The sequence below is a fragment of the Streptomyces sp. CNT372 genome (assembly GCF_000377145.1).
Window position 1 is genome coordinate 288,358 of the sequence record NZ_KB897776.1, and the last position, 229,001, is coordinate 517,358.

198 protein-coding genes, 2 tRNA genes and 1 riboswitch (1 of these 201 running past the window's edge) are annotated in these 229,001 nt (G+C 73.1%); of the genes, 77 read left to right on the plus strand and 123 right to left on the minus strand.

Features of this window, described 5'->3' with window-relative positions; genetic code table 11:
• Positions 1-2,391 carry the 5' portion of a nitrate- and nitrite sensing domain-containing protein gene (locus C593_RS0101180; protein WP_018845475.1) on the minus strand. 894 nt of this gene lie to the left of the window's left edge, so only the first 2,391 of its 3,285 coding nucleotides appear in the window; its start codon is at positions 2,389-2,391; its stop codon lies beyond the left edge, outside the window.
• A gap of 365 nt (positions 2,392-2,756) precedes the next feature.
• Between C593_RS0101180 and C593_RS0101185 the strand changes: the two genes are divergently transcribed.
• A complete protein-coding gene (locus C593_RS0101185) occupies positions 2,757-3,554 on the plus strand; it encodes a hypothetical protein (RefSeq protein WP_018845476.1) in 798 nt (265 codons plus the stop codon).
• Between the two features lie 117 nt (positions 3,555-3,671).
• Here C593_RS0101185 and C593_RS0101190 read toward each other — a convergent pair whose 3' ends face one another.
• Positions 3,672-4,214 carry a MarR family transcriptional regulator gene (locus C593_RS0101190; protein ID WP_078521084.1) on the minus strand — a complete coding sequence of 181 codons (543 nt, stop codon included), beginning with the start codon at positions 4,212-4,214 and terminating at the stop codon, positions 3,672-3,674.
• A 336-nt stretch (positions 4,215-4,550) separates the two neighbouring features.
• On the opposite strand from C593_RS0101190, the gene C593_RS0101195 reads away from it, so the two are divergent.
• The gene (locus C593_RS0101195) at positions 4,551-5,399 is read left to right on the plus strand and encodes a lysozyme (protein ID WP_018845478.1); all 849 of its coding nucleotides are present in this window, start codon (positions 4,551-4,553) and stop codon (positions 5,397-5,399) included.
• A gap of 43 nt (positions 5,400-5,442) precedes the next feature.
• On the opposite strand, the gene C593_RS0101200 is transcribed toward C593_RS0101195, so the two are convergent.
• Positions 5,443-6,243, minus strand: a complete 801-nt coding sequence (locus C593_RS0101200; protein WP_018845479.1) for a pentapeptide repeat-containing protein — start codon at positions 6,241-6,243, stop codon at positions 5,443-5,445.
• Positions 6,244-6,535: 292 nt separating this feature from the next.
• Complete coding sequence (gene lon, locus C593_RS0101205) at positions 6,536-8,959, minus strand: endopeptidase La (protein ID WP_018845480.1); 2,424 nt, start codon at positions 8,957-8,959, stop codon at positions 6,536-6,538.
• 504 nt (positions 8,960-9,463) lie between these two features.
• Here lon and C593_RS0101210 point away from each other — a divergent pair.
• The 11 genes from C593_RS0101210 (at position 9,464) to C593_RS0101265 (ending at position 23,292) form a co-directional block, all read left to right on the plus strand.
• Positions 9,464-10,213: a hypothetical protein gene (locus C593_RS0101210; RefSeq protein ID WP_026277245.1), complete on the plus strand. Its 750-nt coding sequence runs from the start codon at positions 9,464-9,466 to the stop codon at positions 10,211-10,213.
• Positions 10,214-10,280: 67 nt separating this feature from the next.
• Entirely contained in the window at positions 10,281-10,784 is a 504-nt protein-coding gene (locus tag C593_RS0101215) for a YfbM family protein (protein WP_018845482.1), read from the plus strand.
• A 212-nt stretch (positions 10,785-10,996) separates the two neighbouring features.
• Positions 10,997-11,899: a nucleotidyltransferase domain-containing protein gene (locus tag C593_RS0101220; protein WP_018845483.1), complete on the plus strand. Its 903-nt coding sequence runs from the start codon at positions 10,997-10,999 to the stop codon at positions 11,897-11,899.
• A 119-nt stretch (positions 11,900-12,018) separates the two neighbouring features.
• Positions 12,019-12,663: a GNAT family N-acetyltransferase gene (locus C593_RS0101225; RefSeq protein ID WP_018845484.1), complete on the plus strand. Its 645-nt coding sequence runs from the start codon at positions 12,019-12,021 to the stop codon at positions 12,661-12,663.
• A gap of 488 nt (positions 12,664-13,151) precedes the next feature.
• Positions 13,152-13,892 carry a hypothetical protein gene (locus C593_RS0101230; RefSeq protein WP_018845485.1) on the plus strand — a complete coding sequence of 247 codons (741 nt, stop codon included), beginning with the start codon at positions 13,152-13,154 and terminating at the stop codon, positions 13,890-13,892.
• A gap of 100 nt (positions 13,893-13,992) precedes the next feature.
• Positions 13,993-14,730: a response regulator transcription factor gene (locus C593_RS0101235; RefSeq protein ID WP_018845486.1), complete on the plus strand. Its 738-nt coding sequence runs from the start codon at positions 13,993-13,995 to the stop codon at positions 14,728-14,730.
• The gene (locus tag C593_RS0101240) at positions 14,727-16,037 is read left to right on the plus strand and encodes an ATP-binding protein (protein WP_018845487.1); all 1,311 of its coding nucleotides are present in this window, start codon (positions 14,727-14,729) and stop codon (positions 16,035-16,037) included. Before C593_RS0101235 ends, C593_RS0101240 begins: the two co-directional genes overlap by 4 nt.
• Positions 16,038-16,305: 268 nt before the next feature.
• Positions 16,306-20,124, plus strand: a complete 3,819-nt coding sequence (locus C593_RS0101245) for a multifunctional oxoglutarate decarboxylase/oxoglutarate dehydrogenase thiamine pyrophosphate-binding subunit/dihydrolipoyllysine-residue succinyltransferase subunit (RefSeq protein WP_018845488.1) — start codon at positions 16,306-16,308, stop codon at positions 20,122-20,124.
• Positions 20,125-20,250: 126 nt separating this feature from the next.
• Positions 20,251-20,433 carry a DUF6104 family protein gene (locus C593_RS0101250; protein ID WP_003961784.1) on the plus strand — a complete coding sequence of 61 codons (183 nt, stop codon included), beginning with the start codon at positions 20,251-20,253 and terminating at the stop codon, positions 20,431-20,433.
• Positions 20,434-21,404: 971 nt separating this feature from the next.
• Positions 21,405-22,259: a DUF4097 family beta strand repeat-containing protein gene (locus C593_RS0101260; RefSeq protein WP_018845491.1), complete on the plus strand. Its 855-nt coding sequence runs from the start codon at positions 21,405-21,407 to the stop codon at positions 22,257-22,259.
• Between the two features lies 1 nt (position 22,260).
• On the plus strand, positions 22,261-23,292 hold the full coding sequence (locus C593_RS0101265; RefSeq protein WP_018845492.1) for a helix-turn-helix transcriptional regulator: 1,032 nt from the start codon (positions 22,261-22,263) through the stop codon (positions 23,290-23,292).
• 136 nt (positions 23,293-23,428) lie between these two features.
• Here the strand turns inward: C593_RS0101265 and C593_RS0101270 are convergent, their stop codons facing one another.
• From C593_RS0101270 to C593_RS0101295, 7 genes are all read right to left on the minus strand, one after another.
• Complete coding sequence (locus C593_RS0101270) at positions 23,429-24,877, minus strand: cellulase family glycosylhydrolase (protein WP_018845493.1); 1,449 nt, start codon at positions 24,875-24,877, stop codon at positions 23,429-23,431.
• Positions 24,878-24,946: 69 nt separating this feature from the next.
• Positions 24,947-25,912: a zinc-binding dehydrogenase gene (locus C593_RS0101275; RefSeq protein WP_018845494.1), complete on the minus strand. Its 966-nt coding sequence runs from the start codon at positions 25,910-25,912 to the stop codon at positions 24,947-24,949.
• A 267-nt stretch (positions 25,913-26,179) separates the two neighbouring features.
• Positions 26,180-26,725, minus strand: coding sequence for a hypothetical protein (locus C593_RS32860; RefSeq protein WP_158686787.1), 546 nt, complete (start codon positions 26,723-26,725; stop codon positions 26,180-26,182).
• Between the two features lie 499 nt (positions 26,726-27,224).
• Positions 27,225-28,397: a M20/M25/M40 family metallo-hydrolase gene (locus tag C593_RS0101280; protein WP_018845495.1), complete on the minus strand. Its 1,173-nt coding sequence runs from the start codon at positions 28,395-28,397 to the stop codon at positions 27,225-27,227.
• A 33-nt stretch (positions 28,398-28,430) separates the two neighbouring features.
• Positions 28,431-29,363, minus strand: a complete 933-nt coding sequence (locus C593_RS0101285) for a DMT family transporter (protein ID WP_018845496.1) — start codon at positions 29,361-29,363, stop codon at positions 28,431-28,433.
• Positions 29,364-29,418: 55 nt separating this feature from the next.
• A complete protein-coding gene (locus tag C593_RS32865; RefSeq protein ID WP_018845497.1) occupies positions 29,419-29,568 on the minus strand; it encodes a hypothetical protein in 150 nt (49 codons plus the stop codon).
• A gap of 141 nt (positions 29,569-29,709) precedes the next feature.
• Positions 29,710-29,982 (minus strand): hypothetical protein, encoded by a 273-nt coding sequence (locus C593_RS0101295; protein ID WP_486591063.1) that lies wholly within the window; start codon positions 29,980-29,982, stop codon positions 29,710-29,712.
• Positions 29,983-30,113: 131 nt separating this feature from the next.
• Between C593_RS0101295 and C593_RS0101300 the strand changes: the two genes are divergently transcribed.
• Positions 30,114-31,109 (plus strand): helix-turn-helix domain-containing protein, encoded by a 996-nt coding sequence (locus tag C593_RS0101300; protein WP_018845499.1) that lies wholly within the window; start codon positions 30,114-30,116, stop codon positions 31,107-31,109.
• Between the two features lie 623 nt (positions 31,110-31,732).
• Here the strand turns inward: C593_RS0101300 and C593_RS0101305 are convergent.
• Positions 31,733-32,944 (minus strand): NAD(P)-dependent malic enzyme, encoded by a 1,212-nt coding sequence (locus C593_RS0101305; RefSeq protein WP_018845500.1) that lies wholly within the window; start codon positions 32,942-32,944, stop codon positions 31,733-31,735.
• 522 nt (positions 32,945-33,466) lie between these two features.
• Between C593_RS0101305 and C593_RS0101310 the strand changes: the two genes are divergently transcribed.
• The 3 genes from C593_RS0101310 to C593_RS0101320 are packed head-to-tail and all read left to right on the plus strand — an operon-like array spanning position 33,467 to position 36,211.
• Positions 33,467-34,414 carry an ABC transporter substrate-binding protein gene (locus C593_RS0101310; protein ID WP_018845501.1) on the plus strand — a complete coding sequence of 316 codons (948 nt, stop codon included), beginning with the start codon at positions 33,467-33,469 and terminating at the stop codon, positions 34,412-34,414.
• A gap of 43 nt (positions 34,415-34,457) precedes the next feature.
• Entirely contained in the window at positions 34,458-35,438 is a 981-nt protein-coding gene (locus C593_RS0101315) for an amino acid ABC transporter permease (RefSeq protein WP_018845502.1), read from the plus strand.
• The gene (locus C593_RS0101320; RefSeq protein WP_078521087.1) at positions 35,435-36,211 is read left to right on the plus strand and encodes an amino acid ABC transporter ATP-binding protein; all 777 of its coding nucleotides are present in this window, start codon (positions 35,435-35,437) and stop codon (positions 36,209-36,211) included. Before C593_RS0101315 ends, C593_RS0101320 begins: the two co-directional genes overlap by 4 nt.
• 220 nt (positions 36,212-36,431) lie before the next feature.
• Here C593_RS0101320 and C593_RS0101325 read toward each other — a convergent pair whose 3' ends face one another.
• Positions 36,432-37,121, minus strand: coding sequence for a class I SAM-dependent methyltransferase (locus tag C593_RS0101325; RefSeq protein ID WP_078521112.1), 690 nt, complete (start codon positions 37,119-37,121; stop codon positions 36,432-36,434).
• Positions 37,122-37,329: 208 nt separating this feature from the next.
• On the opposite strand from C593_RS0101325, the gene C593_RS0101330 reads away from it, so the two are divergent.
• Positions 37,330-37,944 carry a CGNR zinc finger domain-containing protein gene (locus tag C593_RS0101330; protein WP_018845505.1) on the plus strand — a complete coding sequence of 205 codons (615 nt, stop codon included), beginning with the start codon at positions 37,330-37,332 and terminating at the stop codon, positions 37,942-37,944.
• On the opposite strand, the gene sodX is transcribed toward C593_RS0101330, so the two are convergent.
• Positions 37,863-38,288 (minus strand): nickel-type superoxide dismutase maturation protease, encoded by a 426-nt coding sequence (gene sodX / locus C593_RS0101335; protein ID WP_018845506.1) that lies wholly within the window; start codon positions 38,286-38,288, stop codon positions 37,863-37,865. The two genes, C593_RS0101330 and sodX, sit on opposite strands and share 82 nt — an antisense overlap.
• A 150-nt stretch (positions 38,289-38,438) precedes the next feature.
• Here sodX and sodN point away from each other — a divergent pair, with 150 nt between their 5' ends.
• Positions 38,439-38,834: a superoxide dismutase, Ni gene (sodN, locus tag C593_RS0101340; protein WP_018845507.1), complete on the plus strand. Its 396-nt coding sequence runs from the start codon at positions 38,439-38,441 to the stop codon at positions 38,832-38,834.
• Positions 38,835-38,951: 117 nt separating this feature from the next.
• Here the strand turns inward: sodN and C593_RS0101345 are convergent, their stop codons facing one another.
• The 4 genes from C593_RS0101345 to C593_RS0101360 all read right to left on the minus strand — a co-directional run bounded on the left by C593_RS0101345 (position 38,952) and on the right by C593_RS0101360 (position 41,965).
• Entirely contained in the window at positions 38,952-39,497 is a 546-nt protein-coding gene (locus tag C593_RS0101345) for an HAD domain-containing protein (protein WP_018845508.1), read from the minus strand.
• A 34-nt stretch (positions 39,498-39,531) separates the two neighbouring features.
• Positions 39,532-40,224 (minus strand): class I SAM-dependent methyltransferase, encoded by a 693-nt coding sequence (locus C593_RS0101350; protein WP_026277248.1) that lies wholly within the window; start codon positions 40,222-40,224, stop codon positions 39,532-39,534.
• 1 nt (position 40,225) lies between these two features.
• Entirely contained in the window at positions 40,226-41,137 is a 912-nt protein-coding gene (locus tag C593_RS0101355) for a phosphotransferase (RefSeq protein ID WP_018845510.1), read from the minus strand.
• 78 nt (positions 41,138-41,215) lie between these two features.
• Positions 41,216-41,965: a hypothetical protein gene (locus tag C593_RS0101360; protein ID WP_018845511.1), complete on the minus strand. Its 750-nt coding sequence runs from the start codon at positions 41,963-41,965 to the stop codon at positions 41,216-41,218.
• Positions 41,966-42,188: 223 nt separating this feature from the next.
• On the opposite strand from C593_RS0101360, the gene C593_RS0101365 reads away from it, so the two are divergent.
• From C593_RS0101365 to C593_RS32870, 3 genes are all read left to right on the plus strand, one after another.
• Entirely contained in the window at positions 42,189-43,544 is a 1,356-nt protein-coding gene (locus C593_RS0101365; RefSeq protein ID WP_026277249.1) for an NsdA family TPR-like regulatory protein, read from the plus strand.
• Position 43,545: 1 nt separating this feature from the next.
• Positions 43,546-44,076, plus strand: a complete 531-nt coding sequence (locus C593_RS0101370; protein WP_018845513.1) for an NUDIX domain-containing protein — start codon at positions 43,546-43,548, stop codon at positions 44,074-44,076.
• A 996-nt stretch (positions 44,077-45,072) separates the two neighbouring features.
• Complete coding sequence (locus C593_RS32870; protein ID WP_158686788.1) at positions 45,073-46,584, plus strand: hypothetical protein; 1,512 nt, start codon at positions 45,073-45,075, stop codon at positions 46,582-46,584.
• Between the two features lie 510 nt (positions 46,585-47,094).
• Here C593_RS32870 and C593_RS0101380 read toward each other — a convergent pair.
• On the minus strand, positions 47,095-47,661 hold the full coding sequence (locus C593_RS0101380) for a rhodanese-like domain-containing protein (RefSeq protein WP_018845515.1): 567 nt from the start codon (positions 47,659-47,661) through the stop codon (positions 47,095-47,097).
• A gap of 78 nt (positions 47,662-47,739) precedes the next feature.
• Here C593_RS0101380 and C593_RS0101385 point away from each other — a divergent pair, with 78 nt between their 5' ends.
• Positions 47,740-48,021 (plus strand): metal-sensitive transcriptional regulator, encoded by a 282-nt coding sequence (locus C593_RS0101385; RefSeq protein ID WP_018845516.1) that lies wholly within the window; start codon positions 47,740-47,742, stop codon positions 48,019-48,021.
• 33 nt (positions 48,022-48,054) lie between these two features.
• Here the strand turns inward: C593_RS0101385 and C593_RS0101390 are convergent, their stop codons facing one another.
• The 4 genes from C593_RS0101390 to C593_RS0101405 form a co-directional block, all read right to left on the minus strand.
• Positions 48,055-48,819, minus strand: coding sequence for a sulfite exporter TauE/SafE family protein (locus C593_RS0101390; RefSeq protein WP_018845517.1), 765 nt, complete (start codon positions 48,817-48,819; stop codon positions 48,055-48,057).
• Positions 48,816-49,178 carry a rhodanese-like domain-containing protein gene (locus C593_RS0101395; RefSeq protein ID WP_018845518.1) on the minus strand — a complete coding sequence of 121 codons (363 nt, stop codon included), beginning with the start codon at positions 49,176-49,178 and terminating at the stop codon, positions 48,816-48,818. Before C593_RS0101395 ends, C593_RS0101390 begins: the two co-directional genes overlap by 4 nt.
• Positions 49,179-49,216: 38 nt before the next feature.
• Positions 49,217-50,593: an MBL fold metallo-hydrolase gene (locus tag C593_RS0101400; RefSeq protein ID WP_018845519.1), complete on the minus strand. Its 1,377-nt coding sequence runs from the start codon at positions 50,591-50,593 to the stop codon at positions 49,217-49,219.
• A gap of 340 nt (positions 50,594-50,933) precedes the next feature.
• Entirely contained in the window at positions 50,934-52,424 is a 1,491-nt protein-coding gene (locus C593_RS0101405) for a SulP family inorganic anion transporter (RefSeq protein WP_018845520.1), read from the minus strand.
• Positions 52,425-52,900: 476 nt separating this feature from the next.
• On the opposite strand from C593_RS0101405, the gene C593_RS0101415 reads away from it, so the two are divergent.
• Complete coding sequence (locus C593_RS0101415; RefSeq protein WP_018845522.1) at positions 52,901-53,314, plus strand: MerR family transcriptional regulator; 414 nt, start codon at positions 52,901-52,903, stop codon at positions 53,312-53,314.
• Positions 53,315-53,394: 80 nt separating this feature from the next.
• On the opposite strand, the gene C593_RS0101420 is transcribed toward C593_RS0101415, so the two are convergent.
• Together C593_RS0101420 and C593_RS0101425 are read right to left on the minus strand one after the other, a co-directional pair.
• A complete protein-coding gene (locus C593_RS0101420) occupies positions 53,395-53,874 on the minus strand; it encodes a hypothetical protein (protein ID WP_018845523.1) in 480 nt (159 codons plus the stop codon).
• A gap of 51 nt (positions 53,875-53,925) precedes the next feature.
• On the minus strand, positions 53,926-54,924 hold the full coding sequence (locus tag C593_RS0101425; protein ID WP_018845524.1) for a LysR family transcriptional regulator: 999 nt from the start codon (positions 54,922-54,924) through the stop codon (positions 53,926-53,928).
• 259 nt (positions 54,925-55,183) lie between these two features.
• On the opposite strand from C593_RS0101425, the gene snpA reads away from it, so the two are divergent.
• Positions 55,184-55,858 carry a snapalysin gene (gene snpA, locus C593_RS0101430; protein WP_018845525.1) on the plus strand — a complete coding sequence of 225 codons (675 nt, stop codon included), beginning with the start codon at positions 55,184-55,186 and terminating at the stop codon, positions 55,856-55,858.
• A gap of 180 nt (positions 55,859-56,038) precedes the next feature.
• Here snpA and C593_RS0101435 read toward each other — a convergent pair whose 3' ends face one another.
• The 3 genes from C593_RS0101435 to C593_RS0101445 form a co-directional block, all read right to left on the minus strand.
• The gene (locus C593_RS0101435; RefSeq protein WP_037744490.1) at positions 56,039-56,497 is read right to left on the minus strand and encodes a DUF6304 family protein; all 459 of its coding nucleotides are present in this window, start codon (positions 56,495-56,497) and stop codon (positions 56,039-56,041) included.
• A 122-nt stretch (positions 56,498-56,619) separates the two neighbouring features.
• Positions 56,620-57,657, minus strand: coding sequence for a family 2 encapsulin nanocompartment cargo protein polyprenyl transferase (locus C593_RS0101440; protein WP_018845527.1), 1,038 nt, complete (start codon positions 57,655-57,657; stop codon positions 56,620-56,622).
• A gap of 210 nt (positions 57,658-57,867) precedes the next feature.
• The gene (locus tag C593_RS0101445; protein ID WP_026277250.1) at positions 57,868-59,289 is read right to left on the minus strand and encodes a family 2B encapsulin nanocompartment shell protein; all 1,422 of its coding nucleotides are present in this window, start codon (positions 59,287-59,289) and stop codon (positions 57,868-57,870) included.
• Positions 59,290-59,439: 150 nt separating this feature from the next.
• On the opposite strand from C593_RS0101445, the gene C593_RS0101450 reads away from it, so the two are divergent.
• The 3 genes from C593_RS0101450 (at position 59,440) to C593_RS0101460 (ending at position 62,133) form a co-directional block, all read left to right on the plus strand.
• Entirely contained in the window at positions 59,440-60,396 is a 957-nt protein-coding gene (locus C593_RS0101450; RefSeq protein ID WP_018845529.1) for a pyridoxal-phosphate dependent enzyme, read from the plus strand.
• A 310-nt stretch (positions 60,397-60,706) separates the two neighbouring features.
• Complete coding sequence (locus tag C593_RS0101455) at positions 60,707-61,120, plus strand: ATP-binding protein (protein WP_018845530.1); 414 nt, start codon at positions 60,707-60,709, stop codon at positions 61,118-61,120.
• A gap of 23 nt (positions 61,121-61,143) precedes the next feature.
• The gene (locus C593_RS0101460; RefSeq protein WP_018845531.1) at positions 61,144-62,133 is read left to right on the plus strand and encodes an RNA polymerase sigma factor SigF; all 990 of its coding nucleotides are present in this window, start codon (positions 61,144-61,146) and stop codon (positions 62,131-62,133) included.
• Between the two features lie 75 nt (positions 62,134-62,208).
• Here C593_RS0101460 and C593_RS0101465 read toward each other — a convergent pair whose 3' ends face one another.
• Positions 62,209-62,625, minus strand: a complete 417-nt coding sequence (locus C593_RS0101465; RefSeq protein ID WP_018845532.1) for a hypothetical protein — start codon at positions 62,623-62,625, stop codon at positions 62,209-62,211.
• Positions 62,626-62,697: 72 nt separating this feature from the next.
• Here C593_RS0101465 and C593_RS0101470 point away from each other — a divergent pair, with 72 nt between their 5' ends.
• Together C593_RS0101470 and C593_RS0101475 are read left to right on the plus strand one after the other, a co-directional pair.
• Entirely contained in the window at positions 62,698-63,666 is a 969-nt protein-coding gene (locus C593_RS0101470; RefSeq protein WP_018845533.1) for a diacylglycerol kinase family protein, read from the plus strand.
• A 319-nt stretch (positions 63,667-63,985) separates the two neighbouring features.
• Complete coding sequence (locus tag C593_RS0101475) at positions 63,986-64,243, plus strand: WhiB family transcriptional regulator (RefSeq protein ID WP_003953983.1); 258 nt, start codon at positions 63,986-63,988, stop codon at positions 64,241-64,243.
• 283 nt (positions 64,244-64,526) lie between these two features.
• Here C593_RS0101475 and C593_RS0101480 read toward each other — a convergent pair whose 3' ends face one another.
• From C593_RS0101480 to C593_RS0101500, 5 genes are all read right to left on the minus strand, one after another.
• Entirely contained in the window at positions 64,527-66,002 is a 1,476-nt protein-coding gene (locus tag C593_RS0101480; protein WP_018845534.1) for a PAS domain-containing sensor histidine kinase, read from the minus strand.
• Between the two features lie 572 nt (positions 66,003-66,574).
• A complete protein-coding gene (locus C593_RS0101485; RefSeq protein ID WP_018845535.1) occupies positions 66,575-68,116 on the minus strand; it encodes a glycoside hydrolase family 3 protein in 1,542 nt (513 codons plus the stop codon).
• An 8-nt stretch (positions 68,117-68,124) separates the two neighbouring features.
• Positions 68,125-68,961 carry a carbohydrate ABC transporter permease gene (locus C593_RS0101490; RefSeq protein ID WP_486591066.1) on the minus strand — a complete coding sequence of 279 codons (837 nt, stop codon included), beginning with the start codon at positions 68,959-68,961 and terminating at the stop codon, positions 68,125-68,127.
• A gap of 23 nt (positions 68,962-68,984) precedes the next feature.
• Positions 68,985-70,001 (minus strand): carbohydrate ABC transporter permease, encoded by a 1,017-nt coding sequence (locus C593_RS0101495; RefSeq protein ID WP_018845537.1) that lies wholly within the window; start codon positions 69,999-70,001, stop codon positions 68,985-68,987.
• A 155-nt stretch (positions 70,002-70,156) separates the two neighbouring features.
• Complete coding sequence (locus tag C593_RS0101500; protein ID WP_018845538.1) at positions 70,157-71,440, minus strand: extracellular solute-binding protein; 1,284 nt, start codon at positions 71,438-71,440, stop codon at positions 70,157-70,159.
• 285 nt (positions 71,441-71,725) lie between these two features.
• Here C593_RS0101500 and C593_RS0101505 point away from each other — a divergent pair, with 285 nt between their 5' ends.
• From C593_RS0101505 to C593_RS28570, 4 genes are all read left to right on the plus strand, one after another.
• Entirely contained in the window at positions 71,726-72,490 is a 765-nt protein-coding gene (locus tag C593_RS0101505; RefSeq protein WP_018845539.1) for a GntR family transcriptional regulator, read from the plus strand.
• Positions 72,491-72,850: 360 nt separating this feature from the next.
• Positions 72,851-73,051 (plus strand): hypothetical protein, encoded by a 201-nt coding sequence (locus tag C593_RS0101510; RefSeq protein WP_018845540.1) that lies wholly within the window; start codon positions 72,851-72,853, stop codon positions 73,049-73,051.
• Between the two features lie 109 nt (positions 73,052-73,160).
• Positions 73,161-73,373 carry a hypothetical protein gene (locus C593_RS0101515; RefSeq protein WP_018845541.1) on the plus strand — a complete coding sequence of 71 codons (213 nt, stop codon included), beginning with the start codon at positions 73,161-73,163 and terminating at the stop codon, positions 73,371-73,373.
• 70 nt (positions 73,374-73,443) lie between these two features.
• On the plus strand, positions 73,444-74,223 hold the full coding sequence (locus tag C593_RS28570; protein WP_018845542.1) for an AfsR/SARP family transcriptional regulator: 780 nt from the start codon (positions 73,444-73,446) through the stop codon (positions 74,221-74,223).
• An 88-nt stretch (positions 74,224-74,311) separates the two neighbouring features.
• Here the strand turns inward: C593_RS28570 and C593_RS28575 are convergent, their stop codons facing one another.
• The 7 genes from C593_RS28575 to C593_RS28590 are packed head-to-tail and all read right to left on the minus strand — an operon-like array spanning position 74,312 to position 82,295.
• Positions 74,312-75,739: an endonuclease/exonuclease/phosphatase family protein gene (locus C593_RS28575; RefSeq protein WP_018845543.1), complete on the minus strand. Its 1,428-nt coding sequence runs from the start codon at positions 75,737-75,739 to the stop codon at positions 74,312-74,314.
• Positions 75,736-76,743 (minus strand): glycosyltransferase family A protein, encoded by a 1,008-nt coding sequence (locus C593_RS0101530; protein WP_018845544.1) that lies wholly within the window; start codon positions 76,741-76,743, stop codon positions 75,736-75,738. The genes C593_RS28575 and C593_RS0101530 overlap by 4 nt, the downstream gene beginning before the upstream one ends.
• Before the next feature lie 54 nt (positions 76,744-76,797).
• Positions 76,798-77,712 (minus strand): UbiA prenyltransferase family protein, encoded by a 915-nt coding sequence (locus tag C593_RS28580; protein ID WP_018845545.1) that lies wholly within the window; start codon positions 77,710-77,712, stop codon positions 76,798-76,800.
• Between the two features lie 9 nt (positions 77,713-77,721).
• Entirely contained in the window at positions 77,722-78,759 is a 1,038-nt protein-coding gene (locus C593_RS0101540) for an NAD-dependent epimerase/dehydratase family protein (RefSeq protein ID WP_018845546.1), read from the minus strand.
• Complete coding sequence (locus C593_RS0101545; protein WP_018845547.1) at positions 78,753-80,153, minus strand: aminotransferase class III-fold pyridoxal phosphate-dependent enzyme; 1,401 nt, start codon at positions 80,151-80,153, stop codon at positions 78,753-78,755. Before C593_RS0101545 ends, C593_RS0101540 begins: the two co-directional genes overlap by 7 nt.
• On the minus strand, positions 80,140-81,144 hold the full coding sequence (locus C593_RS28585; protein ID WP_018845548.1) for a lysylphosphatidylglycerol synthase domain-containing protein: 1,005 nt from the start codon (positions 81,142-81,144) through the stop codon (positions 80,140-80,142). Before C593_RS28585 ends, C593_RS0101545 begins: the two co-directional genes overlap by 14 nt.
• Entirely contained in the window at positions 81,141-82,295 is a 1,155-nt protein-coding gene (locus C593_RS28590) for a glycosyltransferase (RefSeq protein WP_158686789.1), read from the minus strand. The genes C593_RS28585 and C593_RS28590 overlap by 4 nt, the downstream gene beginning before the upstream one ends.
• A 168-nt stretch (positions 82,296-82,463) precedes the next feature.
• Here C593_RS28590 and C593_RS0101560 point away from each other — a divergent pair, with 168 nt between their 5' ends.
• Entirely contained in the window at positions 82,464-83,660 is a 1,197-nt protein-coding gene (locus C593_RS0101560) for an endonuclease/exonuclease/phosphatase family protein (RefSeq protein WP_037744505.1), read from the plus strand.
• A gap of 151 nt (positions 83,661-83,811) precedes the next feature.
• On the opposite strand, the gene C593_RS0101565 is transcribed toward C593_RS0101560, so the two are convergent.
• Positions 83,812-84,750 (minus strand): aldo/keto reductase, encoded by a 939-nt coding sequence (locus tag C593_RS0101565; RefSeq protein ID WP_018845551.1) that lies wholly within the window; start codon positions 84,748-84,750, stop codon positions 83,812-83,814.
• A gap of 221 nt (positions 84,751-84,971) precedes the next feature.
• Here C593_RS0101565 and C593_RS0101570 point away from each other — a divergent pair, with 221 nt between their 5' ends.
• The 3 genes from C593_RS0101570 to C593_RS0101580 all read left to right on the plus strand — a co-directional run bounded on the left by C593_RS0101570 (position 84,972) and on the right by C593_RS0101580 (position 88,577).
• Positions 84,972-85,955, plus strand: coding sequence for a helix-turn-helix domain-containing protein (locus C593_RS0101570; RefSeq protein WP_018845552.1), 984 nt, complete (start codon positions 84,972-84,974; stop codon positions 85,953-85,955).
• Positions 85,956-86,136: 181 nt separating this feature from the next.
• Positions 86,137-88,350, plus strand: a complete 2,214-nt coding sequence (locus C593_RS0101575; RefSeq protein ID WP_199789976.1) for a carbon starvation CstA family protein — start codon at positions 86,137-86,139, stop codon at positions 88,348-88,350.
• Positions 88,347-88,577: a YbdD/YjiX family protein gene (locus C593_RS0101580; protein WP_018845554.1), complete on the plus strand. Its 231-nt coding sequence runs from the start codon at positions 88,347-88,349 to the stop codon at positions 88,575-88,577. Before C593_RS0101575 ends, C593_RS0101580 begins: the two co-directional genes overlap by 4 nt.
• Before the next feature lie 68 nt (positions 88,578-88,645).
• Here the strand turns inward: C593_RS0101580 and C593_RS0101585 are convergent, their stop codons facing one another.
• Entirely contained in the window at positions 88,646-89,224 is a 579-nt protein-coding gene (locus C593_RS0101585) for a Uma2 family endonuclease (protein WP_018845555.1), read from the minus strand.
• A 162-nt stretch (positions 89,225-89,386) separates the two neighbouring features.
• A riboswitch (cobalamin riboswitch) is annotated at positions 89,387-89,508 on the plus strand.
• A 136-nt stretch (positions 89,509-89,644) separates the two neighbouring features.
• Between C593_RS0101585 and C593_RS0101590 the strand changes: the two genes are divergently transcribed.
• Both C593_RS0101590 and C593_RS0101595 read left to right on the plus strand, forming a co-directional pair.
• Positions 89,645-92,014, plus strand: a complete 2,370-nt coding sequence (locus C593_RS0101590; protein WP_018845556.1) for a ribonucleoside-diphosphate reductase subunit alpha — start codon at positions 89,645-89,647, stop codon at positions 92,012-92,014.
• A gap of 107 nt (positions 92,015-92,121) precedes the next feature.
• Positions 92,122-93,132 carry a ribonucleotide-diphosphate reductase subunit beta gene (locus tag C593_RS0101595; protein WP_018845557.1) on the plus strand — a complete coding sequence of 337 codons (1,011 nt, stop codon included), beginning with the start codon at positions 92,122-92,124 and terminating at the stop codon, positions 93,130-93,132.
• Positions 93,133-93,247: 115 nt separating this feature from the next.
• On the opposite strand, the gene C593_RS0101600 is transcribed toward C593_RS0101595, so the two are convergent.
• From C593_RS0101600 to C593_RS0101640, 9 genes are all read right to left on the minus strand, one after another.
• Complete coding sequence (locus C593_RS0101600; protein ID WP_037744390.1) at positions 93,248-93,985, minus strand: D-Ala-D-Ala carboxypeptidase family metallohydrolase; 738 nt, start codon at positions 93,983-93,985, stop codon at positions 93,248-93,250.
• Between the two features lie 230 nt (positions 93,986-94,215).
• The gene (def, locus tag C593_RS0101605) at positions 94,216-94,851 is read right to left on the minus strand and encodes a peptide deformylase (protein ID WP_018845559.1); all 636 of its coding nucleotides are present in this window, start codon (positions 94,849-94,851) and stop codon (positions 94,216-94,218) included.
• Positions 94,852-94,970: 119 nt separating this feature from the next.
• On the minus strand, positions 94,971-95,972 hold the full coding sequence (locus C593_RS0101610) for a hypothetical protein (RefSeq protein ID WP_018845560.1): 1,002 nt from the start codon (positions 95,970-95,972) through the stop codon (positions 94,971-94,973).
• A gap of 115 nt (positions 95,973-96,087) precedes the next feature.
• Positions 96,088-97,503, minus strand: coding sequence for a hypothetical protein (locus C593_RS0101615; RefSeq protein WP_018845561.1), 1,416 nt, complete (start codon positions 97,501-97,503; stop codon positions 96,088-96,090).
• Positions 97,500-98,852, minus strand: coding sequence for an HD-GYP domain-containing protein (locus C593_RS0101620; protein WP_037744509.1), 1,353 nt, complete (start codon positions 98,850-98,852; stop codon positions 97,500-97,502). The genes C593_RS0101615 and C593_RS0101620 overlap by 4 nt, the downstream gene beginning before the upstream one ends.
• Before the next feature lie 214 nt (positions 98,853-99,066).
• Complete coding sequence (gene rsrA / locus C593_RS0101625) at positions 99,067-99,363, minus strand: mycothiol system anti-sigma-R factor (protein ID WP_018845563.1); 297 nt, start codon at positions 99,361-99,363, stop codon at positions 99,067-99,069.
• Positions 99,360-100,025: a sigma-70 family RNA polymerase sigma factor gene (locus tag C593_RS0101630; RefSeq protein WP_018845564.1), complete on the minus strand. Its 666-nt coding sequence runs from the start codon at positions 100,023-100,025 to the stop codon at positions 99,360-99,362. The genes rsrA and C593_RS0101630 overlap by 4 nt, the downstream gene beginning before the upstream one ends.
• 282 nt (positions 100,026-100,307) lie before the next feature.
• On the minus strand, positions 100,308-100,949 hold the full coding sequence (locus tag C593_RS0101635) for an alpha/beta family hydrolase (protein WP_026277256.1): 642 nt from the start codon (positions 100,947-100,949) through the stop codon (positions 100,308-100,310).
• A gap of 233 nt (positions 100,950-101,182) precedes the next feature.
• Positions 101,183-101,998, minus strand: a complete 816-nt coding sequence (locus C593_RS0101640) for an SOS response-associated peptidase (RefSeq protein ID WP_026277257.1) — start codon at positions 101,996-101,998, stop codon at positions 101,183-101,185.
• A 50-nt stretch (positions 101,999-102,048) separates the two neighbouring features.
• On the opposite strand from C593_RS0101640, the gene C593_RS0101645 reads away from it, so the two are divergent.
• The 4 genes from C593_RS0101645 (at position 102,049) to C593_RS0101660 (ending at position 105,706) form a co-directional block, all read left to right on the plus strand.
• Positions 102,049-102,819, plus strand: coding sequence for a M50 family metallopeptidase (locus tag C593_RS0101645; RefSeq protein ID WP_018845567.1), 771 nt, complete (start codon positions 102,049-102,051; stop codon positions 102,817-102,819).
• Positions 102,820-102,859: 40 nt separating this feature from the next.
• Positions 102,860-104,209, plus strand: coding sequence for a 3-phosphoshikimate 1-carboxyvinyltransferase (aroA, locus tag C593_RS0101650; protein WP_018845568.1), 1,350 nt, complete (start codon positions 102,860-102,862; stop codon positions 104,207-104,209).
• A 4-nt stretch (positions 104,210-104,213) separates the two neighbouring features.
• A complete protein-coding gene (gene rsgA, locus C593_RS0101655) occupies positions 104,214-105,254 on the plus strand; it encodes a ribosome small subunit-dependent GTPase A (RefSeq protein ID WP_018845569.1) in 1,041 nt (346 codons plus the stop codon).
• A 128-nt stretch (positions 105,255-105,382) separates the two neighbouring features.
• A complete protein-coding gene (locus C593_RS0101660) occupies positions 105,383-105,706 on the plus strand; it encodes a DMT family transporter (RefSeq protein WP_018845570.1) in 324 nt (107 codons plus the stop codon).
• On the opposite strand, the gene C593_RS0101665 is transcribed toward C593_RS0101660, so the two are convergent.
• Positions 105,672-106,337, minus strand: a complete 666-nt coding sequence (locus C593_RS0101665; protein ID WP_018845571.1) for a TetR/AcrR family transcriptional regulator — start codon at positions 106,335-106,337, stop codon at positions 105,672-105,674. The two genes, C593_RS0101660 and C593_RS0101665, sit on opposite strands and share 35 nt — an antisense overlap.
• Positions 106,338-106,507: 170 nt before the next feature.
• Between C593_RS0101665 and hisN the strand changes: the two genes are divergently transcribed.
• Together hisN and C593_RS0101675 are read left to right on the plus strand one after the other, a co-directional pair.
• On the plus strand, positions 106,508-107,317 hold the full coding sequence (gene hisN, locus C593_RS0101670; RefSeq protein WP_018845572.1) for a histidinol-phosphatase: 810 nt from the start codon (positions 106,508-106,510) through the stop codon (positions 107,315-107,317).
• Positions 107,318-107,578: 261 nt separating this feature from the next.
• Entirely contained in the window at positions 107,579-107,980 is a 402-nt protein-coding gene (locus C593_RS0101675) for a CBS domain-containing protein (RefSeq protein WP_018845573.1), read from the plus strand.
• 194 nt (positions 107,981-108,174) lie between these two features.
• Here the strand turns inward: C593_RS0101675 and C593_RS0101680 are convergent, their stop codons facing one another.
• Complete coding sequence (locus tag C593_RS0101680; RefSeq protein WP_018845574.1) at positions 108,175-109,626, minus strand: catalase; 1,452 nt, start codon at positions 109,624-109,626, stop codon at positions 108,175-108,177.
• Positions 109,627-109,808: 182 nt separating this feature from the next.
• On the opposite strand from C593_RS0101680, the gene C593_RS0101685 reads away from it, so the two are divergent.
• Positions 109,809-110,225, plus strand: a complete 417-nt coding sequence (locus tag C593_RS0101685) for a Fur family transcriptional regulator (RefSeq protein WP_026277259.1) — start codon at positions 109,809-109,811, stop codon at positions 110,223-110,225.
• Positions 110,226-110,394: 169 nt separating this feature from the next.
• On the opposite strand, the gene C593_RS0101690 is transcribed toward C593_RS0101685, so the two are convergent.
• The 4 genes from C593_RS0101690 to C593_RS0101705 all read right to left on the minus strand — a co-directional run bounded on the left by C593_RS0101690 (position 110,395) and on the right by C593_RS0101705 (position 117,153).
• A tRNA-Met gene (locus C593_RS0101690) sits at positions 110,395-110,468 on the minus strand.
• 77 nt (positions 110,469-110,545) lie between these two features.
• Positions 110,546-113,905, minus strand: coding sequence for a hypothetical protein (locus C593_RS33535; protein ID WP_486591064.1), 3,360 nt, complete (start codon positions 113,903-113,905; stop codon positions 110,546-110,548).
• Between the two features lie 233 nt (positions 113,906-114,138).
• Positions 114,139-114,212 (minus strand) — tRNA-Met (locus tag C593_RS0101700).
• A gap of 46 nt (positions 114,213-114,258) precedes the next feature.
• The gene (locus C593_RS0101705; RefSeq protein WP_026277260.1) at positions 114,259-117,153 is read right to left on the minus strand and encodes a UPF0182 family protein; all 2,895 of its coding nucleotides are present in this window, start codon (positions 117,151-117,153) and stop codon (positions 114,259-114,261) included.
• Between the two features lie 137 nt (positions 117,154-117,290).
• Here C593_RS0101705 and C593_RS0101710 point away from each other — a divergent pair, with 137 nt between their 5' ends.
• Positions 117,291-117,848 carry a PPA1309 family protein gene (locus tag C593_RS0101710; RefSeq protein WP_026277261.1) on the plus strand — a complete coding sequence of 186 codons (558 nt, stop codon included), beginning with the start codon at positions 117,291-117,293 and terminating at the stop codon, positions 117,846-117,848.
• Between the two features lie 88 nt (positions 117,849-117,936).
• Here C593_RS0101710 and C593_RS0101715 read toward each other — a convergent pair whose 3' ends face one another.
• The 4 genes from C593_RS0101715 to C593_RS0101730 all read right to left on the minus strand — a co-directional run bounded on the left by C593_RS0101715 (position 117,937) and on the right by C593_RS0101730 (position 121,286).
• Positions 117,937-119,025: a YlbL family protein gene (locus C593_RS0101715; protein WP_018845579.1), complete on the minus strand. Its 1,089-nt coding sequence runs from the start codon at positions 119,023-119,025 to the stop codon at positions 117,937-117,939.
• A gap of 99 nt (positions 119,026-119,124) precedes the next feature.
• Positions 119,125-119,301 (minus strand): hypothetical protein, encoded by a 177-nt coding sequence (locus C593_RS33210; RefSeq protein WP_018845580.1) that lies wholly within the window; start codon positions 119,299-119,301, stop codon positions 119,125-119,127.
• 271 nt (positions 119,302-119,572) lie between these two features.
• Positions 119,573-120,052: a molybdopterin synthase catalytic subunit gene (locus tag C593_RS0101725; protein ID WP_018845581.1), complete on the minus strand. Its 480-nt coding sequence runs from the start codon at positions 120,050-120,052 to the stop codon at positions 119,573-119,575.
• 121 nt (positions 120,053-120,173) lie between these two features.
• Positions 120,174-121,286, minus strand: a complete 1,113-nt coding sequence (locus tag C593_RS0101730; RefSeq protein ID WP_026277262.1) for an SDR family oxidoreductase — start codon at positions 121,284-121,286, stop codon at positions 120,174-120,176.
• Positions 121,287-121,501: 215 nt separating this feature from the next.
• Between C593_RS0101730 and C593_RS0101735 the strand changes: the two genes are divergently transcribed.
• Both C593_RS0101735 and C593_RS0101740 read left to right on the plus strand, forming a co-directional pair.
• Positions 121,502-122,998, plus strand: coding sequence for a zinc-dependent metalloprotease (locus tag C593_RS0101735; protein WP_018845583.1), 1,497 nt, complete (start codon positions 121,502-121,504; stop codon positions 122,996-122,998).
• Positions 122,995-123,528, plus strand: coding sequence for an NUDIX hydrolase (locus C593_RS0101740; RefSeq protein WP_018845584.1), 534 nt, complete (start codon positions 122,995-122,997; stop codon positions 123,526-123,528). The genes C593_RS0101735 and C593_RS0101740 overlap by 4 nt, the downstream gene beginning before the upstream one ends.
• A 70-nt stretch (positions 123,529-123,598) precedes the next feature.
• Here the strand turns inward: C593_RS0101740 and C593_RS0101745 are convergent, their stop codons facing one another.
• From C593_RS0101745 to C593_RS0101760, 4 genes are all read right to left on the minus strand, one after another.
• Positions 123,599-124,354, minus strand: coding sequence for an AIM24 family protein (locus C593_RS0101745; protein ID WP_018845585.1), 756 nt, complete (start codon positions 124,352-124,354; stop codon positions 123,599-123,601).
• Positions 124,355-124,372: 18 nt separating this feature from the next.
• Positions 124,373-125,053: an AIM24 family protein gene (locus C593_RS0101750; protein ID WP_018845586.1), complete on the minus strand. Its 681-nt coding sequence runs from the start codon at positions 125,051-125,053 to the stop codon at positions 124,373-124,375.
• Between the two features lie 13 nt (positions 125,054-125,066).
• A complete protein-coding gene (locus C593_RS0101755; protein WP_018845587.1) occupies positions 125,067-126,722 on the minus strand; it encodes a TerD family protein in 1,656 nt (551 codons plus the stop codon).
• 227 nt (positions 126,723-126,949) lie between these two features.
• The gene (locus C593_RS0101760; protein ID WP_018845588.1) at positions 126,950-127,573 is read right to left on the minus strand and encodes a M48 metallopeptidase family protein; all 624 of its coding nucleotides are present in this window, start codon (positions 127,571-127,573) and stop codon (positions 126,950-126,952) included.
• 222 nt (positions 127,574-127,795) lie between these two features.
• Between C593_RS0101760 and C593_RS0101765 the strand changes: the two genes are divergently transcribed.
• Both C593_RS0101765 and C593_RS28600 read left to right on the plus strand, forming a co-directional pair.
• On the plus strand, positions 127,796-128,980 hold the full coding sequence (locus tag C593_RS0101765) for a TOMM precursor leader peptide-binding protein (protein ID WP_018845589.1): 1,185 nt from the start codon (positions 127,796-127,798) through the stop codon (positions 128,978-128,980).
• 63 nt (positions 128,981-129,043) lie between these two features.
• Entirely contained in the window at positions 129,044-130,513 is a 1,470-nt protein-coding gene (locus C593_RS28600) for an ABC1 kinase family protein (RefSeq protein ID WP_018845590.1), read from the plus strand.
• On the opposite strand, the gene C593_RS31200 is transcribed toward C593_RS28600, so the two are convergent.
• The 5 genes from C593_RS31200 to C593_RS0101790 all read right to left on the minus strand — a co-directional run bounded on the left by C593_RS31200 (position 130,473) and on the right by C593_RS0101790 (position 134,373).
• Positions 130,473-130,739, minus strand: a complete 267-nt coding sequence (locus C593_RS31200) for a hypothetical protein (protein WP_078521095.1) — start codon at positions 130,737-130,739, stop codon at positions 130,473-130,475. The genes C593_RS28600 and C593_RS31200 overlap by 41 nt on opposite strands.
• A 93-nt stretch (positions 130,740-130,832) precedes the next feature.
• Positions 130,833-131,159 (minus strand): hypothetical protein, encoded by a 327-nt coding sequence (locus C593_RS0101775; protein ID WP_018845591.1) that lies wholly within the window; start codon positions 131,157-131,159, stop codon positions 130,833-130,835.
• Entirely contained in the window at positions 131,156-131,524 is a 369-nt protein-coding gene (locus C593_RS0101780) for a WhiB family transcriptional regulator (RefSeq protein ID WP_018845592.1), read from the minus strand. The genes C593_RS0101775 and C593_RS0101780 overlap by 4 nt, the downstream gene beginning before the upstream one ends.
• A gap of 170 nt (positions 131,525-131,694) precedes the next feature.
• Positions 131,695-132,033, minus strand: a complete 339-nt coding sequence (locus C593_RS0101785) for a hypothetical protein (RefSeq protein ID WP_018845593.1) — start codon at positions 132,031-132,033, stop codon at positions 131,695-131,697.
• A gap of 162 nt (positions 132,034-132,195) precedes the next feature.
• Entirely contained in the window at positions 132,196-134,373 is a 2,178-nt protein-coding gene (locus C593_RS0101790; RefSeq protein WP_199789977.1) for an ATP-dependent DNA helicase UvrD2, read from the minus strand.
• A gap of 164 nt (positions 134,374-134,537) precedes the next feature.
• Here C593_RS0101790 and C593_RS0101795 point away from each other — a divergent pair, with 164 nt between their 5' ends.
• A complete protein-coding gene (locus C593_RS0101795) occupies positions 134,538-134,780 on the plus strand; it encodes a mycoredoxin (RefSeq protein WP_018845595.1) in 243 nt (80 codons plus the stop codon).
• 32 nt (positions 134,781-134,812) lie between these two features.
• Here the strand turns inward: C593_RS0101795 and nudC are convergent, their stop codons facing one another.
• The 6 genes from nudC to C593_RS30840 all read right to left on the minus strand — a co-directional run bounded on the left by nudC (position 134,813) and on the right by C593_RS30840 (position 146,915).
• A complete protein-coding gene (gene nudC, locus C593_RS0101800; protein WP_018845596.1) occupies positions 134,813-135,763 on the minus strand; it encodes an NAD(+) diphosphatase in 951 nt (316 codons plus the stop codon).
• Positions 135,764-135,901: 138 nt separating this feature from the next.
• Positions 135,902-137,323: a dipeptidase gene (locus tag C593_RS0101805; protein WP_018845597.1), complete on the minus strand. Its 1,422-nt coding sequence runs from the start codon at positions 137,321-137,323 to the stop codon at positions 135,902-135,904.
• Between the two features lie 10 nt (positions 137,324-137,333).
• A complete protein-coding gene (locus C593_RS0101810; protein ID WP_018845598.1) occupies positions 137,334-140,930 on the minus strand; it encodes an ATP-dependent DNA helicase in 3,597 nt (1,198 codons plus the stop codon).
• A 152-nt stretch (positions 140,931-141,082) separates the two neighbouring features.
• Positions 141,083-142,108, minus strand: a complete 1,026-nt coding sequence (locus C593_RS30835) for a hypothetical protein (protein WP_018845599.1) — start codon at positions 142,106-142,108, stop codon at positions 141,083-141,085.
• Between the two features lie 109 nt (positions 142,109-142,217).
• Positions 142,218-146,186 (minus strand): UvrD-helicase domain-containing protein, encoded by a 3,969-nt coding sequence (locus C593_RS0101820; protein WP_018845600.1) that lies wholly within the window; start codon positions 146,184-146,186, stop codon positions 142,218-142,220.
• Positions 146,187-146,288: 102 nt separating this feature from the next.
• Complete coding sequence (locus C593_RS30840) at positions 146,289-146,915, minus strand: MGMT family protein (RefSeq protein WP_018845601.1); 627 nt, start codon at positions 146,913-146,915, stop codon at positions 146,289-146,291.
• Between the two features lie 206 nt (positions 146,916-147,121).
• Here C593_RS30840 and C593_RS0101830 point away from each other — a divergent pair, with 206 nt between their 5' ends.
• Together C593_RS0101830 and C593_RS0101835 are read left to right on the plus strand one after the other, a co-directional pair.
• Positions 147,122-149,887, plus strand: a complete 2,766-nt coding sequence (locus C593_RS0101830; RefSeq protein WP_018845602.1) for a lysylphosphatidylglycerol synthase domain-containing protein — start codon at positions 147,122-147,124, stop codon at positions 149,885-149,887.
• Between the two features lie 200 nt (positions 149,888-150,087).
• Positions 150,088-151,710, plus strand: a complete 1,623-nt coding sequence (locus C593_RS0101835; RefSeq protein WP_018845603.1) for an alpha/beta hydrolase — start codon at positions 150,088-150,090, stop codon at positions 151,708-151,710.
• Positions 151,711-151,828: 118 nt separating this feature from the next.
• Here C593_RS0101835 and moeZ read toward each other — a convergent pair whose 3' ends face one another.
• The 7 genes from moeZ to C593_RS0101870 form a co-directional block, all read right to left on the minus strand.
• Complete coding sequence (gene moeZ / locus C593_RS0101840; RefSeq protein WP_018845604.1) at positions 151,829-153,007, minus strand: adenylyltransferase/sulfurtransferase MoeZ; 1,179 nt, start codon at positions 153,005-153,007, stop codon at positions 151,829-151,831.
• Positions 153,008-153,076: 69 nt separating this feature from the next.
• Positions 153,077-153,859 carry a spherulation-specific family 4 protein gene (locus C593_RS0101845; protein ID WP_018845605.1) on the minus strand — a complete coding sequence of 261 codons (783 nt, stop codon included), beginning with the start codon at positions 153,857-153,859 and terminating at the stop codon, positions 153,077-153,079.
• Positions 153,847-154,806 (minus strand): NAD-dependent epimerase/dehydratase family protein, encoded by a 960-nt coding sequence (locus C593_RS0101850; protein ID WP_018845606.1) that lies wholly within the window; start codon positions 154,804-154,806, stop codon positions 153,847-153,849. Before C593_RS0101850 ends, C593_RS0101845 begins: the two co-directional genes overlap by 13 nt.
• A gap of 137 nt (positions 154,807-154,943) precedes the next feature.
• Positions 154,944-156,167: a hypothetical protein gene (locus tag C593_RS0101855; protein WP_018845607.1), complete on the minus strand. Its 1,224-nt coding sequence runs from the start codon at positions 156,165-156,167 to the stop codon at positions 154,944-154,946.
• Positions 156,164-157,807, minus strand: a complete 1,644-nt coding sequence (locus C593_RS0101860) for a DUF3492 domain-containing protein (RefSeq protein ID WP_018845608.1) — start codon at positions 157,805-157,807, stop codon at positions 156,164-156,166. The genes C593_RS0101855 and C593_RS0101860 overlap by 4 nt, the downstream gene beginning before the upstream one ends.
• A gap of 252 nt (positions 157,808-158,059) precedes the next feature.
• On the minus strand, positions 158,060-159,490 hold the full coding sequence (locus C593_RS0101865) for a DUF3152 domain-containing protein (protein ID WP_018845609.1): 1,431 nt from the start codon (positions 159,488-159,490) through the stop codon (positions 158,060-158,062).
• Positions 159,491-159,497: 7 nt separating this feature from the next.
• A complete protein-coding gene (locus C593_RS0101870; protein WP_018845610.1) occupies positions 159,498-160,463 on the minus strand; it encodes an alpha/beta hydrolase in 966 nt (321 codons plus the stop codon).
• 290 nt (positions 160,464-160,753) lie between these two features.
• Between C593_RS0101870 and C593_RS0101875 the strand changes: the two genes are divergently transcribed.
• The 4 genes from C593_RS0101875 to C593_RS0101890 all read left to right on the plus strand — a co-directional run bounded on the left by C593_RS0101875 (position 160,754) and on the right by C593_RS0101890 (position 162,706).
• Positions 160,754-160,969: a hypothetical protein gene (locus C593_RS0101875; protein ID WP_018845611.1), complete on the plus strand. Its 216-nt coding sequence runs from the start codon at positions 160,754-160,756 to the stop codon at positions 160,967-160,969.
• A gap of 218 nt (positions 160,970-161,187) precedes the next feature.
• Positions 161,188-161,829, plus strand: coding sequence for a TetR/AcrR family transcriptional regulator (locus C593_RS0101880; RefSeq protein ID WP_026277264.1), 642 nt, complete (start codon positions 161,188-161,190; stop codon positions 161,827-161,829).
• Positions 161,830-161,984: 155 nt separating this feature from the next.
• Positions 161,985-162,212 (plus strand): DUF3107 domain-containing protein, encoded by a 228-nt coding sequence (locus tag C593_RS0101885; RefSeq protein WP_018845613.1) that lies wholly within the window; start codon positions 161,985-161,987, stop codon positions 162,210-162,212.
• A 218-nt stretch (positions 162,213-162,430) separates the two neighbouring features.
• Positions 162,431-162,706: a hypothetical protein gene (locus tag C593_RS0101890; RefSeq protein WP_018845614.1), complete on the plus strand. Its 276-nt coding sequence runs from the start codon at positions 162,431-162,433 to the stop codon at positions 162,704-162,706.
• A 110-nt stretch (positions 162,707-162,816) separates the two neighbouring features.
• Here C593_RS0101890 and C593_RS0101895 read toward each other — a convergent pair whose 3' ends face one another.
• Entirely contained in the window at positions 162,817-163,542 is a 726-nt protein-coding gene (locus C593_RS0101895) for a ferritin-like fold-containing protein (RefSeq protein WP_018845615.1), read from the minus strand.
• Between the two features lie 273 nt (positions 163,543-163,815).
• Between C593_RS0101895 and C593_RS0101900 the strand changes: the two genes are divergently transcribed.
• Entirely contained in the window at positions 163,816-166,140 is a 2,325-nt protein-coding gene (locus tag C593_RS0101900) for a DEAD/DEAH box helicase (RefSeq protein ID WP_018845616.1), read from the plus strand.
• Positions 166,141-166,633: 493 nt separating this feature from the next.
• Entirely contained in the window at positions 166,634-167,500 is an 867-nt protein-coding gene (locus C593_RS0101905; RefSeq protein ID WP_018845617.1) for an alpha/beta fold hydrolase, read from the plus strand.
• A gap of 88 nt (positions 167,501-167,588) precedes the next feature.
• On the opposite strand, the gene C593_RS0101910 is transcribed toward C593_RS0101905, so the two are convergent.
• On the minus strand, positions 167,589-168,530 hold the full coding sequence (locus C593_RS0101910) for an NYN domain-containing protein (RefSeq protein ID WP_018845618.1): 942 nt from the start codon (positions 168,528-168,530) through the stop codon (positions 167,589-167,591).
• A 191-nt stretch (positions 168,531-168,721) separates the two neighbouring features.
• Between C593_RS0101910 and C593_RS33215 the strand changes: the two genes are divergently transcribed.
• Positions 168,722-168,874 carry a hypothetical protein gene (locus tag C593_RS33215; protein WP_018845619.1) on the plus strand — a complete coding sequence of 51 codons (153 nt, stop codon included), beginning with the start codon at positions 168,722-168,724 and terminating at the stop codon, positions 168,872-168,874.
• A gap of 101 nt (positions 168,875-168,975) precedes the next feature.
• Here C593_RS33215 and C593_RS0101920 read toward each other — a convergent pair whose 3' ends face one another.
• From C593_RS0101920 to C593_RS0101935, 4 genes are all read right to left on the minus strand, one after another.
• A complete protein-coding gene (locus tag C593_RS0101920; RefSeq protein WP_018845620.1) occupies positions 168,976-169,581 on the minus strand; it encodes a MarC family protein in 606 nt (201 codons plus the stop codon).
• 220 nt (positions 169,582-169,801) lie between these two features.
• The gene (locus C593_RS0101925) at positions 169,802-170,668 is read right to left on the minus strand and encodes a PHP domain-containing protein (RefSeq protein ID WP_018845621.1); all 867 of its coding nucleotides are present in this window, start codon (positions 170,666-170,668) and stop codon (positions 169,802-169,804) included.
• 157 nt (positions 170,669-170,825) lie between these two features.
• Positions 170,826-171,464 carry a DUF6758 family protein gene (locus tag C593_RS0101930; RefSeq protein WP_018845622.1) on the minus strand — a complete coding sequence of 213 codons (639 nt, stop codon included), beginning with the start codon at positions 171,462-171,464 and terminating at the stop codon, positions 170,826-170,828.
• A 144-nt stretch (positions 171,465-171,608) separates the two neighbouring features.
• Positions 171,609-172,271 (minus strand): suppressor of fused domain protein, encoded by a 663-nt coding sequence (locus C593_RS0101935; RefSeq protein WP_018845623.1) that lies wholly within the window; start codon positions 172,269-172,271, stop codon positions 171,609-171,611.
• Positions 172,272-172,740: 469 nt separating this feature from the next.
• On the opposite strand from C593_RS0101935, the gene C593_RS0101940 reads away from it, so the two are divergent.
• Both C593_RS0101940 and C593_RS0101945 read left to right on the plus strand, forming a co-directional pair.
• Entirely contained in the window at positions 172,741-173,856 is a 1,116-nt protein-coding gene (locus tag C593_RS0101940) for a magnesium and cobalt transport protein CorA (protein WP_018845624.1), read from the plus strand.
• Positions 173,857-173,935: 79 nt separating this feature from the next.
• Positions 173,936-174,451 carry a hypothetical protein gene (locus C593_RS0101945; RefSeq protein WP_018845625.1) on the plus strand — a complete coding sequence of 172 codons (516 nt, stop codon included), beginning with the start codon at positions 173,936-173,938 and terminating at the stop codon, positions 174,449-174,451.
• A 43-nt stretch (positions 174,452-174,494) separates the two neighbouring features.
• Here the strand turns inward: C593_RS0101945 and C593_RS0101950 are convergent, their stop codons facing one another.
• Positions 174,495-175,262: a hypothetical protein gene (locus C593_RS0101950; protein WP_018845626.1), complete on the minus strand. Its 768-nt coding sequence runs from the start codon at positions 175,260-175,262 to the stop codon at positions 174,495-174,497.
• Between the two features lie 230 nt (positions 175,263-175,492).
• On the opposite strand from C593_RS0101950, the gene C593_RS0101955 reads away from it, so the two are divergent.
• From C593_RS0101955 to C593_RS0101965, 3 genes are read left to right on the plus strand one after another with little or no spacing between them, the layout of a single operon-like run.
• Positions 175,493-176,779: a magnesium transporter MgtE N-terminal domain-containing protein gene (locus C593_RS0101955; RefSeq protein WP_018845627.1), complete on the plus strand. Its 1,287-nt coding sequence runs from the start codon at positions 175,493-175,495 to the stop codon at positions 176,777-176,779.
• On the plus strand, positions 176,772-177,365 hold the full coding sequence (locus C593_RS0101960; protein ID WP_018845628.1) for a DUF1003 domain-containing protein: 594 nt from the start codon (positions 176,772-176,774) through the stop codon (positions 177,363-177,365). Before C593_RS0101955 ends, C593_RS0101960 begins: the two co-directional genes overlap by 8 nt.
• Positions 177,366-177,408: 43 nt before the next feature.
• Positions 177,409-178,542, plus strand: coding sequence for an Mrp/NBP35 family ATP-binding protein (locus tag C593_RS0101965; protein WP_026277265.1), 1,134 nt, complete (start codon positions 177,409-177,411; stop codon positions 178,540-178,542).
• A 92-nt stretch (positions 178,543-178,634) separates the two neighbouring features.
• Here the strand turns inward: C593_RS0101965 and C593_RS0101970 are convergent, their stop codons facing one another.
• From C593_RS0101970 to sigE, 5 genes are all read right to left on the minus strand, one after another.
• On the minus strand, positions 178,635-179,312 hold the full coding sequence (locus C593_RS0101970; RefSeq protein WP_018845630.1) for a hypothetical protein: 678 nt from the start codon (positions 179,310-179,312) through the stop codon (positions 178,635-178,637).
• 135 nt (positions 179,313-179,447) lie between these two features.
• Positions 179,448-179,912 carry a sec-independent translocase gene (locus C593_RS0101975; protein WP_018845631.1) on the minus strand — a complete coding sequence of 155 codons (465 nt, stop codon included), beginning with the start codon at positions 179,910-179,912 and terminating at the stop codon, positions 179,448-179,450.
• Between the two features lie 153 nt (positions 179,913-180,065).
• The gene (locus C593_RS0101980; protein WP_018845632.1) at positions 180,066-181,895 is read right to left on the minus strand and encodes a trypsin-like peptidase domain-containing protein; all 1,830 of its coding nucleotides are present in this window, start codon (positions 181,893-181,895) and stop codon (positions 180,066-180,068) included.
• A 166-nt stretch (positions 181,896-182,061) separates the two neighbouring features.
• Complete coding sequence (locus C593_RS0101985; RefSeq protein ID WP_018845633.1) at positions 182,062-183,021, minus strand: zf-HC2 domain-containing protein; 960 nt, start codon at positions 183,019-183,021, stop codon at positions 182,062-182,064.
• A complete protein-coding gene (gene sigE / locus C593_RS0101990) occupies positions 183,018-183,782 on the minus strand; it encodes an RNA polymerase sigma factor SigE (protein WP_199789978.1) in 765 nt (254 codons plus the stop codon). The genes C593_RS0101985 and sigE overlap by 4 nt, the downstream gene beginning before the upstream one ends.
• 128 nt (positions 183,783-183,910) lie before the next feature.
• Here sigE and C593_RS0101995 point away from each other — a divergent pair, with 128 nt between their 5' ends.
• Positions 183,911-184,588, plus strand: a complete 678-nt coding sequence (locus tag C593_RS0101995) for an O-methyltransferase (RefSeq protein WP_199789985.1) — start codon at positions 183,911-183,913, stop codon at positions 184,586-184,588.
• 200 nt (positions 184,589-184,788) lie between these two features.
• On the opposite strand, the gene C593_RS31205 is transcribed toward C593_RS0101995, so the two are convergent.
• Positions 184,789-184,956 carry a DUF3117 domain-containing protein gene (locus C593_RS31205; protein ID WP_003966491.1) on the minus strand — a complete coding sequence of 56 codons (168 nt, stop codon included), beginning with the start codon at positions 184,954-184,956 and terminating at the stop codon, positions 184,789-184,791.
• 323 nt (positions 184,957-185,279) lie between these two features.
• Between C593_RS31205 and chcB the strand changes: the two genes are divergently transcribed.
• On the plus strand, positions 185,280-186,080 hold the full coding sequence (gene chcB, locus C593_RS0102005; RefSeq protein ID WP_018845636.1) for a 2-cyclohexenylcarbonyl CoA isomerase: 801 nt from the start codon (positions 185,280-185,282) through the stop codon (positions 186,078-186,080).
• A gap of 149 nt (positions 186,081-186,229) precedes the next feature.
• Here the strand turns inward: chcB and C593_RS0102010 are convergent, their stop codons facing one another.
• On the minus strand, positions 186,230-186,817 hold the full coding sequence (locus tag C593_RS0102010; protein ID WP_018845637.1) for a DNA-3-methyladenine glycosylase I: 588 nt from the start codon (positions 186,815-186,817) through the stop codon (positions 186,230-186,232).
• On the minus strand, positions 186,814-187,167 hold the full coding sequence (locus C593_RS0102015) for a DivIVA domain-containing protein (protein ID WP_018845638.1): 354 nt from the start codon (positions 187,165-187,167) through the stop codon (positions 186,814-186,816). Before C593_RS0102015 ends, C593_RS0102010 begins: the two co-directional genes overlap by 4 nt.
• 121 nt (positions 187,168-187,288) lie before the next feature.
• Between C593_RS0102015 and folP the strand changes: the two genes are divergently transcribed.
• A complete protein-coding gene (gene folP / locus C593_RS0102020) occupies positions 187,289-188,149 on the plus strand; it encodes a dihydropteroate synthase (RefSeq protein ID WP_018845639.1) in 861 nt (286 codons plus the stop codon).
• 152 nt (positions 188,150-188,301) lie between these two features.
• Here folP and C593_RS0102025 read toward each other — a convergent pair whose 3' ends face one another.
• Together C593_RS0102025 and dapE are read right to left on the minus strand one after the other, a co-directional pair.
• Positions 188,302-189,054, minus strand: a complete 753-nt coding sequence (locus C593_RS0102025; RefSeq protein WP_018845640.1) for an LOG family protein — start codon at positions 189,052-189,054, stop codon at positions 188,302-188,304.
• Between the two features lie 135 nt (positions 189,055-189,189).
• Positions 189,190-190,323 carry a succinyl-diaminopimelate desuccinylase gene (gene dapE, locus C593_RS0102030; protein ID WP_018845641.1) on the minus strand — a complete coding sequence of 378 codons (1,134 nt, stop codon included), beginning with the start codon at positions 190,321-190,323 and terminating at the stop codon, positions 189,190-189,192.
• Positions 190,324-190,506: 183 nt separating this feature from the next.
• Between dapE and C593_RS0102035 the strand changes: the two genes are divergently transcribed.
• Together C593_RS0102035 and C593_RS0102040 are read left to right on the plus strand one after the other, a co-directional pair.
• On the plus strand, positions 190,507-191,481 hold the full coding sequence (locus tag C593_RS0102035; RefSeq protein ID WP_018845642.1) for a VldE C-terminal domain-containing protein: 975 nt from the start codon (positions 190,507-190,509) through the stop codon (positions 191,479-191,481).
• 432 nt (positions 191,482-191,913) lie between these two features.
• Positions 191,914-192,330: a hypothetical protein gene (locus C593_RS0102040; protein WP_018845643.1), complete on the plus strand. Its 417-nt coding sequence runs from the start codon at positions 191,914-191,916 to the stop codon at positions 192,328-192,330.
• Between the two features lie 108 nt (positions 192,331-192,438).
• On the opposite strand, the gene C593_RS0102045 is transcribed toward C593_RS0102040, so the two are convergent.
• Together C593_RS0102045 and fdxA are read right to left on the minus strand one after the other, a co-directional pair.
• Positions 192,439-193,542: a bifunctional succinyldiaminopimelate transaminase/glutamate-prephenate aminotransferase gene (locus C593_RS0102045; RefSeq protein ID WP_018845644.1), complete on the minus strand. Its 1,104-nt coding sequence runs from the start codon at positions 193,540-193,542 to the stop codon at positions 192,439-192,441.
• 206 nt (positions 193,543-193,748) lie between these two features.
• A complete protein-coding gene (gene fdxA / locus C593_RS0102050) occupies positions 193,749-194,069 on the minus strand; it encodes a ferredoxin (protein ID WP_018845645.1) in 321 nt (106 codons plus the stop codon).
• A 114-nt stretch (positions 194,070-194,183) separates the two neighbouring features.
• Here fdxA and C593_RS0102055 point away from each other — a divergent pair, with 114 nt between their 5' ends.
• Together C593_RS0102055 and C593_RS0102060 are read left to right on the plus strand one after the other, a co-directional pair.
• Positions 194,184-195,179, plus strand: coding sequence for a GNAT family N-acetyltransferase (locus C593_RS0102055; RefSeq protein ID WP_026277266.1), 996 nt, complete (start codon positions 194,184-194,186; stop codon positions 195,177-195,179).
• A 23-nt stretch (positions 195,180-195,202) separates the two neighbouring features.
• Positions 195,203-196,057: a transglutaminase-like domain-containing protein gene (locus C593_RS0102060; protein ID WP_018845647.1), complete on the plus strand. Its 855-nt coding sequence runs from the start codon at positions 195,203-195,205 to the stop codon at positions 196,055-196,057.
• Between the two features lie 484 nt (positions 196,058-196,541).
• Here the strand turns inward: C593_RS0102060 and C593_RS0102065 are convergent, their stop codons facing one another.
• From C593_RS0102065 to C593_RS0102080, 4 genes are all read right to left on the minus strand, one after another.
• Positions 196,542-198,725, minus strand: coding sequence for a hypothetical protein (locus C593_RS0102065; protein WP_018845648.1), 2,184 nt, complete (start codon positions 198,723-198,725; stop codon positions 196,542-196,544).
• 232 nt (positions 198,726-198,957) lie between these two features.
• Positions 198,958-199,368 (minus strand): DUF6113 family protein, encoded by a 411-nt coding sequence (locus tag C593_RS0102070; RefSeq protein WP_018845649.1) that lies wholly within the window; start codon positions 199,366-199,368, stop codon positions 198,958-198,960.
• Positions 199,365-200,330: an N-acetyl-1-D-myo-inositol-2-amino-2-deoxy-alpha-D-glucopyranoside deacetylase gene (mshB, locus tag C593_RS0102075; protein WP_018845650.1), complete on the minus strand. Its 966-nt coding sequence runs from the start codon at positions 200,328-200,330 to the stop codon at positions 199,365-199,367. The genes C593_RS0102070 and mshB overlap by 4 nt, the downstream gene beginning before the upstream one ends.
• 28 nt (positions 200,331-200,358) lie before the next feature.
• Complete coding sequence (locus C593_RS0102080; RefSeq protein WP_018845651.1) at positions 200,359-200,553, minus strand: hypothetical protein; 195 nt, start codon at positions 200,551-200,553, stop codon at positions 200,359-200,361.
• A 179-nt stretch (positions 200,554-200,732) separates the two neighbouring features.
• Between C593_RS0102080 and C593_RS0102085 the strand changes: the two genes are divergently transcribed.
• Complete coding sequence (locus tag C593_RS0102085) at positions 200,733-202,886, plus strand: prolyl oligopeptidase family serine peptidase (RefSeq protein ID WP_018845652.1); 2,154 nt, start codon at positions 200,733-200,735, stop codon at positions 202,884-202,886.
• Positions 202,887-202,905: 19 nt separating this feature from the next.
• Here the strand turns inward: C593_RS0102085 and C593_RS0102090 are convergent, their stop codons facing one another.
• From C593_RS0102090 to C593_RS0102155, 14 genes are all read right to left on the minus strand, one after another.
• Positions 202,906-204,042 (minus strand): hypothetical protein, encoded by a 1,137-nt coding sequence (locus C593_RS0102090; RefSeq protein ID WP_026277267.1) that lies wholly within the window; start codon positions 204,040-204,042, stop codon positions 202,906-202,908.
• Positions 204,043-204,281: 239 nt separating this feature from the next.
• The gene (locus C593_RS0102095) at positions 204,282-205,325 is read right to left on the minus strand and encodes a dipeptide ABC transporter ATP-binding protein (RefSeq protein WP_018845654.1); all 1,044 of its coding nucleotides are present in this window, start codon (positions 205,323-205,325) and stop codon (positions 204,282-204,284) included.
• Complete coding sequence (locus C593_RS0102100) at positions 205,318-206,328, minus strand: ABC transporter ATP-binding protein (protein ID WP_051093600.1); 1,011 nt, start codon at positions 206,326-206,328, stop codon at positions 205,318-205,320. The genes C593_RS0102095 and C593_RS0102100 overlap by 8 nt, the downstream gene beginning before the upstream one ends.
• 12 nt (positions 206,329-206,340) lie before the next feature.
• Positions 206,341-207,324: an ABC transporter permease gene (locus C593_RS0102105; protein ID WP_018845656.1), complete on the minus strand. Its 984-nt coding sequence runs from the start codon at positions 207,322-207,324 to the stop codon at positions 206,341-206,343.
• Positions 207,317-208,240 carry an ABC transporter permease gene (locus C593_RS0102110; RefSeq protein ID WP_018845657.1) on the minus strand — a complete coding sequence of 308 codons (924 nt, stop codon included), beginning with the start codon at positions 208,238-208,240 and terminating at the stop codon, positions 207,317-207,319. Before C593_RS0102110 ends, C593_RS0102105 begins: the two co-directional genes overlap by 8 nt.
• Positions 208,241-208,369: 129 nt before the next feature.
• Positions 208,370-210,001 carry an ABC transporter substrate-binding protein gene (locus C593_RS0102115; RefSeq protein ID WP_020610203.1) on the minus strand — a complete coding sequence of 544 codons (1,632 nt, stop codon included), beginning with the start codon at positions 209,999-210,001 and terminating at the stop codon, positions 208,370-208,372.
• A 68-nt stretch (positions 210,002-210,069) separates the two neighbouring features.
• Positions 210,070-211,035: a GNAT family N-acetyltransferase gene (locus tag C593_RS0102120; protein WP_026277269.1), complete on the minus strand. Its 966-nt coding sequence runs from the start codon at positions 211,033-211,035 to the stop codon at positions 210,070-210,072.
• Positions 211,036-211,283: 248 nt separating this feature from the next.
• Entirely contained in the window at positions 211,284-212,432 is a 1,149-nt protein-coding gene (locus C593_RS0102125) for a dipeptide ABC transporter ATP-binding protein (protein ID WP_018845660.1), read from the minus strand.
• On the minus strand, positions 212,425-213,483 hold the full coding sequence (locus C593_RS0102130; protein WP_018845661.1) for an ABC transporter ATP-binding protein: 1,059 nt from the start codon (positions 213,481-213,483) through the stop codon (positions 212,425-212,427). The genes C593_RS0102125 and C593_RS0102130 overlap by 8 nt, the downstream gene beginning before the upstream one ends.
• Before the next feature lie 11 nt (positions 213,484-213,494).
• Entirely contained in the window at positions 213,495-214,469 is a 975-nt protein-coding gene (locus tag C593_RS0102135) for an ABC transporter permease (protein WP_018845662.1), read from the minus strand.
• Complete coding sequence (locus C593_RS0102140; RefSeq protein WP_026277270.1) at positions 214,462-215,391, minus strand: ABC transporter permease; 930 nt, start codon at positions 215,389-215,391, stop codon at positions 214,462-214,464. Before C593_RS0102140 ends, C593_RS0102135 begins: the two co-directional genes overlap by 8 nt.
• A gap of 130 nt (positions 215,392-215,521) precedes the next feature.
• Entirely contained in the window at positions 215,522-217,141 is a 1,620-nt protein-coding gene (locus C593_RS0102145) for an ABC transporter substrate-binding protein (protein ID WP_018845664.1), read from the minus strand.
• Positions 217,142-217,569: 428 nt separating this feature from the next.
• Complete coding sequence (gene typA, locus C593_RS0102150) at positions 217,570-219,477, minus strand: translational GTPase TypA (protein ID WP_018845665.1); 1,908 nt, start codon at positions 219,475-219,477, stop codon at positions 217,570-217,572.
• A gap of 550 nt (positions 219,478-220,027) precedes the next feature.
• Positions 220,028-222,454 (minus strand): ABC transporter substrate-binding protein, encoded by a 2,427-nt coding sequence (locus C593_RS0102155; protein ID WP_037744530.1) that lies wholly within the window; start codon positions 222,452-222,454, stop codon positions 220,028-220,030.
• A 231-nt stretch (positions 222,455-222,685) separates the two neighbouring features.
• Between C593_RS0102155 and C593_RS0102160 the strand changes: the two genes are divergently transcribed.
• Together C593_RS0102160 and C593_RS0102165 are read left to right on the plus strand one after the other, a co-directional pair.
• On the plus strand, positions 222,686-224,779 hold the full coding sequence (locus C593_RS0102160) for a TPM domain-containing protein (RefSeq protein ID WP_026277271.1): 2,094 nt from the start codon (positions 222,686-222,688) through the stop codon (positions 224,777-224,779).
• A gap of 106 nt (positions 224,780-224,885) precedes the next feature.
• Positions 224,886-225,596, plus strand: coding sequence for a PspA/IM30 family protein (locus tag C593_RS0102165; RefSeq protein WP_018845668.1), 711 nt, complete (start codon positions 224,886-224,888; stop codon positions 225,594-225,596).
• An 89-nt stretch (positions 225,597-225,685) separates the two neighbouring features.
• On the opposite strand, the gene C593_RS0102170 is transcribed toward C593_RS0102165, so the two are convergent.
• Positions 225,686-228,313, minus strand: a complete 2,628-nt coding sequence (locus C593_RS0102170; protein ID WP_026277272.1) for a SpoIIE family protein phosphatase — start codon at positions 228,311-228,313, stop codon at positions 225,686-225,688.
• Positions 228,314-228,461: 148 nt separating this feature from the next.
• Positions 228,462-228,887, minus strand: coding sequence for an ATP-binding protein (locus C593_RS0102175; protein WP_018845670.1), 426 nt, complete (start codon positions 228,885-228,887; stop codon positions 228,462-228,464).
• Positions 228,888-229,001 lie beyond the last annotated feature (114 nt).

The following is a 229,001-nucleotide window of genomic DNA, read 5'->3' on the forward strand; positions in this document are numbered from 1 at the left end:
GCCGGACACCGCCTCGGGCGCGTCGGCAGTGGGCTCGCCGGCAGCGGGCGCCGGGGCCTCGGCAGCGGCGGACGCCTCGGCGTCGGCGTCCCCCGGCTCCGCACCGGGATCCGCGCCCCCGCCCCGGCGACGGTTCGCCGGCAGCGCGTTGGAGTTGGCCTCGGCGACCGAGCCCGGGAGGTGGAGGGCGGGGGCTCGGCCCGCCACCGCCACCTGCTGCGCGGTCGCGGCCGGCGGCCCCTGCGGCAGCAGCGCGGCCGGGACGACCACCACGGCCGTGATCCCGCCCTGCTTGTGCTCCCGGAGCTGGACCCGCACCCCGTGCCGGGCGGCCAGCAGCCCGGCCACCCGCAGGCCGAGGCCCTCGGTCTCCCGCGCGGCCGGGGTCTCGTGCGCGGCCGGTTCGGCGAGGAGCGCGTTGACCTCGTCGATCCGGGCGGCGGTCATGCCGATGCCCGCGTCCTGGACGGAGAGCATGACCTCGCCGCTCTCCAGCAGCCAGCCCGACATCTCGACCTGGGCGTCCGGCGGGGAGAAGGAGGTGGCGTTCTCCAGGAGTTCGGCGACCAGGTGGCTCAGGTCGTCCGCGGCGAACCCGGCGACCTGCGCGTGCGGCGGCAGGGACTGGATGACGACACGGTCGTACCGCTCGATCTCACTGACGGCGGCCCGCAGGACGTCGACCAGCGGGACCGGTCCGACGTGCCCCTGCCCGTGCTCCGCACCCGCCAGGACCAGCAGGTTCTCGCTGTGGCGCCGCATGACCGTGGCCATGTGGTCCAGCTTGAACAGGGTGGCCAGGCGCTCCGGGTCCTGCTCGCGCTCCTCCAGCTTCTCGATCACGCCGAGCTGGCGCTCGACCAGGCCGAGGGTGCGCAGGGAGAGGTTGACGAAGGTGTGGTGGACGGTGTGGCGCAGCCGCTCCAGTTCGGCGGTCAGCTCGCCGGTGCGCTCGGCCAGTTCGGCGCGGGCCGCGGCGAGTTCGCCGCCGAGGGTCTCGCGGGAGGCGGAGAGTTCGCCGTGCTCGCCGTCGAGGCGGGCGACGCGCGCGCCGAGGTCCCGCAGCTGCCCGTGCAGGGCGTTGAGCGAGCGGACCACCTGGGCGAACTCGTCGTTGCGCCCGGTGAAGCGGACCGGCTCCTCCGTCTGCGGGGACTCGGCCAGCCGGGCCGCCCCGATCCGCAGCACCGCGAGCGGACGGGTGAGGGTGCGGGAGACCGCGGCGAGGACGCCGACGGTGACCAGCAGCAGCCCGCCGACGAGGGCGACGCGCACCTCCAGGGCGGTCACGTCGTCGTCCCGCAGCTGCTCGAAGGCGGTGATCCGGCCGGCGGCGAGGGTGGTCTCGGCGCCGCGCATCTGCTCGATGCGTGCGGTGAGCGCGGCCTCCAGCTTCGCCCGGTCGGTGCCGCGTTCGCCGCTGGTCAGGCGCGGCTGGTCGGTGAGGCGGGCGAGGTAGCCCTCGGCGGTGCGGACCTCTGGGCCGGTGACGGTGGCGGCCAGCCGTTCGCGGGCGGACTTGGCCGCCGCCTGGTCGAAGTCGGCGAGCGCGGCCAGCTCGCGGACCCGGGCCTGCTGGGCTGCGGCGGTGAGCGCGTCCCGGGTGCGGGCGGCGCTCTGGGAGTCCTCGCCCTCGGTCTCGACGGGCAGACCGGTGATCGGGTCGTAGGTGAGCTGGGCGGGCGGCTTGGGCACGGAGAGCGCGGCGAGCAGCAGTCCCCGGGCGGCGGAGGCCTGCTCGACCGCGTGGCCGAGGGCGGCGGGCGCCCGGGTGCCGTCGGCGGCGCGCGGCGGGGTCTTCTCGGCCAGCTCGTAGGAGAGGGCCTGGAGCCGGTCGATGACCGCCGTGTAGGCGCGGTGCGCCTCCATCGGGGTGCTGTCGTCGGAGAGGGCGGTGCGCCGCAGCGAGGGGACGGAGGCGAGGCTGCGGTTGAGCTCGGCGTGGTCGGAGCCGGTCTCGGCGCGCATCTCGTCGACCTGGCGGTCCACCCGGGCGGCCAGCGCCTCGGAGAGGGTCCGGCGGTCCTTGGCGTCGCCCTTCTGGGCCTCTCCCCCGGCGGCGAGGTAGGCGACGACCTCGTCGCGCTCGTCGGCGAGGGAGTGGGCGAGGGTGACGGCCTGCCGGTCGAGGGCGGCGAGGGTCACCAGACGCTGGGACTCGGTCAGGTCGGCCGAGGCGGCCAGGATTCCGGGGGCACCGGCGCCGACGACGAGGACTCCGGCGACCGCGACACCCGCGACGAGCCTGCGGCGCACCCGCACCGGGCGTCCGCCGGGGGTCGCGGCGTCCTGCGGGGCCGTCCGCGAGGGGGCCGGGGCCTGGGACTCGCCGGACTCGCCCGCGTTCGCCGTGGGCGTGGCGCCCTTACCCCGAGGCCGCTTCTTCTGCACCGGTGCTCGCAATCTTGCTTGACTCGTCCACCCATGAAGCAGAGATGACGACCGGTCACACGCGAGAGCCCCACCCCTGGTCCGGCTTCCGACCATTCCAGTGCGTCCGGGAGGGAGGCGCGCATCGGCCGCTCCGCCACCCGAACGAGTGAACAACATGGCGGAGTTGGCGAACAACTTCGGCGAGGGCCGCGCGGGAGCCCGGGCGGAGCGCGCATTGGACCTCGCGGCGTCCCTTTGGAAGGATGCGCGCCCGCATGTTCGCACATGGCGCCAACCGGGCCGAAACGCCCGTCTGACCTGCTGGTACGAGGTGTTCCGGGCTCCGTGCGGGCGGCGTGAAGGAGTCGTGCAGACTGGGTCGCATGCGCATCGACGCCGCCTCCGCGCCGGGCTCGGCCCACCGCCCCAACGAGGACTGGATCTCCGTCTCCCTGCCCGCCTCGGGCCAGGGTGGATCACTGGTCGTCCTGGACGGGGTGACTCCGCCGCGCGACGACGCGGGGTGCGTGCACGACGTCCCCTGGTTCACCACACGCCTCGGCGGCGCGCTGATCGAACTGTCCGGTTCGCGGCGCGAGCTGACACTTCGGGACGTTCTCGCGGAGGCGATCCGCCGCACCGCCGACACCCACCGCGACACGTGTGACCTTTCTCACGTCCGCACGCCACAGGCGACGGTGGTCCTGGCGCGTTGGGGCGACGGCCCGGACGGGGTCGTGGAGTACCTGGTGCTGTCGGACTCCACCCTGCTGCTGGAGTCCGGCGACGGGTCGGTCACGGCGGTCCTGGACGACCGGCTGGACCGGCTGCCGCCGGAGGCGCTGCGCACCCACGCCTCGGCGGACGCCCTGCGGAACGCGGAGGGCGGCTTCTTCACGGCCGCCGCAGACCCGGCCGTCGCGGCCCGGGCGGTGGCCGGGAGCGTCCCGAGGGCGGGGCTGCGGGCGGTGGCCGCGCTGACGGACGGCGCCTCCCGCTGGGTGGACCTGTTCGCCCGGGGCGACTGGGCGGACTGCGCGGCCGTGCTGCGCAAGGAGGGGGCGCGGGCCCTGATCGACCGGGTGCGCGCCCTGGAGACGGAGGCGGCGGCCGGGCGCGGCGGGGTCGTGCCCCGGTGGAAGGCGCACGACGACGCCTCGGCGGTGTACGCGGAGTTCTGACCACCCACGACTGCCCCGGCCGACGCGGCCCCGGGTGCCTCTCCCCAGGCTCCGGCGCGGCTTGCGGAGGGGCTGCGCGGCCCCGGGCGGGCGGCCCGGCGCGGGAACCCGCCGCCGTCAGTCGTCGGCGCCGGCGTTCAGCTGGTGCAGCAGCCGCGCCAGCTCCGCCACCTCGGCCCGGTCCCAGCCGGCCAGCTTGCTGCGGTAGCGCTCCCGCCTGGCATCGCGCACGTGCCGGAACCGGGCCATCCCCTCACGCGTGAGCCGGACCAGGGAGGCGCGGCCGTCGGCCGGGTCCGGTTCGCGCGTGACCAGCCCCAGGTCCTCCAGGGCCCGCAGCTGGCGGCTCATCGTCGCCTTGCCGACGCCGAAGTACGCGGCGAGTTCCGTGGCGCGCTGCGTCCCGGTCTCCTCCAGGCGGACCAGCAGGCCGTAGGCGGCGGGCTCCAGTTCGGGGTGGACGGCGCGGGCCATTTCGCCCGAGGAGGCGCGGGCCCGGCGCAGGAAGACCGTCAGCTCCCGTTCCAGCGCGAGGAACTCGCGGTCCACACCACCGGGACCGCCGCCCGGTCCCGTCGAACCGGCCGGACCGCTGGGCCCGGTCGTGTGGGCCGGCCCGGCCGTGTGTGGCGTACCGCCGTCGTGCACATCTGCACCCATCGTGCGCTGTCCCGGTTCTGCGAGTTTCGAGAGCTCTGAGGGCTCTGAGGGTTCTGAGGAGCTGGGAGTGACCTCCGGCGGTGCGTATCGCCGCAGTGCGGTCAGTATTTCGCAGGACGGGACGTCCCGGGGGCGCGGGTTCCCGTTCCGCGCGCCGCGTGTCCGGACCGGTCGGCGCGGGTCCGGGCCCGCGTCTCCGGACCGGTCGGCGCCGGTCCGGGTCTGCTCCCGAGCGGGGGCGGCGGGGCGGCGCCGGTGTGCGCCGTGCGGGTTCGCCACGCCGCCGGACGGGGCCGCCGGCCCGGCCCGTGATGATCTTGAAGGCACGCTGGGCCCGTGCACAGATCCGGAAAGACCGGCCGCCCCCGCCTCGCGCCGGCCGGCACCCTCGCCGCAGTCCTCTCCCTCCTCCTCGGGGCCCCGGGGTCCGCCTCCGCCGGACCGTCCTCCCCCTCCGCACCCGCCGGCCCCGCCGCCGTGCCGCGCGGCACGGCCCATATGGGCATGGGCGTCCTCGGCCACGACGGCCGGGGCGGCACGCCCGAGGGGCCGCGCGCGGTCCGGACCGAGGGCGTCGACGTCTCCAGCCACCAGGGGAACGTCGACTGGTCCTCGCTGTGGGCCGCCGGCGTGAAATGGGCGTACGTCAAGGCCACCGAAGGCACGTCCTACAAGAACACCTTCTTCGTCCAGCAGTACAACGGCGCCTACGACGCCGGCATGATCCGGGGCACCTACCACTTCGCGGTGCCCGACAAGTCCTCCGGCACCGCCCAGGCCGACTACTTCGTCGACAACGGCGGCGGCTGGTCGGCGGACGGGCGCACCCTGCCCGGCGTTCTCGACATCGAATGGAACCCGTACGGCGCCGCCTGTTACGGCAAGACACCGGCCGCGATGGTCGCCTGGATCCAGGACTTCCTGACCCGCTACAAGGCCCGGACCGGACGCGCGGCCGTGGTCTACACGGCGACCAGCTGGTGGACGCAGTGCACGGGCGGCCACGCGGGCTTCGGCGCCACCAACCCGCTGTGGATCGCCCGCTACGACAGCACCCCGGGGCCGCTGCCGGCCGGCTGGTCCACGTACGCGATGTGGCAGTACACCTCGTCCGGCCCGATCGTCGGCGACCACAACCGGTTCAACGGCGCGTACGACCGGGTGCAGGCGCTGGCCAGGGGCTGAACGCGGACACGGCCCCGGGACCCGGCCGGGTCCCGGGGCGGCGTCAGGCCCAGTGCGCGGGGCGGGTCAGCGTCCCCGGCAGCCGGGTCGCGCCGTCGCCCCGGGCCGCGTTGACCTGGGGCTGGGTCAGGAACACGGCGCCGGTGAGGTCCGCACCGGACAGGTCGGCGTCCCGGAGGTCCGCGCCGAGCAGGTCGGTGAGCCGGAGGTCGGCGCCGGACAGATCGGCGGCGATCAGCCAGGCGCCGCGCAGGCTGGTCCCGCGCAGGTCAGCGCCGCGCAGCCGCGCGCCCATCAGGTCGGCGCCCCGGCGGTCCCGGCGGCCGCCCCGCGCACCGGCGCGGGCCAGTTCGCTCGCCCGCCCCAGCAGCGGGCCCGCCTCCCGGCGGCAGGCGTCGACGTCGACGGCGAGCAGCGCGGCCGGGTCCTCGCGGGTGAGGGCGGCGACGGTGTCCCGCTGGGCGCGCAGCCGGGGGTGCACCTCGCGGGCGGCGGGCAGGGAGAGCGCCTCGTCGAGGTGGTGCAGCAGTTCATGGAGCTGCCGGACGACGGGGAAGACGGCGAACATCCCGGCGGCCGTCCCCGGCTCCTGGCGCCAGCTGGTGCCGCCGTAGAGGACCTGGGAGACGTGCTGCCCGGCGCCGAAGCAGTCGTAGACGGTGCAGCCCTGGTAGCCGGAGTCGCGCAACCGGGCGTGGATTGTGCAGCCGAAGTCCTCCCGGAGGTTGCCGCAGGGGGTGCCGGCGGGCTTGTCGGCGGCGAAGTCCGCGGAGGCGGCGAAGGGCAGCGCGACGCAGCACAGGCCGAAGCAGTTGGCGCAGTCGGCCCGCAGGGAGGTGTCCATCCGACCATTGTGCGTGCGGGAGGCGGCCGGGCCGCGCGGCGGAGGGGCACGGCAAGGGCCCGCCCGGGCGGAACGCGAAGTTCCGCCCGGGCGGGCCCAGGGGCTCCGGGTCCGGCCGCCCGGGCACGGGCCGGGCCCCGGCCGGATCGCCCCGGCTCGGGCTCGGATCGCACCGGCTCGGCTCGGCCCGCACCGGCTCGGGCACCGCGGCCGCCCTGGTCCCGGCTCGGACCCCGCTCAGCCCCCCCGGCTCAGGCCCCCGGCCCGGGCTCGGACCCGGCTCGGGCCCGGCTCAGGCCACCGCGGCCGGCACCAGCGCCTCGGCCGGCGAGAGCGCCAGCTCCAGCACCTGCCGGACGTCCGTGACCGGGTGGACCTCCAGCTTGTCGAGGATCTCGGCCGGGACGTCGTCCAGGTCGGGCTCGTTCCGCTTCGGGATGACCACCGTGGTGATCCCCGCCCGGTGCGCCGCCAGCAGCTTCTGCTTGACGCCGCCGATCGGCAGAACCCGCCCGGTGAGGGACACCTCGCCGGTCATCGCCACGTCCGTGCGGACCTGCCGCCCGGAGAGCAGCGAGGCGAGGGCCGTGGTCATGGTGATGCCCGCGCTCGGGCCGTCCTTGGGGACCGCGCCCGCCGGGAAGTGGATGTGCACGCCCCGGTCCTTGAGGTCCGCGACGGGCAGTTCCAGCTCCGCGCCGTGCGAGCGCAGGAAGCTGAGCGCGATCTGCGCGGACTCCTTCATCACGTCGCCGAGCTGGCCGGTCAGAGTCAGTCCGGCCCCGCCCGTCTCCGGGTCGGCCAGGGACGCCTCGACGAAGAGGACGTCGCCGCCCGCGCCCGTCACCGCCAGCCCGGTGGCCACGCCCGGCACCGCGGTGCGGCGCTCGGCCGGGTCCTGGGCGGACTCGGGGACGTGGTGCGGCCGGCCGATCAGACCGCGCAGTTCGCCGTCGGTGACGGTGAACGGCAGTTCCCGGTCGCCGAGTTCGTGCTCGGCCGCGACCTTGCGCAGCAGCCGGGCGACGGACCGCTCCAGGTTCCGCACGCCCGCCTCGCGGGTGTACTCCCCGGCCAGCTTGCGCAGCGCGGACTCGTCGATCGTCACCTCGCCGGTCTCCAGGCCGGCCCGCTCCAGCTGGCGCGGGACCAGGTGGTCGCGGGCGATGACGACCTTCTCGTCCTCGGTGTAGCCGTCCAGGCGGACCAGCTCCATCCGGTCGAGCAGGGCCTCCGGGATGGCCTCCAGGACGTTGGCGGTGGCGAGGAAGACCACGTCGCTCAGGTCGAGTTCGACCTCCAGGTAGTGGTCGCGGAAGGTGTGGTTCTGCGCCGGGTCGAGGACTTCGAGGAGGGCGGCGGCCGGGTCGCCCCGGAAGTCGGAGCCGACCTTGTCGATCTCGTCGAGGAGGACGACCGGGTTCATCGAGCCGGCCTCCTTGATGGCGCGCACGATCCGGCCGGGCAGGGCGCCGACGTAGGTGCGGCGGTGGCCGCGGATCTCCGCCTCGTCCCGGACACCGCCGAGCGCGACACGCACGAAGCTGCGGCCCATGGCGTGCGCCACGGACTCGCCGAGGCTGGTCTTTCCGACGCCGGGCGGGCCCACCAGGGCCAGCACCGCGCCGCCGCGCCGGCCGCCGACGACGCCGAGGCCCCGGTCGGAGCGGCGCTTGCGCACGGCCAGGTACTCGGTGATGCGCTCCTTCACATCGGCGAGGCCGGCGTGCTCGGCGTCGAGCACGGCCCGGGCGCCCTTGATGTCGTAGGCGTCCTCGGAGCGCTCGTTCCACGGGAGGTCGAGCACGGTGTCGAGCCAGGTGCGGATCCAGGAGCCCTCGGGCGACTGGTCGCTGGCGCGCTCCAGCTTCTCGACCTCCTTGAGGGCGGCCTCGCGCACCTTCCCGGGCAGGTCGGCGGCCTCGACGCGGGCGCGGTAGTCGTCGGACTCGTCGCCCTCGGACTCGCCGTTCAGCTCGCGCAGCTCCTTGCGGACGGCGTCGAGCTGGCGTCGCAGCAGGAACTCGCGCTGCTGCTTGTCGACGCCCTCCTGGACGTCCTTGGCGATGGACTCGGCGACGTCCTGCTCGGCGAGGTGCTCGCGCAGCTGCTCGGTGGCGAGCCTGAGCCGGGCGACCGGGTCGGTGGTCTCCAGCAGTTCGATCTTCTGGGCGGTGGTGAGGAACGGGGAGTAACCGGAGTTGTCGGCGAGCTGCGAGATGCCGTCGATCTGCTGGACGCGGTCGACGACCTGCCAGGCGCCGCGGCGCTTCAGCCAGTCGGTGGCGAGCGCCTTGTACTCCTTGACGAGTTCGGTGACCTGGCCGGGCAGGGGGTCGGGCACGGTCTCCTCGACGACCGTGCCCTCGATCCACAGCGCCGCCCCGGGCCCGGTCGTCCCGGCGCCCACGCGCACCCGCCCGACACCGCGGATCAGCGCGCCGGGGTCCCCGTCGGACAGCCGGCCGACCTGTTCGACGGTCCCGAGCACGCCGGTGGCCGCGTAGGTGCCGTCCACCCGGGGAACGAGGAGCACCTTCGGCTTGTTGCCCGAGGTACGCGCGGCCGCCTGGGCGGCCTCGACCGCGGCCCGCACCTCGGTGTCGGTCAGGTCGAGCGGCACCACCATGCCGGGCAGCACGACCTCGTCGTCCAGGGGCAGCACGGGCAGGGTCAGCGGTGTGTGGACCGTGAAGTCGTCGGCATCGGCAGCCATGATCTCCCCTTCGGCAGTCAAGTTGAGCTGTACCGACTCAATGCATGTGAGCCCCGGGATGTTCCCCTGGAGTTGTTCGCTGTGAGCGATCACGCTCCGGAGGTGTCCTGCGACGTGGATCTCTTCGTTCTGCAGCTTGAGGTTTCGTCGCGGGCTCGCGTTAGTGGGTCGTGGCAGTTTCGTTAGGGGTACTACCGGGCGAGGTCTCCGTGCCGCCGGTGGAAGCCAGCGCCCAGCCCCGCCACCCGACTCGCGCAGCAACGGCGCGCTCGCGTCTTCGACGCATCCCACCGAGCTGGTGAGGCGCTCGTCGCACACCGCTACCCCGCCGCCGTCTTCCGGCGAGCCTGGCACCCCGTGCAGAGACACGTACTCACCCCAAACGGAAAAAGCCACTACCAACTGCGACCGTGACGACCCTGGGAAGAAATCCGAGAGAGGAGGGACAGATGTTCTCCTGCCCCAATGCTCCTGGCAGGCACCATGCCTGATTGGATCCCCTGCATGACCGACTGGCAGAAGCTCAGCCACGCCTACGGCTCCGCCGAGGACATACCCGCCCTGCTGTCACGAATCGTGTCCGAGCCCAAGTCCGAGCTCTGGAACGATCTGTGGTCCGCACTCTGCCACCAGGGCAGCGTCTACTCGGCCAGCTTCGCAGCGCTTCCCTGGCTGGCCGGCATGGCCGAGAACGAAGACCGGGAACAAGCCGTCAGCGCCCTGAACCTGGCGGGGGCAATCATGGCAGGCGCCGAGCAGCCGCATGGAGCCGGCGATGTCCGCTCACAGCACTCGGCGGAAATCGCGGCCCTGCTGGCATCGGTGAACCGCCATCTCCGGACAGCAACCGACCGCACCGAGTACATCAACCTCCTGGAGTCCATGCTCGCCTTCGAGGGCGTCGTCGGATGGAGCGAGGATCTGGCTTGGGGGCTCGGGAACGAGGAGTACGAAGTCTCCTGCCCCGGCTGCGCAGCCAACCTGTTCATCGTCCTTGGTGAGCGCGGCTTCTTCTGCACCAGCGAGGACTACGCCCTGTCAGACGACACCATCGACACCCGCCCGCTCCGGGCCACGAGCCAGGCAGACTTGGGAGGCATCGGTCGGCGTCTCCACGACATCGCACTCGCCGACAGCCAATACGTTGTCGCACACATGCTGACCTACGTCTTCGGGAACGCGACCTGCCCGGACTGCGGCACCGACTTCTCAGTTGCCGATCGGATCAGCGCCGACTGGGCGAGCACACAGTAGTCCCCGTTGGGCAAACACCTACACCTCTGCTGACCTGCTTGTCAGCACCTAAAGTTAGCATCCGGCCATGAGCATGATCGGAGAATACGCCCGCCTCACTCCTGCCGAACTCGACCACGCGATCCAGGACCCCGACTGGGCCCAAGAGTTCGTCGGCGATCTGATCGAGGCGGAGTTGGACGCAACACCCAATGCATTGGCAGCGCGCTGCCATGACGTCGACAAGGCATGGCACGCGCTCGACTTCCTGCTGCGTCGCATCGACTTCCCCGTCGACATCGTTCACGGCGAGGAAGAGATCCCCGGGGCGGAAGACTGGGGTTACGGGCGACCCCGATTTCTCAGCCCCGAACGCGTGCGCCTCGCAGCAGAGACGCTCGCCGCCACGCCTCACGAGGCCCTTGTTGAAGGCGTTCATCCGGCAGAACTCGCCGAGGCCGAAATCTACCCGACCCCCGTCTGGGAGCGCGGCGAGTCGCTCGACTACGTGACCAGCCATTACCAGGCGATGGTTCCGTTCTTCCGGGCAGCAGCAGACGCCGGGGACGCCATGCTCATCTGGCTGGACTGACAGTCCTCACCACTCCGCGCCGCATCCCAGAAAATGCAGGGTCAAACTGCACAGATCCGGGCCGGACAGACCCACACGTTCCTTCATGCCCCAGCTCAACACCCGGTCGCGATGCGACTACAAGATTCATAGGACCCCGGAGGCGGTGCCGGCCGTGGCGGCGGGGTGGAAATCCGCTGGCGGGAGCGGGGGTGCCGCGCGAGAGTGGCGCGATGGAGCACCGGAACGGCGGGGGCCGCGATCCGATCACCACGGGGCACGCGCCGCCGCGCGGCCTGAAACCGGACGGAACGATCGCCCGGGAGGGCTCCCCCGACCGCGTCCCGCCGCCGTTCACCCCGGTCGTGGCGGCCCTGCGGGAGGAGTTCGGCGGCCGCTTCGGCGGGGCTCGCGGACTGCACGGCCTCTATCTGTACGGGAGCGTGCCGCGCGGGACGGCCCGGCCCGGCGTCTCCGATCTCGACGCGCTGGTCCTGCTGGACCGCGAGCCCACGGCCCGCGACCGCGCGGACGCGGCGGACCTCGCGGCCGGTCTGAACGCCGCGTATCCGGTGGTGGACGGCGTCGGCGTCCTGCTGCACTCGGCCGCGGCGGCGGTGAGCGACCTGGAGCGGTACGACCTCGGCTTCTTCGTCGCCTGTCTCTGCACCCCGCTCCTGGGCGAGGACCTCGGCGCACGGCTGCCCGCCTACCGCCCGACCTCCCTGCTGGCCCGGGAGACCAACGGTGATCTCGCCCTCGCGCTCCCGCGCTGGCGGTCGCTGGAACGCGGGACGGCTGCGGCCGGCCCGGAGCGCGCGGCGCTGGCGCGCCGGGTCGCGCGGAGGGTCGTACGCACCGGCTTCACCCTGGTGATGCCGCGCTGGGGCGGCTGGACCAGCGATCTGGAGCTGTCGGCCGCGCTGTTCGGCCGCTGGTATCCGGACCGGGCGGCGCAGATGCGGCGACTGGCGGCAGTGGGCCGGACCGGCCCGCCCGGGGAGCCGGAGGAGACGGGCGGCGGCGAGGACGTGCTGCGGCCGGTCCTCGACGACCTCGGACCGTGGCTCGCGGCCGAGTACGCGGCGTGGCACGGGACCAAGGCGCCACGCCCCGCCCCTCCCGCCACCGGGTGACGCGAATCACCCGCGCCCGGGCCCGGCCGGCCGTCGCGCACACGCACACCCTCGCGATGTAATGGCTGAATCACAGATCCAGCCATTACCCACCTGAGGTGTGGGCGAGGAGAACGCGTATGTCCTTTGAATCCACCGCCGCCGCCGTCGACGCCTGGGTCCGCGGCTGGGTCGTCTCGCGCGGGGCGGCCGACCCCGTGGCCGCGCCCTGGGGGTTCACCGTGGACGTGGGGCAGGTCCGGCACGCGACACGGCATGTGCTGACCGCGGACGACGAGGCGACCGTCCGTGAGGTCGCGGGACGAGTCGCCGCGCCGACCGTATGGCTGAAGGTGTTCGCGGAACCGGCGGACGTCGTCCGGTGGGCCGGGCCGGGCTGGCAGGTCGACGAGCCGGGCTGGCTGATGTGGACTTTGCTGCGGCCCGCCGGGGCGCTGGCCGTGCCCGCCGGCTACACCCTGCGCACCTGGGACCGGGGCGGGGTGACCCGGGTCCTGGTGACCGCGGCCGACGGCTCCTTCGCCGCGCGCGGGCAGATCGCCCCCACCGGCGTGACCGCCGTCGTCGACCAGATCGAGACCGCGCCGGAGCACCGGCGCAAGGGCCTCGGCCGCCTGGTGATGCACACCCTGCACGAGGCCGCCCTCGCCCGGGGCGCCACGACCGGTGTCCTCGGCGGCACACCGGACGGCCGCGGGCTCTACGAGTCCCTGGGCTGGCGGGTCCAGGCGCCGCTGGTCAGCCTGTTCCACGCGGCGGGCTGAACGGCCCGCCCGCGGGCAGCCGGACGTCCGTTCCGCCCTCCCGGGAGACGTCCGCGGAACTCCCGTGAACCGCCGGCGCCCGCCCGGCGGGCCCCTGGCGCTCGGCCGGCTGACCGACCCCGCGCGGTATGCCTGGAAGGGAGCGCGGCCTCGGCAACCGCCCGTCGCTGCCTCACACCAGGCCCCGCCCGTCCGCCCGGGGCCCCGCCGGCCGGACGCGCCCGTCCGCCCGGACCCGCCCCGCGCGGTCCCGGCGGCCCCCGACCCCGCGCACCCGCCCCGCGCGGTCCCGGCCCCGCCGCCCACCGCGCCCCGCCCCGCCCCGGTTACGAATCCCCGCATGGGGAAGGCGCTGCCCCGCGGAAGACGTTTGTCCGCCCCCGTCCCGCCCCGTCAGGATGGGACCGCTCCCCGGGCGGAACGCACCCGGAGCCGGTGTCCGGCCCGGAGGCGGGCGCCCACCGTCCAGACCACCGGAGGCCGTCGCCATGACCTTCCCCGCCGACCCCGCAGCGCCCGCAGGGCCCGCCGGTCCCGCCGGCCCGGACCCGGACGCGCCCGTCGTCCTGGACCGGCGCGAGGGGCCCCACGGCGAGGTGGTGCTCCGCAGGCGCGGGGAGGGCCCGGGCGCGGTCCACGAGATCATCGCCAACGGCACCTTCCTGATGGACACCTCCGACGGGCACTCCGAACGCCTCCTGGTCGACGCCGCGTTCGACGCCATGGAGACCGGCAACGTGGCGCCGAGCGTGCTGATCGGCGGACTCGGCGTCGGCTTCTCCTTCGTGCACGCGGCCGCCCGCGAGGAGGCACGCCACATCGTGGTGGTGGAGCGCGAGGAGGCGATCATCGACTGGCACCGCGCCGGCCCGCTCGCCGCGATCTCCGGTCCGGCCCTGGCCGACCCCCGCTGCGTGATCCTCCACACGGATCTGGTGGAGCACCTGGCCACCACCACCGACCGCTTCGACGCCCTCTGCCTGGACATCGACAACGGCCCCGACTGGACGGTCACCGAGGGCAACGGCGAGCTGTACGCGCCGGCCGGACTCGCCGACTGCCTGCGGGTGCTGAAGCCGGGCGGAGTGCTGGCCGTGTGGTCCGCGCAGCCTTCGTCCGACTTCGAAAAGGCGTTGCGGAATGCCGGATTCAGCGGGGTACGGACCGAAGAGATCCGCCTTGCCCGGGGCGTACCGGACGTGGTCCACCTCGCTGTTCGCCCTGCGTAGCCGGGAGCCCTCCGATGCCCTTACGCTGCTGGGACACACACGGGCCGGAGCGGTCCGCTTCATGTGTGCGGCACGCAGGAACAGGTACAGGGGCGGGGCGATGGAGCAGACACACACCACGCAGAACGGCGTCGCGGCCACGCCGGGAGCCCAGCGCCGGGTGCTCGTCGTCGAGGACGACTCCACCATCGTCGACGCGATCGCGGCGCGTCTGCGCGCCGAGGGCTTCCTCGTCCAGACCGCCACCGACGGCCCGGCCGCGGTGGACGCCGCCGAGGCGTGGCAGCCCGACCTGATGGTCCTCGACGTGATGCTGCCGGGCTTCGACGGCCTGGAGGTCTGCCGCCGGGTGCAGGCCCAGCGGCCGGTGCCCGTTCTGATGCTCACGGCGCGCGACGACGAGACGGACATGCTGGTCGGTCTCGGCGTCGGCGCGGACGACTACATGACGAAGCCGTTCTCGATGCGCGAGCTGGCCGCCCGGGTGCACGTGCTGCTGCGCCGGGTCGAGCGGGCCGCGCTGGCGGCGGTCACCCCGCGCAGCGGGATCCTGCGGCTCGGCGAGCTGGAGATCGACCACGCGCAGCGCCGGGTCCGGGTCAAGGCGGAGGACGTGCACCTCACGCCGACCGAGTTCGACCTGCTGGTCTGCCTGGCGAACACCCCGCGGGCCGTGCTCTCCCGGGAGCAGCTGCTCGCCGAGGTGTGGGACTGGGCCGACGCCTCCGGGACGCGGACGGTCGACAGTCACATCAAGGCGCTGCGCCGGAAGATCGGCGCGGAGCGGATCCGTACGGTCCACGGAGTCGGCTACGCCCTGGAGACCCCGGCGCCATGAGCCCGTGGCGGCGCGGCGGCCCTCAGGAGCGGCCGGCGGGGGCCCGGACCGTCCCGGCGCCGCCCGGCGGGGCCCCTGAGGTCCCGGGCCCCCGGGAGCCCGGCCACCCCCCGCAGACCGCCGGTCCCCCGGCCGGCCATGCTCCGGACCGCCACGGTCCGGACCCGGACAACCCCGGCGGCCCGGCCACGCCCCCCGCCGGGGAGCGCCCCGCCTGGAAGCGGACCCTCCGGCGCTGGGCCGGCCTCGGCAGTCTGACGATCTCGATCAAGACGAAGCTGAGCACCCTCGTCGTCGTCTCGGTCCTGATCACCACCGGTCTGATGCTGATGGCCTTCCACAGCAAGACCGAGGTCCGCTTCATCACCATCTTCACGATGATCGCCACGCTGCTGATCACCCAGTTCGTGGCCCACGGCCTGACCGCCCCGCTGGACGAGATGAACAAGGTCGCGCGCGGCATCTCGCACGGCGACTACACCCGCCGGGTGCGGGGCGCCGACCGGCGGGACGAGCTGGGCGACTTGGCATCCACCATCAACCGCATGGCGGACGACCTGGAGGCCGTGGACCGGCACCGCAAGGAGCTGGTCGCCAATGTCTCGCACGAGCTGCGCACCCCGATCGCCGCGCTGCGCGCCGTGCTGGAGAACGTGGTCGACGGGGTGTCCGCGGCCGATCCCGAGACGATGCGCACCGCGCTGAAGCAGACCGAGCGGCTGGGGCGGCTGGTCGAGACGCTGCTCGACCTGTCCCGGCTGGACAACGGCGTGCTGCCGCTGAGGGCCCGGCGCTTCGAGGTGTGGCCGTATCTGTCCGGGGTGCTGAAGGAGGCCAACCTCGCCTCCTCGCAGCGCGGGCTGGCCTCCGGCTCCGGCCACCACACCCGTACCGACGTCCATCTGCACCTGGACGTCTCACCGCCCGAGCTGACCGCGCACGCGGACCCGGAGCGGCTGCACCAGGTGGTGGCGAATCTCATCGACAACGCGGTGAAGCACTCGCCCCCGCACGGCCGGGTCACGGTGCGGGCCCGGCGCGGCTTCGGCCGGGAGTCCCTGGAGCTGGAGGTCCTGGACGAGGGCCCGGGCATCCCGGAGCAGGAGCGGCACAAGGTCTTCGAACGGTTCAACCGGGGCCAGGTGGCGTCCCCGCACGGTCCGGGCAGCGACGGCGGCACCGGGCTGGGGCTGGCCATCGCGCGCTGGGCCGTCGATCTGCACGGCGGGCGGATCGGTGTGGCCGAATCTGCACGCGGTTGCCGGATTCGAGTCACCCTTCCGGGGCTCCCCGCACCGCTAGGTTGACGTAGGGTTCGAACCGGAGCGCCTCGTTCATCGTGCTGATGACCGAGGCGGGCGAAAGGCTGCAGGCCAGTGCGGTGCAGTCGCGGGTAGGCGTACCCTGACACAAGCGGAACCGGCTTTGTTTCCCGCCAATCACGGCCCCGAAACCCGCCTTTCGATGTGACTTGCGCGACGATGCCCTGCCCGGCCTGCACCTCCCGGCCAGGGAGGCGTAGCCTTTATTTCCGCTGTCCATCACCTTGCGAAGCGGAAGAGGGCGGTTCTCGCCGTGTCGTCTCAGTCCCCCAGTAACGCGAGCCTTCAGGCCGACCAAGGCGCGCAGGGCCAGAACCCTGCCGCCGCGTTCGGAGCCAACGAGTGGCTCGTCGACGAGATCTACCAGCAGTACCTCCAGGATCCGAATTCGGTCGACCGTGCCTGGTGGGACTTCTTCGCCGACTACAAGCCGGGAGCCGGCACGGCGGACAAGGAGAAGGCGGCCGAGCCCGCCGCCGCGGCCCCCACCCCGTCCGCGGCCGAGCCCGCCGCCCAGCCCGCGGCGCCCGCCCAGGCCGCCGCCCCGGCGAAGGCCGCCCCCGCGCAGTCGAAGCCGGCCCCGGCCGCCTCCGCCGCGAAGCCCGCGGCCGCCGCTCCGGCGAAGCCCGCGCCCGCTCCCAAGGCCGCCGCCCCGGCGAAGGCCGAGGCGGAGCCCGCCGAGGCGCCCGCCGGCCCCGAGCTGGTGACCCTGCGCGGCCCGGCCGCCGCGGTCGCGAAGAACATGAACGCCTCGCTGGAGCTGCCCACGGCCACCTCCGTGCGCGCGGTCCCGGTGAAGCTGCTCTTCGACAACCGCATCGTCATCAACAACCACCTCAAGCGCGCCCGGGGCGGGAAGATCTCCTTCACCCACCTCATCGGCTACGCGATGGTGCAGGCCATCAAGGCCATGCCGTCGATGAACTGGTCCTTCGCGGAGAAGGACGGCAAGCCGACGCTGGTCAAGCCGGAGCACGTCAACTTCGGCCTGGCGATCGACCTGGTGAAGCCGAACGGCGACCGCCAGCTCGTCGTCGCCGGCATCAAGAAGGCCGAGACCCTCAACTTCTTCGAGTTCTGGCAGGCGTACGAGGACATCGTCCGCCGCGCCCGCAACAACAAGCTGACGATGGACGACTTCACCGGCGTCACCGTCTCGCTGACCAACCCGGGCGGCCTGGGCACCGTGCACTCGGTCCCGCGTCTGATGCCCGGTCAGTCGGTCATCATGGGCGTCGGTTCGATGGACTACCCGGCCGAGTTCCAGGGCACCTCCCAGGACACCCTGAACAAGCTGGGCATCTCCAAGGTGATGACCCTCACCTCCACGTACGACCACCGGGTCATCCAGGGCGCCGCCTCCGGCGAGTTCCTGCGCGTCGTCGCGGGCCTCCTCCTCGGCGAGGACGGCTTCTACGACGACATCTTCGAGTCCCTGCGCATCCCCTACGAGCCGGTCCGCTGGCTCAAGGACATCGACGCCTCGCACGACGACGACGTCACCAAGGCCGCGCGGGTCTTCGAGCTGATCCACTCCTACCGGGTCCGCGGCCACGTCATGGCCGACACCGACCCGCTGGAGTACCGCCAGCGCAAGCACCCCGACCTGGACATCACCGAGCACGGCCTCACCCTGTGGGACCTGGAGCGGGAGTTCGCGGTCGGCGGCTTCGCCGGCAAGTCGATGATGAAGCTCCGCGACATCCTCGGCGTGCTGCGCGAGTCCTACTGCCGCACCACCGGCATCGAGTTCATGCACATCCAGGACCCGAAGCAGCGCAAGTGGCTGCAGGACCGGGTGGAGCGCGCGCACTCCAAGCCGGAGCGCGAGGAGCAGCTGCGCATCCTGCGCCGGCTGAACGCGGCCGAGGCCTTCGAGACCTTCCTGCAGACCAAGTACGTCGGCCAGAAGCGCTTCTCGCTGGAGGGCGGCGAGTCCGTCATCCCGCTGCTGGACGCGGTCATCGACTCCGCCGCCGAGTCCCGCCTCGACGAGGTCGTCATCGGCATGGCCCACCGCGGCCGGCTGAACGTGCTGGCGAACATCGTGGGCAAGTCGTACGCGCAGATCTTCCGGGAGTTCGAGGGCAACCTCGACCCGAAGTCGATGCACGGCTCCGGCGACGTGAAGTACCACCTGGGCGCCGAGGGCACCTTCACCGGCCTGGACGGCGAGCAGATCAAGGTCTCCCTGGTCGCCAACCCCTCCCACCTGGAGGCCGTCGACCCGGTCCTGGAGGGTGTCGCCCGCGCCAAGCAGGACGTCATCAACAAGGGCGGCACGGACTTCACCGTCCTCCCGGTCGCCCTGCACGGCGACGCGGCCTTCGCCGGCCAGGGCGTCGTGGCCGAGACGCTGAACATGTCGCAGCTGCGCGGCTACCGCACCGGCGGCACGGTCCACATCGTCATCAACAACCAGGTCGGCTTCACCGCCGCCCCGGAGTCCTCGCGCTCCTCGATGTACGCCACCGACGTGGCCCGCATGATCGAGGCGCCGATCTTCCATGTGAACGGCGACGACCCGGAGGCCGTGGTCCGCGTCGCGCGGCTCGCCTTCGAGTTCCGCCAGGCGTTCAACAAGGACGTCGTGATCGACCTCATCTGCTACCGCCGCCGCGGTCACAACGAGGGCGACAACCCGCAGTTCACCAACCCGCAGATGTACAACCTGATCGACAAGAAGCGCTCGGTGCGCAAGCTCTACACCGAGTCGCTGATCGGCCGCGGGGACATCACCCTCGAAGAGGCGGAGCAGGCGCTCCAGGACTTCCAGGGCCAGCTGGAGAAGGTGTTCGCGGAGGTCCGCGAGGCCACCAGCCACCCGGCCCCGGCCCATGTCCCGGACGCGGAGCCCGAGTTCCCGGTCGCCGTGACCACGGCCGTGTCCCAGGAGGTCGTCAAGCGGATCGCCGAGTCGCAGGTCAGCATCCCGGACCACATCACGGTCCACCCGCGGCTGCTGCCGCAGATGCAGCGGCGCGCGGCCTCCGTCGAGGACGGCACCATCGACTGGGGCATGGGCGAGACCCTGGCCATCGGCTCCCTGCTGATGGAGGGCACCCCGGTGCGCCTCTCCGGCCAGGACACCCGCCGCGGCACCTTCGGCCAGCGCCACGCGGTCCTGGTGGACCAGGAGACCGGTGAGGACTACACCCCGCTGCTCTACCTGACCGAGGACCAGGCCCGCTACAACGTCTACGACTCGCTGCTCAGCGAGTACGCGGCGATGGGCTTCGAGTACGGCTACTCGCTGGCCCGCCCGGACGCGCTGGTCATGTGGGAGGCCCAGTTCGGTGACTTCGTCAACGGCGCGCAGACCGTCGTGGACGAGTTCATCTCCTCGGCCGAGCAGAAGTGGAGCCAGCACTCCGGCGTCACCCTGCTGCTGCCGCACGGCTACGAGGGCCAGGGCCCGGACCACAGCTCCGCCCGTCCCGAGCGCTTCCTCCAGATGTGCGCTCAGGACAACATGACGGTCGCGATGCCGACCCTGCCGTCGAACTACTTCCACCTGCTGCGCTGGCAGGTCCACAACCCGCACCACAAGCCGCTGATCGTCTTCACCCCGAAGTCGATGCTGCGTCTGAAGGCGGCGGCGTCGAAGGTGGAGGAGTTCACCTCGGGCGGCTTCCGCCCGGTGATCGGGGACACCGACGTCGAGTCGGGCGCCGTCGACCCGGCCGCCGTGCGCAAGGTCGTCTTCTGCGCGGGCAAGGTCTACTACGACCTCGACGCCGAGCGGAAGAAGCGCGGCGCGACGGACACCGCGATCATCCGGCTGGAGCGCCTGTACCCGCTGCCGGGTGCCGAGCTCCAGGCCGAGATCGCCAAGTACCCGAACGCCGAGAAGTACCTGTGGACGCAGGAGGAGCCGGCGAACCAGGGTGCCTGGCCGTTCATCGCGCTCAACCTGATCGACCACCTGGACCTGGCCGTCGGCGCGGACATCCCGGGCGCCGAGCGTCTGCGGCGGATCTCGCGTCCGCACAGCTCCTCGCCGGCCGTGGGCTCGAAGAAGCGCCACGAGCAGGAGCAGGAGCAGCTGGTCAACGAGGTGTTCGACGCCTGACCGGCGCTTATTGACGGCACGGTGCGACGGGCCCGGCACCCCTCGGGGGTGCCGGGCCCTCGTGCGTGCGGGAGGGTGTGCGAGAGCGCGGCAGGGCCGCCGCCGGACAGTCGATACCCTGTGCGCATGTACTTCACCGACCGCGGCATCGAGGAACTGGAGAAGCGGCGCGGCGAGGAGGAGGTCACCTTCGAGTGGCTCGCCGAGCAGCTCCGCACGTTCGTCGATCTCAACCCCGACTTCGAGGTCCCCGTCGAGCGGCTGGCCACCTGGCTGGCCCGGCTGGACGACGAGGACGAGGACGAGTAGCCGGCGGATCCGTCGTTCCGCCGGGCGCCCCTGGCCGGGCTCCCCGTCCTGCGCTCCCCGGCCCGGGCCGCCGGCGCCCCGGTACCGGGTGAGCGGCCCCCCTCCTCAGGGCATCCGTCATCCGGCGTCCGGCTTCCGCCACCGGGCTTCGGCGTCCGACGCCGCGGTGCGGGACGAGCGGCCCCGGCTCAAGGCATCCGTCATCCGCGTCCGGCATCCGTCACCCCGCTACGGCATCTGCCATCCGGCATCCGTCACCCGTCGTCCGGCTCAGGGACACCGGGCCGCGATCCGCGCGTACGCGAGCGTCAGCGCGCCGTGGACGGTCAGCGGGGGACCCGCCACCACCCGGCCCGCGCAGCGGCAGCGCACCCCATGAGGGCCGGCGGCAGTCCGGCCGTGAGACGGACCGTGCCGGGCGGGCGGGCCGCGCGGCCACGGTTCGAGCGCCCCCTCGGCCACCGCGTCCCGGGGGCCCAGCCGGCCGAGGTGTTCCGCCCCGCCGCGCGGCGGCCCTACGCCAGTCGGTCCGCAGGCTCCCCGGCCGACAGCCGCGCGGGGAGGGCCGGCCCGGTGCGGGTCAGCGCCCGGAGGACGCCCGTGATCCGGGCCCCGGAGGCCAGGGGTGACCCCGGCCCGGTCGCCGTCCCACCGCAGGGCGAGCACCGGCCGGTCCATGGCGACGGCCACGGCGGCGCCCGGCCTGCGGCCACCGCGTCGACGCCTCACCGCTCCTCGCCCCGGGCATGCCCTCCGGGGACCAGCGCCGTCCAGCCCTCGCCCGCGGGGAACGAGGAGCACGGGCTCGCGCAGCAGCAGGGCCGGACGCACACGTTCCCGGACCGGGTCCGGCGCGCCCCGGCGCGGGCCGGCAGGGCCGACGGCCCTTGACAGGACCCGCCCGCGATATATCGTGTTGAGCCAGGAGACGCGATATGTTGCGTCGTGGCCGGCCCCGGGAGGTCAGCACCATGGCAGAGTCGGCATGGGAAGTCGCCGAGCCCCAGAAACTCACCTTCGACGAGCCGGTGACCGCCCTGCGCGTCCGGATCGTCGACGGAACGGTCAACGTCGTGGGCACCGAGGAGGGTTCCGCGCGGCTGGAGGTCTCCGCGATCGAGGGGCCCCCGCTGCGCGTCACCCGGCGGGGCTCCACCCTGACCGTCGCGTATGACGACGTGCCCTGGAAGACCCTCCTCAAGTGGCTCGACCCGAACGGCGGTCCGCGCCGGGCCGTGGTCTCCCTGGCGGTGCCCGCGGGCGCCTCGGTGGAGGTCGGGACGGTCGGGGCGGGCGCGGTCGTCTCGGGGGTGCGCGGCACCACCACCGTCCGCGGGGTCAGCGGCGACACCACCCTTGTCGGGCTGTCCGGACGGGTCCGCGCGGAGACCGTCTCCGGCAGCGTGGAGGCGCAGGCCCTCACAGGGGACCTCGGCTTCCACTCCGTCTCCGGGGACCTCACCGTGATCGAGGGCTCGGGCCCGGCCGTCCGGGCCGAGTCGGTCAGCGGTGACATGGTCCTCGACCTCGGCTCCCCCGCCGGCATCCGGCTGACCACCGTCTCCGGGGAGGTCGCCGTGCGGCTCCCGCACCAGGCCGGGGTCCGGGTCGAGGCGAACACCGCCGGCGGCGCCGTGTCCAACGCCTTCGACGAACTGCGCGTCGGCGGCCAGTGGGGCAGCCGGCAGATCACCGGCACCCTCGGGGACGGCGCGGGCACCCTCCGGGCCACCACAGTCTCCGGTTCCCTCGCGCTGCTGCGAAGGCCGCCGGCCGAGGAGGACGAGGCGCACACGGACGGCGCCCCGACCGGAAAGGTTCTCTGACATGCCCCCCGTTTTCGCCCACGGCAGGCTCCGCCTCTATCTGCTGAAGCTGCTCGACGAGGCCCCGCGCCACGGCTACGAGGTCATCCGCCTGCTGGAGGAGCGGTTCGAGGGGCTCTACGCGCCGAGCGCCGGGACCGTGTATCCCCGGCTGGCCAAGCTGGAGGCGGAGGGCCTGGTCACCCACGCCACCGAGGGCGGCCGCAAGGTGTACTCGATCACCGACGCGGGCCGTGCCGAACTCGCCGGCCGCAGCGGTGAACTGGCCGATCTGGAGCTGGAGATCCGCGAGTCCGTCTCCGAACTGGCCGCGGAGATCCGCGACGACGTGCGCGGCGCGGCGGGCAAGCTGCGCAGCGAGATGCGGGCCGCGGCAGACCGGAGCCGCGGGCCGGGCACGGCTGGGCCGGGCACGAGTGGGGCAGGCACGGGCGGGGCGGGTCCCTTCGGCGACCTGGGCCTCGGCGACCTCACCGGTGACAAGGAGTCCTGGCAGACCGCCAAGGAGGAGCTGCGGCGGGCCAGGCAGGAGTGGAAGGAGCAGGCGCGGCGGGCGAAGGAGGAGGCCCGCCGCGCCCGCGAGGACGCCCGGCAGGCCCGTCGCCAGGCCAAGGAGGCCCAGGAGAACGCGCAGGAGGAACTGCGCCGGATCGCCCGCCAGGTCCAGGAGCAGGTCCAGGACCACTTCGCGCGCGGCGACTGGCCGGCGGGGGTGCGCGAGGGCCTCGCCGATCTGGCCGGGCTGTTCGGCGGCCCCTCGGGGACGACCACCCGGCGGCCGACGGCGCCCGAAGCCACGCCGTCGGACCCGGACCCGGACTGGGGCCGGGACGCGGTGGCGGAGGACTCCAACGACCCGGCACGGGACCTGGAACGGCTCCTCGACCGCTTCCGCGACGACATCCGCGACGCGGCCCGCGACCACGGCGTGACCCCGGCCCAGCTCGCCGAGGCCCGCCGCCACCTCTCCACGGCCTCGGCCCACATCGCGGCCCTGCTGGCCACCCCGCCCCGGAACCCCGACACGCCCTGACCCGCCCGCCCCCGTGCCCCCGGCCCGCCCGCGAGCCGGGGGCGTGCCCCGCGCCTCACCCTGCGGGCCGGGGCGACGCGGCCGGAAGAGGCGACGGGTCCGCGGGGGCCGCGTCCCAGGCGCCCGGACCGGGCGCCTACCCGCCGTCGCCTGGACGGGCGGTCACCTCGACGCGCGTGCCGGGCACGGCGTACACCCGCACGGTCGCGGCCCGGCCCGGGCGCGCGCCGGGGTCCGGGGTCAGGGCGAGGCCCTTGACGGCGAGACGCCAGCCCCCGGGGCGCGGTGGCAGGGACACCTCGGTGACGCCCGCCCGGGCGCGGTAGGCGAGCCGGTAGACGGCCCGCTCCGGGTCCCACTCGGCGGTCGGGCCGGTGCCGGCGACGGCCGGGGCGTAGGGGGTGGCCGTCTGCTCCTTGTTGGTCCGGAAGCGGCCCTCGGCGTCGACGGCGCAGTAGCCGCCGCCGTAGCACCACACATAGCCCGCCCAGCCGGAGCCGTAGCGGTCCAGGGAGGCGAGGGCGTCCCGGTAGAAGCGGCCCATGTTCGGCAGGGCGTTGTTGAGCGGGCCCCACTCCCCCACCACGACGGGCATCCGGTGGGTGCGCGGATAGCGGGTGACGGCCGCCTCGTACGCCTCGATCCAGCCGGCCGAGGGGTCGTAGTCGGCGCCCGCCTCCATCGCGGTGTTGTAGAAGTGGGGCGCGTAGACGACGCGGCGGTCGTCGATGCGGCCGAGGCCGGTGGGGACGCCCTCGCCGACGATGGGCGTGGGCTCGACGAAGATCCAGGTGTGCGGGTCGACGGAGCGCACCGCCCGCGCCAGCCGGTTGTACATCGGGGTGAGCTGCTCGCGCTCGATCCGGCGGGCGGCCGACGGCAGGTCCTCGCCCGCCCGCAGCTCGCCCATGGGTTCGTTGATCAGGTCGTAGCCGATGACGGCGGGGTGGTCGCGGAACCGTTCGGCGAGCACCCGCCACATGCGCTCCTGGGCGCGCCGCAGGTCCGGGTCCTCGTAGAGGTGGGTGAACGCCCGCTGCACGGCGGGCTCGAAGTACTCGGCGAACCAGTCGTCGGGGTGCGGGGTGAACGGCAGCCCGTCGGTCCTGGTCGCCCACGCGGGGATGCCGCGGTGGCCGAACGCGGGCCCGAAGACGTCCTGGTGGGCGTCGATCAGCACCTGGACGCGGTGCTGGTGCGCCCAGCCGAGGACGCGTTCGATCTTCCGGAGGTACGCCTCGCTGTATCGGCCGCGGCGGGGCTCCAGGTCGTCCCAGAAGACCAGCAGCCGGGCGAAGTTGAAGCCCTGGGAGCGCAGGTCGCGGAAGTGGCGCTCGGTGACCGCGGAGAGGGCGTCCTCGCCGCGTCCGGACTTGTCCTCGACGTTCCAGCCGCGCAGGGTCAGGACCCGGCCCCGGTCGTCGGTGAGCGGCGGGATGCGGTCCGGAGTGCGCTCGGGAGTTTGGTCGGGGGTGCCGTGCGGGAGGCCGTCCGGGGCGGCCTCGCGGGCGTGGACGGGGGCGGGCGGGGCGCCGAACAGCAGGGCGGCGACGCAGACGAGGGCGGCGAGCAGACGGCGGTGCATGGGACCTCCGGCACGGTCGGTCATGCGTACGACGGTGCCGGAGATCCCATCAAAGGGTCTGACGGGGCATCAAGAGTTCGTCAGGACAATCTTCCCGAAGAGGTCCCCGGACGCGATCCGCTCGAAGCCCTCCCGGGCCCGGTCCAGCGGCAGCACCCCGTCGATCACCGGGCGGACGCCGGTCGCCGCGCAGAAGGACAGCAGATCCTCCAGCTCGTCCTTGGAGCCCATGGTCGAGCCGACGACCTTCAGTTCCAGGAAGAAGATCCGGGTCAGCTCGGCGTGCGAGGGGCGGTCGCCGCTGGTGGCGCCGGAGATGACCAGGGTGCCGCCGGGGCGGAGGGACTTGACGGAGTGCGACCAGGTCGCGGCCCCGACCGTCTCCATCACGGCGTCCACCCGGTGCGGCAGCCGCGCGCCGGGCTCGAAGGCGTCCTCCGCGCCCAGCTCGACGGCCCGCTTCCGCTTGGCCTCGTCGCGGCTGGTGGCGTAGACCCGCAGACCGGCGGCCTTGCCGAGGACGATCGCGGCGGTGGCGACCCCGCCGCCCGCGCCCTGCACGAGGACCGAGTCGCCGGGCCGGACACCGGCGTTGGTGAAGAGCATCCGGTACGCGGTCAGCCAGGCCGTCGGCAGACAGGCGGCCTCCTCGAACGTCAGCTCCTTCGGCTTGGGCAGCACGTTCCAGGTGGGGACGCTCACCTGCTCGGCGAAGGTGCCCTGGTAGCGCTCGGTCAGGATGGAACGGGGCTCGTCGGGGCCCACGCCGTGGCCGCTCTGCCCGATGACCGAGTGGAGGACGACCTCGTTGCCGTCCTCGTCGACCCCTGCGGCGTCGCAGCCGAGGATCATCGGCAGCTTGTCCTCCGAGAGCCCGACGCCCCGCAGCGACCACAGGTCGTGGTGGTTGAGGGAGGCGGCCCTCACGGTCACGGTCGTCCAGCCGGGACGGGCCTGCGGCGCGGGGCGTTCCCCCAGTTCGAGGCCGTTCAGGGGCTGGTCGCGGTCGATACGGGCGGCGTAGGCGGCGAACATGGCCCTGAGCGTAGGGCGACGGGGTGCGTGGCGGAACCACACACCGGTGTGACACGCGTCCCGTGACACACCGCCGGGCCCGGCGCGGGCCCCCGCCGGTGGCGCGCGCCCGGGCAGGCGGCCATAGGTGCTGACCAGAGCCGGCCGAGGTCTTCCGAGTGATGTCGGCGGCTTGCGGCAGAGCTGTCTCATCCGGGGGACCCGACTTGCCGTCCATGCTGTTCGGTGGACGGACTCGGACTCGGCCGCCGCTGAGCCCGGCGGTTCTCACCCCGACGCCAAGAGAACCCACCCGGCAACGCAGATGGCGCCAAAAAGACAGAGGTCAGCAATCCACGAGATGGTGAGGGTGCGCCGAGGCTGTTCTTCGGTGCGCGGGACCCTCCGCTTTCGAACAGTCTCGTTGATCCGTTCGGCGGCTCGACCCGAAGATCCGATGAAATGATCCAGGAGTGATCCACCGAATCCCGCCGAATAGAATTCCTCATTGTCGAAGGTGCGCACCGTCAGAGTGCCACCCCCCGACGTGTCGGCTTCCATCACATGATGATAGGGAATTCGATAGGTGAAGAGTGGATTTACCATCTTCAGCTCAGATTTCCCGAGAATCACCCGGGAGGCCCCGATGCGTCGGATCAGAGCGATCGTCCCCAGGGCGGCAACAACCCCTGAGAGCGGACCAGAGGCATTGCCGGAAGTGACCACGCTGGCCGCAGCCGCTGCGGTAAAAGCCATCGCAGCCATCATGGTCCAGCACAGGACCACGAACGATATCCTGCGCAGGACGATTGTGTTCCGATTTGCCTGATTCATCTCTTCGCCCTCGCGGTTCTTCGACGTGGATAGCAGGAGCGGCAGCGGCGGTGAGTCGTCACCGCCGCTGCCGACTGCTTCAGAGGCCGCTGGCAGGCTCCACTGTAGGGCCCCGGGCTCCCGTCCGGATTCCCGGGGCAGGATCCAATGCTTGCCGAGTTCGCGCCAAAGAACCCGGCATCTGCTGCGGCTCGGCCGCTTGCGTTCGCATTCTATTGGCTTCTGGCGTTCGATTTCGGCGGAAGCTTCCCGCTGTTCAGCCGGCGGCGCAGCAACCCTCCGTGCCGGTTCCGCGAACCATGGCCGGCGGGACAGCAGACAACGTGGTGTGAACCTCCTTCTGTACAGTCGGTGAGGGGCGTCCGAAGCCACCTCCTATGGCTTCGGACGCCCCTTCACGGTGCCCGGACTCACAGGCTGTTGGGGAATCGGCTTCGGCCAGGCCGCCCGCGCCCGGCGGGCGCGGGGCTCGGCACTGACCGTGCCGGGCGTGGCCCTCTCAGACTGCGAGGGCCAGGGGCGAGTTCGGCTGCTCCAGGAGGATGGGCGCCACCTTCAGGACCGACTCCAGCAATGCTTGGGTGCCGAGTACCAGCTGCTCGTCGGGGGTGTGCTCCTTGTTGGAGTGGGAGAACCCGCCGGTGGAGGGTACGAACATCATCGCGGTGGGAAGCCGTGTGGAGATCACCGACGCGTCGTGGCCGGCGTAGGAGAGCAGCTGACCCGTGCGGCCGTTCTCCTGGCAGGTCTCGTCGACGGCGTCCAGGACGCGCTTGTCGAAGTGCGCGGCGGGCTTGGCGGAGATGCGGGTCAGCACCGCGGTGCAGCTTTCCTCAGCGGCGATGCGGGACAGGGTCTCGTCCAGGTCGGCTTCGATGTCGTCCAGCGCGGTGTCGGAGGATGCGCGGATCTCCAGTTCGGCACCCGCCGTTCCGGGGACGACGTTGGCCGCTCCGGGACCGAAGCTGATGACGCCGGCGTTGCCGATTCCCATGGGGTCGATGCCGAGGATGATGTTCTTCAGCTCGGCGACCATGCCGGCGGCGACGCGTCCGGCATCCTGCCGGTCCGCCCACATGGTGGTGCCTGCATGGTTCTCCTGCCCGGTTACCGACACCTGGTAGCGGCGTACTCCGACGATGCCGGTGACGGGGGCCAGGTCCAGGCCGGCGGTCTCCATCCGCCTGCCCTGTTCGACGTGGATCTCCAGGTATCCCACCAGGTCATCGACGTGGGCGGAGTTCGCGAGCGCGGTGGATCCCACCAGGCCGCCGGCGGACTCGGGGCGTACGCCCTCTTCATCGAACCAGGCAACGGTCTCGACGTGGTCTGCCATCGGGTGCCCTTGCTCGTGCAGCGTGCGCAGGACTTCCATGGCGGCGATCACTCCGTAGGCGCCGTCCAGGTGGCCGCCGGCGGGAACGGTGTCGGCGTGCGATCCGATGAGCAGCCAGGGGCCTGAGGTGTTCCTGCGGCGGGAGAAGACGTTGCCGATCTCGTCGTAGTAGGTGTGCAGGCCCTCCACGCGCATGGTCTTGTCCAGCCAGTCCCGACCGGCCCAGTCGGCCTTGGTGCCAGCGATGCGCCACAGGGCGCCGTCCTGGCCGGCCCCGATCTGGGAGAGGTGGGTGAGGTCGGAAAGCAGGCGGGCGGCGTTGATGCGAAGTGGCACAAGAGGCTCCTTGAGGCGTTGATGAGGCGGTGTTCAGCGCTTGGCGCCCAGCGCGACACCGGTGACGATGGCGGCCATGCAGAGGATCTGGATGAGGGTGATGTGCTCGCCGATGGCGAAGTAGGCGACACAGGCGACGAACACGGGCTGGAGGTAGTAGATGACCCCGGCACGGGTGGCGCCGATGAGCGCCACGGCCTTGTTCCAGGTGTAGAAGGCGATCGCGGAGGAGGCGATGCCTATGTAGAGCAGAGGGCCGACGGTGGCGCTGCTGGGGGTGAAGGCACCTTGGAGGGCGACAGAAGCGGCGTAGAAGGGGGCAAGCATCGCAGTGCCGGCGGCGAAAGTGGCCAGGAGGAAGCTCGGTCCGGAGATCGTGGACGGCTTGCGCTTGAGGAGTGCGGAATAGCCGGCGAACGTTGCCATCGCGGCGAGCATCCACAGGTCACCGGCCCTGAAGTCCATCGTGAGCAGGGCGGTGATGCTTCCCTTGGAGACCAGGGTGATCACGCCTGCGAACGCGATGACCATGCCGGTGGCGCGGACGAGAGTCATGCGCTCTCCGCCGATGAGAGCGAACGCTGCGATCGCCACGGGGGATGCGGCGGCGATCAGTGCCAGATTCGTGGCCGACGTCGACTGGCCGGCGATATAGATCAGGGTGTTGAACAAGGTCACCCCGAGCAGGGCGGCGAGCACCACCAGGCCGGCGTGCCGGCGCACCGCCGGGCGCTCGCGCACGAGACCGCGGACGGCGAAGGGGGCGACAGCCGCGAGGGCGATCACCCACCGCCAGAAGGAGGTCTGCACGGGCGGGATGGCGTCGCCCAGGTGGCGGGCGATGACGAAGTTCCCCGACCAGATGGCGGTGGCGCCAAGCGCAAGGAGGGGGCCGAGCCACAGGCCGAGGCGGAAAGCCGGGGCCGCAGCGGCTTCGGTGCGTACTTCGGAGGTGGTCGTGGTCAACTTGAAAAATCCTCATCTGAGTTCTTCGGGCGGTGGCAGTGGGCCGGGTTGCCCGTCATCCCCAGCCGGCGGAACGTTCCAGGCCCTGGCTGCGTAGTTGCACCTCGGGCTCGGAGGGCTTCGCGAGCCCGGCTCCGGTGATCAGGGCGGCAATGAAGGCGGCGGCGACGGCGACGGCGGCGAGCGGTCGACGGAAAGCAGACATGACGCTCCTCGAAGGAAAAGACGGAAGGGGTCGTCCGGGCGATCAGGGGCGACCTGCCCGGCGTGGACACCACACTGCTTGCCCGGCAGCACGAGGGGAAGAAGATCCACTTGGCAATAGGTGGCCTGGCAGCGTCCTGCCTTACAGCCGATCCGGCACGACATGCCAGCCGGTCAGCGCCGGTGAGCTCTCCAACGCGCGGGAGACGATTCCGCGCACCAACACGGCGGCCCTCTCCCGCGTCACCGCCTTGATGAAGAACGTCAGACGACCAAGTCCCTGGGCGTCACGGCGCTTGGCATGCAGATGCTCCACCCCGTCCGCGAGAGAAGCGACGACCCACAGAATGTCCACCACATCAGCAGGCAGAGCAGCGCTTTCAGGCCCGCGCAGAGCCACAGTCACGATATGCATGCGCAAATCTTGAGACGCGACTCGGACATTGCCCAGGGTTTCGCCCAGGCAGGAAGCTTCCGGGCAGCAACCTGCCTGCCCCTCAGGTACGATCACGGACGGCGCGGCGAGAGCATCAGACGAGGAAGCCCATGTCGCAGCTGCACGCGCTCGGAATCGACCGTAACGCCGAAGCCGTCTACCGGCTCATGCTCGAAGAACCCGAGCACGGCGTCGCTGAGCTCGCCGAGAGCCTGGCACTGCCGAGCAGCGAGATACGCACTGCCCTCGACCAGCTCGCCGAACTACGTCTGCTGCGCGCCTCCCTGCAAGCCGAAGGCGCGCTGCGCCCTGTCTCCCCCACCGTCGGCATCCAGCTTCTCCTCGCCACCCGGGAGAAGGAGCTCCGCCATGCCCAACAGGAGTTCGCCGACGCCCAGGTCGCCGCCTTGGTCCTGCTCCAGCAGCACGCCGAAGCCGAAACCGGCCGCCACGACGTCGAACTTCTCACCGGTATCGAGGAGGTCCAGGCCCGCCTGGAACAACTCGCCCACAACGCCATCGGGCCCCTGATGTCCTTCATGCCCGGCGGAGCACAGACCCAGGCCACGCTCGACGCCTCCCGCCCGCTGGACGCCGCCCTGCTGCAGCGCGGCATCCCCATGCGCACCCTGTACCAGTCGTCCGTACGCAACGACCTCGCCACGCTGAACTACGCCCGCTGGCTCACCTCGCAAGGCGGACAGGTGCGCACCGCCGCCGTCCTGCCCGTGCGTATGGTCCTCTTCACCGGCCAGGCCGCCCTGCTGCCCGTCGACCCTGACGACTCCCGCCGCGGTGCCGTCCAGCTGCGAGGCCCCGGCATTCTCACCGCGCTCGCCGCCCTGTTCGACGCCATCTGGGAGCAGGCGGACAAGTTCGGCACCGAGGCCGACCGCGAGCACGACGACAACGGGCTGACCGGGCAGGAGCGGCAGCTGCTGCGCTTGCTCGCCCAAGGACACACGGACGCGATCGTCGCCCGCAAGCTCAGCCTCGGCGTCCGCACCGCCCGTCGGTTGATGGCCGACCTCATGACCCGCCTCGGCGCCCGCTCCCGCTTCGAGGCCGGCGCCGAAGCCGTTCGCCGCGGCTGGCTCGACCACTGAAGCCGAGCCGCGTGTCCCGTCTCGACGAAGTCAGCCGTTCGGGCGCCGCTGTCCTTCATGGACTGGAGGCTGACGACGCCGGAGGGCGTGCACAGGGAGTACGCGTCGCCGTCGAGGACGCCGGGGCCGGGGCTGAGCGCGGGCGCGGCTTCGGCCTGGTGGAGGAGTGCCTTCATGCCGCTGGTGGACATCGTGCGACGGCGGTGCTGGGCGATCTCCCGGTCGGTGACGACGCCGCCCGGGTCGGAGGGCGACCACCCGGCCGGACGTGGGCCGGCTCGCCGAGCCCGGGGCAGACCCACGCCCGGGAGTGGGCTCCCGCCCGGCCGGGGGCCGGCCCGCCGGGTCCCGGCCGCGGGAAGGGGGAACGGGACGCCCGCTCGGGCGGTCCGCCGCCGCACGCCGGGCCCCCGGCCACCCGGCAGTCAGGCGCCCACACGCGGAACGGGCCGCCTGGCCCGCTCCATGGCGCGAGCACGCCCCCGGGCGGACTCCCTCCCAGCCCGCACGCCGGGCCCCCGGCCACCCGGCAGTCAGGCGGCCACACGCGGAACGGGCCGCATCCAGCCGGATGCGGCCCGTTCCCGTGCTCCCTACGCGGCGCGCCTGCGCGCCCCCGCGCGTCAGCGGCGCGCGACGCCCTCCGCGCGCGCGGTCGCGGCCACCGCCGCGGTGACCGCCGGGGCGACCCGCTCGTCGAACGGCGAGGGGATGACGTAGTCGGCCGACAGGTCGTCACCGACGACGTCCGCCAGCGCGTTGGCCGCCGCGATCTTCATGCCCTCCGTGATGCGGGAGGCCCGCACCTGGAGCGCGCCCGCGAAGATGCCGGGGAACGCGAGGACGTTGTTGATCTGGTTCGGGTAGTCCGAACGGCCGGTGGCCACGACCGCCGCGTACTTGTGCGCGACGTCCGGGTGGACCTCCGGGTTCGGGTTGGCCATGGCGAAGACGAACGCGCCCGGGGCCATCGAGGCGACGGCCTCCTCCGGCACGGTGCCGCCGGAGACGCCGATGAACACGTCCGCACCGGCGAGCGCCGTCTCCAGCGGGCCGGACAGGCCCGCCCGGTTGGTCAGCCCGGCCAGCTCCCGCTTGACCGGCGTGAGGTCCGCGCGGTCGGCGCTGACGATGCCCTTGCGGTCCGCGACCGCCACGTCGCCGATGCCGGCCTCCAGCAGGAACTTGGCGATGGCCACACCGGCCGCGCCCGCCCCGGAGATGACCGCGCGCAGCTCGCCCAGCCCGCGCCCGGTGAGCCGGGCGGCGTTGCGCAGGGCGGCCAGGGTCACGATCGCGGTGCCGTGCTGGTCGTCGTGGAAGACGGGGATGTCCAGGCGCTCCTGGAGCTTGCGCTCGATCTCGAAGCACCGGGGGGCCGAGATGTCCTCCAGGTTGACGCCGCCGAAGGAGGGGGCGAGCCGGACGACGGTGTCCACGATCTCGTCCGCGTCGGTGGTCGCCAGCGCGATCGGGACCGCGTCCACGCCGCCGAACTGCTTGAAGAGGATCGCCTTCCCCTCCATGACCGGAAGGGAGGCCTCCGGCCCGATGTCGCCGAGGCCGAGCACCGCCGTCCCGTCCGTCACGACGGCCACGACCTGGGACTTCCAGGTGTAGTCGTGGACGAGGTCGGGCTGCTCGGCGATTGCGGTGCACACCTTGGCGACGCCCGGTGTGTACGCGAGTGACAGGTCGTCCTTGTCCCGCACCGGCACGGTGGCCTGGACGGCCATCTTGCCGCCGCGGTGGAGAGCGAAGGCCGGATCGAAGGGCTCGTCGGCACCCTCCGTGTCGGCGCTGTCGCTGCGAGGATTGACGATCTCCGCTGCCATGGGTTGACCCCTTAAGTCTTCATCAGTTGAGGGTGGCCACTCCTGGTTGAGGAGCGGTGGGCGGGCACCGCGTCCGAACCCTGCGCCAGGTGGTTGGCCCGCCGTGGCAGGGGTGTGTCTCGCACGCGCGGGCGCGCCGCACAACGCGCCCTGAGCCCCGGATGAGGGGTGTAAGGATCCTTCTTACCGGACAGACCTCACCGTCAGCGAGTCGTTTTCGTCCAGGTGACGCGGCTCATAGCCGGTAACCCGGGCGACTCCCCCGGTCCGGTTGAATCCGCCCAGAAGGCCCATCGACGGGAGATCTTCCGGTAGGAAGCCGGAGCCTCGGCAAAGATGTGGCCGTGTTGGCACCGACCGCCGCGGTTCCGATGTGTCCCGTTACCCGATTTTGACATGCGTGGCCCCCTGAATCGGCTGGTCCGAATGGCAAGATGCCGAAAACGAACAGGGTCGCGACACTCGAAGAGGAGTGCACGACCTTCTGGCACACCCCTCTACACACGCCGGAGGACCCCGATCATGACCGCACGCACCACCCGTCGCACGACTGCCGCCAGGTCCCGTCTCACCGCAGTCGGCGCGATCGCGGTCGCCGGCGCCCTGACCCTCTCGGCCTGCGGCGACCAGACCGACGGCGGCTCCAGCGAGGAGACGAAGACCGGCACGGCCTCCGCGGCGCCCCTCGCCGACAAGCTGCCCAAGGCGATCCAGGACAAGGGCGTCATCACCGTGGGCTCGGACATCGCCTACGCGCCCATGGAGTTCATGGACGAGAACAACAAGCCGGCCGGTGTCGACATCGACCTCGCGAACGCCATGGGCGAGGTCCTCGGGGTGAAGTTCCAGTTCGAGAACGCCACCTTCGACCAGCTCGTCCTCGGCATGAACAACGGCCGCACGGACATCGTCATGTCCTCCATGACCGACACCAAGGAGCGCCAGCAGGGCGCGAGCGAGGACGCCAAGGGCGGCGCCGACTTCGTGAACTACTTCAAGGCCGGCTCGGCTCTGCTGGTCCAGAAGGGCAACCCCGAGAACGTCAACTCGCTGGAAGACCTGTGCGGCCTCACCGTCGCCGCCCAGCGCGGCACCGCCAACGAGACGCTGCTCAAGGAGCAGCAGAAGAAGTGCGGTGACGAGAAGATCAAGGAGTTCATCTCCGACCAGGACACGGACTCCATCACCCAGCTCCAGACCAAGCGCGCCGACGTCGTGATCACCGACTTCCCGGTCGCGCTCTACAACGAGCTGAACGCCGGCGGCGGCAAGCTGTTCGAGGTCGTGGGCGACCAGATCGACGCGGCCCCGTACGGCATCGCCGTCAGCAAGAAGAACCCCGAGCTGCGCGACGCCATCCAGGCCGCGGTCCAGAAGATCATCGACGACGGCACCTACGGCGAGGTGCTGAAGAAGTGGAAGGCCGAGTCGGGCGCCATCGAGAAGGCCACGGTCAACGCCGGGCAGTGAGCCGGCGCCTGAGGAACCCCTCCCTACGTAAGGCAGCAACTCCGTGACTGACCCCCTCGACAAGGTCCCCGGCGACGTCCCACCGGACGGCGACGGGGGCTCGTCCCCCCGCAAGACCGCCTCGGCGGCCCCGGAGACGATCAAGGCCGTCCCCGTCCGGCACTACGGGCGCTGGATCAGCGCCGCGATCGTGCTGGTGCTGGTCGGCCTCCTGGTGAACGCGTTCGCCTCGGCGAACATCCAGTGGAGCGTCGTCGGTGAGCAGATCACCAACGGCACCTTCGCCCGGGGCGCCTGGGAGACGCTCAAGATCACCATCTACTCGATGCTGATCGGTGTCGTGCTCGGCACGATCCTCGCGGTGATGAGGCTGTCGCCGAACCCGGTGCTCTCCTCCGTCGCCTGGGCGTACATCTGGTTCTTCCGCGGCACCCCCGTGCTGGTCCAGATCCTGCTGTGGTTCAACCTCTCGATCGTCTTCGAGTACCTCGACCTCGGGTTCTTCTACAAGGACGAGATGAACCAGGTGATGACGCCGTTCGTCGCCGCGCTGCTCGCCCTGGGTCTCAACGAGGCCGCCTACATGGCCGAGATCTGCCGGGCCGGCATCCAGTCCGTCGACTCGGGTCAGACCGAGGCCGCGCACGCGCTGGGCATGAAGGGCGGCAAGACGATGCGCCGTATCGTGCTCCCCCAGGCGATGCGCGTGATCATCCCGCCGACGGGCAACGAGTTCATCAACATGCTCAAGACGTCCTCGCTGGCCTTCGCCATCGGGTACGGGGAGCTGTTCCTCCGCGGCCGCGAGTTCGGGTCCCGGACCCTCGCGATCATGGAGGGGTACATCGTGGTCTCCCTGTGGTACCTGGCCCTGACGACCGTGTTCACGATCGGCCAGTACTACCTGGAGCGCTACTACGCCCGCGGCGCGAACCGCCAGCTGCCGCCCACGCCGCTCCAGCGGCTCCGGGCCCAGCTCACCTCGTTCCGCGTGCCGAGCAAGGTGGGAGGGACGACCGTATGACGTCCACGACGGCACATCCGATGGTGAAGGCGGAGGGCGTCCACAAGTCCTTCGGCCACGTCAAGGTGCTCCAGGGCATCGACCTCGAGGTCGCCCCGCGTGAGGTGTTCTGCCTGGTCGGCCCGTCCGGCTCCGGCAAGTCCACCTTCCTGCGGTGCATCAACCACCTGGAGAAGATCAACGGCGGCCGGCTCTCGGTCGACGGCCAGCTGGTCGGCTACCGCCAGAAGGGCGACAAGCTCTACGAGCTGAAGGACAGCGAGGTCGCGGCCCAGCGCCGGGACATCGGCATGGTCTTCCAGCGCTTCAACCTCTTCCCGCACATGACGGCGCTCGCGAACGTCATGGAGGCCCCGATCCAGGTCAAGGGCGAGTCCAAGGCCGTCGCCCGGGCCCGCGCGGAGAAGCTGCTCGACCGGGTCGGCCTCGCGGACAAGGCGGGGAACTACCCGTCCCAGCTCTCCGGCGGCCAGCAGCAGCGCGTGGCGATCGCCCGCGCGCTCGCGATGGAGCCGAAGCTGATGCTCTTCGACGAGCCGACCTCGGCCCTCGACCCGGAGCTGGTGGGTGACGTCCTCGACGTCATGCGCGGCCTCGCCGAGGACGGCATGACGATGATCGTCGTGACGCACGAGATGGGCTTCGCCCGGGAGGTCGGCGACTCGCTGGTCTTCATGGACGGCGGCGTGGTGGTCGAGTCCGGCCACCCGCGCGACGTCCTCGGCAACCCGCAGCACGACCGGACGAAGTCGTTCCTGTCGAAGGTGCTCTGAGCGTCCGCGCTGCTCCGGCGCTGCTCTGAGCGCGGGGCGCCACGGAGGGGCGGTACGGATCGGTGATCCGTACCGCCCCTCCGGCGTTCCCGCCCGGCCCGCGCGCTCCGGCGCGCGTGCTCCCGCGTTCCCACCCCGGCCCGCGTGCTCCGGCGCGCGTGCTCCCGCGTTCCCACCCCGGCCCGCGTGCTCCGGCGCGCGTGCGCGGCCGCGCACCGGGCTACTTCACCGCCAGCACCAGCGCGTCGCTCGGGGACGCCCACACCGTCCGCGCCTCGCCGAAGCCCGCCGCGCGGAGGGTATCCGCGTGCCAGGCGGCGGAGGGGGTGTCGCCGTCCGCGTGCTCGCCGTAGATGCGGAAGCGCTCGGCGGTGGGCGCGGCGAGGGCCGGGTCCGCGGCGGCCAGGGCCCACCACTCGGCCCAGTCGACCGCGCCGGCCTCCCGCGCGCGGTCCATCGCGGCGTGGCGGTGGGCCGACTCGGCGGCGTTGATCCGGGGCGTGGCCGGGTCCTTCATCCGGTCGGCGTTCATGAACACGCCGTCTGGCCGGACCAGCCCCGCGAGCTGCCCGTACAGCACCGCCAGCGGCTCACTGTGCAGCCAGTGCAGCGCGGTCGCCGTGAGCACCGCGTCGTACGAGGGGTACGGGAGGGCCGCCGTCCACTCCGGGTCCTTGAGGTCGGCGGTCACGAAGGTGACGCGCTCGTCGCCGGCGAAGTGGCCGCGGGCGATGGTCAGCAGCGCGGGGTCGAGGTCCACGCCCGTGCTGACCGCGTCCGGGAACCTCGCCAGCAGCCGGTCCGTGATGCTTCCGGTGCCGCAGGCCAGGTCCAGGACCCGGGGCGCGGTGCCGATCGTCGCCTCGACCATGTCGAGCATGATCCGGAAGCGGTCCTCGCGGTCGGGCATGTACCACTCCTGCTGGCGGTCCCAGCTCTCCTGCCACGCCCGCCAGTCGGTGCCGGCCGGGCCGTTTTCCCGGCCCGTCCCCGCGTCCGCTCCCGTACCGGTCGCCGTCTCCACCACCGGAACCCTCCCGTCCGTAATACCCTCGAAGCAATGGCGGCCGTTACGCCACCGTTACGCCGACAGTAGACCGTCCCCGTAAGGACTACAAGTGGAACTGGCCCATTACTCGGATTACGCGGTGCGCCTGGTGAACACCGAGGAGCCCGTCCGCGAGAAGGACACGCTGACCTCGGTCGAGGCGGTGCGCCGGCTGTTCGGCGCCTCCCAGCAGGCGGCCCGCCGGGCCACCGAGGCGGACGTGTCCCGGTTCCGCGGGGTCCGGGCCCGGCTGCGGGCGGTGTTCACCGCGGCGGACGAGGGCGAGGAGACCCGGGCCGTGGACCTGCTGAACTCCCTGATGCTGGAGTACCCCGTCAGCCCCCAGATCTCCGGCCACGACTTCCGCGACGACGACGGCCGCCCGCTGTGGCACATGCACCTCGCCGACCACCCGTCGAACGCGACCGCGGGGTACGCGGCCATCGCCGCGATGGGCCTCGCCTTCCACCTCACCACGCACGGCGTCGACCGCCTCGGCCTCTGCCAGGCCGCACCCTGCCGCAACGCCTATCTGGACACGTCCACCAACCGGTCCCGCCGCTACTGCTCCGACCGCTGCGCCACCCGGGCGAACGTCGCCGCCTACCGGGCCCGCAAGCGGCTGGAGGCCGAGCGGTCCGCCAGCACCGGGCGCAGCGCCGAGACGGCCCAGGACGCCACGTAGAGGGGGGTGCGGCGGCGTCCCGGCAGCATCGGCCGGTAGCGGGCGCGCACCCGGGCGAGCACCAGCTCGTCCGGGACGGGCCCGAAAGCGCGGCTGTCGACGACCTCGTCGTCCGGGTTGTCGCCCAGCACCCACCAGCCGCCTGTACGCCGCTCGATGAGTCGCTTCACGATGAGCAGGTCCTGCTGGAGCGGGTGGCGCAGCACCGCCACGTCTCCCGGGCGGACCTCCGCGCCGTGGTGCACCAGGAGCTGGTCGCCGTGCCGGAGCGTCGGATACATCGAACGCCCGGTCACCTCCGCGACGCCGAACGGCGGCCGCGCCTGACGCACCTGCTCACTCATCGGGGCACCTCCGGGTCCACCGTACGTTCGGCCACGCGTCCCGTCCCGGTCCCGGACTTTTGTCCTAAGCCCCCGGGGGCACTCGGGAAATCACGCCTCTCACGGAGTAATGTCCCACCTGAGAAGACGATCACGAGGAAGGACAGCTTCATGCTCTCCCGCCTGTTCGCCCCCAAGGTGACGGTCAGCGCCCACTGCGACCTCCCCTGCGGCGTCTACGACCCGGCCCAGGCCCGCATCGAAGCGGAGTCGGTCAAGGCCGTCCAGGAGAAGTACCAGGCCAACGAGGACCCGGAGTTCCGGGCCCGGGCCATCACCATCAAGGAGGAGCGCGCCGAGCTCGCCAAGCACCATGTGTCGGTGCTCTGGAGCGACTACTTCAAGCCGCCGCACTTCGAGAAGTACCCCCAGCTCCACACGCTGGTGAACGAGACCCTCAAGGCCCTCTCGGCCGCGAAGGGTTCGACCGACCCGAAGACCGGCGAGAAGGCGCTGGAGCTCATCGCCGAGATCGACCGGATCTTCTGGGAGACCAAGAAGGCCTGATCTCCCGTCCCCGCTCCGAAGGGGTACGACCGTTCGCGGTCGTGCCCCTTCGGGTGTTCTGGGAGACGGACGGGAGATCGCCGGGGACGACGGGCAGCAGTCCCGTGACTCCACGCCTCAGAAGGCACGGACCGCAGGCAGCGGCGGGGACGAGACCGCGAGCTCGGTCAGGTGCTCTGACTGCAGTCCGAGATGCGGGTCCGGCTGCATGATGAGGGTCGGCGTTCCCCTGGCGGTGCGCTCCGCCGCCCAGACCTGGTCGAGGCCGGTGAAGTCGTCGTCGATCCAGACGGCGGGGGCGTCGCCGAGCCAGGCGTCGACGTGGTCGCGCTTCCACAGGTAGCCGTTGGGGTGGCTGGTGGTGATCTGCGGACGCGGGAGATCGACGTACGGCAGGGTTGGAAGGCCGAGGAGCGGGCCGATGAGGGTGGTGGCGTCCTGGCGCCAGCTGGTGCACCAGACCGGGGTGACCAGGCCGGTGCGGATCACGTCCATGAGCAGGCGGCCGTGATCGGGGTTGAGCCAGACGGTGACCGGGTTGTCGGCGCTGCGGCCGGCGGGGACGACGTCGTGGCGGGCGTGGGTGGCCGGGGTCGAGCCGTCCGCGTTGGGGAAGGGTATGAGGACGCCGTCGATGTCGAGGAGCAGGTAGGGCGGGCGCATCGTTCCTCCGGGGGAAGCCGGGACGAATGGCTGGTCAGAGCTTCCGGGCGCGGATCAACAGGGTGATGGGCCAGTGGCCCATGCGGGGGTCGTGGAACTCCTGGGCCGCAGTGAGCCAGAAGCCCGCCCGGCTGAGGTGCCTCTCCCAGCGGTCCGTGGAGAACTCCCAGCGGGCGATGGGGAGCCGAGTGCGATCGGGCAGGGTGACGAAGTCGCGGCGAGGCCGGTCGTCACCCGAAGGGCTGCGGCCGCCACGCTGCGGGTGCGGGACAGAGAAGGCCAGCACCCGGCCGGGCGTGAGGTGCTGGGCGATGGTCGGCAACAGGAGTTCGGGGGCGACAAGGCCGACGGCGCCGAAGACGGAGTAGATCGCGTCGAACTGCTCATCGGAGGCGTGCACGTAGTGCAGGGCGTGGTCGGCGACGAAGGTGAGGTTGTTCAGCCGTCCGTAGTGGGAGCGGGCGCGGCGGACCTGGAGGCCGACCAGGTCGACACCGGTGACGTGGGCGCCGTGGCAGGTGGCGAGGTGGGCGACGTTGTGGCCGGGGCCGCAGCCGAGTTCCAGGAGTCGCTTGCCGCGCAGGTCCGGGCCGAGGACGTCGGCGCCGGGCCCTTGGCCTGGTCGAGTGGTCCACTCCATCCGGGCAGGCACGGCAAGCGGTTCGGCAAGGCCAGCGTTGGTGCGCTGGAAGGCATGGGCGTGCCAGGGGGATGCCTGGGCGAGCACGTCAGATGTCCAAGAGGTGGAGGACGTCGGTGAAGTGGCGGCGGACGACCTTGAGGTAGGCGGGGTCGGTGGCCGGGTCGTTGATCCAGCGGATGGCCTGCTCCATGAACCACTCGACGGCCCACATGCGGTGCCAGCCCAGGGCCCAGGTCTCAGCGGTGAGCCCGCCGCGCGGGGCGAGGGCGTCGGGGGTGCCGCCGGCGGTGACGTACTGCTCCAGGAAGACGCGCAGGCGCACGGGGTGCGGGGGCTCGATGGTGCCGTGCCAGCTGGCGAGGTCGAGCAGGCCGGGGCCGGTGAAGGCGCGGGCGAAGTCGAGCAGCCGCCAGCCGCGCTCGCCGATGTGGAGGCTGGTGGGGTGGAACTCGGAGTGCACCCAACCGAACGGTTCCAGCGTCGCTCCGGCCGAGCGGGCCTCGGCGGCCTGGGCGATCCGGTCGAGCGCGTCCTCGACGTCGTCGGCGTCCTGCCACCGGTCGGCCTTGCGCAGCCGTTCGAGGTGCTCCAGTGCCCGGGCGGGCAGCGTGCGCAGCCGGTTCTGGTCGAGGACGGGCAAGGGCAGAGCCGTACGGGTGCCGTGCAGGACCACGGCCGCGGCGACGCCGTCGAGGTCGTCGGCCTCGCGTACGGACGGCCCGAGGTCCTCCATGAGCATGCCGAGCCAGCCGTCCAGGACGGCGGAGGCGTGGACCTGGGGGACGGGTACGCCGAGGGTGTGGGCCAGGCGGAGGGCCTGGTCCTCGCTGTCGAACGGCTTCTTGGCGTACTTGAAGATGGCCGTGGAGCCGTCGGGGAAGGTCACGCGCTCGACTCCGGACATGGACCACACGCGTACCTCCTCCCGTACGGCGGTGGTCTGGCCGGTCGCGGTGAGCAGGTTGTCGAGGAGTTCGGCGCTGGGGTTGGTGGTCACGGGAGGGCTCCGGGGAGGGGTGGTGGCGTCCGGGGCGGGCGAGGGATGCCGGCTCGCCCCGGAGCCTGATCGGGTGGGTTACGCGGCGGGGTTCGCGCGGTGGGCGTAGACCTGCTCGATCCAGCCCGCCTTGAACGCGGCGAGGTCGTCGCGGAAGTTCGCCATCGAGGCACCGTAGGGCGCGACCACGCCGCCGGACTGGTCCGGCACGGACTGGCAGCCGTGCACGAGCCGGCCGCCGAGGGCGGCGTGGGCCTTGATGGACTCGATGCGGCGGTGCTCGTTGAACCAGCCGCCGTGGTAGACCTCGTCGAGCATCCCGCCCATCTCGTCATCCAGGTCGAAGACGACGGAGGTGGCGGCGGGGAAGAACCAGCACGGGCCGACGTTGGAGATGTGCCCGTCCAGCTCGACCTTGTTGAGCGCCATGAGCGTGGCCGCCTCGCGGAGCATCCGCAGGTGGTCGGCAGTGATCTGCGGCAGGCCGAGGCCGGCCAGGTGCTCCTCGCGGAAGAGGTACGCGTACACCTCGTACGCGGTGACCACGACGCGGGCCGCGTCGGAGGTGGATTCGCTGTGCTGCTTGATGAAGTCGAGCGCGAGCTGCTCGACCGCGCTCTCGGTCGTCTCGTCCACGTCCAGGAGCTGGGCCTTGACCAGCTCCCAGTCGGCGACGAGCCAGGTGTTGGACTCGAAGCGGAAGAAGTACTCGGCCGGGTCGATCGTGATGCGCCGGCCGTCGACCTGGATGCCGGGCAGGCGGCTCCAGCGCGGGTCGAACGCCTCGGGCAGCTCGACCGTGATGGCCTTGGTGTCGATGATGACCACCGTGTCTCCGTTTCTGATCGGCCAAGTTCGGGCACAGGAATGCCCGAGCCTGGTGTGGGCGTACGGAACCTCGGGGTGCCGCCCGGACCAAGGGGGAGCCTGGATCACGGTCGCGCCGTTCCGGGCGGCTGCTGATAAGTGAACCGGTGGTCACGCTCAGTGGGTACGGTGGAAGGCAGTTGAAGCGGTATACGCGGTTTACAGCTCCGGAGTGGAGGCGGTCGTGGCGGCGCCGAGAGAACCCAACTCCCGTCTGCGCGACGTCATCGCGACGGTCGACTGCACCTACGAGGCCCTCGCCAGAGACGTGCGGCGCATCGCCGCCGAGAACGGCGAGATCCTCCAGACCAACAAGTCGGCCATCTCGCACTGGGTGAACGGCACCCGTGCCCCGTCGGGCCGGGTAGGCCAGTACCTGGCCGAGGCGCTGTCCCGCCGAGCGGGACGCACGGTTACCCAGACCGAGATCGGCCTCCAGACCAGCGATGACGAAGAGCCGGCGGAATCCGACCCCGTCCTCGCCGCCACCGACCTGGGCCGCGCCGACGTCGAACGCCGCCGCTTCCTCGCCATCGCGGCCTTCACCACCGCCGGCGTCGCCATGCCGCTCGGATACGACCACGAGGCCACCACCCGCGTGCTCCGCGCCCGCACCGGCACGTCCCTGGTCGGCGCGGAGGACGTGGACGTCGTACGGCAGATCACCGCGGCCTTCAGCGCGGCCGACGAGCGCCTCGGCGGCGGGCACGGCCTGACCACCGTCACCGCATACCTCGCCGACACCGCCGCCCCCATGCTGCGCGGACGCTTCCCCAGCGAAGCCTTACGCCGGGCCGCCTTCGGCGCCGTCGCCGAACTCGCCTACCTCGCAGGGTGGAAGCACCACGACCTCGGCCAGGAAGGCGCCGCTCAGCGCTACTACCAGGTCGGCTACAAGCTCGCCTGCGAAGCCGACCCACACGGCCACGCCGCCTGGATGATGCGCGCCCTCGCCCACCAGGCCCTGAGCCTCAAGCAGCCCCACCACTGCGTCGACCTCGTCGAAGGCGCCCTCCGCACAGGTCTCGGCCACGTCGACGGCCAGACCGAGGCCCTCCTCCACATCACCCACGCCCGCGCATACGCAGCCACCGACGAGAACCCGTCGGCCGCACGCGCCCTGCTCGCCGCCGAGGACGCCCTCCTCCGCGACGATGGCTCCCAGCCCAGCTACTCCCGCGCGAGCGGCCCCGCCGCCGGCACCGTGGCCAGCCACACCGCCCGCACCCTGACCGATCTCGCCGACCACATCGGCACCGAACAACAGCACCGAGACGCCCTGGTGCGCTGGGACCCCGAGAAGTACAAGCGAGTCCACGCCCTCACCCACGCCGACCTCGGCGACAGCCTCGCCGCCCAGGCCCGCGCCGACGAGGCGGTCGCCGCCTGGACCCAGGCCCTGGTCCTCATGGAGGGCATGACCTCCGACCGGACCCGCAAGGCAATCACCTCGATCCGCTCCACCCTCGCGGTCTACCAGCGCCGCCGCGTTCCCGGTGCCGCCGATCTCGCCCGCCGCGCCCGCGAGACCCTCGCCTAACATGCCCAACAACCTGCCCGACGAAGGGAACACCGTGCCCCAGCAGACCGACGACCAGCCGAAGACCCTCAAGCCGGCGCTCGAATCGATGACCCTGCTGGTCGCGGCCGTCATCGTCCACGACCAGGAGACCAACCGCGTCGTCCTCCTCCGGCGCAGCGAGAACGCCAAGTTCGCCAAGGGAATGTGGGACCTCCCCATCGGCAAGAGCGAGCCGGGCGAACCCATCACCGAAACCGCGGTCCGCGAGCTCTACGAGGAGACCGGCCTCACGGTGAAGCCCGAGTCCCTCAAGGTCGCCCACATCATCCACGGCGCCTGGGGCGTCGAAGCCCCCAACGGCTTCCTCACGGTCGTCTTCGCCGCCCACGAATGGACTGGCGAACCCGAAAACCGCGAACCCCGCAAGCACGCCCAGGTTCGGTGGGTCGACGCCGACATGGTCCCCGAGGAATTCGTGGAGACCACCGCCAGCGCCCTCCACCGCTACCTCAGCGGCGGGCCCGAGGTCTCGCTGAACGGCTGGAAGTAGCGGGCCCTGTCTCTTGGCGCTACCGGATGTAGGGACTGCTGAGATAGGGAGAGCTACCCCCATAAGTCAAGTCCCTCTACCAGAAGGGCGTGTTCATCGCACGCACATCCGTCAAAGCTTGGTAGGTGCCCACGGCTTCTACTACTACTAGGGGTGGAGCGCGCCCGTACTGCGCATCAGCTCTGCACCTCGTACCGGAACTCTTCCGGAGAGACACCTTGACCCCGCCTTGATCACAGCAGGCAGGGCAACTGCAGGATGCGAGCGTAGAGGGCGGTCCTACCCGCCTTGCCACTGCTCTAGTGGATCGAGCCTTGGTATGACGGCACCAGACCTTCCCTAATGAGGTTGGAGCCCACTTCCCGGCGGTTGATCAACCGTCGGCTGCGATGAGCCCAGCCTCCTCGCATGCTGAGCTGCGTACCGGAAGGTCCACAATGGAAGCCACGGAAAAGAACGACGAGCCATTCCCTAAGCCCGCCCCAGCCGAATGGCAGAGGCGATGGGTGGATGCCGTACTCGCCACAGATGGCGTCAACGTCCCACGCGCCGCATTGGAGCAGATCGCTCCCTTTGTAGTGCAGCCCAAGGCACTCCTGTACTCACCCCGCGCGCAAGACAAGGCTGAGCGACTTCGCGACGACGTCCTCGTCCCGATCCGCACGGATGCCGGAACTGCTCTCGCAGTCAGCTTGAAGATCGCGGGTTACGCTGGCACGACCTGGTGGGCACAACGAGCGGATCAGCACGGCTTTCCGCTCCCCTGTCGATCCCTCGAATGGTGCCAAGCCCACTTTGCCCGCCGTTCGCCCGTGGACAGCGGTCACGACTGACGGTGAGGAACGGACTTACAGCGCCCTGCGTAGCGAATTCCGCACTCTCCATGAACTACTCGACACGATTGACCGCTCCGGCAATGAACTCACTGGGCGGGATGGGCATCGGCCGTACGACCTACGGGAAGATCTGGTCCTGAACGGCCAGATGGAACCGTGCATGTACATCGCACAGCAATTGGTCCTCGACGAGGCGTCAGTCGATGCATCAGGAGGTCAGCGCCCGTCCTCGTACTGGGTATGGCCAGCAGTCCGCGGTAACAATCGCACCAAAGCGCGTCATGAGTTGCTTGGCCTGAGCTCAGCCGAAATCGCCACCGGAGTGTCCATGGCCAAATTGGGCATGGACAGCACGGACGTCTCCACGAATCCAGCGTTCTGGCTTCCCAAGTACTCCTCCAAGCTCAACGACGAGTACAAGGCAGCCTGCGCAGCAGGCGACTTCGATGCTGCGGCCTACCGATCTCGCAAGGTTGCCGTGGTGACGGCACATCTGGTAATCGGAAGCCCCAGCCCGGAGCGGCTCTACCGCATCGTGCAGAGCAGTAACCGTCGTGATCACGTCCACCCTCCGTTGGAGTTCAAGCCCAACGACCGGAGCCGATCTCTCGGGCGCAGCATCCTCGGTGCGTACAGTGCTGCCGGCATCCTGCGTGAGGATGTAGCTGATGTGCTCGCAGGCACTCAGCCCATTAGTCGTCTGCCCGACGGCCCCGGAGACGCCCCTATCTCAGTACAACGAGACTGGCGTTCGATGCGCCTGCTGCGCGAGTTCTTCCCCACGGAAGACGACTCCGGTCGGCGTGAGCTCATCAGGGCAGCGCTCAGCGAGCCAGCGCCATCGACTCTCGGTCGCCCTCACGTGAATCGGCGCCTGCGGGCATGGTCGGCACTCACCTCGGAAAGCTACCCAGAGCCCTGGAACCCGCGTGTCGCGGATGCACTACCCGTCTCGCTCGCCAAAGAAGGCGCGGTGCTCTCGTGCCGCCCTTTGCGGGATCTGCTAGCGTCCGCGGACGCCGATGCCGATGCCTTCGAAGAGCTGCTGCTCTACCGAGCGCCTCACTGGCTGGCCGCTTTCGATCTGATCGATGCGGACCGCGGCTCTGTCGGAGCACAGCGCGGCGACAGCGACACAGATCAGACTGTGGACAACGAAGAGTCCCTGCGTATCCGCCGTGGGGTGAACAACGCCATCGCTGCCATGCGAGCCAATCGAGTCCGCGCCGTTGGGCTTCTGCGAGAACTGGCCACCGCGATGGATGAATCCGACCGTCCGCCAATGCAGGTTGGTGAGTCCGGCGAGCCGCTGGGCAAGCCGGCCAGCCGCGCTTGGTTCAACAAGACCTTCCCGAAGGTTGCCGGGGCTACACGCACGAACACGGGCGCGCCGCTGCAACCGGGCGCGGCTGCGGCACCGCCGGAGACCGATACGGAGGCCGTCAAGCGCTTGCGGCGGGAACTGGCCGACGTTCTGACAACGCTGGAAGAGGGAGTCAAACTTCTCCCTGCGATCGCCTCGCAGATGCGGGCCCATGCTCGTGCTGCGAACATCGCCCAGCCTCTGTCAGAGAGCCGCGCCCAGAGTGCTGCCCTCCAGGTGACGGGCTTGCTCCAGCCACTGCGGGAGCTTCCCGAGCTGCTCCTCGCCCTGGGGAACCGAGAGATGTAAGGGGTGCCCGCGGAAGTGACGATTTAGTCGGTAGCTGGACCGCTGGTACTTGCGACCGGCAGTCCGCACACAGTCCGCAGGACACCCGATCAAGACCGCCCGATCAAGACCGTCGTACCCCATCGCCAGCCATCAGTAAAAGGCCAGGTCAGCGTCCCACAGGGAAGATCCCCGCAGGTCACCGACCCGGCCCATTACTAGGAGACGAAGAAGGCCTGATCTCCCGTCCCCGCTCCGAAGGGGCACGACCGTTCGCGGTCGTGCCCCTTCGGGTGTTCTGGGAGACGGACGGGAGATCGCCGGGGACGACGGGCAGCCGTCCGGTGACTTCACGCGTCAGACGGCACGGACCGCAGGCAGCGGCGGGGACGAGACCGCGAGCTCGTCAGGTCGGGCCACCATCCCGGCCGACGCAGAGCCGGGCCCCCGTGACTCAGCCGGCCACCGATGACCCGCCCCTGTCGAGGGGCAACGCGGCACGGCGGGCGGCTCCTGGCGGCGATGGGCAGGTCAGCCGGCCAGGCCGGCGAGGGTGGAGTCCAGGTCGGTGGCCCCGGGCTGGTTGTGGGGGAGCTTGGCCAGGATCCTGGCCATGCCGCAGGTGTCGGTGAGGGCGGAGAAGACGAGCCCGCCCGCGACGCAGGCGGAGAGCAGGCGGGCCGCGTTCCAGCGGCGGCCGGCGATCAGGCCCGTCAGGACGAGGGATCCGGCAGCGAGGCGGACCTGGCGCTCCATGGCCCAGGGCGTGCGGGTGCCGGCCGCGCGGTGGGTGTCGTGGCCGAGCTCCGTCCAGGCGGTGATGCCGCCGGTGAGGGTCGCGGCCGTGATGCCCTGGTCGGCCAGACGTCGGCAGGCCCGGGCCGAGCGTGCGCCGGAGGCGCAGACGACGAGGAGGTCACCGCGGTCCGCGGCGGCCTTCAGGGCGGGCAGGGCGGCGTCGAGGTGGTCGAGGGGGATGTTGTGGGCGCCGGGCAGGTGGCCGGAGGCGTATTCGCCGGGGGTGCGCACGTCGATGACGGTCAGCTCGTGCAGGCGGGCGCCCGCCTGGTCGGCGGTGAGGGCGGCGGTAGGTGCCACGGGGTTTCCTTTGCTCGGTTCGGGTGGGCCACCCCTTCGGTAGGATACCCAAGGGGGTATCTCGAAGGAGTGTGGGTTGTGGAACTGGCGATGGCGGCCGAGGAACTGAAGACGGTGGTCAACCGGCTGCGCCGGGCGCAGGGCCAGATCGCCGGAGTGATCAAGATGATCGAGGAGGGGCGGGACTGCGAAGACGTGGTCACCCAGCTCGCCGCGGCGTCCCGGGCTCTGGACAAGGCCGGCTTCGCGATCATCGCCACCGGTCTGCAGCACTGCCTGACCGACGCGGACATGGCCGCCTCCGGTGACCGGGAGCAGATGCGTGCCCGGCTGGAGAAACTCTTCCTGTCCCTGGCCTGAGCCGCCGGCGCAGCGGCGCCACGGCGCCGGTCATCAGGCGGCCCCCCGGGCGAGGGCGTCGACGAGCATGAAGACGGCCACGGCCAGCAGCACGACGGCGAAGGTCCGTTGCAGCACGGTGCCGGTGACCTTGGCGGCCAGACGCTTGCCGTCCCATGCCCCGAGGATCGCCGCCCCGGCGAAGGGGCCGACGACCGCCCAGTCGACGCCGGCGGTGGTGACGCCGCGGGTGGCCAGGGACGCCAGGGAGTTCGCCGAGATGACCAGCAGGCTGGTGCCGACGGCGGCCTGCATCTCGAACGCCAGCATGGCGACCAGGGCCGGGACGGCGAGAAAGCCTCCGCCGACCCCGAGCAGTCCGGTCAGCGCACCGAGCCCGGCGCCGGCTCCGGCGGCCCTGGCGGGTTGCACCCCGCCGGCCGGCGGGCCGGTGGCGGCGGGACCGGGGCGCAGCATCCTGACGGCGGCGAGGGCGGCGACGGCCGCGAACGCGGCGGTCAGCACGGGCTGGGGCAGGCGGGACGCGGCGGCTCCCGCCGCGGCCGCGGGAAGGAGTCCGGCCGCGGCGAACAGCGCACCGGCCCTCCAGCGGACGTTGCCGGTGCGGGCATGGACGTACAGGGCGGTGAGGGAGGTGGCGGTGACGATGATCAGGGCGGCCGTGGTCGCGGCGGCCGGGGTGAAGCCGAGCAGGTAGATCAGCGCCGGGACGGCCAGCACGCTGCCGCCCCCGCCGAGCGCGCCGAGCGCGAGCCCGACCACCGCGCCCGCGGTCAGGGCCAGGATCAGAGCACTCACGCTATGACGCCCTCGCTGCCACCCGGACCGACGACCGGCAGCCCCGCACGCGCCCACGCGTTCATGCCGCCGGTGACGTCCACGGCCTGAACACCTCGCCCGGACAGCAGCGTGGCGGCCTGCCGGGAGCGGTGACCGGAGCGGCAGATCGTGACCACCGGCCTGCCCCGCGCGGCTGCCGGGAGCGGCGCCCCGGCCGTCAGACGGGAGAGGGGCACGTGCAGGGCTCCGGGCGCGTGCCCCGCGTTCCACTCCTCGGTTTCGCGGACGTCCAGCAGGACGGCGGCGCCGTCGCTGGTCCGCTGGTGGGCGCGCCGGGGAGTGAGGCGGCCGGGGCCGGGGTGGAGAAGCGAGAACATCGTTCGATCACCTTCGTGCGGTGGGGCGGCAGGGCGTGTCAGGCGGTGTCGGGGGTGCCGGTGAGGGTCAGCCCCGCCTCGCCGGCGGCGTCGAACCCGTCGTCGACGGCGACCACCTCGCGGCCGGCGGCGTCGAGCAGGGAAGCCGCGATGGCCGCGCGCATCCCCCCGGCGCAGTGCACCCACACCGCCCCGGCCGGCACCTCGCCGATGCGGCCGTGCAGCTCGTGGACGGGGATGTGGACGGAGCCCTCGATGCAGCCCTCCGCACGCTCCGAGTCCCGGCGTACGTCCAGGACGACCACGTCGTCGCCGCGCTCACGTGCACCGGCGAGGTCGGCGAAGCGGGCACGGGGAAAGGCTGCGAGCCGCTCCCCCTCACGGATCCAGCCGGACGGGTCGCCGGTGGCGGCGGCGGCCGGACGGTCGATGCCCACCCGCGCCAGCTCCCGCTGCGCGTCGGCGATCTGCTCCGGTGTCCCCGCGAGCAGGGTGACGGGCTTGCCCCACGGGATCAGCCAGGCCAGGTAGGTGGCGAGCTTGCCCTCGCCCTCGAAGTTGAACGACCCGGCCACGTGCCCCTCCGCGAAGGCCGTGCGGCTGCGCAGGTCCACCACCCACTCGCCCGCGGCCAGCCGGGAGGCGATCTCCTCGGCGTCCGCGCGCCTCGGCGGGGTGAGGTCGACGGGCGCGGGGCCCTCGGCGTTGACCGGGCCCATGTGGGCGTAGTAGGCGGGCACGTCGTCCAGACCGGCGAGCATCCGGGTGACGAAGGTGTGCACATCCAGGGTCAGCGCGTCATTGGTCTCGCGCTCCTTGCCGATCGTGGTCGCGTCCCCCTCGGCCTGGGCGGAGGAGCAGAAGCTGCCGAACCCGTGAGTGGGCAGCACCGGCACCTCGTCGTCCAGTTCGTCGGCCAGCCGGTGGGCGGAGGCGTACTGGGCGCGGGCCAGCCGCTCGGTCAGCCGCGGCTCGACCAGATCGGGGCGGCCCACGGTGCCGATGAGCAGGGATCCGCCGGTGAAGGCCGCCACACCGCGCCCGCCCTCGGTCAGGGCGTAGGAGGTGTGGTGCGGGGTGTGCCCGGGGGTGGCGATGGCGCGCAGCACCAGGCCGTCGTCGACCGTCACCGTGTCGCCGTCGGCGACCGGGGTGCGGTCGAACGACACGTTCGCCCCGGCCGGCACGAGGTACCGGGCGCCGGTGACGCGGGCGAGCTCCAGACCGCCGGTGACGTAGTCGTTGTGCACATGGGTCTCGGCCACGAAAGCGATACGCACCCCCCGGCGGGCCGCCGCGGCCATGACCTGGTCGATGTCCCGCGGCGGGTCCACGACCACCGCCGCACGGGACCCGCCGGCCAGGTAGCTGCGGTTGCCCAGGCCCTCGATTTCCAGGGTGTCGACGAAGAACACGGCTGATGACTCCTTTCGAAGGATGTACCCCGGGGGGTATCCGCGTCCACCGTAGCATCTATACCCAGGGGGGTATTCTTGGGCCCGAGCGCCACCCCGGAGATCTCGCCTGACGCTCGACGGGTACCCGGCCGGGTATGGCGAAACCAGCCGTTCCGCACTGTCCGGGCGTGTCCGTGACTGGTCACCGGTGACTGGTGACCAGTCACCGGTGACAGCGCCGTCCGCCTCGACGCCGCCCTCGCCGGGGCCGGCGGAGCCACGGCCGGTCCGGTCGACCTCGAACGCGGAGAACCCCGGCGCGAGGGCGCCGGGGTTCCGTCGAGTGGGCCGTGCTGGGTCAGTGACCGGCGGCGAGTTCGCCGCTGAGCCTGCCGTGCAGGTGCGCGCTCGGGGCGTTGAGCCCGGTGATCTCCACCGTCTTGCCACGCCGCGCGTACTTGGTCTCGATCGCGTCGAGGGCGGCGACGGAGGAGGCGTCCCAAATGTGCGCCGAGCTCATGTCGATGATCACCTTGTCCGGGTCGGCGGCGTAGTCGAACTGGCCCACCAGGTCGTTGGAGGAGGCGAAGAACAGCTCACCCGTGACCCGGTAGACCACCGTCCTGCCGTCGGGGTCGACCACGGCGGTGACCTCGGCGAGGTGGGCGACCCGCTTCGCGAAGACGACCATGGCGGTGACGGAGCCCAGGACGACGCCGATGGCGAGGTTGTGGGTGGCGACGACCGCGGCGACGGTGATCACCATGACGGCGATCTCCCCGGTAGGCATCCGCCTGAGGGTCTTCGGGGCGATGGAGTGCCAGTCGAAGGTCGCGAAGGAGACCATGACCATGACGGCGACGAGGGCCGCCATGGGGATGTCGGAGACGACCGGGCCGAAGACGATGCACAGCACCATCAGGAACACCCCGGCGAGGAAGGTCGAGACGCGGGTCCGGGCGCCGGAGACCTTCACGTTGATCATCGTCTGGCCGATCATGGCGCAGCCGCCCATGCCGCCGAAGAAGCCGGTGACGATGTTGGCGACGCCCTGGCCGACCGACTCACGGGTCTTGTCGGAGTGGGTGTCGGTGATGTCGTCGACCAGCTTGGCCGTCATCAGCGACTCCATCAGACCGACCAGCGCCATCGCGAACGCGTACGGGGCGATCGTCGTCAGCGTGTCCAGCGTGAACGGGACGTCCGGCAGGCCCGGCACCGGCAGGGAGGCGGGCAGCTCGCCCTTGTCGCCCACGGTCGGCACCGCGATGGCCGCGCCGATGGTGATCACGGTGAGGACGACGATGGAGACCAGCGGCGCCGGGACCACGGTGGTGATCTTCGGGAAGAACACCATGAGCGCCAGACCGGCGGCGATCAGTGGGTAGACCGCCCACGGGACGTCGCTCATCTCCGGGATCTGGGCCATGAAGATCAGGACGGCAAGGGAGTTGACGAACCCGACCATCACCGAGCGCGGGATGAAGCGCATCAGCCTCGCCACGCCCAGCGCGCCCAGGACGACCTGGAAGACGCCGGCGAGGACGACCGCGGCGACGAGGTAGCCGAAGCCGTGCTCCCGGTTGAGCGGTGCGATCACCAGGGCGACTGCGCCGGTCGCGGCGGAGATCATCGCCCGCCGGCCGCCGACGACCGAGATGACGACGGCCATGGTGAAGGAGGCGAACAGTCCGACCGCCGGGTCCACGCCCGCGATGATCGAGAAGGAGATCGCCTCGGGGATCAGCGCGAGGGCGACGACCAGGCCCGCCAGGACCTCCGTACGCCAGACCTTCGGGTCGGAGATCCAGTCGGGCTTCAGGCCGCGCAGACGCGCGGCCGGGGACACAGCAGTGGCGGCAGAAGACAAGGGAGACGGAACCTGTCGTGCTCGGGCACGCCCCATGCGGAAGGGCGGGACGTGCGGGAGGGCGGGACATGCGGGAGGGCGGGACATGCGGGACGTGCGGGAGGGGGAACGGGCGGGAGGCGCGGAGAAGCCGGTCCGGCGCCCCGCGGGGCACGGAGCCGGAAGCCGACGGGGGCGGAGCCGGGGACAGCGGCCGGAGCGGCCGGGCTCGCGTCCGGGGGGCGAAGCGTCAGGGCGGGCAGGCGGCGGCGCCGGGCGTCGTGGACTCGCGCACGCTGCTCTCCTGCAAGAATCGCTACTTCGCCGGGGGCGCCATCGGCCCCGACACGGCAACGGCGGGGCCGCGGAACGCCGCCCTCACCATCGGGAACTCTACCCTAACGTTAGGGTAGGGATCGGCGGCACCCGTCGGGGCCGAGGCCGCTGACGAGGAGAAGGGCCAGGGGATCACGGGCGTGGACTGCAAGCACATGCGGATCGGCGAGGTCGCCGCGCGGACCGGACTGTCTCTGCGCACGATCCGCCACTACGAGGAGACCGGGCTCGTCACCCCCTCCGCACGGTCCCAGGGCGGCTTCCGCCTCTACACCGAGAACGACGTCGCCCGCCTCATGGTCGTCCGGCGGATGAAGCCCCTCGGCTTCACCCTGGACCAGATGCGCGACCTGCTGGACGCCACCGATCGCCTCGACGGCGACGTCGTCCTCGGCACCGGCGAGCGCGAAGCCCTCCTGGAACGCGTCCGCACCTACCAGCGGGAAGCCGCCGAGCAGGTCGAGAAGCTCCGCGTCCAGTTGTCCCGCGCCGAGGACTTCGAGGCCACTCTGCGCGCCCGCCTGGAGCGGGACGCGCACACCGCCCGAGCCTGACGACGGCTCCCGCAGGGGGCACAGCCGTCGACGCGGGCCGCGGCCGTGAGCGTGTGCGCGCCCGGGCGCTCCGCTCGGGCTCACGCCCGGTCGCCGGCCCGGGGGACGCGGGTGCCGGCGCCGGATGCCGCGAAGGCCGCGCCCGCCGTCAGGGCGGTGCAGGCCGCGGAGACCGCCGCCGTCACCCTGACCGGACGGGGGACGTCCGGGACCTCACGCAGGGAACCGTCCGGCATCACGCAGTGGGTGCTCAGGGTGACGAAGCCGATCTCGTAGTCCACCGCGCCCGTCTGGTGCAGCCGGCAGGGGTGGTCGTACGGGAACGGCGCCGAGTCCGCGCCGCCGTCCTGGGCCGTGGCGACCGTCATCATCAGGTTGAGCGCGCCGAGCGACCAGGAACCCGCGGTCACCGCCGCGCAGACGTAGGCGAGGGACACGACCGCCCGCCGCCACCCGGGCACGGCGAGGTCGTCCGGCAGGGCCGCCCGCAGGGCCCGCACGAGCAGGAACAGCACGGCCACGACGGCGGCGACGAACGCCGCCGGGACGAACAGGATCACGACGGCCCCTCCCCCGCCCGGCCGTTCCGGGCTCCCCGCTGCGGGGCCACCCTATGCGGGGAGCGGGGCCGGCGGGGGCTCGTGCACGGCCGGGGACTCCCGTAACAGCGGGCTCCCGTGGTGCAGCAGCCACTGCCGGTACGGCACCGCGCGCAGCGCGGCCTCGCGGTAGGCCGCGGCCAGGGTCTCGTAGGCCGCGGTGAACAGCTCCGGGCTGCGCGGCAGGGCGCAGAGCAGCAGCCGTACCGCCAGCGGGTCGCCCTTCAGCGGGCGGATCGCCATGTCCTCGCGCGGTACCGAGGTCGGCTGGCAGGGAGCGACCGCCTCGCCGACCGCGATCAGGGAGGCGGCCGTGTGGTAGTCCCCGTGCAGGACGGTCGGGTTGACCCCTGCCGCGGCCAGGACCCGGCGCAGGCCGTCCCATTCGCCGTCCACCGTCGGGTCGACCATCCAGCGCTCGCGGGCCAGGTCCGCGAGGTCCACCACCGGCGCGGCGGCCGCGGGGTGGTCGTAGGCCATCGACACGAACTGCGGTTCCCGGTCCACCAGGACGCGTACCTCCAGGCCGGACGGGACCTGGAGCGGGCAGCCCTCCACCTCGTGGACGAAGGCGACGTCGAGCTGGCCCGCGGCGACCATGCGCAGCAGGGCGTTGGCGGAGACGTCCATATGGAGCGAGAGGTCCCGGCCGGGGAAGCGGCCGCGCAGGCGGCGCAGCCAGCCGGCGAGGGCCCGGCTCGCGGTGGAGCCGATCCGCAGCACGGGTCCGTCCTGGCGGGCCGCCGCGGCCGCCGCCTGGGCCTCGGCGACCAGCGAGTTCATCTCGGAGACCAGGGGGCGGGCCCGGGCCAGCACGGTGCGGCCGAACGGGGTCGGCCGGCAGCCGGTGCGCTCCCGCGAGAAGAGCGGGGCGCCGAGGTAGGTCTCGATCCTGCGGAGCTGGGTGGTCAGGGACGGCTGGCTGACACCGAGCCGCCGGGCCGCCTTGTGCAGGCTGCCGGTGTCGGCGATGGCGCACAGCGCACGCAGGTGCCTCACCTCGAGCTCCATGACACCGAGGGTAGAGGCGCCCCAACCGTCCCACCAGACTCCCTAGTCGGGGCAGTACGGGCACGACGGGCAGGGCGGGCACCAAGGGCACCGCGGGCACGAGGGACACGGCGGGCACCAGGGGCACGGCGGGCGCGGGGCAAGGCGGACGGATCGGGTGATGCGCCCGTGCTATCGGCCGCCGGAATCATTCCGGCACGGCCGGGGCCCCCCGAGACTCGGGCTACCGCAACGTCAACCCGACGAGCAGGAGCCCCCCATGCGTCACCCCAGAGCGTTACTGTCCGCCCTTCTCGGTGCCGGCCTCGCCGCCGCCCTCGGTGCCGTCCCCGCCGGTGCCGCCTCCGCCACCCCGGCCAACTCCCCTGCGGCCGGAGCGGAAACGGCGGCCACGGCCGCGTACGCCGCCTACGAGGGGTCCAAGGAGGACGCGAAGGCGACCCGGGCCTTCCACGAGGCGGTCATGGCGTCCGTGGCCGAGAAGCGCGCCGCCAACCCGGGCGCGCAGGCCGTGACGGTCGTCTACAACGCCTCCCGCGCCCCGAGCTTCCGCAGCCAGATAGCGAGCAGCACCCGCATCTGGAACAGCTCGGTATCGAACGTGCGCCTGGTGGAGGGCTCCAACGCGGACTTCTCCTACTACGAGGGGAACGACCCGCGCGGCTCGTACGCGAGCACCGACGGCCACGGCCGGGGGTACATCTTCCTCGACTACCGCCAGAACCAGATCTACAACTCGACCCGGGTGACGTCCCATGAGACGGGCCATGTCCTCGGGCTCCCGGACCGCTACTCCGGCCCGTGCAGCGAGCTGATGTCGGGCGGCGGCCCCGGCCCCTCGTGCACCAACGCGTACCCGAACGCGCAGGAGCGGGCCCGGGTCAACCAGTTGTGGGCGAACGGCCTCGCCGCCGCGATCGCCCGCGTCTCCTGAGACCGGCCCCGACCGAGGAACCCGCCCCGGCCGAGGAACCCGGCCGGAGCGACGCCCCGACCGAGGGGCCCGCCCGGACCGAGGGACCGGCCCGTAGGAGGGCCGGCACGGCCGCACCACCGCACCGCAACCCACGGCGTTCCGCCGGGCTTCGGGGCCCGGCGGAACGCCGTCGTGTGTTCACGCCTGCGCCGCGGGCTCCCGGTGTCCCGGCGCCGCCGCGAGTTCCACGGTGGGCGGGAGCTGACGGCCGACACGGGCCAGCGCCTCGTCGAAGTCTCCGTCGGCGACGTTCACCTCGTAGGACGTGCCCCCGCAGTGGAGGATCAGGCTGAGGTCCGTCCGGGAGGGTCCGCTTCCGTCGGGCACGGGGTCGCCCAGTGTCAGCAGACAGCTGAGGGTGGCCCGTTGCACGGTCCCGTCCGTCCGCACGGGAAGCGGCATGTCCCATTCCAGAACGCAGGCGGAGAGCGCGGCTCCCGTCCCCTCGGCCCGCAGCGCGGCGAAGGTTCCGCCGGCGTACTCGACACCTCTGATGCGCGTGCTCACACGGCCGCCGGCAGCGGTTATCGCGACCGCCTCGGCCCCTGCCCGGTCGCGGTACCAGCCCGCCCAGACCTCAGTCGACTCCGATGACATGCGCGGACTGTAGCGGTAGACGGGGCGCTTCCGCTTCCCGGTGCGCGGGAGGACCGGCACCCCGCCGGCGAACCGGACCGGCTGGGGCACCGGGCCGGGCAGCACGTCACCCCCGGCCCGGTTCAGCAGGTGCGCCGGGTGACGAACTCGGCGAGGGCCAGCAGGTCTCCGGCCGCGTCGAGATCGGGCACCGCGCGGGCCAGTTCCCCGACGGCGCGCGACATCCGGTCCGCGGCCTGGAGTTGGGCCCAGTCACGGCCGCCGGCCCGTTCCACCGCCTCGGCCGCCCGGGCGACGGACGCCGCGCCCATGGGCCCGTGGTACAGAGCGGCGAGCTCCGCCCCGGCGGGCGTGCCGGAGGCGAGGGCGGCGACCACCGGCAGGGACTTCTTGCGCGCCGCGAGATCCGCCCCGGCGGGCTTGCCGGTGTGGGCCGGGTCGCCCCAGATGCCGATCAGGTCGTCGATGAGCTGGAAGGCGAGACCGGCCTCCCGCCCGAAGGCGTCCATGGCGCGGACCTCCTCGTCGTCCGCGCCGGCGTACAGCGCGCCGAGCGCGCACGCGGCCCCGAGCAGGGCGCCGGTCTTGGCCGTGGCCATGCCGAGGCACTCCTCCAGGGTGACCTCCTCGGGCGCCCGTTCCTCGAAGGCGCAGTCGGCCTGCTGGCCGGCGCACAGTTCGATGACACAGCCGGCGAGACGCGCGGAGGCCGCGACCGAGCAGGGGGCGCGGTCCTCGGCGAGCAGGCGCAGGGCGAGCGCGAGCATCGCGTCACCCGCGACGATCGCGTCCGCCGTGCCGAACACCGTCCAGGCGGTGGGGCGGTGCCGGCGGGTGGCGTCCTCGTCGATGACGTCGTCGTGGAGGAGGGTGAAGTTGTGGGCGAGCTCCACCGCGGCGGCGGCCCGCACGGCCTGGGCCGGGTCGCCGCCGAGGGCCCGGCAGGCGGCCAGGACCAGCGCGGGCCGGACGGACTTGCCCGCCCCGGCGGCGGCCGGGCTGCCGTCGGCGTGCTCCCAGCCGAAGTGGTACATGGCCACCCGGCGCATGGAGCCGGGCAGGGTGTCGAGGGCGGCGCGCAGCTCGGGCTGGACGGCGCCACGGGAGCGTTCCAGCAGACCGGTGGCCCGGCGGCCCTCGGTGGTGTCCTGAATGGTCAACGGGGCCTGTGCCTTTCGCAGGGGCGTTCGCGACGCGCGCGGGGACGTGCGCGAAGGCGTCCGCAGAGACGAGCGCGGAGGCGTCCGCGCGCGTCCGCAGGGGCGTCCGCGGGGACGTCCGCAGAGGGTGGAAAGACCTTCCGGGGGACGGCGGCGGTGCGTCCGCCGGGGGCGCGGCAGGGGTAACGCGCCCCCGGGGGAAGGCCGCTGTCAGCGCCAGCGGCTCACCTCCACGTTCTCCAGGACGCCGAGGGCGTCGGGGACGAGGACGGCGGCCGAGTAGTAGGCCGTGACGAGGTAGGAGATGATCGCCTGCTCGTCGATGCCCATGAAGCGCACCGAGAGGCTGGGCTCGATCTCGTCCGGGATGCCGGTCTGGTGGAGGCCGATGACTCCCTGCTCCCCCTCGCCGGTACGCATGCAGATGATCGAGGTGGTCCGGGCGTCCGAGATCGGGATCTTGTTGCACGGGAAGATCGGGACACCGCGCCAGGACGGGACCTGGTGGCCGCCGATCTCCACGCTGCCCGGCACCAGGCCGCGCTTGTTGCACTCGCGGCCGAAGGCGGCGATGGCCCGCGGGTGGGCGAGGAACATCTTCGATCCGCGGCGCCGGGAGAGCAGTTCGTCCATGTCGTCCGGGCCGGGCACGCCGTCGTGCGGCTGGAGGCGCTGCCCGTAGTCGCAGTTGTTGAGGAGGCCGAACTCGCGGTTGTTGACCAGCTCGTGCTCCTGGCGCTCGCGCAGCGCCTCGACGGTGAGCCGCAACTGCTGCTCGGTCTGGTTCATCGGCTGGTTGTAGAGGTCGGCGACCCTGCTGTGGACCTTCAGCACGGTCTGGGCGACGCTCAGTTCGTACTCGCGCGGGGCGGCGTCGTAGTCGACATAGGTGTGCGGGACGACGGCCTCGCCGACGTGGCCGGCGGAGAGGTCGATCGCCGCTTCGCCGTACTTGTTGGTGCGCTGCTGGGGCAGTGCGGCCAGCCCGGCGAGGTGGGTGCGCAGCGACTCGGCCCGGTCCGCGAGGTTGACCACGTCGTCCCGGGTGAGCACGAGGACCGTGCAGGCGGTGGCGGCGCGGGCGGTGTGGGGCCAGACCGCCTCGCGGTCGACGAGGGCGTGGTCGCCGAAGTGGGCGCCGTCGGCCAGGACCTCCACCACCGCCTCGTCGCCGTAGGGGCCCTGGCCGATCTGCTCGACCCTGCCGTGCGCCAGGAGGAAGACCCGGTCCGCCGCCTCCCCGCCGACGGCCAGCACCTCCCCCGCCGCGAACTCGCGCTGCTCGCACCGGTTCGCGAGCTCGGTGAGCGCCGCCTCGTCCTCGAAGTCGCGCAGGGTCGGCAGCTCGCCCAGCTCGGCCGGGATCACCGCCACCCGGTCGCCGGTCTGGACGAACGTCACCCGGCCGTCGCCGACCGAATAGCTCAGGCGGCGGTTCACCCGGTACGTACCGCCCTGCACCTGCACCCACGGCAGCATCCGCAGCAGCCACCGGGAGGTGATCTCCTGCATCTGCGGGGCGGACTTGGTGGTGGTCGCGAGATTCCGCGCGGCAGCAGTGCCGAGGCTCTGCTGTGGCTGGGACGTCTGCTCGCGGACGCCCTCGGCGGAACCAACCGAACCAACCGTCATGTGAGTATCCCTCTCGATCATGTTTCTGACCTGCGAGGAATAACCTTTCACCACATTCTGTCATCGCACCATTACACAAATGAGTGGGAATGGATCACCGCGGACCGGGGAAGCGGCCGAAAGTACTCGCACACCGGCGACAATGCGCGGGTGAACAAGGAGACGCGGGGCAACGGGGAGCGGCTGGATCCGGCTGCCGCCCTGCGCCCCCGGCTGCCGTCCCCCCTGGTGCCGGTGGCGGACGAGAACTTCGAACGGCACGGGGTGCGCCTGCTGCTCAAGCGGGAGGACCTGATCCACCCGGACGTCCCGGGCAACAAGTGGCGCAAACTCGCCCCGAACCTACGGGCCGCCGCGGGCCGCCCGGTGCTCACCTTCGGCGGCGCCTGGTCCAACCACCTGAGGGCCACCGCCGCGGCCGGCCGGCTGCTCGGCTTCCCGACGATCGGGGTGGTGCGCGGCCACGAACTGGCCGGCCGGCCCCTGAACCCCTCCCTCGCCCGATGCGCCGCCGACGGTATGCGCCTCCACTTCACCGACCGCTCCTCCTACCGCGCCAAGGACGAGCCCGGGACCCTGGCCCGGCTGCTGGCCGAGGCAGGCGCCGAGGGGGCCCATGTGGTCCCCGAGGGCGGCAGCAACGCCCTCGCCGCCCGGGGCTGCGCCGAGCTGGGCCGGGAGCTGCGCGAGGCGGACGAGGAGATCGCCGTCGCGGCGGTCGCCTGCGGCACCGGCGGGACCCTCGCCGGCCTGGCGGCCGGACTCGGCCCGGAGCAGCGGGCCCTGGGCGTCCCGGTCCTGCGCGGCGGCTTCCTGGGGGACGCCGTCCGGGGCCTCCAGGCCGAGGCGTTCGGCGGCCCGGCCGGGAACTGGAGTCTGGAGGAACGTTTCCACTGCGGCGGCTACGCCCGCACCGATCCCGGGACGGAGGCGTTCGCGGCCGGTTTCGAGGACCGCCACGGCCTGCCCGTGGAGCGGGTGTACGTGGCCAAGCTGCTGTACGGGCTGAGCGTGCTGGCCGCCGAGGGGGCGTTCCCCCGGGGCTCCGCGGTGGCCGCGGTGATCACCGGCCGCCCCTGGCCCGCCCCCGCGGCAGACGGCCCGTGAGCCGGGCCGCCGTCCGGCGACCGCCGGCGCAAGTCCCCAAGGCGCTTTGTCGACGGTTCGGCGTCCTGACGCGTGGGTACGTCAACCATCCGCCGGTTCCGCGCAATTGGACCCTGCAGACCACTAGCCACTGTGCGTACTCATTGCCTTACCATGAGTGACAGTCATCGGCTCAGGGGGCCACGGCGACAGGGAACCGGGGATCGCGATAGCGTCGCCGGGCCAGTACCGGCTACGTCATCACGTACCGCACGGCCGCGGGGGCGTTTCCCGCGGCCCAGAGAGAGCTTGTGCCACCTTGGAGGTGAGGGTGTCCCAGATCGCAGGCGAGCCCGGGACCCAGGACTTCGTGGAAGTCCGGCTGCCGGCCGCGGGTGCCTACCTGTCCGTCTTGCGTACGGCCACCGCCGGACTCGCAGCCCGCTTGGACTTCACCCTCGACGAGATCGAGGATCTGCGGATCGCGGTCGACGAGGCGTGCGCGATCCTGTTGCAGCAGGCCGTCCCCGGATCGGTCCTGAGCTGCGTGTTCCGGCTGGTCGACGACTCCCTCGAAGTGACGGTGTCGGCGCCCACGACCGACGGCCGCGCGCCCGAGCGCGACACCTTCGCCTGGACGGTGCTCTCGGCACTGGCCGGGAAGGTCGACTCCTCGGTCGCCGACGACCGTACTGTCTCCATCAGCCTGTACAAACAGCGCGGCGCGGGACCCGGGCCGGCGTGAGCAACGGAAACGGGGATGGTCCGATGCGGGAGGACGAGGAGCGTGGCCCGAGGGTGCTGAGCGCGTCGGCCGGCATCCCGGAGCAGCAGGCCCGGCCGCACCCGATGGTGGACGAACCGGCGGAGCAGGCGCCGGTCGGGGGTGCTCCCCCGGATCCCGCCGGCACCAGCACCGCGCAGGCGAGGGCCCGGGAGAAGGCGGCGGACCGGATGAGCGAGAACGAGCAGCAGGAGCACGAGCCCCGGCACCAGCACGACGCGGGCGACCGCAGCGGGGCCCGGGCGATGTTCATAGAGCTGCGCGCGCTGCCCGAGCAGTCGCCCGAGCGAGCGGAGCTGCGCAACCAGCTGGTGCGGATGCATCTCCCGCTCGTCGAGCACCTGGCCCGCCGGTTCCGCAACCGCGGCGAGCCGCTGGACGACCTCACCCAGGTCGCCACCATCGGGCTGATCAAGTCGGTGGACCGCTTCGACCCGGACCGCGGTGTGGAGTTCTCGACCTACGCCACGCCGACGGTCGTGGGTGAGATCAAGCGCCACTTCCGGGACAAGGGCTGGGCGGTCCGGGTGCCGCGCCGGCTGCAGGAGCTGCGGCTCGCCCTGACCACGGCGACCGCCGAGCTCTCCCAGCAGCACGGCCGCTCCCCCACGGTGCACGAACTGGCCGAGCGGCTGGGCATCTCGGAGGAGGAGGTCCTGGAGGGCCTGGAGTCGGCGAACGCCTACTCCACGCTGTCCCTGGACGTCCCCGACACGGACGACGAGTCGCCCGCGGTGGCCGACACGCTGGGCGCGGAGGACGAGGCGCTGGAGGGCGTCGAGTACCGGGAGTCACTGAAGCCGCTGCTGGAGGATCTGCCGCCGCGGGAGAAGCGCATCCTGCTGCTCCGGTTCTTCGGGAACATGACCCAGTCCCAGATCGCCCAGGAGGTCGGCATCTCGCAGATGCACGTCTCCCGGCTGCTGGCGCGGACCCTGGCCCAGCTCCGGGAGAAGCTCCTCGTCGAGGAGTAGGAGCGTCGAGGGCAGGAGAGTTCACCGGGGCGGGCCCCGCCGGGAAGCGGGGCCCGCCTCCGGTGACGCGGCCGGTCAGTCCCGCGAGACGGTGCCGATGCCCAGGGCCTGGGCGGTGGTCGGATTCACCAGCAGCACCAGGCCCGACACGGCCACCGCCGCCAGGACCATGCCGAGCGGGATCAGCGAGCCCTCGGCCCGCAACAGGGTCCAGGCCGGGATCAGCGCGATGAGCTGGGTGATGATCGCGGGTCCGCGGCTCCAGCTCCGGCGCAGCAGCAGGCCGCGCGCGGCGGCGAGCGGGATGAAGCCGAGGACGATCAGAGTGACCCCGCCCGTCTCCGCCACGACGGGGCTGTCCGGCCCGCCGACGAGGCCCATCACCAGCAGCCAGACGCCGCCCGCGAAGAGCGCCAGCGCCTCGGCGGCGCAGACGGCCGCGGCGGCGGTCAGGCGGGTGGGGCGGGGGGTGCTGGTGTCGTCACTGCTCACTCCTGCAGGGTAGCGGGGAGCCCGCGGGCCCCGGACTGGGCCGGGTACCGCGCGGTAGGTACGCTGCATCGCATGCGCGCACTCCTCGTGGTCAACCCGGCAGCAACCACCACCAGTGCCCGCACCCGTGACGTGCTGATCCACGCCCTCGCCAGCGAGATGAAGCTGGAGGCGGTGTCGACGGAGTACCGGGGCCACGCCCGGGACCTCGGCAGACGGGCCGCCGACGCCGACGACATCGACCTCGTGGTGGCCCTCGGCGGCGACGGCACGGTCAACGAGGTCGTCAACGGACTGCTGCACAACGGCCCCGACCCGGAGCGGCTGCCGCGCCTGGCCGTGGTCCCGGGCGGTTCCACCAACGTCTTCGCCCGCGCGCTCGGCCTGCCGAACGACGCCGTGGAGGCGACCGGCGCCATTCTGGACGCGCTCCGTGACCGGACCGAGCGGACGGTCGGCCTGGGCCTGGCGGCGGGGACGCCGGACACCGAGGACGCGGAGGTGCCGGCCCGCTGGTTCACCTTCTGCGCGGGCCTCGGTTTCGACGCGGGGGTCGTCGGCCGGGTCGAACAGCACCGCGAACGGGGCCGGCGCTCCACGCACGCCCTCTACGTCCGCCAGGTGATGCGCCAGTTCCTCGACGACCCGCACCGGCGCCACGGGGCGATCACCCTGGAGCGGCCGGGCCGGGACCCGGTCGAGGACCTGGTCCTGTCGATAGTCTGCAACACGTCCCCCTGGACCTACCTGGGCAATCGCCCGGTCTACGCGTCCCCGAAGGCGTCCTTCGACACCGCCCTCGACGTGCTGGGACTGTCGAAGCTGTCCACCCCGGCCGTGGCCCGTTACGCGACCCAGCTGCTGCGGTCGAGCCCCGATCGCGGCCCGCACGGCAAGCACGCGGTGACCCTGCACGACCAGACCGACTTCACCTTGCATTCCAAGGTCCCGCTCCCGTTCCAGATGGACGGTGACCACCTCGGGCTGCGCACGAGCGTGACGTTCACAGGCGTTCGCCGTGCACTGCGTGTGATTGTGTGAGTGGAAGGACCGAAAGTCCTTTATCTCGAACGTATGGGCGCGGCTCCACCCCATAGAAGTACGGCTGTGACCTAGTCGACACCGAGGAATCAAAAAAAACTTTCCGGAAGGGGTTGTATCCGCCGCCGAGGTTTGCGAATCTCTACATGGCGATCGGGACGGCCCGCAACAACGGCCCCACAGAACGCCGGAACCCCTTCCACGAATCCAGGACCCTACGCCGGGCAACTGGCGATCGGCCCTTCCCTTGTCAGGGGATTCGTGAAAGCGTTCACATTCACAAGCAACCTGCATGAAACACCAAGGAGAGGTAGCAGCCATGGACTGGCGTCACAACGCCGTTTGCCGCGAGGAAGACCCCGAGCTCTTCTTCCCCATCGGCAACACCGGTCCCGCGCTGCTGCAGATCGAGGAAGCCAAGGCCGTCTGCCGCCGCTGCCCCGTCATGGAGCAGTGCCTGCAGTGGGCGCTCGAGTCCGGCCAGGACTCCGGCGTCTGGGGTGGCCTCAGCGAGGACGAGCGCCGCGCGATGAAGCGCCGCGCCGCTCGCAACCGGGCGCGCAACGCCAGCGCCTGACGCCCCCGCTACCGGCCTCTGCCGGCGGTCGCGTGCACCGCGTACGCATTCACCGCCCTCGAGCCGCAGCGCGCAGTACCCCGCATCGCATACGCGAGCAACGAGCTTCGAGCCCCGGACCGCCGACGGTCCGGGGCTCCTCGCTGTGCACGGCGGGTGCGGCCGGAGCGGCACGCTGCGGCGGGAACGCGGGCCGCCGGGCCTGGTCCGTCCACGGCCGACGCGGGGCGGCCCCGGGCGCGGTCAGCGGCGGTCCGGGGTCACGGCGCCCTCCGGGGCGCGGTCAGCGGCGGTCCGGGACGGGCACGTCGAGGACCACGCGCGTCCCCCGGCCCGGTGCGGCGACCGGCAGCATGTCGAAGGTCCCGCCCAGCTCGCCCTCCACCAGGGTCCGGACGATCTGGAGACCGAGGTTCCCCGCCTGCTGGGCGTCGAAGCCCTCCGGCAGGCCCCTGCCGTCATCCTGGACGGTGATGAGCAGCCGGGCGCTGCCGGGGCGGCTGTCGCCCCGGACGGCCGAGACGTCCACCGAGCCGTGCTCCCCCGGCGCGAAGGCGTGCTCCAGGGCGTTCTGCAGTACCTCGGTGAGGACCATCGACAGCGGTGTGGCGATCTCCGCGTCGAGAATCCCGAAGCGGCCGGTGCGCCGGCAGTCGACCTTGCCCGGGGAGATCTCGGCGACCATCGCGATGACCCGGTCGGCGATCTCGTCGAACTCCACCCGCTCGTCCAGGTTCTGGGACAGCGTCTCATGGACGATGGCGATGGAGCCGACCCGGCGGACCGCCTCGTTGAGGGCCTCCCGGCCGCGCACGGAGTCCATCCGCCGGGCCTGGAGGCGCAACAGGGCGGCCACGGTCTGGAGGTTGTTCTTCACCCGGTGGTGGATCTCCCGGATGGTGGCGTCCTTGGTGATCAACTCCCTCTCCCGCCGCCGGAGTTCGGTGACGTCCCGGAGGAGGACCAGGGAGCCGATGCGCACCCCCTTCGGTTTCAGCGGGATGGCGCGGAGCTGGATGACCCCGCCGTTGCCCTCCACCTCGAACTCGCGCGGTGCGTAGCCGCTGGCCAGTTTGACCAGGGCCTCGTCGACCGGCCCCCGGGAGGGCGCCAGTTCGGCGGTGATCTGGCCCAGGTGGTGGCCGACGAGGTCGGAGGCGAGGCCGAGGCGGTGGTAGGCGGAGAGGCCGTTGGGGCTGGCGTACTGGACCACGCCGTCGGCGTCCAGGCGGATCAGGCCGTCACCGGCGCGCGGGGAGGCGTCCATCTCGACCTGCTCGCCGGGGTACGGGAAGGTGCCGGCGGCGATCATCTGGGCGAGGTCGGAGGCGGACTGGAGGTAGGTGAGCTCCAGCCGGGAGGGCGTGCGGACGGTCAGCAGGTTGGTGTTGCGCGCGATGACGCCCAGCACCCGGCCCTCGCGCCGTACGGGGATGGACTCGACCCGCACGGGCACCTCCTCGCGCCACTCGGGGTCGCCCTCGCGCACGATGCGGCCCTCGTCCAGCGCCGCGTCGAGCAGGGGGCGGCGGCCGCGCGGGACGAGATGGCCGACCATGTCGTCCTGGTAGGAGGTGGGGCCGGTGTTGGGGCGCATCTGCGCGACCGAGACATAGCGGGTGCCGTCCCTGGTCGGGACCCACAGCACCAGGTCGGCGAAGGAGAGGTCGGAGAGGAGCTGCCACTCCGAGACCAGCAGGTGCAGCCAGTCGAGGTCGGACTCGCTCAGGGCGGTGTGCTGGCGGACCAGATCGTTCATGGAGGGCACAGCAGCGAGGGTACCCGCGGGCCGCGGCGCCACGACGGGACCCTCAGCCCGTCGGGCACCGCAGCCCGGAGTCGCCCGGCCCACGGGTGTGCGGTTCCCGTCGGCCGTTTCAGAGGTCTCGGCGCAGTCAGGGCAGAGAGCGTCGGGGACCTCGTTCCACCCTCCTGTGCGGGGAGGGCGGAGGCTTGTGTCTTCAATTGTGGACTAGACCATTCGGACTGTCCATGCATCTGCAGAGTTTAGTTCCCCGGCCATACTTATGCACGGGGCAAAAGGGACCGACTGCCGTTCCGTCCGGCCGGCCGGAGTTCGCTGCGTCACGCTCCGAGCCCCGGCGGTTCGCTGCGTCACGGATCAGCGCGTCTCGGTGACCTTCGCGAGGGCCCGTGGCGCGCCGGACATGATCCGGCCGGGCAGGCCGGCGTCGCCGGGGTCGTCGCCGGGGGCGCCGTGCCCGGCCGGGGGGCGGTGGACACGGGCGGTGCCTCCAGGCGGTCCAGGTGCCCGGGGCGCCGGCCCGGCCCGGCGCCCCGGCGCCCCCCCCCGGCACGGTCGCGCTCCGGTCAGACGCCGGCTCCCCCGCCGGTGACGACCTCGGCGGCGGCGCGTCCGCAGACGCGGGCGGCGCCACGGGTCGCGATGTGCAGGGCTCCCCTCGGTTCGGCCCGGTCGATGCCCATCTCGACCACGATCGTGTCGGGGCGGGCCGCGACCAGGGCGTCCAGGGCCTCGGCCATCCAGGGGTAACGGTGGACGTCGCGGACCACGGCGACGATCCTGCGGCCCTCGCCCGCCCGCAGCACGTCCGCGACCACGGCGGCGGTGCCGGTCCCGGCCGCGTAGGAGCCGGTGGTGGTGCCGGGCAGCAGGCCGGCGAGTTCGGCGGCCACGCCCCACGGGGTCTCGTCGCCGACGGCGATATTGGCCACGGGCGCCAGGGCGGCGACGTACACGGGCGAGGTGACGGGCTCGAAGGGGCGCTCGCCGGGGGTGACGCGGACCGCGCGGCGGGCCGCGACGAGTCCGATGCCGGAGCCGGGCGCGGTCCCCTCCTGTGACGCCGCGCCCGGCTCTGCCGCAGCCCCCCTGGCCCGGCGCGTCCATTCGGCGAGGGCGCGCACACGCGCCGCCGCGTCGGCCAGCCGCTCCTCGGGCAGGTCGCCGTCCCGCACCGCGGCGACGATCGCGTCGCGCAGCCGCAGCACGGTGCCCTCGTCCGCGAGGCCGCCGCCGACGCAGATCGCGTCGGCACCCGCGGCCAGGGCGAGGACCGAGCCGCGCTCGATGCCGTACGTGGACGAGATGGCCTGCATCTCCATCCCGTCCGTGACGATCAGGCCCTGGTAGCCCAGCTCTTCGCGGAGCAGACCGGTGAGGATCCGCGGGCTCAGGGTCGCGGGACGATTCGGGTCGAGCGCGGGCAGAAGGATATGCGCACTCATCACCGCTTTGGAACCCGCCGCGATGGCCGCGCGGAAAGGCACCAGTTCACGGGCGTGCAGTGTGTCCAGGTCCACATCGATGCGGGGCAGCGCGTGGTGCGAGTCCACATTGGTGTCGCCGTGTCCGGGGAAGTGCTTGGTGCACACGGCGACTCCGGCCGCCTGCATGCCCTCGACGTACGCGACGGTGTGCCGGGCCGTCAGCTGCGGGTCGGTACCGAAGGACCGCACCCCGATGACCGGATTGTCCGGGTTCGAGTTGACGTCGGCGGACGGCGCCCAGTTGAGGTCGACCCCGCACACGGCCAGCCGGCGGCCGAGCTCACGGGCGACGTCCCTGGTCAGGGCGGTGTCGTCGACACAGCCCAGCGCGTAGTTGCCGGGGAAGGAGGAGCCGCCGCGGACTTCGAGGCGGGTGACGTCGCCGCCCTCCTCGTCGATGGCGACGAGGACGTCGTCCCGTTCCGCCCGCAGCCGCGCGGTGAGGGCGGTGAGCTGCTCGGGGGTGGCGATGTTGCGGCCGAACAGGCCCACCGCCGAGAGACCTTCGCCGATCTGCCGCAGCAGCCAGTCCGGTGCGGTGGTGCCGGTGAAGCCGGGCTGGAGGACGGTGAGCGCGTCGCGGACGAGGGTGGCGGAGGCGCCGCTGAGAAGTGTGGTCATGGTGGGCGTCATCCCTTCACGGCGCCGGCGGTCATCCCGCCGACGGCACGCCGCTGGAGGAACAGGAAGACGATGAGCACGGGGAGGGCGAAGAGGGTGGAGGCGGCCATGGTGGCGCCCCAGTCGTCGCCGAAGGCGGTCTGGAACTGGGTGAGCCAGAGCGTCAGGGTGTGGGCTTCCTTGTCCTTGTTCAGGACGAGGACCATCGCGAACTCGTTCCAGGCGGTGATGAAGCCGAAGAGCGAGGTGGCCATCAGACCGGGGGCGAGCAGCGGGAAGATCACCTTGCGGAAGGCCTGGCCGCGGGTGCAGCCGTCGATCTGGGCCGCCTCCTCCAGCTCGACCGGCACGGCGGCGATGAAGCCGCGCAGGGTCCAGATGGTGAACGGGAGGACCATCACGAAGTAGATGGCGGTGAGCAGCGGGATGCTGTTCAGCATGGCGCCGTCGCGGGCGATCATGTACATCGCGATGACCATGACCTCCCAGGGCGCCATCTGGGCCATCATCACGACCAGGACCACGGCCCGGCGGCCCTTGAACCGCATCCGGGCGATGGCGAAGCTCGCCGCGAGGGCGACCAGCAGGGCCAGCAGGACCGCGCCGAAGGTGACGATCAGGCTGTTGGCGACGAAGGTCCAGAACAGGTCGACGCCGGTCGCGGTGGGGTAGTTCTCGAAGGTCGGGGTGAAGACGAAGACCGGGTCCTTGGAGAGGATCTCGTGCTGCGGCTTCAGCGAGGACGAGAACATCCAGTAGACGGGGAAGATGAACAGCGCCGCCAGGGCGAGCGCGGTCAGGTTCTTCAGGATCGCCGCGGGCTTCAGCGGCCGGCGGCGGCGCAGGACCTGCGGGGTGGTGGACGTGCTCACTGGTCGTCCTCCTGCTTCAGGATCAGGCGGAAGTAGAAGGACATGGCGGCGAGCAGCATCAGGATCGTGAGGATCGAGATCGCGGCGGCGAGGCCGTAGTGCTGCTGTCCGAGGCCCTCGATGTACGCGTAGACGGGCAGGGTCTCGGAGCCTCGGTCGGGGCCGCCGAGGTTCATGGCGTACACCTGGGCGAACGCCTTGAAGACCCAGATGATCTCCAGAAAGGTGGTGATCATGAAGAAGGGCTTGAGGTTGGGGAAGACCACCGACCAGAAGGTCCGCCAGCCGCCCGCGCCGTCCATCTTGGCCGCCTCGTACAGCTCGGACCCGACCGTGGTCAGGCCGGCGTACATGTTGAGGGCGACGAAGGGGACGGAGCCCCAGACCACCAGGAGGGTGACGATCACCAGGGTGGAGAAGCCGGTCTCGAACCAGTTGTGCTGTTCGTAGCCGGCGAAACCGAGCGTGCGCATCAGCCAGTTGACGACACCGAACTGCTCGTCGAAGAGCCAGCGGAAGATGGTCACGGAGGCGACGATCGGCATGGCCCAGGCGAACATCAGCGCCAGGGAGAGGGTGAGGCGCATCTTCTTGCCGAGGCGGTTGAGGAGCAGTCCGATCAGGGTGCCGAGCCCCATGATCAGCAGCACGTTGGCCGCGGTGAAGAAGACGCTGCGCAGGACGACGTTCCAGAAGTCGGAGTCGCCGAGCAGCTTGGTGTAGTTCTCGAAGCCGATCCAGACGGTCTCGCGGGTGATCATCTCCCGCCGGTTGACCTGCTGGAAGGAGAGCATCAGATTGCGGATCAGCGGGTACAGAAGCAGCGCGGCCATCGACAGCAGCGCGGGTGTGATCAGCAGATAGGGCAGGAGGCCGCTGGGCAGTACCCGTCTGCCGCGAGGAGGCGGTGTCGCCTCCACGGAGCCGGAAGCGGGTGGTGGAGTCTGCGGCGTCGCCCTCCCGGGCGAGCCGACGGAGGCGGAGTCCACCGCCCCGTGGGAGTCCACGGTCATGGTTGTCTTCCTCGCGGTTCTGGGGCTGCCTCCCCGGCGGGGGCGGGCTCCCGCCGGGATGGGCCGCGTCCCTCGGCACAGGGACGCGGAGCACTAAGACGGCCCGGTGGTGCGGCCGCCTCACGGGGGCGGCCGCACCACCGGGTGCTGTGGACCTACTCCTGGTTGACGCGCTCGGTGATGACCTTGTCGGCCTCTTCACCGGCCTTCTTCGGGTCGGTGCCCTTCAGGACCTTGGTCATGTAGTCCTTGATCGGGTTCGGCGCGGTCTCGACGTTCGCCCAGCCCGGGGTCACCGGGGTGATCTTGCCGACGGGCGCGGCCTGGGCCATGGCCTCGGCGAAGGAGCCGGCCGGCGGCTTGAACTGGGCCGCGTCGTTGTTCGGGAGCAGACCGCCCTCGGTGGCCTGCGCGTACTTGGCCATGTGGTCCTTGCCGGCCGCGAGCGCCAGCCACTCCTTGGCGAGGTCCTTGTTCTTGGACCGCTCGGCGACGGCGAGGTTGGAGCCGCCGAAGAAGACGGAGCCCGGCTTGTCGGCCGTCTTGCCCGGGATCGGGAAGTAGCCGAAGTCGGCCTTGCCGCCGGCCTTGGTGATGGCGTCGATCGCGCCGCCGGCCTCCCAGCCGAGACCGATCCAGGACGCGACACCGCCCTTGGGCACGATGTCCGTGGACTGCTGCGGGGTCGCCTCGTCCTTGTCCTTCGGGGCCGTGGAGAAGGACTGCAGCTCCTTGTAGAAGTTGATCGCCGCCTCCGCCTCGGGGGTGGCGAGCGAGCCCTTCCACTTGTCGCCGTCCTTGACCGCGAGGTCGCCGCCCTCGTCCCACACGAAGCCGGCGTAGACGTACCAGCTCTGGCCGGGCAGGTAGATCGGCTGGATCTTGGAGTCGGACTTCTTGATCTTCTCCAGGCCGGCGATCCACTCGTCGCGGGTCTTCGGCGGCTGGACGCCGGCCTTGGCGTAGGCGGCCTTGTCGTAGATCACCACGCGGTTGGCCGCGTACCAGGGAGCGGCGTAGAGCTGGCCGTCGAGCTCGGCGGAGGACACCATGCCCTTGTTCCAGCCGTCGTAGCCCAGGTCGGCCTTGCTGTCGGTCAGGTCGGCGAGGCCGCCGGTGACCGCGTAGCCGGCGGTCTGGGTGTTACCCAGCTCCAGGACGTCCGGCGGGGTGTCCTCGGAGAGGGCCGTGGTGACCTTCTCCTGGATGCCGTTCCACTGCTGCGTCTCGACCTTGACCTTGACGCCCTTGTGCTTGGCCTCGAACTCCTTGTTGACCTCGGCTATCCAGGCCTCCGGGGCGGAGCCGTCCATGACCCAGACGGTCAGCGTCTTGTTCCCACCGGACTTGCCGCTGTCACTGCCGCCGTCGTTGCCACACGCGGCGACGCCGACCATCATGCCCGCGACGCCGATCGTCGCGACGAGCTTGCGCTTCACGCAATCCTCCTCAGGGATGCCTGCAAACCCTGCCCACCGCGCAGCCTTACCTAAGGAGTAGTGCCTGTGGGTCTGGGACTTGGCCTCTAGTGGTTTAGACCAGTAACCGGAGCTTGGCCTAGACCTATAGGGGTGTCAAGGGTGTATAAGAAGGGCTGTCGTGTCCGTTATCGGACCGACACCTGAGGGAGGGCGACGACCCGCTACCGGTCCGTGCCACCATGTGAGCCGCGACAGACGGAGGAGCCGGTGACGGCACGAGCGCAGCAGTCGGAAAGGCGGGCCATGACCACGGACGGGGGTGGCACGGAGGCCGAGAGCGGAGCGGGCACGCGCATCGCGCGCGTCCCCAAGTACTACCGGCTCAAGCGGCACCTGTTGGACATGACGGAGACCCTGCCGCCCGGCACGCCGGTACCGCCGGAGCGCACCCTCGCCGCGGAGTTCGACACCTCGCGCACCACCGTGCGCCAGGCCCTCCAGGAGCTGGTCGTCGAGGGGCGGCTGGAGCGCATCCAGGGCAAGGGCACCTTCGTGGCCAAGCCCAAGGTCTCCCAGGCCCTGCAACTCACCTCGTACACCGAGGACATGCGCGCCCAGGGGCTGGAGCCCACCTCCCAGCTGCTGGACATCGGGTACGTGACGGCCGACGACACCCTGGCCGGGCTGCTCGACATCACCGCCGGCGGCCGGGTGCTGCGCATCGAACGGCTCCGGCTGGCCAGCGGCGAGCCCATGGCGATCGAGACCACGCACCTCTCCGCGAAGCGCTTCCCGGCCCTTCGGCGGTCCCTCGTCAAGTACACGTCCCTCTACACCGCCCTCGCCGAGGTGTACGACGTCCGGCCCGCCGAGGCCGAGGAGACCATCGAGACCTCCCTCGCCACCCCGCGGGAGGCGGGGCTGCTCGGCACGGACGTGGGCCTGCCGATGCTGATGCTCTCCCGGCACTCGCTGGACGCCCGGGGCGAACCGGTGGAGTGGGTGCGGTCCGTGTACCGCGGCGACCGCTACAAGTTCGTGGCCCGACTCAAGCGGCCGCAGGACTGAGCCCGTACTGAGCCCGTCCGGACGAAAGGCCGGTGGCCGCATCCCCCCGGGGGTGCGGCCACCGGCCTTTCCCGTGCCCGGCCGGCCCGGACGCCGCCGGCCGCCCCGGCACCTTGTGACCGGCAGCAACGTGACAGCACCCGTGAAGTGGCTGGTCGCCGGAGTGCGGACGCGGCGCCAGGCCATGACCCCAACTGACCGGGGCAGTTGGTGCCACCCGTGAATTACTGACTCCGGACAGCGGATCGAGCATTCTGGAACACGTCGAAGGGGGAACCCGGCAAGGGACCCTTCAGAGGACTTCCGAAGAATTCCTTTCGCGTCGCCGACGCGTTCCCGACTACTCGAAGGAGTATTCCCGTGCGCGCTTCCACCGCTCTCACCGCCGCCTTCTCCACCGCCTCCGCCACGACCGCCGCCGTCGCCCTCGCCGCCGGCCTCGCGCTCGGCACGGCCTCCGCCACGACGCTCGCCGAGAGCCCGGCCGTCACCCCCGCCGCCGCCCCGGTCACCACCGCCGCTCCCGGCGACGACACCCGCGACGGATTCTCCTGGGGCTGACCGAACCGCTCACACACCCCGGGAACCCGCGATCTACCTCATCGGCATCTCGCTGGCCCCGCCCCCCGCGGCGGCCCCCGAGCCCCCCAAGCCCCCCGAGCGGCTCCGCGTGCTGAAGGCCCTGGAGCGGGCCGTCGGCTCCGCGGACCCGATCGAGACCGCCCGGGCGCTGGTCGTCGGACGGTCCGTCCGGATCGCCCTGTGCGTCGACGGGCCCTGCGAGATCGAAGCAATCGGGCACGCACTGGACGTCTGCCGGCGCCTGCTCGCCACCACACCGGAATTCGCGCAGTACCGCATCGGCGACTGCAAACTCCTGTGAGACCTGTTTCAGTTCCACCTGCGAAGCACCGAAAGGTGACGCACCGAAAAGAGAACGGGGAATTCCAGCCGTGCTCGTGCACATTCTTGGCCCGCTGCGCGCCGAGGTCGACGGCGTGCCGGTTTCGCTCGGCGGCAGACGGACGCAGACGATCCTCGCCCTCCTCGCCCTGGAGGAGAACCGGGTCGTCCCGACCGACCGCCTGGTGGACGCCGTGTGGGGAGCCGCCCCGCCGGCCAGCGCCCGCACTCAGATCCGCATCTGCGTCTCCGCGATCCGGCGTGCCGTGGCCGAGGCGGCCACCGCCTCGCCGACCGGGCCGGGCGCCCCGGCCGAGGACCCGATCGAGACCCACACCCTCGGCTACCGGCTGCGCCTGTCACCCGGCGGACTCGACTCCGCGCTCTTCGACGCCCGGGTGGGCCGCGCCCGCCGACTGGCCCGGGAGGGACGCGGGGCGGAGGCCGTACCGGAGCTGCGCGGCGCGCTCGCCCTCTGGAACGGGCCGGCCCTCGCGGGTCTGACCAGCCCGGCGCTGGAGCCGGCGATCCGCCGGCTGGAGGAGGACCGGGTCCGGGCCACCGAGGAACGGCTGCGGCTGGAGCTGGAACTCGGCCGGCACGAGGACGTGATCGGCGAGCTGATCGCGCTGACCGCGGAGCACCCCTTCCGGGAGCGGCTGCACGGCCAGTTGATGCTGGCTCTCCAGCGGTCCTGCCGCACCGCCGAGGCGCTGGCCGCCTACCGGCGCATCCGGCTGACGCTGGTGGAGGAACTGGGCATCGAGCCCGGGCCCGAGCTCAGCGGTCTGGAGCAGGCGATCCTGACGGGCGAACGCCTGAGCGCGTGAGCCGACGCCGCCCGGCCCGGGGGCCCGGGCCGGGCACGCCGGGCCGGCACGCCGGGGCGGGGCAGGCCGGGCCGGGCACGGACGGGTTTCAGAGGGTGATCCACAGATCCTGGAGCCGGTGCTCCGAGATCCCGTCCGTGGGCCTGAGCTCGTACCGGTGCGCCGTCACGTCCCCGGCCGTGAACGCCCAGTCCACCCGCCAGAACGGCAGCGGCCGGTTGAAGACGCTGTCCCACTCGAACCCGACCGGGGCCGGGAACTTCCAGCTCAGGGGCAGCAGATCGGTGTTGGCCTCCAGAGCGTCCCGGGCCAGTGAGCGCACCCCGTCCAGATCGCGCATCGCCGCCGTCGAGTTGAAGTCGCCCGCGATCACCACCGGGTGGGGGTTGTCCCGCAGGTCCCGTTCCAGGCCCGCGACCTCCTCCTGCCGCCAGTCGAACTTGCGCTGGAAGTAGGCGTCGAAGTCGAAGTCGGCGAAGGGATCGAGGTTGTCCGGCGCCAGCTGGACCGTGACGTGCACGTTGTACACGCTGAGCACCCGGTCGCCCACCTGGAGGTCGGTGCGCATGACCTTGTCCCGTTCGAAGATCCGCTTGAACGCGGGGGACTTCTCGCGGTCGAGCTCCTTGCCCGGGCCGACCGGCGGCTTGGCCACCACGGGGAAGCGGGAGATCGTCAGCAACTCGCCCCGGCGGGCGATGTGGTAGCCGGGGAACTCCTCGCGCAGGCGGGCGTCGTCGTCGATCCGGCGGTAGCCCTCCTCCCCCAGGCCCGGCTGCCACAGCACGTGCTCCTGGAGGAGGTAGACGTCCGCCTCCTGGCGGTGCAGCAACTCGTACAGCCGGTCCACTCCGGTGTCCGCGGCCCAGTACTGGGTGTTGAGGGAGACGATCCGCAGCGCGCCGGGCGGCACCGTGGGCTCGTCGCGCCAGAGGGCGGGCCAGTTGATCCCGGACCCGGTGAGCAGGGCCAGCACCAGGGCCGTCGCGGAGATCCCGGCCGCCCAGGGGCGACGGCGGCCGCAGGCCGCGGCGCTCGCGGCGAGCAGCAGCGCGGGGACGGCCAGCAGGAGGAGCGGGGGCGCGGCGTCCAGCAGGATCGCCCAGTGCCAGCGTCCGCTGACCTGCCAGCGGACCACGGCGTAGAGCAGCCAGAGGGCGGCGAGGGCGCAGAGCAGCCGTCCGTACCAGAGCCGCAGAACGCGTGCGACGCGGCGGCCCGGGCCGGCGGGGCCCGCACCGCCGCCGGCACCGAGCGGGTCACCGGGGCTACCGGGCCCGCCCGCACCGGCCGCACCAGCCGCACCAGCCGCACCGCCCGGACCGGTGCCGGGCTTCCCTGGCTCCGTCGGGCCGGGACCGGGCTCCGTCGAGCCGTGGTCCGCGCCGTCCCCGGGGCTGCCCGCACCGCCCGGACCCGTGCCGGGGTCGCCGGGCCCGCCCGGGGCTGAACCGGGCCGGCCCCGCGCGGCCGACATGGCCGGCCCGGGCACGGGCCGGGTCTCGTGGCGGGTCATGCCGCACCCGCCTGGAGCCGGTACATCCGCCGGAAGCGCCCGCTGACCGCGTACTGCGCGAGCCCGAGCGCCAGCCCGCCGACCACCGCCGTGTTGACCAGGAGATGCGCGGCCGTGAAGAAGGCGAGGAAGGCGAACCCCCGCTCCCGCCGCACGAACCGGTACTGCCCGAGGTCCGCCAGGACCGTTCCCGCCAGCGCCGCGAGGAAGACCGCCGGCGCCCACGGGGTGAGGACGGCGAACGGCAGGGCCGCGACGGCCAGAGCGCCCAGGACGGATGCGGCGGCCCGGCCGCCGGTCTCCATTCCCTGCATCGCCCGACCCCGGTCCAGGTAGAACGGCACCCGCAGCCGGCTGCGCACGAACGCCTTGCGCAGCAGCGGACGCATCCGGCTCTCGTCCGAGAGCTGCCCCCGGATGCGGGAGCTGAGCAGCATCGGCCAGCGGGCGGCCATCCGCTCGGCGTGGTCGATCTCCTCGGTCTGCCGCAGCGCGGGGTTGAACCAGCCGGCGTCCATGAAGGCGGCCCGGCGCACCGCGCCCAGGGCGTAGAACCCGCCGCTGACCAGCCCTTCGGCGCTCTTGCGCCAGTAGTGGTACTGGAGGATGCGGTACTGGCCGACCAGGGGCTCCGCGAACAGCGGCTCCTTGTCGGGTATGCCGAACACCGCGCCGTACGAGGGGTTCTCCTCGAACAGGGCGACCGCCTGGGCGACGGCCTCCGGGTGCATGGTCAGATCGGCGTCCAGGAAGAAGACGATCTCCCCCTTGGAGGCGCGGACCCCGAGGTTCCGGCTGGCCCCCGGGCCGCCGTTCTCCGGAGCGCGCACCAGGCGGACCGGGTGGGCCGCGGCCCGTTCCGCGCAGCCGTCGGTGCTGGCGTCGTCGACGACGATCACTTCGAGGTTGGGGTAGGTCTGCGCGCGGATCGACTCCAGGCACAGATCGATGGTGCGGCGGTCGTTGTACATGGGGACGACCACCGAGACGAGGGGTTCGGTCATGGGATGTCCTCAGGGAGGTACGGACTCGGGGAGGTGCGGAAGGGGGCGCGGGGGTCAGACGAAGGCCGGCAGGAGCAGCAGCGCGCCCCAGACCGAGGAGTTGGCGAGCATGGTCCGGTCCCGGAGCAGGGTCCGCACCGGCTCGCCGCCCCCGCCGTCGACCACGACGACCTGGAGGTAGCGGAAGAGCGCGAAGAGGGCGCAGGGCACGGTGAGCAGGGCGAGGTCGCCGAAGCCGGACTCGGTGCGCAGGTACATCAGGTAGCCGATCATCGTGAGGGTCGAGCAGAGGACCAGGACGAGATCGAGGAAGTGGGCCGAGTAGCCCACCAGCGCGGGTCGGTGGCCGGTGCCGGAGACGCCCAGTTCGTGCCGGCGCTTGCCGAGGATCAGGACCAGGCAGACGACGAGGACGGTGAGGACCAGCCACACCTCCACCGGCCGGTGCGCCGCCTGGTAGCCGCCGATCAGACGCAGCACGAAGCCGGTCGCCACCACGAACACGTCCAGCAGCGGCAGATGCTTGAGCTTGAAGCTGTACGCACCGTTGACCGCGAGGTAGAGCAGCACCACGGCGGTGGTGCCGGTGCCCAGTACGGCCAGGGCCGGGACCAGCAGGGCGGCGATCACCACCGCCGTGGTGACGGCGGACGCCATGCTCATCCGCCCGGAGGCGAGCGGCCGGTGGCGCTTGACCGGGTGGCGTTTGTCGCGTTCCACGTCGGCGATGTCGTTGAGGACGTACACCAGCGAGGAGGCGAGGACGAAGGCGGCGGTGGCGAGCAGGACGCGCAGTCCGGTGTCCGGGTGCCAGCCGGCCCCGAGCAGCGGCAGCGGCACCACCGCGATGTTCTTGGGCCACTGGCCCGGCCGGACGAGGGCGAGCGGGGCGGGCAGCCGCACGGCGCGGGCCGGTGCGGGGGCCGGGGGTCTTTCCTTCAGGTCCTTCAGATCCTGGAGATCGGTCATGACGCCCTCTCAGAAGAAGATCTTCGCGGCGGACAGCAGCCCCTGCTTCCAGGGGTCCCGGCTGGTGCGGCCCGAGGTGGCCCGGCCGCCGGCGCTCTCCGGCGGGGCGGTGTGCCGCGCGGTGCGCCACCAGTCGTAGGTGCGCAGCACCGCCTCCGCGTTGGAGTGGCGGGGGGTGAAGCCGAGCCGGGCCTTGGCCTTGTCGATGCTGACGTAGGAGTCGTCCATCAGCTTGTGCAGCAGCCGCCCGTAGACCGGGGAGAGCCGCAGCCGTTGCAGGACGCTGAGGACCGCGAGGGCGGGGCGGGCGGGGAGGCCGATGACCCGCTTGCCGTGGCCGGCGGCGTCCAGCACGGCCTGGAAGTCCTCGCGCAGGGTGCCGAATTCGGCGGCGGCGAGGTTGTAGGTGTCGTTCGCGACCTCGTCGGAGGCGGCGAGGACGGTGACCACGGCGTCGACCAGGTCGTCCACGGCGAACATCTGGATGCGGACGTTCCCCTTGCCCAGTACGGGGAAGTTGCGGCCCTCCTCGGCCCATTCGAAGAGCATGGAGAACAGGCCCATCCGGCCCGGCCCGACGAAGGTCTTGGGGCGCAGGATCGGGACGCAGACGCCCGTGGCCCGGTACCGCTCCGCGACCTCCTCGGCCGCCGCCTTGGCGCGGCTGTAGGTGTCGACCGGTTCGCGGGGGTACTCCTCCGGGGTCGGGACCACGGTCGGCAGCCCGTAGACGGCGGTCGAGGAGATGTGCACCACGCGACGGGTGCCGGCCGCCTCGGCGGCGGCGAAGACGTTCTCGGTGCCGCCGACGATGATGGAGCGGATCAGCTCGTCGGGGTAGCTGGGCAGGGCGGCGGCCGCGTGGATCAGGACGTCCGCGCCGTCCAGGGCGCGGTCCATCAGGGCACGGTCGCGGATGTCCCCGGTGAACTCCACCCCGGGGCCGGGGCGGAGGTCCACCCCGCGGACCTGGTGGCCCTCGGCGAGGAGCCGTTCGACGAGCCGGGAGCCGAGCATGCCTGCCGCGCCGGTGATCGTGATCACCACTGGGAGCTCACCTTCTGCTTGATGAAACGGGCGACCAGGGAGGTCAGCCCGCGGTCGAGGACCTCGCCCAGCGCCTCGACCGTGCGCTCGGCCTCCACCGGTTCGGTGACCAGGGAGGGGCCGATGATCAGCGGGTTGAGGCCGTTGAGGGTGTAGTAGGCGTAGATGCCGTGGTCCTCGTAGAGCGCGTTGATCACCGCGCAGGTGACCAGCTTGGTCTTGAAGCGGGGATCGCGGGCCATGCCGCCGGGGGCGAGCCTGGCCACCAGGTCGAGGACGCGCGGGCCGCCCTCGATGAAGACGCCCCACAGCGCGCCGGCGCCGGCGACCCTGCCGATCTCGTCGGGGAACTCCTTGGCCAGGCGCTCCAGGCCCGGCTCCAGGACGGCGCCCAGGGCACGGGCACGGGCCGGGTAGTCGTCCTCGACGGCGATGTTGACGGCCTCCAGGGCGGTGACGCACTCCTCGCCGAAGCCGTAGTAGGTGGTGGAGGTGGACTGGAGGAGGGCGTCGCCGAGGTTGTCGTACGCCTTGCGGAAGACCGGCTCGCGGGCGACGAAGGCCGAGATGGAGGACTTGCCGCCGCCGAAGGACTTGGAGGTGGTGAGCACGTCCGGGATCAGGTCCGGGTAGCGCATGAAGTGGAAGAGGCTGCCGGTCTTGCCCCAGCCGGTGTAGATCTCGTCGAAGATCAGCACGATCTTCTCCCGGTCGCACAGCTCCCGCAGTCCGCGCAGGAACTCCTCGGAGCACCACTGGATCGTGGAGGCGCTGAACGGCTCGATGAGGATGGCGTACACATCGTCCGGGTGGGCGGCGACGGCGCGCTTGACGGAGCCGAGGTCGCCGTAGCGGAAGGTGTCGATGCCCGGGATGGTGGGGAAGCCGAACTGCGCCTGGCCGGTGAGTCCGCCGGAGCCGAGGAGCTTGCCGTGGAAGGCGCAGTCCGCCCGGAGGACGGTGTTCCGCCGGCCCTTGTGGTACTTGTACGCGAGCTTGACGGCCCCCTCGACGGCCTCGGCACCCGAGTTGGGCAGGAAGGACATGTTGAGGTCGCCGGGCAGGACCTCGGCGAGGTTGTGGCCGAGGGCGGCGAGGTAGGGCGAGAAGTAGGTCTTGTGGACCTCCATCCGCCGTTCGCGGGCGAAGCGTTCGCGGGCGGCGAGGATGCGGGGGTGGTTGTGGCCGTGGTTGAGGACCCCGACCCCGCCGGTCATGTCGAGGACGCGGCGCCCGCTGTCGAGGGTGAGATAGGCGCCCTCGGCACTGGTGACCAGCTCGCGGCCGAAGCCGAAGGAGGTCATCAGGGAGACCTGGCTCTTGTTCACATAGCGGCGGTAGAGGTCGTGGACCTCGCCGACCTGGAGGTTCTCGGCGTCGTCAAGGGTGTACACGGGCTTCTCCCATCGAGAGGGCGTGGGTGTGCGGAGCGGGGGCGGTGGGGGTGGAGGCCGGCTCGGGGGCCGGGGCAGCGGGAACGGGAGCGGGGACGGGGGTGCCGCGCAGCCGGGAGAGGACCAGCACCAGGCCCGCGCTGCCGAGTTCGGCGAGGACGCAGACCACCCGGCTGGCGATCGCGACCGCCGCGGCGAGCCCGCCGGGCAGCACGGTGGCGAGGGCGGCTGTGATGGTCAGCTCCCGCACCCCCCACCCGTCGGGCACGATCACGGCCAGGCTGCTGACGACGGTGGCCAGCGCGAACCCGCCGACGCCCGCGCCCAGGCCGGCCCAGAGCGGCGCGCCGACCGCGAGGGCGAGCAGCCACAGATGCAGTCCGGACGCGGTCCAGGAGGCGACCGCCAGCAGGACGGCCCGGCGGACCGCCGCGTCCGGCGGGGTCTCGACCGGCCGTTTGACCAGCCGGGCGGCGACCGCGACCGGCCGGGTGACCAGGGCCGGGCGCACGGTGGCGGCGAGGAAGAACAGCGCCGGCAGGCAGAGCCAGCCCCACTGGCCGGGCAGGGCGGCGGGCGCGGCGGCGAGGCTGACGGCGGCGCCGGTCAGCAGGGTCAGAGCCAGGCTGAGCACATAGGCGGAGGCCATCTGGGAGCCGGGCACCCCGACGGCCCGGCCGTGGGCGACATGGGTGATCACGCCCCAGACCCGGCCCGGCACGTACTTGCTGAGCTGTCCGAGGAAGTAGATCCGGGCCGCGTAGAGACCGCGGATCGGGTGTTCGCCGGGGACGAGGACCCGCCAGGCGTGCACCGCGAGGACCAGCCCGGCGATATTGGCGAGGAGGGAGGCGAGGAGCAGCGGGACCGCGTCCGCGCGGGCGAACGCCCGGGCCGCGGTGGGGCCTTCGCCGCGGACGACCACGTACACGCCGATCAGGGCGGCGACCACGATGACGGGGGTGAGGATCTTGCGGAGCCGTTCGGTCATCGCCCGGCCACCGCCCGCCGGTCCCGGTCCTGCCCCTGGTCCCGCACCTGGGCCGGCTCCTGCACCTGGTCCCGGTCCCGCACCTGCTTACCGTCCCGGTCCCGCACCTGCTCCCGGGCTCCGGACTCGCCACGGCGGGCGCCGCTCCGGTCCTCGCCGCCCCGGGCCGCGCGCGGCAGGACGGCCCGCGCCGCCGCCCGGAGGCCGCCGACCGCCGCCCCGGCCAGCAGCGCGGTATGGGTGAGCAGATGGACGCCCGCGAAGAAGGGCACGAAGGCCGCGCCCCTTCGCCGCCCGGCGAACCGCAGCAGTCCCAGGTTGGCCAGGCCGAAGGCGAGCAGTCCGGCCGCCGGCAGCGCGGCGGCAAGGGCCGGCGGCAGCCAGGGCGCCACCGGCAGGGACCCGAGGACGAGGGCCGCCGCGAGCACCGAGGCCGGGCTGTTGGCGGTCAGGTTGCTCCGACCGCCCCGGCGCGCGGAGAGCAGAGCGGGGACCAGCAACAGGGCCCGGCGGTAGGTCTCGGCGAGCAGGGGTCCGAGCCGGTGCTCCTCGTCGTGCCGGGCCATCACCTTCTCGGTGAGGACGATCCGGTAGTGCGGCGCGAGCCGGTCGCTGAACTCCAGGTCCTCGGAATCGCGCAGGCTCTCGTCGAAGCCGCCGAGCCGGTCGAACACCGCGCGCGGCACGGCCGCCTGGGCGAAGAAGGCCGTCTCCACCTCGCCCGCGCCCCGGGCCCGCCACCAGTAGGCGTGCAGCACCTTGTAGTGCTCTACCGGCCCGTCGTCGAAGAGCGGCTCCGGGGCGATGACCCCGTGCACGCAGCCCAGTCCGGGGTCGGCGCGCAGGAGCTCCAGGGCGGCCGCCACCGAGTCCGGGGTCAGGGCCTCGTCGGAGTCGAGGAAGAACAGCACCTCGCCGGTGGCGGCCGCGATGCCCGCGTTCCGGGCGGCGGAGACGCCCCGGTTGGCGCCGTCGCCGAGCAGGGTGCAGGGATGGCGGCCGGCGATCTCGGCGGTGGCGTCGGTGCTGCCGTCGTCCACGACGATGACCTCGTGGACGGGGTGGGTCTGCGCGTAGACGGACCGCAGGCAGGCGTCGAGGGTGCGGGCGGAGTTGTAGGCCGGTATGACGACCGACACGGTTTGCGTCATGGGCCCAGTCCACCGGGCTCGCGTATTGGCCGGATATCGGTTGCGTATCGCCGGACGGAGCCACCGCGACCTGCCAACTCCCCTTTCAGTCAAGTCAGTTGTGGCCTGCTAGCGTTCCCGGCCACAGCTCGGCGGGAGGGCCGCCGAGACCTTCCGCGAGGGGTGTTCATGTCCCGTTCCGGCGTCGTCGCCGAGCCCGTGTCCCCGGTGGCGGACGCGGCCCGTCCCGGACGCTCACGGTGGCCGCCCCCGGGGCTCCGGGGGCTCCGGGCGCGGTGGCGGGGGCTGCCGCGCACGGCGCGTCTGCTGGTCGCGGCCACCGCCCTCTGGGCGGCGTTCAGCGCGGCCGGCCCGGTGCTCAGCGGCCGCTGGTGGGTGTGGCTGCTCCCGGATCTGGCGCCGCCGCCGCTGCTGCCCGTGGTCCCGCTCGTCCTGCTGGCCTGCTGTTTCGCCCGCCCGGCCCGGCGGGTGCGGCGGGCCCTGGTCCCGGTGCTGGCGCTGCTGATGGTCGCGGCCGTCCCCCGGGCGGGGCTGAACTGGGCCGCCCTCGCGCCCGGCGGTGGTCCCGGTCCGGCCCCCGCCGGCGCCCTCACGGTCTACTCCTGGAACACGCTGTACTGGGACACCACCGACGACCCCGACGCCTTCCACCGCCATCTCGCGGCCCGGAACGCGGACGTCTACCTCCTCCAGGAGTACCTGGCGTGGGAGGACGGCCGGCCCGCGCCCATCGCCCGGCTGGACCGGCTCCGCCGGGAGTTCCCCGCCCACCACGTCGCCGTACTGGGCGAGCTGGTGACCCTCTCCCGCTACCCGATCGTCGCCCGGCCGCCGGTGGGACAGGCGCGCGGGCTGACGGCGGGCACGCCCTGGCGGGAGCGGTTCGAGCGGGGCAAGGTGCTGCGCACGGACATCGACGTCGGTGGCACGGTGGTCTCCTTCTACAACGTGCACATCCCCGTGCAGCTCGACGTCCTGCGCAGCCCGCTGAACCCCGGCTTCTACCGGGTGATCCGGGACAGCGACCGCGCACGGCGGGACCACTACGCGGCGCTGCGGCGGGACGCGGCCGCCAACCCGCGTCCGGTGCTGATCTCCGGGGACTTCAACACCACCCCGGCGATGGGCGATCTGGACGGCCTGCGCGCCTCCTTCCGGGACGCCCTCCCGGCGTCCGGTTCCTTCCTGCCCGGCACCTGGAAGGCGGGTGGGGCGGCGGGGTTGTGGCGGCTGGACTGGACGTTCACCGACGAGCAACTGGCCGTCCACCGCTACGCGTTCACCTCGCCGGAGGGACTGTCCGACCACCGGGGCCAGGAGCTGACCGTCTCCCTCGCGCGCCCGTCCGGACCCGCCCGCGACTGACCCCCGTTCCGCCGCGTCCCCGGCCGCCCCTCCTCGGCGGCCCGGGACGCGGCGCCCCCCGTACACCGGGCGCCCCGTACGGGACGCCGCCTCGCACGCGCGTCTCAGGTGACGACGCGGACCTCCGAGGCGGGCGCCCGGGGCGCCCGCCTCAGACGCCCGCCTCGTCCAGCCGGCGTCGCTGGCCCGCGTCGAGGCGCAGGTCGAGCGCCCCCATCGCCTCCTCGATCTGGGTGACCCGGCTGGCCCCGACCACGGGCAGCACGGCCGGGTCGTGGTCCAGCAGCCAGGCCAGCACCACCTGGTTGACCGTCGCGCCCAGCTCCCCGGCCACCTCCCGGAGAGCGGCGAGGCGCGGGGGCGTGCCCGGGTGGTCGTACGCCCCGGGGACCTCGACGTCTTCGCGGGTGTAGCCGCCGGCCAGCAGGGAGCTGTAGGCCCACAGCCGCAGCTCCCCCTCGGCCCGGACGTAGTCCAGGAGTTCGGGGGTGACGTGCACATGGGCGGAGGACGGCAGTGGCATGTCCAGGCGGGGCTGGAGATAGGAGTACCGGTACTGGAGGTGGGTGAAGCGCGGCCGGTCGCCGGCGAGGGCGCGGGCCCGCTCGACCCGCCAGACGGCGTGGTTGCTGACGCCCAGCTCCCCGGCCTTTCCGCCGTCCACCAGGTCGGCCAGGGCCGCCACGGTCTCGGCGAGCGGGGTGGCCCGGTCCTCGATATGGGCCCAGTACAGCTCGACGCGGTCGGTGCCGAGCCGCCGCAGGCTCGCCTCCACGGCCGCGCGGACGGCCTTCCCGGACAGGCCCTCGGCGTTCTCCAGACCGGTACCGGGGGTGGCGGGCCGGGCGCCGCCCTTGGTGGCGAGCACCACCTGGTCCCGGTTGCGGCGGTCCGCGAGCCAGCGGCCTATCACGTCCTCGCTCTCGTCACCGGTGCCGCCGTCGACCCAGAAGGAGTAGTTGTTGGCGGTGTCGATCACCGTGCCGCCGAGTTCCGTGAAGCGGTCGAGCACGGCGTACGAGGTCTTCTCGTCGACGGTGGTGCCGAACGGCAGGGCGCCGAGAGCGATGGTGCGCTGCGGGATCGCCATGGATGCAGTCCTAACTCACACAGACGGGCTTTGGACTAGACCATCTTGGATCAACGGGACGGCCCGCAAGGGCGTTTCACACAATCGCACGGTGATGTCACATGCTGGACATGATTGGTCTAGTCCTGAAACCCGTACCCGGCATAGCATCACAGGGCCCGCACACCAGGGCACGGACGGTCACGGCAGAGCACGACGGAGTCGGCACTCGGGGGGACACGTTGCTGGAGGCGCTCGGGATACAGCAGTCGGCGGAGATCGCCTACCGACTGATGCTCGAACGGCCCGACTACGCGGTGGCGGACATGGCGCGCCACCTCGGCTGGACGGAGGCGGAGGTCCGCGCGGCCCTCACCGGTCTCGCGGACGCGAAGCTGGTGGCGATGGAGGACGAGTCGGGGGCCGTCTCCCCGGCCAACCCCGAGGTGGGGTTCTCCTTCCTGCTCGCCCGCGCCGAGGCCGAACTCAGCCAGCGCAGACGGCAGGTGGAGCAGGCCGAACGGGCGGTGGAGGAGATCCTCGCCGGCTTCGCGGACGGCGGCGGGCGGGCCTTCCGCCACGACGTCGTCGACCGCATCCACGGAGTGGACGCGGTCCGCGAACGGCTGGAGACCCTGGCGGCGACCGCCCGCTCCGAGTGCCTCTCCCTGCTGCCGGGCGGCGCCCAGCTGCCCGACACCATGGACGCCAGCCAGCCGCTGGACGAACTGGCCCTCGCCCGGGGCGTCCGCATCCGCTCCATCTACCAGGAGAGCTTCCGCAACGACCCGCCCACCCTCGAATACGTGCGCTGGTACTGCGATCTGGGCGGCGCGGCCCGCACGGTGCCGGTGGTCCCGATGCTGATGGTGGTCATCGACCGCAAGGCGGCCCTGGTGCCCATGGACCCGGAGGACGGGCGGGCCGGGGCACTGGAGGTGCGCAGCGGCGGCCTGGTCAACGCGCTGGTGGTCCTCTTCGACCACCTCTGGGAGTCCGGCACCCCCTTCGGCGAGACCCCTCGCCGCGACGAGCACCGGCTCTCCCCCCAGGAGCGCGAACTGCTGCTGCTCCTGGGCATCGGCAGCACCGACGAGATCGCGGCCCGCCGGCTCGGGGTCTCCCTGCGCACGGTCCGCCGGATGAGCTCGGAACTGATGTCCCGGCTGGGGGCGCGCAGCCGTTTCGAGGCCGGCGTCCGGGCGGCCAAGGAGGGCTGGCTCTGACATCCCGTCCGGAAGACCGTACAACGCTGAGACGAACGGCCGTTCCGGAGCGACGAACGGTCGCCGTGGCGCGCCCGGCGGTCGTCACTCGTCCGTTATTCGAGCCGGGCTTCCGCCGAAGAGGCAGGTCGCCTAGATTTCCTGCGCGTTACCGGCGATCACACGGGACGGGAGCCACACCATGGCAGAGCCGGCACCAACGAACACACCGCGGCGGAACCTGAATCCGCGGTCCATAGCGGTCTGGGTTCTCGTCGCTCTGGTGGGCGCGGTCGGCTGGAGCGTGCTGGCCCTGTCCCGGGGCGAGGAGATCTCCGCCGTCTGGATGCTGGCGGCCGCCCTCGGGTCCTACGCCATCGCCTACCGCTTCTACGCGCGCTTCATCCAGTACCGCGTACTGAAGGCGGACCGCACCAGAGCCACCCCGGCCGAACGCCTGGACAACGGTGTCGACTTCCACCCCACCGACCGCCGGGTGCTCTTCGGTCACCACTTCGCCGCCATCGCCGGCGCCGGACCGCTGGTCGGCCCGATCCTCGCGGCGCAGATGGGCTATCTGCCGGGAACCATCTGGATCGTCGCGGGCGTGATCTTCGCGGGCGCCGTCCAGGACATGGTCACCCTGTTCTTCTCCACCCGCCGCGACGGCCGTTCGCTGGGCCAGATCGCGCGGGACGAGATCGGCCCGTTCGGCGGCGCCGCCGCCCTGCTCGCCGTGTTCATCATCATGATCATCCTGCTGGCGGTACTGGCCCTGGTGATCGTGAACGCCCTGGCGCACTCCCCGTGGGGTGTGTTCTCCATCGGCATGACCATCCCGATCGCCCTGTTCATGGGCGTCTACCTGCGCACCCTGCGGCCGGGCAAGGTCTCCGAAGTGTCCGTCATCGGCGTCGCCCTGCTGCTGCTGGCGATCGTCGCGGGCGGCTGGGTCGCGGACTCCTCCCTCGCCGACTTCTTCACCCTGGAGCCGGGCACCCTCGTCATCTGGATGGTGGCCTACGGCTTCTTCGCGTCGGTGCTGCCGGTCTGGCTGCTGCTCGCGCCGCGCGACTACCTCTCCACCTTCATGAAGATCGGCACCATCGTGCTGCTCGCGGTGGGCGTGATCGTCGCGACGCCGGTGCTCAAGATGCCGTCGATCACGGACTTCGCGAGCAACGGGCAGGGGCCGGTCTTCTCCGGGTCGCTGTTCCCGTTCGTCTTCATCACCATCGCCTGCGGCGCGCTCTCCGGCTTCCACTCCCTGGTCTCCTCGGGCACCACCCCGAAGATGATCCAGAAGGAGACCCAGGTCCGGATGATCGGCTACGGCGCGATGCTGACCGAGTCCTTCGTCGCCATCATGGCCATGATCTGCGCGAGCATCCTCGACCCGGGGCTCTACTTCGCGATCAACTCCCCCGCCGGGGTCATCGGCACGACCGTGGACTCCGCCTCCCAGGCCGTCGCCAACTTCGGCTTCACCGTCTCACCGGATCTGCTGGCGCAGGCCGCCAAGGACGTCGAGGAGGCGAGCCTGCTCTCCCGCACGGGTGGCGCGCCGACCTTCGCGCTCGGTATGTCGGAGATCTTCGCCGCGGTGATCGGCGGCGCGGGCATGAAGGCGTTCTGGTACCACTTCGCGATCATGTTCGAGGCCCTGTTCATCCTGACCACGGTCGACGCGGGCACCCGGGTGGGCCGGTTCATGCTCCAGGACATGCTGGGCAACGTCTACAAGCCGATGAAGCAGGTGAGCTGGAAGCCCGGCGTCTGGTTCGCCAGCGCGGTGGTGGTCGGCGGCTGGGGCTACTTCCTCTGGGTCGGCGTGCACGACCCGCTCGGCGGCATCAACCAGCTCTTCCCGCTGTTCGGCATCGCCAACCAGCTGCTGGCGGCGGTCGCCCTCGCGGTCTGCACCACCCTGCTGGTCAAGTCCGGCCGCCTGAAGTGGGCGTGGGTGACGGCGGTGCCGCTCGCCTGGGACGTGACGGTCACCCTCACCGCGAGCTGGCAGAAGATCTTCTCCAGCGACCCGAAGGTGGGCTTCTTCGCCCAGCGCGACAAGTACCAGGCCGGCATCGAGTCGGGCGAGGTCCTCGCCCCGGCGAAGTCGATGGACGACATGCACACCATCGTCACCAACTCCACCGTGGACGGGGTGCTCTGCGCGCTGTTCGCCGTGCTCATCGTGATCGTGCTGGCCGACGCGGGCCGGGTCTGCTGGAAGGCCATCAGCGACCCGGACGGCGTGCGCCTCGCCGAGACCCCGTACGTCAAGTCGAAGATCGTCGCACCCGACGGGCTGTTCCCGACCGCGCGGGAGAAGGCCGAACTCGCCGCGGTGGGCGCGGGCGTGCCGGCCCCCGCGGCCTCCTCGGAGAACGAGACCACCGGAAGCGGCCGGCCGTGACGGCCGCGGCGGGCACGAGCACGGACACCCGGGGCCGGCTGCGGCGCGCGGTGGCCTGGATCCGCTGGTACGTGCGCGAGGTGTCGGGCGAGACGGTCTACGACCGCTACGTCGCCCACACCCGCTCCCACGACCCCGCGGCCCCCGTGATGTCCCGCCGCGCCTTCGAACGCGCCCGCATGGACGAACGGGAGGCGGACCCCCGCAACGGCTTCCGCTGCTGCTGACCCCCGCCCCGCCCGCACACCACGAAGGGCCGCCGCTCCACGAGGAGCGGCGGCCCTTCGCCGTCGGATCAGTGCACCCAGTCCTTGAGCTGCTCGGTGGCCAGGGTGATGTCCACCGGCGCGGGCAGTTCGAGGTCCTTGCCGAACGGCACCGTGCGGGCGTTCTCGTACCGCACGCCGTCGGGGCGGCTGTACACCGTGACCTCGCAGCTGTCCCGGTCGATCAGCAGGAAGAGCGGGATGCCGGTCCGGGCATAGGCACGGGGCTTCTCCACCCGGACGCGTCCGTCGGTGTCCGCATCGTACGAGGTGACCTCGACGACCATCAGCACCTGGTCCGGGTCCGCCCACTCGCCCTGCCCGACGAAGGCTCCGCTCGGCGCCAGGGAGCCGTCCGGGCGGGCCCTGCCCTTGCGGTACTCCTGCATCTTGAGCCCCTGGTCGGGGTAGAGCCAGAGCTCCGGCCGCGCCTGCATGCAGATACGCGTCAGCCACTCGATGATGCGCCCGTGGTCCCCGTCCGGCACTGCTTTGCTCCTGAGCTTTCCGTCGATGAGTTCCAGGCGCACGCCCTCGGTCGTGCGGGCCAGTATCCGGAAGGCCTCGTCGAATTCGTCGGAGTCCAGGTGCGGGCGGTCGGTGGTCACGGTCGTGGACCCTCCCTTCAAGGACCACGATAGCGGCGCCGGGTACCGTCCGCGGGGCCGTCCGCAGGGTCGTCCGCGGGGCGGGCGGGCCGTTCGCTTCCCGTCACTTGCGACACGGAGACACAACATGTGGGGGGTGAGTCATCGAGCCGCCCCCACATGTATGCTCGTCTCGCTGTCGACGCAGGGGAATCCGGTGCGAATCCGGGACTGTCCCGCAACGGTGAGCGGTGTGCTGCGCGCTGCCCGCGAGTCCGAGGACCTGCCGACCGCCGCCCGGTCGACCGACCCGGGCGCCAGACGTCCGGGCCTCGCGGTTGGGCCGGTGGACGCCGTGCACGCCGGTGCCCGTTTCCGTGGGCCCGTGCGCGCGGCCGCCCCCTCCCGCCGGCCCCGAGCCGAGCGAGGGAGAGCACCACTGTGACCATCGCGCCCGCCGATCCGGTTTCAGCCGTCCAGCAAGACGGCCCCGGTACCGCACTGCTGCGGACCCTGACCGAACTGACGGCCGACCTGCCCGACACCGACCCCGGCCGGGTCGCCGCCGCCGCGCTGCGCGGCCGGCACGCCGGGTCGGACGAGGCGGAGTTGCGCTCCCTCGCCACCGACGCGGCCGCCGGGCTGATCTCCGAGGACCCGGCGTACTCCCGGCTCGCGGCCCGTCTGCTCACGATCACCATCGCGGAAGAGGCAGCGGGCGAGGGCGCCGTGTCGTTCTCCGCCTCCGTCGCCGTGGGCCACCGCGAGGGCCTGATCGCCGACCGGACCGCCGCGTTCACCACCACGCACGCCACCCGGCTCGACGCGCTGATCGACACCGGGGCCGACGACCGCTTCGGCTACTTCGGTCTGCGCACCCTCTACAGCCGCTACCTGCTGCGCCACCCGATCACCCGGAACGTGATCGAGACCCCCCAGCACTTCATGCTCCGCGTCGCCGCCGGCCTCGCCGAGGACGAGTCGGTGCGGGCCCTGGAGGAAGTGGCCGCGCTCTACCGCCTGATGAGCCGGCTCGACTACCTCCCCTCCTCCCCCACCCTCTTCAACTCCGGCACCCGGCACCCGCAGATGTCCTCCTGCTATCTGCTGGACTCCCCGCTGGACGAGCTGGACTCCATCTACGACCGCTACCACCAGGTCGCACGGCTGTCGAAGCACGCGGGCGGCATCGGTCTGTCGTACTCCCGCATCCGCGCCCGCGGTTCGCTCATCCGCGGCACCAACGGCCACTCCAACGGCATCGTCCCCTTCCTGAAGACCCTGGACGCCTCGGTCGCCGCCGTGAACCAGGGCGGCCGGCGCAAGGGCGCGGCCGCGATCTACCTGGAGACATGGCACGCGGACATCGAGGAGTTCCTGGAGCTCCGCGACAACACCGGCGAGGACGCCCGCCGCACCCACAACCTCAACCTCGCGCACTGGATCCCGGACGAGTTCATGCGCCGGGTCGAGGCGGACGCCGACTGGTCGCTGTTCTCCCCCGCCGACACGCCCGAACTGGTCGACCTCTGGGGCGCGGAGTTCGACGCCGCCTACCGCAGGGCCGAGGCGGCCGGACTGGCCCGCAAGACCCTCCCCGCCCGGGAGCTGTACGGCCGCATGATGCGCACCCTCGCGCAGACAGGCAACGGCTGGATGACCTTCAAGGACGCCTCCAACCGCACCGCCAACCAGACCGCCGAGCCCGGCCGCGTCGTCCACTCCTCGAACCTCTGCACGGAGATCCTGGAGGTCACCGACGACGGTGAGACCGCCGTGTGCAACCTCGGTTCGGTGAACCTGGGCGCGTTCGTGGACACCGCCACCGGCGACATCGACTGGGAGCGGCTGGACGAGACCGTGCGCACCGCGGTCACCTTCCTGGACCGCGTGGTGGACATCAACTTCTACCCGACCGAGCAGGCGGGGCGCTCCAACTCCCGCTGGCGCCCGGTGGGTCTGGGCGCCATGGGCCTCCAGGACGTCTTCTTCAAGCTGCGCCTGCCCTTCGACTCGCCCGAGGCGAAGGCCCTCTCCACGAAGATCGCCGAGCGGATCATGCTCGCCGCGTACGAGGCGTCCTGCGACCTCGCCGAGCGCAACGGCGCGCTGCCCGCCTGGGCCGAGACCCGCACCGCCCGCGGTGTGCTGCACCCGGACCACTACGACGCGGAGCTGACCTGGCCCGAGCGCTGGGCCGCCCTGCGCACCCGGGTCGCGGCGACCGGCATGCGCAACTCGCTGCTGCTGGCCATCGCGCCGACCGCGACGATCGCCTCCATCGCCGGCGTCTACGAGTGCATCGAGCCCCAGGTCTCCAACCTGTTCAAGCGCGAGACCCTCTCCGGCGAGTTCCTCCAGGTCAACTCCTACCTGGTGCAGGACCTGAAGAAGCTCGGCGTGTGGGACGCGCAGACCCGCGAGGCGCTGCGCGACTCCAACGGCTCGGTCCAGGGCTTCACCTGGGTCCCGGAGGACGTCCGCGCGCTGTACCGCACGGCGTGGGAGATCCCGCAGCGCGGTCTGATCGACATGGCGGCCGCCCGCACGCCGTTCCTCGACCAGAGCCAGTCGCTCAACCTGTTCCTGGAGACGCCGACCATCGGGAAGCTCTCCTCGATGTACGCGTACGCCTGGAAGCAGGGCCTGAAGACGACGTACTACCTGCGCTCCCGTCCGGCCACCCGGATCGCCCGCGCCGCGTCCGGCGCCCCGGCGGCCGCCCCGATCCCGGTGCCCGTGCAGGCGACCCCGGAGGACGCCGTGGCCTGCTCCCTGGAGAACCCCGAGTCCTGCGAGGCGTGCCAGTAGGCACCCGACCGCCCCTCCTCCCCCGGGGGTGTCCGGCCCCGAACCGCCGGACACCCCCCTCCCGCACCACCCCACCCGGAAGGACGGCGCGCACGCGCCGGTACGCCATGACTGACCAGCAGAACCTGCTCGACCCCGGATTCGAGCTGACCCTCCGCCCGATGCGCTACCCCGACTTCTACGAGCGCTACCGGGACGCGATCAAGAACACCTGGACCGTGGAGGAGGTCGACCTCCACTCCGACGTGACCGACCTCGCCAAGCTCACGCCCGCCGAGCAGCACCTCATCGGCCGGCTGGTCGCCTTCTTCGCCACGGGCGACTCGATCGTGGCGAACAACCTGGTCCTCACGCTCTACAAGCACATCAACTCCCCGGAGGCGCGCCTGTACCTGTCGCGCCAGCTCTTCGAGGAGGCCGTGCACGTCCAGTTCTATCTGACGCTGCTGGACACCTATCTGCCCGACCACGAGGACCGCAACGCGGCCTTCGCGGCCGTGGAGAACATCCCCTCCATCCGCGAGAAGGCGCAGTTCTGCTTCAAGTGGATGGACTCGGTCGAGAAGATCGACCGGCTGGAGACCAAGGCGGACCGCCGCCGCTTCCTGCTGAACCTGATCTGCTTCGCCGCCTGCATCGAGGGCCTGTTCTTCTACGGCGCCTTCGCCTACGTCTACTGGTTCCGCTCCCGCGGTCTGCTGCACGGCCTCGCCACCGGCACCAACTGGGTGTTCCGGGACGAGACGATGCACATGAACTTCGCCTTCGAGGTCGTGGACACCGTCCGCAAGGAGGAGCCGGAGCTCTTCGACGCGGAGCTGGAGCAGCAGGTCACCGACATGCTGCGGGAGGCCGTCGAGGCGGAGCTCCAGTTCGGCCGTGACCTGTGCGGCGACGGCCTGCCGGGCATGAACACCGAGTCGATGCGCGAGTACCTGGAGTGCGTCGCGGACCAGCGGCTGACCCGGCTGGGCTTCAAGCCGGTCTACGGCTCGCAGAACCCGTTCTCCTTCATGGAGCTCCAGGGCGTCCAGGAGCTGACGAACTTCTTCGAGCGCCGTCCGTCCGCCTACCAGGTGGCGGTCGAGGGCTCGGTGGGCTTCGACGACGACTTCTGATCGGGCCCGTACGGCTCACCGGAGGCGGCCCGCACCCCCTGTCGCAGGGGGTGCGGGCCGCCTCCGTGTGCGGGCCGCCTCCGTGTGCGCGGCCTTCGGGTGCGCGGCCTTCGGGTCAGATACCGCAGGAGGGCGCGGACCAGAAGCGGCTGGACCGGTGGTCGACGTGAGCGTGGTCGTTGTGGCCCGGGTAGCCGGGGCCGAGGATGCCGTTGAAGCCGTGGTTGCGGGCGGCCTGCGCGAGCCGGCACAGCGAGTGCGGTCCGGCGCCGAGGTCGGCCGCGTCACCGTAGAGATGGCGGCTGTTGGACGCGCCGCCGACCGCGTTGTTGCAGGCGGTGGAGCGGAAGCCGCTGGTCACCCGGATCGGCTGGTCGCCGAGGGCGTGCCGCAGGGCCTGGAGCTTCCACATGGTGCGCAGGGCGTTCGACTTGGCGGTGGCCGCGCTCACCGCGCCGCCCGACCAGGTGGAGTTGCAGTTGTTCAGCTCGGCGTAGCTGAAGTTGACCGGGGTGCAGTCGTTGTCCTGGAGGGCGTAGATCCTGTTGAAGGTGGCGGGTCCGGCGACGCCGTCGGCGGCGAGCCCGTAGGCGGACTGGAAGCGCTTGACGGCGGCGGCGGTGGCGGGCCCGTAGGAGCCGTCGATCGCGAGGACCGCGCCCGTGCCCGGGTAGCCGGCGACCCGGATCTGGAGCTGGGTGACGTCCGCGCCGCTCGCCCCCTGGGAGAGGGTGCGCGACCAGGTGTAGCAGCCGTCGGCCTGCGCGGAGCCGGCCGTGGCCACCACCCCGGTCAACGCGGCGACCGTGAGCATGACAATAGACAACAGAAGGCGAGCCGTTCGTCTCAGCATTGCGTCTCCCTGCTGTGAAGGCGGTGTACGGGAGAGACTGACGGGACGGTCGACGCGCGTCAACAGCGCCCGGGCCACTGCCATTTGTCCGCCCAATGACGATCCGGTGACCACCGGTGATCCGGTCACCACCGGCGATCCGATCACCGCTGAAGACCGGTGGCCGCCTCGCCCGGACGGACCAGAGGCCCCGCTCGGCGAGCGGGGCCCCGGCAACGGCGTTACGCGGCTCAGTCGTTCGCCACGACCGGGTAACGCGGGGTTCCCTCGGCCATCTGCTTCAGCGCGTCCTTGCGCTCCCGCTTGGAGAGCCGGTCGATGTAGAGGTACCCGTACAGGTGGTCCGTCTCGTGCTGGAGGCAGCGCGCGAAGTAGCCGGTACCGCGGACCTTGATCGCGTTGCCCCGCAGGTCCTGGCCGCGCACCACCGCGTAGTCGGGGCGGGCCAGCGAGGCGTAGGCGGTCGGGACGGAGAGGCAGCCCTCGTTGGAGTCGTCGAGGCTGCGCCGCTCGGCCGGCAGCTCCTCCAGCACCGGGTTGCACACCACACCGGTGTGCCGCACCCCGTCGTCGTCCGGGCAGTCGTAGACGAAGACCTTCAGGTCCACGCCGATCTGGTTGGCGGCCAGGCCCACGCCCTCCGCCGTCCGCTGGCTGGCGAACATGTCGTCGACGAGCGCGGCGAGCTTCTCGTCGAACTCGGTGACGTCCTTGCACTCCTTGTGGAGGACGGGGTTGCCCACGACCGTGATCGGGCGGGAGGTGCCGCGCTCGCGGTGGGCGAGCTCACGCTCCTCGCACTCCTCCGTGTCCACGACGAAGCCCTCTTCGTCGACCTTCAGGTCCGTCCCCTGCTGCGACGCCATGTCAGCCGTACGCCCTTCTCACTACCGCAAGTACCCGAGGTGCCCGGTGCACCCGATGCCCGACGCGCGCCCGGAACCGGTGCCGGTCACGCTGTGTCCGTACAGCCTACGGGCAGGCGTCAGCAGACTTCCTCGAGATCGCGCCACTCGCGGGTGTCCGGGCTGTCCGCGACCCAGCCGTCCAGCAGCCCGCGCACCAGACCGGCGGGGGCCGCTATCCCGCACTCGCGCTCCGGGGACCAGAGGTCGCCCTCCGTACGGTGGCCCAGCGGCCCGGGGTGGCCCGGCTCGCTGTGGTCGTGCGGGTCCAGGTGCTCGCCCTCGCCCTCGGCGCTGGGCATGCTCCCCTCGGAACAGGACCGGCAGAGCAGCCGCACCGAGGAGGACCAGTCCTCGGCGGCGAAACCGGCGTCCGCGGCCAGCTTCTCCAGCGCGTCCCGGTCCGCCTCGGTGGCCGCCTCCAGCAGCACCACCCAGGTGGGGACGGGTGAGGGGGCCCACAGCTCGATCTCGTCGAAGACCGGGAAGGAGGGGCCGGCGCTGGTGGTGCGCTCCCCGTTGGGCACGCCGTCGTGCAGGACGACCTCGCCCCAGCGGCGGCCGGACGACGGCAGCGGGATGGAGAGGACCTCCATCCGGGCCGGGTCCAGCCGGCGGCCCCACACCACCTCGGCCTCACCCTCGGGCGACAGCCGCACGGCCGCGCTGCCCAGCTCCATGCCGACCGGCTCCGCGTTGGAGCCGCCGGGGGCCCCGGAGCGGGCGGGGCTGCCGGGCACCTTCAGGCCGTACGCCTGCCAGGCCCGGCGGGCCAGCGGCCAGTCCTGGAGGGCGGTGGCCGCGATGCCGACGTTCCACCAGTCCGGGGCGCCGGTCTCCTTGTCGAGGAGGGCGACGGCCCGCAGCCCGGCCGCGCGGGCCTGCTCCCAGTCGTGGCGGAACTTGTGCAGCAGCGCCAGGTTGAACCAGGACTCCGACAGCCAGGGCTCCAGGTCCGCGGCCCTGGTCAGCAGGGCGCCCGCGTCCTCGTACCGGCCGTCGCCGATCAGCGTGAACGCGCGGTCCGTGGCCTGCCGCCACGAGGCGGACGGCCGATGCCGTACCTTCCCGAAGATCCTCACGTATCCCGCCTGCCGGTCGCTCGGGCACTGCCCCGACGCATGCCTGTCTGCCTGCTTCCAAGCCTTCTTTCGCATCCAACCATGCCCGGTCGGGGGCTCGCTCATTACCCATGGGTTACCCCGGTGGGAGCGGCCCCAGACCCGTTCCGGGACCGGTCCCAATGCCCTGCCCCGCGGGGGCACCGGCGGGCCGGACCCGGCCCAGGACCCGGGCGAGGGACTCCACCACGGCCGGGGCGTAGTCGTGCCCGGTCCCCAGCCGCAGCCGCTCCAGCGCGGCCAGCGCCCCCTCCGCACTGCCTCCGCTTCCCCGGGTCAGGTCCTCGTATGCGTTCGCCGCCCGGACGATCCTGGCGGGCAGCGGCTGCTCGCGGTACGGGTCGGCCTGCCGCTCCACCACGGCGGCGACGGCGGCGGGCACGCCCGTGGTGCGGACCACGGCTCCGCCGAGCAGGGCGATGCGCCGCTGCTCCTCGGGCGGCAGCAGGGCGGTGGCACCCCTCGGCACCGGGTCGACGAGGGAGAGCTGCCCGATGTCGTGCATCAGGGCGGCCTGCTCCAGCACCGCCAGCTCCCCGGCGGACAGCCGCAGCTCCCGCCCCACGGCGACGCTGAGTTCCGCCACGCGGTGGGCGTGACCGGGCGGGGTGTACCCGGCGATCTCGGTGGCCCGGGCGAGGGAGGAGATGGTCTGCCGGTAGGTGGTGCGCACGGCCGCGTACCGGCGGAAGGACACCTGGGTCAGCAGCAGCGGCAGACCGAGGACGGGCAGCGCCCACAGTCCCGCGACGGCGGTGGCGAGGGCGGTCACCGCCCCGGTGGCGCAGACGGCGCCCCCGGTGCCGCCGAGGGCCCGCAACTCGTCGCGGAGGGCGGGGCCGAAGGGCCCGGCGGCCCGGGCGGCGGCCAGGGCCGCGGCGAGCACGGCGTCGCAGAGGGCGGTGAGCCCCAGCACCAGCACCAGGAACAGGACGTAGGCCGGACCGTGGCCGAGGGCCCGGTCCAAGACGCCCGTCTGGTGCAGGGGTTGGAAGCAGACGGCGGCGAAGGCGGTGGTCAGCACGCGCCGGGCCAGATGGTCCGCGACGGCCTCGTCGCCGCGCGCCACCTGGGGCACGGCCCCGGCCAGCGCGCCCGCGAGGACCACGGCCACGGTCTGGAGGACACCGTGGTCGGTGGCGTGCCCGGCGCACTCGCCGAGGAGGGCGTACGCGAGCGCGCCGGCGGCGCCCAGGGGCGCGGGTTCCCGGAGGGCCCCCGGGCCGCCGGTGCGCGCGCCGCTGTCCGCCCCTCCGCCCCACCGGGCGAGCTCGCCGACGGCGACGAACGCGCCGAAGGCGAGGGCCGGGGCGGGCCCGTCGAGCCCGTCGCGGACGGTCCACGCCAGGGCGAGCAGCGCGAGGGCCCAGGCGGCGGAGCGCACGGCGGCGACGACGGCCCGGGCAGCCGGCCCGGGCCCCCCGTGGGCCGGGCCCGGACGGCGGTGGCGGGCCGCCGCCGTGCGCTCGCCCCCGGTCCGCGCCGGGCTCATCCGCCGCGCACCCCGTGCCGCGGCCGGGACCGCGCCGCGTGCCGGGACCGGGCGGACGGCACCGGCCCGGCGGGCGGCGCCTCGTCCGAGGTGACCGAGGTCTCCCAGCCGTCCCGCCGCACCGCACGCACCAGGGCGTCCACCATCCGGGGGTCGAACTGCGTCCCGGCGCAGCGCCTCAGCTCCTCCAGCGCGGCCGGGACCGGGCGGGCGCGCCGGTAGGAGCGGGTGGAGGTCATCGCGTCGAAGGCGTCGGCGACGGCCACGATCCGGGCCGGTTCGGGGATCCGGTCCCCGGCGAGCCCGTACGGGTAGCCGCTGCCGTCGAGGCGTTCGTGGTGGTGGAGGATCGCGGAGCGGGCCTCGTCGAGGAAGGCGATTCCGCGCACGATCTCGTGCCCGTACTCGGGGTGCAGCTCGATCACCCGGCGCTCCTCCGGGCTCAGCGGGCCGTCCTTGCGGAGGACCCGGGTGGGAACGCCGAGCTTGCCGACGTCGTGCAGGATCCCGGCGAAGCGGATCGTCTCCAGCCTCTCCTCGGCCATCCGCAGTTCCCGGGCGATGAGCACGGAAGCCCGGCCGACGCGTTCGCTGTGGCCCCGGGTGTAGCGGTCCTTGAGGTCGACGGCGTGGACCAGGGCGCGGATGGTCGCCCGGTGGGCGGCCCGTTCCCGGTGGTACTGGGCGAAGGCCCAGCAGGACAGGTGCATGGGCAGCAGGACGAGGAGCGCGGAGGGCGGCCCGTACGGCCCCCGCCACAGCACGGCCGTCATCAGCCCGGCGAGCCCGTGCACGGCGTACGGCGCGGGAGCCAGGGGCGGAAGGAGGCGCCGGACCGGCCGGGGCACGGGGTCGGCGGCCGCGCGGACCAGTGCGTCGAGAAGGGCGAGGACCAGGCAGAACGCCAGGGAGGCGGCGAGGGCGGGCAGCAGCACCTGCGGGAAGTCCGGGGCGCCCGGCGCGTGCGGGGGGCCGGTCGCGCGGAAGACGCCTGCCGCCGCCCAGACCGCGAGGGCGAGCCGGGCGGCGCGCCAGGCGCGCCGGACGGCCGGCGCGGGCGGCTCGGCGGGCCCGAGGAGGGCCCCGGGCAGGGCGACGAGCGCGGCGGCGGCCGGGGGCAGCAGAAAGGCGGCGGCGAGCAGCACCGGGAAGAAGGACCCGGACGCGGCGGCCGGAGTCCCGCCCCGGCGCACCCGGGCGGGGAGTTCGCCCGCCGCGTGGACGGCGGCGAGCAGCCCGACCGCCGGCCAGGAAACGGTCCGGTCGGCCGGGGCGGGGGCGGCGCAGGCGGCCGCGGTCAGGACGGCGGCCGCGACGAGGGCGTACACCGCCCTGGGTATCGCCGTCACCACCGTGCCTCCTCGACTCCCGCGTCACGCTAGCCAGTTGCGGGAGCCGCCCGGGCCGGTTCGGGAGGCGTTAGCACATACGGGTGACGCGAGTGCGCGGGGCGGCGGCGCGCGCCCGGGGCGCGAGACGCGGGGCCCCGGGACACACGGGAGGCGCGGACCCGCTGGTCCGCGCCTCTGCCCTCCGGTACCGCCGACTGCCGTCCGGCGGCCGCTACTCCTGGGCCGCCGCCACGTCCTGGTCCGGCACCGCCTGGCCGGAACGGATCAGGTCGATGCGGCCCATCACCTTGGCGCGCAGGTCGGACGGCACGTCGTCCTGGCCGCAGCACCTCTTGACCAGCTTCTTCACGGCCTGCTCCAGGCCGTACTTCTCCAGGCACGGGGAGCACTCCTCGAAGTGCACCTCGAACTTGGTGCAGTCACTGTCGGGCATCTCCCGGTCGAGGAACTCGTAGAGATGGTCCAGGACCTCAGAGCAGTCCGTCTCGTGCGGCTCTCCGCAGCTCATGAGCCCGAGCCTTTCGCTTCGTTCGACTCCCCCGCACCGGCCGGGACGAGCCCGCGCTCACGGGCGTAGTCCTCCAGCATGCCGCGCAGCTGGCGGCGGCCGCGGTGCAGGCGGGACATCACCGTACCGATGGGAGTCCCCATGATGTCCGCGATCTCCTTGTACGCAAAGCCCTCGACGTCGGCGAGATAGACCGCGATCCGGAACTCCTCGGGGATCGCCTGGAGGGCCTGCTTGACGTCGGAGTCCGGGAGGTGGTCCAGCGCCTGCGACTCCGCGGAGCGCAGACCGGTGGACATGTGCGACTCCGCGCGGGCGAGCTGCCAGTCCTCGATCTCCTCGGCGGCACTGCGCTGCGGCTCCCGCTGCTTCTTGCGGTAGGAGTTGATGAAGGTGTTGGTGAGGATGCGGTAGAGCCACGCCTTGAGGTTGGTGCCCTCACGGAACTGGTGGAACGAGCCGTACGCCTTGGCGTACGTCTCCTGCACGAGGTCCTCGGCGTCCGCCGGGTTGCGCGTCATGCGCAGCGCCGCGGAGTACATCTGGTCGAGAAAACCGAGGGCGTCGCGCTCGAATCGGGCGTTCCGCTCGCCGGCCGTCTCCTCGGACTGCCCCGCCCGGCCGTCGTCGGTTCCTGCGTCGGTCCCAGTGACCGGACCCACCTCCTCCAACGCTGTGGCGGAGCCGAGACCGGACCCGCTCGCATCGGAGAATAGTCGACCTTGGTGCGCCGGGGCCTGTCCATTGCGACCGCCCACCGGGGCAACCGGACCGCTCGTGCCCTGCGACAGCACCGTCCAGTCCAGCCCGTCGGCGCGGTCGGCGGTCGGGCAGAAGGTCGTACCCATGCGGTGGACTCCCTACTCCATGCTCGTCTCTGACATCCGCCTCAACAGCACTGCGGGACCCCGCATTCCCGGGCCGTGCACCCCGGCGGCTTCCGGTCAGCGAACTGACGCGATCCAGCCGGTCACGGCCTCCGTGATCGTGCGCAGGGTCTCGGCCTCCGAGATCCCGGACCGCTTCGGCACGGCGAAGCCGTGGTCGGCGGCGGGCACCTCGACCAGCCGGTGTGGGCCCTCGGGGAACTCCGACGGGCGGCCGAAGGGGTCGGCCGCGCCCTGCACGACGAGGGTGGGCCTGCCCGCGCCGAGGAGTTCGTCCGCCCGGGACTTCTCGGGGCGGCCCGGCGGGTGGAGGGGGAAGCTCAGCGCGAGGACGCCGGCCGCGCCCAGCGGGGCGGCGGTGCGGCAGGCCACCCGCGCGCCCGCGCTGCGCCCGCCGGCCACCACCGGAAGTCCGGGTGCGGCGAGGCTCGGCCACAGCCCCCGCCACCCGGTGTCCAGGGTCTTCGGGGCGGGGGCCACCTTCCGGCCGGCCACCCGCCAGGGCTGCTCCACGAGGGCGACGGTGACGCCGTGGGCGGGCAGCGCGGCGGCCAGCGCCGCCAGGTCCCGCGCCTCGATGCCGCCGCCGGCTCCGTGCCCGAGGGCGAGGACGAGGCGGGCGTCCCCCGCCGGGTGCCAGGTGACGCGGGCGTCACCGGCGTCGGTCGGGATGGTTTCCGTGCGAGTCACAGGGGCCATCCTGCCGGGCCGGGGCCCGGGGCCCGCTCCCGGCACGCGCCCCGGGAGCCCGCGCCGATCCGGGACCGCGGCGGGCGCCCTGCCCGGCGCGGGGCCGGGTGCCTCGTTGCCGCCCGGCGGGAGCGGCCCGGGGCCGGGCCGCGGAACCGGGCCGGCCGCACGCCGCTCCGTATCCGCCGCGCGCCGCTCCGGGGCCACCGCGCGCTCCGGGCCCGCGGCGGGCCCCGGCGCGTTCAGAACAGGACCGGCTCCTCCGGGCCGGACAGTTCCTCCAGCAGCTCCGGACCGTTGTTGCGGACGTTGCTGACCGCGGTGGCCACCGGATACGCCCGCATCAGGCCCTCCGGCGGCGCCGTGAGCAGCGCCCGCACCTCGTCCATGCCGGTGCGGGCCGGGTCGAGCCAGGCGTCCCAGCGGTCCTCGGTCAGCATCAGCGGCATGCGGGGGTGGATGTCGGAGAGCGAGCGCGGGCCCCCGGCCGGGGCCACGCCCAGCGGTCCCCGCTCCGCCTCGGTGGTGATCACCGAACAGGTGACCCACCACGCCTGCGGATGGTCGTCCGGCAGGGTGCGGTCGCGCCAGAACTCGTACAGCCCGGCCATCGCGAAGACGGACCCGTCTGCCGGGGTGACGAAGTACGGCTGCTTGCGGGGGCGCTTCTTCTTCCCCTCGACCTCCAGCTCCCGCTCGCCGGTCCCGGTGACCCATTCGTAGTACCCGTCGGCGGGCAGGATGCAGCGCCGGGAGAGCAGGGGCTTACGGAAGGAGGGCTTCTCGTGGACGGTCTCGGCGCGGGCGTTGATCATCCGCGCGGCGCCCTCGGGCGACTTCGACCAGGAGGGCACCAGGCCCCACTTCAGGGTCCGCATCTGCCGAACCGGGCGCCGGTCGTCCGCGTCTTTCAGAGGACGTTCCAGGATCGCGTACACCTCTTTGGTGGGCGCCACGTTCCAGTCGGGCGCCAGCGCCTCCTCCGGCTCCCACCGCTCGACCTGGAACAGCCCCACGAGATCCTCGGGCTTCCGACTCGCTGCATACCGTCCGCACATAAGTGCCACACTGCCACTTCGATACGCCGTCCGAGGGAGCCATCCGCGAAATGGTCATCACAACGGTCACGCCGTCCCCGGCCGACCCCATAGCCGCCGGCCCGTTCCTCGCCGACGGCGCGTTCGGCGACTTCTGGGACCGGCTGACCGGGACCCAGGCGGCGCCCGAGGTCTGGCTCGTCGTCGCCACCGGCGTCCTCGCCCTGGCCGCCGTACTCCCCGGCCCGCTGTGGCGCCTGTCACGGAACGCGGTCACCATCGCGCACGAGGGCGGCCACGGACTGGTCGCCCTGCTCACCGGCCGCAAGCTCCAGGGCATCCGGCTGCACTCGGACACCAGCGGACTGACCGTCAGCCGGGGCAGGCCGACCGGACTGGGCATGGTCCTCACCGCCGCCGCCGGCTACACGGCCGCTCCGCTGCTCGGCCTCGGCGGCGCCTGGCTGCTCGCCGCGCACCACGTCACCCTGCTGCTGTGGGTGGCGACCGCCCTGCTGCTGGCCCTGCTGGTCATGGTCCGCAACGCCTACGGGGCGCTCACCGTGACCGTCACCGGCGCCGCGTTCCTGCTGATCTCCTGGCTCACCGGACCCGATGTGCAGTCCGCCTTCGCCTACGCGGCCGTGTGGTTCATGCTCCTGGGCGGGGTGCGGCCGGTGTTCGAGCTCCAGACCAAGCGGCGCCACGGCGAGGCGGCGGACTCGGACGCGGACCAGCTCGCCCGGCTGACCCACGTCCCGGCACTGGTCTGGCTCGGCTTCTTCCACCTGGTCGCCTTCTGCTCCCTGATCGGCGGAGGACGCTGGTTGCTCGGTTTGTGACGCATCGGGGGCACAGTCGGCACCCACTAAAGTGAAGGCCATGACCGAGACCGTGCACCCCCTGTGGCCTGCTCCCTACGCCGACGGCCCCGTCGAGGCGACGATCACCGTGCCCGGGTCCAAGTCGGTGACCAACCGGGCCCTGGTACTCGCCGCGCTCGCCTCCGAGCCCGGCTGGCTGCGCCGCCCCCTGCGCTCGCGCGACACCCTGCTGATGTCCGCCGCCCTCCAGGCGATGGGCGTGGGCATCGAGGAGACGGTCTCGTCCAGCACCGCGGGCTCCTCCGGTGGCACCGGGGGCGCGGGCGAGGCATGGCGGGTGATCCCGTCCGGCCTGCACGGACCGGCCTCGGTCGACGTGGGCAACGCGGGCACGGTCATGCGCTTCCTGCCGCCGGTCGCCGCCCTCGCGGACGGCCCGATCCGCTTCGACGGCGACCCCCGCTCCTACGAGCGGCCGCTCGGCGGGGTGATCGGGGCGCTGCGTTCTCTGGGCGCGCGGATCGACGACGACGACCGCGGCGCGCTGCCGCTGACGGTGCACGGCGGCGGCGCGGTGGAGGGCGGCTCGGTGCGCATCGACGCCTCCTCGTCCTCCCAGTTCGTCTCGGCGCTGCTGCTCTCCGGGGCCCGTTTCAACCAGGGCGTGGAGGTGCGGCACGTCGGCGGGCCGCTGCCGTCCCTGCCCCACATCCGGATGACGGTGGACATGCTGCGCGCGGTCGGCGCGCAGGTCGACGAGCCGCAGACCGGCGGCGAGCCGAACGTCTGGCGGGTGGCGCACAGTGCCCTGCTCGGCCGGGACCTGACCATCGAGCCCGACCTTTCCAACGCCCAGCCGTTCCTGGCCGCCGCGCTGGTCACCGGCGGCCGGGTCACCATCCCGGACTGGCCCGAGCGCACCACCCAGCCGGGTGACGCGCTGCGGCACATCTTCACCGAGATGGGCGGTTCCTGTGAGCTGACCACCACCCCGCACGGCACGGCCCTGGTCTTCACCGGCGGCGGCCGGGTGCACGGCATCGACATCGACCTGAGCGAGGTCGGCGAGCTGACCCCGGGCATCGCGGCGGTCGCCGCCCTGGCCGACTCCCCCTCCACTCTGCGCGGGGTCGCCCATCTGCGGCTGCACGAGACGGACCGGCTGGCGGCCCTCACCAAGGAGATCAACGCCCTCGGCGGGGATGTCACCGAGACCGAGGACGGCCTGCACATCCGCCCCCGCACCCTGCACGGCGGGGTGTTCCACACCTACGACGACCACCGGATGGCGACGGCCGGCGCGCTCATCGGCCTGGCGGTGAAGGACGTCCACGTCGAGAACGTGGCGACCACGGCGAAGACCTTGCCCGACTTCCCGCAGATGTGGACCGAGATGCTCGGGGACTGACGCCATGCGCCGCTACGGCAAGCACACCGACGAGGACGACATCCGCTCGCGCCCCAACCGCAAGGGGAACCGCCCGCGCACCAGCATCCGCCCCAAGCACGAGGACGCGGCCGAGGGCATGGTCCTCACCGTGGACCGGGGCCGGCTGACCTGCCTGGTCGACGACCGGGTGGTGGTCGCGATGAAGGCCCGCGAACTGGGCCGCAAGGCGGCGGTCGTCGGGGACCGGGTCGGCATCGTCGGTGACCTGTCGGGCGACAAGGACACCCTGGCCCGGATCGTGCGCATCGAGGAGCGCTCCTCGGTGCTGCGGCGCACCGCGGACGACGACGACCCGTTCGAGCGGGTGGTCGTCGCCAACGCCGACCAGCTCGCCGTCGTCACCGCCCTCGCCGACCCCGAACCGCGGCCCCGGCTGATCGACCGCTGTCTGGTCGCCGCGTACGACGGCGGGCTGGAGCCGCTGCTGGTGCTGACCAAGTCGGATCTCGCCGCCCCGGGGGAACTCCTGGAGATGTACGGCGCCCTGGGCGTGCCCCATGTGGTCACCACCCGTGAGGAGTTCGTGGACGGTGTGGCCGCCGACCGGGTCCGGGAGCATCTGGCCGGGCGGACCACGGCCTTCGTCGGCCACTCCGGCGTCGGCAAGACCACCCTGGTGAACGCCCTGGTGCCGGAGGACCGGCGCCGGATCACCGGGCACGTCAACGCGGTCACCGGCCGCGGCCGCCACACCACCACCTCCGCCCTCGCCCTGCCGCTGGCCGCCGCGGGCGGCGGCGAGGCCGCCACGGGCGACCGGGCGGGCTGGGTGATCGACACACCGGGAGTGCGCTCCTTCGGTCTGAACCATGTCGACCCCTCACGGGTGATCCACGCCTTCCCGGACCTGGTCCCGGGGACGGAGGGCTGCCCGCGCGCCTGCTCCCACGACGAACCGGACTGCGCCCTGGACGACTGGGTGACCGAGGGGCACGCGGACCCGGCCCGTCTCTACTCGCTGCGGCGGCTGCTCTCGACCCGCGAGCGGCGCGAGGGCGACTGACGTCCCGTCGGACTCGACGCGCGGGCGGGACAGGCGTCGGCGGGTCACCTGTCGCGGCCGTCGGTGAGGGCATAATCGGCGCGAGTGCGACCAAAGCAGTCACCGACGACGTGGGAGGTCGAGGTCCGATGGCGTGGCTGCTCGTAGTGGTCGCCGGACTGCTGGAGACCGGGTTCGCGGTGTGCCTGAAGCTCTCCCACGGCTTCACCCGGCTCTGGCCCACCCTCGCCTTCGCGGTCTTCGCCCTGGGCAGCTTCGGCCTCCTCACCCTCGCCCTGCGCAGGCTGGACGTTGGCCCCGCGTACGCCGTGTGGACGGGCATCGGCGCGGCCGGCACCGCCATCTACGGGATGGTCTTCCTCGGCGACGTGGTCTCCGCCCTGAAGATCGTCTCGATCTCCCTGGTGATCTGCGGGGTCATCGGCCTCCAGCTCTCCGGCTCGGCCCACTGACCCCGGGCTCCCCGGCACCGAACGCGGTCCGCACCAGCGCGCCGACCCCGTCGCCGGTGGGCGCGATCGCGTAGGACAGGGCCAGCCGCACGGCGAGTTCACAACGCACGGGCAGCCCGTACGGAACGGCCTCCGCCCCGCCCGCGCCGGACTGCTGCCGTCCGGCGCGGGCGACCGCCGCGAGGGACCGCCGCCGTACGGCGGCCAGCAGTCCGGCGGGGTCCGGCGGCCCGCCGTCGGCGCGGCGCCGCGCGGGGACCGTGCGCCCGGTCGGACCGTCCGGCAAGGGCGGGGGCGCGGGCAGGGCGGTGTCCCGGCAGCCGGTGAGCAGCCCCCGCAGCAGCGGTCTCGCCGTCAGCCGGTCGACGGTCCACTCGGCGAGCGGGACGAGCCGGTCGGCGACGGTGTCGCCGGGCAGGGCCGCGATCCGTTCCACGCCCCGCAGAAAGGCGTCGACCTCCCGGCACAACAGGGCCCGCGCGAGTCCGTCCTTGCTGCCGAACTCGTTGTAGAGGGTCTGCCGGGAGACCCCGGCGGCGCGGGCGACGTCCACCATCCGCACCGCGCTCCAGGGGCGTTCACCGACGGCCAGGGCCGCCGCGTCGAGCAGGGCCTCGCGCGCTGCGGGCATCGTCGCCTCCCGGCCGTGGAGCCGCCGCCCCGCCCGGGGCCCGCCGACGGCCCGCCGGCGGGAGCGGATTGCGCACAGGGTCGGGGCACCGGGCACGGCTGTCAAGGGAGGCGGACGGGCTCTCCCGGAGGCCCGGACCGGCGCCCGGCGCCCACCGATAGGGTGAAGGCATGCCCGACTACCACGATGATCTGCGCCTCGCCCATGTCCTCGCGGACGCCGCCGACGCCGTCACGACGGAGCGTTTCAAGGCCCTCGACCTCAAGGTCGAGACCAAGCCCGACATGACGCCCGTCAGCGAGGCGGACAAGGCCGCCGAGGAGCTGATCCGCGGGCAGTTGCAGCGCGCCAGGCCGCGGGACGCGATCCTGGGCGAGGAGTACGGCATCGAGGGCACCGGGCCGCGCCGCTGGGTCGTGGACCCGATCGACGGCACCAAGAACTACGTCCGAGGGGTGCCGGTCTGGGCGACGCTGATCTCGCTGATGGAGGCCGGGGAGGACGGGTTCCGGCCGGTGGTCGGCGTGGTCTCGGCACCGGCACTGGGCCGCCGCTGGTGGGCGGCGAAGGGCGCGGGCGCGTACACCGGGCGGAGCCTGACCTCGGCGACGCGGATGCACGTCTCCCGGGTGGAGCGGCTCGCGGACGCCTCGTTCGCGTACTCCTCGCTCAGCGGCTGGGAGGAGCGGGGCCGGCTCGACGGGTTCCTGGACCTCAGCCGGGCCTGCTGGCGGACCCGCGCCTACGGCGACTTCTGGTCGTACATGCTGGTCGCCGAGGGCGCGGTCGACATCTGCGCCGAGCCCGAGCTCTCGCTGTGGGACATGGCGGCCCCGGCGATCGTGGTGCAGGAGGCGGGCGGCTCGTACACCGGCCTCGACGGCACCCCGGGCCCGCACAGCGGCAACGCGGCGGCGTCGAACGGACTCCTCCACGCCGAGCTGCTGGAGTACCTGGGCGGGCGGTCCGAGCACGCCTGACCCCCGGCCGGGGTCCGCGCGCCCGGGTCCCGGCCGGGGTCCGGGGCGCGCCCGGCCCCGGTCGGCGTTCGCCCGGTGGGCCGGGCGCCCGGCGTGCGGGCGCGTCCGCGTCCGCGACCGGCGCCGGTACGCGCCCCTGCATGCCCCGCACGCCCTCTTGCCGCCTGCGCGCACGGCTGGGACTCTGAAAGTCCCCCCACTTGTGAACTTGTGAATCCGTTCTCATGTGGGATCCGTCCACGAAGGAGGTGGCTCCAGTCCATGCTCGTCCGTGACGCCATGAGCACGGTGGTCCTCACCATCGGCCCCGCACACACACTCCGCCAGGCGGCCCGGTTGATGTCCGCGCGGCGCGTCGGCGCGGCCGTCGTCCTCGACGGCGACTCCGGCCTCGGAATCCTGACCGAACGAGACATCCTCAACGCGATCGGCGCCGGCCAGAACCCCGATCTGGAGACCGCGGGCGCCCACACCACGACCGACGTCGTCTTCGCGGCACCCTCCTGGACCCTGGAGGAGGCGGCCGACGCCATGACCCACGGCGGGTTCCGCCATCTGATCGTGACGGACCCCGGCGGTCCGGTCGGGATCGTGTCCGTCCGGGACATCATCCGCTGCTGGGTCCCGGCCCGGCGGCACGCGGACACGGCCGCGGCGACCTGACCCGAGCACCCCGGACCGGCTCCGCCGTGCGCGGGACCGGACCGGGGTGTACCGGACGCGGGCCGGGGCGTACGGACACGGGCCGGACCCGGCGTACCGGACGCGGGCCGGGGCGGGTTGTACCGGACATGCGAGGAGGGCCGGACCCCCCTGGACAGGGATCCGGCCCTCGCTCACCCCCGGCAGGCGGGCCGTCAGCCGCGCAGGGCCTGGACCGCGGCCTCCAGCCGCTTGCCGAAGTCTTCGTCCGCGCTGCGGAAGTTGCCGATCGCCCGCTCGGCGATGTCCTCGCGCGAGACCTTGGCGATGAAGCCGGCGAGGTTGTCGACCAGCCGGCCCTTCTCGTCCTCGGACATCAGCCGGTAGAGGTTGCCGGCCTGCACGAAGTCGTCGTCCTCGGCGTGCCGCGGGGTCGCGTGGTCACCGGTGAAACCGGAGACCGGGGTCGGCGCCCACAGCGGCCGGTCCGTCTGGAGCGGGCCGCCGAAGCTGTTCGGCTCGTAGTTCTTCGCGCCCTTGTGGCGGCCGTCGTAGAGGAAGCCGTCCCGGCTGTGGGTGCGCGCCTCGGTGGCGTGCGGGCGGTTCACCGGCAGATGGTCCGCGTTGATACCGACGCGGTAGCGGTGCGCGTCGCCGTAGGCGAAGAGGCGGCCCTGGAGCATCTTGTCCGGGGAGGGACCGATACCGGGGACGAAGTGGGCGGGACTGAAGACCGACTGCTCGACCTCGGCGAAGACGTTCTCCGGGTTGCGGTTGAGCTCCAGCCGGCCGATCTCGATACGCGGGTAGTCCGCGTGCGGCCACACCTTGGTGAGGTCGAAGGGGTTGAAGCGGTACTCCGCCGCCTCGGCCGCGGGCATGATCTGGACGTAGACCGTCCAGGACGGGAACTCGCCCCGCTCGATGGCCTCGCGCAGATCGCGCTGGTGCGAGTCCGGGTCCTCGCCGGCCAGCCGGTTGGCCTCGGCCTGGGTGAGGTTCCTGATGCCCTGGTCGGTCTTGAAGTGGTACTTGACCCAGAAGACCTCGCCGGCCTCGTTCGTCCACTGGAAGGTGTGCGAGCCGAAGCCGTCCATGTGCCGGTACGAGGCGGGGATGCCCCGGTCACCGAAGAGCCAGGTCACCTGGTGGGTGGACTCGGGCGACAGACTCCAGAAGTCCCAGACGTTGTCCGCCTCCTGGCTGCCCGTGTAGGGGTCGCGCTTCTGGGTGTGGATGAAGTCGGGGAACTTGATCGCGTCCCGGATGAAGAAGACCGGGGTGTTGTTGCCGACGAGGTCGTAGTTGCCCTCCTCGGTGTAGAACTTCAGCGCGAAGCCGCGCGGGTCGCGCACCGCGTCCGCCGCTCCCAGGTTCCCCGCGACCGTGGAGAAGCGGAGGAAGGTCTCGGTCTCCTTGCCGATCTCGGAGAGGAACTTCGCCCGCGTGTACTTCGTCACGTCGGCGGTGACGGTGAAGGTGCCGTAGGCCCCCGCGCCGCGCGCGTGGACGACGCGCTCGGGAATCCGCTCGCGGTTGAAGTGGGCGAGCTTCTCCAGCAGGAGCTGGTCCTGGACGAGGACCGGCCCGCCGGCACCCGCGGTCTCGCTGTTCTGGTTGTCCGCGACCGGAGCCCCGGCTTCCGTGGTGAGCGGTCCCTGTGTCACGTGCGCCTCCTGCGTCTCTCTGCTGCCCTGCGGTCGCGCCGGGGCACTGCCGAAACGGATCCCGCCACCTGTCCCGTGACCAGATCCAAAAGCGATCCTACATTGGACTTAGTCCAAGTCAAGCCAGCATCCGGAACCACACCTGTTCGGGATCACGTGCCTCCGCTGTTACGCTGACCCTTATGAGTGACCTGTTGGAACGACTTCGCGGACGCGGCTGGCGCATGACCGCGCAGCGGCGCGTCGTGGCCGAGGTCCTCGACGGCGAGCATGTGCACCTGACGGCCGACGAGGTCCACGCACGCGCCGTCGAGCGCCTGCCCGAGATCTCCCGGGCCACCGTCTACAACACCCTGGGCGAACTGGTCGGCCTGGGCGAGGTGCTCGAGGTGTCCACCGACCGCCGTGCCAAGCGCTACGACCCGAACGCCCACCGCCCCCACCAGCACCTGGTGTGCTCGCGCTGCGGAACGATCCGCGACGTCCACCCCGGGGGGAACCCGCTGGCGGACCTGCCGGACTCGGAGCGCTTCGGCTTCACGGTCTCGGACGTCGAGGTGACGTACCGCGGGACCTGCCCCAACTGCGCGAGCGCCTAGCGCGTCAGTGCCGCGGCGGCGACACGCACAGAGAAGGGCCCCGGCTTGTGCCGGGGCCCTTCTCTGTGGCGCTTGTCGTGCCACGGCGCGCCTGCCACGCCGAAGGGCCGCGGCGCGCGCCTGTACGTCGAAGGCCCGGATCCTTGAGGATCCGGGCCTTCGACTTCAGTAGCGGGGACAGGATTTGAACCTGCGACCTCTGGGTTATGAGCCCAGCGAGCTACCGAGCTGCTCCACCCCGCGTCGGTGAACCCAACCTTACGGGACGCCACCGACCAGCGCAAATCCCTTCCCGGGGGCCTTGTCAGGGCCCGGTCCGCTCAGGCCAGCAGCTCCTGGATCAGCGCCTCGCGCAGCTTCCCCGCCCGCTCGGAGACCTCCGCCGGGCCCAGCTCCACGGCGCGGGCGCACCAGCGCTGCCCCTCCGCGAGCTCGCCCCGGCGGGCGGCGAGCAGGGCCAGCCGCAGGGCGGCCCGTCCGTGCCCGGCCCGGGCGGCCCGGGTCCACCACAGGGACGCCTCGCGCTCGTTGCCCTCACGGGCGAGGAGCAGACCGAGGTTGAAGGCACCGCTGCGGCTTCCCGCCTCGGCGGCCTCCCGGTACCAGCGGGCCGCGTCCAGGTACTCGCCACGGGCCGCGGCCAGCATGCCGACCCGCACCTGGGCACGGCGGTGGCCCTGTTCGGCGGCCCGCTCGTACCACTCCTCGCACTCGCTCTTCTCCGCGACGGACTCACCGAGCGCGGGCGCGACGGCCGGCGGGCGGCGGGCGTCGAGCAGCGTGGCGAGCCGGAAGGCGGCCTCGGTGCTGCCGCCGCCCGCGGCACAGCGCAGATGGCGTTCGGCCTCCTGCTCGTCGCCGTCCCTCAGGCGGGCGATGCCGACCTGGAGGGCGGCTTCCGTGTGGCCCGCGGCGGCGGCCCGCTCGTACCAGGACAGCGCGGTGCGGTCGTCGTCCCGGCCCGCGTGCAGGATGCCCAGGTTGAACGCGGCGTCCACGCTGCCCGCCTCGGCGGCCTTGGAGAACCAGGGCTCGGCGCCGGTGTGGTCGCCGGCCTGGAGCAGCAGCACGGCGAGCGCGTTGGCGGCCTCCCGGTGCCCGGCGTAGGCGGCACGGCGGTACCACTGCTCGGCCTGCGGCGTCCGGCCCTGGGCCGCGCAGAGCAGGCCGAGGTTGTAGGCGCCGTTCACATCGCCCGCGTCCATCGCTGCGCGGTACCAGCGCTCGGCGGTCTGCGGTTCACCGCGCGCGGCGTGCAGGGCGCCGAGGGCGTTGGCCGCGTTGCCGTCGCCGTCCTGGGCGGCGCGCAGCCACCAGACGGCGGCGCTCTCCTCGTCGCCCGCGTCGCGCAGCAGGAAGCCGAGCGCACAGGCGGCGCGGGGCTCACCGTCCTTGGCGGAGGTGAGGTACCAGCGCCCGGCCTCCTTGAGCAGACCGCGCTGCTCCAGAATCGCGCCGAGGTGCAGGGCCGCCCGCCGGTGCCCACGGGCGGCGGCCTGGCGGTACCACTGCTCGGCCTCGTCGAGCAGTCCGGCGACCAGTCCGTCGGCGACGGGAAGCCGCGTCCCGGTACTGGTGGCCCGCTCGGTACCGGTGCCCTCGGCCGTACGGCTCCGGCCGGGGCGGGACGCCCCGGAGCCGCCGCCCGGCCGGGGAGCGCCGCCCCGGTCCGCGCCGGGCAGCCGGTCGCCACCGGCCGCCGGGGCCCCGGAGCCGGTCCGGGCTCCGGGCCCGGCGGTGCCGGCCTGCCGGTCGCCGTCGGCCGCGGCAGCCCGGCCGGAACGGCCCGTGTCGCCGCCCGCCCGGGCCGGTGCGGAGCCGGCCGCCGGGCCCCCGGCGGAACGGAGGTCGTCGGTGCGGGCCTGGGCGCGTGCCCCGCCCCGGTCCGCTCGCGGCCGACGGTCGCCGTCGGCCGCCCCGGGCCCGCCGGAACGGCCCGTGTCGCCGCGCACCCCGGCCGGTGCGGCCTGGTCGGTGGTGCTCCGCGCGCTGCCGGACGGCCGGTCGCCAACGGTCGCAGCCGCGCCCGGACGGCCGGCCTCGGCCCGGGCGTGGCCCTGGGCGGCAGCCAGCCCGCCGTCGTTGTGCGCGTCAGCCGGGGCAGCACCGGACCGCCGGTCACCGCCGGCCGCCCCGGGCCCGCCGGAACGGGCGGTGCCGCTGCCTGGTGTGCCGGACCGCCGGTCGCCACCGGAACGGAGGGCGTCGGCCCGGTCCGTAACCGCGCCGGAGCCATCAGCGCCCCCCGGCCGCAAGGTGCCGGCACTCGCCCGGTCCCGGCCCGCCCCAGCCGGCCCGGAGCCCGCGTGCCCCCCGGTTGCGGTCGCATGCCCCCCGGTTGCCGTCGCGCCGGACCGCCGGTCACCGCCGGCCGCCCCGGGCCCGCCGGAACGGGCGGTGCCGTTGCCCGGTGCGCCGGACCGCCGGTCACCGCCGGCCGCCCCCAGCGTGCCCCAGCGGCCGGCCTCGGCCACGTCCGCGCCGAGCGACTCGTCGGCGGTCGGTTCGGGGCCGGTCTCCGCGCCCCGGCCGGTACGCGCCCCGGTCCGACCAGTGCCGGTACGGAATCCGGCGCCGGCACCGCCCCCCGGCCGGTCGCGGCCGGTGCGGGCTCCGGTACCGGTGGCGTCGGGCCGGTCCGCGCCCGCGCGACCCGTGGCCGGGTCCGAGGTGGGCGCCCCCGGGTGCGCCTGCGGGTCGGCAGGCCCCGGGCCTGCGCCCGGCGTCTCGGCCGCCCCGCCCCCGTACACGTCCCCCGCTCCGCCGCCGAGCCGCTGGGCCCCGCCCCGACGCGGCGCGCCGCGTCCGGCGCCGGGCATACCGAAGTGCCCGTCACCGGAGCGGAGTTCAGCCGCCGCCCCGCTGCCGCCCCGGCGCTGGACGGGCGCCCCCGCGCCGGACCGGTCCATGTCCGCGAGCCGGCCGGTGCGGGCCGCCCCGGCCCGGGGACCCGGGCCCGGGGCACCGCCCAACGCGCCCTCGCCGCCGGGCACCAGCCCCGCGGCCTCCTCGCTGCGACGGCTCTCCGCCGCCGCCCGGCCCTCCAGGCCGCGGGCGAGGCGGTACGCGGCTTCCCGGTGGCCCTGTTCGGCGGCGGTGCGCAGCCAGCGTTCGGCCCCGTCGTCACCCCGGTGCTCCAGCAGGTCGGCGAGGGCGTACGCGCCCAACGCGTGGCCCTGTTCGGCGGACTGGCGCAGCCAGTACTCCGCGGCGGGCTCGTCACCGCGCTCACGGAAGTGGCGGCCCAGCGCGTGCGCGGCCGCGGCCGAGCCGGCGACCGCGGCGATGCGCCACCAGCCTGCCGCCTCGTCGGCGTATCCGCGCTGGTGGAGGAGGACACCCAGATTGTTGGCGGCCGCCCGGTCGCCGTCGGCGGTCGCCCGCCGCAGATAGGGCTCCGCGCCGTCGAGGTCGCCCCGGCGCAGCAGCAGCGCGCCGAGCACGCTCATCGACGCGACGTCGCCCCGGTCGGCGGCGCCGCGGTGGCGCGCTTCGTCGCCGGCGGTCTCCGCCGCGTCGGCGTGGCCGGCCCCGAGGAGCGGTCCCTCACCGGTGACGGCGACGCGGCCCGCACGAGCGGCCGCGTCGACGCCGTCCATCGCGTCGGCCGCGTTCCTCGCATGCGGTTGCTCAAACCGCCCTGTCTCCAACAGCGTTGCCCTGTCCCCCATGAATTCCATCGTCGCACCACCCGCAACCCGCGTACACCTGGTATACCGCAGCCAGTGAGGTCACTTCAGCGTTTTGTCGACATGCCCACAGAGAGACAAGTCAAACACGCCGGGGGTCAACTGGTGCCGCGCGGCGCGCACTTCGTCCCGGATGCCCCTGAAGGAGGTCTCCCTGAACGAATGAACGCATCCGCACACAGAAGAGGACCCGGATCCAGTCGGATCCGGGTCCTCTTCTTCAGTAGCGGGGACAGGATTTGAACCTGCGACCTCTGGGTTATGAGCCCAGCGAGCTACCGAGCTGCTCCACCCCGCGTCGGTGAAACCAACCTATCACGACGCGGGAGGAGCCTCTGACCGGCTCAGTCGCTACCCGACCCCTCCTCCTGGAGTCTGGCCTCGGCGTCGGCCGCGCGCTGAAGGGCCTTCTGGAGGTCCTCCTGTGCCTTGCCGTAAGCCGTCCAGTCGCCCTTCTTCATGGCCGCGTCACCGTCCGCGTACGCCTTCTGAGCGTCGGCGATCGCGTCCTTCAGGGCCTGGTCGCCCGAGGCGGGCGGCTGGTCCGGATCGGTGGGCGGGGTGTCCGGTTCCTCGTCCGGCGGCGGAGTCGTGCCGTCCTCGCCCGTGCCCTCGCCGAACACCTGGGACAGCGCGCCGCCCAGGTCGTTGGCGAAGCCGATCTTCTGCCCGTAGACCACGGCCACCTTGCTCAGCAGCGGGTACTCGGAGCCACGGCCCTGGGCGTAGATCGGCTCGACGTACAGGAAGCCGCTGTCCAGGGGGACGGTCAGCAGATTGCCGTACTTGATCGTCGAGTCGGCGCCCTTGAGGTCGCGGACGAAGTTGGCGATCGGGTCGTGGCGGTTCAGCCGGCTCTGGATCTGCTCGGGGCCGTCGACCTTGTCGTCGGTGACCCGCATGAGTCTGATCTTGCCGTAGTCCTTGCTGTTGGCATCGGCGTCGACCGCCATGAACGCCCGGAGGTTCGGACGGCCGCTGGGGGTGAACGTCGTCGTCAGCGAGAACTGCTGCGCCGTCTGGCCCGGCAGCTTCATCGACAGGTAGTACGGCGGGACCGCGTTGCTGTCGGACTTGGTCGGGTCGTTCGGGACCTGCCAGGCGTCACTCGCGTTGTAGAACGGAGCGGGCTCGGTGACGTGGTAGAGGCTCAGCAGCTCGCGCTGGACCTTGAAGATGTCCTGCGGGTACCGCAGGTGGGCCTTCAGCTCGGCCGGGATCTCTTCCTTGGCCTTCACCGTGCCCGGAAACGCCTTCTTCCACGTCTTGAGGACCGGGTCGTTCTCGTCCCACTCGTACAGCCTGACGGTGCCGTCGTACGCGTCGACGGTCGCCTTCACCGAGTTGCGGATGTAGTTGACCTGGTTCTGCTGGGCGACCACCGCGCGCTGCCGGTCGGTGAGCGAGTCGGCGGTGGTGTCACCGAGGGTCGTCCGGGAGGCGTACGGGTACCCGTTGGTGGTCGTGTACGCGTCGACGACCCATTGGATCCGCTTGCCGACGACCGCGGGGTAGGCGTCGCCGTCGATGGTCAGCCACGGGGCGACCGCCTCGACGCGCTCCTTCGGCGTGCGGTTGTAGAGGATCTTCGAACCCTCGCCGATGGCCCCCGAGTAGAGGATCTGCGGCTCGTTGAAGGCGACCGAGTACGCGGCGCGGTTGAGCGGGTTGGACAGGTCGATGCCGCCCTTGCCCTTGTAGCTCGTGGTGACCTGGCCGCCGCCGTCCTTCTCGTAGTCGAGCTCCTTCTGGGGCCCGCCGACGATCGAGTACTGGGTGGTCTTCTCGCCGTAGTAGATCCGCTGCTCGTACTCGCCGAGGCTGCCCTTGGACGGGATGCCCGACTCGGTGAACTCCGGCGCTCCCGTGATGCCCTTGGCGGTGCTGGTGCCCTTGGCCGCGACGGCGCCGTATCCGTGGGTGTACGTGAAGTGGTCGTTGATCCAGTTGCGCTTGTCGACGCCCTGGAGGTTCAGCTCGCGCAGACCGATGACCGTGTCCTGGCCGTCGTACCGGTCCACGTCGAGGGTGGCGGGGAACTGGTAGTACTTCCGCTCCTGCTCCAGCTGCTGGAACGTGGGCGAGACGATGTTCGGGTCGTTGATGCGGTAGCTGGCCGCCGAGTCCGCCTGCTCGCGCTGCTTCTTGGCGTCCGTGATCTCGCCGCGGCCCGTGTAGTCGGTCGGCTTGACGTCGGTGATCCCGTACGCCTCGCGCGTCGCGTTGATGTTCTTGCGGATGTACTCCGCTTCCTTGGCCTGCTCGTTCGGCTGGACCTGGAACTTCTGCACGATCGCCGGGTAGAGGCCGCCGATGAGGATCGCGGACAGCACCATCAGACCGAAGCCGATCACGGGGAGCTGCCAGGTGCGGCGCCAGAGGGTGGCGAAGAAGAGCACCGCGCAGATGATCGCGATGCAGAAGAGGATCGTCTTCGCCGGCAGGTAGGCGTTGGCGTCGACGTACCGCAGGCCCGTCCAGTTGCTGGTCGCCTTGAAGTCACTCGACTTCACGGCGAGGCCGTACCGGTCGAGCCAGTACGCCACGGCCTTGAGGGCCACGAAGATGCCGAGGAGCACCGAGAGGTGGCCGGTGGCCGCGCCCGTGGCCCGCGCGCCGGGGCTGGTGATGCGGAGCCCGCCGTACAGGTAGTGGGTGACCGCGGCGGCGATCAGCGACAGGACCACGGCGGCGAAGCCGAAGCCCAGCAGGAAGCGGTACCAGGGCAGGTCGAAGGCGAAGAACGCCACGTCCATGCCGAACTGCGGGTCCTTCTGGCCGAAGGGCTCGCCGTTGAGCCACATCAGCCAGGTGCGCCACTGGCTCGTCGCAGAGGCTCCGGCGATCAGCCCCACCAGGGCGGTGATCGCGAGGAGCACCCACTTCTTGTAGGGGGCGATGCCCATGCGGTACCGGTCGAGGCTCTGCTGCTCCAGCGACATCGCGCTCAGCGGCGGCCGCAGCCGGTGCGCCAGCCAGATGTTCAGCCCGACGACGCCGGCCATCAGCAGGCCGAAGACCGCGAACAGCCCGATCTTGGTCCACAGGGTCTTGGTGAACACCGACGAGTACTCGACGGAGCGGTACCACAGCCAGTCCGTCCAGAACCCGGCGAACATGACGAACGCCATGGCCAGAACGGCCAGGACGCCCAGGGTCATGAGCAGGGTGCGGACCCGCCGGGACGGCCGGCCCACTCTCATCCGTGGCCCGGTCGGGCCTCCGCCGCGGTCCGGCATCTGGAAAGCCAACGTGCGCACCTCGAAGTCGCGATCGGTGTGAAGCGGGCCCCGCGATCGTAGGGCCCCACCTATGCAACTTACCGAGGCTTTACCTAGTTCCCGTCACCGGGGAGGAAGGAGGCAGGATGTTCGCCATGTCCAACGTTTCCCCCTCCGGCCCCCCGATGGCCGCGAATCCCCTCACCCGTGCCGTGCTGGAGATCGACGAGTACGCGTCCGGTATCGGCTGGGACCAGCCCGCCCGGCTCTTCGCCCTCGTCGACACCGCCCGGCTGCGCGCCCAGGAACCCGGTCTCGCCGCCCAGCTCGGCATCGACGAGGGGGACGCGGCCGCCGCCCTGACCCCCGTCGAGCAGGACGAGATCCCGGCAGGCACGGCGCTGGACGAGTTCCTCGCCACCGTCGCCTGGCCCGAGGCAGTGGCCGGCTGCGCGCTGACCGTGGAGCGGCTGATGCTTCCGCCGAGCGCGGAGGACTCCGTTCCGGCAGGTCTCGACGGCAACGCGCTCACCGACTGGGTGGCCTCCCACCCGGACCGCCAGGAGGTGCGGATGACGGTGGGGGTGCTGCGCGACGGCTCCCGGGAGTCGGCGCTGCGGCTGCGCGAGAAGGACTCGCCGAACGAGGTGCTGACGGGCGCCGGCCTGGTCCCGGGGCTCGCCGAGGCGCTTGCCGCGACCTTCGAGGACTGAGCCGCCGGGCACGCCCCGGCCGGGCCGCCACTCACCGGCCACCCGCCGCGCGGCCCGGCTCACGGGTCGCGGGCGGGGCCCCGGCGGGTCAGCCGGTGGTGCAGGCGGGCAGGCCCGCCGTGTCGCCCTTGCTGATCTTCTCCAGGGACCGTTTGGCGTCGTCGATGGTGTCGACCTTGACCAGGTTCAGCCCGTCCGGGATGTCGGAGGCGGCGCTCGCGCAGTTGGCGCTGGGCGTCAGGAAGTACTCGGCGCCCGCCTTCCGCGCGCCGACGAGCTTCATCTCGATGCCGCCGATCGGCCCGACCTTGCCCGCGTCGTCGATGGTGCCCGTGCCCGCGACGAACTTCCCGCCGGTCAGATCGCCGGGGGTCAGCTTGTCGACGATGCCGAGGGAGAACATCAGGCCCGCGCTGGGCCCGCCCACATCGGCGAGGTGGATGTCGATCGTGAACGGGAAGGTGTGGTCCGTCCCGGCCTGGATGCCGACGATCGCCCGGTCGTCGTCCTCGGCCTTGACCGTCTTCACGGTGACCTTCCGCGTGGTCTGCGGCTCCCGCCCGGCCTTCTCGGCCGCGGCGGCCTCCTTGGCGGGCACGATCGTGAAGTCGACCGGCTCCCCGGGCTTCCGCTCGACCACCTGCTCGGCGACGTCCCCGGGCTCCTCGATGCGCACGCCGTCCACGGCCCGGATCACGTCCCCGGCGTGCAGCCGGCCCTCGGCCGGCGACCCCTTGACCACGGTGGCGACGACGACCCGGGACTTCACCGGGATGTCCAGCTCGCGCAGGGCGGCGACCTTGGCGCTCTCCTGCGACTGACTGAACTCCTCCGCGTTCTCCTGGGTCGACTGCTCCTCCGTCTTGCCGTCCGGATAGAGCGTCTCGTGCGGCACCACGACGCTGTCGTGCGCGATCCAGCCGTACATCGCCTCGAACAGGTTCATCCGGTAGTCCGCGCCGGTCACCCGGACCGTGGTCATGTTGAGGTGACCGGTCGTGGGGAACGTCTCGCGGCCGGAGATCTGGAGCACCGGCTCGCCGGCCGCGGAGCCCAGGGTGTTCACGGTGGGCCCGGGGGACATCTCCGCGTAGGGGACCTTGAAGAACACACCCGCGCAGAGCAGCGCGATGAAGACGAGGGTGGAGGCGAGCATCGTCGCGGTGCGGCGTGGCATGGAACGACAGTACGGGAAGAGCCTGTGCGGGCACTGCCGGGGCCGGTCCGTACGGGCCCGGCAGTGCCTGTCGGGAGGGACGCGGCCGGGACGCGGCGGTCAGTTCCGGACGGCGTCCGTGCCGGAACCCGCCTTCTCCATGGCATCACGGAACCGGGCGTAGCCGGCGAGTTCGGCGACATCCCCGCTCGTACGGTTGCGCGAAGCCCAGCCGGCCCATATCGCCGCACCGACAGCAGCGAAAAGCGGAATCAGCAACCACGCCAGAACTGCCATCGCGACCTCCCTACCCCATGAGTGAAAGCGACTGAGTGATCAGCAGATTAGTCATCCGCGAGATCAACGCTCACCGCAGGGGTGGGGTTACGCAAATCGGGGCGGATGGGGTCCGAGGAGGTTTCAACGAAGCGTCAGGTACGACGACCACCGCCCTCAAGGAGGCACTACGCGCCCACCCGCCCTCCCGTCACCCGACCACCACCCCTCAAGGAGGCGCTACGCGCCCACCCGCCCTCCCGTCACCCGACCACCACCCCTCAAGGAGGCGCTACGCGCCCACCCACTCTTCCGTACCGTCGGAGAAGGTCTGGTGCTTCCAGATGGGGACCTCGTGCTTGAGGTCGTCGATGAGCTTGCGGCAGGCCTCGAACGCCTCCCCCCGGTGCGGGCAGGAGACGGCGACGACCACCGCGAGGTCACCCACACGGAGGTCACCCACTCGGTGGACCGCGGCCAGGGCCCGGACCGGGTACGCGGCGGCGACCTTCTCCGCGATCCGGCGCATCTCCGCCTCAACGCTGGGGTGGCAGGAGTAGCCGAGGGCGTCCACGTCCGACCCGCCGTCGTGATCGCGCACGGTGCCGACGAAGAGGGCCGTGCCGCCGGCCGCGTCGTCGCCGACCGCCGCGAACACCTCGTCGACCGAGAGCGGGGTCTCACGGACGGCGATCAGGCGGACGGGATCGGGGGCGCCCCGCTCGCCGGGATGGTCGGACTGCTCACCGGGGTGATCGTGCACAGGTGCCATACGGCCATCGTGCCGTACCGCGCGGGGCACGCGAAAGGGCCGCTCCCACGGTTCGCGCGCCCGGCCCTTGGAGCCTCCTACAGAGTCGGGGCCGGGCACGGACCGGGGCCGGGCACGGCCGTCAGATCCGGCGGCGGGCCTTCCGCGCACGCCGCACCAGCGCCGCCGTGCCCAGCAGCGCCACCGTCGCGCCCGCGGCCCCCGCCGCCGTGGCGTCCTTGCGGCCCAGCCGCCGCCCCGCCACGGTGTGCCGGCCCTCGACCTCCTCCAGCAGGGCGGTCAGCACCTCCTCGTTGGTACGGCTCGGCCGCCAGCCCGCGTCGTGCAGCCGGCTCACGCTGACCACCCACGGGTGCATCGTGTAGGCGAGGTCCCCGGCCGGCGACGGCGTCAGCCCGATCCGGTGCAGCCGCGCCGCCGCGCCGAGCGCGACCGCCGAGGGCAGCTCCATGCGCCGGATGCCGCTCAGCTCCTCGACCTGCTCCTGCTCCAGCCAGCCGTCACAGCCGACCGCGAACTCGCCGTCGACCTTCTCCAGGGCCGCGTACTCCAGCGCGCTGACCAGGTCGTCGACATGGCAGAACTGCCAGGTGGGACGAGATCCGGCCACCACGAGCAGCCGGGGCGACTCGAAGTACCGGGTGAGGGCGGTGTCGGTACCGCCGACCAGGACGGCGGGGCGCACCACGGTGACGTTCAGACCCGGGTGCGCGCGCGGTGCCCTGCGCGCGAGCCGCTCGATCTCCAGCAGGTCGCCGACACCGGTCGCCTCGGCCGTGGCCCGCAGCTCCGCGTCCTCGGAGAGCGGGATGTCGTTGTCCGGCAGGGCCCCGTAGACCATCGCCGACGTGCACAGGACGACCCGGTGGACCCCGGCCGCCGCGGCCGCCGTCAGCACCGTCTGCGTACCGCGGACGTTGTACGCGGTACGGGCCGCCGGGTCCGACTCCAGATCGAGGTCGAGCGCGAGGTGCACCACGACGTCGGCGCCGCGGAGCTTCTCCGCGATGACGGGGTCCCGGACGTCGAGGACGTGCCAGTGAGCCTCGGGAACCTCGCCCCGGCGCTCGTCGATGGCGACGACCTGTCTGATCTCGTCTGACGCGGCGAGGCGCCTCACGAGCAGGTCTCCCACGCCCGTCGCGGCACCGGTGACCGCGACGACGGGGCCGCGCCCCGTCGCCGGGGTTGAGTGGTTTCGCGCTGCGCGAACCTGCGGATCTGGGGAACTCACCAGGCGTCTCCAGCGGTTGTCTTCAGTACGCAAGCGAATGACCCCTGCGCACCAGGTGACGTCCATCCTGCCGCAGGCCGCCGTCCGGCGGGGCACCGAGCCCGTACGCGGCGCCGTGCCGCAGCCGCCGGGCCTCCCGGCCGCTTAGGCTGGGTGGTGTTGTCAGGCAGTCGCCGTCGGCCGACAGCCGACGGCCCTACGAGCCGAGGAAACCCGTGAGTGACACCCCATTCGGATTCGGCCTTCCGCCGGAGGAGCCGGAGCACGGCGACGAGGGCAAGAAGAAGAATCCCGGCGGAGGTGACCAGGGCTCCGGCGGGTCCCCGGGCAACCCCTTCGGGTTCGGGCTCGGCGGGGGCGGCGGTGACAACCCCTTCGCCGCGATGTTCGGCGCCATGAACCCGAACGACCTCGGCGCGGCCTTCCAGCAGCTCGGGCAGATGCTGAGCTACGAGGGCGGCCCGGTGAACTGGGACATGGCCAAGCAGATCGCCCGCCAGACGGTCTCCCAGGGCACCCCGGACGGTACCAAGGACGCCAGCGTCGGCCCGTTGGACCGCACCGCGGTCGAGGAGGCCGTGCGCCTGGCCGACCTCTGGCTGGACGGCGTGACCTCCCTGCCGTCCGGGGCGAGCACGGCCGTCGCGTGGAGCCGCGCCGAGTGGGTCGAGGCGACCCTGCCCGCGTGGAAGCAGCTCGTGGACCCGGTGGCCGAGCGGGTCGGCGTCGCCATGGGCGACGTACTGCCCGAGGAGATGCAGGCCATGGCAGGCCCGCTGCTCGGCATGATGCGGTCCATGGGCGGGGCCATGTTCGGTCAGCAGATCGGGCAGGCCGTCGGGGTGCTGGCGGGCGAGGTGGTCGGGTCGACCGACATCGGCCTGCCGCTCGGCCCGGCCGGCAAGGCAGCCCTCCTCCCGCTCAACGTGGAGAAGCTCGGCAAGGACCTCGGCGTCCCCAAGGAGGAGGTGCGGCTCTACCTCGCCCTGCGGGAGGCCGCGCACCAGCGCCTCTTCGCCCATGTCCCGTGGCTGCGCTCGCACCTCTTCGGCGCCGTCGAGGGGTACGCGCGCGGGATCAAGGTCGACACCGGCAAGCTGGAGGACGTGGTCGGCCAGTTCGACCCGACCCACCCGGAGCAGCTCCAGGAGGCCCTTCAGCAGGGCATGTTCCAACCGGAGGACACCCCGGAGCAGAAGGCCGCCCTGGCCAGGCTGGAGACGGCGCTCGCGCTGGTCGAGGGATGGGTCGACGCGGTGGTCCACGAGGCGGCCTCGTCCCGGCTGTCCTCGGCGAGCGCCCTGCGGGAGACCCTGCGCCGCCGCCGTGCCTCCGGCGGGCCGGCCGAGCAGACCTTCGCCACCCTGATCGGGCTCCAGCTCCGCCCCCGCCGTCTGCGGGACGCCTCCCGGCTGTGGGCCTCGCTGACGGACGCGCGGGGCCTGGAGGGCCGTGACGCCCTCTGGGAGCACCCGGACATGCTGCCGACCGCGACCGACCTCGACGACCCGGACGGCTTCGTCCACCGAGAGCAGCTCGACTTCTCCGAGCTGGACAAGATGCTCGGCGAGGCGGCGTCCCCCAAGGCACCCAAGGCACCCGGGACTCCCAGGGCTTCCGGGGCTCCGGAGGCCCAGGAGAGCGGCACGGACGCCGAGGACGACGGAGGCAAGGACGGCTCCGCGGACGGCAAGGGCGACACCGGCACGTGAGTCTCCACGAGGACGCGGTCCTGGTGCTCAAGGGCTACCGGGGCCGCGACGACGAGCAGGCCGCGCTGCGGGACGCCTATCTCGACCATCTCGCCGCCCACCCCGACGGGATGTGGAAGTCCTGCCACGCGGGGCACCTCACCGCGAGCGCGCTGGTGATCGACCCGGAGCGCGGCCGGGTGCTGCTGACCCTGCACAGGAAGCTGAACATGTGGCTCCAGATGGGCGGCCACTGCGAGCCCGGTGACGTGGCCCTGGCCGCGGCCGCCCTGCGGGAGGCGACGGAGGAGTCCGGTGTCCCGGGCCTCACCCTGCTCCCCGGCGGGCCCGTCACCCTGGACCGCCACCCGATCCCCGCGCCCTGCCACTGGCATCTGGACGTGCAGTACGCGGCCCTCGCCCCGCCCGGGGCCACCGAGGCGATCAGCGAGGAGTCGCTGGATCTGCGCTGGTTTGGCTACGAGGAGGTCGCGGGAGTCGCCGACGCCTCGGTCGTCCGGCTGCTGGAGCGGACCCTGGCGGTGCTGTGACCCGTGTGACGGGAGGGGCGGGGTGGTCGCGTGACCACCCCGCCCCCGTCGTCGGCGGCTTACGTGACGGTCAGCTCCAGGCGTTGTTCTGGTTCTGGGCGTGCGAGCCGTGCTGGCCGACGCCGAACTGCGCCCGGACCCCCTGACCGAGGTCGGCGTTCTGCGGGGGCATGACCTCGCTCGGCTGCACCAGGGCGAAGCCCTGGCCGAGGAAGCTCAGCTCCCAGCCCTCCCCCGTGTTTCCGCGGCGGCGGCGCACGTTGGTGGAGTGCGTCTGGGCCTGCATCTGCACCCGCAGCCCGGACGACCAGGCGACGATCGCGTCGGCGTCGGCGTTGACGTACTTGTCGGGCGTGACCTGCATCATCAGGGGCTGGCCCGAGGTCATCAGCGCGACCTTGCCCCGGCCGGAGATGTTGAGCTGGTACTTGCCCGAGCCGGAGATGCCGTACTGGCTGTCCACCGCGATGACCTCGGTGTGCAGGGCGGAGTCGAGCGCCAGGACATAGGCGCTGTCGACCGTCATGCCCTCCTGGTCCACGTCGACGACATGGATGTACTGCGCGAGGTTGGCGAAGTAGACGGTGCCCTGCCCGGAGCAGCGCATCAGGTCCAGGCCCTCGCCCGTGCGGGCGCGCGCCCGGCGCTGCGAGGAGGTCTGGTACTCACCGTCGAAGTCGACCAGGCCCTGGTAGGCGACCATGGCGCCCTTGCGGGCGAGGACGTCCTCCTGCCCGCTGAGGGCGACCCGCAGGAGCTGCGGGTTCTGGACGACGTACCGCTCCTGGGACTGCTGCTCGGTGTGGCCGAAAAGCGAACTCTGCATGATGTGTTCCCGCTCCCCTCAGCCCCGCACGCGCAGGCGGTCGGTGCTGTCCTCGCTCGGCTGTACGACGACGATGCCCTGGCCCGAGAAGGCCATCTGGTACGCCTCGCCGCTGCCCCGCCCGATCAGGGAGGACGCCTTGAAGCTGCGCTTCCCCTTGACCTTGAGGTTCGGGGACCAGGCGACCAGGGCGTCCGGGTCGACGTAGGTCTCGTCCTCGCCACGGCCGCAGTCGACGACGATCGGCGTGCCGCGCGAGGTGAGCGCGACCCAGCCGGTGCCAGCGATCTCGACGTTCCACAGGCCCTGGCCGGCGAGCTTGGCGAGGCCCTTGACCTTCTCCACGCCCCACTGGAGGTGCGCGTCGAAGGCGAGGAGGTTGGAGCCGTTGACCGACAGGGAGTCGTTGTTGAGGTTGATCACGACCACGTCGGCGCCGTAGTCGGCGAGATAGAGCAGCCCGTCGCCGGAGCACTTCATGATCGGGGCGCCCTCGCCGGTCACCCACTGGGAGGCGATCTGGCGGACGGCGGGCGGGTTGGGCTCGTACTGGACGAAGCCCTCGTAGGCGACCATGGAGCCGGTGCGCGCGTAGAGGTCCTGGCCGGTGGCCATGGCGACCTTGAGCATGGCGCGGCCGTGGTTCTCCATCCGGGCCGCGAGGGGTGTCGGGGCGTAGCCCGCGAGTTGCTGGTTCATTCTCCGGGCTCCCTCAGACCTCGTAGGGCTGGACGACGATGAAGTTTCCGGGGGCGCCCCGGAACTGGAGGTTCACGGTCTCCCCGCTGTGGCCCGGGTACGCGTTGCGGCGCAGTCGGACCTGGCTGGAGAGGATGACCTGCGAGGCGGCGGACCAGGCGACGACCGCGTTGCAGTCGGCGAAGGTCGTGGGCGTGACCGGCAGGACGACGGGGACGCCGTGCGTCTTGACGACGACGGTGCCCGTGCCGTGGAACAGCATCGTGAACAGGGCACCGCCGGGGATGCCGTGGCCCTCGATGCGGCGGACCTCGTACTGGAGGGTCTCGTCGAAGGCGAGGACGTTCTCGGCGGAGACGCAGATGCCGTCGCCCTGGAGGTCGATCTGGTGCAGATGGGAGCCGTCCTCGGCGAGGAAGACCTGGCCGCGGCCGGTGCAGCGCATGAGCTGCATCTCCTGGCCCGTGGCGTTGCCGACGATGCGGCCGCTGAACCCTGCGCCCTTGTAGCTGAAGTCGACCTTGCCCTGGTACATCACCATGCTGCCCTGCCGGGCCAGCACCGGGGTGCCGCCCATGGTCAGGTCGACCCGCATGAGCTGCTGGTTCTGCGGGGTCCAGCGCTGCCCGGTGGGCGTCTCGCGGTACGCCTGGAGGGCCGCCTGGAGCCCGGGGCCTGCCTGGGGCGCACCCTGCGGGACGCCTGCGGGCGGGGCTCCGGGCGGCTGCTGACCGTACGGGCCCGGGGCCTGCGGGGCCTGCTGACCGAACGGCGCGGCGGGCGGCGGGACCTGGCCGCCGTGACCCTGGCCGGGGAACTGCCCGGGCGGCTGCTGGCCCGGGACCTGGCCGAACGGGGGCTGCTGGGGACCGCCCGGCGGCTGCCCGTACGGTGCGGGGGCCGGCGGCGGCACGGTGCCGGCCGCGGGCGTCGCCATGGGAGCGGCCATCGTGGGCGCCCTGTGCATCTGCGGGCCGGGAGCGGCGGGCTGCGGGGCCGGGGCCGCGGGGGCGCCGAAGGCGGGCGGCGGTTGGGGTGCCTGCGGGGCCGGGGGCGTCTGCGGGGCGCCGAAGGCGGGCGGCGGCGCGGGCGCGGCGAACGCCGGGGGCGCGGCCGGGGCCTGCTGGGGCGCGGGCTCCTCCTCGGCCACCTCGCCGCCGAAGTTCTTCAGCAGCGCCTCCAGTCCGCCGTCGAAGCCCTGGCCGATGGCGGCGAAGCGCCACACGTCCTTGAGGTAGAAGTCGCCGAGCATCAGCGCCCGCTCCGTGCTGAACTCCGAGCCGTCGAACGCGTACCGGACGACCTCCTCGCCGCCGGCCACGATCCGGATGTACCCCGGGCCGATCTGCGACATCTGCCCGGCGCCGTCGATCGTGGCGGTGAAGGAGAGCTTGTGGATGCTCGCCGGAATACGGTCCAGCGTGACGCGGAACGACTCGGTGTCGCCCGCCTGCGCGCCGAGGAGCTGCACGGACTCCTCGGGCGACTTCGGCTGGTTGAAGAAAATGAAGTAACGGTCGTCGGAGAGCTGCTCGTTGGCGTCGAGACCGAAACAGCTGATGTCGAACGTCAGCCCGGGAGCGGAGATCTGCACGCCGACGTACAGATCCGTTCCCGGAGTGAGATCACTGATCCTGGCCTTGTGGCCGCGCTGGAATTCCCTGGCCATACGTGACGACCGTCCCCCATCCCGAAAGCTGATTGCGTCGCGTCAGGCTATCCGCTGCGGACGACATTGAGCCAAGCCGGTACACATTCGGTACAGGACCGTCGCCCCCGTGAGGGCGTCGTCACACAGCGCGTGGAGGCGTCGGCGTGAGTCACCGCCGTGGCGTCCGCGTCGGCGAGAGTCACCGCCGTGGCGTCCGCGTCGCCCACCGCGCTGAGGCGGACGCGTCAGTCCTCGGCCGCCGCGGCGTGCGGGAGGCGGCCCGCCGCGACCACGCCCTCCAGATAGCCGCGGGCGCGCTCGGTGCGCGGGTACGCCTCCAGCAGCCTCCAGAACCGGGGGCCGTGGCCCGGCACCAGCAGATGGGCCAGCTCGTGCAGGAGCACGTAGTCGACCACGTACTCGGGCATGCCCTGGAGGCGGTGGGAGAGGCGGATGCTGCCCTCGGCCGGGGTGCAGGAGCCCCAGCGGGTGTTCTGGTTGGTCACCCAGCGCACGGAGGCCGGCTTGGCGCGGCCCTCGAAGTACTGGGCGGACAGCCGCTCCGCGCGCTCGGCCAGCTCCTCGTCGCCGAGGACCCGCTTGCTCTCCTGCGCGGCGAGCTTGTCGAGCATCACCCCGACCCAGCGCCGCTCCTCGGCCTCCGACATCCGGGCCGGGATGAGGACGATGGTGCGGTCGCCCTCGCGGTAGGCGGAGACCGTCCTGCTGCGCCGGGCGCTCCTGCGGACCTCGACCGCGCTCGCGGCGGTCCCGCGGGGCGGGTGACGTGTCGCGTTTCGCTGCGTGCTTCCCGCGCCGCGCGCTGAGGTCTCCCCCGAGGTGAGCCGGGTGGACGGGTCGACGGGCACGCGCCCGACGTTACCTGCTGTTCCGGTGGGAAGTCCCGCCCCCGGCGCCCGTTCCCGCGCGTTCCCCTCCATCGCTGCACGATTTGAACGACTAATACCCCATGCCTGTGGACAACTTTTCACACGGCTCACGGCCGAACGGCATTCTGACAACGGATCGGGAACCGAAGATCCAATTCCCGGGGACCCCCGGGAACCACGGGGAACGGAACGGGGGACGATATGCGTCCGATGATGAAGCCCGCACTGCGGCGGGCATGGCGGGACCGGCAGTCGGTCCAGTTCGGGGTGACACCGGAACGGGCGATGACCGTCGGGCCGCTGGACACGGCGACGGGCTCGCTCGTCGACCTGCTCGACGGCACACGGGGCATGGAGCTGCTGCGCGCCGAGGCCCGCGCCCGGGGGCTTCCCGAGGGCCGGGCGGACGCCCTGGTCCGCCGGCTCGCCGACGCCGGGCTGCTCGACGACACCGGGCCCGCCACGACTCCCGCCGCCGGTGCGCTGCGCGGCCGGGCGGCGGCCGTGGAGCGGCTGCGGCCCGACCTGGCGTCGCTCTCCCTGGTCCATCCCGAACCGGGCGGCGCCTTCGCGCGGATGGGCGGGCGCAGATCGGCCCGGGTCCTGGTGCGCGGGGCCGGGCGGGTCGGCGCGGCGATCGCCGCCACCCTCTCCGCGGCCGGGATCGGGCAGGTGGAGGTCCGGGACGGCGGCGTCACCGAGCCGGGGGACACCGCGCCCGGCGGGATCGGCCCGGAGGAGACGGGCGAACGGCGGGACGCGGCCGCCCGGCGGCTGGTGCGCCGTTCGGCCCCGGACCGCCCGCCCCGCGCCACCCCCGGCGGGGCCGGTGCCAGTGCCGGGGCCGGGGCCGGGGTTCGGGAGCCGTGCCTCTCACTGGTGGTGGTCGCACCGCGTGACGGCCTCGGCGCCTACGCCCCGGACCCGGTGATCGCTCAGGGCTGGGTCGCCGGCGGAATCCCCCACCTGTACGCGGGGGTGGTCGAGGCGACCGGCGTGGTGGGGCCGCTGGTACTGCCCGGGGCCACACCGTGCGCCGAGTGCCTGGAGCGGACACGCACCGAACGGGACCCGGCCAGGGGGATGCTGCTGGCGCAGTGGCGCTCGGGCGGCCGCCGGGCGGTTCCGCCGGCCTGCGACACCGCTCTCGCCTCGGCCGTCGCGGGCCTGGCCGCCTGCCACGCCCTGTCCTTCGTCGACGGTGACCTGCCGGGGAGCACCGGGGCCCGGTGGGAGGTGTCCCTGCCGGCCGGCGGCTGGCGGCGGGAGAAGGTGGCCGCCCACCCCGACTGCCTGTGCGGCGCATCGCGCGCCGGCGGGGAGGCGCACCCCGGGAGCGACCGCGCCTCGGCCCGCCGGGAGGCGCAGGGGACAATGGCCGGGTGACCGCCGTCAACGGGCCCGTCCCGCACGGCGCATGCGACAGCCGACTGGGACTTGGAGGGGCGTATGTCTGATCTTCCCCGGAAGGCGGTCACGAGGACCGCCAAGCTGGCAGCACTGCCGCTCGGTATCGCCGGGCGGGCGACCTGGGGCCTCGGCAGACGGATCGGCGGCAAGTCCGCGGAGATCGTGGCACGGGAGCTGCAACAGCGCACCGCGGAGCAGCTGTTCAAGGTCCTGGGGGAGCTGAAGGGCGGTGCGATGAAGTTCGGGCAGGCCCTGTCCGTCTTCGAGTCCGCCCTCCCGGAGGAGGTCGCCGGGCCGTACCGGGCCGCCCTGACGAAGCTTCAGGACGCGGCTCCCCCGATGCCGACCCGGACCGTGCACGGGGTGCTCGCGGAGCGGCTGGGCGAAAAGTGGCGGGAGCTGTTCCTCGCCTTCGAGGACAAGCCGTCCGCCGCCGCGTCCATCGGCCAGGTGCACCGGGCGGTCTGGCACGACGGGCGGGAGGTCGCCGTCAAGGTCCAGTACCCGGGGGCCGGCGAGGCCCTGCTGTCGGATCTCGCCCAACTGAGCCGCTTCGCACGGCTGCTGGGGCCGCTGATCCCCGGTATGGATGTGAAGCCGCTGATCACTGAGCTGCGGGACCGGGTGGCTGAGGAACTGGACTACGAACTGGAGGCGGAGGCCCAGCGCGCGCACGCGGCGGAGTTCGCCGGCGATCCCGATGTCCTCGTCCCGGACGTCGTGCACGACTGCGAGCAGGTGCTGATCACGGAGTGGATCGACGGGACGCCGCTGGCCGAGGTCATCAACGAGGGAACACCCGAGGAGCGCGACCGGGCCGGGCTGCTCCTCGCCCGGTTCCTGTTCTCCGGTCCCGCGCGCACCGGGCTCCTGCACGCGGACCCCCACCCGGGGAACTTCCGCCTGCTGCCCGGCGAGGACGGGGCGGGAGCGCGGCTGGGAGTGCTGGACTTCGGGACGGTGGACCGGCTGCCCGGCGGGCTGCCACCGACCATCGGCCACTGCCTGCGGATGACGCTCGACGGGGAGGCCGACGCCGTCTACCGGCTGCTGTGCGAGGAGGGCTTCGTCAAGGAGACCATCGATCTCGACCCGGACGCGGTGCTGGACTACCTGCTGCCGATCATCGAGCCGGCCGAGGCGGAGGAGTTCACCTTCACCCGCGGCTGGATGCGGACACAGGCGGCGCGGATAGCGGATGTCCGCTCCCCCGCGCACCAGTTGGGGAAGCAGCTGAACCTGCCTCCCGCCTATCTGCTCATCCACCGGGTGACGCTGAGCACCATCGGTGTGCTCTGCCAGCTCAACGCGTCGGTGCGGTTGCGCGAGGAGCTGGAGACCTGGCTTCCCGGCTTCCTCGCCCCCGAGGCCGAAACCGAAGCCCGGGCCGACGCCGGCGCCGGGGACTCGGCCCCGGACGCGGAGGCCGGGGCCGGGGACCCCGCCCCGGACGCGGAAGCCGGGGCCGCTACCACCACGACGAGTCCAGTCGCCCCTCGATCGACCTGATGTTGTCCCGGGCGCACCCCTCGCAGAGATGGCGGCGGACGCCGTCCTCCACCGAGCAGGTCCAGGTGACGGGGGTGCCCTCGGCCACCGCGCCGCAGCGGGAGCACACGGTCGCGGCGGGCGTCTCCGTCTCCCCGGGCGCCTCGGGCGCGGGCTCCCCTGGAGCCCCGGAAGTGCCGGCGCCCTCGTCCGGCCGTCCGGTGGGAGGCGTCCTGTCCTGGTCCACCCGGCGACGATACCCCGCGGCCGCGCGGGCGGACGGGGAACACCCCGCGGGGGCCGGTCCGTTCGGACCGGCCCCCGCGGGGTGTTGCGGCGGTCAGTTCATGACCGCCATGGCCAGGGCGCGGCGGGCACGCATCGACACGCGCTCCGCGCGACGCTGCATACGCCGGGCGGCGACCAGGCGCAGCGCCTGGCGTTCCGCGTCGGCTTCACGCCGACGCTCGTGCATATGCGCACGTGCCAGGGCTTCGGGGATGAGTTGCATTTCGCGGGTCCTGTTCTGACGCGAGGTGTTCGCGTCGCGGGTGGTGGTGACGTCTGAAATCGCGGAGCCGTTCGGCTCGCCGGCGGACGAGGTCATCGGAGCCTGCTTCTGGGGGTCGTGCGTGACGGGTCGGTCGATGGTTCCGGTGGCGTTCATGCCGCGACCGGGTTCTTGCGCGGACGGCCACGCGGCCGCTTGCGGGCGACGACCACACCCTGGACGAAAAGCTCTCCGCCCCAGACACCCCACGGCTCACGCCGCTCCTTGGCGCCGGCAAGGCAGGCCTCGACCAGCGGGCAGGTACGGCAGAGGGACTTGGCGTACTCGACGTCCGCGGGCGACTCGGCGAAGAAGACCTCCGGGTCGTAGGAGCGGCACGGTACGGGGACGCCGAGGTTCTCGATGGCGTCGTCGAGCGCGGTCAGCGCGGTGAGGGGAGTCAAGGCGGTTTCCTCGGTCGGTGCGGGCGGAGCGGGGGTCTCGGTGAGCGGTACGGACGGGGCGTGCGCTTCGAGTTGCACGGTGGGTGATTCCTCGTCTGGTCGTGCCGGCCGGTCGGCCGGTTCTGCTGCTGGTACCGGGTGGTGCTGGTCCCCGAGGCCCCTCGTTCCGTCTCCCGTTGGGGAAAACAGAAGGGCCGCGGATCCCGGGTGGGGTTCCGCGGCCCTGAAGGCGCCTGCCTGATGGTGGATCAGGCTGGATGACTCCAGGGTTCGAGCCCGCGGAAGGCCCACATCGTGTGGTGCTGCGTCGTCTGCTTCGTCTCGGCACTGGCCGCCGCAAAGGCATAGGCCGGGGCCTGCGCCGCTGCTACTCCTGCTTCCAGTGCCTTGGTCGGTCGCTCATTGCGCTCCCGGACGGGGAGGCCGGTCGGCAGGGACGCCGGGAGGACGGCGGCGATGCCGGGCATACCGGTGCCGGACAGACCGGTGCCCTGGAACGCGGCGGAGAAGCCGAGCGAGCAGAGGGAAGCGACCGAGAGATCGGTCATTTTGGCGGTGCTGACGAAGCTGGTCTCGATGCTGATCACTGGAATCGCCTCCTCTCGGCGTCTCGGGGACCGGCGTGCCGGTCACACTCTGCGGACAAGTAGAGCACGAGGACAGGGCTTCGAAGAAGCCGCTGTTCTCGTGGTTAAGAACCTATGGGGCTTGCCCAGGCGGGCGCAAACTATTTTTCCGACGAGTTTCCATCAGTCGTCCTCGGCGCCGCCCGCAAGCTCCTCACCAGCACAGATGGCCAGCACATCGGCTCCGAAACGGTCCAGCTTGCGGCTGCCCACACCGGAGATCCCCGCCAGCTCGCCCTCGCTGCCCGGCACCGCCTCCGCGATCGCCATCAGCGTCTTGTCGGTGAAGACGCAGTAGGCGGGCTGCCCGAGCTCCTTCGCCTGCTCCGAGCGCCACTCGCGCAGCCGCTCGTACAGCGCCTCGTCCATGTCCGAGGGGCAGTCCTCGCAGCGCATCAGCTTCATCTCGCCGGCGTCCGTCAGCGTCTTGCCGCAGACCCGGCACAGCACCGGCCCCCGGCGCTTGCGGCGGCCGCCGGAGCCGCGCTCGACCCCGCCGGATCCCCCGGCCCCGCCCCGGGAGCCGGGAGCCGGGGAACCGGGCCGCAGGCCGTTGAGGAAGCGGCTCGGGCGGCGGGAGGCCCGCCCGCCGGGCGAACGGGAGAGCGCCCAGGACAGCGAGAGGTGGAGCCGGGCCCGGGTGACCCCGACGTAGAGCAGCCGGCGCTCCTCCTCGACCTGCTCGTCCGTCTTGGCGTAGGTGATCGGCATCATGCCCTCGGTGAGGCCGACCAGGAAGACCGCGTCCCACTCCAGGCCCTTGGCCGAGTGGAGGGAGGCGAGGGTGACGCCCTGCACCGTGGGGGCGTGCTGGGCGGCGGCCCGCTCGTCCAGCTCGGCCACCAGGTCGCCCAGGGTCGCCCCCGGCCTGGCCCGGGCGAAGTCCTCGGCGAGGCGCACCAGCGCGGCGAGCGACTCCCAGCGGTCCCGCACGGCACCGGACCCGGCGGGCGGCTCGGTGGTCCAGCCCTTGGTGGACAGGACGGCGCGCACCTGGGCGGGCAGGTCCTCGGCCTCGTCGAGAAGGGCGTCGTTCGCCCCGGCGCGGGCGGCGCCGCGCAGGGCGACACCCGCCTCGCGGACCTCCGGCCGCTCGAAGAAGCGCTCCGCGCCCCGCAGCTGGTAGGGCACGCCCGCGTCGGCCAGGGCCTGCTCGTAGACCTCGGACTGGGCGTTGACCCGGTAGAGGACGGCGATCTCGCCCGCCGGGACGCCCGCCGCGATCAGGTCCCGGACCCGGCGGGCGGTGCCCTCGGCCTCGGCGGGCTCGTCGCCGTACTCGGTGTAGACCGGCTCGGGGCCGGCGTCGCGCTGGGAGATCAGCTCCAGGCGGTGCTCGGCGGCCCGGCCGCGCGCCTGGGAGAGCAGCCCGTTGGCCAGGTGCACGACCTGGGGGGTGGAGCGGTAGTCCCGGACGAGCTTGACGACGGTGGCGCCCGGGTGACGGGTGCGGAAGTTCAGCAGGTGGTCGGGGGTCGCGCCGGTGAAGGAGTAGATCGTCTGGCTGGCGTCCCCGACGACGCAGAGGCTCTCCCGGTCGCCGAGCCACAGCTCCAGCAGACGCTGCTGGAGGGGGCTGACGTCCTGGTACTCGTCGACCACGAAGTGCTGGTACTGACGGCGGACGTGGTCGGCGATGTCGTGCCGGTCCTGGAGGATGCCCACCGTGAGCAGCAGGACGTCCTCGAAGTCGATGGCGGAGCGGTCCCGCTTGAGCTGCTCGTACATGCCGTAGATCTGGCCGACCTCCGCCGGGTCGCGGGGGGCGTCGCGCAGGGACTTGGCGACGGCGGCCGGGTAGTCCGCGGGGACGGTCTGGGTGACCTTGGCCCACTCGATCTCGCTGGTGACATCGCGCAGCTCGTTGCGGTCCAGGCGGATGCGGCAGCGGGCCGCGGCCTCGGCGACGAGCTGGATCTTGCGCTCCAGCAGCCGCGGCAGCTCCCCGCCGACCGCCTTCGGCCAGAAGTACTGGAGCTGGCGCAGCGCGGCGGAGTGGAAGGTGCGCGCCTGGACACCGCCCGCGCCGAGCTGGCGCAGCCGGCCGCGCATCTCGCCCGCCGCGCGGTTGGTGAAGGTGACCGCGAGCACACTGGCGGGCGGGAGTATCCCCGCGCGCACCCCGTAGGCGATGCGGTGGGTGATGGCGCGCGTCTTGCCCGTGCCGGCTCCGGCCAGCACGCACACCGGGCCGTGCAGGGCGGTCGCGACCTCGCGCTGCTCGGGGTCGAGCCCGTCGAGCACCGCGTCGGCCGTCTCGGGGGCCTGCGGGAACAGAGAGGAGTGCGTTGCTGCTGTCACCCCGCCATGCTGCCAGGTCCGGTGGGACGGGTGCGCCGGGTTGTCCACAGGTGGCCCGGTTCTTCATACCGGCGGTGCGGGAATCGCGCGGGCGTCCCGTACGTTCTACGTCCCGGCGGGCCGACACCGAGAAGCCCCACCGACGAGCGAGGAGCGCAGAGACGATGCAGGGCACCGTGACGATGTACAGCACCACCTGGTGCGGGTACTGCCGCCGGCTGAAGAGCCAGATGGACCGCGAGGGCATCGCCTACACCGAGGTCAACATCGAGCTGGACCCGGAGTCGGCCGCGTTCGTCGAGAAGGCCAACGGGGGCAACCAGACGGTCCCGACCGTCCTGTTCGCAGACGGTTCGACGCTGACGAACCCCTCGCTGGCCCAGGTCAAGCAGAAGATCGGCGTCTGAGGGACGAGGTCCGGATCGGCCGGCGCCGCGGCTCAGGTCACGTCGCCCGGCTTGGGCAGCGGCTTGCCGTACCAGAGCTCGACGAGGCGGGCCGCGATCGAGATGCCGTAGGGAGGCAGCACCTCCCCGGACTCGAACGCGGCCCGCAGCTCCTCCCGGGAGAACCAGCGCGCCTCGTGGATCTCCTCCCCGTCCACGTCGATCTCCGAGGAAGTGGCGCGGGCGATGAAGCCGAGCATCAGGCTGGACGGGAAGGGCCACGGCTGGCTGGCCACATAGCTGACCTCTCCCACCGAGACGCCCACCTCCTCGCGCACCTCGCGCCGCACCGACTGCTCGATGGACTCGCCCGGTTCGACGAAGCCGGCCAGCGTGGAGAAGCGGCCCTCCGGCCAGTGCACCTGGCGGCCCAGCAGGGCGCGGTCCTCGTCGTCCGTGACCAGCATGATCACGGCCGGGTCGGTGCGCGGGTAGTGCTCCGCGCCGCATGCCTGGCAGCGGCGGATGTGCCCGGCGGCCGCGATCACGGTCCGCTCGCCGCAGCGGGAGCAGAAGCGGTGCAGCCGCTGCCAGTTCTCCAGCGCCACGGCGTGCACCAGCAGACCGGCGTCCCGCGGGGACAGCAGCAGCCCCGCCTCGCGCAGCCCGGCGGGGCGGGCGGACTGGTCCATCCGCCCCGGCAGGGAGTCCTTCTGGAGGGCGAAGTAGCGCACCCCGTCCTCGTCGGTGCCGAGGAAGTAGCGGTGCGTCTCGGTGAGCGGCGCCTCGAAGGCCGGGGTCATGACCAGTTCGGTGCGGCCGTCGGGGGTGTCGTCGATCAGGGCCTGGCCGCCGGAGACCACGAAGACGCGGGTCGTGGGGTGGCTCCACGCCGCCGCCAGCCATGCCTCGTCCAGACGGTTGTGCGCCTCGCGGTCGATCCCGCTCGGCGCGGTCAGACCGATCGGGCGGTCCCAGGCGGCGTAGCTCTCGGTGCTGCTCACGGTGTTCTTCCAACTCCCCCGGTGCGGAATGGCTGTCGGGTCCGGTGCGGATGGCGGTGGGTCCGGTGGGGATGGCGGCGGGGCGGTCCGGCGGCGCCGCCGGGCGGGTGGACGGCCGGCGGGGCGTCCGCCCGGGCGTCAGGCGTCCGGGCCGCCGCCGGTCCCGCGCAGGGTGCCGGCCAGGTCCTCCCACAGGTGTGCCGAGGCTTCCACGCCCTTGAGCAGCAGGTCGAGTTCGACCTTCTCGTTCGGTGCGTGCCAGCCGTCGGACGGCACCGAGATGCCGAGGAAGAGGACGGGGGCGCCCAGCACGTCCTGGAGGTCGGCGGCGGGGCCCGAGCCGCCCTCCCGGGTGAAGCGGATCTTCTCGCCGTCGAAGGCGCGGCCCATGGCCCGGACGACCGACCGGAGCGCCGGGTGGTCCAGCGGGGTCAGACAGGGGCGGGTCGCGGCGCTGAACGTGATCCGGTGCCGGATGCCGGCGGGGACCCGCTCGGCCACCCAGTCGGCCACCGCCCGCTCGATCTTCCTCGGTTCCTGGCCGGCGACCAGCCGGAAGGACAGCTTCACCGTCGCCGAGGCGGGGACGATCGTCTTGCCCCCGGCGCCCTGGTACCCGCCGCCGATCCCGTTGACCTCGGCCGTGGGGCGGGCCCACAGGCGCTCCAGAGTGGTCCAGCCGTGCTCGCCGAGGGTGGCGCGGGAGTGGGCCGTGCGCAGCCAGGACTCCTCATCGAAGGGCAGTTCGGCGAAGAGTTGCCGTTCGGCGTCGGTCAGCGGCGGGATGCCGTCGTAGAAGCCGGGCACGGTGACGCGCTCGTCCTGGTCGTGCAGGGCCGCCACGAGGCGGGCGGCGACGGTGGCGGGGTTGGGGACCGCGCCGCCGAACGAGCCTGAGTGGATGTCCTGGCCGGGGCCCTCGAAGGTGATCTCGCACTCGGCGAGGCCGCGCATGCCGGTGCAGACGGTGGGGGTGGTCTCGGACCACATACCGGTGTCGGAGACGATCACGGCGTCGGCGGCGAGCCGGCCTGCGTGCTGTTCGACGAGGTCGCGGAAGTGCGGGGAGCCCGACTCCTCCTCGCCCTCGATCAGCAGCTTGAGGGTGACGGCGGGCGCGGTGCGGCCGGTGGCGGCGAGGTGGGCGCGGACGCCGAGTGTGTGGAAGAACACCTGGCCCTTGTCGTCGGCGGCGCCCCGCGCGTACAGCCGGTTGCCGGTGACCACCGGGTCGAAGGGGTCGGTGTCCCAGCCGTCCTCGCGGGCGGCGGGCTGGACGTCGTGGTGGCCGTAGACCAGGACGGTGGGCGCGTGCCGGTCCTCGGCGGGCCACTCGGCGTAGACGGCGGGCGCGCCGGGGGTCTCCCAGATCTCGGCGACCGGGAAGCCCGTCTCCCGCAGTGCGGCGGCCAGCCAGTCGGCGCTGCGCCGCACATCGCCGGCGTGCTCGGGCTGGGCCGACACGGACGGGATGCGCAGCCACTCGACCAGCTCGTCGACGAAGGCCGCGCTGTGCTGCCGGATGTACGTGCGGACGGCGCTGTCCGGGGTCTCGCTCATGCTCACGAGCCTAACGGGCGCCGCGGGCGGGCCGGCCGGGTGTCCCGCCCAGCAGGACGCGCTCCAGGGCCTCGCGGTCCGGCAGGTCCGGGGGCCGGACCACCTCGCCGGTGCGCACGAAGACGAACGCGGCGGTGACCGCCTCCAGCGGGACGCCCTGCTGTGCGGCCCAGGCCAGGCGGTAGACGGCGAGCTGGAGGGGGTCGGCCCGGCCGTCCCGGGCGGTTTTCCAGTCCACGATCTCGTACGCGGGGCCCTCGTAGGCGGGGCGCTCGTGCGCGGGGCCGGAGCCGGCGTACGCGGAGCCGGGGCCGGCGTCGCCGGTGCCGGACGCTCCGGTCTCCGTGCGGTAGACCGCGTCGATCCGGCCCCGCACCACGCGTCCGGCCAGGGTGAACTGGAAGGGCGCCTCGACCCGGTACGGCGTGCGCCGGGCGTACGCGGTGCGCGCGAACGCCTCCTTGAGCGCGGCCAGGTCCTGCTCGTCGGCGATGTCGTGGCCGTCGGCCGCGTCCGGGCCGCCGGCGCCGGGCAGCTCGTCCGGGCCGAGCATGGGCAGGGGCACCTCCTCGAAGCGCGACTCGACCCAGGCGTGGAAGCGGGTGCCGCGCCGGGCCGCCCGGTGCGGTGGCCGGGGCATGGGGCGGGCCAGGTCGCGGGCGAAGCCGTCGGGGTCGGCGGCGAGGCGGAGCAGCTGCGAGGCTGAGAGGGAGCGCGGGAGTTCGACGTCCCGGACGGTGGCGCGGGCGCGGCGCAGTTCGCCGGTGAGGGCGTCCAGGTCGCGGTCCCAGGAGTCGAGGACCCGGGCCTCCTCCGGGGTGAGGGGTACGGCCGGGGCGTGCGGTTCGGGCGGGGTGGCGGGCGCGGTCTCCTGGGGCGGGGCCGGGGGCTGGTGGGGGACGGCGGCGGCCGGGGCGGCGGGCAAGTCCTCGGGCTCCTCGCCCCGGGGGCCGTCGTGCGGGTCGTCGTACTCGTCGTCGTACTCGTCGTCGAAGGGGTCGTCGAAGGGCGGCGGGGGCTCCTCCTCGGGCGGGGCCTCCTCGGGCCAGGCCCAGTCGGCGTGGTCCGCAGCCTCCGGCGCCCGGTCGTCCGACGCCGACGCCGACGCCAGATGGGCGAGTACCGTCGCGGCGGCGGCCCGGCGGCGGGCCAGGGAGGCCGGGTCGAGGGGCAGCGGCCAGGCCAGGTCGGCGCCCCGCTCCCGCAGCGCCGGGTTCTCCGCGTCCTCCTCGGGCTCCTCCGCCCAGACCTCGATCTCGCCGTGCCCCCGGGCGCAGTGGTCGTACAGGGCCCGGAGGAAGGCGGAGGGGCCCCGGCGGCGCTTCTGGTCGGGACCCCACCAGTGCCCGGACCCGAGGAGGAGGGACCGGGGCCGGGTGAAGGTCACATAGCCGAGGCGGAGTTCCTCGGTGTGCTGGTGCTCCTTCATCGCCGCCTTGAAGTCCTTCATCCCGGGGGCGTCCCAGCCGGCGACGGCCGGCAGGGTCTCCGCGTCGCCGCGCAGGGCGTGCGGGAGTACCTGGGGCTGTGAGGTCCAGGACTCGCGGGCGCGGTCGCTGGGGAACTGCTTGGCGACCAGGCCGGGGACGGCGACGACGTCCCATTCGAGGCCCTTGGATTTGTGCGCGGTGAGCACCTTGACGGTGTTCTCGCCGCCGGGGAGGGCGTTGTCGAGGCCCTTCTCGTACTGGGCGGCCGTGCGCAGGAAGCCGAGGAAGGCGAGGAGGGTCGTTGCGCCGTCCAGGGCGGCGAAGGAGGCGGCGATGTCCAGGAAGTTGGCCAGGGTCTCGCGGCGGCGGGCGGCCAGCGCGTGCGGGGAGGCGGACAGCTCGACGTCCAGGCCGGTGGCGGCCAGCACCCGGTGGAGCACGTCCATCAGCGGGTCGGCGAGCGAACGGCGCAGCTCGCGCAGCTCGGCGGCGAGGCGCGCGAAGCGGACCCGGGCCTCGGCGGAGAACGGCAGTCCGTCGTCTTGGGCCGCGCCGCCGCCCGCCTCCAGGAAGGTGTCCAGGGCGTCCGCGAGGGAGATGATCTCGGCCGGGTCGGTGCCCTCCACGGCGGCGGCGAGACGGCGCTCGGGGTCGTCGTCGCCGTCCGGCCGGTGGACCAGGAGGCGGGCCCGCCGCCCGAGGAGGGCCAGGTCCCGGTGGCCGATCCGCCAGCGGGGGCCGGTCAGCAGCCGGACGAGGGAGGCGTTGGCCCCCGGGTCCTGGAGGACCTCGCAGACGGCGACCAGGTCCGCGACCTCCGGCAGGTGCAGCAGCCCGGAGAGGCCGACGACCTCCACGGGGACGTCCCGGGCGACCAGGGCGCCCTGGATCTCGGGGAAGTCGCGGGCCGTGCGGCACAGGACGGCGATCTCCCCGGGCGCCTTGCCGGTGCGCACCAGGTGGGCGATGGAGTCGGCCAGCCAGGCGATCTCCTCGGCGTGCGTGGGCAGCAGGGCGCAGCGCACGACGCCGTCCCGCTCGGCGCCGGGGGCGGGGCGCAGGGCCTCGACACCCTGGTGCATGGCGCGCAGCGGGGTGGCGAGGCCGTTGGCGAGTGCGAGGAGGCGGCCGCCGCTGCGGCGGTTCTCGCTGAGCGCGAAGCGGGTCGCGGGGGTGCCGTCGGCGTGCGGGAAGTGCCGTGGGAAGTCGTCGAGGTTGGCCACGGAGGCCCCGCGCCAGCCGTAGATCGCCTGGCAGGGGTCGCCGACGGCGGTGACGGCGTGACCGGTGCCCTGGCCGAACAGCCCGGAGAGCATCAGGCGCTGGGCCACGGAGGTGTCCTGGTACTCGTCGAGCAGGACGACCCGGAACTCGTCGCGCAGGGCCGTGCCCACCTCGGGACGGGTGAGGGCCAGTTCGGCGGAGAGGGCGATCTGGTCGCCGAAGTCGAGCAGGTCGCGCTCGCTCTTGGCGGTGCGGTAGCGGACGGTGAGGTCGAGGAGTTCCCGGCGGGCCCGGGCCGTCTCCGGGACCTTGCGCAGGTCGGGGTTGCCGAGCTTCGCCCCGGCGAGGGCGGTGAGCAGTCCGGCGTCGTGGCGGTCGAGGGCCTCGGGGCGGACCAGGTGCTCGGCGAGTTCGGCGTCGAGGGCGAGGACGTCGCTGACCAGGGTCGGGAAGGACCGGGTCAGGGCCGGGTACGGTCCGGGGGCCTCGCGCAGCACGCGGGCGGCGAGCTGGTAGCGGGTGGCGTCGGCGAGCAGCCGGGCGCTGGGCTCCAGACCGATGCGCAGCCCGTGGTCGGTGAGGAGCTGCCCGGCGAAGGCGTGGTACGTCGAGATCCGGGGCTCGCCACCCACCGCGTCGGCCCCGGAGCCGTCGGCGGGCAGCGCGTCCGGGTCGGTCACCCCGGCCCGGACGAGGGCGGTCCGGACGCGCTCGGCGAGTTCGGCGGCGGCCTTGTTGGTGAAGGTGAGCCCGAGGACCTGCTCCGGGGCGACCTGTCCGGTGCCGACGAGCCACACCACACGGGCCGCCATGACCGTCGTCTTCCCCGACCCGGCCCCGGCCACGATGACCTGCGGCGCGGGCGGCGCGGTGATGCAGGCCGTCTGCTCCGGGGTGAAGGGGATGCCGAGGAGCTCCTTGAGCTGCTCGGGGTCGGTGATGCGCGCGGTCACCGGAAGAGGCTAACGGGGAGCACGGACAGGGGGGCGGGGGGCGGGGGTCGCCCGGGGCGGAGCCGGTGGCCGTCCGGCGGGGGCCGGGACTCGGCCGGGACCGCGGCCGCGCGGACCCCGCGGCCCGCCGGGCGGCAGGGGGTCGCGCCGGGTCAGGACGTGGCGGCGTCGTCCGCCCGGCTGCCCGCGTTGAACCCCGTGTCGCCGCCCGTGTCCGGGTCGGACTCGGGGTCGGGCTCCGGGGAGAGCTCGGGGTCCGGCCACGGCTCCGGGGCGGTTGAGGCGTCCGGGTCCGCATCCGGGTCCGCGTCGCCGAGCAGCCCCTCCAGGTCCACGATCTCGCCGGCGGGGGGCGCGGTCACGGCGACCGGCTTGCCGTAGTCCGAGAACGTGACACCGCCGGGCTCCTCGCCCCCCGCCCTGACGACCTTCAGGAGATACGGTTCGCCCTCCTGCGCGACATATGCGGTCACCGTCGCCGAACCGTTTCGCTTCACAAGGGTGGTCGCCCGCGCGCCGCCGACCGTGCCGTCCCGCCCCAGGGTCAGGCCGGTGCTCATCGCGCCGGCGTTCTTCAGCCCGGCGAGCATCTCGTCCAGTTCGCACAGCCCGCGCAGATCCTCCACGGCCCCGGCCGGGAGCTTGACCCAGCGGTCCTTCACCAGCTCGACCACCGCGTCACCGCTCTCGTCGTCCGGGGAGGCGGAGGGGCGGGCGCTCATCGCGGCGCGCCAGAAGGCGTCGTCGCCGTTCATATAGACGACCTCGCCCAGCCGCCGGACTTCGGCCCGACCGTCCTGGACACCGAGGCGACCGGTGCAGTCGGCGCGGGAGTCCATCGCGAGGTCCACCGTGACCAGGTCGCCCCCGCTCTCGATCTCGCCCTTCATCCGCAGCGAGGGCGCCTGCTCGGTGGCCGCGACCGCGCGGTCCGCGATCTGGTCCGCGCTCAGGCCGCGGAACGGCCCCGCCGTGGCGCCGTCCGTGGCCGCCGCGGGGACCTTGCGCTCTCCCGCGCCGCCGCCCGCCTCGGCCCCGCCCCCGGAACAGCCCGCCAGCACGGCCCCGGCGCAGACGCAGACGAGTGCCGCCGCCGCGGCCCGGGCCGCGGGGCGCGCCGCCGTGGCCGTCGTCTTCGGCGTGGTCCCGGCCGGCCGGGACGTCCTGGTTGCCGCCATGTGTCAACTCCCATGAAGATCCGCAGCCGGGGGCGCGTTGGCTGCTGTGGACCCTTATTGGATGCGGACGAACCGTCAGGAAACAGGCGACAAGCGATCAGCGCACCGATCATTCCACTATTTGGCGGCCCTCCGGCTGCGCGCTGCACGAGGCGCGGAAGGCGCAGTGCGCGCAGTGCTGCCCGGCGCTGGGCGCGAAGCGCTCGTCCAGGACCCGCCCGGCGGCCGTGGCCAGCAGGTCGCCCACCCACTCCCCGTCCGGCGGCTCCTGGGCCTGCACCTTGGGCAGCGCCTCGCCGCCCTCCTTCTTGGGGGCGGCCTGGCGCAGATGCACCAGTTCGGCCCCGCCGGGCTCGGGGCGGCGGCCGCCGAACACCTCGTCCACGGCGCCCTCGCGCACCGCGAGCTGGTAGACGGCGAGCTGCGGATGGCGGGCGACCTCGGCGGCGGTGGGCGCCTGCTTGCCGGTCTTGAAGTCCACGACGTACGCCCGGCCCCCCGCGTCCTGCTCGATGCGGTCCATCGAACCGCGGATGCGGACCTCGTACTCCCCCGCCTCCAGGGTCACGTCGAAGTCGTGCTCGGTGGCGGCGGGGGCCCGGCCGCCACGGTCCATGACGTGCCAGCGCAGGAAGCGCTCCAGGGCGGCGCGGGCGTGCTCCTTCTCCTGGCGGGACTTCCAGGGGGCGTCGAAGACCAGGCCGTTCCAGACCGAGTCCAGGCGCTCCATGAGCACGTCGAGATCGGCGGGCGTGCGGCCGGAGGCGACCTCGTCCGCGAGGACGTGGACCACGTTGCCGAAGCCCTGGGCGGCGGTGGCCGGGGCGTCCGCCTTCACCTCGCGGCCCAGGAACCACTGGAGGGCGCAGGTGTTGGCGAGCTGGTCGAGGGCGCTGCCGGACAGGGCGACGGGCCGGTCCCGGTCGCGCAGGGGCACGGCGCTGCGGGTCGGCTCGTCCATGCCCCACCAGCGGTAGGGGTGCGCGGACGGGACCAGCGGCCGGCCGTCCTCGTCGGTGAGGGCGGCGAGGCGCGCGAGCCGGCGGGCGGCGGCCTCGCGCAGCGCGGGGGACGCGTCCGGGTCGACGGTGGTCGCGCGCAGCTCGGCGACGAGCGGGGCGACGGCGAGGGGGCGGCGGGGGCGGCCGGTGACGTCGACGGGCTCGACGCCGAGTTCGGTGAGGAACCGGGAGGGCTGGTCGCCGTCGTCGGCGGGGGCCTTGACGGCGGTGACCACGAGACGGTCCCGGGCGCGGGTCGCGGCGACGTAGAAGAGGCGGCGCTCCTCGGCGAGGAGGGCGCCCGGGGGGAGGGGTTCGGCGAGGCCGTCGCGGCCGATGCGGTCGGCTTCGAGGAGCGAGCCGCGACGGCGCAGGTCGGGCCAGAGCCCCTCCTGTACGCCCGCGACGACGACGAGCCGCCACTCCAGGCCCTTGGAGCGGTGCGCGGTCATCAGGCGCACGGCGTCGGGGCGGGCCTCCCGGCGGGTCAGGGTGTCGGCGGCGATGTCCTGGGCGTCGAGCTCCTCGATGAAGTTGAGCGCGCCCCGGCCGCCGGTGCGCTCCTCGGCGCGGGCGGCGGTCTCGAACAGGGCGCACACGGCGTCGAGGTCGCGGTCGGCGTTCCGGCCGCCGGGGCCGCCGCGGAAGGCGGAGCGTTCCAGGCGCTGGGGCCAGGGAGTGCCGTCCCAGAGCAGCCACAACGCCTCTTCGGCGGTGCCACCGCCGGCCAGCAGCTCCCGCGTCCTGCGCAGCAGCACACCGAGCCGCTGCGCGCCGCGCGCGTACGCGGGGTCGTGCGCGACCAGCCGCTCGGGCTCGGCGAGCGCGCGGGCGATCAGCACGTCGGACGGCGGGGGCACCCGATTCCCCGCGGCCCGCTCCTCGTCGCGCAGCGCCCGCCCGAGCCGCCGCAGATCGGAACCGTCCATCCCGCCCAGCGGCGACGTGAGCAACCCGATCGCGACCTCGGCGTCGAGCCCGGCGAGGGCGGCCTCCGCCTGGGCGTCGAGCCCGGTGGGGGCGGCCTCCGCCTGGGCGGGGTCGTCGCCCTCGGGGCGCACGCCCGCGTCCCCGTGCTCGGGCCCGCCCGCAGCGACGCCGTCAGCGGGGTCGCCGCCACCGGCGCGCAGCCCGGCCGGGGCTCCCTCCGCCTCGGCCGGGCTACCGCCGCCTCGCGCGCCCGCGCCCGCGTGCTCGGGCCCGCCCGCAGCGACGCCGTCAGCGGGGTCGCCGCCCCCGGCGCGCAGCCCGGCCGGGGCGGCCTCGCCGCCCCGCACACGCGGGCCCGGGCCCGCGTGCTCGGAGCCACGCGCCCCGGCCGCCGGGGCGGCCTCCGCCTCGGCGGTACCGCCTCCGCCTCGCGGGCCCGGGCCCTCGCCCGCCGGGCCGGACGGGACCCCGGCGGGCGCCCCGGCGTCGGCGGGCTCGCCGTCCCCCGGGCCCGGGCCGGACCGGACGAGGGCCCCGGAACCCGGCACCTCGCCGGCGGGGCCGACGGCCGAGGGCCCCGGCCCGGCCGGCCCGGCGGCCCGGCGCACGGGCACCGGATCGGGGCCCTCCGCGGGGGAACCGGAGCCCGGGCCGGACCCGGGAGGAAGTTCCGCACGTCCGCCCTCCGGGTCCGGCCCGGGGGCCCCCTCCTGCGGGGCGAGCGCCGCCTGCGCCGCCGTGCGGAGGGCGGACAGCAGGGGCGCGACCGCCGGCTCGTGGCGGAGGGGAAGGTCGTCGCCGGTGACCTCGACCGGGACGCCCGCCGAGATCAGGGCGCGGCTCAGGGAGGGGATCGTGCGGCCGCCCGCGCGGACCAGGACGGCCATCTCCTCCCAGGGGACGCCGTCCTCCAGGTGCGCGCGGCGCAGGATGTCCGCGATGTTGTCGGTCTCCGTGGACGCCGTGGGGTACGTGTACGCCTCCACCCGGCCGCTCTCCCGGACCGCCGCCGGCTCCCGGTGCGCGCGGACCCGGTCCGCGGGCAGCCGGGTGAGCGGCATCCGCCGGGTGAGCAGACGGGTGGCCGCCAGCAGGGCCGTCCCGCTGCGGCGGTTGGCGGTCAGGACCGCGACCCCCGCGGGCGCCCCGTCCCGCCGCCGGAAGACCCCGGGGAAGTCGAGGATGCCGTTCACGTCCGCGCCCCGGAAGGCGTAGATCGACTGGTCGGGGTCGCCGAAGGCGACCAGCGTCCGGCCGCCGCCCGCCAGCGCCCGCAGCAGCCGCACCTGCGCCGGGTCGGTGTCCTGGTACTCGTCCACGAAGACCGCGTCGTACGGGAAGTCCCCCGGGGACAGCTCGCGCTCGGCGAGCAGCACCGCGCGGTGCACCAGCTCGGCGTAGTCGAGGACGCCCTGCATGTCGAGGACGTCCAGGTACTCCGCGAGGAAGGCGGCCGCCGCCCGCCAGTCCGGGCGGCCGGCCCGGTCGGCGAAGGCGGCCAGCGCCTGAGGCCCGAGGCCCAGTTCCCGGCTGCGGGCGATCACCGCGCGCGCCTCGTCGGCGAAGCCCCGGGTGGTCAGACAGGCCCGCAGGTCGGCGGGCCACCGGACCGTGCCGGGAATGCCGTCGCGCTCCATCGCCACATGCCCGGCGAGCAGCTCGCGCAGGGCCACGTCCTGCTCGGGGCCGGAGAGCAGGCGCAGCGGCTCGGCGAAGAGGTCGGCGTCCTGGTGTGCCCGGACCAGGGCGTAGCAGAAGGAGTGGAAGGTGGTCGCCTGCGGACCGTGCGCGCCGCCGAGCCGGAGCGCCATCCGGTCTCGCAGTTCGACGGCGGCCCGGCGGCTGAAGGTGAGGACCAGGATGCGCGCCGGGTCCCCGCCCCGGGCGATCCGGGCGGCGACCGACTCAACCAGCGTGGTGGTCTTGCCGGTGCCCGGTCCGGCGAGGACCAGCAGCGGTCCGTCCGTGTGATCAACCACCGCGCGCTGGGCTGCGTCCAGGAGGGGGGGACCCACGGGGGCCGGTGCGGTGCGGACCAGCCGGTACGCGCCGGGGGCCCGTTCCCCGTGCCCCTGGAGGCGCGGGGAAGCCCCCGGCCGTACCTGCTGCGGGTACGGCGTACGCCCGGTGGTGGAGGAGGAACTCACAGTGGATCGCCGGTCCTGGTGGGTGTGCTGGTGTCGGTCCTGCGGCGCGCGGTGCGCCCCGGCGACGCTACGCCAGGGCCCGGGCCCCGCGCAGCGGCCGGGTCAGGTCGCCCGGGTGGGCCTCGCGCCGCCCGCGCTGTCGCCGCCCGGCGGAAGCTGTTCGGTGTGAGCCCCCTCCTGCCCGCCCCCGCCCGGTGCCGCGGAGCCCTGCCCGCCCCCGGCCCCGCCAAAGCCCCCGCGTGGGCCGCCCGTACCGGCGCCCATGGGCCCGGCCGCGCCCGTGCCGTCCCAGCGGGCCTGCCGCATGTCGAGGCGCGGCACATGCCCCTCGGCCGCCCGGGACGCCTGCCGCAGCGGGGTGCCCTCCGCGCGGTAGTGCTCCAGGGCGCGGAGTTCGTGCCCGGGCAGCAGCACGCCGTCCGCGCGCACCACCCGCCACCACGGCACGGGGCCGCCGTACAGCGCCATCGCCCGGCCGACCTGGCGGGGGCCGCCCTCGCCGAGCCATTCGGCGACGTCCCCGTAGGTCATCACCCGGCCCGGCGGGATCAGCTCGGCGACCTCCAGGACCCGCTCCGCGTACACGGGGTACGCGGAGCCGGGGAGGTCCGCGGAGTCCGAGGGCCCCGGCCCGTCCGAGGGTCCCGGGGAGTCCGAGGGCCCCGGGGAGTCCGAGGGGTACTCGGAGGCCGAGGGGTGTGCGGGCACATCGCCCTTCCGGTCGTCCATCCGCCCCATCCTGCCGCACGCCACCGACAACGCCCGAGACGGGGGGAGAATCGGACCAACGGCAGCAAAGGGGCACATCCCTTCCGTGTCACTCCCCCGCCTTGCACCCTGATGCCCCTCTCTGTCGTCCGGCCGTGCCACCATCGTGCGGGCGGTGACTGGTGATACGAGATCAAGAAGAGACCGAGACGGCGAAGGAGCAGGGCGTGCAGCCTCCGAAGGCGGCGGACGGCCCTGAGACCGGGCCGCCCCCCGGCACACCCGGAGACGGGGCGGACCGTTCCGCGACGCCCCCCGCCGCGACGCCCCCGGCGACCGGCCCCGCCACCGGCGGGCGGAGCCGGGCCACCGCGTCCGGGGCCACCGCCCTGAGCGCGGGCGACGACCTCGCGGACCGGGTCTCGGGCGACGAGCCCCTGCTCGCCGCCCGCGTCCACCGCCCCTCCGACCTGATGCGGCTGCTCGGCGGCATCCTGGCCATCGCCGTCGTACTCGCCGTCGCCGCCTTCGCCCAGGGCACCACCACCGGCCTGGAGTCGGACATCAGCAAGGGCACCGGCCAGGCACCCGACCTGCTGGTCAAGCTCGCCGGTCTGGTGTCCAGCATCGCCGTGCTGCTGGTACCGGTCGCCTTCGCGATCGAGCGGCTGATCAAACGCGACGGCCTGCGCATCGCGGACGGCGTCCTCGCCGCCGTGCTGGCCCACGGCGTCACCCTCGCCACCGACCTCTGGGTCTCCCGCGCGGCCCCCGGCAGCCTCCAGGACGCGCTGACCGTGCCGCGGCCCGACGGACTGACCGACCCGGTGCACGGCTATCTCGCGCCGGTGATCGCCTATATGACCGCGGTCGGGATGGCCCGGCGGCCGCGCTGGCGCGTGGTCCTGTGGATGGTGCTGCTGCTGGACGCCTTCGCGATGCTGGTCGCCGGCTACACCACCCCGTTCTCGATCATCCTGACCGTCCTGCTGGGCTGGACCGTCGCCTACGGCACCCTCTACGCGGTCGGCTCGCCGAACGTCCGCCCCACCGGGCAGACCCTCCTCGCCGGGCTGCGGCACGTCGGCTTCCGCCCGGTCAGCGCGATGCGCGCCGACGACACCCCGGAGAACGCCGACCAGGACCGCGGCCGGCGCTATCTGGTCTCCCTGGAGGACGGCCCGCCGCTGGACGTCACCGTCGTCGACCGGGAGCAGCAGGCGCAGGGCTTCTTCTACCGGGTCTGGCGACGGCTGACGCTGCGCTCGATCACCACCCGCCGCTCCATCCAGTCCCTGCGCCAGGCACTGGAGCAGGAGGCCCTCCTCGCCTACGCGGCCATCGCGGCCGGTGCCAACGCCCCCAAGCTGATCGCCACCTCCGAGCTCGGCCCGGACGCCGTGATGCTGGTCTACGAGCACCAGGGCGGCCGGCTGCTGGACTCCCTGGACGACCGGGAGATCACCGACGAAGTGGTCCTCGGGGCCTGGCGGCAGGTCAGGGCCCTGCAGTCGCGCCGGATCGCGCACCGGCGCCTCGCCGGGGACGCGATCCTGGTCGACCCGGACGGCGGGGTGATCCTCACCGATCTGCGCGGCGGCGAGATCGCCGCGGGCGACCTCGTGCTGCGGATGGACATCGCCCAGCTGCTGACCACGCTGGGCCTGCGGGTCGGCGCGGAGCGGGCGGTGGCCGCCGCGGTGGAGGCCCTCGGCCCGGACACGGTCGCCGACTGCCTGCCGCTGCTCCAGCCGATCGCGCTCAGCCGGTCCACCCGTGCCACCCTGCGTCAGCAGGCGCGCGAGCGGGCGCAGCGGGAGCGGGACGCGGTCCTGGAGTCGTCGGCCGCCGCCCGGCGGGCCCGGGGCGAGGAGGATCTGCCCACCGAGGGCAAGGACGGGCGCAAGGCGGCCCGCAAGGTCGAGAAGGCGGAGAAGCAGGCCGACAAGCGGGCGGTGGACGAGGCCCTGGAGGAGGCGCGCGAGGAGGATCTGCTGACCCAGATCCGGGCGCAGGTGCTGCTGATCCGCCCCCAGGCGCCGGTGGAGCCGGTCCGGCTGGAGCGGATCAGGCCGCGCACCCTGGTCAGCTTCATCGCGGGCGCGGTCGCCGCCTACTTCCTGCTCTCCCAGATCGCCGGCATCGACTTCCGCACGGTCTTCGACCGGGCCCACTGGGGCTGGGTCGCGGCGGCGGCGGCGTTCTCCGCGCTGAGCTACTTCGCGGCGGCGATGAGCCTGCTGGGCTTCGTGCCGGAGCGGGTGGGCTTCCGGCCCACGGTCGTGGCGCAGGTCGCCGGCTCCTTCGTGAAGATCGTGGCTCCGGCGGCCGTCGGCGGCGTCGCGCTGAACACCCGCTTCCTCCAGCGTTCCGGGGTGCGCCCCGGGCTGGCGGTGGCGAGCGTGGGCGCCTCGCAGCTGTTCGGGTTGGGCTGCCACATCCTTCTGCTGCTGCTGTTCGGCTATCTGACGGGGACGGAGCGCACCGCTTCCTTCACCCCGTCGAGGACCGTGATCGCGGGTCTGCTGACCGTCGCGGTGCTGGTGCTGGTCGTCACGGCCATCCCGTTCATGCGGAAGTTCGTGGTCACCCGGCTGCGCTCGCTGTTCGCCGGGGTGGTGCCGCGCATGCTGGACGTGCTCCAGCGGCCGATGAAGCTGCTCACCGGCATCGGCGGGATGCTGCTGCTGACCACGTTCTTCGTGCTCTGCCTGGACGCCTCGATCCGCGCGGTCGGCGACGGCGCCCAGCCGATCAGCTACGCGAGCATCGCGGTCGTCTTCCTCGCGGGCAACGCCCTCGGTTCGGCCGCCCCGACCCCGGGCGGCGTGGGCGCGGTCGAGGGCGCCCTGCTCGGCGGTCTGCTGCTGGTCGGGGTGCCGTCGGAGGTGGCCGCGCCCGCCGTGCTGCTCTACCGGCTGATGACGCTCTGGCTGCCGGTGCTGCCGGGCTGGTTCGCCTTCACCCACCTGACGCGCAGAGGCGCGCTCTGACGCAACCCCGGCCCTCAGGGGCCGAGGGGTCTTCGGCTCCCCGCCCCGGGAAGTCCGATGCTGTCGGTGAAGTCCAGACCGGGGCCGGAAGTCCACCCGTACGGCACAGCGCCCTCACCCGGTGGGAGCACGGGCCGCTGCGCCACCCGCATGGGCCCGTCGCCCATGCGGAGCAGAGCCCGGCGGCGCACGATGGCCGCATGCCGACCACCGCCGCCACCGCGCACCGCACCGCCGCCGCCCGGGCCGCACGCGCCGCCCGCCGTACCGGGGCGGGGGCCGTCCGCCGGCGTCCCGTCCGGGCCGCGGCCGCCGCGCTCGTCGTCCTGCTCGCCGCCGCCGGCTGCTCCGACGGCGGCGGGGACGAGGACCGGCCCCGGGACTACGCCGCCCAGAAGCTGGAGTGGAAGCCGTGCCCGGCGCCGTCCGACGCGGAGGGCGGCGGCCCTGCACCCTCCCCGCTGCCCGGCGGCACCACCTGGGAGTGCTCGTTCATGGAGGTGCCGCTCGACTACGACGACCCGGGCGGCGAGGCGATGGAGCTGGCGCTGATACGCGCCCGGGCGAGCGAGCCGGACCGGCGGATCGGCTCCCTGGTGTTCAACTTCGGCGGCCCCGGCGGCTCGGGCGTCGCCACCCTGCCCGCGGCGGCCGCCGACTACGGCACCCTGCGGACCCGCTACGACCTGGTGAGCTTCGACCCGCGCGGGGTCGGCCGGAGCGTGCCCGTGGAGTGCCTGGACGACCAGGAGATGGAGGAGTGGATCGCCGAGGACTCCACCCCCGACGACGCGGCCGAGGAGCAGGAGTACATCGAGGGCCTGTCCTCCTTCGCGGACGCCTGCGAGGAGAACTCCGGCAATGAACTCCCGCACGTCGGCACCGAGAACGCGGCCCGCGACATGGACCTCATGCGCCAGGTGCTGGGCGACGACAAGCTGCACTACTTCGGGATCTCCTACGGCACCGAACTGGGCGGGGTGTACGCCCATCTCTTCCCCGGGAACGTCGGACGGGCGGTCTTCGACGCGGTGGTGGACCCGAGCGAGAACTCCGAGCAGAGCTCCCTCGGCCAGGCCGAGGGCTTCCAGCTCGCGCTGACCAACTTCCTCCGGGACTGCGTCGACCGGGGCGACGACTGCCTGCTGCCCGGTTCCACGCCGGGCGAGATCCAGGACTGGATCATCGAGTTCCTGGACGGTCTCGACAGCAGGCCCATCCCGGGCATCGGCGACCGGATGCTGACGCAGAGCCAGGCACTCAACGGCATCGCCCAGACCCTCTACTCACGCGAGTACTGGGAGCTGCTGGAGCAGGGCCTCGACGAGGCGGAGGGCGGCAACGGCGGTCTGCTGATGGCCTTCTCGGACGCGCTGACCGGCCGGAACGAGAACGGCACCTACAGCAACGCGCAGGCGGCGGGCGCGGCCATCAGCTGCGTCGACTCCAAGGAGCGCTACACGCCGGAGCAGACCCGGGCGAAGCTGCCCGAGTTCCGGCGGGCCTCACCGGTGTTCGGCGAGTTCCTCGGCTGGGGCCTCCTCGGCTGCACCGAGTGGCCGGTGCCGGGCACCTGGACCCACCCGGACGTCTCCGCCCCGGGCGCCCCGCCGATCCTGGTCATCGGCAACACCGGCGACCCGGCGACCCCGTACGAGGGCGCGCGGGTGATGGCCGAGGCGCTGGGCGAGGGTGTCGGGGTGCTGATGACGTACGACGGCGAGGGGCACGGCGCGTACGGCAACAGCGCCTGTGTGGACCGTGCGGTCAACGGCTATCTGCTGAACGGGCGGGCGCCGCGGGACGGCACGGTCTGCCGCTGACCCCGCGCCGCCCGGCACGGCGAGGCCCCCGGACCGCTTGCGCGGTCCGGGGGGCCCGTCGCCCCTCGGGGGCCGTGGGGAACGGCGGCCCGGCGACCGCCGCCCGGATCGGTGGAGGTCAGTAGACCGGCTTCTCCGGCTCGATCTGGTTCACCCAGCCGATGACCCCGCCGCCGACGTGCACCGCGTCCGCGAAGCCCGCGGACTTCAGGACCGCGAGGACTTCCGCACTGCGGACACCCGTCTTGCAGTGCAGGACGATCTTCTTGTCCTGCGGCAGGTCCTGGAGGGCGGTGCCCATCAGGAACTCGTTCTTCGGGATCAGCCGCGCGCCCGGGATCGAGACGATCTCGTACTCGTTGACCTCGCGGACATCGATGATGTCGATGCTCTCCCCGTCGTCGATCCACTCCTTGAGCTGCTTGGGGGTGATCGTGGAGCCGGCCGCCGCCTCCTGTGCCTCCTCGGAGACGACGCCGCAGAAGGCCTCGTAGTCGATGAGTTCGGTGACCGTCGGGTTCTCGCCGCAGACCGCGCAGCCGGGGTCCTTGCGGACCTTGACCTGGCGGTACTGCATCTCCAGGGCGTCGTAGATCATCAGCCGTCCGACCAGCGGCTCACCGATGCCGGCGAGCAACTTGATGGCCTCGTTGACCTGGATCGACCCGATGGACGCGCAGAGCACGCCCAGCACGCCGCCCTCGGCGCAGGAGGGGACCATGCCCGGCGGCGGGGGCTCCGGGTAGAGGCAGCGGTAGCAGGGGCCGTGCTCGGACCAGAAGACGGACGCCTGCCCGTCGAAGCGGTAGATCGAGCCCCACACGTACGGCTTGCCCAGCAGCACGCAGGCGTCGTTCACCAGGTAGCGGGTGGCGAAGTTGTCCGTGCCGTCGACGATCAGGTCGTACTGGCTGAAGATGTCCATCACGTTCTCGGCCTCGAGCCGTTCCTCGTGAAGGACCACGTTCACATAGGGGTTGATCCCCTTGACCGTGTCCCGGGCGGACTCGGCCTTGGAGCGGCCGATGTCCGCCTGGCTGTGGATGATCTGGCGCTGCAGGTTCGACTCGTCGACCTCGTCGAACTCCACGATGCCGAGGGTGCCGACACCGGCCGCGGCCAGGTACATCAGGGCGGGAGACCCGAGGCCGCCGGCGCCCACGGCCAGCACCTTGGCGTTCTTGAGGCGCTTCTGCCCGTCCATCCCCACGTCCGGGATGATCAGATGACGGGAGTACCTGCGGACCTCGTCTACGGTGAGCTCGGCGGCCGGCTCGACCAGGGGTGGCAGCGACACGGAGACCTCATCAATACAGGCTGGTGGGTGAGTACGGTTGCTCTCCCCGTAACACTGCCACGCCCCTTCTCATTCCGAGACACCCGGTCCGATCCGCGAGACGATTTCGTCCCAGTAGCCGGGCAGCGCCTCGAAGGGGCTGAGCTGCCCTTTTCCTTGCGGGGCGGGTCCGCGGTCGGTGAAGAAGATCGTCCCGGCCCCCTGCCAGCGGGCGATCCGGGTCGCCTCCTCCAGGTGTGTGCGCGGGACCCCGTGCACGAAGTGGGCGAACCGCTGGGGCGGGTGGTCCGCCGTCCACTCCGCCACCTGGGACCAGCGGTACTCGGCCCAGGGACCGGAGAAGGTGACGAGCTGGTCCGCGGCCTCCGCGTAGCCGGGGTAGGGGTGGGTGCCGTGGCCGAGGACCAGGTGCCCGCCGTCCAGCAGGGCGTCCAGGGTGGCGGTGGTGCGGCGCACCTGGGGCAGGTCGGCGCGGTCCACGGGGGCGCGGTCCAGCAGGAAGCCGTCGACCTTGTACCAGTCGGCGAAGCGCTGGGCGTCGCCGAGGAGATCGCCGAACGGGCGCCCGCCGTGGGCCAGGTCGAGATGCCCGAGGACCCGGACGCCAGCGTTCCGCAGGCGTCCGGCGGCCTCCAGACAGTGCGGGTCGGGCAGTCGGCCGGGCCCGCCCGCGAGCCTGCCGTGCCCGCCCGCGACATTGAGGACGACCCAGTGCAACGGGGTGCCGGGGCGGGTGAGCTCGGCCCACTCGACGGGGGCCAGCAGCGGGTGCGCGTAGCCGGGGACGCCGAAGCCCAGCCCTTCCGCCCCGGTCGCGGGGAGCTGCGTCCCGGTGGTGGTCAGATGCGGCATGCCGCCTCCATCCAGATGTCGGCGAGCGACTCCTCCAGGTTGATCCGGGGGCGCCAGCCGAGGCGGTCGCGGGCGGTGCGCACATCGGCCTGTTGCCAGGCGCCGCAGCCGTCCGGATAGGGGGACGGACCGGCGGCCAGGTGCTCGGTCACGGACTCGGAGCGGGGCGCGCCGATGAGGTGGCGGCCGGGCGGCGCGTCCAGTTCGTGCAGGGCGCCCGCGTATCCGGCGACCCGGGCGAGGACGGCGGCCGCGTCACGGAGCTTGACGGCCCGGCCGGTGCCGATGTTGACGACGCCCTGCGCGGCGGAGAGGGAGGCGGCGTGCACGGCGCGGGCGACGTCGCGGACGTCGACGAAGTCGCGCTGCACGCCGAGGCCGCTGAGCTTCAGTTCGCCGTCTCCCTGCTGCATGGCGCGGCGCATCGCCTCGGCGAGCCGGCCGAGCGGGGAGCCGGCCGGGGTGCCGGGGCCGACGGGCGAGAAGACCCGCAGCACCACCGCGTCCAGCCCCGAGCCGAGGACGAGTTCGGTGGCGGCGAGCTTGCTGACGCCGTAGGGGCCGCCGGGGCGGGGCACCGCGTCCTCGGCGGTGGACGAGCCCTGCTGGGAGGGCCCGTACTCGGAGGCGCAGCCGATCTGGACGAGCCGTGCCCCGCAGCCGCTGCGGCGCAGCGCCTCGCAGACGGTGGCGACGGCGACGGTGTTGTGCCGGGTCAGTTCACGGGCACCGCCGCGGGTCGCGCCCGCGCAGTTGATGACGACACCGGGGTGGACGGCACCGAGGAAGCGGGTCAGCGCGCCGGGGCTGCCGCCCGCGAGGTCGAAGCGGACGTCGGCGTCGTCGCCGCGGCCGAGTGCGGTGAGGTGGACGGCCGGGTCGGCGAGGAGCCGGTCGGTCACGAAGCGGCCGATGAAGCCGTTGGCACCGAGCAGTAGCACCCTCATCGCGCGACCTCCTGGAGGTTGCGGGACGTCACCGGGTGGAGCGGGGTCATGCGGTTTCTCCTTCGGGGTTCTCGCTGTCGGTGCCGTGCGGCCGGGCCTGTTCGCGGCATGGGGGCCGCGAAGAGGGAGCCGGCGGGTCAGCGGGTGTGCGCCGAGGCGCGGACCAGGACGGTGGAGGCGTGGACGAGGAGTGCCAGGGCGGCGGCCGTGCAGGCCGCCACGGGCACCACGGCGGGGCCCCAGCTCACGACGAGGTGCTCCAGGGGCCGGGCCACGGGATCCAGGCCGGGCAGCCGGCCGGACAACAGCAGGGCGGGTACGGCCGCCTCGACCGCGCAGGCGGCGGCGAGGGCGGCGGAGGCGGATTCGGGGAAGCCGTGCACGACGAGCAGCCGGGCCAGGAACAGCAGCGCGCCGAGCGCGGCGGCGGCGCCGAGTCCGCTGGTGCCGGGTGCGAGCAGCCCGGTGACGGCGGCGAGCACGCCGAGGGCGGCGGTGTGCAGCAGCACGACGGCGAACAGCAGGGGCCGCGTCCCGGCGGCGAAATCCGCCAGCCCCCGGGCGGTCTCCGCGCGGCGCCGCGCCCGTACGGCGAAGAGCTGGGCGCACCAGGCGGCGGGCACGAGGGCGAGGGCGAGCGGTACGAGCGGCAGCGGGTCGGCGGTCGGGGGCCCGTCGGGGCGGCCGCCGGCGATCTCTGCGACCAGGCCCTGGCCGCAGACGGTGTACGCGATCAGCCACAGCACCCACAGCCCCGCGGCGGGCGCGGTCCGCCGCGTGCGGGTGCGCAGCGGACCGGCGCGCAGGGCGAGCACCAGCGCGACGGCGGTCGCGAGGACGCCCACGGCGGCGACCCCGAGCCGCGCGCCGTCGCGGGTGAACGCGATGCCGGCGACGGCGAGTCCGCACACGATCCCGGGCGCGGCACAGAGCACCCAGGTCCGCGCCGACACGCGGGTGGGCTCCGCCGCCCGCGCCCGCGCCTCGGGCTCCACATCCCCCGCCCGCGCGAACATCTCCTCCGCGAGCGAGAACACATCCCGGTGCCGGAACCGCGCCGCGGTCCGGTCCGTGACCCCGTGGGCCTCCAGCCCGGCGGCGATCTCCAGCGGATCGACGGCCCCTTCGCACAGCCCGCGATGCCGGTGCAGCAACCCTTTGACGGGGTCCCCGCCCCCACGGCGGGCACCCTTGCGCGGCGCGGGCGCCGGGCTCGGCCCGTCACGGCCGGCGTCCTGGGCGGCCTCGGGGCCCGCCTCGGGGAGGGTGTCGCCCGGCGCGGGCGCCGGGCGAGGGTCGTCGTCGGCCGCGGCCTCCGCCGCGGCGAGTGCCGCCTCCCTCGCGGTGTGTGCGGCGTTCATGACCGGGTCTCCTCAACCGTGCCCGCCGTCGCCCAGCCCGGGGTGTGGGCCGCGCCCGTGAGGCGGCCGGGGACATGGGTCTCGGCGGGGTGCGCGAAGGGCACCGGCTCGCCGTCCGCGTCGACGGCCTCGGCCGCCCGCCGGACCGGGGAGCGGGAGATCAGCTCGAGATAAGCGCCCCGAAATGCCGTCAGGTTCTGTTCGACGGTGAAGAGTTCCAGCGCCCGCGCCCGCGCCGCCGCCCCCAGCCGCGACCTGCGCTCCGGGTCACGCAGCAGCGCCAGGCACGCGTCGGCGAGCGCCCGCGGGTTGCGCGGCGGGACCACGAGCCCCGTGCCGCCGATGACCTCCACGACCGCCCCCGCGTCCGTCGAGACCGTCGCCCGCCCGCAGAACATGGCCTCCACCAGGCTGACCGGGAAGCCCTCGACCACGCTGGAGAGGACGACGACGTCCCCGGCTGCGTACGCGTCGACCGCGTGCGGCGCTTCCGGGGAGCCGATCTCCTCGAAGGAGACCGGGTTGTCTCCCATCGCGTGCGCCCCGGCCGCCTCGTCCGGGAAGAGCTGCGCGGCGAGCCCCCGGCAGTGCGCCAGATAGCCCGCGTCGCCCCGGCAGCCGCCGGCCGGCGGTGTACCGAAGAGCCGCAGCCGGGCCTCCGGCTCCTCCTTGCGGATCTCGGCGAAGGCGTGCAGCAGGGCGATCAGGTCCTTGGCGGGCTCGAAGGCGCCGACCCACACCAGGGTGTGCCCGTCCCCCCCGTCCGCGCCCTCCCCCACCGCGGCGAACCGCTCGGCCGCCATCCCCGGGTGGACCGTGCGGATCCTGGCCCGGTCGGCGCCGCACCGCTCCTGCCAGCGCCGCGCATGCGTGTTGCCCGGGGTGATGAGCGCGGCCTGCGCGTACACCTCCCGCGCGAGCTGCCCGTGGAAGCCGGCCAGGAGGGCGCGCACGGGAGCGCTCGCCCCCGCCTCGCGCCCGGCGAGGTACCGCGTCCGCAGCTGCACGCCGTACTCGGTGACCAGCAGCGGAAGTCCGCAGAAGCGTTTGGCCAGAAGGCCGGGCAGCGCCCCCGTACCACCGGACGCGGCATGGCACAGATCGGCGGCGGCCAGGGTGTCGTCCTCGTACCAGTCGAAGGAGAGGGGGCGCAGGGCGCGTTCCAGACCGTCGGCCGCGTCCAGCAGATCGGCGACCGTCACCGCCCGCAGAACCCGGTGCGCGCCGGGCGCACGACAGGCGGACTCCAGGGCGCGCAGGGCCACTTCGGAGCGGAGGGCGGCCGGGAGCCCACCGTGCTCGCGGGCGAGTCCGGCGAGGGCGTGGAGCGCGTCCGCGAAGCCGCCCCCGCCGGTGGCCACCGCGGTCACCAGGGCGCCGAAGCCCTCGGCGAACCGCCGCCGCACCCGCCGTCCGTGGCTGACGCCGTCGTCCGCGGGCGCCCACAGGGCGGCGGTGCGCACCAGTCGTGCGTTGGGGGGCAGCGGCGGCACACCGCGCTCCTCCTGTCCGGCACTGCGGCTCGTCGCGTAGACGTCGAACTCGTGCTGTTCGAGCCCGCGCACCAGCCGGTCGCACCAGAGCCTGGACTCACCCGTCGCATACGGGTAGCCACCTTCCGTGACCAGTCCGATCCGCACGAGTGCACCCCCGATCTCCCTTGTGGGCGGCCGCCGTTGGATCCCGGCGGCTGACAGCGGGACGACGTTATGCGGAGGCGACGGTGGCGCGACGGACGGTTGTCCGTCGCGCCACCGGAAGGGGTGAATGCACGTAACTTTCACGCCCGCGACGCGTTCCGTCGCGCTAGGGTGCCGATCCGTCACACGGAGTCATACGGGTGTCCACATGGCGGAACCGTTCCGGCGGCGCCCACCGCCGCCGGGGAGGCGTTACTCCCCGGGGTGCACCCAGGGGTTGGGCCGGCAGCTGATCCCGCCGATGTCGAGGGACTTGGTCTGCTGCTGCATGACCGGCGCGAGGGCCCCGGGGGTGCTGCAGTTGACGTGGTTGTACCCGAGCCGGTGCCCGACCTCGTGGTTGATGAGCATCTGCCGGTAGGCGGTCATCGCACCCGGCCCGAAGGTGTCGGCACCCCGCGCCCACCGGAACGCGTTGATCATCACGCGCTCGGTGGAGGCCGAGTCGCAGGAGACGTTGTCCACGGTCGTGTCGAGACCGGACTTGGCGCACCACACCCCGGTGGTCCCCGGGCTGGCGAGGGTGATCACGAACTCGGGCTCGCCGGAGGAGATCCGCTCGAAGGTCATCGCCCCGTTGTGCGCCCAGCTCCGGTCGTCGTTGAGGGTCTCCTGCACGGCCCGGGCGAAGAGTCCGGCGTCCAGGCCGAGGCCCTTCTCGACGTCGATCCGGTAGCGCACCTTCCGCCCCTTGCCCGGGGCCTTGTCGAAGCCCTTGACCGCCTCGAAGGTCCCCGGTCCCTCGAGCTTCGGGTCGAGGGGGAACTGCGTGGCCAGCAGCTGGCGGTAGGTGGGGACCGGCGCGGCGGGGGCGGGCTCGGCGACCGCGTCCCGCGGCGGGGTCGGGCGGCCCTCGGAGCGGTCCGGCCGTTCCTGGAGGGGGCCTCGCTCCTGGCCCGCCGACTGCGCGCCCACGCTCTCCCCGCCGCCGTCGGCCACCTGTCCGGCGACCACCACGGCGAGGACGGTCGTCACGGCGGCGGCCGCGACCCCGGTGAAGGTCCGCCCCTTGCCGCCCCGCGTGCTCCGTTCCTCGTCATCCGCGGCACCGCCGTCGTCCGGCCCGTCCCCGCCGGAGGACGCACGGCCGGGCGGCGCGTCCGCCCCGTGCCGGGCCGGGCCGGGCCGGCCGCCTCCGAACGCGTCGAAGTCGTCGGAGTCGTCGGAGTCGTCGAAGCCCGCCGTCCCCGCCGGCCGGTCGGGGGCCGCCGGTCCGTCGAAGGCTTCCAGGAACTCCCGGCGCGGCCCCGGCACCCGGGGCGCCCCCGGCGCCGCCCGGCCCGGCGCGACCCGCGCCTGCGCCCCGCTGCCGGGATATCCGGCACCGGCGTGCCCGGCGTCCGGGGACCCGCCGCCGGTGTACCGCTCGCCCCAGCCGCCACCGGCCTCGCGGTGTTCCGGGTGCCCGCCCCGGGCGGCCGGATACGGCGCGCCCCCGGCCGGAGCGTCCCCGGCCGGGGCATGCGCGTCCGGACCGGCGTACCCGGCGGACGCGGATCCCCGGCGGCGCCGCCCGCCGCCCGACGCGGCAGCGGCGGCCTCCGGCGCACCGGTCGCCGCGCCGGGCCCGCCCCCGGTCGCGGCCGGCTTGGGCGCCGGGCCCTTGCGGCTGTGTCGTCCCACGCGCCGGTCAGCTCCCACCGCAGTCGTCGAGCAGTTCCCGGAACGCCTGGGCGACCGTCTCCGGGTATTCCATCATCGCAACGTGCCCGGCCTCCGGGAGCGTCAGCAGCCGGGAGTCCCGGAAGGCCGCCGTCGCCTTGCGCGCCATACGGTACGAGACAAGGCGGTCCCGGCGCCCGTAGACGAGCAGAGTCGGTGCGAGCACCCGCTCCGCCTGGCGCCACAGGCTGTGCTGCCCGCCGAGGGTGTAGGCGTCCACGATCCCCCGGGCGGACCTGGTCATCGCCTCCCAGAAGTAGGGGAGGCGCATCCGCCGCTCCATCTCCTCGACGGCGTTGCGCAGTCCCTCGTCCGTCACCCGTGCGGGGTCTCCGTAGCACAGGGCGAGTACTCCTCGCGTGCGCTGTTCCGCGCTCCAGCCCCGGGTCGTGCGGGCGAACAGCGCGGCGACCCCGGGCAGCGCGAGCAGAGCGGTGGGCACCGCGGAGCGCTGGACCCGCAGCTCGGGCAGGGCGGGCGAGATCAGGGTCAGGGTCCGCACGAGGTCGGGACGGGTGGCCGCGACCCGGGTGCAGACCGCGCCGCCCAGCGAGTTCGCCAGGAGGTGCACCGGCCCGCGGCCGGCCGCTTCGAGATGCCGGACGACGGCCCGGGCGTGGCCCCGCACCGAGTAGTCGTTGTCCTGCGGCGGCGGCGAGTCGCCGAATCCGGGCAGGTCGATCGCCTCGCCGTCGACGACGTCCGCCAGCAGCGGCATCAGCGCCGACCAGTTCAGGGAGGAGCCGCCGAGTCCGTGGACGTACAGCGCGGGCGGCAGCCCCGCCCGGGTGGGAGGCCGGGAGCGGACGGTCAGCGTCAGTCCGGGCAGGACGGCGGAGCGCAACTCCTCGCCCTCGGCGACGTGGACCGCCGCGACCCTGGGGGCCGCGGCGGCACCCACGGCCCGGGCGCCCGGCAGCTCGGTCGAAGACATGCGGGCAATGTTACGAGACGATCACGCCCGGCCCCCTGTGTTCGGCGTCACAGGGCCACCGGCGGGCAGAGCCGCACGCACGCAGGGCCACCGGCGCACGTAGCCGGCCCGCCGGCGCACCGAACCGCCCGCGCACAGGGCCCGCCGGCGCACGGAGCCGCACGCATAGCGTCCGGCCTGCCGAACTCCTAGGCTCGGAAGGCGGACACCCTGTTCCCGGCCGCACGATTCGGCACCCGCGGTCCCGGGCACCCGGTCCCGAACACCCATTCCAGGGAAAGCGGTGCGATATGACAGTCGACCCGAGCGATCCGGAGACCTTCACGGAGGAGGACGAGCCGGCCGCCGACGGGCCGGAGGTCCCCGAGGCGGACGCCGCCGAGCAGCACACGGAGGTCCGGCCCGAGCGCGACCAGCCGCTGCGCGCCGCTCCGGAGGGCGCGAACGAGGCGGACGCCGCGGAACAGGCACGGACCGTCTCGCTCGACGAGGACGACTACCGGTGACGGCCCGCCGCCGGCCGGCGGTCCCGGCCGCGGCGGCCTGAGGGGCTTACCGCCGGTATGTCCGCCGGGTGCGGGCGGGCACCCCGCTTCCGCGTCTGTCCGGTCCGTGAAATTCTGCGTCCGCACCACGCACAGCCTCGTTACCGAAAAGTACGATGGCGGGCGCGGCGCACAGCGCTTATGGAACGACTGTGCTTGTTCACCACATGGGAGGCGGCGTGACAGCCATCGAGCAGACAGAGGCGGCGCGCCCGCGGGGCACGCGCCTGCCACGCCGAGCCCGCAGGAACCAGCTCCTGGGCGCGGCCCAGGAGGTCTTCGTGGCCCAGGGTTACCACTCGGCCGCCATGGACGACATCGCCGAGCGCGCCGGCGTCAGCAAGCCGGTGCTCTACCAGCACTTCCCCGGCAAGCTGGAGCTCTACCTCGCGCTGCTGGACCAGCACTGCGAGGCCCTCCTCCAGTCCGTCCGCACCGCCCTGGCGTCGACCACGGACAACAAGCTGCGCGTGGCCGCGACGATGGACGCCTACTTCGCGTACGTGGAGGACGAGGGCGGCGCGTTCCGCCTGGTCTTCGAGTCGGACCTCACCAACGAGCCGGCGGTGCGCGAGCGGGTGGACCGGGTGTCCCTCCAGTGCGCGGAGGCCATCTCGGACGTGATCGCCGAGGACACCGCGCTCTCCAAGGAGGAGTCCATGCTGCTGGCCGTGGGCCTCGGCGGGGTCTCCCAGGTGGTGGCCCGGTACTGGCTCTCCAGCGGTTCCTCCGTCCCCCGGGACACCGCCGTGCAGCTGCTGACCTCGCTCGCCTGGCGCGGTATCGCGGGCTTCCCGCTGCACGGCTCCGAGCAGCACTGAGCGGTGACGGCCCGGCGGGCCGGGGCCGCCCCCGGGCCGCTGTTCGCTCCTGGCGTTCCGCGCGGACGCCGGAGCCGTCCCGTGACCGGGCTAATGTGTGCTGCGTACGGCGCGGTTGATCGCGCAACGCACGGACCGTTCGGAGGGACATAGCCGTGGAGGTCAAGATCGGCGTGCAGCACGCGCCCCGGGAGATCGTTCTGGAGAGCGGGCAGTCCGCCGAGGAGGTCGAGCGCGCGGTGAGCGAGGCGCTGGCCGGCAAGGCGCAGCTGCTCAGCCTGACGGACGAGAAGGGCCGCAAGGTCCTGGTGCCGTCCGACCGCCTCGCCTACGTGGAAATCGGCGAGTCGGCGACGCGGCGCGTGGGGTTCGGCGCCCTGTAGGTGCCCGCGGAGGATGTACGGGCGGGGCCCGGCGGACAGTGTCCGCCGGGCCCCGCCCGCGTGTTCCCGGAGCCACGGCCGGCTGCGTCCGGAGCCCGGGTGGATTGCGCTGATCAGGCATGTTGCGGCCTACTCGGGGAGGGTTGTGGTCCGTTCACTCCGGGTAGTACCGGCTGTGACCGTCCGACTCTGCCCCGCACGGCGTGAGGTGATCAGCAGTGATTCTGGAAGCGCTCGGTTCCGTCCTGGTCGGACTGGCCCTGTCCTGGGCCGCGACCCGTCACCTCTCCGAACGTCTTCCAGGGCGCCGGGCCGTCTTCACCACGGGCACCCTGGGCGCGGTCTTCGGCGCCTATGTGACCCATGTCGCGCTCGGCCCGGGCAATCCCGCGGCCACCCTGATCGGTTCGGCGGCGATCGGCGCGGTGCTGCTCTCCCTGCTGATCCGCCCCGGGCCCCGGGCGCGGGGGCTGCGCCGCGCCTTCCCCTTCTGAGTCCCGCATTCTGAGTCCCGGACGTGCCGGGCCCGGGTAGCCGGACGGATACGGATACCCCGGGCCCCGGGCCCCGGGCCCCGGGCCGGAGGTATCCGGATACCGGGGCGTCAGGCCGCCAGGCCGAGCGCCGCCATCCGCTTGGTGTGCGCCTTGGTGATCCGGGAGAACATCTCGCCGACCGCCGCCAGGTCGAAGCCGTCGGCCACCCCGCCGACCAGCATCGTCGACAGCGCGTCGCGCTCCGCCACCACCCGCTGGGCCTGGGAGAGCGCCTCGCCCATCAGCCGCCGCGCCCACAGGGCGAGCCGGCCGCCGACCCGGGGGTCGGCCTCGATCGCCGCACGGACCTTCTCCACCGCGAAGTTCCCGTGCCCGGTGTCGTCCAGCACACCGAGGACCAGGGCGCGGGTGTCGCTGTCCAGCCGCTCCGCCACCTCGCGGTAGAAGTCGCTGGCGATCGAGTCGCCGACGTACGCCTTGACCAGGCCCTCCAGCCAGTCCGACGGCGCGGTCAGGCGGTGGAAGTCGTCCAGGGCCTGGGCGAAGGGCTCCATGGCCGCGGTGGGCTCGGCCTCGATCGTGGTCAGCCGGTCCCGCAGCTGCTCGAAGTGGTGGAACTCGGCGGACGCCATCTTCGCCAGCTCCGCCTTGTCGGCCAGCGTCGGCGCGAGCTTCGCGTCCTCGGCGAGGCGCTCGAAGGCCGCCAGCTCGCCGTACGCGAGCGCGCCGAGAAGATCGACCACGGCGGCGCGGTACTGGGGTTCGGCGGAGGCCGCGGCCCAGTCCTGGGCGGCGATCCCGGTGTGTTCAGTGGCGTTGTCAGGCGTCTCCATGCAGCGCACAATAGCCCGCCCGCCATAACGGGGAAGGGCCTGGTCAACCGCACCCCGAGCACATCCGACGGGATTTCACCCAACACAGATGCGCGATTTGGGGGTACAGTGGTATTGCGCCTGCTGAGCATCGGCATCACAGATCTGCTCGGTGGGCCGTCTCATGAATGAGGATGCCCGGTCGGTGGCCCGATCGGCTCCGACCCGCCCGCCCTCCACGCGGATCGCGCGCACTGTGTGCGCACGGACGCAGATGAGGGGCCCCTCAGCGGTATGACGCTCGAGCGACGGCAGTGGTCCCGCACCCTCCGGCCCTTCCGGCCGGCCAGTACCCGGGTGCGGTACGACCCCCAGCGTTCGCCTCGTGCCGCGTCTCACAGAAGAGGCAACACCCTGACTACGCAGCAGCCCAAGACTTTCCGTGATCTCGGAATCCTTCCCGAGACGGCCGAGGCCCTCGAGGCCGTCGGCATCGTCCATCCCTTCCCCATCCAGGAGCTGACCCTCCCCGTCGCGCTCTCGGGCACCGACGTCATCGGCCAGGCCAAGACCGGCACCGGCAAGACGCTCGGTTTCGGCCTGCCGCTGCTGGAGCGCGTCACCGTCCCCGCGGACGTGGAGGCCGGCCGGGCCCGCCCCGACCAGCTGACCGACGCCCCGCAGGCCCTGGTCGTCGTCCCCACCCGTGAGCTGTGCACGCAGGTCACCAACGACCTCCTGACCGCCGGCAAGGTGCGCAACGTCCGCGTTCTCGCGATCTACGGCGGCCGGGCGTACGAGCCCCAGGTCGAGGCGCTCAAGAAGGGCGTCGACGTGATCGTCGGCACGCCCGGGCGTCTGCTCGACCTCGCGGGCCAGAAGAAGCTGGACCTGTCGCATGTGCGCGCCCTCGTCCTCGACGAGGCCGACGAGATGCTCGACCTGGGCTTCCTGCCCGACGTCGAGAAGATCATCCAGTTCCTGCCGGCCAAGCGGCAGACCATGCTGTTCTCGGCGACCATGCCGGGCGCGGTCATCGGCCTGGCCCGCCGCTACATGTCGCAGCCCACGCACATCCGCGCCACCGCGCCGGACGACGAGGGCGCGACCGTCGCGAACATCGCGCAGCACGTCTACCGCGCGCACTCGATGGACAAGCCGGAGATGGTCTCCCGCATCCTGCAGGCCGAGGGCCGCGGGCTGGCGATGATCTTCTGCCGGACCAAGCGGACCGCGGCCGACATCGCGGACCAGCTCGCCCGGCGCGGCTTCGCCTCCGGCGCGGTCCACGGCGACCTGGGCCAGGGCGCGCGCGAGCAGGCCCTGCGCGCCTTCCGCAACGGCAAGGTGGACGTGCTCGTCTGCACCGACGTCGCCGCGCGCGGTATCGACGTCGAGGGCGTGACGCACGTCATCAACTACCAGTCGCCCGAGGACGAGAAGACCTATCTGCACCGCATCGGCCGCACCGGCCGCGCGGGTGCCAAGGGCATCGCGATCACCCTGGTCGACTGGGACGACATCCCGCGCTGGCAGCTCATCAACAAGGCGCTGGACCTGCCGTTCAACGACCCGGTCGAGACGTACTCCACCTCGGCGCACCTGTACGCGGAGATGAGCATCCCCGAGGGCACCAAGGGTGTGCTGCCCCGCTCGGAGCGCACCCGCGCCGGTCTGGCGGCGGAAGAGGTCGAGGACCTGGGCGAGACGGGCGGCCGCGGCCGTCGGTCCGCTCCCGCCGGAGCCCCGCGCGAGGAGCGCCCGGCCCGTACGCGGACGCCGCGTCAGCGCCGGCGCACCCGCGGCGGCTCGGACCTCGCCGGGGCGGAGACCGCCGCGCCGGCCGTGCCCGAGCAGTCCTCGGGCGACGCGCCGGCGGAGCCGCGCACGCCGCGCCGGCGCCGCCGGACCCGCGGCGGCGGGGAGGCCGCGGCCGCCACGGCGGTCGTGGAGGCCGCCGGGACCGTGGTGGCGGAGGCCGCTGTGGCCGCGCCCGCGGCGGAGGCCACCGCGGAGGCGCCCGCCGCGGAGGCCACCGTGACGGCGCCGCGCCGCCGCCGGACCCGTAAGGCCGCGGTGAGCACGCCCGTCGCCGAGTCGGCGCAGGCACAGGCGCCGCAGGCCGCCGGGCCGGCGGAGTCGGCCGCGCCCGAGTCCACGCCGCGCCGGACCCGCAGCCGTGCGGCGCGGCCGGTGACCGAGACGCAGTCGGCTCAGTTCCAGACGGTCGCCACGGTGATCGCCGAGACGGCCGCTGCCGCGCCGGAGACCAAGCCGCGCCGCACCCGCGCGCGGGTCGCCAAGCCGGCGGACGGCGGTGACACCGTGGAGTTCCAGACGGTCGCCACGGCCGCGACGGCCGTCGCGGAGACCAAGCCGCGCCGGACCCGCACCCGCAAGACCGCGGAGGCGGCACCGGCGGCCGAGGCGGAGACCAAGCCCCGCCGCACCCGTGCCGCCAAGGCCGTCGCGACGACCGAGGGCGCCGAGCCCGAGGCGAAGCCCCGCCGCACGCGCAAGACCGCGGCGGCCCCGGCGGACACCACCGAGGCGACGGCGGAGCCGAAGCCCCGCCGCACCCGCAAGAAGGCGGAGACCCCGGCCCCGGCCGAGGGCTGACCGCCCCGCGCCCCACCGGATCGGCCCGGCCCCCTGCGACTGGGGTCCGGGCCGATCGGCGTTCCCGCGCCGGGTACGTGCCGGGGCGGCGGGACCGTGAGCGGCACCGCCGGGGGACTCACCCCCCGCCCGCCCCGGCCTTCCCGCGCATCCGAGCCGGTCGGCCCGCCTGGCGGCAGGGGGGGAGCCACGGGCCCCGAAGCCCCGGGGCAAGGCCCCCCGCCCCTGGCGAGGGCCCGCTCCTCGTGTGCCCGCCGACGGCGGGGGCGAGCCACGGGCACCGAAGCCCCGGGGCCGGACCGCCTCCGCCCTCCGCCCGTCCCGGCGTGGCCCCGCCTCTGGCGTGTCCCGTCCCCGGCGTGCCCGCGCCACCTCCCACCGACGGCCCGCTCCTCGCGCTCCCGCCCGGGCGGGGGCGCGGGTCGCGCGGGCGGGGGCGCGGGTCGCGCGGGCGGGGGCGCGGGTCGGGTGGGCTCGCGTTAGCCTCTGGCTCATGAGCCGTCCGCCCACCTTCGTGCCGCCCGCCTGCGCCCGTTCCGTTCGTCTCGTCACCGCGCGCGGGGAGTTCGCGGTCCTTGACGCCCGGCCCCCGGCCGGGGAGCCGCGGGCGACCGTGGTGCTGCTGCCCGGTTACACCGGCAGCAAGGAGGACTTCATCGCCCTGCTGGAGCCGCTCGCCGCGGCCGGCTTCCGGGCGGTTGCCGTGGACGGGCGCGGGCAGTACGAGACCGAGGGGCCCGCCGAGGAGGCGGCGTACGCGCAGGGCGAGCTGGCCGCGGATGTCCTCGCGCAGGCCGCTGCCCTCGCCACCGGGGGCGCCCCGCTGCACCTGGTCGGGCACTCGCTCGGCGGGCAGATCGCACGGGCCGCGGTGCTGCGCGACCGGTCCCCGTTCCGGACCCTCACCCTGATGTCCTCGGGCCCGGCCGCGGTCAGCGAACCGCAGCAGCAGAAGGTGAAGCTGCTGGCCGACGCGCTCGCCGTGATGACGATGGACGAGGTCTGGACCGCGATCCAGGCTCTGGAGGCGCCCACTCCGGAGGACACCGAGACGGGCACCAACGGCGACCGGGACGATCTGCGGGCCCGGTGGCTGCGCCACAACCCGGCCCAGCTCCTGGCCACCGGGCGGCAGTTGACCGTCGAGCCCGACCGGACCGATGAGCTCAGGGCGCTCGGCCTGCCCCTCCACGTCCTCTCCGGCGAACGGGACGACACCTGGCCGGTCCCCCTGCTGACCGCCACGGCGGAACGGCTCGGGGCGGCGCGGACGGTGATCGCGGGGGCGGACCACTCCCCCAACACGGACCGGCCGGCCGAGACGGCGCGGGCGCTGATCGGTTTCTTCGGCAACCACTGAGGACCGCCCCCGAGGACCGGGACCCGGAAGACCAGGACCGGGCCCGGGACGGGGAAGACCAGGACCTGGACCGGGACGGCCGCGAGGGTCAGAGCTGCGCCTGAAGGTGCTGCCAGAAGCCGTCCCGCAGCGCCCGCCGCAGTACCGCGTGCCCGCGCAGGGACCTCTGGAGCAGCCGTTCCGCGTCCATCAGCAGGTCCTGGTCGACCGGGCCGGGCAGGAAGGGGTGGCCGGGCAGCAGGCCCGCCAGCTCGGCCCGGCCCCGCTCCCCCAGCCAGTTCGCGGCGATCTGCGCGCCGACGAAGCGCACCTCGTCCCGGGACGGCGGCGGGGTGCCCTCGTTCTCGTAGGTCGTGACCGGCTTGCGGGTGACATAGGGGCGGCAGAAGTCCAGGTCGAAGGTGCGCCGGCTGTCGACCTCCCAGAGCAGCGGCTCGGCCTGGTTGCGGCCGTCGGCGCCCTCGATGCCCCAGAGGTGGACGCGCGCGCCGTAGCCCTGCGCGGCCTCGACCGCCGGGACCAGGTCCTCGTCGCCGCCGACCAGGGCCGCGTCGCTGATGGCGCGGTGGCGGGCGAGGGACTCCAGGTCGCTGCGGATCAGGGAGTCGACGCCCTTCTGCTGGTTGTCGGCGTTGAGGTTGCCCAGGCGCACCTTGACGTCCGGCAGTTCGGCGATCACCTGCTGCTCGGGGGTGTGGATGCGGCGCCGTGCGCCGTCGTACCAGTAGACGCGGAGCAGCCGGCTGTCGGCGAAGATCGAGCGGGCCTTGTCGATGAAGGCGTCGATCAGCCCTTCGGCGTCCAGGTCGAAGGCGCGCCGGTCCTCGGTGCCCGCGACCAGCAACCCGGCCGAAGCGTAGACGTAACCGGCGTCGACGAAGATGGCGTGGGTCGACGGGGTCTTCGCGACCTCGGCGAGCATCCGCCGCAGGAGCTCATTGGTGCGCTCCAGGCGGGCGGCGAACGCGGCGGCGCCGGTGCCGGGGTCCGGGGCGTCGTCAGGGGGCGGGGTGGTGGCGGGCTCGTTCATACGCGCCTCATTCTCCGCGCACGGGGCGCTACTCGCCAGTAGCACGTCGCCAATAGTTAGCCATCCGAAAATTTTCCTTAGCGTAGGGAATGTTTGTAAGGTGCATCCCGTTGTGCACCTGTGTACCCGGACGGAGAATTTCCGTCCGTCAGCAGTTCTCCGTCAGGAGGATCAGACGAAGGGAGAAGCCGTTGCGCTTCGAGATCATGCGACTGGACGACGTCGACGGCAGCGCCGTGGACACCACCGTCGTGGACGCCGCCTCCGTCAACCGGATCGTGCAGCAGGCCGCCTCGATCGGCCAGCGCATCCTCATCCGGCCCGCCGAGACCTCGGCTTCATAACCCCCGCCGCCCCGTCCCCGTGCGCGCCACCACGCGCACCGCGCCCCCGTACCGGAGTCCGGTACGGGGGCGCGGTGCGTCGGGCCGGGCGGCCCGGCGGTTCAGGAGCCCTGGATCACCTGGGTCACGCCGTTGATGATCTGCTGTACGGCGATCGCGGAGAGCATCATGCCCGCGAGCCGCGTCACGAGGACCACACCGCCGTCCTTGATGACGCGGATGATGACCAGCGAGTACCGCATCGTCAGCCACAGCACCACGTGCATCGCCACGATGGCGGCCCATACCGACAGCTGCTCGCCCGCGCCGTCCGCGTGCTGTACGGCCAGGATGACCGAGACGATCGCGCCCGGTCCGGCCAGCAGCGGCATCCCCAGCGGGACGAGGGCGACGTTGACGTCCTTGGTCTGCTGGGGCTCGTCCGTCTTGCCGGTGAGCAGGTCGAGGGCGATCAGCAGCAGCAGGAGTCCGCCCGCGATCATCAGGGCGGGCACGGAGACATGGAGGTAGTCCAGGATCTGCTGGCCGAGGATGCCGAAGACCGTGATCACGCCGAAGGCGACGAGCACGGCCTGCCAGGCCATCCGGCGCTGGACCTTGGTGGCCCGCCCGGAGGTCAGCGCCAGGAAGATCGGGGTGATCCCGGGCGGGTCCATGATGACGAAGAGGGTCAGGAAGAGGGAGCCGAAGACGGCGGCGTCGAACACAGTGAAGGGCCTTGCGGGGAGAGGGTTTCTGGGAGGTAGGACACGGGGCCGCCCGCACCACCGGAGCACCGCCGCGCGCACGGACGCGCACGGCGGGGCGGAGTGGGCAGGGCGGGACTCCCGGCGGGACGCCGGGTCGGGCGGTTCCGGGGCGAGCCGGACGGCCTGGACGGCCTGGACGGCCCAGCGGATCCGGGGCGATCCGGACGGCCTGGACGGCCTAGACGGCCGGGGACCCGCCGGTGCCCATCACGGGGAACGCGCCGGTCGAGCGCCGGGTGATCTCCCCGTAGATCTCGGGGTCGGTGGTGTACTCGCCGAGCCGGCAGGTCTTGCGGCTGCCGTGGTAGTCGCTGGACCCGGTGACGAGGAGGCCCAGGTCGCCGGCCAGACCGCGCAACCGGGCCCGGGTGCCCTCGTCGTGGTCCATGTGGTCCACCTCGACGCCGTCGAGCCCGGCCGCCGCCAGCTCCGCGAGGGCGGTCTCGGGGACGGTGCGGCCTCGTTTGACGGCCGCCGGGTGGGCGAGGACGGTCACCCCGCCGGCCGCCTTGACCAGGCGGAGCGCGGTGAAGGGGTCGAGTTCGTGCTTCTCGACGTAGGCGCGCCCGCCGTCGGCGAGCCAGTCGGGCGTGAAGGCGTCCGACACGGACGGGACGACGCCCAGTGCGACGAGCGCCTCGGCGATGTGCGGGCGGCCGACGGAGCCGTCCCCGGCGATCCGGTCGACCTGCTCCCAGGTGACGGGAACGCCCAGCTCGCGGAGCTTGTCCACCATGGCCCGGGCGCGCGGTACGCGGTCGTCGCGGACGAGTTCGCGCTCGCGCAGCAGCTCGGGCTCCTCGGCGTCGAAGAGGTAGGCCAGCATGTGCAGGCCCACCCCGTCGAGGCGGCAGGAGAGTTCGGCGCCGGTGACCAGGGTCAGGCCCTCGGGGAGGGCCGCGGCGGCCTCGGCGTGGCCGCGGGTGGTGTCGTGGTCGGTGAGGGCGACGACGTCCAGCCCGGCGGCGGACGCGGCACGCACCAGTGAGGCGGGGGTGTCCGTACCGTCCGAGGCCGTGGAGTGGGTGTGCAGGTCGATGCGCACGACGGCTGGCTCCAGGGCTCGGGGGCGGGCGGGGGACGCTTCAGGATAACCGCCGCCCGAGCCCGGTCCGTACGCCCGGGCCCGGGTGAGGGTAAGACCACACTGCACAGCAGGCCCCTTACGCGGACGGGGCGCGGCGGACCGTCCCCGGCGCCGCTCAGGACAGCAGTCGCGGCGACAGCGCCCCGCACGGCAGGAGTTCGACCTCGGCCCCGGCGTCCCGCAGGTCGGTGAGGACGAGTTCGTCGTGGAGGACCAGACCGGCCTGCTCCGGCCAGAGGACGGCCCAGAGCCACAGCCCGCGCGCCTCCCCCGCGAAGACCGCGCGGTCGTCGGGGACGCCGGGGACGTGCCAGAGCGGCGAGGGCCGCCCGGCCGCCGTGATCTTCGCCTGCGGCGGCCCGTCGACCGCGATGTGCGGCCCGGGGTCGGGGCCGTCGATGCCCGCGTACCGGGCGCCGAGGCCCACGCCCAGCTCCTCGGCGATCAGCAGCATCTCGCCGATGCCGCCGAGCGGTCCGGGGCCGGAGCAGGCGACCGCGGTCGCCCGGCCGCCGCTGCGGTCGTCCCCCGCGTAGGCGACCCCGGTGAACAGCCAGCCGACGGGCAGCGGCCACGGCATCCACACGGGGACCTGGGCGCGGTGCACGACGACCCCGAGGGCCTCGACACTGGGCGGGATCACCGGCTGCATCGGATACACGGCGCCGTGGACATCGCACTGCCAGGAGTCGGCGAAGAGACCGGGCGCCCTGACCCGGCCACCGCACTTCGGGCAACTGGGTTCGCCCCTCATAAGGTTCCACGGTCCTCTCCGCCCGTCGCCGCGTCAAGGACGATCACCCGTCCGGTGCGCTGACAGCGCCCCGGGGCGCACAGCTCCCGCGCCGGCCCCGGGGTGCACGGCGTCCCGCGCCGGCCCCGGGCCGGGCGCCGGTCCTCAGTCCAGGGCCACGCACCGGCGCAGCGGATCGCGCAGGTCCGTGCCGTGCGTCAGCCAGCGCTCCTGGAGTGCCGCCGCGCCGTGGACCCGCTTCCACGCCGCCTCGTTCGAGGTCATCGGCAGCAACGGCAGGAATCGCACCGGCTCCAGGGGCTCGTCCAGCTCCAGATCGGCCACCAGTCCGCCCGGCTCGGCGACCAGGACGGAGGCGAACGGCGCGCCGGGCCACAGGGGTTCACCCACGTCGAGGGAGGCGCCCGGAGCGAGCACGACCCCCTCCACCTGGGGCGAGGCCGCGAGCACGGCGAGCGGGCGCAGCACCTTGTCGGTGTCGGCGGTACCCGCCCGGACGGAGAGGACCAGTTCGGCGCGGGGGCCCTTGCGCGGATCGGCGAAGGCGGCGGCCGGGTCCGTCATCGGCGACGCCGACATGCCGAGGGTGACGTAGCGCACCACGTCCCCGCCCGCGCCGCCGTGCCCGCCCGTGCCGCCGTGCCCGCCCGTGCCGCCGTGCCCGCCCGCGCCGCCGTGCCCGCCCGTGTCCCGAAAGCGCAGGACCTCGATGCGGTCCGCACCGAGGAAGGTCACGGCGGCGCGGGCGTCCGGTTCGCCGAGCGCGCTGCGCAGCCTGGCTTCGACCGATGCGAGAACGTCTTCCATCCCGCGAGCATAAAACGCGTAAGGAACGGGCAAACCCAGGGATTGACCCGTTGTCGGCTGATACTCTTGGCCGCTGGTCGGGACAGCCCGCAGGGACACCTCCCCGCGGCCACCGAGGGAGCAGCGCTCCGGTCCCGGCGTCACGTCATCCCCCACGGGGGACCGGCCGGAGGAGGTGGGGCTGCGATGGACCGAAGTCGATCGTGCAGTACCAGCAGCTCTTCCGCACGGCCGTCCCGCCCGCGGCACGCCTGATTCCCCGCGCACCGTCCACCGGTGCGTACGCGGGGCGTGACGGTGCGCGGTCCCCGGCTTCCCACGTCACGGAAGAGCTCGACGCCTCTCCCTGTCTGCAGCAAACGCCGTCACCGCGATCCGCGGTGCCGCCCGCTTTGCGGACGTAGCGCCGACGTCCCCATTCCGGGCTGTGCCACACCGTCGCCGACGGCCCTCCGTGAAGGAGCCAGCCATGTCGATGATCCGTGACCTGCGCGCCGCCGTGCGCCCCTCCCTGCGCAAGAACAGCAGCGCGTACAGCGCCTACGACGCCACCCGCGACCCGTCCGCCTCCAGTGCCGTCGTGGACTGCGCGGTCTACCGGGACGGCAGGCGACTGGACGCCGACGGTTCACTGACACCCCGTCAGGCGATGCGCCACGTACGCGAGGACGGCGGTTTCGCCTGGATCGGCCTGCACGAGCCGACCGAGCAGGAGTTCGCGGGCATCGCGGCCGAGTTCGGCCTCCACCCGCTGGCCGTGGAGGACGCGGTCCACGCCCACCAGCGGCCCAAGCTGGAGCGGTACGACGACACCCTGTTCACGGTCTTCAAGACGATCCACTACGTGGAGCACGCCGAACTCACCGCCACCAGCGAGGTGGTGGAGACCGGCGAGGTGATGGTGTTCACCGGCCGGGACTTCGTCATCACCGTCCGGCACGGCGGCAAGGGATCCCTGCGCGCCCTGCGGCACACCCTCCAGAAGGACTCCGAGCTGCTGGCGAAGGGCCCCTCGGCCGTGCTGCACGCCATCGCCGACCATGTCGTCGACGGGTACATCGCGGTCGCCGCGGCGGTGCAGGACGACATCGACGAGGTGGAGATCGACGTCTTCTCCGCCCCGGCGAAGGGCGGCCCGCGCGGCAGTGACGCCGGACGGATCTACCAACTCAAGCGCGAGGTGCTGGAGTTCAAGCGGGCCGTCTCCCCGCTGCTGCGGCCGATGCAGCTGCTGAGCGAGCGTCCGATGCGGCTGATCGACCCGGACATCCAGAAGTACTTCCGGGACGTCGCCGACCACCTCGCCCGCGTACAGGAGGAGGTCGTCGGCTTCGACGAGCTGCTGAACTCCATCCTCCAGGCCAACCTGGCGCAGGCGACCGTCGCACAGAACGAGGACATGCGCAAGATCACCTCCTGGGCGGCGATCATCGCCGTGCCCACGGCGGTCTGCGGGATCTACGGCATGAACTTCGACCACATGCCGGAGCTCCAGTGGGAGTACGGCTACCCGGCCGTCCTCTCCGGTATCGCCGCCGTCTGCTTCACCATCCACCGCACCCTCAAGCGCAACGGATGGCTCTGAGGCCTGTCCGAGGGCCGGACGCTCCCCCGGGCGCCGATCGCTGCCGGGGAGGGCACGGGCCCCTCGGTAGGCTGCCCGTATGACATCCCCACTGCTCGGCCAGGCCCTCGTCGAGGAGGCCACCAAGAAGTCCGGTCTCGTCTGGGTCCGCGGCGGCGACGGCCCGGCCCGCGCGTTGTGGCACGTCTGGCACGAGGGGGCCGTCCATGTGGTCGGCGACGGCCCCGGGGAGCAGCCGCTGCCCGGCCTGGCCGACGGCGGGAGCGCCGAGGTCACCGTCCGCAGCAAGGACAAGGGAGGCCGGCTGGTCGTCTGGACCGCCTCGGTACGGGCCCTGGAGCCGGGCTCCGGGGCGTGGGAGGCGGCCGTCGCCGAGCTGAAGGGCAAGCGGCTGAACGCGCCCGACGCGGAGCGGATGACCGAGCGCTGGGCCCGGGAGTGCCGGGTGCTGCGGCTGGAGCCCCGGGGCGCGGGCGTCTCGGGCGGGGAACTGTCCGACGCCTCGCACGCGGCCCCGCCCCTGCCCAGTGACGCGGTCACCCGGCGGCCGGTGCCCGCGGGCCTGCCGAAGCTGCTGTTCAAGCGCCGCCGCTGACCCCGGGCCGGGCCGCACCGGACCACGCGGAGCCCCGGAGGCGTCAGTCGCCCGAGGTCTTGGGGAGCTGGCCGCCGTAGTCCACGGTCTGGTCCTTCGCCGGCTCCTCCAGCGGGAACTCCTTGTCCCAGTCCCCGAGCAGCAGCACCCCCGCGCCGCCCGCCCGGGCGAACTTCAGCGGGTACGGCTCGCCGATCAGGGACACGTCCAGCACCCCGCCCTCGCCCTCGGCCGCCAGCACCTTGATGGTCTTCACCCCGCCGACCTCGGTGCGGTCGCCCTTGCTGAGCTTGCCCTGCATCCCGAGGAGGCCGTCGAGCAGCACGTCCATCTCGGTGAAGCCGCGGAACTGCTTGTAGGAGGGGTCGCCCTCGGGAACCTTCACGTACTTGTCGCCGAGTTTCTGCGCCGCCTCCACGTCCGCCTCGGTCGCCTGGGCGTCCTGCTCGCCGTCGGCGTGGCTCCAGAAGCCCGCGTCGGCCTTGAGGAAGAGGCTGTCCCCGGTGCGCAGCAGCTCGAAGGTGTTGTCCTTGGAGGTCACCGAACCGGTGGCGCCCTCGTGCTTGAGGCGCATGTTCAGCTTGTAGGTGCCGCCCTTGCTCACCAGGGTCCCGGAGAGCCGCACCGAGGCCGCCGCGTCGGCCGCCGCACGGGCCTTGGTCTCGATCTCCTCGGCACTGAGCCTGCCGACCCCGTTGGTACCCGCGTCCGGGTCCTCGCCGCACGCCGTGAGCCCGGCGGACAGACCGGCGCACAGCGCCACCGCGAGGGCCGCGCGACGGGCCCGGCCGGCGATAGGGAGGGGAGTCACCAGCGGCCTGCCTCTCATCTGGGGGGATCATCCGTGGGGGATGGCAGACGGCAGCGTACCCGGGCCCGCGCACCGCCGGGCACGGAGCCGTACGGACCCGGCCGAGGGCGGCGCCCGGGGGCACGGGCTAGCCTGGTGGAGGTGTTCCGCCGATCATGGCGGGCACCCTCCACCTCGTCGAACAGCGGCTTCGGTCCCGACCGGGACTTTCGTACCCAAGGAGGGGCGGCATGGCGGCCGGCGCGCCCCGGATCTTCGTCTCGCATCTCGCCGGCGTGCCCGTCTTCGACCCGGCCGGCGACCAGGTGGGCCGGGTCCGCGACCTGGTCGCGATGCTGAGGGTGGGCCACCGGCCGCCGCGGCTCCTCGGGCTCGTCGTCGAAGTGATCAGCCGGCGGCGGATCTTCCTGCCGATGACCCGGGTGACCGGCGTGGAGTCGGGCCAGGTGATCACCACCGGGGTGCTGAACGTGCGGCGCTTCGAGCAGCGCCCCACCGAGCGCCTGGTCCTCGGCGAACTCCTCGACCGGCGGGTGCGCCTGGTGGAGAGCGGCGAGGAGGTCACCGTCCTGGACGTGGCCGTCCAGCAGCTCCCCGCCCGCCGGGACTGGGAGATCGACAAGGTCTTCGTCCGCAAGGGCAAGGGCGGCGCGCTGCGGCGCAAGGGGGAGACCCTGACCGTCGAGTGGTCCGCCGTCACCGGCTTCTCGCTGGAGGAGCACGGGCAGGGCGCGGAGAGTCTGCTGGCCACCTTCGAGCAGCTCCGCCCGGCCGACCTGGCCAACGTGCTGCACCACCTCTCCCCCAAGCGCCGCGCCGAGGTGGCCGCCGCCCTCGACGACGACCGGCTCGCCGACGTCCTGGAGGAGCTGCCGGACGACGACCAGGTGGAGATCCTCGGCAAGCTGAAGGAGGAGCGGGCCGCCGACGTCCTGGAGGCCATGGACCCGGACGACGCCGCCGACCTGCTCTCGGAGCTGCCGGAGGAGGACAAGGAGCGGCTGCTGACCCTGATGCGGCCGGACGACGCGGCCGATGTGCGCCGCCTGATGTCGTACGAGGAGCGCACCGCGGGCGGTCTGATGACCACCGAGCCGATCGTGCTCCGCCCGGACGCGACCGTCGCCGACGCCCTCGCCCGGGTCCGCCAGCAGGACCTGTCCCCGGCCCTCGCGGCGCAGGTCTACGTCTGCCGGCCGCCGGACGAGACGCCGACCGGCAAGTACCTGGGCACCGTGCACTTCCAGCGGCTGCTGCGGGACCCGCCGTTCACCCTGGTCAGCTCGATCGTGGACAGCGATCTGCCGCCCCTGTCGCCGGACACCGCGCTGGCGGGCGTCACCAGCTATCTCGCCGCGTACAACATGGTCGCCGCGCCCGTCGTGGACGAGAGCGGTTCCCTGCTCGGCGCCGTCACCGTCGACGACGTGCTGGACCATCTGCTGCCCGAGGACTGGCGGGAGACCGAGTTCGAGGAGTCCGCCCAGGAGCCGCTCCCGGGATCCGCCCATGGGTAGCGGGGGCGAGCCGGGATCGGCGGAGCGGGGCGAGGCGCGCGAGCGACTGCCGTCGGGCTCCTCGGCCGCGTCCCGCCGGGTGCGTCTGGACCAGCCGCGCCCGGCACGCCGGAGCCTGCTGCCGGACTGGGACCCGGAGGCCTTCGGCCGGCTCTCGGAGAAGATCGCGCGCTTCCTCGGGACGGGACGTTTCCTCGTCTGGATGACGCTGACGATCATCGCCTGGGTGGTGTGGAACGTCAGCGCACCCGCGGACCTGCGCTTCGACGAGTACCCGTTCATCTTCCTGACCCTGGCGCTGTCCCTCCAGGCGTCCTACGCGGCGCCGCTGATCCTGCTGGCACAGAACCGCCAGGACGACCGGGACCGGGTCAACCTGGAGCAGGACCGCAAGCAGAACGAGCGCTCGATCGCGGACACCGAGTACCTGACGCGGGAGATCGCGGCCCTGCGGATGGGCCTGGGCGAGGTGGCCACCCGGGACTGGATCCGCTCCGAACTCCAGGACCTGGTGCGCGAGCTGGAGGAGCAGCGCGCCGCATTCCCGCCGGCGGGGTCCGGCGAGCGTGACGAAGGCGACCGCTGACGGGCTTTCCGAAGCCGGGAGCCCGCGCCGTACCATCGTCGGTATGGCTACGGAAGACGCGGTGCTCGCGGCACTGGCGACGGTGAACGACCCCGAGATCAACCGACCGATCACCGAACTGGGCATGGTGAAATCGGTCGACATCGGGGACGACGGCACGGTCGCCGTCACGGTGTACCTGACCGTCTCGGGCTGCCCCATGCGCGAGACGATCACGAAGAACGTGACGGACGCGGTCGCCCGGCTCGACGGCGTCACCCGCGTCGACGTCTCGCTGGACGTGATGAGCGACGAGCAGCGCAAGGACCTCGCGGCGGCGCTGCGCGGCACGACCGCCGAGCGGGAGGTGCCGTTCGCCAAGCCCGGCTCGCTGACCAGGGTCTACGCGGTCGCCTCCGGCAAGGGCGGGGTGGGCAAGTCCTCCGTGACCGTGAACCTGGCGGCGGCGATGGCCGCCGACGGGCTGAAGGTCGGCGTCGTGGACGCCGACATCTACGGCCACAGCGTGCCGCGCATGCTCGGCGCCGACGGCCGGCCCACCCAGGTCGAGAACATGATCATGCCGCCGTCGGCGAACGGCGTGAAGGTGATCTCCATCGGCATGTTCACCCCCGGCAACGCGCCGGTGGTGTGGCGCGGCCCGATGCTGCACCGCGCCCTCCAGCAGTTCCTGGCGGACGTGTACTGGGGCGACCTCGACGTGCTCCTGCTCGACCTGCCCCCGGGCACGGGCGACATCGCGATCTCCGTGGCCCAGCTGGTGCCGAACGCGGAGATCCTGGTCGTCACCACCCCGCAGCAGGCCGCCGCCGAGGTCGCGGAGCGGGCCGGGTCCATCGCGGTGCAGACCCACCAGAAGATCGTCGGCGTGGTCGAGAACATGTCGGGTCTGCCCTGCCCGCACTGCGACGAGATGGTGGACGTGTTCGGCACCGGCGGCGGCCAGAAGGTCGCCGAGGGGCTGACGAAGACGACCGGCGCGAACGTGCCGGTGCTGGGCTCCATCCCGATCGACGTGCGCCTGCGCGAGGGCGGCGACGAGGGCAAGCCGGTCGTGCTGACCGACCCGGAGTCCCCCGCCGGCGCGGCGCTGCGCTCCATCGCCGGGAAGCTGGGCGGCCGGCAGCGCGGTCTGTCCGGCATGAGCCTGGGCATCACCCCGCGCAACAAGTTCTGAGGGAACGACAACGCCGCCGGGCGGCACGCGGACTCCGCGTGCCGCCCGGCGGCGTGGTACGGCCTCGGGCCCCGGTCTCGCGGCCCCGGGCCCTACAGATACGCGTCGAGGTCCTCCACCGCGCAGAAGCCCAGCCCGTACGCGCTCATGCCCCGCCCGTACGCGCCGATGTGGACGCCGCTGCCGACCGCCGCGCCCGCCAGCACCCAGCCGAACTCGGACTCGCGGTAGTGGAACGGCGTCGGGACGCCGTCCACCGGCAGGGACAGCGCCGACCACTCGGGGCCCGCCAGGTCGTCGGCGAGGGCGAAGGCCGCCTCGGTCTGCTGGTCGAGCCAGTCGTCCCGCAGGGTGTGATCGAGCTGCGGGGGCCAGGTGTGGGCGAGCAGCCCGGAGCCGGCGAGCCAGGCCGCGGAGGACACCGTGGTCGCCTCCAGCACGCCCGTGCCGTCGCCGCTGCGCCGCACGGGGCTCGCGGCGACGGTCACCACGACCGCGAAGCGCTCCTTCTCGGTGCCGGTGTGCTCGTTCTTTATCGACGGCTCGTCGCCGTGGCCGATCGCGCCGTGCTGCACGGTCCCGTCGGCGGCGGTGCCCACCTGCATCAGGCGACGCGGGCCGCTGAAGGCGCCGTCCAGCCCGTACCAGGGAAAACCGGCACTCCGGAAGCCCTCAACGGTGCGCCGCGCCGCGGCGGCGGCCGCTCCCCGGTCGGTGGCGGGGTCGCCGCCCGGGACCGGTGCGACTCCGGCCGTACTGTGCGCCGTCATCCGGCCGCCTCCTGTCGTCTCCACACCTTCAGCCACCTACAGCCGCGCCGCCCGGGGCGCGTGCGCTGACGGACAGATGGAGAGAATAGCCACCTCGTGACGGCGGACGGTGACCGACCGGCCCCGGGGCGGGTCTCAGGTGGCGTCGGAGTCGAAGGGCGGACGCTCGTCCCGGGCCGGCTTGTCGCCCTTCTTCAGCAGGTCGGGGCCGCTTGCGGCGGCGGAGCCGTTGACCGCGGCGGGCACCGGGTCACCGGACACGCCCGAGGGTTCCCGGCCGTTCACCGCGTCGGCGACGTCGGTGATCTCCTTCTTGAGATCGAAGCTGCTGCGGAGCTCCTTGAGCTCCTTCAGCTCGTCGTTCTCCGCGAGCTGCTTGCGCAGATACGCCTTGGGGTTGAGGTCCTCGAACTCGAAGTCCTTGAACTCCGGCCCCAGCTCGCTGCGGATGTCGTCCTTGGCGCTCTCGGAGAACGCGCGGATCTTGCGGATGAAGCGGGCGGCGTCCTGAATGACCTTCGGCAGCTTGTCCGGGCCGAAGATGAGCACGGCGAGAACGACCAGAACGACCAGTTCCAGTCCGCCTATGTCATTGAACACCCTGCTGCTCCTCGTGTTCTCGGTGGCCCGCGGGTCCGAGGGGATCCGGACCCCGACCACGGTACCTGGCGCACCTGTCGTCCCGGTACCTTCCGGACATCGGGGCGGTGGCCGCGAGTGCGGCCACCGGACGCGGGACCCGGGGCACGGCCGTCACGAGGAGTCCGCGGTGCCGAGGGTGACCTCCACGGTCCGCTCCGCCGCGCCCCGGGTGAGGGTCAGTTCCAGCCGGTCGCCCGGCCGGTGGGCGCGGATCTTGACGATCAGCTCCTCGCCGCTGTGCACCCGCTGGCCGTTGACCGCGGTGATCACGTCACCGGGCCTGACGCCCGCCGAGGCGGCCGGGCCGCCGGGGGTGACGGAGGGGGTGCCGTCCTTGCCCTTCTCCCCGACGCGGGCGCCGTCGCCGGTGAACTTCATGTCCAGGCTGACGCCGATCACCGGGTGGGTGGCCCGGCCCGTGTTGATCAGTTCCTCGGCCACCCGCTTGCCCTGGTTGATCGGGATGGCGAAGCCGAGGCCGATGGACCCGGCCTGGCCGCCGTCCGGGCCCGCGCCGCTGTCGGCCGCGCGGATCGCGCTGTTGATGCCGATGACCCGGGCCTTGCCGTCGACGAGCGGCCCGCCCGAGTTCCCGGGGTTTATCGGGGCGTCGGTCTGGAGGGCGTCGACATAGCTGACGTCGCTGCCGTCGCCCTTCTCCCCGCCGGCCGTGATCGGACGCTCCGTGGCGCTGATGATCCCGGAGGTGACCGTGTTCTGGAGGTCGAAGGGGGCGCCGATCGCCACCACCGGGTCGCCGACGCGGACGTTGTCGGAGTTCCCCAGCGGGAGCGGCTTGAGCCCGGAGACACCACTGACCTTGACCACGGCGAGGTCGTAGCCGCTGTCCTTGCCGACGAGCGTGGCCTCGGCCGTCTCGCCGCCGCTGAAGGTGACGGTGATGTCGCCCGAGGCCCCGGCCGGGTCCACCACATGGTGGTTGGTGAGGATGTGGCCGCGCTTGTCGAGCACGAAGCCCGTCCCGGTGCCCTGTTCGCCGCCCCCGCTGACGTGCAGGGTGACCACGCTGGGCAGGGCGCTGGCCGCGATCCCGGCGACGCTCTCCGGCGCGCGGTCCGCGCTCTCCACCCCGGCCTGCGGCAGCTCCAGCGAGGTCAGGCCGCCGTTGCGCTCGACATAGGCGCCGACCGCGCCGCCGACGCCGCCCGCGACGAGGGCGAGGACCACGGCCCCGGCCAGCAGGGCGCCCCTGCGGCGCTTGCGGGGTGCGGGCTCACCGGTCTCGCTGAGGGGCACACCGGGCGCGCTCCACGGGTCGTACTGGAGCCACACCGAGTTGAGCGGCTGCGGCCGCTCGGCGAACACGGGCCCCGGGTCGGCCGGGTGCTGGGGCAGGGGTTGCTGGGGCAGGGGTTGCTGGGGCAGGGGTTGCTGAGGTCCCGGGTGCGTCTGGTGGGGCGGCTGGGGCGGGGCGTGGTGAGCGGGGGCCGGGCCCGGTCCCCGCGGCTCGGGCTGCGGCGGCCCAGCCCCCGGGGCCGTGGGCTGGGCCGGGACCTGGGTGCCCTGGGCGGGCGTGGGCACGGGGGTGCCGTGCGCCGGGGTGACGGGCGCGGGGCGCTGGACGGGCGGCGCGGGCGCCCACGGCCCCGGGTCGCCGTACGGCGGGGTGCTGTACGGGTCGGGGTCGTGCAGGGGCACCGGCCGGCGCGGGGCGGTCGCGGGCTCGGGCCGGTCGTCCTCCGCGAGGGGCGTCACGGAGCCGGAGCCGGCGGGGGCGGTGACGGGCCCGGGCTCGGCGGGGGCGGCGACGGGCGCGGGCTCGGGCTCGTGCTGCGGCGCCGTGGGCGCGTGCCCGGGCGCCGGGGGCGCGTCGGCGGCCGCACGGACCTCCGTCCCGTCCGCCCCGGAGGCCGTGCCGTGTCCCGTGCTGGGCCGGCTCCACCACGTCGCCTTCGGTCCGGTGGGCTTCCCGTCGTCCATGCTCTCCCCGCAACTGCCGGTCCCTGTGCGGGCCCCCGCGGGGCGCGCCTGAAGGATTCAACCAGGTTTGCGATTCCGCGCGCAGGGCAGAGCACGGCTTCCGGTCAGCGCGGAGGGCCGGTGCGCGCCGCCCGGCGGGCGGCGCGGCGGTGTCGGCGGGGCGGGGTCAGCGCAGCGGCGTCAGCGGTGAGGGCGGCGGCGCGGAGGCGGCGGCCGTCGGCGGAACGCCCGGCCGGACGGGCGTGATCACCGGGGGCAGGCCCGACAGGGACTGTGCCTGGAAGGCCGGACCGGCGGGCCGCATCAGCGGCGACAGCGCCATGGGGTCGTTCATCAGGAGCGGAGCGGCGAACGGCGCCGACCGCCCCTGCACCACGGGCGGGGCCGCGGGCGTGACGGCCGCGAGGGCCTGGGTGTCCGTCCTCGTGACACCGCGCCGGCGGTCGGACTCGGAGGCGCGGACCGAGCCGGCCCCGCCCTGGGTCGTGCCGCCGGACGGCAGCGCCGTGCGGAAAGGGCTGACCTTGTTCCCGCCGCCCTGGCCGCGCGCGCTGGTCTCGCCCGAGAGGTCGACCGGGACCGCGCCGCCGAGGGCGATGGCCGCGAAGGACACCGCGCTGGCCGCGGCGAACGCGAACCGCCGGGCCCGCCACGGCGAACGCTCGGCCTCGGCCCGGCCCGCCTCCTGGCGGCCCACCTCATGGATGGGGAACCCGCTGTCGGAGCCGCCGGGCAGGACCGTGGCGTGGGCGCCCCCGGGGACGTACCCGAAGGTCTCCCCGCCGCGGCCGCGGGGATGTCCCGCGGACGGGGTCAGCGCTCCGAGGACCCGCTCGCCCGGACCGCGGCCGAAGGGGCCCGAGCCGCCCGGACCACCCGGGTCGCCGGGGCCCGCGGGCAGTCCCTGGAGCCGTGCGAGCAGCCCTTCCGACAGCGGCGGGGGCGCGGACTGCGCGAACACGTTCTTCAGGCGGCGCTGTGCGTCCGCCTCGGCCTTGCAGCGGGGGCAGGTGGCCAGGTGCGCCAGCACCCGGTCGCGGGCGTCGTGCTTCAGCTCGCCGTCGACGAGTGCGGCGAGCCGGTCTCCGAGGTGCTGCTCGGCGGGGGTGGGTTCCGTGCCGTTCACGCCGGTCCGCCCTCCCCCGAGAGGGCGGCGACGGCGGGCGTCCGCTGCTCGGAGCGGGACCGGGGGGACCGGTGCTGGAGCGCCTTGCGCAGATGCGAGCGGCCCCGGTGGATACGGCTGCGCACGGTGCCGAGCTTCACGCCCAGCGTCGCGGCGATCTCCTCGTACGACAGGCCCTCGATGTCGCACAGGACGACCGCGGCGCGGAACTCCGGCGCGAGGGTGTCCAGCGCCTGCTGGACGTCCGCGTCGAAGTGGGTGTCGTTGAACACCTGCTGGGGGGAGGGCTCACGGCTCGGCAGGCGCTCGGCCGCGTCGTCGCCGAGGGCGTCGAAGCGGATGCGCTGCTTGCGGCGGACCATGTCCAGGAAGAGGTTGGTGGTGATCCGGTGGAGCCAGCCCTCGAAGGTGCCGGGCGTGTACGTGGATAGCGAGCGGAAGACGCGGACGAAGACCTCCTGGGTGAGGTCCTCGGCGTCGTGCTGGTTGCCCGTGAGGCGGTAGGCGAGGCGGTAGACCCGCGCGCTGTGCATGCTGACGATCTCCTCCCAGGTGGGAGGGGTCCACGCCGGCGATTCCGCATCCGATGCGAAGGTCGCTGTGGTGACGGAGTCGGTGGGCACGGAACGGTCAGCGTTCTTGGTCACGGATTCGGGCTCACCCGCCGACCTGAGGAAGCGCTTCAGCACGCCCTTCCGGTCCGCAGGCGCAGCCGCACCTCCCCTGTCAGCTCTGATGGTGTCCAGCGGAGCCCCTACCATAGCCACCTCGCCCGTTAGCTCCGGATAAGAATCTTTACGTCGATTTGGGTCCGGCTTCCCTCGTCGGTCCATGTACTCCCGTCCTGTCACAACGCCCGGTCCCATCTGCGGGTTCCCGAGCGCAGCGGATACAGTCAGCGTCGCGCCAACTACGGGGACAGGAGAGGGTCATTACCGCCAACCGGCAGACGAGCTGGGCGTTCGCCGACGCCTTTCTCGCCGAGGACGACGCCCTGCGCTGGGCCCGCGAGCGGGCCCGCGAGACGGGGCTGCCCTCGGTGTCGCCCGGCACGGGCTCCGCGCTGCGTCTGCTGGCCGCGACCGCCGACGCCAAGGCGGTCGCCGAGATCGGCACGGGCACCGGCGTCTCCGGTATCTACCTGCTCCAGGGCATGCGGCCGGACGGCGTGCTGACCACGGTGGACCAGGACCCCGAGCGCCAGCAGTTCGCGCGGGAGGCGTTCCGCGCGGCCGGGTTCGCCGCCAACCGCGCCCGGTTCATCCCGGGCGGCGCCCTGGAGGTGCTGCCCCGGCTGGCGGACGGCGGATACGACCTGGTGTTCTGCGACGGGGAGCGCGCGGAGTCGCTGGACTACCTTGCTGAATCGTTGCGCCTGCTGCGGCCGGGCGGTGTCGTCTGCTTCGAGGGCGTCTTCGCGGAGGGCCGTACCGCCGACGCGGCGGTCCAGCCCTCGGAGGTACTGCGGGTGCGCGAGCTGCTGCGGGCCGTACGGGAGAGCGCGGAGTGGCTGCCGACCCTGCTGCCGGTCGGCGACGGTCTGCTCTGCGCGGTGCGGCGCGGCTGACGGCCCCGGTCCCGGGCCGGCCCCGCGACCCCGGCCCGGCTCGGTCCAACCCCGGTTCCGGCCCTAGGCGGCCCCCGTTCCGGCCGGCTCGGGCTCGGGCTCGGGCTCGGGCTCGACCCCCGGCTCGGGCTCGGCGAAGCGGAACGCACGACCGCCCCGGCGCAGCGGAGCGCCGGGGCGGTCGGGAAAACCGGGATGTGTCAGCCGACGACCTTCTTCAGGGCGTCACCGAGGGCATCGGCTTCGTCCGGAGTCAGCTCGACGACAAGTCGACCGCCGCCTTCGAGCGGAACGCGCATGACGATGCCCCGCCCCTCCTTGGTCACCTCGAGCGGGCCGTCGCCCGTCCGCGGCTTCATGGCCGCCATGCTCGTTCCCCTTCCTGAAACCAGCTCATCGCAGCCGGCGGCCCCATGACAGGTGCTGTGTCACCGGCATCGAACACAGTGCTTCCAGGTCATTATCCCGCATGGCGGGACCCAAAGACCAACATCGGTCCGCATCGCTTAGGCAACGCGCTCTCTCAAAACCACTCAATTCGGGGATCCGGCTGCGATACTTCGCGCCCCTCCGCCCCGCCGCCGGGTGGCGGAGTTTGACGCAGGTCACACGGCCCGGCCGGACGGCGGGCGGTGCTCTCCGCCATGCTGGGCCCCGACACTGCCGTCGAAACCGCAAAGGGGACACCGCCATGGCCGACGCCGTGCTGTACGACGTGAGCGACGGACTCGCGACGATCACGATCAACCGGCCCGAGGCCATGAACGCCATGAACGTGGAGGCGAAGGTCGCCCTGCGGGACGCGGCCCGCGCGGCGGCCGACGACCCCGCCGTCCGGGCGGTCCTGCTGACCGCGACCGGCCGGGCGTTCTGCGTCGGCCAGGACCTCAAGGAGCACGTCGAACTGCTGTCGGCCGGGGAGACGACGGGCTCCGGGGGCGTCATGAGCACCGTCCGGGAGCACTACAACCCGATCGTGCGGGCGCTCACCGGGATGCCGAAGCCGGTGGTGGCGGGGGTCAACGGGGTCGCCGCGGGCGCGGGCCTGGGCTTCGCGCTCGCCGCGGACTACCGGATCGTGGCGGACACCGCCTCCTTCACGACCTCCTTCGCGGGGGTCGCGCTGACCGCCGACTCGGGTGTGTCGTGGACCCTGCCCCGGCTGGTCGGCAGCAGCCGGGCTGCCGATCTGCTGCTGTTCCCGCGCTCGTTCAGCGCCCAGGAGGCGTACGACTGGGGCATCGCCAACCGGCTCGTCCCGGCCGACGAGCTCGCGGCGGAGGCCGCGCGGACCGCGCGTGCGCTGGCCGAGGGGCCCACCCTCGCCTACGCCGCGCTCAAGGAGTCCCTCGCGTACGGGGCGGACCACTCACTGGACGAGGCCCTGGACAAGGAGGAGGAACTCCAGGCACGGGCCGGGGCCTCCGAGGACCACTCGATCGCGGTCAACGCCTTCCTGGCGAAGGAGAAGCCCCGCTACCTGGGCCGCTGACGGCCCACGCCTGCGTGGCGGTAGCCACCGTCCGGGGCGCGGCCCTGCCTCCGGGCAGGGCCGCACGCGCGTGTCGGGCGGAAGGGACGATCGGCTCGTCCTGGACGGTGCCGGCAGGGCCGCACGCGCGTGTCCCGGTGCCGCGCGCGTCAGCGCGCCGCCCCGCGGGCGATGCAGGTGGCGAGGTGGTCGTCGACCAGGCCGCACGCCTGCATCAGGGCGTACGCCGTCGTGGGGCCGACGAAGCGCAGGCCCCGCTTCTTCAGCGCCTTGGACAGGGCCGTGGACTCGTCCGTCACGGCCGGCACGTCGGCGAGGGTGCGCGGGACGGGACGGCGGGCCGGGTCCGGGGCGTGGGACCAGATCAGCCTGTCGAGTTCGCCCTCGGACCAGCCGGCCAGCTCCCGCGCGTTCGCCGTGGTGGCCGCGATCTTGGCGCGGTTGCGGATGATCCCCGGGTCGGCGAGGAGCCGGGCCTCGTCCTCCTCGGTGAACTTCGCGACCTCGGCGATCCGGAACCCGGCGAAGGCACTGCGGAAGCCCTCCCGGCGGCGCAGGATCGTGATCCAGGACAGACCCGACTGGAACGCCTCCAGGCACAGCCGCTCGAAGAGGGCGTCGTCGCCGTGGACCGGGCGGCCCCACTCCTCGTCGTGGTACGCGAGGTAGTCGTCGGCGGACAGGCCCCAGGGGCAGCGCGGGCGGCCGTCCGGGCCGGGGAGGGCTCCGGAGGTCACCGGTCCTCCTGCTCGCCCGGCCTGGTGAACAGGTCGGGACGGGGCACGGCGGTGGCCTGCGCCCCCGCGAGGGCGGCCTCCAGCTCGGCGATCCGGGCGTCCCGCTCGGCCAGTTCCGCGCCCAGCCGGTCGAGGACGTCGTCCACGTCGGACATCCGGTAGCCGCGCGGGGTGACGGCCAGCCGCAGCGCGTCCACGTCCGCGCGGGCGACGGGCCGGTTCGCCGGCAGCGGGTCGGCCGGCTGCTCGGGCGGCGCGTCGGGCAGCACCGTGCCGTCGTTGCCGCCGATCACGGCGAGTGTGACCGCGGCGACGACCACGACCATCGTGATCAGCAAGAAAAAGAACACGAGCGACCCTCTCCCCGGAAGACGCCCGGGCGCAACCCCGGGCGGAAACGTCCCGGGATGATCGTGCCACGGGACTCGGACAGTAGGGTCGTCAGGCGGACGACCCGAGGAGGAAACCCGGATGCTGCGGCTGGGACGGCGCGAGTTCGACGCGCACGAGCCGGTGATCATGGCGATCGTGAACCGGACCCCCGACTCCTTCTACGACCAGGGGGCCACCTTCCTCGACGAGCCCGCGCTCGCCCGCGTCGAGCAGGCCGTCGCCGAGGGTGCGGCGATCGTGGACATCGGCGGGGTGAAGGCGGGGCCGGGCGAGGAGGTCACCGCCGAGGAGGAGGCGCGCCGCACGGTCGGCTTCGTCGCCGAGGTCCGCCGTCGCCACCCGGACGTGGTGATCAGCGTCGACACCTGGCGCCACGAGGTCGGCGAGGCCGTCTGCGAGGCGGGGGCCGACGTCCTGAACGACGCCTGGGGCGGGGTCGACCCCCGGCTGGCCGAGGTCGCCGCCCGGTACGGCGCGGGCCTGGTGTGCACCCACGCGGGCGGCGCCGAGCCGCGCACCCGGCCGCACCGGATCGCGTACGAGGACGTGATGGCCGACATCCTGCGGGTGACGGTCGGGCTCGCGGAGCGGGCCGTGGAACTGGGCGTACGCCGGGACGGGATCATGATCGACCCGGGCCACGACTTCGGGAAGAACACCCGCCACAGCCTGGAGGCGACCCGCCGGCTGGGCGAGATGGCGGAGACCGGCTGGCCGGTGCTGGTGTCCCTGTCCAACAAGGACTTCGTCGGGGAGACCCTGGACAAGCCGGTGAAGGAGCGGGTCCTCGGCACCCTGGCGACCACCGCGGTCTCCGCGTGGCTGGGCGCGCAGGTGTACCGGGTGCACGAGGTCGCGGAGACGAAGCAGGTGCTGGACATGGTGGCGTCCATCGCGGGCCACCGCCCGCCGGCGGTGGCCCGCCGCGGCCTCGCCTGAGCCGCGGACGCCGGGCCCGGACGGGGGCGGACCGGTCCGGCCGGGGCCGACCGCGGCCCGGGCCGGTGGGACCTTGCCCGGTCTGCCCCGGCCCGGGCCGGTGGGACCTTGCCCGGTCTGCCCCGGCCCGCCGGACACCTACCGGACAGGCCTTAGTGGCCGGTCTCCTTGGTGACCATGGCGACCGCCTCGTCCACGTCGTCCGTGACGTGGAACAGCAGCAGGTCCCGCTCCGAGGCCTTCCCCTCGGCGACGACGGTGTCCCGCAGCCAGTCCACCAGGCCGCTCCAGTACGCCGTGCCGAAGAGCACGATCGGGAAGCGTGTCACCTTGCGCGTCTGGACGAGGGTGAGCGCCTCGAACAGCTCGTCCAGGGTGCCGAGTCCGCCGGGCAGGACGACGAAACCCTGCGCGTACTTCACGAACATCGTCTTGCGGACGAAGAAGTAGCGGAAGTTCACGCCGATGTCGACGTGCTCGTTGATGCCCTGCTCGAAGGGCAGCTCGATGCCGAGCCCGACCGAGATCCCGCTGGCCTCGCGCGCGCCCTTGTTCGCCGCCTCCATGGCGCCCGGCCCGCCGCCGGTGATCACCGCGAAGCCGGCCTCCACCAGGGCCCGGCCCAGGCGTACGCCCGTCTCGTACTCGGGCGTGCCGGGCCTCGTGCGGGCGGAGCCGAAGACGCTGATGGCGCTCGGCAGTTCGGCGAGGGCCCCGAAGCCCTCCACGAACTCCGACTGGATCCGCATCACACGCCAGGGGTCGGTGTGCACCCACTGGGAGTCGCCCTCGGTGTCCAGCAGCCGCTGGTCGGTCGTCCCCGGCTGTACCTGGTCCCTGCGGCGCAGCACCGGTCCCAGTCTCTGCTCCTCCAGTGCCCGCAGACCCTCGGAGTTGCTGCTCATGACCTGCTCCCTCCGCCGAACATCATTTGCTTCGGGACAGGGTAGGTCGGCGAACGTTACGAATGGCGAAATCCGGGCGATCGGCGGGGATGCGGCCCGGTGGCCGCACCCCGCGCACCCACCCCGGCGGGGCGGTCAGGCGGTCAGCCACTCCCGCAGGCGCTGCTCACAGTGCGTGATCCGGTCCACCGCGACATGCTCGTCCCGCTTGTGCGCGAACATCGGATCACCGGGTCCGTAGTTCACGGCGGGGACGCCGAGCGCGCTGAAGCGGGAGACGTCGGTCCAGCCGAACTTGGGCTTCGCGGTGCCGCCGACCGCGGCCATGAACGCGGCCGCGGCGGGGTGGGCGAGGCCCGGCAGCGCGCCGCCGGTGTGGTCGTCGACCACGAACTCGTCGACGCCGCAGTCCGCGAACACCTCGCGGACGTGCGCCTCCGCCTCCGCCATGCTGCGGTCGGGCGCGTAGCGGTAGTTGACGACCACCGTGCAGACGTCGGGGATGACGTTGGTGGCCACCCCGCCCTCGATGCCGACCGCGTTCAGACCCTCGTGGTACTCCAGCCCGTCGATGACCGGCCGGCGGGGCTCGTACGCGGCGAGGCGGGCGAGGATCGGGCCGGCCGCGTGGATCGCGTTGGCGCCCATCCAGCTCCGGGCCGAGTGCGCCCGCTCGCCCGTGGTGCGCAGATGGACCCGCAGGGTGCCCTGGCAGCCGCCCTCCACCTCGCCGTCGGAGGGCTCCAGCAGGACCGCGAAGTCCCCTTCCAGCCAGTCGGGGTGTGCCTCGGCCACATGCCCGAGTCCGTTGAGGTGGGCGGCGACCTCCTCGTTGTCGTAGAAGACGAAGGTGAGGTCGCGGTTGGGCTCGGGGACGGTGGCGGCGATGCGCAGCTGGACTGCCACACCGGACTTCATGTCGCTGGTACCGCAGCCCCAGAGGATGCCGTCGGCGTCGAGCCGCGAGGGCACGTTGTCCGCGATGGGCACGGTGTCGATGTGCCCGGCGAGCACGACCCGCTCGCCGCGGCCGAGGTGCGTGCGGGCGACCACGTTGTTGCCGTGGCGGTCGACGGTGAGGTGGGGCAGGGCGCGCAGGGCCTGCTCGATGGCGTCGGCGAGGGGCTTCTCCTCCCCGCTGACCGAGGGGATGTCGATCAGGGCGGCGGTCAGGGCCGGGCCGTCGAGGCCGAGGTCGAGGCCGAGGACGTCGCCGGGGTGGGTGCCGGGGCCGCCGGCCGGGTCGTTGACGGGGTCGTTGTCGGGCATGGCCCCGACCTTACGGCGCGGCCGGGGCCGTCGGAGAGGCCCGGTCGGCGCCGTGGGGGCCACCGACGGCGACGGCGGTGTCACCGGAAGCGCCGTGGGGGCCACCGACGGCGACGACGGTGCCACCGGAAGGGGGTGCTCCGGCGAACAGGTGCCCGGACCCCCTCCAGTACCGTGTGCCTCGTGTCCGGGAACGCCTCCTCCGTCCGGCGTGGCCGCCTTCTGCGCTGTGCGGCCGCGCTTCTCGTGCTGCTGGCCCTCGCCGGCTATCTGGCCGTCCACTACTTCGGTGGCGGCCGCCCGGTGGGGTGCGTGGTGCGCGCCGCGGAGGGGGGCGGTTCCTCCTACGAGCTGACGCCGGAGCAGGCGGACAACGCGGCGACCGTCGCGGCGGTCGGCACCACCCGGGGGATGCCGCAGCGGGCGGTGACCATCGCCCTGGCCACCGCCCTCCAGGAGTCCTCGCTCCGCAATATCGACTACGGCGACCGCGACTCCCTCGGACTGTTCCAGCAGCGTCCCTCCCAGGGCTGGGGCACCCCGGAGCAGATCCTCGACCCGGTCTACTCGGCCGGGAGGTTCTACGCGGGCCTGGCCGAGGTGCCGGGCTACTCGCGGATGCCGCTGACCGACGCGGCCCAGACGGTGCAGCGCAGCGGCTTCCCGCAGGCGTACGCGAAGCACGAGCCGGACGCGACCCTGCTCGCCGCCGCCCTCACCGGCTCCACCGCGGCGACGCTGACCTGCTCGGTGCGCTCGGACGGCAAGCCGGGCGATCCCGCGAAGGTACGGGCCGAACTGGTCCGGGCGTTCGGCAAGGACGTCCTGCCCGGCAGCGGGCCGGGCCGGGGCACCGCGGGCGCCCAGGGCTCCGCCGTCCTGACCGTCCCGGTCCCGGCGCCCGGGGGGCCGCAGGACGGCGCGGACTCCGGGGGCGCGGGCCCGGAGGGCGCCGAGGGCCCCGAGGACGCGGACGACGGCGGCGCGGAGCGGCGCGGCTGGGAGCTGGCGCACTGGGCGGTGGCCCGGGCGGAGGCGCTGCGGCTCACCGAGGTCTCCTACCAGGGCCGGGTGTGGAGCGAGGACCGTTCCGGCGAGGGCTGGCGGAAGGCCGACGGGAAGCCGGGCGACGAGGTCGTCCTCCGCATCGCCCACTGAGTTCCGACGGAGCCCGGCCGGAGCCCGAGCGGACACGGAGCCCCGCCGGAGCCGAGGGGCGCCAGGCAAGGTCGGTCAGAGCCGGTCAGGTCGTGCCGAGCCCCGCCGGGCGAATCGCACAAGCGGCGGCCGGACCCCTCGAAGGAGTTGCTCCCCTCCCCGTCCGGACGCACCCCGCCCAGCCCGCCGGACAGTCGTCCGACCGCACACATCCCGTGCGCGGCAAGGGCAGAGACGGTTCAGCGGCCTTTCGGACATGACATTGTTCGCCCGTTTTCCGACGGGGACGACAATACGACGCGTTACCAATTCTTTACCTGCCGCCACCGCAACTTCCCCCGCCCTCCCGCCGGTTGTCAGGACGTCCGTACGCCGGACAGCAGCACCACACACACAGTCCAGTCCGAACGTCCTCTCGCCTCAAGGAGCATCATGTCCCTCCCCCTGACCCGTCGGATCGCCCGTGCCGCGCTGATCGTCGCGGCGGGAGCAGCTCCCGTGGTCGGTGCGGCCGGCTCCGCGGGCGCCGTCGCCCTCCCCCAGGCGCCGGTCGACGGCCTGTCGGCGCTCGACACCGCGAGCCTCGACGGCACGGTCGACGGCGTCTCGAAGGAGACCTCGAAGGTCGCCGGCCAGGTCGGCGGCAAGACGGCCGGAAAGGCCGCGCCCGCGGCGGCCGACACGGTCGGCAAGACCGCCAAGAAGGCGACCCCGGTCGCCAAGAAGGCCACCGGGGACACCGCGGGCGAGGCCGGCGGCCTGGTGGGCGGCGCGACCAAGGGCGGCCTGCCCACCGGCGCGCTCGGTGGCGCCACCAGCTCCCTCGGCGGTCTGCCGCTGGGCGGCTGATCCGCCCGCACCACGACGGGGGAGGGCCCGGGGAGCGACGCTCCCCGGGCCCTCCCCCGTGCTCGGCCGGCGTCCCGGCCCTCCCGTCCCCGACGGCGTCCGGGGCGCTCAGGCCGCTTCGCCCAGCCGCTTCACGGCCGCCGCCACCCGCTCGTCCGTGGCGGTGAACGCCACCCGCACGAAGCGCTCCCCCGCCGCGCCGTAGAAGTCGCCGGGGGCGACCAGGATGCCCCGCTCGGCGAGGTGCGCCACGGTGTCCCAGCAGGGCTCGTCACGGGTCGCCCACAGGTAGAGGCTCGCCTCGCTGTGCTCGATCCGGAAGCCGTGCGCCTCCAGGGCGGTGCGCAACGCCTCGCGCCGGGCCGCGTACCGGGCCCGCTGCTCGGCCACGTGCGTGTCGTCGCCGAGGGCGGCCACGGTCGCGGCCTGCACCGGGGCGGCGGTCATCATCCCGCCGTGCTTGCGGATCTGGAGCAGCTCGCCGAGGACGGCCGCGTCACCCGCGAGGAACGCGGCCCGGTAGCCGGCCAGGTTGGAGCGCTTGGAGAGCGAGTGGACCGCGACGATCCCCTCGAAGGAGCCGCCGCAGACGTCCGGGTGCAGCACCGAGACCGGCTCCGCCTCCCAGCCCAGCTCCAGATAGCACTCGTCGCTGAAGACCAGGACGCCGTGCTCGCGCGCCCAGGCCACGATCCGGGTCAGCTCCTCCTTGCCGAGGACCTTCCCGGTCGGGTTGGACGGCGAGTTGAGCCACAGCAGGCGCAGGCCCTCCGGGTCCAGCTCGGTCGGGTCGTCGTACACCACCGGCTCCGCCCCGCACAGCCGCGCGCCGACCTCGTAGGTCGGGTAGGCGAGGCGCGGGTGGGCGACGGTGTCGCCCGGGCCCAGGCCGAGCTGGGTCGGCAGCCAGGCGACCAGCTCCTTGGACCCCACCACCGGGAGGACGTTGGTGTGCGCCACGCCCACCGCGCCCAGCCGGCGGGTGACCCAGCCGGTGAGCGCGTCGCGCAGCGCGGGCGTGCCCCACACCGTCGGGTAGCCCGGGGAGTCGGCGGCCGCGACCAGGGCCTGCTGGACGACGACCGGGACCGGATCGACCGGGGTGCCGACGGACAGGTCGACGATGCCGTCCGGATGGGCCGCCGCTGTCGCCTTGTACGGCTCCAGCTTGTCCCAGGGGAAGACGGGCAGGCGGGCGGAGACTGCGGCCACGGCGGGGAGCTCGCTTTCTGGTGCGGCTGGGCGGGTGCGACTGGGCGGAGCGGGTGGGGCGGGTGGGGCGGGTGCTGGGGCCCCGGCGCGCGGGGCAGGGGGCGCAACGGCGCGGTCCCGTACGGCCGAGGAGCCGTACGGGACCGGGACCGCGATACGTGCGGGGGCGTCCGCCGAAGCGGCGGACCGGGCCGCTCCGGGGCGGCTCAGCCGTTCTGCGGCGGCAGGGCGGCGATGAACGGGTGGTCCCGCTCGATCAGACCGAGCTTGGAGGCACCACCGGGCGAACCGAGCTCGTCGAAGAACTCGACGTTCGCCTTGTAGTAGTCCTTCCACTCGTCCGGCGTGTCGTCCTCGTAGAAGATCGCCTCCACCGGGCAGACCGGCTCGCAAGCACCGCAGTCGACGCATTCGTCCGGGTGGATGTACAAGGACCGGGAGCCCTCGTAGATGCAGTCGACGGGGCACTCCTCGATGCACGCCTTGTCCTTGACGTCGACACAAGGCTGCGCGATGACGTAGGTCACGCTGTCGTTCCTCCTCGGTTTGGGCTGGCTTGCGCGGGAGCGCGGCGTCGTCGATGCCCGCCCCTAGTATCTCCGTTCCGGGGGACGATCCGAACAGGAGGGGCTGGCAGATCAGTGGAATTCACGTCCGGCGGACGGCTCACGGTCCGCATCACACCTGCTGACGTGGGCAAACGCGTGTCGGTGCGGGCACGGGGCGTACAGGCGGCGCCGGGCGCGCTGTTCACCGACACGGTCGGCGTTCTCACATCCTGGAACGACGGTGTGCTGCTGATCACACGACGTACGGGCGAGAGCGTCCGCATCGCGGAATCCCTGCTGGTCGCGGGCAAGACGGTGCCCGCCGCCCCGGCCCGCCGGCGCGGCCCGGCGGCCTCCTTCGAGGAGCTGGCGCGGGTCACCGCGCGGGCCTGGCGGCCGCTGGAGAGCGAGCGGCTCGGCGACTGGGAGCTGCGGGCGGCCGCGGGCTTCACCCGGCGTGCCAACTCCGTGCTCCCGCTGGGCGACCCGGGCCTGCCACTCGACGCGGCGCTGGAGCGGGTGCGCTCCTGGTACGCGGACCGGGGCCTGCCCGCGTACGTGCAGACCGCGACCGGGGCCGCGGGCACCCAGGAGGAGCTGGCCGCGGCGCTGGCGGAGCACGGCTGGGCGCGCGAGGTGTCGGCCGAGGTGCGCACGGGCGCGCTCGCGCCGCTGGGCGACCTGGACGCGGACGTGTCCGGGGTGCGCCTGGACCGGGCGCCGGACGAGGCGTGGCTGCGGCGCTACCAGCGGGTCGGCGAGCCCGGACCGGAGGTGCGCGAGGTGCTGGCCTCGGGGCCGTCCGTCTGGTTCGCGGCCGTGCCCGGTACGGGCGGGGCGCCCGCCGCGATCGGGCGCTGTGTGGTGGACGGGCGCTGGGCCGGTTTCATGGCCGTGGAGGTGGACCCGGCCCGGCGGCGGCGGGGCCTGGCGACGACGGTGATGGCCGCGCTGGCCCGGCGGGCCCTGGACGAGGGGGCCTCGGCCGGCTGGCTCCAGGTCGAGTCGGACAACGCGGCAGCGCTGGGGCTGTACGCGGGCATGGGCTTCACCGTCCACCACCACTACCACCACCACCGCGCCGGATAGCCCCGCCGGAGGGAGGACGCCCTGTGCACGACCCGTCGCAGGAGGAACCCGCGCCCGGGCCGCGCCCCTGGCGGGAGCGCTTCGCCGAGGAGGCCCGCGGCGAACGCCCCGACCTGGCCCTGCTCTGCCTGCTCATCGGCGCCGAGGCGGACCCGTCGTTCGGCCAGGAGGACATCGACGCGGCCGAGATCGAACTCGACCGACTGGCCGGGGCCCTGCCGTACGGCCTCTCGGGCCCGCACGCCTGGGCCGCGGCGCTGGCCGAGCTGCTGGGCGGCCGGGAGGGCTTCCACGGCCTCCCGGCCGACTACCAGCGGCTGGAGTCCTCCCTGCTGCACGAGGTGCTGCGCCGCCGGCGGGGGCTGCCGATCCTGCTGTCGGTCCTCTGGACGGAGGTCGCCCGGCGCGCGGGCGGCCAGGTGTACGGGGTCGGGCTGCCGGGCCACTTCGTCGTCGGGTTCGGCGAGCCGGACGCGCTGGTCCTGGCGGACCCGTTCGCGGGCGGGCGGCCGCTGTCCCGGGAGGACACCGAGCAGTTGGTGACCGAGGCGACGGGCTCCCCGCTCACCCCGTCGATGGTCCGCCCCTCCGACACCCTCGCGGTGGTCGCCCGCGTGCTCAACAACATCCGCGCCTGGGCCGCCCCGCGCCCCGAACGCTCGGAGGTCGCCCTCTGGGCCCTCGACCTCCTCCTGCTCCTCCCGTCCCACCCCGCCCGCCTCCGCTACGAGCGCGCCGAGCTCCTCGTCCAGCGCGGCGACTTCCTGACGGGCGCGGCGGAGATGGACGCGTACGCGGAGGTCGTCGAGGCAGTCGAGCCCACGTCCGCGGCCTCCCTCCGCGCCCGCGCCCGCGCGGCCCGCGCGATGCTCAACTGACGGGCCCGGGGGTGTTCTCCCGGACCGGGCCGCGCGGGAGCGTTCCCCGGACCGGGCCGCTCAGGGGGTGTTCGCCGCACCCGCGACCGGCGGCCGGGGGCGCGCCCGGTGCCCCGGGCGCCCGGCCGCTCGCGCACGTGCGCGAGCGCTGCGTCCGCCGGCTCGGTGAACGCTCCTCCGTGGTCGCGGCTCGCGCACGTGCGCGAGCACCGCGCCGCCGCGCCCGGCCCTGCCCGGAGGACTGCGCACGCCCGGCGCGGCACCGGCAGCGACGCCCCTGAACGCGGCCTGCCCACACGCCGACACGCCACCGGGACGTCATCGGGACGCGCCCACCGGGCACCGTCCGGCAGCACCGCCCGCCGGGCGGCGCCCCGCGAGCACGTGCCGGCACGCGGCACCCTGTACGCCCCCAGCCCCTGTCCCGGCCTGGTGGCGGGGACAGGGGCTGGGGAAGGACGAGCGGGCCCGGGAGGGCCCAGGGTCAGCTCGGGTCGAGGTCGATGACCGCGGTGCGTTCCGCCGGGGTCTTGCCGCGGAGGGCGGGGCCCATCGCCTGGGCCACGTCGTCCGCGCTGACGGGGTGCTGCCTGCCGTCGGCCTTGGTGATGGTGATGCCGTCGAACACGCCCTCCAGGAGCTGCTCGATCGCCGCCTTGTCGTAGTGCTCGACGAGCTTCCCCTCGATGGGACGCATCGAGAGGATCTTCGGCAGGGACTTGGCCGGGCCGAACTGGATCTGCTTGCCGCCCGCCCGGACCGTGATCAGCCCGGACATCGCCGGCTCCGCGAACTCCTTCATCGCCCGGTCGATCTCCGCCTGGCCGATGGTGGGTTCACGGGTGGCGACGGGCAGGGTCACCACATTGGGCTTGCCCGTCTCCACCTGGGCCCGGTACGCGTCCTTGACGCTGATCATCGAGCGCTGGACGTCCAGGGTCTCCCCCGGCTTGCCCGGCACGGCCACCACGCGGCCCGGCTCGAAGCGGATGGTGCCCTCGCTCGCCGAACCGGCGGAGCCCGCCAGGTCCGCGAGGGCGACGGCCAGCTTCTCCTCGTCGACGACGATCACCGGCTGGGCCACCCGCTCGCCCCCGAAGAGGGAGCCGATCACCGAGACCGGGTTGTAGTCGCTGCCCGCGGCCCCGCGGACAGTCGCCTGGCTGTCCAGGGACAGCCCCGCCTTGTCCGGGGCGAGCTCCGCCTTCTTGCCACCGACCGAGAGCTGCATCGTCGCCGCGGCCCGGTCGCCCAGCGCGGAGTCGAGCTTGTTGACCGCCTCGTCCCGGGTTCCGCCGCCGATGTCGACGCCCAGGACCGTGGTGCTCTTCGGCACGTCGGAGTGGTTGAGCAGCAGCCCGGCCCCGTACGCGACGGCGAGCACCCCCACCACGCCCGCGCCGGCCAGCACCAGCTTGGAACGGCCCTTCTTCGCGGGCCGCGCGGGGGCGGGGCGGGGCGCCGGCTCGGCGTCGTCCGCCGCCGAGACGGGCCCGGCGGGTCCTGCCGGCCCGCCGCCCGGACCGGCCGGGAACTCCGCCGCTGAGAAGCCCGCGTCAGAGCCCGGCGCGCCACCGCGGGATCGCGCGGGGCCGGAGGACGGGAACGGCGAGCGGGGTCCGTCGCCCGGCACCACGGGGATGCCGCTGGTGAGGGTGTCGCCCGAGACATGGCCGCCGGCGGGGGGCTCCGGGGAGGGACGCTGCGGGGTCAGCACGGCGGTGTCGTCGGACATTTGGGGCGGGCCGCCGGCCGGACCGCCCGGTCCGGGGCCGAACGGCATGTCGCCCGTGGCCGGCCCCGTCGTCGGTCCGGCGGGGCCGCCGGGACGGCGGGTGCCGTGCGGCGGGGTGCCGTGCCCGGGCGGCGCGAACCCGTCGCCGGGCGCGAACCCGTCGGCAGGGGCGAAACCGTCGCCCGGCGTGAAGCCGTCCCGCGCGCCCGGACCGTCACCACGCCGCGGCAGGCCCGGACCACCCGGCGCACCGGGGCCGCCCGGCCCGCCCTGCGCCAGGATCGGGTTGGGCCCGGTGCCGCGCAGCGGGTCCTCGGGGGCGCCGGCCCGCGGACGGGTCGGCAGGCCGGGTGCCGCCTCGGCGTCGGCGAGGTCCGCCAGCCCGGACCTGCGGAGCGGCTCCCCGTCCGGGGGCACACCGGTCGGGCCCGGGCCGCCGGTCGCCGCACCCTGCGGGGGCGCCGCCGCGGCGGACTTCCGGGGCGCGAACCAGTCACTGGCCGGGGGCTTCTCGCCGCCCGCCGGCGCCGCCGGAGCACCCGACGTGGGCGCGCCCGCGCTCCCGGACGCGTCGGGCCGCGGCGTGCTGCCGGTCCGCTCGCCCTCCCGCTCACCGCCGGACGCACCCGACCCGCCGCCGGACCCGCCCGCGCTCCGCGCGGCCACGTCCGTCTCGCTCATCGGGGTGCGCATCACGACCGGCGGGATGGGCCGCGACCCGGGGATGTTGATCCGGATCCGGGTCGTCAGCGTCGTCTCGGTCCTGGGCTCGTCGGGCTGCCCGTCCGCCGCGTCGGCGTCCGGTGCGTTCCGGTCGTCCTGCGGATGCAGCGACGGATACTGGCGGGACCCGTACGGAGGGGTTCCCGAGGGGTACGCGGCTCCACCGCGCCCCTGGGGGCCGGAGGAGGAGCTGTCAGTTTCACGACTCAAAGCAGGTTCTCCCGGTTGGCGTCGCCGCCCCCGTTCTTACTGGACAGCATCTGCTGCGGGCGGCTCGGCGGCGCGCACCACCATACTGTCCGGTGTCGGCGGACACCCCGGGACCAGGGGAAGCGGTACCCGTCCGTGCGCGGCGGGCCGTCCGCGCGCGGCCAGTTCACGGGGTCCCGGTAGGCCGGGACCACCGGCGCGACCAGGGCGCGCGCACCCGGCCGGCGGTCCGTTACCGGCCAAGTGGCCGCGCACCGCCGCCCGTCCCCGGCGGCCGCTGCATGGTGGCACACATCACAGCCATGACCGTACCGACGAGCATGAAGACCAGCGGCCCGATCCCGGCCGGGAACAGGGCGTCCCCCTCGGGCCGTCCGATGCTCAGCAGCACGATGGTGAGCAGCCAGCCGACGGCCGCCCAGACCACGCCGAGCTGGGTCCCGGTGGCCCGGCGGGCGCCCGCGAAGAGGCCGCCCGTCCCCAGCAGCGCCACCGCCAACCCGCCGGGGAACCAGGCTCCTTGGACGAGCGATCCGGCGACGGCGACGAGCGCGCCGAGTACCAGCAGTCCGGCGTACGCGGCGATCCGCGCGGGCTTCACGGGACCCGCGAGGAACGAACCCGGCGCGGAGGGCCCGGTCACGACGCGGCTCCGGAAATCTCCCCAGGTTCCTCACGCCCGGCGGCGCTGCCCGCCCCGGCCGCGATCGGGTCGAGTCCGGCGATTCCGGCGAACAGGTCGCGCTCGCGCCCGCCCTCCGTCTCCCCCGGGGCGCCGGCCGCCAACTGGTAGTACTCGGTGGTGAACAGAGGCTGCCCCAGGTCGTTGGAGAGTGCGAAGTACGCCCCGTCCACCGTGATCTGGGTGCGGTGGGCACGCATCGCCGCGGCCTTGCGGTCCGCGTACGCGGTGCCGTCGATCTCCGTGGTGACCAGGGCGTCGTCCGCGACTCCGGGCACGTCCCCGATCGCCGCGACGCCCGGGAAGCGGTCCGGCGCCTCGGCGCGCAGCCGGGCGAGGGCGTCCTCGGCGACGGAGCGGGGCACCCGGTTCCAGTAGACCTTGGCGACGGCGTGCGGGGCGCCGAGGTCGCGGCGGTAGGCGCGCTCCGCCGCTAGGTCCACGGCCCGCACGGCCACCCGGTGCGCCTGGATGTGGTCCGGGTGCCCGTATCCGCCGCGGGGGTCGTAGGTCACCAGGACCTGCGGCCGCACCGAGCGGATCACCTCCACGAGGTACGCGGCGGCCTCGTCCACCTCCGCGTTCCAGAAGGCGCCCGCGCGGTGGTTCTGCGGGACGCCCATCATCCCGGAGTCCCGGAACCGGCCCTGCCCGCCGAGGAAACGGTGATCGGTGACGCCCAGCTCCCGCATCGCCTCGGCCAGCTCCCCGGCCCGGTGGGGGCCGAGCCGGTCCTCCCGGTCGGGCGCGAGGTGGGCGAGGGAGTCCGGGACGACCTCCCCCTCCTCGCCGAGGGTGCAGGTCACCAGGGTGACGTGGGCACCGGCTGCCGCGTACCGCGCCATCGTGGCGCCGTTGGTGATCGACTCGTCGTCCGGGTGGGCGTGCACCAGGAGCAGACGGCGGGCGGGGAGATCCTTCATGGGCCCAGGGTAGAGCGAGGGGGCCCGTTCAGAACTTCAGCCCGCCGATCATTCCCGCCACGTTGGTGGTCAGCTCGCTGATCGTCGGGGCGATCGAGGAACTGGCGAGGTAGAACCCGAGCAACACGCAGACCACCGCATGCCCGCCCTTCAACCCGGATTTCCGGATCAGCAGGAAGACGACGATCGCCAGCAGCACCACCGCCGAAATCGAGAGTGCCACGGCGGTTCACCTCCACAGAAGTTCGACGGATATTCGGTAGGGACGGTCCCGTTGCATGTGCCGGCAGGTTCATACCCACCTTGTGCTACGGATCATAACTATCCGTGCCCACGCATCGATCGGTGCACGGCAGCACGCGGGGGCGCACGCGCTCGGGCGCGGTGTCATAGGTTCGCTCCATGACAGCGACGCAACAGCTCTCCTTCCCGCGTCAGTCGGCGCGGACCCAGCGGTTCACCCTGGGAGCCCCCCGTGCCTTCACCGTCTCCCCGGACGGCTCCCGGGTGGTCTTCCTGCGGTCCGCATCGGGCACCGACCGCACCGGACTGCTGTGGGTGCTGGACCTGGACGGCCCGGTTCCGCAGGAGCGGATCGCCGCCGATCCCCGGGAGCTGGCGGCCGGTTCGGAGGAGGACCTGCCCGCCGAGGAGCGGGCCCGGCGGGAGCGCAGCCGGGAGGGCTCGGCCGGGATCGTGGAGTACGCGGTGGACGGGGCGGCCGAGTTGGCGGTCTTCGCCCTGTCCGGCCGGCTGTTCACGGCCGAACTGCGCGCCGGCACGGCCCGTGAACTGCCCGTCGCCGGACCGGTGATCGACCCCCGGCCGTCGCCGGACGGCCGGTACGTCGCCTACGCGGCGGGCGGCGCCCTGCGCGTGACGGGCGCCGAGGGCGGCGGCGACCGGGCGCTGGCGGAGCCGGACGGCCCCCAAGTGACCTACGGGCTGGCCGAGTTCGTCGCCGCTGAGGAGATGGGCCGCTCGCGCGGCTTCTGGTGGTCCCCGGACTCGGACCGGCTGCTGGTCGCGCGGGTGGACGACAGCGAGGTGCGGCGCTGGTGGATCAGCGACCCGGCCCACCCGGACCGCAGGCCCGCCGAGGTGGCCTACCCGGCGGCCGGGACGCCCAACGCGGAGGTGCGGCTGTTCGCCGTGGCCCTGGACGGGGAGCGCACCGAGATCGTCTGGGACCGGGAGCGCTACCCGTACCTGGCCCGGGTGCACTGGTCATCCGCCGGTCCCCCGCTGCTGCTGGTGCAGTCGCGGGACCAGCGCACCCAGGTCAACCTGGCGGCCGACCCGGAGACGGGCGCCACCCGTCCGGTGCTCGTGGAGGAGGACCCGGCGTGGCTGGAACTCTTCCCCGGTGCCCCCGCCTGGCGGCCCACCGCCCCGGGGACGGCGGCCGGCCCCCTCCTGGTCCATATCGCCGACCTGGACGACGCCCGGGTGCTGGCGGCCGGCGACCGGGTGCTCACCGGCCCGGACCTCCATCTGCGCGCGATCCTCGACGTCGGGGAGGACGACGTCCTGGTCTCCGCGAGCGCGGGCGAGACGGCCGCAGCCCCGGAGACCGGCGAGATCCACGTCTACCGGGTCGGGGGCGACGGCCCGCGACGGGTCTCCGACGGGCCCGGGGTGCACACCGCGGTCCGCTCGGGCGCGGTCACCGTCCTCGTCTCCGCCCGCCCCGACGCGGGCGGCACCACCGCGCGGGTGCTGCGGGACGGCAAGCAGCTCGCCGTCGTCGCCTCGTACGCGGAACGCCCCGCGCTGACGGCCCGGACGCGGCTGGTGGAGGCCGGACCGCGCCGTATCCCGTGCGCGGTGCTGCTGCCGTCCGGCCACCGGGAGGGCGACGGCCCGCTGCCGGTGCTGATGGACCCCTACGGCGGCCCGCACGGCCGCCGGGTGCTCGCCGCGCACAACGCCCATCTGACCGCCCAGTGGTTCGCCGACCAGGGCTTCGCGGTGGTGGTGGCGGACGGGCGCGGGGCGCCGGGCCGCTCCCCGGGCTGGGAGAAGGCCATCAGCGGCGGTTTCGGTCTCATCCTCGACGACCAGGTGGAGGCACTGCACGCGCTCGCCGGGTCCTTCCCCCTGGACCTGGAGCGGGTGGCCATCCGCGGCTGGTCCTTCGGCGGCTATCTGGCGGGCATGGCGGCCCTGCGCCGCCCGGACGTGTTCCACGCGGCGGTCGTCGGCGCCCCGGTGACCGACCAGCGGCTGTACGACACCCACTACACCGAGCGGTACCTCGGCGACCCGCGCGAACGGCCGGAGGTCTACACCGCCAACTCGCTGGTCGGGGACGACGGTCTGACGGTGGCCGAGACCCCGCACCGGCCGATGCTGATCGTGCACGGCCTGGCGGACGACAACGTGGTGGTGGCGCACGCCCTGCGGCTGTCCTCCGCCCTGCTGTCCGCCGGACGCCCGCACGAGGTGCTGCCGCTGACCGGGGTGACGCATATGACCCCGCAGGAGCAGGTGGCCGAAAACCTGCTGCTGCTCCAGGTGGACTTCCTGAAGCGGTCGCTGGGCCTGCCGCGCTGATCCGCCCGCGGCCGCCCGCTCACCAGCCGGGCGGCCGCGAGGAGGGCGGCGCGGGCGGGTACCCGTAGCCCGGCGGGGGAGCCCGGCCGGGCCCGGTCCGGGGCGGGTGGCCGTGGCCCGGCGCCGGTGGACGGCCGTACCCCGTGGCGGGCGGGTACCCGTAGCCGCCGAGGCAGCCCGCGTCCGGGCCGCCGCCCGCCCAGGCGCCGCCGTCCGGCAGCTCCTCGCCCCGCCGGACCAGCAGGACGACCAGCAGGGCTCCGGCCACAAGCTCGAACAGCGCTGTGGCGAGCAGGAGTCGGCGCTCCAGAGGGACCGCACCGAACTCCCCGAAGACCCCCTGCCGCACGAAGAGCCCGGTCCGGGCCGTCCCGTGCGCGCACAGCAGCCCGGCCACCGCCGCGCCCAGCGGCCGGGTGTGCACGGCCCGGACGACTCCCCCGCCGCCCGCGACCAGGGCGAGGAGGGCGACGCTCAGGGCGAGCCACGCCGAGGGCGGCTCCAGCAGCTGGACCGGGGCCCGCGCCCCGCCCGTGAACAGATCCAGCCAGGTCTCCGCGCCCAGGACGTACGCCCAGCGCACCTGCCAGGCGAGGGTGACCGCGGCGGCGGTGCCGAGGAGCAGGAGGGCGAGGACGCCGGTGCCGTGCGCGGGCCGGGTCGGGGTCAGCCGCTGGGCCCCGCCGCGGGTGCGCGGCGACCAGGCGTCCTCGTGGGGGCGGGCGCCCGCGGGCCGGCGTCCCGCCACGGCCGTCACGATCAGCCCGGTGCCGAGCCCCAGGGCGGCGAAGGCGGTCCACAGGGCGAGGGCGCGCAGTCCGTCGGTGGCCTGGAGGTCCATGTAGGAGGCGGTGAGCACCCACAGGGCGGGGAGCCGGACGGCGAGGGTGACCAGGGCCGCGGCCACCAGCGCGGAGGCGGCGACCGCCGAGCGCGGGGCGGCGACCGCGACCGCCGCGTAGAGCAGGAGGAGGGTGGGTTCCACGACGGTGGTGACCAGCGGGCCGCCGATCCGCGGCTCGCCCGTCCAGTGCCGCCACAGGGCGGCGGGGTCTCCGGCGGCCTGGAGGTCCCGTCCGATCCAGGCGGCGCTGATCAGCGCGAGGAGAACGGCCAGCGCCGCTCCGGTGATCCGGGCCCCCCGCGAAAGAGTCACGTCCTCGATCCTGCCCGGGGCCGGGAGGGCCGACAAGGGGACCGCCGGACACGGCTCGGCGGTCAACTCCTGTGACAGGAGCGGCGGGTGACCGGCCGGGCGCCACATGGCGAGGCTCCCGGCCGGCCCAACGGCACCCGCACGGCCGTACGCTGCTCAGCGTGCCGCGTCCGTATATCGGAGCGGCGTCGGCCGCGTTGCCTCCGTGTTAACCGGTCCAGGGGCCGCGCCGGGGCCGGTCAGCCCTCCCGGCCGTCCCCGCCGGGCACCACATGCCGCTCCTCGGCGAAGTGGCAGGCGGAGGGGTGCCGCACCGGGCCGGGCGCGTCCCGAAGATGCGCGGGGACGGCCGGCAACGGCACTTCCCGGGCGCACCGTTCCTGCGCCTTCCAGCAGCGGGTGCGGAAGCGGCAGCCGGACGGGATGTTCGTCGGTGACGGCACATCACCCGTCAGGATGATCCGCTCCCGGTGGGCGCGGGCCTCCGGGTCGGGCACCGGCACGGCGGAGAGCAGGGCCTGGGTGTACGGATGGGTGGGGTGGTCGTAGATCTCGGCGTCCCGCCCGATCTCCACCACCTTCCCGAGGTACATGACGCCCACCCGGTCCGAGATGTGCCGGACGATTGACAGGTCGTGCGCGATGAAGACGTAGGAGAGCGAGAACTCGCTCTGCAGCCGGTCCAGCAGATTGACGACCTGCGCCTGCACCGAGACGTCGAGGGCGGAGACCGGCTCGTCGGCGACGATGATCTCGGGCTGGAGGGCCAGCCCGCGCGCGATGCCGATGCGCTGGCGCTGGCCGCCGGAGAACTGGTGCGGATAGCGGTTGATGTACTCGGGGTTGAGCCCGACCACGTCGAGGAGGTCCTGGACCTTCCTGCGCCGGTCCCCCTTCGGGGCCACCTCGGGGTGGATCTCGAAGGGCTCCCCGATGATGTCGCCCACCGTCATACGGGGGTTGAGCGAGGTGTAAGGGTCCTGGAACACCATCTGGATGTTGCCCCCCACGCCCTTGACCACGCGCCCCGACAGCTTGGTGATGTCCTCGCCCTTGTAGCGGATCACGCCCGCGGTGGGCCGTTCCAGATGGACGAGCATCCGGGCGAGGGTGGACTTGCCGCAGCCCGACTCCCCCACGATGCCCAGCGTCTCACCGGCCATCAGGTCGATGTCGACGCCGTCGACGGCCCTCACCGCGCCGATCTGCTTCTTGAAGAGGATGCCCCGGGTGAGGGGGTAGTGCTTGACGAGGTCTCGGACCTCCAGGATCGCCTCAGCCATGCAGGGTCGCCTCCCAGAAATGACAGGCGCTGCGGCGGTCCGCGTCCACCTCGTACAGCGGCGGCACATCGGTGCGGCAGACGTCCTGGGCCATCGGACAGCGGGGGTTGAAGGCGCAGCCGGGCGGGATGTTCAGCAGGTTGGGCGGCAGGCCCTTGATCGCGTACAGCTCCCGGCCCTTCTGGTCGAGCCGCGGGATCGACTCCAGCAGGCCCTTGGTGTACGGGTGGGCGGGGGCCTTGTAGATGTCGTGGACGGGGGCGGACTCGACGATCCGGCCCGCGTACATCACCGCGATCTTGTCGGCCACGTCGGCGACCACGCCGAGGTCGTGGGTGATCAGGATGAGCCCCATGTCGAGTTCCCGCTGGAGCTCCGCGAGCAGGTCCATGACCTGGGCCTGCACGGTGACGTCCAGGGCGGTGGTGGGCTCGTCGGCGATGATCAGGTCCGGTTCGAGGGAGAGCGCCATCGCGATCATGATGCGCTGGCGCATGCCGCCGGAGAACTGGTGCGGGTACTGCCCGACGCGCTCCCGGGCGGCCGGGATGCGTACCCGGTCCATCAGTTCGACCGCCCGGGCCTTCGCGTCCTTGCGGGACAGCCCCTGGTGGACGGTGAACATCTCGCCGAGCTGGTCGCCCACGGTGAGGACCGGGTTGAGCGAGGAGAGGGCGTCCTGGAAGATCATGGCCATCTCGGCGCCCCGGATCCTGCGCCGCTCGTCCTCGCCCAGCTTGAGCAGGTCGCGCCCCTTGAAGAGGATCTCGCCACCGGCGATCCGGCCGGGGGGCATGTCGAGGATGCCCATGATCGCCTGGGCCGTGACCGACTTGCCGGAGCCGGACTCGCCCAGCACGGCGAGGGTCTCCCCGGCGGAGACGGTGTAGTCGACCCCGTTGACGGCCTTGGCGACCCCGTCCCGGGTGTGGAACTCGACGTGCAGGTCCCGGACGTCGAGCAGCGGCTCCGACGCGCCGGGCGCCGCGGGCGTCACGGACATGGCGGGCACCACCTAACGCAGCTTGGGGTCGAGGGCGTCGCGCACCGCGTCGCCGAGCATGATGAACGCGAGCACCGTGACCGCCAGCGCCCCGGCCGGCCAGAGCATCATGTGCGGGGCGTTGCGGATGTAGGGGGACGCGGAGGAGATGTCGATGCCCCAGGAGACGGTCGGGGGCTTCAGTCCGGCGCCGAGGTAGGACAGGGTCGCCTCCAGCGAGATGTAGGTGCCGAGGGCGATGGTCGCGACCACGATGACGGGGGCGATCGCGTTGGGCGCGATGTGCCGCAACAGCATCCGGGTGTTGGACGCCCCGAGCGCGCGGGCGGCCTGCACGTAGTCGTTCTGCCTGGCGGTGATCACGGCGCCGCGGGCGATCCGGGAGAGCTGCGGCCAGCCGAGCAGCACCATGAAGCCGACCACCGGCCACACCGTGGTGGAGGTGACCACGGACAGCAGGACGAGGCCGCCCAGAACCACGGGGATGCCGAAGAAGATGTCGGTGAGCCGGGACAGGAGCGCGTCCCAGGAGCCCCCGAGGAACCCGGCGAGGGCGCCGAGGACCGAGCCGAGGATCGCCACCCCGAGGGTGGCGCAGACCCCGACGGTCACCGAGGTCCGGGCGCCGTAGACGGTACGGGTGTAGACGTCGCAGCCCTGGCCGTTGAAGCCGAAGGGGTGTCCGGGCTGGGAGCCCTGCTGCGCCTTGGCGAGGTCGCAGCTCAGCGGGTTGCCGGAGGCGATCAGCGAGGGCCAGATCGAGATGACGACCAGGAAGAGGATCACCAGGGCGGAGACGATGAAGACGGGGTTGCGCCGCAGGTCGCGCCAGGCGTCGGACCAGAGGCTGCGCGGCTTGCCGGACGGGCCGGCGCCGAGCGGGCCTGAGGGCGTCTTCTCCAGGGTCTCGCCCTCGCTCATCGCGAGGTCGGCGCCTCCGCCGGCCCCGGTGGGGGCGATCGCGTTGTCCTCGTAGGGAGGCTGCTGCTCAGGCATAGCGGATCCTCGGGTCGAGAACGGCGTACAGGAGGTCGACCAGCAGGTTCGCCACCAGGAAGACGAGGACCAGCACGGTCACGAAGCCGACCACGGTCTGCGAGTTCTGGCGCAGGATGCCCTGGTAGAGCTGGTAGCCGACGCCGTGGATGTTGAAGATGCGCTCGGTGACGATGGCCCCGCCCATCAGCGCGCCCACGTCGGTGCCGATGAAGGTGACGACGGGGATGAGCGAGTTGCGCAGCAGGTGCCGCCGGATGACCCGTCCCCGGGGCAGGCCCTTGGCCTTGGCGGTGCGCACGTAGTCGGCCCGCAGGTTCTCCGCGATGGAGGTGCGGGTGAGGCGGGTGACGTAGGCGAGTGAGACGGAGGCCAGCACGAGCCCGGGCACCAGCAGTTCGTCGAGCCGGGCGTCGGAGGAGACCGAGGGGTCGATCCAGCCCCATTTGATGCCCAGCACCAGCTGGACGATGAGGCCGGTGACGAAGGTGGGGACGGCGATGACGACCAGGGTCAGGATGAGCACTCCGGTGTCCACGGGCCGGCCGCGGCGCAGTCCGGTGACGACGCCGAGGCTGATGCCGATCAGGATCTCGAAGAAGATCGCGACCAGGGTGAGCCGGATGGTGACCGGGAACGCCTCGCCCATCAGCTCGGTGACCGGCTGCCCGTTGAAGGCGGTGCCGAAGTCGCCGGTGAAGACGTTGCCCATGTAGGTCAGGTACTGCTGCCACACGGGCTTGTCGAGGCCGAACTCCTTGCGCAGCTGGGCGGCGGTGGCGGGGTCGCACTGCCGGTCGCCGCAGAGGCCGGCGACCGGGTCGCCCATGACGTTGACCATCAGGAAGATCAGCAGCGTCGTGCCGAAGAAGACCGGGATCATCTGCAGCAGACGCCGGATCACATAGCGTCCCATGAAGCGCTCCGGGGGTCGTCGCGGGAGGCGGGAGGTCCCGGGAGGCGGGGGTGGCTCCGGCAGGGGTCCCGGGAAGGGGTGCGGCCCGGCGCCCGCGGTGCGCGTCGCCGGGCCGGATGGCTTCCGCCGTCAGTCGACCGTGATCTCGTTGTAGACGGGGACGCTGAACGGGTTCAGGGCCACGTTGGAGATCCGTTCCGAGTAGCCGGCGCTGCCGTTCTGGTACCAGAGCGGGATGGCCGCCATCTGGTCGCGGACGACCTCCTCGGCCTGCTTGAACAGGTCGACCGCCTTCGCGGTGTCGCTCTCGGCGTTGGCCTGGTCGACCAGGTCGTCGAACTGCTCGTTGGACCACTTGCCGTCGTTGGAGGAGGCGTTGGTGTAGTAGAGCGGCTGGAGGAAGTTCTGGATCAGCGGGTAGTCCATCTGCCAGCCCGCGCGGAACGGGCCGGGCATCTTCTGCTCGCCGATCTGGTTGCGGAAGTCGGCGAAGGTGCCGACCGGGTTGCCGACGCAGGCCGTGTCGTTGCCGAGGGCGTTGTTGATGGAGTTGCAGACGGCGTCGACCCAGTCCCGGTGGGAGCCGGTGTCCGCGTTGTAGGTGATCCGCACCTGGCCGCCGGGGAGGCCGCCGCCCTCCTCGATCAGCTGCTTCGCCGCGGCCGGGTCGTACTCGCAGGCGTCACCGCAGAGGGTGTCGTCGAAGCCGCCCTCCGCGCCGAGGACCGGGGAGGTCCAGTCCTTGGCGGGGGTGCGGGTGTTCTGGAAGATCGTCTGGGTGATCTGCTCGCGGTTGATGGCGCGGGAGAGCCCGGTGCGCAGCTTGGCGCCGTCGGGGGTGTTCCAGGCGTCGTCGTAGAAGGGGAAGGCGAGGGTCTGGATGATCCCGGCGGGGGTGTTGATGTAGCGGTCGCCGAGGTCGGCCCGGACGTTCTTGAGCTGCGAGGCGGGGATGTCGTCGACGAGGTCGAGGTTGCCGGCGATCAGGTCGGTGTAGGCGGTGTTGTTGTCGGTGTAGACCTTGAGGTCGATCCCGCCGTTCTGCGCCTTGTCCGGGCCGGGGTAGTCGTCCCAGCGCCGCAGCTGGGCCTGGTTGCCCTTCTGGTACGACTGGAGGGTGTACGGGCCGTTGCCGACCGGCTGGGCCACCCACGCGTCGTGGTCGTCGAAGAAGGCCTGCGGCAGCGGGGCGTAGGCGGCGTAGCCGAGGGTGTCGGGCCAGGTGGAGAACTTCTGGCTGAGCTTCACGGTGAAGGTGAGGTCGTCGACGACCTTCAGCCCCGACATGGTCCGGGCGGTGGGGTCGCCGCTCTCGGGGTGGACCTGCTCGTAGCCCTCGATGTAGCCGAAGAAGTAGGCGTTCTTCTGGTTGTTGCGCAGGTCGGCGCCGTAGTTCCAGGCGTCCACATAGGACTTGGCGGTGACCTTCTCGCCGTTGCTGAAGGTCCAGCCGTTCTTGATCTTGATGGTGAAGTTGGTCGAGTCCGTGGTCTCGATGCTCTCGGCCATCATGTCGGTGGCCGCGCCGGTCTTGGGGTCGTACTTCTTCAGACCCCGGAAGATCATGTCGAGGACCTTGCCGCCCTGCACCTCGTTGGTGTTCGCCGGCTCCAGGGGGTTCTGCGGGTCGCTCCAGGAGGAGCTGATGATCCCGTCCGCGCCGCTCCCTCCGCTGTCGCCTCCGCCACCGCCGCAGCCGGTCGCCGCGAGTGCGACGGCCACCGCGCAGGCGGCCCATCGGGCGTGCGTGGCTCCACGCATGGGGTTCCTCCCGTGTCCTCGGCCTGACGTAGCACCGAATATCACCCCATACAGGACATGACGCACCCTCAGCGCGGCCGGGCGGCTCCCGCTGCCGCCGGAAGAGTGACCTCCCAGGTGTCCACCGCGTAGTGCAGGGTCATGCCGTGCGCCTCGTACAGGGCGAGGGCCCGGGTCTCGTTGCCGGTGTCCACCCCCAGACCGATGGTGTCCCGGCCGCGGGCCGCGTAGACGGCGAAGGCGTGGCGCAGCAGATGACCGGCGACGCCCCGGCCCCGGGCGCGCTTCACGACGCCGACGTTGCCGATCCAGCCCATGGCCTCGCGGTCGTCCCTGCTGAGCAGGACGGCGACGTCGCCCTCCCCCGGCAGCGAGGCGATCCACACCAGCGACCAGTCGAGCCGGGCGCCGTCGATGTCGGCCAGCCAGGAGGCGTAGGGGCGCGGGTGGTGGTCGAAGTGCTCGGCGAAGGTCTCCTCGACGAGGGCGTGGGCGAGCCGGCGGTCCGCCTCGGCCCGGCAGTCGCGCAGGACCAGCCCGGCGGGCGGCACGGGCGGGGTGTCGGACGCGGACGACAGCGGGCGGGTCATGATCTGGTGGCGCCGCACCGTCCGCCAGCCCCGGCCGGTGAGGAGGCCGGTGTCCAGGGCGGGGCGCACATTGAGGTGGAGGTGGAGGACGGCCCGAGCCGCCCCGGCCGCCGCCGCCGTCTCCGCGGCCCGCTCCTCGATCCGCTCCAGCAGCAGCGCGGTCGCGTCGGGGCGGCCGGGCAGGGTGTAGAGGTCGACGCCGATGTCCCCCTGCCCGGAGTCGCTCCAGATCACGCCGTACCCCACGGGGCCCTCGGCGCCGGTGTCGGTGTCGGTCAGGAGCCAGGTGTCACGGGCGAGGTCGGTCTCCGGGTGGGCGAGGTCCGCCTCCACGGTGTGCAGATCGGTCTCGGGACGGCCGATCTCGACGAGGTCGACGGCGTTCATCAGGTCGCGTATCGCGGGGGCGTCGGCGAGCGCCGCCGGGCGGACGGTGAGGGCCATGCCGTCACTCTTCAGCGCCGCGCCCGCCCGCCGCAACGTCTTTTCCGGGGGCGGCCCGTGGCACGGACCGCCGGCCGGACGGACCGCGAGCCGGACCCGGACGCGTGCGCGCCGCCGGACGGCCCGGACACGCGGACGCGCCCGCCTCGCAGGTCGGACCCGGACGCGCCCCGCGGACGCCCCGGACACGCGTACGCGCCCGCACCGCCGGACGGCGGGGCGGGCGCGTACGGCGCTCGGGAGGCGGATCAGACGGCGTGGACGACGTCCTTCTCCTCGGCGAAGTGGCACGCCGACTCGTGCGCGGCCGGGGAGTCCTGACCCCTGAACCGCTCCGGCACCGCGAGCAGCGGCACCTCGGTGGCGCACTTGTCCTCGGCCTTCCAGCAGCGGGTGCGGAAGCGGCAGCCCGACGGCGGGTTGGCCGGGGAGGGCACGTCACCGGTGAGGATGATCCGCTCGCGGCCCTCGCGGGCCTCCGGGTCCGGGACCGGGACCGCCGACAGCAGCGCCTGGGTGTAGGGGTGCGTCGGGTGGTCGTAGATCTGGACGTCGGTGCCGATCTCGGCCATCTTGCCCAGGTACATCACGCCGACCCGGTCCGAGATGTGCCGGACGATGGACAGGTCGTGCGCGATGAAGACGTAGGACAGGTTGAACTCGTCCTGGAGCTTCTCCATCAGGTTGATGACCTGCGCCTGTACGGACACGTCGAGCGCGGAGACCGGCTCGTCGCAGATGATGATCTCCGGGTTGAGCGCGAGACCGCGGGCGATGCCGATGCGCTGACGCTGGCCGCCGGAGAACTGGTGCGGGTAGCGGTGGATGTACTCGGGGTTGAGACCCACGACCTCCAGCAGCTCCTGCACCTTCTTGCGCCGGTCCCCCTTCGGGGCCACCTCGGGGTGGATCTCGAAGGGCTCCCCGATGATGTCGCCCACCGTCATACGGGGGTTGAGCGAGGTGTAGGGGTCCTGGAACACCATCTGGATGTTGCGGCGCACGGCCTTGAGCGCGCGCCCCGACAGCTTGGTGATGTCCTGGCCCTTGTAGAAGACCTCGCCGGCGGTCGCCCGCTCCAGCGTCATCAGCAGCTTGGCGACGGTGGACTTGCCGCAGCCGGACTCGCCCACGATGCCCAGGGTCTCGCCCTGGTAGAGGTCGAAGGAGATGCCGTCCACGGCCTTGACCGCGCCGACCTTCTTCTTGAAGAGGATGCCCTGGGTCAGCGGGAAGTGCTTGACCAGGTTGCGGACCTGGAGGATCGGCTCCCCGCGCCCGGTGGGCGCCCCGAGCGCGGCGACCGCCGCGTCCTCGGCCGGGGAGTCCGCCTTGTCGAGGGCGGTCGTGCTCAAAGTCGCGTCCACGGCCTCGTCGGTCTTCCTGAGCTCAGCCATGGATCGTCTCCTTCCAGAAGTGGCACGCGCTGCCGCGGCCCGGCAGATCGGCGCCGTCCTGCTCGGTCACCGGGTGCAGCGCCGGGATGTCGGTGCGGCAGATGTCCTCGGCCTTGGGGCAGCGCGGGTTGAAGGCGCAGCCCGAGGGGATCTTGAGCAGGTTGGGCGGCAGGCCGCTGATCGCGTAGAGCTCCTGGCCCTTCTGGTCGAGGCGCGGGATCGAGTCCAGCAGACCCTTGGTGTAGGGGTGGGCCGGACGCTTGTAGAGCTCGTGCACGGGGGCGGTCTCGACGATCCGGCCCGCGTACATCACGGCGATCTTGTCCGCGACGTCGGCGACCACGCCGAGGTCGTGGGTGATCAGGATGAGGCCCATGTTGTACTCGCGCTGGAGCTCCGCGAGCAGGTCCATGACCTGGGCCTGGACCGTCACGTCGAGGGCCGTGGTGGGCTCGTCGGCGATGATCAGGTCCGGCTCCAGGGCCAGCGCCATGGCGATCATGATGCGCTGGCGCATACCGCCGGAGAACTGGTGGGGGTAGTCGTCGACCCGCGCCGCGGCGGCGGGGATCTTGACCCGGTCCATCAGCTCGATCGACTTGGCCTTGGCCTGCTTCTTGCTCAGGCCCTGGTGCACCCGGAACATCTCGCCGAGCTGGTAGCCCACGGAGAGCACGGGGTTGAGGGAGGAGAGCGCGTCCTGGAAGATCATCGCGATCTTCGAACCGCGGATGCGCCGCCGCTCCTCGCTGGACATGGTGAGCAGGTCCTGGCCGCGGAAGAGCACCTGGCCCTTGGGGATGCGGCCGGGGGGCATGTCCAGGATGCCCATGATGGCCTGCGCCGTCACGGACTTGCCGGAGCCGGACTCGCCGAGGACGGCGAGGGTCTCACCGGCGGAGACGGTGTAGTTGACGCCGTTGACGGCCTTGGCGACGCCGTCGCGGGTGTGGAACTCCACGTGCAGGTCGCGCACGTCGAGCAGAGGCCCCTCGTAGTCGCCCGCGCTGCGCGGGGCCGGGACGTCCGCCGTTTTCTCGATGGTGGTCACGTACGCCTCCCTCAGCGCATCTTCGGGTCGAGGGCGTTGCGGACCGCATCGCCGAACATGAGGAACGCGAGCACCGTGATCGAGACCATCACCGAGGGGATGATCAGGACGAACGGCGCGTTGCGCAGTTGCTCCCGGCCACTGGAGACGTCGACGCCCCAGGAGACCGTCGGGTCGGCGAGGCCGACACCGAGGAAGGACAGCGTGGCCTCGGCGGCGATGTAGCCACCGAGCGCGATGGTCGCGACGACGATGATCGGGGCGAGCGCGTTGGGCAGCACGTGCTTCATGAGGATGCGCGAGGTCGGAGCACCGAGCGCCTTCGCCGCCACCACGTAGTCGGCCTGCTTGATGGTGATCACCGCACCACGGGCCACACGGGCGATCTGTGTCCACCCCAGGAACACCAGGGCGAGGATCACGACCCAGATGGCGCGGTCCTCGAAGCTGGTGAGCACGACGAGAGCTCCCAGCAGGAACGGGATGCCCATGAAGATGTCGGTGAGGCGCGAAAGGAGGGTGTCGGTGATCCCGCCGAAGTAGCCGGCGAGCATGCCGACAGCCGTGCCGATGACCGTCACGAGCAGCGTGACACCGACACCGACGACGATCGAGGCACGCGCGCCGTAGACGACACGGGCGTAGATCGAGCGTCCCTGGCCGTCGTAGCCAAGCCAGTCGGGGGCGAAGAAGTGGGTCCAGTTCGGCGGCTGGAGGAAGTGGTTGGCGAGGTCGCCGTCACGCGGCGAGGCCGACGTGAACAGGCTCGGGAACGCCGCGATGACCAGCAGCAGGACGATGAGCCCCGCGGAGATCAGGAAGAGGGGCTTGCGACGGAGGTCGGCCCAGGCGTCGGACCAGAGGCTCCGTGCCTTGTCGGGCTTGGGTGCCTTGGCCGTGCTCACGGCGTCGGGCGCCGCCGCGACGGCGGTCGTGGCCTTGACGGCCTCCGTGGACGCGGTGGGGGCTGCGGTGTTCTCAGGCATACCGGATCCTCGGGTCCAGGACCGCGTAGAGCAGGTCGACGAGCAGGCTGCAGAGCAGGTAGACGAGGACGATCAGCGAGGCGATGCCGACGACGGTTGCTCCCTCGCGGCGGAACAGCGCCTCGTACACGGCGTCACCGACACCCTGGACGTTGAAGATGCCCTCGGTCACGATGGCGCCGGTCATCAGGTTGCCGATGTCCGTGCCGAGGAAGGTGACCACGGGGACGAGCGAGTTGCGCATCAGGTGGACACCGACGATGCGGCGGCGGGGCAGCCCCTTGGCGACGGCGGTGCGCATGTAGTCGGACCGCAGGTTCTCCGCCATCGACGTACGCGTCAGGCGGGCGACGTAGGCCAGCGACAGCGAGCCGAGAACGATGGCCGGCAGAAGCAGGTCGCCCATGTTCTCCGAGTCCTGAACGGTCGGAGTGATCCAGCCGAGCTGGAAGGCGAACAGGTACTGCATCAGGTAGCCCAGCACGAAGGAGGGCATCGAGATCAGGACGAGGGTGAGGCCCAGCAGGCCGCGGTCGCGGACCGACTCGGGCTTGAGACCCGCGACGACACCCAGGAGGATGCCGACGACGACGGTGAAGCTGAACGCGAAGAGCGTCAGTCTGATCGTGACCGGGAACGCCTGGCTGATGATGTCGGCGATGGGACGCCCACTGCCGATCTCCGTACCGAAGTCCCCCTGGAACAGACCTGTGAGGTAGTTCAGGTACTGGTGCCACAGGGGGAGGTCGAGACCGAGTTCCTGCCGCTTCGCTTCGAGGATGGCGGGATCGAACGCCTGGTCTCCCATGAGCGCTCTGACGGGGTCGCCGGGGAGCGCGTACATCATGGCGAAGATCAAAAATGTTGACCCGATGAACACCGGGATCATCTGGAGCAGTCGTCGTGCGACGTAGCGCCCCATGGGTGCCTCCGTGAGGGGTTAGCGCGTCCGGGGGCATTGCCAGCGCAGCGCAATGCCCCCGGACGACCGCCGCCGCCGGAGATCCGACGGCGGCGGGTGATGGCCGAGTGGGGATTAGGCCCGCCAAGGGTTACTTGACGGTGACTCCGGTGAGCTCGAGGTCACCGTGGAAGTCGACCTTGACGTTGTCGACGCCCTTACCGTGGCCACCGTTGATGCGGTAGTACCAGAGCGGGATGGACGGCATCTTCTCGAGAAGCTTCTTCTCGACCTCCTGGTAGCCCTTCACGGCCTCTTCCAGGGAGTTGGCCTTGTCGGCCTCCGCCATCATCTTGTCGATCTCGGCGTCCTTGAAGCGACCGTTGTTCGCCTCGGCCTTGGAGTTGTAGAGCTCCTTGATGAAGTTCACGTTGACCGGGTAGTCGGCCACCCAGCCACCGCGGTACATCGACTTCACCTGGTCGTTGTCACGGGCCTCGAGGTCCGTGGCGAAGTCCGGCTTGGCGTCGCCGACGCAGTCGACACCGGTCGCCTTGCGGATGGACTCGCAGACCGCGGTCACCCACTCCTTGTGGCCACCGTCGGAGTTGTACTGGATCGTGATCTTGTTGCCCGGAACGCCGCCGCCCTCGGTGACGAGCTGCTTGGCCTTCTCCGGGTTGTACGTGAACACGTCCGTACCCAGGTCCTGGTTGCCCTTGACCTGCGGCGGGGTGAAGCTCGTCGCCGGCACACGGGTGCTGTTCAGGACGGTCTTGGTGATCGTGTCACGGTCGATCGCCATGGACAGGCCCTGGCGGACCTTCGGGTCCATCTCCTTGAACGTGTCGGTGTAGAACGCCGGCACGAGGGTCTGGATCGCCGCGTACGGCTGCTCGATGGCGCCGTCGCCCAGGTCCTGCTTGTACTTCGGCAGGTCGGTCGGGCCGACCTGGCGGATGATGTCCAGGTTGCCGGAGACGACGTCCTGGTACGCGGCCTCGACGGTCGCGTAGTTCTTGAACTGGATACCCTTGTTCTGGGCCTTGTTCGGGCCCTGGTACTCATCGAAGGCCGCGACCTGGATGAGCTTCTTGCGGTTCCACTTCTCGAACTTGTACGGGCCGTTGCCGACCGGCTTCAGACCGAACGCCTTCGGGTCGTCGTAGAAGACCTTGGGCAGCGGAGCCCAGGTGGCGTAGCCGAGCTTGTAGTTGAAGTACGGGACCTTCTCCGACAGCTCGATCGTGAAGGTGGTCTCGTCGACGACCTTCAGACCGGACATCTTGTCGGACTTCGGGTCACCCTTCTCCGGGTGGACGTCGGCGTAGCCCTTGATGTCGCTGAACCAGAAGCTGTTCTGCTGCTGGTTCTTGATGTTGGCGTACCAGTTCCAGGCGTCCACGTAGGACTGCGCGGTGACAGCCTCGCCGTTGTGGAACTTCCAGCCCGGCTTGAGCTTGACGGTCCAGGTCTTGGAGTCCTCGGTCTCGACCGACTCGGCGTTCGTGTACACGATGTTGCCGTCGGCGTCGAAGTCCAGCAGCTGGGTGAAGAGCGACTGGATGACGTAGGAGCCAAGGCTCTCGTTGGTGTCGGCCGGGATCAGCGGCTTCTGCGGCTCGCCGACGTCGATCGAGACATAGCCCTCGGGCTTGCCCGAAGCGCTCTTGCCCTTGTCCGAGCCGCTGTCGCTGCCACCACAGGCAGTCGCGGCCAGAGCGACGACTATCGCACCCGCGACCCACTTGGCGCTCTTGGCACCACGCATGGGTTCCTCCTCATGAGTCCACTTGTCACTACGAGAGAGGCACTGTCTGACGCGCCGACACCCCTGACGGCGCTGCGGCAGTGCCCCGAGTGTGCTCGTGAGTCGGCGCTCCCCACAGCGCATGACCCATTGACCCGAGCTCAATGGAGCCAACTATTAAGTACGTCCGGGCCGTAAACCACACTTAAAGGGTCTCGTTTTGACAACATCAGAGGCGCCCGCCGGACCGAAATCCGGACAAAGCGAGCACAGACAGACACCCGCGAAACGGACCGTTAACACATGTTCCGGAGAGCGACGGCCGATATGCGGACACTCGGAGCACCGCGTCAGCCGGAAAACACTTTGACGGACGGCCCGGCCCCCCGCGAGTGTCCGCGGGGGGCCGGGCCGTCCGTCGTGGCTGCGCCAGGGCTTCTGGCGCTCCGTCAGGCGTGCTTGGCGCGGGAGGCGCTGCGGGCGCGCTCGCGCTGGTCCAGGACGACCTTGCGGATGCGCACGGCCTCCGGGGTCACCTCGACGCACTCGTCGTCGCGGCAGAACTCCAGGGACTGCTCCAGGGAGAGCTTGCGCGGCGGGACGATGGACTCCGCGACATCGGCCGTGGAGGAGCGCATGTTGGTGAGCTTCTTCTCCTTGGTGATGTTCACGTCCATGTCGTCGGCGCGGGAGTTCTCGCCGACGATCATGCCCTCGTAGACCTCGGTGCCCGGCTCGACGAAGAGGACGCCGCGCTCCTGGAGGTTGGTCATCGCGAAGCCCGTCACCGCGCCGGAGCGGTCGGCGACCAGGGAGCCGTTGTTGCGGGTCTGCAGCGCGCCGAACCAGGGCTCGTGGCCCTCGTGGATGGAGTGCGCGATGCCGGTGCCGCGGGTGTTCGTCAGGAACTCCGTACGGAAGCCGATCAGACCGCGGGACGGGACGACGAACTCCATGCGGACCCAGCCGGAGCCGTGGTTCGACATGTTGTCCATCCGGCCCTTGCGGACGCCCATGAGCTGGGTGACGGCGCCCATGTGCTCCTCGGGCACGTCGATCGTCATGCGCTCGACCGGCTCGTGGACCTTGCCGTCGACGTCCTTGGTGACGACCTGCGGCTTGCCGATGGTCAGCTCGAAGCCCTCGCGGCGCATCTGCTCGACCAGGATGGCCAGCGCCAGCTCACCGCGGCCCTGCACCTCCCAGGCGTCCGGGCGCTCGGTGTCCAGGACGCGCAGCGAGACGTTGCCGATGAGCTCGCGGTCCAGACGGTCCTTCACCTGGCGGGCGGTGACCTTGCGGTCCTTGACCGCGGACTTGGCGTCCGCGCCCTTGCCGGTGCCGCCGCGGCCGACCAGCGGGGACGTGTTGGTGCCGATCACCATGGAGATGGCGGGCTCGTCGACCGTGATCAGCGGCAGCGCGACCGGGTTCTCCGGGTCGGCCAGGGTCTCGCCGATCATGATGTCGGGGATGCCCGCGACGGCGCAGATGTCACCCGGGCCGGCCACCTCGGCCGGCTTGCGGGTCAGCGCCTCGGTCATCATCAGCTCGCTGATGCGCACATTGGACACCGTGCCGTCGCGCTTGATCCACGCGACCGTCTGGCCCTTGCGCAGCTCGCCCTGCTCGACGCGGAGCAGCGCGATACGGCCGAGGAAGTTGTCGGCGTCGAGGTTGGTGACGTGGGCCTGGAGCGGCGCGTCCTCCTCGTACGTCGGGGCCGGGACGTGCTCCAGGATCGTGGAGAAGAACGGCTCCAGGTTGGTGGAGTCCGCGGGGACCGTGCCGTCCTCCGGCTTGGTCAGCGAGGCGACGCCGTCACGGCCGCAGGCGTAGACGATCGGGAACTCGATCTGGTCCTCGTCGGCGTCCAGGTCGAGGAAGAGGTCGTAGGTCTCGTTGACGACCTCGTCGATCCGGGAGTCCGGACGGTCCGTCTTGTTGATGCAGAGGATGACCGGCATCCGGGCCTGGAGCGCCTTGCGGAGCACGAACCGGGTCTGCGGCAGCGGGCCCTCGGAGGCGTCGACGAGGAGCACCACGGCGTCCACCATCGACAGACCGCGCTCGACCTCGCCGCCGAAGTCGGCGTGGCCGGGGGTGTCGATGATGTTGATCGTGATGGGCGCCCCGCCGTCCTTGGGGTGGTACTTCACCGCCGTGTTCTTGGCGAGGATCGTGATGCCCTTCTCACGCTCCAGGTCGTTCGAGTCCATCATCCGGTCGTCGACGGAGTCGAGCTGGTGCGCGGCGAAGGCTCCCGCCTGCTTGAGCATGGCGTCGACGATGGTCGTCTTGCCGTGGTCGACGTGGGCGACGATGGCGACGTTGCGGATGTCATGGCGCGTGGGCATGAGTGGCTTGCGCTTCTCTCGGATCGTGGGAATCGGCGTCAGTTCCTTCGTACGCCCGCCGGGCGGACGCGCCACGGCTCCCCCCATGGTACGGGGCGGCGGCGCAGGGGACCGCGCGGCCGATCGGGGGCGGGCGGGCATGGGACGAGGATCACGCCGGGGCGCCCGGGGCGGGGTGGGGAGGGGCGCCGGTCGGGCCGGGTCGGGAGGCGGGTACGAGCTTGCCCGCCGGCGTGGCCGGCGGGCAAGGGAATTGAGCAGGTCATGAGCTTGCGCAAGCGGGTCCCGCGACTGCCCGGAGGGCCGCGGCACGCCCCGGGGGCGCGGTGGGCCCGGTGCGGGCCGGCGGATCGGAGCGCAGTCCGCCCTGACCCGCCGGCCGCTCGGGGCGGGGCCGGCGCCGATCCGCCGGCCGCTCGGGGCGGGGCCGGCGCCGATCCGCCGGCCGCTCGGGGCGGGGCCGGCGCCGATCCGGCGGCCGCTCGGGGCGGGGCCGGCGCCGATCCGGCGGCCGCTCGGGGCGGGATCCGCGCCGGTCGGCGGACGCGCCCTACGGCGTCGAGGACTCCCCGGCGGGGCTCCCGGTCGCCGTCCCGGGCTGCTCGGACGGCGTCCCGGCGGGCTTCTCGGGCCCCCCGGACGGCTTGCGGTAGCCGATGTCCTGGTAGCGCGGGGTCTCGAAACCGAAGGCCCCGACGTTCGCGAGCGAGGACTTCACCGCGACCAGGTCCGGACGCTGGTAGATCGGCACGGACCCGGCCGCGGCCCAGATCCGGGCGTCGGCCCGGTGCATCAGCTCGCGGGCGGCCTTGTCGTCCAGTTCGCCGGCCGCCTGGTCGAAGAGCTGGTCGATGTAGTCGGTGCCGACCCGGGTGTAGTTCTGCTCGACCAGCAGCGAGCCGTCCGAGGCCGGCCGGGGCTTGGCGTAGATCGGGCGGGCGTCGGTCGCCGGGTAGGCGCTGGCGGGCCAGGAGTAGAGGGCCAGGTCGTAGTCGCCGGAGGCGACGTGGTCCTTGAAGTAGCTCTCGTCGGCGACCTTGGTGACCTCGGTCCGGATGCCGATGCGCTCCAGCATCCGGGAGATCTTCGTCCCGACCGAGCGCACCTGCTCGGAGCCGGGGCCGGAGGGGAGGACGAAGCGCAGGGTCAGGGGCTTGCCGTCCTTGCCGACCGCGCCGCCGGCGGCCGCCGGGGAGGGGGCGGCGGTGCCGCGCGGGGCGTAGGCGCCGGCCATGCCGTCGCCCTTCTCCTGTCCCCTCGCGGTCGCGGTGCTGTCGGAGTCCTCGGAGGCCCCGGAGTCGCTCTCGGTCAGGGCGCGGGCCTGGCGCTCCAGGGCGAGGCTCTGGAGGGCGGCGGCCGGGGCCGGGGCGATCACCCGGGTGCCGGTGGGGGCGTGCTCGCGCAGGCGCGTGTCGGTGGCGGGCTTGTCGTCGCCCACGATGTAGAGGCCCTCGTCGGAGGCGTTGTCGGCGCCGCCGGGCTTGTCGGACTGCCCGGCGCCGTCCTCGTCCTTGTTCTCGTCCTTCTCGGAGGCGTCCTCGGAGGCGCTCTTCCCGGTGGCGTCCTTCTCGGCGCCGGCCGCCTCGGCGGGCTTCTTCTCCAGTGCCCCGCCCGGGGTCCAGCCGGCCGCGGTGAGCAGGGCCTGGGCCTCCTGGGTGTTCTGCTCGCCGAGGGCACCGCTGCTGTCCTTGTAATGGGGCTGGCCGGCCAGGGCGAGGTGGCTGCCGGGCGGATGCGCCGGAAGGCCGAGCGGACCGAGGACCGTCTCGGCCAGTTCGTCCCGGTCGATCGCGCGGGCGACGGCCCGGCGCACCCGGTCGTCGGCCAGCGGGCCGGACTCGCCGTTCATCGCGAGCTGGGTGTACGCGGGTTCCAGCGACTTGCGGACCCGGTAGCCCCGGAGCACCGACTGCTCCTCGGCGTAGCGGGCCTGCGCCTTCGCGGTGCGCTCGCGGGCCGCGCGCGCCGTCTCCGCCACACCCTCGTCGGAGCCGTGGGCCAGGGCCCAGGAGCGGAGGGCGGCGGACGGGGTGAGGTCGGAGCCGGGACCGTGGGCGAGGGGCTTGCCGCCCCGGCCGGCGTCCTTGGCGGCATAGGAGATACGTTCCGCCGCCTGGCGGTCGATGTCCGCGACGTCCAGCTTGCCGGCGGTGAGGGCGGCGATCCGCTCCTCGCGCGGGACGGCGGTCAGGACCAGGGAGTCGAGCTTGGCCCGCTCCCCCCACCAGCGCGGATTGCGGACCAGGGTGGTGGCCCCGCCGTCCCGGTCGACCTTCTCGATCCGGAAGGGGCCGGCCGTCGCCGGGAGCTCGGTGCGCGCCCCGTCGTTGAAGGCGGCGGCGGTGGCCGTCACCTCCTTCGGATAGAGGGGGGTGAACAGCGACTCCCAGTCGGCGTAGGGCTTGGTGAAGGTCACCTTGACCTCCAGGTCGTCCGTTCCGCGCTCGATCCGCTCGATCCGCTCGTACCCGGCGTTGCGGGCGGTCCAGTAGGCGGAGTCCTTGCCGCTGAGGGCGCGCCACTGGGCGAGGAAGTCGGGGGCCCCGATCTCCCGGCCGTCGCTCCAGACCGCCTGCTGGTTGATCTTGTAGAGGACGACCTGCTTGGGCTCGCGCTCGACGACCTCGGCCGATTCGAGGTAGTCCGGGTTGCGCACCGGGCGGCCGCGTTCGTCGACGGTGAAGAGGGCGGGGAGGGTGGCCGCCGCGATCCGGCCGGTCGTCGCGTCCGCGTCGGCCTGGAAGGCGTTGAGGGTGGCGGGCACCGTGTCGACGGCCCAGCGCACCGTGCCGCCGTCGGCGGTGGCGCCGCGGCCGGCGGGGGCGATGTCCTGGGCGGGCGGCTTCGCCGAGCTCCCGTCGTCCTCGGCGGTGCACGCCGCGAGGGCGGGGAGCGCGAGGACACCACTGGCGAGCAGGGCGACGGAGCGGAGCCTTCGGGAGCATGTCCGCCCGCGGGGGGCCTCGACCTGGGACATGGCCTGCACCTCTTAGTCCTGGTTCGTCGAATTTGGAGATGATCACACCGATTCCCCACTCAAGTGGACGCTCCGGCCCGCCGCGCGCCGACACGGCGGGGGCGGCCCGGAAGCTCACCCGGACAGCCCTTCGGGGGGCCGTCCGAGGGGCCCGGTGCACGGTCGCGGGCCGTGGTCCGGGGCCGTCCGGTGCGGTCGCGGCACGCCGGAGCCCGGCTTAGCCTCCGGAATGTGACGCGAACTGCCGTGCGGGCCCTGCTCTCGGCGCTGGCGGCGGCGTGGTGGCTGCTCGTGCCCGCCGTCCCGGGCGCCCTCGCCGACGAGCCCGTCGAACTGTCCCGGCAGGGCCAGGTCACCGACCGGACCGACGCCCTCGGCGACCGGGAGGACGCGGTCGCCACCGCCCTGGACCTGCTCTGGGAACGGCAGCGCCTCCAGCTGTTCGTCGTCTACGTCCGCGACTTCTCCGGAACGGCCGCCCCCGAGTGGGCCGCCCGGACCGCCGAGCGCAACGGACTCGGCGACAGCGACGTCCTCCTCGCCGTCGCCACCGGCGCCCGGCAGTACGCCTACTGGGTCGCCGACGGCTCCCGGCTCACCGACGCCCAGCTCGCCGCCGTGGCGCAGCGCGGTATCGAGCCCGCCCTGCGGGAGAACGACTGGGCCGGGGCGGCGATCGGGGCGGCCGACGGGTACGACGCCGTGCTCGCCGGGCGCCCGGTGCCGGAGGTCGCCGTCACACCCGGGCAGGCGGACCCGGGCGGCGGCGGGGACGCCGGCCCCGGCACGGGCGACCTGGTGCTGCCCATCGCGGTGATCGGCACGGCGGGCGCGCTCGCCGCGTACACGTACACCAAGCGGCGGCGGCGCACCGAGACCCGGACCACGCCCCGGGGCGGCCAGGAGGGCTGGGGCGCTCCGCCGGCCACCCCGCTGCCGGAGCTGGACGGGCGGGCCCGGCGGGCCCTGGTCGACACGGACGACGCGATCCGCACCAGCCAGGAGGAACTCGGCTTCGCCACCGCCCAGTTCGGCGAGGTGGCGGCCCGCCCGTTCACCGAGGCCCTGGCGCACGCCCAGGGCGAGCTGACCGCCGCGTTCCGGCTGCGCCAGCAGCTCGACGACGCGTACCCGGAGGACGAGGCGGCCCGGCGGCGGATGCTGGAGGAGATCCTGGCCCGCTGCGCCGAGGCCAACCGGCGGCTGGACGCCGAGTCCGAGGCCTTCGACCGGCTGCGCGCCATGGAGCGGAACGCGCCCGCGGCGCTCGCCGCCGCGCAGAGTGCCCACGACGAGACCGCCGGGCGGATGATCAGCGCGGAGGCCGCCCTCGGGGTGATGCGCGAGCGCTACGCCCCGACCGCCTCCGCGCCCGTCGCCGGGGCGGTGGACGAGGCGGCCGGCCGGCTGGAGTTCGCGGCCGGGGCGCTGGCCGAGGCGCGCAAGGCCGTGGAGAGCGGCGACCACGGGACCGCCGCCGTCCAGGTGCGGGCCGCCGAGGGGGCCGTCGCGCAGGCGGTGCTGCTGGTGGACGCCGTGGACCGGCGGGCGCAGGAGCTGGCCGGGGCGGCGGGGCGGCTGCCGGGGGCGCTGACCGAGACCGAGGCCGACCTCGCCGAGGCCCGCGGCGTGCTCGAGGGCACTCCGGACGGGGTGGCCACGGCGGCCCTCCAGGGGCGGGTGGCCCGGGCCGAGACGGTCGCCGGGGAGGTACGGCGGGAGACGGAGGCGGGGCCGTACGACCCGATCGACGCGCTGCGCCGGGTGGAGGAGGCGGACGCCGCCCTCGACGAGGCGCTGGCCGGGGTCCGTGAGCGGGAGCAGGGTTCCCGGCGGGCCCGGGCCCTGCTGGACCGGGCGCTGTTCGGCGCGCGGGCGGCCGTGGACGCGGCGGCCGACTACATCGCCACCCACCGGGGCGCGGTCGGCAGCGAGGCGCGCACCCGCCTGGCCGAGGCGCGGCGGCGGCTGGAGCGGGCGGAGTCGCTGAGCGGCGACGGCTCGGGCACCGGGGGCGATCCCCAGGCCGCTCTGGCGGAGGCGCAGCGGGCCGACGCGATGGCCCAGGAGGCGCAGACCCTCGCCGAGAACGACGTCCGGGGTTACGGCGGCGGCCCCGGCGGCGGGATGCGGGGCGGGCCCGGCGGCGGGCTGGGCGGCGCGGTCCTCGGCGGGATCATCCTCGGCGGCATGCTCGGCGGCCGCGGGGGCGGGGGCGGGGGCGGGGGGTACGGCGGCGGCTTCGGCGGTGGTTTCGGGGGCGGCCGTCCCGGCAGCTTCGGCGGCGGGGGCACACGGGGCCGGATGGGCGGCGGCCGCTTCTGACCCCGGAGCCGCCCGCCCCGGCCGCGTATCCCCGGGCCCGTACCGACGAGGCTGCAGTTCACCAGGTTCGAAGGCTCCTGTTCACCAGGTTCAAGGGAGAGTGGCGATGACCAAGCAGACCGTCCTCGGACGGGTGGCCCAACTGGCGAGGGCGAACATCAACGCGCTCCTCGACCAGGCGGAGGACCCGCAGAAGATGCTGGACCAGCTCATCCGCGACTACAGCAACAACATCGCCGACGCCGAGCAGGCCGTCGCGACCACCATCGGCAACCTGCGGCTGATGGAGCAGGACCACCGGGAGGACGTGGACGCGGCGGCGGAGTGGGGCGGCAAGGCGCTCGCGGCCAGCAGAAAGGCCGACGAACTGCGCGCGGCGGGCAGCGTCCCGGACGCCGACCGCTTCGACAACCTGGCGAAGGTGGCGCTCGGCCGGCAGCTGGCGTCGGAGAAGGAGGCGCGGGCCGCCGAGCCGGTGATCGCCTCGCAGACCGAGGTCGTCGAGAAGCTCAAGTCCGGTCTCCAGCAGATGAAGGAGAAGCTCTCCCAGCTCCAGGCGAAGCGGGACGAACTGGTCGCGCGGGCGAAGTCCGCCGAGGCGCAGAACCGGATGACGGACGCGGTGCGGAGCATCGACGTCCTGGACCCGACCAGCGAGCTGAACCGTTTCGAGGACAAGGTCCGCCGCGAGGAGGCCCGGGCGCTGGGCACGCAGGAGCTGGCCGCCTCCTCGCTGGACGCGCAGTTCGAGCAGCTGGACGCGGTGGGGGACGGCGCCGAGATCGAGGCGAGGCTGGCGGCGCTGAAGTCGGCGTGAGAGGCGAGACCGGCGGCGCTGAAGCCGGCGTGGGAGGCGGGTCTTCCGGCGCCCGGTCCTCAGAGGGCCGGGCGCCGGAAGACCGGCCGTCAGAACATGCTCAGGAGCTGGTCCACCGTCGGCTCCGCCGTCCCGCCGCCCTCCTCGGGCAGGCCCAGTTCGAACCAGACCGTCTTGCCGCGCGGGGTCCGCCGGGAGCCCCAGCCGGAGCTGAGCAGGCCCACCAGCTGGAGGCCGCGGCCGCCCTCGTCGGTGTCGCGGGCACGCCGGCGGCGGGGCTGGACCAGGCCCGCGTCCCAGACCTCGCAGACCAGGGTGCGGTCCCGCAGCAGCCGCAGCCGTATCTCGCCCTCGCCGTAGCGGAGCGCGTTGGTGACCAGTTCGCTGACGAGGAGTTCGACGGTGTCGGCCAGGGCGTCCAGGTCCCAGGCGGTGAGCTGGGTCCGGGCCAGTTCCCGGGCGCGGCCCACCGAGCGGGGCTCGCGGGGCAGGCGCCAGTCGCCCACCGACTCGGCGGGCAGGCCCTGGATGCGGGCCATGAGGAGAGCGATGTCGTCCTCACCGTGGCGGGTGTCCAGGGTGGAGAGGACGTGGTCGCAGACGTCCTCCAGGGGGCGGCCCGGGTCGCCGAGGGCGGCGCGGAACGCCTGGAGGCCCTCGTCGAGGGGGTGGTCGCGGGACTCCACCAGGCCGTCGGTGTAGAGCGCGAGCAGGGAGCCCTCGGGGAGTTCGACCTCCACCTCCTCGAAGGGTTCGCCGCCGACGCCGAGGGGCATCCCGGGCGGTACGTCCAGGAGCAGCGCTTCGTCCCCCGGTTCGACCAGGACGGGCGGCAGGTGGCCCGCGTTGGCGAAGGTGCAGCGGCGGGTGACCGGGTCGTAGACCGCGTAGACGCAGGTCGCGAGGTAGACCTCGGCGAGGTCGGCCTCCTGGGTGCCGCGGGGGGCCGAGCCGCCCGCCGGGCCGGAGCGCCTGAGCTGGGAGGGGGTGCCGGGGCCGCCGAGGCCGCGGGCGATCTCGTCGAGAGCCGACAGCACCTCGGCGGGTTCCAGGTCGAGCAGGGCCAGGGTCCGTACGGCGGTGCGGAGTTCGCCCATGGCGACGGCGGCACGCAGACCGCGGCCCATGACGTCGCCGACGACCAGGGCGGTGCGGTGGCCGGGGAGTTCGATGACGTCGAACCAGTCGCCGCCGACCTCGGTGGTGGTGGTGCCGGGCAGATAGCGGCAGGCGATGTCCAGTCCGGCGGCCTCGGGGTCGCCGGGCGGGAGCAGGCTGCGCTGGAGGATCAGGGCGCGTTCGTGCTCGCGGCGGTAGAGGCGGGCGTTGTCGATGCAGACGGCCGCGCGGGAGGCGAGCTCGACGGCGAGGGCCCGGTCGCGCTCGCCGAACGGCTCGCTGCCCTTGGCCCGCGCGAACTGGACCAGTCCGACGACGGTGTCGTGGGCGACCATCGGCACGGCGAGGGCGGACTGCACCAGACTGCCCTCCGCCCCGGGCAGGGAGCGGACCCTCGCGGTGCGCAGGGCGTCCGCGCAGGGGGAGTTGAACGGGTAGCGGTGGACCTCGCCGACAGCCGCGGGCGCAGCGCCGTTCTCGACGCAGTCCGGGGTGGCGACGAGGGGCGCGTCCGAGACGGCGCTGGCGAAGGCGACCCGGCGCAGCTCGGCGGTGCCGCCGCCGTAGCTCTCCGAGTGGGCGGAGCCGAACTGGCCGGGCGGGGCCTCGTCCCCGGTGAGCAGGCCCTGGTAGAGGTCGACGGAGGCGAGGTCGCAGAAGCCCGGGACGGCGACGTCCAGCAGCTCGCGGGCGGTGGTCTCCAGGTCGAGGGAGTTGCCGATCCGGGCTCCGGCCTCGTTGAGGAGGGCCAGGTTCCGGCGGGCGTTGGCGGCCTCCCGGGCGGCGATCTGACGGCGGGTGACATCGGTGCCGAGCCCGGCGACGCCGACGGGCCGGCCCGATCCGCCGTGCACGCGGTAGAGGTTGACCGACCAGTGGCGGCGTTCGCTGCTGCCGGCCACCGTGCCGGAGATCTGGAGGTCGGTGACGGACTCCCCGGTGGCGAGGACATGACGCAGGGCCGCGTCCAGGCGTTCGGCCTCGGGGCGCTGGAGGTAGTCGTGGACGGTGCGCCCGCGGTGCTCCTCGGCCTCGCCGCCGAAGACGGTGGCGAAGCGGCGGTTGGCCCGCTGCACCGTCAGATCGGCACCGAACAGGAGGAATCCAAATGGGGATTGGCCGAAAATAGCCTGTGAAGCGGCGAGATCGCTCTCGATCCTGCGCAGCGCACGCACATCGACCACGATGCACAGGGCCGCCTGCCGGCCGTCCTCCGCCTCGCTCGGCATGACGTAGATCTCGGCGAGTCCGTGCACCGCCCGGCCGCGCCCGCCGGGTGGCCGCGCGCCGTCGGGGGCGCCGGAGCCGCCGGGGACGCGGAACGGGACCAGGCCCGTCCACTCCTTGCCGTCGAGGATCTCGGCGACCTTGCGCCGTCCGCGCGTGCGCAGTTCGGCGGGGAGGAAGACCTCGATCGGGTCCTTGCCCCTGACCTGCTCGGACGTGATGCCGAACAGTTCGGCGGCACGCCGGCTCCACTGGTCGACCAACCCGTCCGGCCCGATCGAGAAGGATGCGACCTTGATGTAGTCGTAGATCGAGCCAGGCGGGCTGCTCTGCCACATGACGCCGCTCGACGTCCCAGGTATCTCGCTCACGCGACCGTCCCCTCCAGCTCACCGCACCGGACCGGCCATGACCGCAGTATTCAGCACTACGGCCCCGGCGGACACGGCGTTCACGATCACAGAGAGGTCTCGTTCATTTCCGGCCGAGTTCTCCGTGATCGTCGTCCCTCCCCGACTCCTAACCAGTCAGAGCCAGCTCGAACCACACCGTCTTGCCCGTTCTGCCGCGCCGGGTACCCCAGCGGCGGGCCGAACAGGCCACCAGTTGCAGGCCGCGGCCCCCTTCGTCCTCCGGGCGGGCGGCCTTGGCGACGGGTGGGTCCGGGAGGGGGTCGGAGACTTCGACGCGCAGGGCGGACGGCGGCGCGGACGGATCGGGGCCGGCCAGCAGGACGAGGCGGACGCCGACCGGTCCCGCCGTGTAGCGCTGGGAGTTGGTGACCAGCTCGCTCACCAGGAGGACCACCAGATCCCGCGCGGTGTCGTCGGCGCCCCAGTCCCGCAGGGTGTCGCGTACGGCGTGACGGGCGGCGCGCACGGCGCCCGGGCGCGCGGGGAAGCTCCATTCGGCGCAGGCGCCTTCGGTGCCGACCACGTCGCTCACGCCGCTCACTTCCCCGGACTTCGCCGAACTTCGCCAAACGGCTCACGACCCCACACCCTTTTCGGGGGACAAAATGCACATACCCCTTTTACCTGGGTGGGTACCGTGACGGCC

Excerpts from the sequence above, each read along its gene's own strand:
- C593_RS0102105 (WP_018845656.1), bottom strand. The coding sequence starts at position 207,324 with ATGCCTGAGCAGCAGCCTCCCTACGAGGACAACGCGATCGCCCCCACC.
- C593_RS32865 (WP_018845497.1), bottom strand. The coding sequence starts at position 29,568 with ATGTCTGCTTTCCGTCGACCGCTCGCCGCCGTCGCCGTCGCCGCCGCC.
- C593_RS0101480 (WP_018845534.1), bottom strand. The coding sequence starts at position 66,002 with ATGAACGATCTGGTCCGCCAGCACACCGCCCTGAGCGAGTCCGACCTC.
- C593_RS0101425 (WP_018845524.1), bottom strand. The coding sequence starts at position 54,924 with ATGGAGCTCGAGGTGAGGCACCTGCGTGCGCTGTGCGCCATCGCCGAC.
- C593_RS0101930 (WP_018845622.1), bottom strand. The coding sequence starts at position 171,464 with ATGAGGGGCGAACCCAGTTGCCCGAAGTGCGGTGGCCGGGTCAGGGCG.
- rsrA (WP_018845563.1), bottom strand. The coding sequence starts at position 99,363 with ATGAGCTGCGGAGAGCCGCACGAGACGGACTGCTCTGAGGTCCTGGAC.
- C593_RS0101220 (WP_018845483.1), top strand. The coding sequence starts at position 10,997 with ATGGAGCACCGGAACGGCGGGGGCCGCGATCCGATCACCACGGGGCAC.
- C593_RS0101750 (WP_018845586.1), bottom strand. The coding sequence starts at position 125,053 with ATGAACCAGCAACTCGCGGGCTACGCCCCGACACCCCTCGCGGCCCGG.
- C593_RS0101715 (WP_018845579.1), bottom strand. The coding sequence starts at position 119,025 with ATGCCACGCCGCACCGCGACGATGCTCGCCTCCACCCTCGTCTTCATC.
- sodN (WP_018845507.1), top strand. The coding sequence starts at position 38,439 with ATGCTCTCCCGCCTGTTCGCCCCCAAGGTGACGGTCAGCGCCCACTGC.
- C593_RS28600 (WP_018845590.1), top strand. The coding sequence starts at position 129,044 with ATGTCTGATCTTCCCCGGAAGGCGGTCACGAGGACCGCCAAGCTGGCA.
- C593_RS0101850 (WP_018845606.1), bottom strand. The coding sequence starts at position 154,806 with ATGAGGGTGCTACTGCTCGGTGCCAACGGCTTCATCGGCCGCTTCGTG.
- C593_RS0101370 (WP_018845513.1), top strand. The coding sequence starts at position 43,546 with ATGCCCAACAACCTGCCCGACGAAGGGAACACCGTGCCCCAGCAGACC.
- C593_RS0101905 (WP_018845617.1), top strand. The coding sequence starts at position 166,634 with ATGAGCCGTCCGCCCACCTTCGTGCCGCCCGCCTGCGCCCGTTCCGTT.
- C593_RS0102155 (WP_037744530.1), bottom strand. The coding sequence starts at position 222,454 with ATGTCCCAGGTCGAGGCCCCCCGCGGGCGGACATGCTCCCGAAGGCTC.
- C593_RS0102085 (WP_018845652.1), top strand. The coding sequence starts at position 200,733 with ATGACAGCGACGCAACAGCTCTCCTTCCCGCGTCAGTCGGCGCGGACC.
- snpA (WP_018845525.1), top strand. The coding sequence starts at position 55,184 with ATGCGTCACCCCAGAGCGTTACTGTCCGCCCTTCTCGGTGCCGGCCTC.
- C593_RS0101260 (WP_018845491.1), top strand. The coding sequence starts at position 21,405 with ATGGCAGAGTCGGCATGGGAAGTCGCCGAGCCCCAGAAACTCACCTTC.
- C593_RS0101955 (WP_018845627.1), top strand. The coding sequence starts at position 175,493 with ATGGCGGCCGGCGCGCCCCGGATCTTCGTCTCGCATCTCGCCGGCGTG.
- C593_RS0101250 (WP_003961784.1), top strand. The coding sequence starts at position 20,251 with ATGTACTTCACCGACCGCGGCATCGAGGAACTGGAGAAGCGGCGCGGC.
- mshB (WP_018845650.1), bottom strand. The coding sequence starts at position 200,330 with ATGAAGGATCTCCCCGCCCGCCGTCTGCTCCTGGTGCACGCCCACCCG.
- folP (WP_018845639.1), top strand. The coding sequence starts at position 187,289 with ATGCTGCGGCTGGGACGGCGCGAGTTCGACGCGCACGAGCCGGTGATC.
- C593_RS0102140 (WP_026277270.1), bottom strand. The coding sequence starts at position 215,391 with ATGGGGCGCTACGTCGCACGACGACTGCTCCAGATGATCCCGGTGTTC.
- C593_RS0101320 (WP_078521087.1), top strand. The coding sequence starts at position 35,435 with ATGACGTCCACGACGGCACATCCGATGGTGAAGGCGGAGGGCGTCCAC.
- hisN (WP_018845572.1), top strand. The coding sequence starts at position 106,508 with ATGCCCGACTACCACGATGATCTGCGCCTCGCCCATGTCCTCGCGGAC.
- C593_RS0101595 (WP_018845557.1), top strand. The coding sequence starts at position 92,122 with ATGACTGACCAGCAGAACCTGCTCGACCCCGGATTCGAGCTGACCCTC.
- C593_RS0101185 (WP_018845476.1), top strand. The coding sequence starts at position 2,757 with ATGCGCATCGACGCCGCCTCCGCGCCGGGCTCGGCCCACCGCCCCAAC.
- C593_RS0101345 (WP_018845508.1), bottom strand. The coding sequence starts at position 39,497 with ATGCGCCCGCCCTACCTGCTCCTCGACATCGACGGCGTCCTCATACCC.
- C593_RS0101565 (WP_018845551.1), bottom strand. The coding sequence starts at position 84,750 with ATGGCGATCCCGCAGCGCACCATCGCTCTCGGCGCCCTGCCGTTCGGC.
- C593_RS0101495 (WP_018845537.1), bottom strand. The coding sequence starts at position 70,001 with ATGACCGTGGACTCCCACGGGGCGGTGGACTCCGCCTCCGTCGGCTCG.
- C593_RS0102120 (WP_026277269.1), bottom strand. The coding sequence starts at position 211,035 with ATGGCCCTCACCGTCCGCCCGGCGGCGCTCGCCGACGCCCCCGCGATA.
- C593_RS30835 (WP_018845599.1), bottom strand. The coding sequence starts at position 142,108 with ATGGCGGCAACCAGGACGTCCCGGCCGGCCGGGACCACGCCGAAGACG.
- rsgA (WP_018845569.1), top strand. The coding sequence starts at position 104,214 with ATGCGCCGCTACGGCAAGCACACCGACGAGGACGACATCCGCTCGCGC.
- C593_RS0101895 (WP_018845615.1), bottom strand. The coding sequence starts at position 163,542 with ATGGAGACGCCTGACAACGCCACTGAACACACCGGGATCGCCGCCCAG.
- C593_RS0101940 (WP_018845624.1), top strand. The coding sequence starts at position 172,741 with ATGTCGATGATCCGTGACCTGCGCGCCGCCGTGCGCCCCTCCCTGCGC.
- C593_RS0101435 (WP_037744490.1), bottom strand. The coding sequence starts at position 56,497 with ATGTCATCGGAGTCGACTGAGGTCTGGGCGGGCTGGTACCGCGACCGG.
- C593_RS0101190 (WP_078521084.1), bottom strand. The coding sequence starts at position 4,214 with ATGGGTGCAGATGTGCACGACGGCGGTACGCCACACACGGCCGGGCCG.
- C593_RS0101600 (WP_037744390.1), bottom strand. The coding sequence starts at position 93,985 with ATGCTGAGACGAACGGCTCGCCTTCTGTTGTCTATTGTCATGCTCACG.
- C593_RS0101445 (WP_026277250.1), bottom strand. The coding sequence starts at position 59,289 with ATGACGGTTGGTTCGGTTGGTTCCGCCGAGGGCGTCCGCGAGCAGACG.
- C593_RS0101685 (WP_026277259.1), top strand. The coding sequence starts at position 109,809 with ATGAGTGACCTGTTGGAACGACTTCGCGGACGCGGCTGGCGCATGACC.
- C593_RS0102095 (WP_018845654.1), bottom strand. The coding sequence starts at position 205,325 with ATGGCTGAGGCGATCCTGGAGGTCCGAGACCTCGTCAAGCACTACCCC.
- C593_RS0101910 (WP_018845618.1), bottom strand. The coding sequence starts at position 168,530 with ATGAACGAGCCCGCCACCACCCCGCCCCCTGACGACGCCCCGGACCCC.
- dapE (WP_018845641.1), bottom strand. The coding sequence starts at position 190,323 with ATGCCCGACAACGACCCCGTCAACGACCCGGCCGGCGGCCCCGGCACC.
- C593_RS0101485 (WP_018845535.1), bottom strand. The coding sequence starts at position 68,116 with ATGACCACACTTCTCAGCGGCGCCTCCGCCACCCTCGTCCGCGACGCG.
- C593_RS0101325 (WP_078521112.1), bottom strand. The coding sequence starts at position 37,121 with ATGCCCGACCGCGAGGACCGCTTCCGGATCATGCTCGACATGGTCGAG.
- C593_RS0101660 (WP_018845570.1), top strand. The coding sequence starts at position 105,383 with ATGGCGTGGCTGCTCGTAGTGGTCGCCGGACTGCTGGAGACCGGGTTC.
- C593_RS0101645 (WP_018845567.1), top strand. The coding sequence starts at position 102,049 with ATGGTCATCACAACGGTCACGCCGTCCCCGGCCGACCCCATAGCCGCC.
- C593_RS0101575 (WP_199789976.1), top strand. The coding sequence starts at position 86,137 with ATGGCAGAGCCGGCACCAACGAACACACCGCGGCGGAACCTGAATCCG.
- C593_RS0101640 (WP_026277257.1), bottom strand. The coding sequence starts at position 101,998 with ATGTGCGGACGGTATGCAGCGAGTCGGAAGCCCGAGGATCTCGTGGGG.
- C593_RS0101970 (WP_018845630.1), bottom strand. The coding sequence starts at position 179,312 with ATGACGGCGCACAGTACGGCCGGAGTCGCACCGGTCCCGGGCGGCGAC.
- C593_RS0102025 (WP_018845640.1), bottom strand. The coding sequence starts at position 189,054 with ATGAGCAGCAACTCCGAGGGTCTGCGGGCACTGGAGGAGCAGAGACTG.
- C593_RS0101665 (WP_018845571.1), bottom strand. The coding sequence starts at position 106,337 with ATGCCCGCAGCGCGCGAGGCCCTGCTCGACGCGGCGGCCCTGGCCGTC.
- C593_RS0101265 (WP_018845492.1), top strand. The coding sequence starts at position 22,261 with ATGCCCCCCGTTTTCGCCCACGGCAGGCTCCGCCTCTATCTGCTGAAG.
- C593_RS0101395 (WP_018845518.1), bottom strand. The coding sequence starts at position 49,178 with ATGTTCTCGCTTCTCCACCCCGGCCCCGGCCGCCTCACTCCCCGGCGC.
- C593_RS0101980 (WP_018845632.1), bottom strand. The coding sequence starts at position 181,895 with ATGGACGACGGGAAGCCCACCGGACCGAAGGCGACGTGGTGGAGCCGG.
- C593_RS0101710 (WP_026277261.1), top strand. The coding sequence starts at position 117,291 with ATGTCCAACGTTTCCCCCTCCGGCCCCCCGATGGCCGCGAATCCCCTC.
- C593_RS0102100 (WP_051093600.1), bottom strand. The coding sequence starts at position 206,328 with ATGTCCGTGACGCCCGCGGCGCCCGGCGCGTCGGAGCCGCTGCTCGAC.
- chcB (WP_018845636.1), top strand. The coding sequence starts at position 185,280 with ATGGCCGACGCCGTGCTGTACGACGTGAGCGACGGACTCGCGACGATC.
- C593_RS30840 (WP_018845601.1), bottom strand. The coding sequence starts at position 146,915 with ATGGACGACCGGAAGGGCGATGTGCCCGCACACCCCTCGGCCTCCGAG.
- C593_RS0101855 (WP_018845607.1), bottom strand. The coding sequence starts at position 156,167 with ATGAACGCCGCACACACCGCGAGGGAGGCGGCACTCGCCGCGGCGGAG.
- sodX (WP_018845506.1), bottom strand. The coding sequence starts at position 38,288 with ATGAGTGAGCAGGTGCGTCAGGCGCGGCCGCCGTTCGGCGTCGCGGAG.
- C593_RS0101875 (WP_018845611.1), top strand. The coding sequence starts at position 160,754 with ATGACAGTCGACCCGAGCGATCCGGAGACCTTCACGGAGGAGGACGAG.
- C593_RS0101675 (WP_018845573.1), top strand. The coding sequence starts at position 107,579 with ATGCTCGTCCGTGACGCCATGAGCACGGTGGTCCTCACCATCGGCCCC.
- C593_RS33210 (WP_018845580.1), bottom strand. The coding sequence starts at position 119,301 with ATGGCAGTTCTGGCGTGGTTGCTGATTCCGCTTTTCGCTGCTGTCGGT.
- C593_RS0101755 (WP_018845587.1), bottom strand. The coding sequence starts at position 126,722 with ATGGCCAGGGAATTCCAGCGCGGCCACAAGGCCAGGATCAGTGATCTC.
- C593_RS0101775 (WP_018845591.1), bottom strand. The coding sequence starts at position 131,159 with ATGAACGCCACCGGAACCATCGACCGACCCGTCACGCACGACCCCCAG.
- C593_RS0101765 (WP_018845589.1), top strand. The coding sequence starts at position 127,796 with ATGCGTCCGATGATGAAGCCCGCACTGCGGCGGGCATGGCGGGACCGG.
- C593_RS0101275 (WP_018845494.1), bottom strand. The coding sequence starts at position 25,912 with ATGTTCGCCGCCTACGCCGCCCGTATCGACCGCGACCAGCCCCTGAAC.
- C593_RS0102145 (WP_018845664.1), bottom strand. The coding sequence starts at position 217,141 with ATGCGTGGTGCCAAGAGCGCCAAGTGGGTCGCGGGTGCGATAGTCGTC.
- C593_RS0101845 (WP_018845605.1), bottom strand. The coding sequence starts at position 153,859 with ATGCCGCATCTGACCACCACCGGGACGCAGCTCCCCGCGACCGGGGCG.
- C593_RS0101240 (WP_018845487.1), top strand. The coding sequence starts at position 14,727 with ATGAGCCCGTGGCGGCGCGGCGGCCCTCAGGAGCGGCCGGCGGGGGCC.
- C593_RS0101300 (WP_018845499.1), top strand. The coding sequence starts at position 30,114 with ATGTCGCAGCTGCACGCGCTCGGAATCGACCGTAACGCCGAAGCCGTC.
- C593_RS0101305 (WP_018845500.1), bottom strand. The coding sequence starts at position 32,944 with ATGGCAGCGGAGATCGTCAATCCTCGCAGCGACAGCGCCGACACGGAG.
- C593_RS0101475 (WP_003953983.1), top strand. The coding sequence starts at position 63,986 with ATGGACTGGCGTCACAACGCCGTTTGCCGCGAGGAAGACCCCGAGCTC.
- C593_RS0102135 (WP_018845662.1), bottom strand. The coding sequence starts at position 214,469 with ATGCCTGAGAACACCGCAGCCCCCACCGCGTCCACGGAGGCCGTCAAG.
- C593_RS0101965 (WP_026277265.1), top strand. The coding sequence starts at position 177,409 with ATGGCTACGGAAGACGCGGTGCTCGCGGCACTGGCGACGGTGAACGAC.
- C593_RS0101230 (WP_018845485.1), top strand. The coding sequence starts at position 13,152 with ATGACCTTCCCCGCCGACCCCGCAGCGCCCGCAGGGCCCGCCGGTCCC.
- C593_RS0102040 (WP_018845643.1), top strand. The coding sequence starts at position 191,914 with ATGTCCCTCCCCCTGACCCGTCGGATCGCCCGTGCCGCGCTGATCGTC.
- C593_RS0101745 (WP_018845585.1), bottom strand. The coding sequence starts at position 124,354 with ATGCAGAGTTCGCTTTTCGGCCACACCGAGCAGCAGTCCCAGGAGCGG.
- C593_RS0102110 (WP_018845657.1), bottom strand. The coding sequence starts at position 208,240 with ATGGGACGCTATGTGATCCGGCGTCTGCTGCAGATGATCCCGGTCTTC.
- C593_RS0101870 (WP_018845610.1), bottom strand. The coding sequence starts at position 160,463 with ATGTCTTCGACCGAGCTGCCGGGCGCCCGGGCCGTGGGTGCCGCCGCG.
- C593_RS0101615 (WP_018845561.1), bottom strand. The coding sequence starts at position 97,503 with ATGAGCCCGGCGCGGACCGGGGGCGAGCGCACGGCGGCGGCCCGCCAC.
- C593_RS0102165 (WP_018845668.1), top strand. The coding sequence starts at position 224,886 with ATGACCAAGCAGACCGTCCTCGGACGGGTGGCCCAACTGGCGAGGGCG.
- C593_RS28575 (WP_018845543.1), bottom strand. The coding sequence starts at position 75,739 with ATGACCCGCCACGAGACCCGGCCCGTGCCCGGGCCGGCCATGTCGGCC.
- C593_RS0102125 (WP_018845660.1), bottom strand. The coding sequence starts at position 212,432 with ATGGCTGAGCTCAGGAAGACCGACGAGGCCGTGGACGCGACTTTGAGC.
- aroA (WP_018845568.1), top strand. The coding sequence starts at position 102,860 with ATGACCGAGACCGTGCACCCCCTGTGGCCTGCTCCCTACGCCGACGGC.
- C593_RS0101225 (WP_018845484.1), top strand. The coding sequence starts at position 12,019 with ATGTCCTTTGAATCCACCGCCGCCGCCGTCGACGCCTGGGTCCGCGGC.
- def (WP_018845559.1), bottom strand. The coding sequence starts at position 94,851 with ATGGCGTCGCAGCAGGGGACGGACCTGAAGGTCGACGAAGAGGGCTTC.
- C593_RS0102115 (WP_020610203.1), bottom strand. The coding sequence starts at position 210,001 with ATGCGTGGAGCCACGCACGCCCGATGGGCCGCCTGCGCGGTGGCCGTC.
- C593_RS28585 (WP_018845548.1), bottom strand. The coding sequence starts at position 81,144 with ATGACCGAACGGCTCCGCAAGATCCTCACCCCCGTCATCGTGGTCGCC.
- C593_RS0101705 (WP_026277260.1), bottom strand. The coding sequence starts at position 117,153 with ATGCCGGACCGCGGCGGAGGCCCGACCGGGCCACGGATGAGAGTGGGC.
- C593_RS0101960 (WP_018845628.1), top strand. The coding sequence starts at position 176,772 with ATGGGTAGCGGGGGCGAGCCGGGATCGGCGGAGCGGGGCGAGGCGCGC.
- C593_RS0101560 (WP_037744505.1), top strand. The coding sequence starts at position 82,464 with ATGTCCCGTTCCGGCGTCGTCGCCGAGCCCGTGTCCCCGGTGGCGGAC.
- sigE (WP_199789978.1), bottom strand. The coding sequence starts at position 183,782 with ATGGTAGGGGCTCCGCTGGACACCATCAGAGCTGACAGGGGAGGTGCG.
- C593_RS0101470 (WP_018845533.1), top strand. The coding sequence starts at position 62,698 with ATGCGCGCACTCCTCGTGGTCAACCCGGCAGCAACCACCACCAGTGCC.
- C593_RS32870 (WP_158686788.1), top strand. The coding sequence starts at position 45,073 with ATGTACATCGCACAGCAATTGGTCCTCGACGAGGCGTCAGTCGATGCA.
- C593_RS0101460 (WP_018845531.1), top strand. The coding sequence starts at position 61,144 with ATGCGGGAGGACGAGGAGCGTGGCCCGAGGGTGCTGAGCGCGTCGGCC.
- C593_RS0101295 (WP_486591063.1), bottom strand. The coding sequence starts at position 29,982 with ATGCATATCGTGACTGTGGCTCTGCGCGGGCCTGAAAGCGCTGCTCTG.
- C593_RS0101215 (WP_018845482.1), top strand. The coding sequence starts at position 10,281 with ATGAGCATGATCGGAGAATACGCCCGCCTCACTCCTGCCGAACTCGAC.
- C593_RS28580 (WP_018845545.1), bottom strand. The coding sequence starts at position 77,712 with ATGACCGATCTCCAGGATCTGAAGGACCTGAAGGAAAGACCCCCGGCC.
- typA (WP_018845665.1), bottom strand. The coding sequence starts at position 219,477 with ATGCCCACGCGCCATGACATCCGCAACGTCGCCATCGTCGCCCACGTC.
- C593_RS0101635 (WP_026277256.1), bottom strand. The coding sequence starts at position 100,949 with ATGGCCCCTGTGACTCGCACGGAAACCATCCCGACCGACGCCGGTGAC.
- C593_RS0101505 (WP_018845539.1), top strand. The coding sequence starts at position 71,726 with ATGACCACGGACGGGGGTGGCACGGAGGCCGAGAGCGGAGCGGGCACG.
- C593_RS0101835 (WP_018845603.1), top strand. The coding sequence starts at position 150,088 with ATGCCGACCACCGCCGCCACCGCGCACCGCACCGCCGCCGCCCGGGCC.
- C593_RS0101805 (WP_018845597.1), bottom strand. The coding sequence starts at position 137,323 with ATGAGCGAGACCCCGGACAGCGCCGTCCGCACGTACATCCGGCAGCAC.
- C593_RS0101200 (WP_018845479.1), bottom strand. The coding sequence starts at position 6,243 with ATGGACACCTCCCTGCGGGCCGACTGCGCCAACTGCTTCGGCCTGTGC.
- C593_RS0101725 (WP_018845581.1), bottom strand. The coding sequence starts at position 120,052 with ATGGCACCTGTGCACGATCACCCCGGTGAGCAGTCCGACCATCCCGGC.
- C593_RS0101270 (WP_018845493.1), bottom strand. The coding sequence starts at position 24,877 with ATGCACCGCCGTCTGCTCGCCGCCCTCGTCTGCGTCGCCGCCCTGCTG.
- C593_RS28590 (WP_158686789.1), bottom strand. The coding sequence starts at position 82,295 with ATGACGCAAACCGTGTCGGTCGTCATACCGGCCTACAACTCCGCCCGC.
- C593_RS31205 (WP_003966491.1), bottom strand. The coding sequence starts at position 184,956 with ATGGCGGCCATGAAGCCGCGGACGGGCGACGGCCCGCTCGAGGTGACC.
- C593_RS0101210 (WP_026277245.1), top strand. The coding sequence starts at position 9,464 with ATGACCGACTGGCAGAAGCTCAGCCACGCCTACGGCTCCGCCGAGGAC.
- C593_RS0101235 (WP_018845486.1), top strand. The coding sequence starts at position 13,993 with ATGGAGCAGACACACACCACGCAGAACGGCGTCGCGGCCACGCCGGGA.
- C593_RS0101310 (WP_018845501.1), top strand. The coding sequence starts at position 33,467 with ATGACCGCACGCACCACCCGTCGCACGACTGCCGCCAGGTCCCGTCTC.
- lon (WP_018845480.1), bottom strand. The coding sequence starts at position 8,959 with ATGGCTGCCGATGCCGACGACTTCACGGTCCACACACCGCTGACCCTG.
- C593_RS0101900 (WP_018845616.1), top strand. The coding sequence starts at position 163,816 with ATGACGCTCGAGCGACGGCAGTGGTCCCGCACCCTCCGGCCCTTCCGG.
- C593_RS0101935 (WP_018845623.1), bottom strand. The coding sequence starts at position 172,271 with ATGGAAGACGTTCTCGCATCGGTCGAAGCCAGGCTGCGCAGCGCGCTC.
- C593_RS0101530 (WP_018845544.1), bottom strand. The coding sequence starts at position 76,743 with ATGACCGAACCCCTCGTCTCGGTGGTCGTCCCCATGTACAACGACCGC.
- C593_RS0101795 (WP_018845595.1), top strand. The coding sequence starts at position 134,538 with ATGCAGGGCACCGTGACGATGTACAGCACCACCTGGTGCGGGTACTGC.
- C593_RS33535 (WP_486591064.1), bottom strand. The coding sequence starts at position 113,905 with ATGGAATTCATGGGGGACAGGGCAACGCTGTTGGAGACAGGGCGGTTT.
- C593_RS0101945 (WP_018845625.1), top strand. The coding sequence starts at position 173,936 with ATGACATCCCCACTGCTCGGCCAGGCCCTCGTCGAGGAGGCCACCAAG.
- C593_RS32860 (WP_158686787.1), bottom strand. The coding sequence starts at position 26,725 with ATGAATCAGGCAAATCGGAACACAATCGTCCTGCGCAGGATATCGTTC.